Annotated in this window: 223 protein-coding genes and 5 tRNA genes (2 of these 228 only partly in view); 159 read left to right on the forward strand and 69 right to left on the reverse strand. The window is 68.0% G+C overall.

The features are described from left to right. From J2851_RS03340 to J2851_RS03360, 5 genes are all read left to right on the forward strand, one after another. Positions 1 to 235: the 3' portion of a GNAT family N-acetyltransferase gene (locus tag J2851_RS03340; RefSeq protein ID WP_209763998.1), read on the forward strand. 206 nt of this gene lie to the left of the window's left edge; only the last 235 of its 441 coding nucleotides appear in the window; its start codon lies beyond the left edge, outside the window; it ends in the stop codon at positions 233 to 235. 10 nt (positions 236 to 245) lie between these two features. After that, positions 246 to 1,052 carry a PhzF family phenazine biosynthesis protein gene (locus J2851_RS03345; RefSeq protein ID WP_209764000.1) on the forward strand — a complete coding sequence of 269 codons (807 nt, stop codon included), beginning with the start codon at positions 246 to 248 and terminating at the stop codon, positions 1,050 to 1,052. A gap of 83 nt (positions 1,053 to 1,135) precedes the next feature. After that, positions 1,136 to 1,591 (forward strand): MaoC family dehydratase, encoded by a 456-nt coding sequence (locus tag J2851_RS03350; protein WP_209764003.1) that lies wholly within the window; start codon positions 1,136 to 1,138, stop codon positions 1,589 to 1,591. A gap of 203 nt (positions 1,592 to 1,794) precedes the next feature. Then, positions 1,795 to 3,051 (forward strand): Hsp70 family protein, encoded by a 1,257-nt coding sequence (locus J2851_RS03355; RefSeq protein WP_209764005.1) that lies wholly within the window; start codon positions 1,795 to 1,797, stop codon positions 3,049 to 3,051. A 138-nt stretch (positions 3,052 to 3,189) separates the two neighbouring features. Then, entirely contained in the window at positions 3,190 to 4,278 is a 1,089-nt protein-coding gene (locus tag J2851_RS03360) for a fatty acid desaturase (RefSeq protein ID WP_209764007.1), read from the forward strand. 214 nt (positions 4,279 to 4,492) lie between these two features. Here the strand turns inward: J2851_RS03360 and J2851_RS03365 are convergent, their stop codons facing one another. From J2851_RS03365 to J2851_RS03385, 5 genes are read right to left on the reverse strand one after another with little or no spacing between them, the layout of a single operon-like run. Next, positions 4,493 to 4,990, reverse strand: a complete 498-nt coding sequence (locus J2851_RS03365) for a DUF934 domain-containing protein (RefSeq protein WP_209764009.1) — start codon at positions 4,988 to 4,990, stop codon at positions 4,493 to 4,495. Further along, on the reverse strand, positions 4,977 to 6,665 hold the full coding sequence (locus J2851_RS03370) for a nitrite/sulfite reductase (protein ID WP_209764019.1): 1,689 nt from the start codon (positions 6,663 to 6,665) through the stop codon (positions 4,977 to 4,979). Before J2851_RS03370 ends, J2851_RS03365 begins: the two co-directional genes overlap by 14 nt. A 20-nt stretch (positions 6,666 to 6,685) precedes the next feature. Further along, complete coding sequence (locus tag J2851_RS03375; protein ID WP_209764022.1) at positions 6,686 to 6,988, reverse strand: DUF2849 domain-containing protein; 303 nt, start codon at positions 6,986 to 6,988, stop codon at positions 6,686 to 6,688. 24 nt (positions 6,989 to 7,012) lie between these two features. Continuing rightward, the gene (cobA, locus tag J2851_RS03380) at positions 7,013 to 7,846 is read right to left on the reverse strand and encodes a uroporphyrinogen-III C-methyltransferase (RefSeq protein ID WP_246500388.1); all 834 of its coding nucleotides are present in this window, start codon (positions 7,844 to 7,846) and stop codon (positions 7,013 to 7,015) included. After that, complete coding sequence (locus tag J2851_RS03385; RefSeq protein WP_209764033.1) at positions 7,843 to 8,400, reverse strand: precorrin-2 dehydrogenase/sirohydrochlorin ferrochelatase family protein; 558 nt, start codon at positions 8,398 to 8,400, stop codon at positions 7,843 to 7,845. Before J2851_RS03385 ends, cobA begins: the two co-directional genes overlap by 4 nt. 208 nt (positions 8,401 to 8,608) lie before the next feature. Here J2851_RS03385 and J2851_RS03390 point away from each other — a divergent pair, with 208 nt between their 5' ends. The 3 genes from J2851_RS03390 to cysC are packed head-to-tail and all read left to right on the forward strand — an operon-like array spanning position 8,609 to position 12,025. Continuing rightward, on the forward strand, positions 8,609 to 9,355 hold the full coding sequence (locus tag J2851_RS03390) for a phosphoadenylyl-sulfate reductase (protein ID WP_209764035.1): 747 nt from the start codon (positions 8,609 to 8,611) through the stop codon (positions 9,353 to 9,355). Then, positions 9,352 to 10,149 carry a sulfate adenylyltransferase subunit CysD gene (cysD, locus tag J2851_RS03395; protein WP_209764037.1) on the forward strand — a complete coding sequence of 266 codons (798 nt, stop codon included), beginning with the start codon at positions 9,352 to 9,354 and terminating at the stop codon, positions 10,147 to 10,149. Before J2851_RS03390 ends, cysD begins: the two co-directional genes overlap by 4 nt. 1 nt (position 10,150) lies before the next feature. Beyond that, complete coding sequence (cysC, locus tag J2851_RS03400) at positions 10,151 to 12,025, forward strand: adenylyl-sulfate kinase (RefSeq protein WP_209764039.1); 1,875 nt, start codon at positions 10,151 to 10,153, stop codon at positions 12,023 to 12,025. Between the two features lie 150 nt (positions 12,026 to 12,175). Here cysC and J2851_RS03405 read toward each other — a convergent pair whose 3' ends face one another. Next, the gene (locus tag J2851_RS03405) at positions 12,176 to 12,427 is read right to left on the reverse strand and encodes a helix-turn-helix transcriptional regulator (RefSeq protein WP_209764041.1); all 252 of its coding nucleotides are present in this window, start codon (positions 12,425 to 12,427) and stop codon (positions 12,176 to 12,178) included. A gap of 106 nt (positions 12,428 to 12,533) precedes the next feature. On the opposite strand from J2851_RS03405, the gene J2851_RS03410 reads away from it, so the two are divergent. The 4 genes from J2851_RS03410 to J2851_RS03425 all read left to right on the forward strand — a co-directional run bounded on the left by J2851_RS03410 (position 12,534) and on the right by J2851_RS03425 (position 16,992). After that, entirely contained in the window at positions 12,534 to 14,300 is a 1,767-nt protein-coding gene (locus J2851_RS03410) for a cation:proton antiporter domain-containing protein (RefSeq protein ID WP_209764052.1), read from the forward strand. 126 nt (positions 14,301 to 14,426) lie between these two features. Further along, on the forward strand, positions 14,427 to 15,470 hold the full coding sequence (locus tag J2851_RS03415) for an ABC transporter substrate-binding protein (RefSeq protein WP_209764054.1): 1,044 nt from the start codon (positions 14,427 to 14,429) through the stop codon (positions 15,468 to 15,470). A 17-nt stretch (positions 15,471 to 15,487) separates the two neighbouring features. Then, positions 15,488 to 16,252: an ABC transporter permease gene (locus J2851_RS03420; protein ID WP_209764056.1), complete on the forward strand. Its 765-nt coding sequence runs from the start codon at positions 15,488 to 15,490 to the stop codon at positions 16,250 to 16,252. Further along, positions 16,240 to 16,992, forward strand: a complete 753-nt coding sequence (locus J2851_RS03425; protein WP_209764058.1) for an ABC transporter ATP-binding protein — start codon at positions 16,240 to 16,242, stop codon at positions 16,990 to 16,992. Before J2851_RS03420 ends, J2851_RS03425 begins: the two co-directional genes overlap by 13 nt. Before the next feature lie 182 nt (positions 16,993 to 17,174). Here J2851_RS03425 and J2851_RS03430 read toward each other — a convergent pair whose 3' ends face one another. Together J2851_RS03430 and J2851_RS03435 are read right to left on the reverse strand one after the other, a co-directional pair. Next, a complete protein-coding gene (locus J2851_RS03430; RefSeq protein ID WP_209764060.1) occupies positions 17,175 to 17,459 on the reverse strand; it encodes a DUF1488 family protein in 285 nt (94 codons plus the stop codon). Positions 17,460 to 17,528: 69 nt separating this feature from the next. After that, positions 17,529 to 17,852 carry an SCP2 sterol-binding domain-containing protein gene (locus J2851_RS03435; RefSeq protein ID WP_209764062.1) on the reverse strand — a complete coding sequence of 108 codons (324 nt, stop codon included), beginning with the start codon at positions 17,850 to 17,852 and terminating at the stop codon, positions 17,529 to 17,531. Between the two features lie 235 nt (positions 17,853 to 18,087). On the opposite strand from J2851_RS03435, the gene J2851_RS03440 reads away from it, so the two are divergent. The 19 genes from J2851_RS03440 (at position 18,088) to J2851_RS03530 (ending at position 39,570) form a co-directional block, all read left to right on the forward strand. Then, the gene (locus tag J2851_RS03440; protein ID WP_209764063.1) at positions 18,088 to 19,803 is read left to right on the forward strand and encodes a long-chain-fatty-acid--CoA ligase; all 1,716 of its coding nucleotides are present in this window, start codon (positions 18,088 to 18,090) and stop codon (positions 19,801 to 19,803) included. A gap of 148 nt (positions 19,804 to 19,951) precedes the next feature. Further along, the gene (locus tag J2851_RS03445; protein ID WP_209764633.1) at positions 19,952 to 20,344 is read left to right on the forward strand and encodes a MerR family transcriptional regulator; all 393 of its coding nucleotides are present in this window, start codon (positions 19,952 to 19,954) and stop codon (positions 20,342 to 20,344) included. Between the two features lie 55 nt (positions 20,345 to 20,399). Continuing rightward, positions 20,400 to 20,912, forward strand: a complete 513-nt coding sequence (locus tag J2851_RS03450) for a thioesterase family protein (RefSeq protein ID WP_209764065.1) — start codon at positions 20,400 to 20,402, stop codon at positions 20,910 to 20,912. A 197-nt stretch (positions 20,913 to 21,109) separates the two neighbouring features. Then, the gene (locus J2851_RS03455; RefSeq protein WP_209764067.1) at positions 21,110 to 21,619 is read left to right on the forward strand and encodes an L-2-amino-thiazoline-4-carboxylic acid hydrolase; all 510 of its coding nucleotides are present in this window, start codon (positions 21,110 to 21,112) and stop codon (positions 21,617 to 21,619) included. Positions 21,620 to 21,636: 17 nt separating this feature from the next. Further along, positions 21,637 to 22,770, forward strand: coding sequence for an ABC transporter substrate-binding protein (locus tag J2851_RS03460; RefSeq protein ID WP_246500389.1), 1,134 nt, complete (start codon positions 21,637 to 21,639; stop codon positions 22,768 to 22,770). Between the two features lie 147 nt (positions 22,771 to 22,917). Then, positions 22,918 to 23,832, forward strand: a complete 915-nt coding sequence (locus tag J2851_RS03465; protein ID WP_209764069.1) for a branched-chain amino acid ABC transporter permease — start codon at positions 22,918 to 22,920, stop codon at positions 23,830 to 23,832. Beyond that, a complete protein-coding gene (locus J2851_RS03470; RefSeq protein ID WP_307418932.1) occupies positions 23,825 to 24,832 on the forward strand; it encodes a branched-chain amino acid ABC transporter permease in 1,008 nt (335 codons plus the stop codon). Before J2851_RS03465 ends, J2851_RS03470 begins: the two co-directional genes overlap by 8 nt. After that, entirely contained in the window at positions 24,832 to 25,608 is a 777-nt protein-coding gene (locus J2851_RS03475; RefSeq protein ID WP_246500390.1) for an ABC transporter ATP-binding protein, read from the forward strand. The genes J2851_RS03470 and J2851_RS03475 overlap by 1 nt, the downstream gene beginning before the upstream one ends. Positions 25,609 to 25,783: 175 nt before the next feature. Beyond that, on the forward strand, positions 25,784 to 26,503 hold the full coding sequence (locus J2851_RS03480) for an ABC transporter ATP-binding protein (protein ID WP_209764070.1): 720 nt from the start codon (positions 25,784 to 25,786) through the stop codon (positions 26,501 to 26,503). After that, positions 26,500 to 27,795 carry an NAD(P)/FAD-dependent oxidoreductase gene (locus tag J2851_RS03485; RefSeq protein WP_209764073.1) on the forward strand — a complete coding sequence of 432 codons (1,296 nt, stop codon included), beginning with the start codon at positions 26,500 to 26,502 and terminating at the stop codon, positions 27,793 to 27,795. Before J2851_RS03480 ends, J2851_RS03485 begins: the two co-directional genes overlap by 4 nt. A gap of 27 nt (positions 27,796 to 27,822) precedes the next feature. Next, the gene (locus J2851_RS03490; RefSeq protein WP_209764081.1) at positions 27,823 to 28,695 is read left to right on the forward strand and encodes a VOC family protein; all 873 of its coding nucleotides are present in this window, start codon (positions 27,823 to 27,825) and stop codon (positions 28,693 to 28,695) included. A 113-nt stretch (positions 28,696 to 28,808) separates the two neighbouring features. After that, a complete protein-coding gene (locus J2851_RS03495; RefSeq protein WP_307418929.1) occupies positions 28,809 to 30,044 on the forward strand; it encodes an MFS transporter in 1,236 nt (411 codons plus the stop codon). A gap of 110 nt (positions 30,045 to 30,154) precedes the next feature. Beyond that, a complete protein-coding gene (locus tag J2851_RS03500; RefSeq protein ID WP_209764083.1) occupies positions 30,155 to 30,706 on the forward strand; it encodes a 1,2-dihydroxy-3-keto-5-methylthiopentene dioxygenase in 552 nt (183 codons plus the stop codon). 162 nt (positions 30,707 to 30,868) lie between these two features. Next, positions 30,869 to 31,687, forward strand: coding sequence for a bacteriohemerythrin (locus J2851_RS03505; RefSeq protein ID WP_209764090.1), 819 nt, complete (start codon positions 30,869 to 30,871; stop codon positions 31,685 to 31,687). A 429-nt stretch (positions 31,688 to 32,116) separates the two neighbouring features. Then, complete coding sequence (locus tag J2851_RS03510; protein WP_209764092.1) at positions 32,117 to 33,394, forward strand: type III PLP-dependent enzyme; 1,278 nt, start codon at positions 32,117 to 32,119, stop codon at positions 33,392 to 33,394. Positions 33,395 to 33,547: 153 nt separating this feature from the next. Beyond that, complete coding sequence (locus tag J2851_RS03515; RefSeq protein WP_209764094.1) at positions 33,548 to 34,966, forward strand: homospermidine synthase; 1,419 nt, start codon at positions 33,548 to 33,550, stop codon at positions 34,964 to 34,966. A gap of 91 nt (positions 34,967 to 35,057) precedes the next feature. Beyond that, a complete protein-coding gene (locus J2851_RS03520) occupies positions 35,058 to 35,591 on the forward strand; it encodes an REP-associated tyrosine transposase (protein ID WP_209764097.1) in 534 nt (177 codons plus the stop codon). A 451-nt stretch (positions 35,592 to 36,042) separates the two neighbouring features. Next, complete coding sequence (gene recG / locus J2851_RS03525) at positions 36,043 to 38,124, forward strand: ATP-dependent DNA helicase RecG (RefSeq protein WP_209764100.1); 2,082 nt, start codon at positions 36,043 to 36,045, stop codon at positions 38,122 to 38,124. 486 nt (positions 38,125 to 38,610) lie between these two features. Beyond that, positions 38,611 to 39,570 (forward strand): hypothetical protein, encoded by a 960-nt coding sequence (locus J2851_RS03530; protein WP_209764102.1) that lies wholly within the window; start codon positions 38,611 to 38,613, stop codon positions 39,568 to 39,570. Between the two features lie 25 nt (positions 39,571 to 39,595). On the opposite strand, the gene J2851_RS03535 is transcribed toward J2851_RS03530, so the two are convergent. Then, the gene (locus J2851_RS03535) at positions 39,596 to 40,342 is read right to left on the reverse strand and encodes a DUF502 domain-containing protein (RefSeq protein WP_307418921.1); all 747 of its coding nucleotides are present in this window, start codon (positions 40,340 to 40,342) and stop codon (positions 39,596 to 39,598) included. Positions 40,343 to 40,538: 196 nt separating this feature from the next. On the opposite strand from J2851_RS03535, the gene J2851_RS03540 reads away from it, so the two are divergent. Together J2851_RS03540 and J2851_RS03545 are read left to right on the forward strand one after the other, a co-directional pair. Continuing rightward, complete coding sequence (locus tag J2851_RS03540) at positions 40,539 to 41,567, forward strand: type III polyketide synthase (protein ID WP_246500391.1); 1,029 nt, start codon at positions 40,539 to 40,541, stop codon at positions 41,565 to 41,567. Between the two features lies 1 nt (position 41,568). Beyond that, positions 41,569 to 42,111 carry an isoprenylcysteine carboxyl methyltransferase family protein gene (locus J2851_RS03545; RefSeq protein ID WP_307418919.1) on the forward strand — a complete coding sequence of 181 codons (543 nt, stop codon included), beginning with the start codon at positions 41,569 to 41,571 and terminating at the stop codon, positions 42,109 to 42,111. Here J2851_RS03545 and J2851_RS03550 read toward each other — a convergent pair. Then, a complete protein-coding gene (locus J2851_RS03550; RefSeq protein ID WP_209764104.1) occupies positions 42,083 to 42,508 on the reverse strand; it encodes a hypothetical protein in 426 nt (141 codons plus the stop codon). The two genes, J2851_RS03545 and J2851_RS03550, sit on opposite strands and share 29 nt — an antisense overlap. A 161-nt stretch (positions 42,509 to 42,669) precedes the next feature. Here J2851_RS03550 and J2851_RS03555 point away from each other — a divergent pair, with 161 nt between their 5' ends. After that, positions 42,670 to 43,377: a Crp/Fnr family transcriptional regulator gene (locus J2851_RS03555; RefSeq protein WP_209764106.1), complete on the forward strand. Its 708-nt coding sequence runs from the start codon at positions 42,670 to 42,672 to the stop codon at positions 43,375 to 43,377. Positions 43,378 to 43,384: 7 nt separating this feature from the next. Here the strand turns inward: J2851_RS03555 and J2851_RS03560 are convergent, their stop codons facing one another. Together J2851_RS03560 and J2851_RS03565 are read right to left on the reverse strand one after the other, a co-directional pair. Beyond that, positions 43,385 to 43,828: a response regulator gene (locus J2851_RS03560; RefSeq protein WP_209764108.1), complete on the reverse strand. Its 444-nt coding sequence runs from the start codon at positions 43,826 to 43,828 to the stop codon at positions 43,385 to 43,387. A 217-nt stretch (positions 43,829 to 44,045) separates the two neighbouring features. Then, complete coding sequence (locus tag J2851_RS03565) at positions 44,046 to 44,840, reverse strand: Crp/Fnr family transcriptional regulator (RefSeq protein WP_209764110.1); 795 nt, start codon at positions 44,838 to 44,840, stop codon at positions 44,046 to 44,048. A gap of 284 nt (positions 44,841 to 45,124) precedes the next feature. Here J2851_RS03565 and J2851_RS03570 point away from each other — a divergent pair, with 284 nt between their 5' ends. Continuing rightward, entirely contained in the window at positions 45,125 to 45,328 is a 204-nt protein-coding gene (locus tag J2851_RS03570) for a hypothetical protein (RefSeq protein ID WP_209764112.1), read from the forward strand. Between the two features lie 193 nt (positions 45,329 to 45,521). Here J2851_RS03570 and J2851_RS36485 read toward each other — a convergent pair whose 3' ends face one another. Genes J2851_RS36485 through J2851_RS03585 form a run of 3 tightly spaced genes read right to left on the reverse strand, consistent with a single transcriptional unit; the run spans position 45,522 to position 50,428 of the window. Further along, positions 45,522 to 46,487, reverse strand: coding sequence for an ACT domain-containing protein (locus tag J2851_RS36485; protein WP_209764122.1), 966 nt, complete (start codon positions 46,485 to 46,487; stop codon positions 45,522 to 45,524). 1 nt (position 46,488) lies between these two features. Further along, positions 46,489 to 50,115, reverse strand: coding sequence for a transcription-repair coupling factor (gene mfd, locus J2851_RS03580; RefSeq protein ID WP_209764124.1), 3,627 nt, complete (start codon positions 50,113 to 50,115; stop codon positions 46,489 to 46,491). A gap of 10 nt (positions 50,116 to 50,125) precedes the next feature. Beyond that, positions 50,126 to 50,428, reverse strand: a complete 303-nt coding sequence (locus J2851_RS03585; RefSeq protein ID WP_209764125.1) for an FAD assembly factor SdhE — start codon at positions 50,426 to 50,428, stop codon at positions 50,126 to 50,128. Positions 50,429 to 50,827: 399 nt separating this feature from the next. Here J2851_RS03585 and J2851_RS03590 point away from each other — a divergent pair, with 399 nt between their 5' ends. After that, the gene (locus tag J2851_RS03590; protein WP_209764126.1) at positions 50,828 to 51,811 is read left to right on the forward strand and encodes a hypothetical protein; all 984 of its coding nucleotides are present in this window, start codon (positions 50,828 to 50,830) and stop codon (positions 51,809 to 51,811) included. Positions 51,812 to 51,917: 106 nt separating this feature from the next. Here J2851_RS03590 and J2851_RS03595 read toward each other — a convergent pair whose 3' ends face one another. Both J2851_RS03595 and J2851_RS03600 read right to left on the reverse strand, forming a co-directional pair. Continuing rightward, positions 51,918 to 52,217, reverse strand: a complete 300-nt coding sequence (locus tag J2851_RS03595) for an FAD assembly factor SdhE (RefSeq protein WP_209764127.1) — start codon at positions 52,215 to 52,217, stop codon at positions 51,918 to 51,920. Between the two features lie 128 nt (positions 52,218 to 52,345). Then, positions 52,346 to 53,110, reverse strand: coding sequence for a crotonase/enoyl-CoA hydratase family protein (locus J2851_RS03600; RefSeq protein ID WP_209764130.1), 765 nt, complete (start codon positions 53,108 to 53,110; stop codon positions 52,346 to 52,348). A 221-nt stretch (positions 53,111 to 53,331) separates the two neighbouring features. Here J2851_RS03600 and J2851_RS03605 point away from each other — a divergent pair, with 221 nt between their 5' ends. Beyond that, positions 53,332 to 54,648, forward strand: coding sequence for an Nramp family divalent metal transporter (locus J2851_RS03605; RefSeq protein ID WP_209764150.1), 1,317 nt, complete (start codon positions 53,332 to 53,334; stop codon positions 54,646 to 54,648). Here J2851_RS03605 and J2851_RS03610 read toward each other — a convergent pair. The 3 genes from J2851_RS03610 to J2851_RS03620 form a co-directional block, all read right to left on the reverse strand. Then, on the reverse strand, positions 54,645 to 56,585 hold the full coding sequence (locus tag J2851_RS03610; protein ID WP_246500393.1) for a hybrid sensor histidine kinase/response regulator: 1,941 nt from the start codon (positions 56,583 to 56,585) through the stop codon (positions 54,645 to 54,647). The genes J2851_RS03605 and J2851_RS03610 overlap by 4 nt on opposite strands. Positions 56,586 to 57,120: 535 nt before the next feature. Continuing rightward, entirely contained in the window at positions 57,121 to 60,366 is a 3,246-nt protein-coding gene (locus J2851_RS03615; RefSeq protein ID WP_209764160.1) for a tetratricopeptide repeat protein, read from the reverse strand. A 292-nt stretch (positions 60,367 to 60,658) separates the two neighbouring features. Next, positions 60,659 to 62,638, reverse strand: coding sequence for an AI-2E family transporter (locus tag J2851_RS03620; protein ID WP_209764162.1), 1,980 nt, complete (start codon positions 62,636 to 62,638; stop codon positions 60,659 to 60,661). Between the two features lie 156 nt (positions 62,639 to 62,794). Here J2851_RS03620 and J2851_RS03625 point away from each other — a divergent pair, with 156 nt between their 5' ends. Then, the gene (locus J2851_RS03625) at positions 62,795 to 63,235 is read left to right on the forward strand and encodes a PRC-barrel domain-containing protein (RefSeq protein WP_209764165.1); all 441 of its coding nucleotides are present in this window, start codon (positions 62,795 to 62,797) and stop codon (positions 63,233 to 63,235) included. A 6-nt stretch (positions 63,236 to 63,241) separates the two neighbouring features. Here J2851_RS03625 and arfB read toward each other — a convergent pair whose 3' ends face one another. Both arfB and J2851_RS03635 read right to left on the reverse strand, forming a co-directional pair. Then, positions 63,242 to 63,661, reverse strand: coding sequence for an alternative ribosome rescue aminoacyl-tRNA hydrolase ArfB (arfB, locus tag J2851_RS03630; protein WP_209764168.1), 420 nt, complete (start codon positions 63,659 to 63,661; stop codon positions 63,242 to 63,244). Positions 63,662 to 63,674: 13 nt separating this feature from the next. Further along, on the reverse strand, positions 63,675 to 64,328 hold the full coding sequence (locus J2851_RS03635; protein WP_209764171.1) for a DsbA family oxidoreductase: 654 nt from the start codon (positions 64,326 to 64,328) through the stop codon (positions 63,675 to 63,677). A 181-nt stretch (positions 64,329 to 64,509) separates the two neighbouring features. Here J2851_RS03635 and J2851_RS03640 point away from each other — a divergent pair, with 181 nt between their 5' ends. Continuing rightward, a complete protein-coding gene (locus J2851_RS03640) occupies positions 64,510 to 64,968 on the forward strand; it encodes a hypothetical protein (protein WP_209764174.1) in 459 nt (152 codons plus the stop codon). Positions 64,969 to 64,977: 9 nt separating this feature from the next. Here J2851_RS03640 and J2851_RS03645 read toward each other — a convergent pair whose 3' ends face one another. The 4 genes from J2851_RS03645 to J2851_RS03660 form a co-directional block, all read right to left on the reverse strand. Next, on the reverse strand, positions 64,978 to 65,358 hold the full coding sequence (locus J2851_RS03645; RefSeq protein ID WP_209764176.1) for a hypothetical protein: 381 nt from the start codon (positions 65,356 to 65,358) through the stop codon (positions 64,978 to 64,980). A gap of 57 nt (positions 65,359 to 65,415) precedes the next feature. Further along, positions 65,416 to 65,670, reverse strand: coding sequence for a hypothetical protein (locus tag J2851_RS03650; protein ID WP_209764178.1), 255 nt, complete (start codon positions 65,668 to 65,670; stop codon positions 65,416 to 65,418). A 193-nt stretch (positions 65,671 to 65,863) separates the two neighbouring features. Continuing rightward, positions 65,864 to 67,273 carry a type I glutamate--ammonia ligase gene (gene glnA / locus J2851_RS03655; RefSeq protein WP_209764180.1) on the reverse strand — a complete coding sequence of 470 codons (1,410 nt, stop codon included), beginning with the start codon at positions 67,271 to 67,273 and terminating at the stop codon, positions 65,864 to 65,866. Between the two features lie 250 nt (positions 67,274 to 67,523). Next, positions 67,524 to 67,862: a P-II family nitrogen regulator gene (locus J2851_RS03660; protein ID WP_119829694.1), complete on the reverse strand. Its 339-nt coding sequence runs from the start codon at positions 67,860 to 67,862 to the stop codon at positions 67,524 to 67,526. Positions 67,863 to 68,180: 318 nt separating this feature from the next. Here J2851_RS03660 and J2851_RS03665 point away from each other — a divergent pair. From J2851_RS03665 to J2851_RS03815, 31 genes are all read left to right on the forward strand, one after another. Continuing rightward, positions 68,181 to 68,256 (forward strand) — tRNA-His (locus J2851_RS03665). A gap of 112 nt (positions 68,257 to 68,368) precedes the next feature. Beyond that, positions 68,369 to 68,444 (forward strand) — tRNA-His (locus tag J2851_RS03670). 99 nt (positions 68,445 to 68,543) lie between these two features. Then, entirely contained in the window at positions 68,544 to 69,365 is an 822-nt protein-coding gene (locus J2851_RS03675; protein ID WP_209764187.1) for an HpcH/HpaI aldolase family protein, read from the forward strand. Beyond that, complete coding sequence (locus J2851_RS03680; RefSeq protein ID WP_209764188.1) at positions 69,365 to 70,831, forward strand: NAD(P)H-hydrate dehydratase; 1,467 nt, start codon at positions 69,365 to 69,367, stop codon at positions 70,829 to 70,831. The genes J2851_RS03675 and J2851_RS03680 overlap by 1 nt, the downstream gene beginning before the upstream one ends. An 88-nt stretch (positions 70,832 to 70,919) precedes the next feature. Then, positions 70,920 to 72,455, forward strand: coding sequence for a malonyl-CoA decarboxylase (locus J2851_RS03685; protein WP_209764191.1), 1,536 nt, complete (start codon positions 70,920 to 70,922; stop codon positions 72,453 to 72,455). Positions 72,456 to 72,591: 136 nt separating this feature from the next. Continuing rightward, positions 72,592 to 72,676: transfer RNA gene (locus tag J2851_RS03690), tRNA-Leu, on the forward strand. A gap of 91 nt (positions 72,677 to 72,767) precedes the next feature. After that, positions 72,768 to 74,102, forward strand: coding sequence for a trigger factor (tig, locus tag J2851_RS03695; protein WP_209764194.1), 1,335 nt, complete (start codon positions 72,768 to 72,770; stop codon positions 74,100 to 74,102). 103 nt (positions 74,103 to 74,205) lie between these two features. Then, positions 74,206 to 74,835, forward strand: a complete 630-nt coding sequence (clpP, locus tag J2851_RS03700; protein ID WP_209764196.1) for an ATP-dependent Clp endopeptidase proteolytic subunit ClpP — start codon at positions 74,206 to 74,208, stop codon at positions 74,833 to 74,835. A 320-nt stretch (positions 74,836 to 75,155) separates the two neighbouring features. Then, positions 75,156 to 76,424 (forward strand): ATP-dependent Clp protease ATP-binding subunit ClpX, encoded by a 1,269-nt coding sequence (gene clpX / locus J2851_RS03705; RefSeq protein ID WP_209764198.1) that lies wholly within the window; start codon positions 75,156 to 75,158, stop codon positions 76,422 to 76,424. A gap of 273 nt (positions 76,425 to 76,697) precedes the next feature. Next, positions 76,698 to 79,112 carry an endopeptidase La gene (lon, locus tag J2851_RS03710; protein WP_209764200.1) on the forward strand — a complete coding sequence of 805 codons (2,415 nt, stop codon included), beginning with the start codon at positions 76,698 to 76,700 and terminating at the stop codon, positions 79,110 to 79,112. 163 nt (positions 79,113 to 79,275) lie between these two features. Then, the gene (locus tag J2851_RS03715; RefSeq protein ID WP_209764202.1) at positions 79,276 to 79,548 is read left to right on the forward strand and encodes an HU family DNA-binding protein; all 273 of its coding nucleotides are present in this window, start codon (positions 79,276 to 79,278) and stop codon (positions 79,546 to 79,548) included. Positions 79,549 to 79,642: 94 nt separating this feature from the next. Next, positions 79,643 to 79,717 (forward strand) — tRNA-Val (locus J2851_RS03720). 231 nt (positions 79,718 to 79,948) lie between these two features. Further along, complete coding sequence (locus J2851_RS03725) at positions 79,949 to 80,287, forward strand: helix-turn-helix domain-containing protein (protein WP_209764204.1); 339 nt, start codon at positions 79,949 to 79,951, stop codon at positions 80,285 to 80,287. A 225-nt stretch (positions 80,288 to 80,512) separates the two neighbouring features. Then, a complete protein-coding gene (locus tag J2851_RS03730) occupies positions 80,513 to 80,773 on the forward strand; it encodes a helix-turn-helix transcriptional regulator (protein ID WP_209764206.1) in 261 nt (86 codons plus the stop codon). Between the two features lie 87 nt (positions 80,774 to 80,860). Beyond that, on the forward strand, positions 80,861 to 81,586 hold the full coding sequence (locus tag J2851_RS03735; RefSeq protein ID WP_209764210.1) for a hypothetical protein: 726 nt from the start codon (positions 80,861 to 80,863) through the stop codon (positions 81,584 to 81,586). Further along, complete coding sequence (locus J2851_RS03740; protein WP_209764212.1) at positions 81,583 to 82,458, forward strand: hypothetical protein; 876 nt, start codon at positions 81,583 to 81,585, stop codon at positions 82,456 to 82,458. Before J2851_RS03735 ends, J2851_RS03740 begins: the two co-directional genes overlap by 4 nt. Next, positions 82,455 to 83,624: a hypothetical protein gene (locus J2851_RS03745; RefSeq protein ID WP_209764214.1), complete on the forward strand. Its 1,170-nt coding sequence runs from the start codon at positions 82,455 to 82,457 to the stop codon at positions 83,622 to 83,624. Before J2851_RS03740 ends, J2851_RS03745 begins: the two co-directional genes overlap by 4 nt. Beyond that, positions 83,621 to 84,553, forward strand: coding sequence for a helicase HerA domain-containing protein (locus J2851_RS03750; protein ID WP_209764216.1), 933 nt, complete (start codon positions 83,621 to 83,623; stop codon positions 84,551 to 84,553). The genes J2851_RS03745 and J2851_RS03750 overlap by 4 nt, the downstream gene beginning before the upstream one ends. 10 nt (positions 84,554 to 84,563) lie before the next feature. Further along, a complete protein-coding gene (locus J2851_RS03755) occupies positions 84,564 to 85,475 on the forward strand; it encodes a DUF6551 family protein (protein WP_209764218.1) in 912 nt (303 codons plus the stop codon). Continuing rightward, positions 85,472 to 85,888, forward strand: a complete 417-nt coding sequence (locus J2851_RS36655; RefSeq protein WP_209764220.1) for a CHC2 zinc finger domain-containing protein — start codon at positions 85,472 to 85,474, stop codon at positions 85,886 to 85,888. Before J2851_RS03755 ends, J2851_RS36655 begins: the two co-directional genes overlap by 4 nt. Then, the gene (locus J2851_RS03765; RefSeq protein WP_209764222.1) at positions 85,885 to 86,400 is read left to right on the forward strand and encodes a hypothetical protein; all 516 of its coding nucleotides are present in this window, start codon (positions 85,885 to 85,887) and stop codon (positions 86,398 to 86,400) included. The genes J2851_RS36655 and J2851_RS03765 overlap by 4 nt, the downstream gene beginning before the upstream one ends. Then, the gene (locus tag J2851_RS03770; RefSeq protein ID WP_209764227.1) at positions 86,397 to 86,825 is read left to right on the forward strand and encodes a hypothetical protein; all 429 of its coding nucleotides are present in this window, start codon (positions 86,397 to 86,399) and stop codon (positions 86,823 to 86,825) included. The genes J2851_RS03765 and J2851_RS03770 overlap by 4 nt, the downstream gene beginning before the upstream one ends. Continuing rightward, the gene (locus J2851_RS03775; RefSeq protein WP_209764229.1) at positions 86,825 to 87,850 is read left to right on the forward strand and encodes a hypothetical protein; all 1,026 of its coding nucleotides are present in this window, start codon (positions 86,825 to 86,827) and stop codon (positions 87,848 to 87,850) included. The genes J2851_RS03770 and J2851_RS03775 overlap by 1 nt, the downstream gene beginning before the upstream one ends. Further along, complete coding sequence (locus tag J2851_RS03780) at positions 87,847 to 89,058, forward strand: hypothetical protein (RefSeq protein ID WP_209764231.1); 1,212 nt, start codon at positions 87,847 to 87,849, stop codon at positions 89,056 to 89,058. The genes J2851_RS03775 and J2851_RS03780 overlap by 4 nt, the downstream gene beginning before the upstream one ends. After that, entirely contained in the window at positions 89,055 to 89,237 is a 183-nt protein-coding gene (locus tag J2851_RS03785) for a hypothetical protein (protein ID WP_209764235.1), read from the forward strand. Before J2851_RS03780 ends, J2851_RS03785 begins: the two co-directional genes overlap by 4 nt. Further along, complete coding sequence (locus J2851_RS03790; RefSeq protein ID WP_209764237.1) at positions 89,234 to 89,404, forward strand: hypothetical protein; 171 nt, start codon at positions 89,234 to 89,236, stop codon at positions 89,402 to 89,404. The genes J2851_RS03785 and J2851_RS03790 overlap by 4 nt, the downstream gene beginning before the upstream one ends. Further along, positions 89,404 to 90,330, forward strand: coding sequence for a DUF1376 domain-containing protein (locus tag J2851_RS03795; RefSeq protein ID WP_209764240.1), 927 nt, complete (start codon positions 89,404 to 89,406; stop codon positions 90,328 to 90,330). The genes J2851_RS03790 and J2851_RS03795 overlap by 1 nt, the downstream gene beginning before the upstream one ends. Before the next feature lie 3 nt (positions 90,331 to 90,333). Then, the gene (locus J2851_RS03800) at positions 90,334 to 92,157 is read left to right on the forward strand and encodes a bifunctional DNA primase/helicase (protein WP_209764243.1); all 1,824 of its coding nucleotides are present in this window, start codon (positions 90,334 to 90,336) and stop codon (positions 92,155 to 92,157) included. A 38-nt stretch (positions 92,158 to 92,195) separates the two neighbouring features. Continuing rightward, positions 92,196 to 93,365: a hypothetical protein gene (locus J2851_RS03805; protein ID WP_209764246.1), complete on the forward strand. Its 1,170-nt coding sequence runs from the start codon at positions 92,196 to 92,198 to the stop codon at positions 93,363 to 93,365. 352 nt (positions 93,366 to 93,717) lie between these two features. Next, the gene (locus J2851_RS03810; protein WP_209764253.1) at positions 93,718 to 95,127 is read left to right on the forward strand and encodes a site-specific DNA-methyltransferase; all 1,410 of its coding nucleotides are present in this window, start codon (positions 93,718 to 93,720) and stop codon (positions 95,125 to 95,127) included. Beyond that, positions 95,099 to 95,635: a hypothetical protein gene (locus J2851_RS03815; protein WP_209764254.1), complete on the forward strand. Its 537-nt coding sequence runs from the start codon at positions 95,099 to 95,101 to the stop codon at positions 95,633 to 95,635. The genes J2851_RS03810 and J2851_RS03815 overlap by 29 nt, the downstream gene beginning before the upstream one ends. Before the next feature lie 500 nt (positions 95,636 to 96,135). Here J2851_RS03815 and J2851_RS03820 read toward each other — a convergent pair whose 3' ends face one another. The 3 genes from J2851_RS03820 to J2851_RS03830 all read right to left on the reverse strand — a co-directional run bounded on the left by J2851_RS03820 (position 96,136) and on the right by J2851_RS03830 (position 97,723). Continuing rightward, positions 96,136 to 96,381, reverse strand: a complete 246-nt coding sequence (locus J2851_RS03820) for a hypothetical protein (RefSeq protein ID WP_209764255.1) — start codon at positions 96,379 to 96,381, stop codon at positions 96,136 to 96,138. Positions 96,382 to 96,397: 16 nt separating this feature from the next. Then, entirely contained in the window at positions 96,398 to 96,868 is a 471-nt protein-coding gene (locus J2851_RS03825) for a hypothetical protein (protein WP_209764256.1), read from the reverse strand. Between the two features lie 87 nt (positions 96,869 to 96,955). After that, positions 96,956 to 97,723, reverse strand: coding sequence for a DUF3489 domain-containing protein (locus tag J2851_RS03830; protein ID WP_246500394.1), 768 nt, complete (start codon positions 97,721 to 97,723; stop codon positions 96,956 to 96,958). Positions 97,724 to 98,021: 298 nt separating this feature from the next. On the opposite strand from J2851_RS03830, the gene J2851_RS03835 reads away from it, so the two are divergent. The 14 genes from J2851_RS03835 (at position 98,022) to J2851_RS03900 (ending at position 110,532) form a co-directional block, all read left to right on the forward strand. Then, positions 98,022 to 99,275, forward strand: coding sequence for a hypothetical protein (locus tag J2851_RS03835; RefSeq protein WP_209764262.1), 1,254 nt, complete (start codon positions 98,022 to 98,024; stop codon positions 99,273 to 99,275). Next, positions 99,211 to 101,403 carry a phage terminase large subunit family protein gene (locus J2851_RS03840; protein ID WP_246500395.1) on the forward strand — a complete coding sequence of 731 codons (2,193 nt, stop codon included), beginning with the start codon at positions 99,211 to 99,213 and terminating at the stop codon, positions 101,401 to 101,403. The genes J2851_RS03835 and J2851_RS03840 overlap by 65 nt, the downstream gene beginning before the upstream one ends. Beyond that, complete coding sequence (gene gpW / locus J2851_RS03845; protein WP_209764265.1) at positions 101,400 to 101,624, forward strand: gpW family head-tail joining protein; 225 nt, start codon at positions 101,400 to 101,402, stop codon at positions 101,622 to 101,624. The genes J2851_RS03840 and gpW overlap by 4 nt, the downstream gene beginning before the upstream one ends. Before the next feature lie 2 nt (positions 101,625 to 101,626). Continuing rightward, positions 101,627 to 103,183, forward strand: coding sequence for a phage portal protein (locus J2851_RS03850; protein WP_209764267.1), 1,557 nt, complete (start codon positions 101,627 to 101,629; stop codon positions 103,181 to 103,183). Next, positions 103,180 to 104,541 (forward strand): S49 family peptidase, encoded by a 1,362-nt coding sequence (locus J2851_RS03855; protein ID WP_209764270.1) that lies wholly within the window; start codon positions 103,180 to 103,182, stop codon positions 104,539 to 104,541. The genes J2851_RS03850 and J2851_RS03855 overlap by 4 nt, the downstream gene beginning before the upstream one ends. Before the next feature lie 6 nt (positions 104,542 to 104,547). Further along, entirely contained in the window at positions 104,548 to 105,210 is a 663-nt protein-coding gene (locus tag J2851_RS03860) for a head decoration protein (RefSeq protein ID WP_209764271.1), read from the forward strand. Positions 105,211 to 105,221: 11 nt separating this feature from the next. Then, positions 105,222 to 106,316, forward strand: coding sequence for a major capsid protein (locus J2851_RS03865; RefSeq protein WP_209764272.1), 1,095 nt, complete (start codon positions 105,222 to 105,224; stop codon positions 106,314 to 106,316). A 68-nt stretch (positions 106,317 to 106,384) separates the two neighbouring features. Beyond that, a complete protein-coding gene (locus J2851_RS03870; RefSeq protein ID WP_209764273.1) occupies positions 106,385 to 107,197 on the forward strand; it encodes a hypothetical protein in 813 nt (270 codons plus the stop codon). Then, entirely contained in the window at positions 107,194 to 107,643 is a 450-nt protein-coding gene (locus J2851_RS03875) for a hypothetical protein (protein ID WP_209764274.1), read from the forward strand. The genes J2851_RS03870 and J2851_RS03875 overlap by 4 nt, the downstream gene beginning before the upstream one ends. A 70-nt stretch (positions 107,644 to 107,713) precedes the next feature. Beyond that, the gene (locus J2851_RS03880) at positions 107,714 to 108,064 is read left to right on the forward strand and encodes a hypothetical protein (RefSeq protein ID WP_209764275.1); all 351 of its coding nucleotides are present in this window, start codon (positions 107,714 to 107,716) and stop codon (positions 108,062 to 108,064) included. Between the two features lie 12 nt (positions 108,065 to 108,076). Further along, positions 108,077 to 108,523, forward strand: a complete 447-nt coding sequence (locus tag J2851_RS03885) for a phage tail tube protein (protein WP_209764276.1) — start codon at positions 108,077 to 108,079, stop codon at positions 108,521 to 108,523. Between the two features lie 135 nt (positions 108,524 to 108,658). Then, complete coding sequence (locus J2851_RS03890; RefSeq protein WP_209764277.1) at positions 108,659 to 109,489, forward strand: hypothetical protein; 831 nt, start codon at positions 108,659 to 108,661, stop codon at positions 109,487 to 109,489. 125 nt (positions 109,490 to 109,614) lie between these two features. Further along, positions 109,615 to 109,902: a hypothetical protein gene (locus J2851_RS03895; protein WP_209764280.1), complete on the forward strand. Its 288-nt coding sequence runs from the start codon at positions 109,615 to 109,617 to the stop codon at positions 109,900 to 109,902. A gap of 3 nt (positions 109,903 to 109,905) precedes the next feature. After that, positions 109,906 to 110,532, forward strand: a complete 627-nt coding sequence (locus J2851_RS03900; protein WP_209764282.1) for a hypothetical protein — start codon at positions 109,906 to 109,908, stop codon at positions 110,530 to 110,532. 426 nt (positions 110,533 to 110,958) lie between these two features. Here J2851_RS03900 and J2851_RS03905 read toward each other — a convergent pair whose 3' ends face one another. Then, the gene (locus tag J2851_RS03905; RefSeq protein ID WP_209764284.1) at positions 110,959 to 113,904 is read right to left on the reverse strand and encodes a phage tail length tape measure family protein; all 2,946 of its coding nucleotides are present in this window, start codon (positions 113,902 to 113,904) and stop codon (positions 110,959 to 110,961) included. Between J2851_RS03905 and J2851_RS03910 the strand changes: the two genes are divergently transcribed. The 11 genes from J2851_RS03910 to J2851_RS03955 all read left to right on the forward strand — a co-directional run bounded on the left by J2851_RS03910 (position 113,885) and on the right by J2851_RS03955 (position 121,412). Beyond that, positions 113,885 to 114,631: a hypothetical protein gene (locus J2851_RS03910; RefSeq protein WP_209764285.1), complete on the forward strand. Its 747-nt coding sequence runs from the start codon at positions 113,885 to 113,887 to the stop codon at positions 114,629 to 114,631. The two genes, J2851_RS03905 and J2851_RS03910, sit on opposite strands and share 20 nt — an antisense overlap. Beyond that, the gene (locus J2851_RS03915; protein ID WP_209764288.1) at positions 114,624 to 115,499 is read left to right on the forward strand and encodes a hypothetical protein; all 876 of its coding nucleotides are present in this window, start codon (positions 114,624 to 114,626) and stop codon (positions 115,497 to 115,499) included. The genes J2851_RS03910 and J2851_RS03915 overlap by 8 nt, the downstream gene beginning before the upstream one ends. After that, positions 115,496 to 117,757, forward strand: a complete 2,262-nt coding sequence (locus J2851_RS03920; RefSeq protein ID WP_209764290.1) for a hypothetical protein — start codon at positions 115,496 to 115,498, stop codon at positions 117,755 to 117,757. The genes J2851_RS03915 and J2851_RS03920 overlap by 4 nt, the downstream gene beginning before the upstream one ends. Next, on the forward strand, positions 117,747 to 118,169 hold the full coding sequence (locus J2851_RS03925; protein WP_209764292.1) for a hypothetical protein: 423 nt from the start codon (positions 117,747 to 117,749) through the stop codon (positions 118,167 to 118,169). The genes J2851_RS03920 and J2851_RS03925 overlap by 11 nt, the downstream gene beginning before the upstream one ends. Positions 118,170 to 118,243: 74 nt before the next feature. Continuing rightward, positions 118,244 to 118,636 carry a hypothetical protein gene (locus J2851_RS03930; protein WP_209764294.1) on the forward strand — a complete coding sequence of 131 codons (393 nt, stop codon included), beginning with the start codon at positions 118,244 to 118,246 and terminating at the stop codon, positions 118,634 to 118,636. Further along, positions 118,633 to 118,815 (forward strand): hypothetical protein, encoded by a 183-nt coding sequence (locus J2851_RS03935; protein ID WP_209764295.1) that lies wholly within the window; start codon positions 118,633 to 118,635, stop codon positions 118,813 to 118,815. The genes J2851_RS03930 and J2851_RS03935 overlap by 4 nt, the downstream gene beginning before the upstream one ends. Positions 118,816 to 118,870: 55 nt before the next feature. Then, positions 118,871 to 119,152: a hypothetical protein gene (locus J2851_RS03940; protein ID WP_209764297.1), complete on the forward strand. Its 282-nt coding sequence runs from the start codon at positions 118,871 to 118,873 to the stop codon at positions 119,150 to 119,152. Positions 119,153 to 119,269: 117 nt separating this feature from the next. Further along, the gene (locus tag J2851_RS35535) at positions 119,270 to 119,449 is read left to right on the forward strand and encodes a hypothetical protein (protein ID WP_246500396.1); all 180 of its coding nucleotides are present in this window, start codon (positions 119,270 to 119,272) and stop codon (positions 119,447 to 119,449) included. Beyond that, positions 119,446 to 119,952 carry a YgjV family protein gene (locus J2851_RS03945; RefSeq protein WP_246500397.1) on the forward strand — a complete coding sequence of 169 codons (507 nt, stop codon included), beginning with the start codon at positions 119,446 to 119,448 and terminating at the stop codon, positions 119,950 to 119,952. The genes J2851_RS35535 and J2851_RS03945 overlap by 4 nt, the downstream gene beginning before the upstream one ends. Positions 119,953 to 119,999: 47 nt before the next feature. Next, complete coding sequence (locus J2851_RS03950) at positions 120,000 to 120,599, forward strand: ribbon-helix-helix domain-containing protein (RefSeq protein ID WP_209764301.1); 600 nt, start codon at positions 120,000 to 120,002, stop codon at positions 120,597 to 120,599. Between the two features lie 96 nt (positions 120,600 to 120,695). Next, complete coding sequence (locus J2851_RS03955; RefSeq protein WP_209764303.1) at positions 120,696 to 121,412, forward strand: hypothetical protein; 717 nt, start codon at positions 120,696 to 120,698, stop codon at positions 121,410 to 121,412. Here the strand turns inward: J2851_RS03955 and J2851_RS03960 are convergent. After that, positions 121,409 to 121,918: a hypothetical protein gene (locus J2851_RS03960; RefSeq protein WP_209764305.1), complete on the reverse strand. Its 510-nt coding sequence runs from the start codon at positions 121,916 to 121,918 to the stop codon at positions 121,409 to 121,411. The genes J2851_RS03955 and J2851_RS03960 overlap by 4 nt on opposite strands. After that, the gene (locus J2851_RS03965; protein WP_209764307.1) at positions 121,919 to 122,509 is read right to left on the reverse strand and encodes a hypothetical protein; all 591 of its coding nucleotides are present in this window, start codon (positions 122,507 to 122,509) and stop codon (positions 121,919 to 121,921) included. 285 nt (positions 122,510 to 122,794) lie between these two features. Here J2851_RS03965 and J2851_RS03970 point away from each other — a divergent pair, with 285 nt between their 5' ends. After that, a complete protein-coding gene (locus J2851_RS03970) occupies positions 122,795 to 123,025 on the forward strand; it encodes a hypothetical protein (RefSeq protein ID WP_246500398.1) in 231 nt (76 codons plus the stop codon). A 440-nt stretch (positions 123,026 to 123,465) separates the two neighbouring features. Here the strand turns inward: J2851_RS03970 and J2851_RS03975 are convergent, their stop codons facing one another. Next, positions 123,466 to 125,442: a DUF3560 domain-containing protein gene (locus tag J2851_RS03975; RefSeq protein WP_209764311.1), complete on the reverse strand. Its 1,977-nt coding sequence runs from the start codon at positions 125,440 to 125,442 to the stop codon at positions 123,466 to 123,468. Positions 125,443 to 125,511: 69 nt separating this feature from the next. Between J2851_RS03975 and J2851_RS03980 the strand changes: the two genes are divergently transcribed. Together J2851_RS03980 and J2851_RS03985 are read left to right on the forward strand one after the other, a co-directional pair. Beyond that, on the forward strand, positions 125,512 to 125,784 hold the full coding sequence (locus J2851_RS03980) for a helix-turn-helix transcriptional regulator (RefSeq protein ID WP_246500399.1): 273 nt from the start codon (positions 125,512 to 125,514) through the stop codon (positions 125,782 to 125,784). A gap of 155 nt (positions 125,785 to 125,939) precedes the next feature. Continuing rightward, entirely contained in the window at positions 125,940 to 126,182 is a 243-nt protein-coding gene (locus J2851_RS03985; protein WP_209764316.1) for a hypothetical protein, read from the forward strand. On the opposite strand, the gene J2851_RS03990 is transcribed toward J2851_RS03985, so the two are convergent. Beyond that, positions 126,172 to 127,455 carry a tyrosine-type recombinase/integrase gene (locus J2851_RS03990; RefSeq protein ID WP_209764318.1) on the reverse strand — a complete coding sequence of 428 codons (1,284 nt, stop codon included), beginning with the start codon at positions 127,453 to 127,455 and terminating at the stop codon, positions 126,172 to 126,174. The genes J2851_RS03985 and J2851_RS03990 overlap by 11 nt on opposite strands. Positions 127,456 to 128,038: 583 nt before the next feature. Between J2851_RS03990 and J2851_RS03995 the strand changes: the two genes are divergently transcribed. The 27 genes from J2851_RS03995 to J2851_RS04125 all read left to right on the forward strand — a co-directional run bounded on the left by J2851_RS03995 (position 128,039) and on the right by J2851_RS04125 (position 153,661). Then, a tRNA-Asp gene (locus tag J2851_RS03995) sits at positions 128,039 to 128,115 on the forward strand. 300 nt (positions 128,116 to 128,415) lie between these two features. After that, positions 128,416 to 128,784 carry an NADH-quinone oxidoreductase subunit A gene (locus tag J2851_RS04000; RefSeq protein ID WP_209764319.1) on the forward strand — a complete coding sequence of 123 codons (369 nt, stop codon included), beginning with the start codon at positions 128,416 to 128,418 and terminating at the stop codon, positions 128,782 to 128,784. Beyond that, a complete protein-coding gene (locus J2851_RS04005) occupies positions 128,775 to 129,317 on the forward strand; it encodes a NuoB/complex I 20 kDa subunit family protein (RefSeq protein WP_209764320.1) in 543 nt (180 codons plus the stop codon). Before J2851_RS04000 ends, J2851_RS04005 begins: the two co-directional genes overlap by 10 nt. A gap of 25 nt (positions 129,318 to 129,342) precedes the next feature. After that, positions 129,343 to 129,972: an NADH-quinone oxidoreductase subunit C gene (locus J2851_RS04010; protein WP_209764321.1), complete on the forward strand. Its 630-nt coding sequence runs from the start codon at positions 129,343 to 129,345 to the stop codon at positions 129,970 to 129,972. A gap of 68 nt (positions 129,973 to 130,040) precedes the next feature. Further along, entirely contained in the window at positions 130,041 to 131,189 is a 1,149-nt protein-coding gene (locus J2851_RS04015) for an NADH-quinone oxidoreductase subunit D (RefSeq protein WP_211114232.1), read from the forward strand. Beyond that, entirely contained in the window at positions 131,186 to 131,806 is a 621-nt protein-coding gene (nuoE, locus tag J2851_RS04020) for an NADH-quinone oxidoreductase subunit NuoE (protein ID WP_209764329.1), read from the forward strand. Before J2851_RS04015 ends, nuoE begins: the two co-directional genes overlap by 4 nt. Positions 131,807 to 131,816: 10 nt before the next feature. Further along, positions 131,817 to 133,109, forward strand: a complete 1,293-nt coding sequence (gene nuoF, locus J2851_RS04025) for an NADH-quinone oxidoreductase subunit NuoF (protein WP_209764332.1) — start codon at positions 131,817 to 131,819, stop codon at positions 133,107 to 133,109. 15 nt (positions 133,110 to 133,124) lie between these two features. Beyond that, positions 133,125 to 135,197 carry an NADH-quinone oxidoreductase subunit NuoG gene (gene nuoG, locus J2851_RS04030; RefSeq protein WP_209764334.1) on the forward strand — a complete coding sequence of 691 codons (2,073 nt, stop codon included), beginning with the start codon at positions 133,125 to 133,127 and terminating at the stop codon, positions 135,195 to 135,197. Beyond that, positions 135,190 to 136,200 (forward strand): NADH-quinone oxidoreductase subunit NuoH, encoded by a 1,011-nt coding sequence (nuoH, locus tag J2851_RS04035; RefSeq protein ID WP_209764337.1) that lies wholly within the window; start codon positions 135,190 to 135,192, stop codon positions 136,198 to 136,200. Before nuoG ends, nuoH begins: the two co-directional genes overlap by 8 nt. 79 nt (positions 136,201 to 136,279) lie before the next feature. After that, entirely contained in the window at positions 136,280 to 136,768 is a 489-nt protein-coding gene (gene nuoI, locus J2851_RS04040; protein WP_209764338.1) for an NADH-quinone oxidoreductase subunit NuoI, read from the forward strand. A gap of 36 nt (positions 136,769 to 136,804) precedes the next feature. Further along, positions 136,805 to 137,419, forward strand: a complete 615-nt coding sequence (locus tag J2851_RS04045; RefSeq protein ID WP_209764341.1) for an NADH-quinone oxidoreductase subunit J — start codon at positions 136,805 to 136,807, stop codon at positions 137,417 to 137,419. Position 137,420: 1 nt separating this feature from the next. Further along, complete coding sequence (gene nuoK / locus J2851_RS04050; RefSeq protein WP_209764350.1) at positions 137,421 to 137,729, forward strand: NADH-quinone oxidoreductase subunit NuoK; 309 nt, start codon at positions 137,421 to 137,423, stop codon at positions 137,727 to 137,729. Between the two features lie 9 nt (positions 137,730 to 137,738). Beyond that, positions 137,739 to 139,829, forward strand: coding sequence for an NADH-quinone oxidoreductase subunit L (gene nuoL / locus J2851_RS04055; RefSeq protein ID WP_209764351.1), 2,091 nt, complete (start codon positions 137,739 to 137,741; stop codon positions 139,827 to 139,829). Between the two features lie 24 nt (positions 139,830 to 139,853). Then, the gene (locus tag J2851_RS04060; RefSeq protein ID WP_209764352.1) at positions 139,854 to 141,386 is read left to right on the forward strand and encodes an NADH-quinone oxidoreductase subunit M; all 1,533 of its coding nucleotides are present in this window, start codon (positions 139,854 to 139,856) and stop codon (positions 141,384 to 141,386) included. 10 nt (positions 141,387 to 141,396) lie between these two features. After that, complete coding sequence (nuoN, locus tag J2851_RS04065; protein WP_209764354.1) at positions 141,397 to 142,845, forward strand: NADH-quinone oxidoreductase subunit NuoN; 1,449 nt, start codon at positions 141,397 to 141,399, stop codon at positions 142,843 to 142,845. Then, complete coding sequence (locus tag J2851_RS04070; RefSeq protein ID WP_209764355.1) at positions 142,842 to 143,636, forward strand: biotin--[acetyl-CoA-carboxylase] ligase; 795 nt, start codon at positions 142,842 to 142,844, stop codon at positions 143,634 to 143,636. Before nuoN ends, J2851_RS04070 begins: the two co-directional genes overlap by 4 nt. A 1-nt stretch (position 143,637) precedes the next feature. Continuing rightward, positions 143,638 to 144,411, forward strand: coding sequence for a type III pantothenate kinase (locus J2851_RS04075; RefSeq protein WP_209764356.1), 774 nt, complete (start codon positions 143,638 to 143,640; stop codon positions 144,409 to 144,411). Then, on the forward strand, positions 144,408 to 146,126 hold the full coding sequence (locus J2851_RS04080; protein ID WP_209764357.1) for a ribonuclease J: 1,719 nt from the start codon (positions 144,408 to 144,410) through the stop codon (positions 146,124 to 146,126). Before J2851_RS04075 ends, J2851_RS04080 begins: the two co-directional genes overlap by 4 nt. A 33-nt stretch (positions 146,127 to 146,159) precedes the next feature. Continuing rightward, positions 146,160 to 146,564, forward strand: coding sequence for a methylmalonyl-CoA epimerase (gene mce, locus J2851_RS04085; RefSeq protein WP_209764359.1), 405 nt, complete (start codon positions 146,160 to 146,162; stop codon positions 146,562 to 146,564). 18 nt (positions 146,565 to 146,582) lie between these two features. After that, positions 146,583 to 146,831, forward strand: a complete 249-nt coding sequence (locus J2851_RS04090) for a DUF1467 family protein (protein ID WP_209764360.1) — start codon at positions 146,583 to 146,585, stop codon at positions 146,829 to 146,831. A gap of 18 nt (positions 146,832 to 146,849) precedes the next feature. After that, entirely contained in the window at positions 146,850 to 147,449 is a 600-nt protein-coding gene (locus J2851_RS04095) for a DNA-3-methyladenine glycosylase I (protein WP_209764361.1), read from the forward strand. Between the two features lie 426 nt (positions 147,450 to 147,875). After that, positions 147,876 to 148,769: a hypothetical protein gene (locus J2851_RS04100; RefSeq protein ID WP_209764362.1), complete on the forward strand. Its 894-nt coding sequence runs from the start codon at positions 147,876 to 147,878 to the stop codon at positions 148,767 to 148,769. 8 nt (positions 148,770 to 148,777) lie between these two features. Continuing rightward, positions 148,778 to 149,200: a hypothetical protein gene (locus J2851_RS04105; protein ID WP_209764363.1), complete on the forward strand. Its 423-nt coding sequence runs from the start codon at positions 148,778 to 148,780 to the stop codon at positions 149,198 to 149,200. Positions 149,201 to 149,323: 123 nt separating this feature from the next. Further along, a complete protein-coding gene (proS, locus tag J2851_RS04110; RefSeq protein ID WP_209764364.1) occupies positions 149,324 to 150,637 on the forward strand; it encodes a proline--tRNA ligase in 1,314 nt (437 codons plus the stop codon). A 131-nt stretch (positions 150,638 to 150,768) separates the two neighbouring features. Continuing rightward, positions 150,769 to 152,016 carry a lipoprotein-releasing ABC transporter permease subunit gene (locus J2851_RS04115; RefSeq protein ID WP_209764365.1) on the forward strand — a complete coding sequence of 416 codons (1,248 nt, stop codon included), beginning with the start codon at positions 150,769 to 150,771 and terminating at the stop codon, positions 152,014 to 152,016. Continuing rightward, positions 152,009 to 152,734, forward strand: a complete 726-nt coding sequence (locus J2851_RS04120; RefSeq protein ID WP_209764367.1) for an ABC transporter ATP-binding protein — start codon at positions 152,009 to 152,011, stop codon at positions 152,732 to 152,734. Before J2851_RS04115 ends, J2851_RS04120 begins: the two co-directional genes overlap by 8 nt. A 69-nt stretch (positions 152,735 to 152,803) precedes the next feature. Then, positions 152,804 to 153,661: a dienelactone hydrolase family protein gene (locus J2851_RS04125; protein ID WP_209764370.1), complete on the forward strand. Its 858-nt coding sequence runs from the start codon at positions 152,804 to 152,806 to the stop codon at positions 153,659 to 153,661. Positions 153,662 to 153,663: 2 nt separating this feature from the next. Here the strand turns inward: J2851_RS04125 and J2851_RS04130 are convergent, their stop codons facing one another. Both J2851_RS04130 and J2851_RS04135 read right to left on the reverse strand, forming a co-directional pair. Beyond that, positions 153,664 to 154,551, reverse strand: a complete 888-nt coding sequence (locus tag J2851_RS04130) for an EamA family transporter (RefSeq protein ID WP_209764371.1) — start codon at positions 154,549 to 154,551, stop codon at positions 153,664 to 153,666. Between the two features lie 39 nt (positions 154,552 to 154,590). After that, entirely contained in the window at positions 154,591 to 155,238 is a 648-nt protein-coding gene (locus J2851_RS04135; protein ID WP_209764372.1) for a hypothetical protein, read from the reverse strand. A gap of 192 nt (positions 155,239 to 155,430) precedes the next feature. Between J2851_RS04135 and dnaE the strand changes: the two genes are divergently transcribed. After that, positions 155,431 to 158,913 (forward strand): DNA polymerase III subunit alpha, encoded by a 3,483-nt coding sequence (gene dnaE, locus J2851_RS04140; protein ID WP_209764373.1) that lies wholly within the window; start codon positions 155,431 to 155,433, stop codon positions 158,911 to 158,913. Between the two features lie 5 nt (positions 158,914 to 158,918). Here the strand turns inward: dnaE and J2851_RS04145 are convergent, their stop codons facing one another. From J2851_RS04145 to J2851_RS04155, 3 genes are all read right to left on the reverse strand, one after another. Further along, entirely contained in the window at positions 158,919 to 159,173 is a 255-nt protein-coding gene (locus tag J2851_RS04145; RefSeq protein ID WP_209764374.1) for a DUF2442 domain-containing protein, read from the reverse strand. Then, on the reverse strand, positions 159,157 to 159,399 hold the full coding sequence (locus J2851_RS04150; RefSeq protein ID WP_209764375.1) for a DUF4160 domain-containing protein: 243 nt from the start codon (positions 159,397 to 159,399) through the stop codon (positions 159,157 to 159,159). Before J2851_RS04150 ends, J2851_RS04145 begins: the two co-directional genes overlap by 17 nt. Positions 159,400 to 159,465: 66 nt before the next feature. After that, the gene (locus tag J2851_RS04155) at positions 159,466 to 160,440 is read right to left on the reverse strand and encodes a Vgb family protein (RefSeq protein WP_209764376.1); all 975 of its coding nucleotides are present in this window, start codon (positions 160,438 to 160,440) and stop codon (positions 159,466 to 159,468) included. 232 nt (positions 160,441 to 160,672) lie between these two features. Between J2851_RS04155 and rpsB the strand changes: the two genes are divergently transcribed. The 15 genes from rpsB (at position 160,673) to gloA (ending at position 174,809) form a co-directional block, all read left to right on the forward strand. Beyond that, the gene (rpsB, locus tag J2851_RS04160) at positions 160,673 to 161,458 is read left to right on the forward strand and encodes a 30S ribosomal protein S2 (RefSeq protein WP_209764383.1); all 786 of its coding nucleotides are present in this window, start codon (positions 160,673 to 160,675) and stop codon (positions 161,456 to 161,458) included. A gap of 115 nt (positions 161,459 to 161,573) precedes the next feature. Beyond that, positions 161,574 to 162,503, forward strand: a complete 930-nt coding sequence (gene tsf, locus J2851_RS04165; protein ID WP_209764385.1) for a translation elongation factor Ts — start codon at positions 161,574 to 161,576, stop codon at positions 162,501 to 162,503. A gap of 52 nt (positions 162,504 to 162,555) precedes the next feature. Further along, complete coding sequence (gene pyrH, locus J2851_RS04170; RefSeq protein WP_209764386.1) at positions 162,556 to 163,311, forward strand: UMP kinase; 756 nt, start codon at positions 162,556 to 162,558, stop codon at positions 163,309 to 163,311. A 40-nt stretch (positions 163,312 to 163,351) separates the two neighbouring features. Further along, the gene (frr, locus tag J2851_RS04175; RefSeq protein ID WP_211114219.1) at positions 163,352 to 163,873 is read left to right on the forward strand and encodes a ribosome recycling factor; all 522 of its coding nucleotides are present in this window, start codon (positions 163,352 to 163,354) and stop codon (positions 163,871 to 163,873) included. A gap of 4 nt (positions 163,874 to 163,877) precedes the next feature. Further along, positions 163,878 to 164,615 (forward strand): isoprenyl transferase, encoded by a 738-nt coding sequence (locus J2851_RS04180; RefSeq protein WP_209764388.1) that lies wholly within the window; start codon positions 163,878 to 163,880, stop codon positions 164,613 to 164,615. A gap of 22 nt (positions 164,616 to 164,637) precedes the next feature. Further along, on the forward strand, positions 164,638 to 165,408 hold the full coding sequence (locus tag J2851_RS04185; RefSeq protein ID WP_307418889.1) for a phosphatidate cytidylyltransferase: 771 nt from the start codon (positions 164,638 to 164,640) through the stop codon (positions 165,406 to 165,408). After that, entirely contained in the window at positions 165,399 to 166,616 is a 1,218-nt protein-coding gene (locus J2851_RS04190) for a 1-deoxy-D-xylulose-5-phosphate reductoisomerase (protein WP_370881300.1), read from the forward strand. The genes J2851_RS04185 and J2851_RS04190 overlap by 10 nt, the downstream gene beginning before the upstream one ends. A 55-nt stretch (positions 166,617 to 166,671) precedes the next feature. Then, complete coding sequence (gene rseP / locus J2851_RS04195) at positions 166,672 to 167,805, forward strand: RIP metalloprotease RseP (protein WP_209764395.1); 1,134 nt, start codon at positions 166,672 to 166,674, stop codon at positions 167,803 to 167,805. 62 nt (positions 167,806 to 167,867) lie between these two features. After that, a complete protein-coding gene (bamA, locus tag J2851_RS04200) occupies positions 167,868 to 170,195 on the forward strand; it encodes an outer membrane protein assembly factor BamA (RefSeq protein ID WP_370881301.1) in 2,328 nt (775 codons plus the stop codon). A 2-nt stretch (positions 170,196 to 170,197) separates the two neighbouring features. Further along, positions 170,198 to 170,776, forward strand: a complete 579-nt coding sequence (locus J2851_RS04205; RefSeq protein ID WP_209764414.1) for an OmpH/Skp family outer membrane protein — start codon at positions 170,198 to 170,200, stop codon at positions 170,774 to 170,776. 244 nt (positions 170,777 to 171,020) lie between these two features. After that, positions 171,021 to 171,491: a 3-hydroxyacyl-ACP dehydratase FabZ gene (fabZ, locus tag J2851_RS04210; RefSeq protein ID WP_209764418.1), complete on the forward strand. Its 471-nt coding sequence runs from the start codon at positions 171,021 to 171,023 to the stop codon at positions 171,489 to 171,491. Beyond that, positions 171,488 to 172,282 (forward strand): acyl-ACP--UDP-N-acetylglucosamine O-acyltransferase, encoded by a 795-nt coding sequence (gene lpxA, locus J2851_RS04215; protein WP_209764423.1) that lies wholly within the window; start codon positions 171,488 to 171,490, stop codon positions 172,280 to 172,282. The genes fabZ and lpxA overlap by 4 nt, the downstream gene beginning before the upstream one ends. 45 nt (positions 172,283 to 172,327) lie before the next feature. Then, positions 172,328 to 173,182: an LpxI family protein gene (locus J2851_RS04220; RefSeq protein ID WP_307418886.1), complete on the forward strand. Its 855-nt coding sequence runs from the start codon at positions 172,328 to 172,330 to the stop codon at positions 173,180 to 173,182. Continuing rightward, positions 173,179 to 174,417: a lipid-A-disaccharide synthase gene (gene lpxB, locus J2851_RS04225; protein ID WP_209764425.1), complete on the forward strand. Its 1,239-nt coding sequence runs from the start codon at positions 173,179 to 173,181 to the stop codon at positions 174,415 to 174,417. Before J2851_RS04220 ends, lpxB begins: the two co-directional genes overlap by 4 nt. Beyond that, positions 174,414 to 174,809, forward strand: coding sequence for a lactoylglutathione lyase (gloA, locus tag J2851_RS04230; RefSeq protein ID WP_209764428.1), 396 nt, complete (start codon positions 174,414 to 174,416; stop codon positions 174,807 to 174,809). Before lpxB ends, gloA begins: the two co-directional genes overlap by 4 nt. Before the next feature lie 43 nt (positions 174,810 to 174,852). On the opposite strand, the gene J2851_RS04235 is transcribed toward gloA, so the two are convergent. Together J2851_RS04235 and J2851_RS04240 are read right to left on the reverse strand one after the other, a co-directional pair. Then, positions 174,853 to 175,158, reverse strand: coding sequence for a hypothetical protein (locus J2851_RS04235; RefSeq protein ID WP_209764429.1), 306 nt, complete (start codon positions 175,156 to 175,158; stop codon positions 174,853 to 174,855). 89 nt (positions 175,159 to 175,247) lie between these two features. Continuing rightward, entirely contained in the window at positions 175,248 to 175,463 is a 216-nt protein-coding gene (locus J2851_RS04240) for a hypothetical protein (RefSeq protein WP_209764430.1), read from the reverse strand. A 487-nt stretch (positions 175,464 to 175,950) separates the two neighbouring features. Here J2851_RS04240 and J2851_RS04245 point away from each other — a divergent pair, with 487 nt between their 5' ends. Then, the gene (locus tag J2851_RS04245; RefSeq protein WP_209764432.1) at positions 175,951 to 176,913 is read left to right on the forward strand and encodes a helix-turn-helix domain-containing protein; all 963 of its coding nucleotides are present in this window, start codon (positions 175,951 to 175,953) and stop codon (positions 176,911 to 176,913) included. Between the two features lie 134 nt (positions 176,914 to 177,047). On the opposite strand, the gene J2851_RS04250 is transcribed toward J2851_RS04245, so the two are convergent. From J2851_RS04250 to gltX, 3 genes are all read right to left on the reverse strand, one after another. Next, entirely contained in the window at positions 177,048 to 177,254 is a 207-nt protein-coding gene (locus J2851_RS04250; protein WP_209764434.1) for a hypothetical protein, read from the reverse strand. Then, entirely contained in the window at positions 177,247 to 178,560 is a 1,314-nt protein-coding gene (gene gltA, locus J2851_RS04255; RefSeq protein WP_209764436.1) for a citrate synthase, read from the reverse strand. The genes J2851_RS04250 and gltA overlap by 8 nt, the downstream gene beginning before the upstream one ends. Before the next feature lie 94 nt (positions 178,561 to 178,654). After that, positions 178,655 to 180,067 carry a glutamate--tRNA ligase gene (gltX, locus tag J2851_RS04260; RefSeq protein ID WP_209764438.1) on the reverse strand — a complete coding sequence of 471 codons (1,413 nt, stop codon included), beginning with the start codon at positions 180,065 to 180,067 and terminating at the stop codon, positions 178,655 to 178,657. A gap of 110 nt (positions 180,068 to 180,177) precedes the next feature. Here gltX and J2851_RS04265 point away from each other — a divergent pair, with 110 nt between their 5' ends. Next, on the forward strand, positions 180,178 to 182,322 hold the full coding sequence (locus J2851_RS04265) for a ComEC/Rec2 family competence protein (RefSeq protein ID WP_307418879.1): 2,145 nt from the start codon (positions 180,178 to 180,180) through the stop codon (positions 182,320 to 182,322). A gap of 9 nt (positions 182,323 to 182,331) precedes the next feature. Here the strand turns inward: J2851_RS04265 and lexA are convergent, their stop codons facing one another. The 8 genes from lexA to J2851_RS04305 form a co-directional block, all read right to left on the reverse strand. Beyond that, the gene (gene lexA, locus J2851_RS04270; RefSeq protein WP_209764440.1) at positions 182,332 to 183,030 is read right to left on the reverse strand and encodes a transcriptional repressor LexA; all 699 of its coding nucleotides are present in this window, start codon (positions 183,028 to 183,030) and stop codon (positions 182,332 to 182,334) included. 127 nt (positions 183,031 to 183,157) lie between these two features. Further along, entirely contained in the window at positions 183,158 to 184,408 is a 1,251-nt protein-coding gene (locus tag J2851_RS04275; RefSeq protein WP_211114220.1) for a molybdopterin molybdotransferase MoeA, read from the reverse strand. Further along, on the reverse strand, positions 184,390 to 184,869 hold the full coding sequence (gene moaC / locus J2851_RS04280; protein ID WP_209764442.1) for a cyclic pyranopterin monophosphate synthase MoaC: 480 nt from the start codon (positions 184,867 to 184,869) through the stop codon (positions 184,390 to 184,392). The genes J2851_RS04275 and moaC overlap by 19 nt, the downstream gene beginning before the upstream one ends. Beyond that, positions 184,866 to 185,345, reverse strand: coding sequence for a GNAT family N-acetyltransferase (locus J2851_RS04285; protein ID WP_307418876.1), 480 nt, complete (start codon positions 185,343 to 185,345; stop codon positions 184,866 to 184,868). The genes moaC and J2851_RS04285 overlap by 4 nt, the downstream gene beginning before the upstream one ends. A 17-nt stretch (positions 185,346 to 185,362) precedes the next feature. Beyond that, a complete protein-coding gene (gene trpC / locus J2851_RS04290; RefSeq protein ID WP_209764444.1) occupies positions 185,363 to 186,151 on the reverse strand; it encodes an indole-3-glycerol phosphate synthase TrpC in 789 nt (262 codons plus the stop codon). Continuing rightward, positions 186,148 to 187,212 (reverse strand): anthranilate phosphoribosyltransferase, encoded by a 1,065-nt coding sequence (trpD, locus tag J2851_RS04295; RefSeq protein ID WP_209764446.1) that lies wholly within the window; start codon positions 187,210 to 187,212, stop codon positions 186,148 to 186,150. Before trpD ends, trpC begins: the two co-directional genes overlap by 4 nt. Further along, complete coding sequence (locus tag J2851_RS04300) at positions 187,209 to 187,802, reverse strand: anthranilate synthase component II (protein ID WP_209764449.1); 594 nt, start codon at positions 187,800 to 187,802, stop codon at positions 187,209 to 187,211. The genes trpD and J2851_RS04300 overlap by 4 nt, the downstream gene beginning before the upstream one ends. A gap of 110 nt (positions 187,803 to 187,912) precedes the next feature. Further along, on the reverse strand, positions 187,913 to 188,359 hold the full coding sequence (locus J2851_RS04305; RefSeq protein WP_209764451.1) for an STY0301 family protein: 447 nt from the start codon (positions 188,357 to 188,359) through the stop codon (positions 187,913 to 187,915). A 118-nt stretch (positions 188,360 to 188,477) separates the two neighbouring features. Between J2851_RS04305 and J2851_RS04310 the strand changes: the two genes are divergently transcribed. Further along, positions 188,478 to 189,632, forward strand: coding sequence for a divergent polysaccharide deacetylase family protein (locus tag J2851_RS04310; RefSeq protein ID WP_209764453.1), 1,155 nt, complete (start codon positions 188,478 to 188,480; stop codon positions 189,630 to 189,632). Positions 189,633 to 189,654: 22 nt separating this feature from the next. On the opposite strand, the gene J2851_RS04315 is transcribed toward J2851_RS04310, so the two are convergent. The 3 genes from J2851_RS04315 to J2851_RS04325 all read right to left on the reverse strand — a co-directional run bounded on the left by J2851_RS04315 (position 189,655) and on the right by J2851_RS04325 (position 194,012). Beyond that, positions 189,655 to 190,470 carry a hypothetical protein gene (locus tag J2851_RS04315; RefSeq protein WP_209764455.1) on the reverse strand — a complete coding sequence of 272 codons (816 nt, stop codon included), beginning with the start codon at positions 190,468 to 190,470 and terminating at the stop codon, positions 189,655 to 189,657. Positions 190,471 to 190,585: 115 nt separating this feature from the next. Beyond that, positions 190,586 to 192,097, reverse strand: coding sequence for an anthranilate synthase component I (gene trpE / locus J2851_RS04320; RefSeq protein ID WP_209764460.1), 1,512 nt, complete (start codon positions 192,095 to 192,097; stop codon positions 190,586 to 190,588). A gap of 25 nt (positions 192,098 to 192,122) precedes the next feature. Then, on the reverse strand, positions 192,123 to 194,012 hold the full coding sequence (locus tag J2851_RS04325) for a peptidylprolyl isomerase (RefSeq protein ID WP_209764461.1): 1,890 nt from the start codon (positions 194,010 to 194,012) through the stop codon (positions 192,123 to 192,125). A gap of 239 nt (positions 194,013 to 194,251) precedes the next feature. On the opposite strand from J2851_RS04325, the gene tpiA reads away from it, so the two are divergent. The 5 genes from tpiA (at position 194,252) to kdsA (ending at position 199,172) form a co-directional block, all read left to right on the forward strand. Continuing rightward, entirely contained in the window at positions 194,252 to 195,007 is a 756-nt protein-coding gene (tpiA, locus tag J2851_RS04330; RefSeq protein ID WP_209764463.1) for a triose-phosphate isomerase, read from the forward strand. Positions 195,008 to 195,168: 161 nt separating this feature from the next. Further along, complete coding sequence (gene secG, locus J2851_RS04335; RefSeq protein WP_209764465.1) at positions 195,169 to 195,510, forward strand: preprotein translocase subunit SecG; 342 nt, start codon at positions 195,169 to 195,171, stop codon at positions 195,508 to 195,510. Between the two features lie 161 nt (positions 195,511 to 195,671). Beyond that, positions 195,672 to 197,300 carry a CTP synthase gene (pyrG, locus tag J2851_RS04340; protein ID WP_209764468.1) on the forward strand — a complete coding sequence of 543 codons (1,629 nt, stop codon included), beginning with the start codon at positions 195,672 to 195,674 and terminating at the stop codon, positions 197,298 to 197,300. Positions 197,301 to 197,445: 145 nt separating this feature from the next. Continuing rightward, complete coding sequence (locus J2851_RS04345) at positions 197,446 to 198,156, forward strand: dienelactone hydrolase family protein (RefSeq protein ID WP_209764470.1); 711 nt, start codon at positions 197,446 to 197,448, stop codon at positions 198,154 to 198,156. A 185-nt stretch (positions 198,157 to 198,341) separates the two neighbouring features. Continuing rightward, the gene (gene kdsA / locus J2851_RS04350) at positions 198,342 to 199,172 is read left to right on the forward strand and encodes a 3-deoxy-8-phosphooctulonate synthase (RefSeq protein ID WP_209764472.1); all 831 of its coding nucleotides are present in this window, start codon (positions 198,342 to 198,344) and stop codon (positions 199,170 to 199,172) included. 6 nt (positions 199,173 to 199,178) lie between these two features. On the opposite strand, the gene J2851_RS04355 is transcribed toward kdsA, so the two are convergent. Then, positions 199,179 to 199,922 carry a DUF1194 domain-containing protein gene (locus tag J2851_RS04355; RefSeq protein WP_246500402.1) on the reverse strand — a complete coding sequence of 248 codons (744 nt, stop codon included), beginning with the start codon at positions 199,920 to 199,922 and terminating at the stop codon, positions 199,179 to 199,181. A 106-nt stretch (positions 199,923 to 200,028) separates the two neighbouring features. On the opposite strand from J2851_RS04355, the gene J2851_RS04360 reads away from it, so the two are divergent. Next, positions 200,029 to 200,472: a ComEA family DNA-binding protein gene (locus J2851_RS04360; RefSeq protein WP_209764474.1), complete on the forward strand. Its 444-nt coding sequence runs from the start codon at positions 200,029 to 200,031 to the stop codon at positions 200,470 to 200,472. A gap of 88 nt (positions 200,473 to 200,560) precedes the next feature. Here J2851_RS04360 and pqqE read toward each other — a convergent pair whose 3' ends face one another. The 5 genes from pqqE to pqqA are packed head-to-tail and all read right to left on the reverse strand — an operon-like array spanning position 200,561 to position 203,798. Further along, on the reverse strand, positions 200,561 to 201,670 hold the full coding sequence (gene pqqE / locus J2851_RS04365; protein WP_209764475.1) for a pyrroloquinoline quinone biosynthesis protein PqqE: 1,110 nt from the start codon (positions 201,668 to 201,670) through the stop codon (positions 200,561 to 200,563). Beyond that, positions 201,667 to 201,963 (reverse strand): pyrroloquinoline quinone biosynthesis peptide chaperone PqqD, encoded by a 297-nt coding sequence (pqqD, locus tag J2851_RS04370; protein ID WP_209764476.1) that lies wholly within the window; start codon positions 201,961 to 201,963, stop codon positions 201,667 to 201,669. The genes pqqE and pqqD overlap by 4 nt, the downstream gene beginning before the upstream one ends. Then, positions 201,960 to 202,736, reverse strand: a complete 777-nt coding sequence (pqqC, locus tag J2851_RS04375) for a pyrroloquinoline-quinone synthase PqqC (protein WP_209764477.1) — start codon at positions 202,734 to 202,736, stop codon at positions 201,960 to 201,962. Before pqqC ends, pqqD begins: the two co-directional genes overlap by 4 nt. After that, complete coding sequence (gene pqqB / locus J2851_RS04380; RefSeq protein WP_209764480.1) at positions 202,733 to 203,662, reverse strand: pyrroloquinoline quinone biosynthesis protein PqqB; 930 nt, start codon at positions 203,660 to 203,662, stop codon at positions 202,733 to 202,735. The genes pqqC and pqqB overlap by 4 nt, the downstream gene beginning before the upstream one ends. 55 nt (positions 203,663 to 203,717) lie before the next feature. Then, entirely contained in the window at positions 203,718 to 203,798 is an 81-nt protein-coding gene (pqqA, locus tag J2851_RS36660) for a pyrroloquinoline quinone precursor peptide PqqA (RefSeq protein ID WP_014240199.1), read from the reverse strand. A 294-nt stretch (positions 203,799 to 204,092) separates the two neighbouring features. Between pqqA and eno the strand changes: the two genes are divergently transcribed. Both eno and J2851_RS04395 read left to right on the forward strand, forming a co-directional pair. Next, positions 204,093 to 205,370, forward strand: a complete 1,278-nt coding sequence (gene eno, locus J2851_RS04390) for a phosphopyruvate hydratase (protein ID WP_209764482.1) — start codon at positions 204,093 to 204,095, stop codon at positions 205,368 to 205,370. 165 nt (positions 205,371 to 205,535) lie between these two features. Continuing rightward, the gene (locus J2851_RS04395) at positions 205,536 to 206,324 is read left to right on the forward strand and encodes a rhomboid family intramembrane serine protease (RefSeq protein ID WP_211114222.1); all 789 of its coding nucleotides are present in this window, start codon (positions 205,536 to 205,538) and stop codon (positions 206,322 to 206,324) included. Positions 206,325 to 206,376: 52 nt separating this feature from the next. Here J2851_RS04395 and J2851_RS04400 read toward each other — a convergent pair whose 3' ends face one another. Beyond that, positions 206,377 to 206,907 (reverse strand): peroxiredoxin, encoded by a 531-nt coding sequence (locus J2851_RS04400; protein WP_209764484.1) that lies wholly within the window; start codon positions 206,905 to 206,907, stop codon positions 206,377 to 206,379. Positions 206,908 to 207,059: 152 nt separating this feature from the next. Next, positions 207,060 to 208,607: a histidine ammonia-lyase gene (gene hutH / locus J2851_RS04405; protein WP_209764486.1), complete on the reverse strand. Its 1,548-nt coding sequence runs from the start codon at positions 208,605 to 208,607 to the stop codon at positions 207,060 to 207,062. A gap of 295 nt (positions 208,608 to 208,902) precedes the next feature. On the opposite strand from hutH, the gene J2851_RS04410 reads away from it, so the two are divergent. Together J2851_RS04410 and J2851_RS04415 are read left to right on the forward strand one after the other, a co-directional pair. Continuing rightward, entirely contained in the window at positions 208,903 to 210,552 is a 1,650-nt protein-coding gene (locus J2851_RS04410) for a type I secretion system permease/ATPase (protein WP_343206565.1), read from the forward strand. A gap of 60 nt (positions 210,553 to 210,612) precedes the next feature. Continuing rightward, a complete protein-coding gene (locus tag J2851_RS04415) occupies positions 210,613 to 211,974 on the forward strand; it encodes an HlyD family type I secretion periplasmic adaptor subunit (protein WP_209764490.1) in 1,362 nt (453 codons plus the stop codon). Between the two features lie 91 nt (positions 211,975 to 212,065). Here the strand turns inward: J2851_RS04415 and J2851_RS04420 are convergent, their stop codons facing one another. From J2851_RS04420 to J2851_RS04430, 3 genes are all read right to left on the reverse strand, one after another. Then, the gene (locus J2851_RS04420) at positions 212,066 to 212,710 is read right to left on the reverse strand and encodes a glutathione S-transferase family protein (RefSeq protein ID WP_307418865.1); all 645 of its coding nucleotides are present in this window, start codon (positions 212,708 to 212,710) and stop codon (positions 212,066 to 212,068) included. An 82-nt stretch (positions 212,711 to 212,792) separates the two neighbouring features. Then, entirely contained in the window at positions 212,793 to 213,299 is a 507-nt protein-coding gene (locus J2851_RS04425; RefSeq protein WP_307418863.1) for a response regulator, read from the reverse strand. 240 nt (positions 213,300 to 213,539) lie between these two features. After that, positions 213,540 to 214,283: a hypothetical protein gene (locus J2851_RS04430; protein WP_209764494.1), complete on the reverse strand. Its 744-nt coding sequence runs from the start codon at positions 214,281 to 214,283 to the stop codon at positions 213,540 to 213,542. 212 nt (positions 214,284 to 214,495) lie between these two features. Between J2851_RS04430 and J2851_RS04435 the strand changes: the two genes are divergently transcribed. Further along, positions 214,496 to 215,977, forward strand: a complete 1,482-nt coding sequence (locus tag J2851_RS04435; RefSeq protein WP_209764496.1) for a hypothetical protein — start codon at positions 214,496 to 214,498, stop codon at positions 215,975 to 215,977. Positions 215,978 to 216,046: 69 nt separating this feature from the next. On the opposite strand, the gene J2851_RS04440 is transcribed toward J2851_RS04435, so the two are convergent. Further along, positions 216,047 to 216,826: an alpha/beta fold hydrolase gene (locus tag J2851_RS04440; RefSeq protein WP_209764498.1), complete on the reverse strand. Its 780-nt coding sequence runs from the start codon at positions 216,824 to 216,826 to the stop codon at positions 216,047 to 216,049. Between the two features lie 160 nt (positions 216,827 to 216,986). On the opposite strand from J2851_RS04440, the gene murJ reads away from it, so the two are divergent. Continuing rightward, positions 216,987 to 218,537, forward strand: a complete 1,551-nt coding sequence (gene murJ, locus J2851_RS04445; protein ID WP_209764500.1) for a murein biosynthesis integral membrane protein MurJ — start codon at positions 216,987 to 216,989, stop codon at positions 218,535 to 218,537. On the opposite strand, the gene J2851_RS04450 is transcribed toward murJ, so the two are convergent. Further along, complete coding sequence (locus J2851_RS04450; RefSeq protein WP_209764502.1) at positions 218,534 to 219,385, reverse strand: sulfurtransferase; 852 nt, start codon at positions 219,383 to 219,385, stop codon at positions 218,534 to 218,536. The genes murJ and J2851_RS04450 overlap by 4 nt on opposite strands. A gap of 197 nt (positions 219,386 to 219,582) precedes the next feature. Between J2851_RS04450 and fliN the strand changes: the two genes are divergently transcribed. Next, a complete protein-coding gene (gene fliN, locus J2851_RS04455) occupies positions 219,583 to 219,885 on the forward strand; it encodes a flagellar motor switch protein FliN (protein ID WP_209764504.1) in 303 nt (100 codons plus the stop codon). A 95-nt stretch (positions 219,886 to 219,980) separates the two neighbouring features. Then, entirely contained in the window at positions 219,981 to 220,319 is a 339-nt protein-coding gene (locus J2851_RS04460) for a cupin domain-containing protein (protein WP_209764506.1), read from the forward strand. A gap of 61 nt (positions 220,320 to 220,380) precedes the next feature. Here the strand turns inward: J2851_RS04460 and J2851_RS04465 are convergent, their stop codons facing one another. Continuing rightward, a complete protein-coding gene (locus tag J2851_RS04465) occupies positions 220,381 to 220,662 on the reverse strand; it encodes a DUF2312 domain-containing protein (RefSeq protein ID WP_307418860.1) in 282 nt (93 codons plus the stop codon). A 171-nt stretch (positions 220,663 to 220,833) separates the two neighbouring features. Here J2851_RS04465 and J2851_RS04470 point away from each other — a divergent pair, with 171 nt between their 5' ends. Continuing rightward, positions 220,834 to 222,004 carry the 5' portion of a diaminopropionate ammonia-lyase gene (locus J2851_RS04470; protein WP_209764510.1) on the forward strand. Its footprint extends 62 nt past the window's final position, so 1,171 of the gene's 1,233 nt are visible here — the first part of the coding sequence; its start codon is at positions 220,834 to 220,836; the stop codon falls past the right edge of the window.

Raw genomic sequence — 222,004 nt, forward strand, 5'->3', positions numbered from 1 at the left:
CGGCGTCGCCCGCTCGATCACCGACTTCGTCTATTGCTGCTACCTGTCCGACCTCGCCGTGGACCGTGCGCTCCAGGGGCGCGGCATCGGCAAGGAGCTGATGCGCCGCACCCGCGCCGCGGTGGGGGAGGGCACCACCTGCCTGCTGCTGTCCGCGCCGAAGGCCGTCACCTTCTACGAGCAAGCGGGGATGGAGCGGCACGAGCGCGCCTTCCTCTTCACCGACAAGCCGTAAGGGTCGCCCCATGCGCCTGCCCATCTATCAGGTCGATGCCTTCGCCGACGCGGTCTTCACCGGCAACCCCGCCGCGGTCGTCCCGCTGGAGTCCTGGCTGCCGGACGAGACTCTCCAGGCCATCGCCATGGAGAACAACCTCGCGGAGACGGCCTATTTTGTCCGTTCCGGTGAGGGGCGGTCCGGCGACGGGTACGATCTGCGCTGGTTCACCCCGACGGTCGAGGTGGATCTCTGCGGCCACGCGACGCTGGCCTCGGCCTTCGTGATCGCAACCATCCTGGAGCCCGGGCGCGAGCGCATCGACTTCACCACGCGCCAAGCCGGCGTTCTGACCGTCACCCGCAGCGGCGACCTCTACACGCTCGACTTCCCCTGCCGCCCGCCGGAGCCGCTGGCCGAGGCCCCCGCCGGCCTGCTGGAGGCGCTCGGCGGCCCCAAGCCCGTGGCCCTGCTGAAGTCCCGCGACGTCCTGGTCGTCTATGAGGACGCGGCGGCGGTGTCGTCCCTGGCGCCGGACATGGCCGCGCTGGCGAAGATCGAGGGGTTCGCGGTCAACGTCACCGCGCCGGGCAGCGGCGGCGTCGATTTCGTGTCGCGCTTCTTCGCCCCCGGGCAGGGCATTCCGGAGGATCCGGTGACCGGCTCCGCCCACTGCACACTGATCCCCTATTGGGCGGCGCGCCTGGGCAAGGACCGGCTGGAGGCTCGCCAGATCTCCGCCCGCGGCGGCGCGCTGTCCTGCGAGCTGGCCGGCGACCGCGTGAAGATCGGCGGACGCGGCGTGCTGTTCCTGGAAGGGGCCATTCATATCTGACCCGTACCCGGCCGGGCTTCCGGCCGGCCTCCGCTGGGGGTACAAACGGAGACGAACCGAAAACGACAGGGATGGGGACACGCATGGCTGGGCGCTATTTCGAGGATTTCCGGATCGGCGACGTGATCGAAACCGAAGGGGCGACCGTCACCGAAAGCCAGATCATGGATTTCGCCCAGCGCTTCGATCCCCAGCCCTTCCACATGGACGCGGTCGCCGCGGCGGAGGGGCCGTTCGGCGGGGTGATCGCCAGCGGCTTCCACACCCTGTCCCTCAGCTTCCGCCTGTTCCGCGACACCGGCGCCATCACCGGCACCAGCCTGGGCGGCTCCGGCGGCGACGAACTGCGCTGGCTGCGCCCCGTGCGGCCCGGCGACACGCTGCGCGTCCGGGTGGAGGTGGTGGAGACCACGCCGTCGCGCCGCGGCGACCGCGGCACCGTCCGCCTCGCCTACACCACGCTGAACCAGCACGGCGAGGCGGTGATGACCATCACCCTGAACCACATCGTCGCCACGCGCACGATCCCCGCGGAGTAGGCGATTGTCCCCTCCCTCGCCTCTCGCGCATGCTTGCATGCGCTGACGGCGTCAGGCGAACGCCCTCGGCGTTCGCTGAGAGCCGAAGGTGGGGGAGGGCTAGGGTGGGGGCCCAACGCAGCCACGTATCCCCTACGCATGTCTTGATCCGCGGCGCCGGCCCCTGTATAGCGTCGCCCCTTTTACGGCGAGGGGGAACTCCCATGACGGCCTGCGGACTCGACTTCGGCACGTCCAACACCACCCTCGGCGTGCAGGGTGATGGCGCCTTCCGTCTGCTGCCGCTGGACGGCGGGCGGACGACGCTGCCGAGCGCCGTCTTCTTCGATTTCGAGGCCGACGCGGTGACGGTCGGGCAGGGCGCCATCGACGCCTATGTGTCGGGCGTGGAGGGGCGCCTGATGCGCTCCATCAAGTCGATGCTCGGCACCGACCTGATCGACGCCGACACGGCGCTGCGCAAGGGGCGCATCAGCTTCCGCGCGGTGATCGCCACCTTCCTGGAGCAGGTCAAGCGCCGCGCCGAGGAGGCGCTGGGCAGCGAATTGACCGACGTGGTGCTGGGCCGGCCCGTTCATTTCGTGGACGGCGACCCGGCCGGCGACGCGGCGGCGGAGGAGACGCTGGGCGAGATCGCGCGTTCCGTCGGCTTCCGCAGCATCTCCTTCCAGTACGAGCCCATCGCCGCCGCCCTCGACTACGAGCAGCAGGTGACCGGGGAGGAGCTGGCCCTCATCGCCGACATCGGCGGCGGCACGTCCGACTTCTCCGTCGTCCGCATCGGGCCGGACCGGCGCGGCAAGGCCGACCGCAGCGGCGACATCCTGGCCAACGACGGCATCCGCGTCGGCGGCACGGACTTCGACCGCGACCTGTCGCTGGCGACCGCCATGCCTCTGCTCGGCCACGGCAGCGCGATGAAGCGCCAGGGCCTGCTGGCGCCGAAGCACCTGTTCCTCGATCTGGCAACCTGGTCGAAGATCAACTTCCTCTACACCGCCAAGGCCATGGCCGACCTGGAGCGGCTGCACCGCGATTCCGCCGCTCCCGACCGCATCGAGCGGTTGATCGGCGTGGTGGAGCACCGCCTGGGCCACGCGCTGGCCATGGCCGTGGAGCGCACCAAGATCGCGCTGTCCGACGGCCCGGAGGCCGGCTTGCGGCTCGACTGGGGCGACGGCGACCTGACCCGCCCGGTCAGCGTGGCGGACCTGAACGGAGCCACGGCGGTCCTCGCCGGCCGCATCGGCGGGCGCGTGCGCGCCAGCCTGGCCGAGGCGGGCACCGACGCGTCGGCGATCGACGCGGTGTTCCTGACCGGCGGCTCCACCCTCCTGCCGCAGGTGCGCGCGGCGATCCTGGCGGAGGTGCCAGACGCCCGCGCGGTGGAAGGCAACATCTTCGGCTCGGTCGGAACCGGCCTCGCCATCGAGGCGGGCCGCCGCTACGGCAGAGTCTAAGGTGCCGGCCCAAGGCAGCGGAGGGGACCGGAGAAAATTTGCGACACTTGCGGGTTGTCATAGGTTAGATTGTCTGTGCGTAGTACCACCGTTTTGCACGCAGACCGCTCGCTCGCAGATCACCGGGACCCCTTTCACATGACCTCCGCTGCCATGGGGGCGCCACAGGCCGGCGCCACGGTTTCGAACACTGAGTCGCCGCCCTCCACCGATGAAAAGGCCCGCAAGCGCGCAGCGCGCTACTGGGCCGAACGGACCGCCCCCTACAAGGATCCCAGCGTCGCCCGCAGCGTCGGGCAGCTCGCCAGCACACTGGGGCCGCTGGTCGGCCTTGTAGTCGTCATGGCGCTGACGCTGGAGGTCGGCTACTGGTTCACGCTCCTGCTGGCCGTGCCGGCCGCGCTGTTCCTGGCGCGGCTGTGGATCCTGCAGCACGACTGCGGCCACGGCGCCTTCTTCAAGTCGGGCAAGGCGAACGACTGGGTCGGCCGCTGCCTCGGCGTCATCACCGTGACCCCTTACGAAATGTGGCGGCGCGACCACGCCATCCACCACGCGACCTCCGGCAACCTTGACAAGCGCGGCACCGGCGACATCGACACCCTGACGGTGCGCGAGTATCTGGCGCTCAGCCCCTTCAAGCGCTTCACCTACCGCCTGTACCGCCACCCGCTGGTGCTGTTCGGGCTGGGGCCGACTTTCCTGTTCCTGTGGAAGTTCCGTTTCCCGCTCGGCGACCAGGTGCGCGACCGCAAGGCCTGGGTCAGCGTCCTGACCACCAACGCCATGATCATCGCCGCGCTGGCGCTGTTCGCCCTGGCCTTCGGGCTGGCGCCGGTCCTGAAGGTGTGGCTGCCGGTGGTGCTGCTCGCGGCGACCATCGGCATTTGGATGTTCTACGTCCAGCACCAGTTCGAGGCCGTCTACTGGCGGCACGAGCCGGAATGGGATTTCCACGAGGCGGCCATCCACGGCTGCTCCTTCTACGACCTGCCGGGCTGGCTGCACTGGATGACCGCCTACGTCGGCTACCACCATGTGCATCATCTGGCGTCCCGCGTGCCGAACTACCGCCTGCGCGACTGCCACCGCTCCATCCCGGAGCTTCAGGCGGTCCAGGCGATCAGCCTGAAGGACAGCCTGAAGACCGTCCGCCTCGCCCTGTTCGACGAGGACAGCCGCCGTTTGATCGGCTTTCGGGAGCTGCGCGCGATGGGCGTGGCGTAAGGTTCTCGCGCTGGGCCTAAAGTCGTCGCATCGGGCCCCCCTCCCAACCTCCCCCCATCTTCGACGGGGGGAGGAGTTGAGCGCGCAAGCGGCGGAGTTCCCTCCCCCGCGAAGTGGGGGAGGGTTAGGGTGGGGGCCCAGCGCAACCACTCCCAACCAACAAAAAAGCCCTCTTCCAGCATCGCTGGAAGAGGGCTTTTTGCTTTGACTGAGCCTATGCCCCCAACCGCCGCCGCAGCAGCGACAGCGGCTGCGGATCATCCAGCGACGGCTGGAAGGCGACGGTGATCTCCGTCAGGGCGCGCGCCCAGCTCTCCGGGTTGGTGTTGGCCGGGGCTTCCGCCGAGGTGAAGCCGGTGCGCACGGCGAACTGGTACTGGTCGGGGATGAAATGCCCGACCGCGCGGATCTCGCCCGCGAACCCGTAGCGCTCGCGCAGTTCGCGGGCGGTGGAGAAGCCGCGGCCGTCGCGGAACTTCGGGAACTCGATGGCGACCAGGGCGAAGCGCTCCAGGTCCGGGGCGATGGCCGGGGCCAGCGTCCCGCTCTTCACCCGCACGCCGAGCGCCGCGTTGCGGCCCTCGAAGCTGGCGCGCTCCGCCTGCCAGCGCTCGAAGCTGATGATCGCCGGGCGGTCAGCGGGGACATCCTCGCCGTCCGGAACGTGGGTCCAGTCGTCCTCGACGATGCGGCCGTCCTTAATCAGCGGCATAGACTCTCTCCTTGAACGGGCCGTGGCCGACGCGCTTCAGCGTGGCGAGGAAGCTTTCGCCGTCGTGGCGGTTGGCGAGGTAGACCTCGACGATGGCCTCGATGGCGTCCACCGCCTCATCCTCCGTGACCGCCGGGCCGAGGATGTCGCCGATCGCCGTGGTCAGCGTCGGGTCGCCGCCGATGGTGATCTGGTAGAACTCCACACCCTTCTTGTCCACGCCGAGGATGCCGATGGCGCCGACATGGTGATGGCCGCAAGCGTTGATGCAGCCGCTGATCTTGATCCCCAGTTCGCCGATCAGCTGCTGCCGCGCCGGGTCGGCGAAGCGCGCCGAGATGGCCTGCGCCAGCGGGATGGAGCGGGCGTTGGCCAGCGCGCAGTAGTCCAGGCCCGGGCAGGCGATGATGTCGCCGATCAGCCCGACGTTGGCGGTGCCGAGCCCGGCGCCCTCCAGCGCCGTCCACAGGGCGAACAAGTCATCCTGTTTCACATGCGCCAGCACGAGGTTCTGCGCGTGGCTGACGCGGATTTCGCCGGCGCTGTACTGGTCGGCGAGGTCGGCGACCAGCTCCATTTGCTCCGACGTGGCGTCGCCGGGGATGCCGCCGGCCGGCTTCAGGGAGATGGTGGCGACGGCGTAGCCCGGCGCCTTGTGCTCCGTCACGTTCACCGCGACCCAGCGCGCGAAGGCCTCGTTCCCAGCCTTGGCCTGCTCCAGCGCGGCGGAGACGGGCGGCAGCTCCTCGAAGGACGGGCCGCCGAAGCGCCGGCGGATTTCCGCGACGATCTCCGGGGCGAGCCGGTACTTCGGCCCGCGCAGCCGCGCGAACTCCTCCTCCACCTCGGCGGTGAACTTCTCCTGGCCCAGCTCGTGCACCAGGATCTTGATGCGCGCCTTGTAGATGTTGTCGCGCCGGCCGTACTGGTTGTAGACGCGCAGGATCGCTTCCAGGTAGGCGACGAAGTCCTCCTCCGCCACCCACTCGCGGATCAGCTTGCCGATGAAGGGCGACCGGCCGAGCCCGCCGCCGGCGTAGAAGGCGAAGCCGATCTCGCCCTGCTCGTTGCGCTTGGCGAAGACGCCGACGTCATGGATGCGGATGGCCGCGCGGTCCTTTTCCGACCCCATGATGGCGATCTTGAACTTGCGCGGCAGGTAGGTGAATTCCGGGTGCAGCGTCGTCCACTGCCGCAGGATCTCGGCGTAGACGCGGCCGTCCACAACCTCGTCCTTCGCAGCACCGACGAACTGGTCGGTGGTGACGTTGCGCACGCAGTTGCCGCTGGTCTGCAGCGCGTGCATGTCCACCTCGGCCAGCTCGTTCAGGATCTCCGGGGTTTCCTCCAGCTTGATCCAGTTGAACTGCAGGTTCTGGCGCGTGGTGAAGTGGCCGTAGCCCTTGTCGTACTTGCGGCCGATGTCGGCCAGCTTGCGCATCTGGCGCGAGGTCAGCACGCCGTAGGGCACGGCGACGCGCAGCATGTAGGCGTGCAGCTGGAGGTACAGGCCGTTCATCAGCCGCAGCGGCTTGAACTCCTCCTCCGTCAGCTCGCCGGACAGGCGACGGGCGACCTGGGCGCGGAACTGCTCCACGCGCTCCGCCACGAAACGGCGGTCGATCTCGTCGTAATTGTAAACCCCGGCGTTGCGGCCGGGAGCGATGTGGTTCATGGAACTCGCCCTTAAAGAAGTCAGGCCGCGGCCTGCTTGCCGAGATCGGTGCGGACGGTGGGGCCCAGCGCCCGGATGCGCTCCCGCGCCTTCACGGGGTCGGGCCTGCCGTCCTTGAGGGTCAGGTCGAAGGCGTAGACGTCCACGCCGTACTGGTCGCGCTCCGCCTGCGCCTTGGCGGCGGCGAGTGCGGCATCCGCGGCGGCGGCGTCCTCGAACAGGGCGGCCTCGTCCAGCCGTTCGACCCAGACGCCCTCCGCCTTCAGGAACACGACCTCGCCGTCGCGCAGCCGGTTCGCGGTGATGGCCTTCAACAACGCCATGCCTTCAACTCCTCAAACATTAGGTCACGCCGACACGGCGATGGTGGGAAGGGAACTGCCGCCCGCTTGGCCAACCGTCTGCTGCCACGCGGAAATCCAACCGCGGACCCGCACGACCTCGCCGACCACGATGATCGCCGGGCGCTTGGCCTGCAGCCGGACCACGTCCCGTGCGCAGTGCGCGAGGCAGGTTTCGATCACGGTCTGCGCCTCGGTGCTGGCGCTGGAGACGATGGCGACCGGGGTCATCGCCGGCTTGCCGGACGCCACCAGCCGCTCCGCGATCGTCTCCATGGTGCCGAGCGCCATGTAGAAGACCAGCGCGCCGGGCATCCGCGCCAAGATGTCCCAGTCGAGATCCGCCGGCAGCCCGCCGGCCTTGTCGTGGCCGGTGACGAAGGTCGCCGTGGTGCCGAAGCCGCGGTGGGTCACCGGAATGCCGGCGTAAGCCAGCCCGCCGATGCCCGCGGTCACGCCCGGCACCACGCGGAACGGCACCTCGGCCTCGGCCAGCGCGATGCATTCCTCGCCGCCGCGGCCGAACACGAAGGGGTCGCCGCCCTTCAACCGCAGCACGCGCAGCCCCTGGCGCGCCAGTTCGACCAGCCGCGCGTTGATGTCCTCCTGCTTCGGGGAGGGGCGGCCGGCGCGCTTGCCGACGTCGACCAGCGCCGCGCCCGGCTTCGCAAGCTCCAGGATCCCCTCGCCGACCAGCGCGTCATAAACGATGGCGTCGGCCTCGCCCAGCGCCTTGGCGGCCAGCAGGGTCAGCAGGCCGGGATCGCCGGGACCGGCGCCGGCCAGCCAGACGCTGCCCGGATCGAAGGCCGGCAACCGGGCGAACAGAGCTGAACTCATGGCAGCCATCCCTTGCCGGCGATGAAGTCGCGGCTGGCCCGCAGCACGTCTGGTCCCTTGGCGCCCTCCGCGCGCAGCCGGTCGCGCAGGGCCGCGATTTCCCCCAGCCGCTCCGCCCAGCTGGCCGGGAACAGGGCTTCCAGCCGCTCGCGCACCATCTGCGCCAGCGCCGGGCTCTTGCCGCCGGTGGAGACGGTCATCAGCAGGTCGCCGCGGCGAACCACAGACGGCGCGTGGAAATCACACAAGGGAATCACATCCTCCACATTCACCAGAATCCCGCGTTCCCGCGCACGGCGCGCGAGATCCTCGGCCACCATGTCCTCCAGCCCCACCACGAAGAGCACTTGCACCGACGCCAGCGCGTCGGGGGAGGGGAGGGACCGTACCAGACGATCGCCGGCCAGCGTTGCGATTTCCGCATCCGGATCCGGTGAATAGACCGCGGGCGACGCGCCGCCGTCCAGCAGCTGCGCCAGACGGCGCTTCGCCAGCGGGCCCTGTCCGGCCAGGGCGATGCGCACGCGCGCCGGATCCAACGCGACGGGGATCACCGGCGCCTCCGGAAAATTACACGAATTTCAGCGTGAATAGGACTCATGATGGTATTTAAGCGCGACGCCCTGTCCCTTTCAACAGATTTCACAAACTCACATAAACCTATAATACATATAGACAATGTATTTGCGTTGCAACACCGTGAAACCGGTGTTAATGTGCAAATCAGAATAAATACTCTATAGAAAAATTAGGCAATCGGCGATGCTCGATGGATCGGTTCAGGCCACGGCCTCCGCGCAAAGCGCGGCGCGCGCGGCGGAGTTGACGGAGCGTTATGGTCGGCTTGACGGCGCGGTGCTTCTGAACGCGCTCGTCCGCGACGAATTTCCCGGCCGCATCGCTGTGGTTTCCTCCTTCGGGACGGAATCGGCTGTTCTCCTCGCCATGGCGGCGGAGGCGGACCCGTCCTTTCCCGTCTTCTTCATCAACACGGGCAAGCTGTTCGGCGAGACGCTGCGCTACCGCGACACGCTCGCCAAGGCGCTGGGCCTGACCGACATCCGCACCATCGGCCCGACGCCGGAGGAGGTCGCCGCGGGCGACCCCGACGGCCTGCTCTTCAACCGCTCCTTTGATGCCTGTTGCCACCTGCGCAAGACGGTCCCGCTCGACCGCGCGCTGGCCGGCGTCGACGCCTGGGTGACCGGGCGCAAGCGTTTCCAGTCCTCCACCCGCGCCGCCCTGACGCTGTTCGAGGCGGAGGAGGGGACCGGACGCATCAAGGTCAACCCGCTCGCCCACTGGGACCGCGCGCGGATCGAGGACGAGTTCAACCGGCGCAACCTCCCGCGCCACCCGCTTGAGGCCGACGGCTTCCTGTCGATCGGCTGCTTTACCTGCACCGAGCGTGTCGCTCCCGGTGCGGATCCGCGGTCCGGCCGCTGGGCCGGCTCCGCCAAGACCGAATGCGGCATTCACACCTTCTCCAAGACCGGAACCGCACAATGACCGCCGATCTCGACTACCTTGAGAGCCAGAGCATCTACATCCTTCGCGAGGCCTACAACCGCATCGACAAGCTGGCTTTGCTGTGGTCGATCGGGAAGGACAGCAACGCTCTGCTCTGGCTCTGCCGAAAGGCGTTCTTCGGCCGCGTGCCGTTCCCGGTCGTGCAGCTCGACACCGGCATGGAACTGCCGGAGGTCTACCAGTTCCGCGACCGCGTCGCCAAGGAGTGGGACCTCGACCTCGTGGTCGAGCAGTGCCCGCCCGAGGAGGAGATGGACCAGACCCTGCCGCCGCTGACCCGCGCCGCCGCGCGCAAGACGGAAGGGCTGAAGAACCTGCTGCACAACGGCAAGTACCAGGGCGTCATGGTCGGCATCCGCCGCGACGAGCAGGCGACCCGCGCCAAGGAGCGCGTCTTCTCCCCCCGCTCGCTGGAAGGCGACTGGGACGTGAAGGACCAGCCGGCGGAGTTCTGGGACCACTACAAGACCCGCTTCGAGGAAGGCACCCACGTCCGCATCCACCCGCTGCTGCATTGGACGGAGCTGGACATCTGGCGCTACTCCAAGCGCGAGGAAATCCCCATCGTCCCGCTGTACTTCGCCAAGGACGGCAAGCGCTACCGCTCGCTGGGCGAGAAGAACATCACCTTCCCGGTGGACAGCACCGCCGGCACCATCGACGAGATCATCGCCGAGCTGGTCGTGACCAAGATCCCGGAGCGCGCCGGCCGCGCCATGGACAACGAGTCCGAGGACAGCTTCGAACGTCTGCGCAGCGCGGGGTACATGTAAGATGGAAAACCGGAACGAGCTGAACGGCCAGCTGCGCATCGTCATCGTCGGCCACGTCGACCACGGCAAGTCCACCCTGATCGGCCGCCTGCTGAACGACACCGGCAGCCTGCCGGACGGCAAGGTGGAGCAGGTCCACGAGATGAGCCGCAAGCGCGGCATGCCCTTCGAATGGGCCTTCGTGATGGACGCCCTCCAGGCGGAGCGCGACCAGGGCATCACCATCGACACCACGCAGATCCACTTCAAGACGGCGCAGCGCCCCTACGTCATCATCGACGCGCCGGGCCACACCGAATTCCTGAAGAACATGGTGACCGGCGCCTCCCAGGCCGACGCCGCCCTGCTGGTGATCGACGCCGCCGAGGGTGCCTTGGAGCAGTCGCGCCGCCACGCCTTCCTGCTGCACCTGCTGGGCGTGCGGCAGGTCGCGGTGGTCGTCAACAAGATGGACCGGGTGGAGTTCGACCAGTACCGGTTCGAGGCCGTCTCCCGCGAGATCCGCGAGTATCTGGCGGAGCTGGACGTCTTCCCCAAGGCGGTGATCCCGATCGCGGCGCGCCACGGCGACAACATCGTCACCCGCTCCGACAAGGCGCCCTGGTACGACGGCCCGACGGTGGTGGAGGCGCTGGACGCCTTCCGCCCGCAGCAGACGCCGACCGACCAGCCGCTGCGCTTCCCGCTGCAGGACGTCTACAAGCCGGACGACCGCCGCATCCTGGCCGGCCGCATCGAGAGCGGGCGCCTGCGCGTCGGCGACACGCTGCGCTTCTCGCCCACCGGCGCCACCGCCACGGTGGTCAGCATCGAAGGCTGGAACCACAGCCAGCCGATCGTCGCGGCCCAGGCCGGGCAGAGCATCGGCGTCACGCTCGACAAGCGCATCTTCGCCGAGCGCGGGCACATCGCGCATCTGGAGCAGGGCGCGCCACACGTCACCCACCGCCTCGGCGTCCGGCTGTTCTGGCTGACGTCGGAGCCGCTGACCGTCGGCAAGACCTACACGCTGAAGATCACCACCGCCGAGCACCGCGTGACGGTGGAAAGCATCACCGCGGTGATCGACATCGAGGATCTGTCGAGCACCCCGGCCAAGGCCGTCCACCGCAATGAGGTGGCGGAGGTGGTGCTGCGCTCCCGCTCCCCCATTGCCATCGACTTGGCGTCGGAGCTGCCGCGCACCGGCCGCGGCGTGCTGATCGACGGCCACGACGTGGTCGGCGGCTGCATCGCGGTGGAGGTGGACGAGGGTCCCGCGGCCTCGACCAACACCACCGAGGTGTCGCACGCAGTCACGACGGAGGAGCGCTTCTCCGCCAACGGCCACAAGGGCGGCGTCCTCTGGCTGACCGGCCTGTCTGGGGCCGGCAAGTCGACGCTCGCCATGGCGCTGGAACGCGCGCTGTTCGACCGCGGCTGGCAGGTCTTCGTGCTGGACGGCGACAACGTCCGCAACGGCCTGAACGCCGGGCTGGGCTTCTCGCCGGAGGATCGGGCGGAGAACATCCGTCGCGTGGCGGAGACCGCGAAGCTGTTCGCCGACGCGGGCGTGCTGGTCATCGCCTCGCTGATCTCGCCCTTGCAGGCCGACCGCGCCCGCGCCCGCGCCATCGGCGGCGACCGCTTCCACGAGGTCTACGTCTCCGCCGACCTCGCCACCTGCGAGACCCGCGACCCCAAGGGCCTCTACAAGAAGGCCCGCGCCGGCGAGATCGCCGAGTTCACCGGCATCTCCGCCCCCTACGAGGCCCCGGAGTCGCCGGAACTGACCATCGACACCGGCGCGCTCGCCCCGACCGAAGCGCTGGGCGAACTGCTGGACTACGTCGACACCGCGTTCGGCAAGACCAGCCTGAAGCAGGGGCGGTTGTAAGAAGAGAGAAGGTTGGGTGGTCGCGCTGGGCCCCCCTCCTAACCTCCCCCCACTTCGCGGGGGGAGGGACTTGACGCAGGTGCGGCGGAGTTCCCTCCCCCGTCGAAGATGGGGGAGGGTTAGGGTGGGGGCCCAACGCGACCACTTAAATCATCCCGCCCCCCTCATACACACCCCCGGCCCGTTCTCCGCGCAGGCCGGGATGAGCTTCACCCCCGCCTCCTCGAACGTCCGCACGATCTGCTGGGCCGAACCGGGCTGCAGGTCGTGCCGGCCCTTTTCGAAATCCCGCACGGTGCTGCGCGACAGGCCGGCGCGCTCGGCCAGGTCGTCCTGGGTCCAGTCGAGGAATCCGCGCGCCGCCCGGCATTGGCCCGGCGTCAGAAGCTTCAGGTGCGGCATGGGTACACGAACAAAATCTCAACCATAATGGTTGAAATGCGAGGGCCGCGGGCCAAAGTCAAGGGCTGCCGCCCGTCCCGCCGCCTTCGCACCTTGCAGGAGACCCATGCACGCTGGTCCCTTGATCGCCATTCTCGTCGCCGGATTCGTCCTCGCCTTCGCCATGGGGGCGTTGGCGCACAAGCTGCGGGTGTCCCCGCTGATCGGCTATCTGCTCGCCGGGGTGGTCATCGGCCCCTTCACGCCGGGCTTCGTCGCCGACCAGGGCCTTGCCAACGAGCTGGCGGAGATCGGCGTCATCCTGCTGATGTTCGGCGTCGGGCTGCACTTCTCGCTGAAGGACCTGCTGTCGGTGAAGACGGTCGCGGTGCCCGGCGCGGTGGTGCAGATCGGCATCGCGACGGCGCTCGGCGTCGGGCTGGGCATGGCGCTGGGTTGGACGCTGATGGCCGGCATCATCTTCGGCCTCGCCCTGTCGGTCGCCAGCACGGTCGTGCTGCTGCGCGCGTTGCAGGAGCGGCGGCTGGTGCAGACGGAGCGCGGGCGCATCGCCGTCGGCTGGCTGATCGTCGAGGATCTGGCGATGGTGCTGGCGCTGGTCATCATCCCCGGCCTCGCCGGCGCCATGAACGGGGAGAGCGCGGGGACGGGTCCCTTCGGCCTTGGCCTCGGCGGGGTGCTGCTGGTCACGCTGGGCAAGGTCGCGGCCTTCGTCGCGGTGATGCTGATCGTCGGGCGTCGGGTGATCCCCTGGATCCTGCACTGGGTCGCGCACACCGGCTCGCGCGAGCTGTTCCGCCTGTCGGTGCTGGCCATCGCGCTGGGCGTCGCCTTCGGCGCGGCCGCGCTGTTCGGCGTGTCCTTCGCGCTGGGCGCCTTCTTCGCCGGCATGATCCTGAACGAATCGCCGCTGAGCCAGCGCGCGGCGGAGGAGACGCTGCCGCTGCGCGACGCTTTCGCGGTGCTGTTCTTCGTCTCCGTCGGCATGCTGTTCAACCCGTCCATCATCGTCAGCGCCCCGTGGGAGCTGGCCGCGACGCTGGCGATCATCCTGGTCGGCAAGTCCGCCGCCGCCTTCGGTCTGGTGCGCGCCTTCGGCCGGTCGAACGCGACCGCGCTGACCATCTCCGCCAGCCTCGCGCAGATCGGCGAGTTCTCCTTCATCCTCGCCGGCCTTGGCGTCGGGATGGGCCTCCTGCCGGAGGTCGCGCGCGACCTGATCCTGGCCGGCGCCATCATCTCCATCTTCGTCAACCCGCTGCTGTTCGCCCTGATCGCCCGATTCGCCCCGCTGGAGGAGCCGAAGCCCAAGCCCGTCCCGGCCGAGGAGCCCGCGGTGGAGCCCGACAGCGCGCTGATCGCCAAGCCCGCCCCGGAACCGGCCCCCGAGCCGGCCTTGCCGGAGTACGACCTTCCGCAGGTCACGCTGTCCGGCCACACCATCCTGATCGGCTACGGCCGCGTCGGCGCCTTCGTCGGCGCCGGGCTGAAGGAGGCCGGCATGCCCTTCGTGGTCGTGGAGGACCGGCCGGAGCCCGCAGAGGCCGCCCGCGCCGACGGGGCCGAGGTGGTGTTCGGCAACGCCGCCGACCCGGCGGTGCTGACCGCGACCAACGTGGCGGAGGCCCGGCGCCTCGTCGTCGCCATTCCCGAAACCTTCGAGGCCGGGACGGTGGTGGAGCAGGCGCGCGCCGCGAACGCCGGCCTGGACATCCTGGCCCGCGCCCATTCCGACACCGAGGTCGAGCATCTGGAGAAATGCGGCGCCACCCACAGCATCATGGGGGAGCGCGAGATCGCCCGCTGCATGCTCAGCCTCGTGCTGGACAAGACCGATCCCGGGTCGGAATCGCGCGCCTCGGCGGCTGAATAACAGTACCGCATTTGTGAAATGTGCAGTTATCGCTACGCCGAATGTGCAATTCACTCTTCCTCTGGGTGAAAAGCGTGCTAAATAGGGCGGCTATTGCCTAGAGCCTATCGCCCAAAGGATGCCGCCATGACCGCCCTGACCCGTCGCTCCGCCCTGATGGCGCTGGCTGCCACGACCCTGGCCGCCACGTCCCTCGTTGCGCTGGCGCCCGGCCTTGCCCGCGCCGCCGACCCGGTGAGGCTGGAGGTCGGCTACATCCCCATCCTGGCCGCCGCCCCCCTGTTCATCCTGGACGGGGAGGGCTGGGCGCGCGAGGCGGGCATCGAGCTGAAGCTGACCAAGTTCGAATCGGGTCCGCACGCCATCCAGGCCATGGCCGCCGGCAAGATCGACGCCATGTACGCCGGCGTGGCCCCGGTGCTGGTCGCCCGCGCCAAGGGCGCGGACATCTCCGTCATCGCCAACTCGGCGGTGGAGGAGATGGTGGTGGCCGGCCGCGGCCAGTTCGCCAAGGCGCTGGGCGGCAAGGCGACTCCGGAGTCCTTCGCGAAGTTCGTGGCCGACAACGGCCGCAAGGTGAAGATCGGCACGCAGCCGCCGGGCTCGGTGCCCGACACGGTCCTGCGCCACTGGCTGTTCAAGGTCGTGAAGGTCGACCCGGCCACCGTGGACATCATCTCCATGGGCATCGACAAGACCCAGCAGGCCCTGCTGGCCGGCGCGCTCGACGCCGCGACCATCCGCGAGCCGACGGTCACCGTCACCAAGCAGATGGACCCGAACGTCTCCCTGCTGGCGACGGGGGCGGAGATGTTCCCGAACCAGCCCGGCACCATCATCGCCGTGCGCGGCGAGGTCATTAAGCAGCACGGCGACGCGCTGACCAAGCTCCTCAAGGCGCATGTCCGTGCCGTGGAGCTGATCGCCAAGGACCCGGCCCGCGCCGCCAAGGTCGCCAACGAGTATCTCGGCAAGGGCCTGATGGACGCCGCGACGCTGGAGGCCGCCTTCCGCTCGCCGGGCTCCAAGTTCGTGGCCGACCCGCACGGCGTCGTCCCGGCGGTGGAGAACATGATGGCCTACACCAAGGAGATCGGCTCGGCCGAGGGCATCATCCCGGTGGCGGAGGCCTTCGACTTCCGCTTCTACGACGCCGCCGTGGCGAAGTAAGGCCGCGACCGTCTCCGATGCGCCAGCCGCTGAAGCTCCACACCTCCGTCGCCCTGTCGGCGCTCGGCGTCGCCGTCTTCCTGCTGGCGTGGGAAGCGCTGGCGCGCAGCGGCGTCGTACCGTCCGGCCTGCTGCCGTCGCCCAGCGCCGTCCCCGCCGCCTTCGTGGCGGAGGTGCGCGCCGGCACCTGGCAGACCATGGTGCTCGCCAGCCTGTCCCACTACCTGAGCGGACTGTTCCTCGGCACCGTCCTCGGCATCGCCTTCGGCACGGCCGCGGCGATGTGGGGCGTCTGGGACGCCGCCCAGGCCTGGGTGGTGCGCATGCTGCGCCCCATCCCGTCCATCGCCTGGATCCCCTTCGCCATCATCTGGTTCGGGGTCAGCGAGGCGGCGGCGACCTTCCTGATCGCCCTGACGGTCTTCTGGATCAACTACTACGCCACCTACGCCGCCGTGCGCGGCGTGGACAAGGACCTGATCGAACTGGGCTACGCCTTCGGCCAGGGCGGGCTGGTCCCGCGCCTGTTCAAGATCGTGCTGCCCGGCGCATTGCCCGGCATCCTGTCCGGCGTCCGCGCCGGGCTGGGGCAGGGCTGGATGACCGTGGTGGCGGCGGAGCTGTTCGGCATCGCCGGCCTCGGCTCTCGCATGTCCGACGCCTCCGGCCTGCTCGCCACGCACATCGTGGTGCTCTACATGGTGACGATCGCGGCGCTCTACGGCGTCTGTGATTTCCTGTTCATGCAGGTCCAGCAGCGGGTGCTCGCATGGCAGAAGTGATGGAAAAGAGCGTGATCGACCTGAAGGGCGTCTCCATCGGCTACGGCCCGGATGCCCCGCCGGTGCTGGTGGAGGTCGACCTGTCGGTGGAGCGCGGCAGCTTCGTCGCCATCGTCGGCCCGTCGGGCGTGGGCAAGTCCACGCTCCTGCGCGTGGTCGCCGGCCTGCACAAGGCGCGCGGCGGCACCGTGACGATCCACGAGACGAACAAGCCCGGCCACCGCCCGGTCAGCCTCGTCTTCCAGGACGCCCGCCTGTTGCCCTGGCGCCGCGTCGCCAAGAATGTCCGCTTCGGGCTGGAGGGCCTGCCCATCGGCACCGCGGAGCGCGACGAGCGCGTGGCCGCCGCGCTGCGGCTGGTGCGGCTCGACGACTACGGCCGGCGCTGGCCCTACGAGCTGTCGGGCGGCCAGCGCCAGCGCGTCGGCATCGCCCGCGCGCTCGCCGTAGACCCGGACATCCTGCTGATGGACGAGCCCTTCGGCGCGCTCGACGCCATCACGCGCCACAGCCTCCAGGACGAGCTGCGGCGCATCCACCGCGAGACCGGCAAGACCATCCTCTTCGTCACCCACGACCTGGAGGAGGCCGTCCACCTCGCCGACCGCATCATCGTGCTGGGCGGCAGTCCCGCGCGCATCGTGCGGGATGTCCGCAACGATCCGGGCCGCGACGGCGGCGTCTTCCGCGAGCAGGTGGAGCAGCTGCGCAGCGGGATCGCGGACAACTACAGCATTTGAGGGGGCGGGGAGGGTGGTTGCGCTGGACCCCCACGAATCGTCGCGTCGGGCCCCCACCCTAACCCTCCCCCATCTTCGACGGGGGAGGGAACTCCGCCGCACTTGCACCAAGTCCCTCCCCCCGCGAAGTGGGGGGAGGTTAGGAGGGGGGCCCAACACAACCACTCCCCATCCAGAAACTCCTACCCCCCAACCCGCCGCACATCCCGCGGCGTCAAATGGATGTTCGCGTCGGGGTCCAGCTTGCGGTCCATGATGCGCGCCTCCACCGCCTTGTCGAAGACCGGCCGGTTCATGCAGACGAGCTGCACGGCCTCGTCCGGCTTCGGCGTGTGGCCGGCGAGGCTTTGCAGGGCGCGGCGGGGGATGAAGACGGTGCCGTGGTATTCCCCGACCTCCACGGCGAACTGGACGGCGTCCGCCTCCTCGTTCCAGATCGGGTCGTCGGGGAACACGAAGATCGGCATCACATCCTCTCGAAGCACTCACGTCAGGATGTAGGTAACATCGTAGCCGCTGCGCTTGAAGCGCTTCGCTTACTCGTCCAGCAGCTGCGCCAGCTTCATGGCGACGCCCATGGAGCCGTCCACCTTCAGCTTGCCCATGGTGAAGGCCAGCATCGGGTTCAGCCGGCCGTCCATCAGCTTCTTCAGGTTCTCGGCCGAGATGCGGATGGTGCAGTCGGCGTCCTCGGCCGCCCCGTTCTTGCTCACGTCCTCCTCGCGGCGGATGGCGACTGGCGTCTCGCGGGCGTCCACGCGGACCACCGCGTCGTCTTCCATCGCAAAGCGCACGTTGGCCTTCAGCCCGCGGAAGCTGGTGGAGCGGGCCTGAAGCTCCCGCAGAATGTCCTCAACCATCGGTCGGTCCCTCTCTCCCGTGCGTCCTGATCGTCAGGTCTCTTGACAGTAGGTCGAGCTTACGTTTACGTCAACGTCATAACCAAAAGGTTCCAGGCGCCCGAGCGATCCGAGGAACCGCGATCAAAAAGGGGAGTGAAACCATGCCGAAGGCCGCCACGCCCGAGATCCCTCCATTCCGCCTCCCGAACCGTCCCCCCGGTCACTGACCCCCACGCCGTCGGGAGGATCGGACATGACCGAGAATCTTGCGCGTAGGGACGGAACGGGTGAGGGGGCGGATCAGCCCTGGCTGGCGCAGTATCCCGCCGGCATCGCCTGGGACCAGGACATCCCCGTGTCCCCGCTGTCCGACCTGTTCGAGGAGGCGGCCGCCCGCTTCGCCCAACGCCCCTGCCTGGACTTCCTCGGCCGCCGCTACAGCTACGCGGAGGTCATGGGGCTGGTGAACCGGGCGGCGAAGGGCTTCGCCGCGCTGGGGGTGAAGCCGGGCGTGCGGGTGGGGCTCTGCCTGCCGAACACGCCGACCTACGTGATCGCCTATTTCGGCGTGCTGAAGGCCGGCGGCACGGTGGTGAACTACAACCCCCTCTACGTCGAGCGGGAGCTGGAGCACCAGATCACGGATTCCGGCACCGAGATCATGGTCACGCTCGACCTGAAGCAAATCTACCCGCGCATCGAGGCGATGCTGGGCCGGACCCGGCTGAAGACCATCGTGGTCTGCCGCATGGCCTCCATCCTGACGCCGGTGAAGGGCGTGCTGTTCCGCGTGCTGAAGCGCAGCGAACTGGCCGCGATCCCCGCCGATGGCCGCCATGTGGACTTCGACGCGCTGCTCGCCAACGACGGCGAGGTGCGGCCGGTCGCCATTGACCCGCGGCGCGACGTGGCGGTGCTGCAATACACCGGCGGCACCACGGGCGTGCCCAAGGGGGCGATGCTGACCCACGCCAACCTCGTCGCCAACGCGCGGCAGGTGGCCGCCTGGTTCCCCGGCATGGCGCCGGGGCGGGAGCGGATGCTGGCGGTGCTGCCCTTCTTCCACGTCTTCGCCATGACCGTGGTGCTGAACATGGGTCTGGCCGCGGGGGCGGAACTGATTCTGCTGCCGCGCTTCGAGGCGGCGCAGGTGCTGAAGACCATCGCGCGGCGCAAGCCGACCCTCGTGCCCGGCGTGCCGACCATGTACAAGGCGCTGCTCGGCCACCCGGACGTGGCGCGGCATCCGATGACCTCCATCCGCTACTGCATCTCCGGCGGGGCGCCGCTGCCGATGGAGCTGAAGCGCCAGTTCGAGCGGGCGACCGGCTGCGTGCTGGTGGAGGGCTACGGCCTGTCGGAGGCCTCGCCGGTCTGCGCCTGCAACCCCCTGACGGGCGTCAACAAGGAAGGCTCCATCGGCCTGCCGCTGCCGGGAATCACCTTCCAGATCCGCGCGCTCGACGATCCGCATCGCGTGCTGCCGCCGGGGGAGAAGGGGCAACTTGTGCTGTCCGGGCCCAATGTCATGGCCGGCTATTGGAACCAGGCGGAGGAGACGGCCCGCGCCATTTCCGGCGGCTGGCTGTTCACCGGCGATGTAGGGGTGATGGACCAGGACGGCTACGTCTTCCTGCTCGACCGGCTGAAGGATCTGATCATCTGCGGCGGCTACAACGTTTACCCACGGGTCATCGAGGAGGCGATCTACCAGCATCCCGACGTTGTGGCCGCCTGCGTCATCGGCATCCCCGACGACTATCGCGGGCAGAGCCCGAAGGCCTTCGTCCAGCTGAAGCCCGGTGCTGCCCTGACGGCGGAGGCGCTGAAGGACTTCCTGCGCGACAAGATCTCGCGAATCGAAATGCCGAAGCAGATCGAGTTCCGCGCGGAACTGCCGAAAACGGCGGTCGGCAAGCTCTCCAAAAAGGAACTGATCGCCGAAAGCTTGAACAAGTCGGAGGTTTGAACGGGGAGGGACGGGCGCGCCTTTGTCATGTCACCGTTCCTGTGGCGCCGTTGCTGTGGTAGGAACGTAAATGCCGGGCGGCTGGATTGTTTCGAGAATAAACAAAACCCGCGTGCGGCGCGACGTGACGGAAGGCGTGCCCCCCACCATGGAACAGCTCTACACGGTCAATCAGTTGGCGGAGGAACTGGGCATCACGCCGCGTGCCCTCCGCTTCTACGAGGTCAAGGGGCTGCTGTCGCCCAACCGCGTCGGCAACAACCGCGTCTACACCAAGCGCGACCGCGCCCGGCTGAAGCTGATCCTGCGCGGCAAGCGGCTGGGCTTTTCGCTGGCGGAGATCCGGGAGTATCTGGACCTCTACAACGTCGACGGCGGGGTGGAACAGCTGAAGGTCCTGTTGAAGCGCATTGACGCCCGCCTGCGGGACTTGGCGCAGCAGCGCGAGGATCTGGAGGCGACCGTCGAGGAGTTGAAGGACATCGAATCGCAGGTGGTCGCCGCGCTCGACGACCGTGGCGTGAAAGCCAAAAGCGCCTGACCGGGTGGTCCCGTCCGCCTCCCGGTCTTCGTGACGAAGAAACCGGAGAGGTGGCATGAACCTGCTGTTCCGCTTGATGGCCGTCGTCGTGGCCGCGCTGCTCGGCCGCCCGGTCGGATTCCTGGACGACGCGCGCCTGCGTTTCCGGGTCTGGCCGACCGATCTCGACCTCAACATGCACATGACCAACGCCCGCTATTTCAGCGTCATGGACCTGGGGCGGACCGACCTGATGCTGCGCGCCGGGCTGGGGCGGGCCATCCTGCGCAACCGCTGGCAGCCGGTGCTCGGCGCCGCCACGGTGCGCTTCCGCCGGCCGCTGGCGCCCTTCCAGCGATTCGAGTTGGTCAGCCGCGTGCTGTGCTGGGACGAGAAGTACTTCTTCATCGAGCACCGCGTGGAGACGGCGGGCGGCACCGCCGCCATGGCCGTGGTGCAGGGCGCCTTCGTCGCCCGCGGCGCGGTGGTCCCGCCCGCCGAGGTCCTGGCGGCGCTCGGTGAGGGGCGCGATTCGCCGCCGATCCCGGATTTCATCGCCGCTTGGCGCGCCCAGCCCTTGGTCGCGTGAAAAACACCCCAGGCAATTCCCCAAAAACAACATGTTCGCGGCGTGGATCGTCACCCATTCCCTATAGAAGAATGCATGCTTCGCTGTGAAAGCATTGACGCTGTAGGCATGCGCAAAATAGGGTAATTCGCACACCCTGGGTCGCTCGCCTATGATGGTATGCGATCACGGTGCATTTCTGGGGGCGAGGCACGGCCATGACCGAGGAAGAGGATCTGCGCGAGCAGCTGCGCGGCTCGCTGAAGAACCGGGCGCTGTTCTATCTGGCCATGTACCGCGAACTGGCGCGGGAGCATGGGGCGGAGTCCGCGGCCAAGACGCTGGCCAAGGCCATCCGCGACCGCGGGGAGGAGGTCGGCGCTCGATTCGCCTCCTACGCCCCGGCCGATTTCGACGGGCTGAAGACCGCCTTCCTCGACTTCGTGCCCGACCACGGCCGCATGTTCGAGCCGGTGGTGACGCGCTGCGACTCCGGCGGCCTGGACATCGCCTTCAAGCGCTGCCCGTTGAAGGAGGCCTGGGAGGAGCACGGCCTGCCGCCGGACGAGCTGGCGACCATGTGCGCCATCGCCGGCCAGGTGGACAACGGCACCTTCGAGGCCGCCGGCTTCACCTTCGAGGGCGAAACCTGGAAACCCGGCCGGGAGGGCTGCTGCATCCTGCGCGTCCGCCCCGGCCAGCCAACCACGAATTCCGGCACCGCGTGAGAGGAGACAGCAGGACCATGACGCTTTCCAAGACGATTCGCGGCGTTCTCGCCGGTGTTGCCGCCGGTGCCGCCGTGTCCATGGCGGCTCTGCCCGCGCTGGCGCAGAAGACCATCGCGCTCGGCTATCAGGCGCCGCTGACCGGCGAGATGTCGCAGTACGGCGAGGTGTTCCGCAACTCCGCCACCCTGGCGGTGGAGCAGTTCAACAAGTCCGGCAAGCTGCCCGGCGCCACCGTCGTCCTGAAGTTCGAGGACAGCAAGAACGACGCGAAGGAAGGCGTGAACATCGCCAAGAAGTTCGTCGACGATCCGGAGATCGTCGGCGTGCTCGGCGACTTCTCCTCCACCGTGTCGATGGCCGCGGCGCAGGTCTACGCCCAGGCCGGCCTGCCGCAGCTGTCGCAGACGGCGTCGCACCCGGACTACGTCAAGATCAGCGAATGGCAGTTCCGCAACATTACGACCCAGGCCTATGAAGGCCCGTTCGTGGCGAAGTGGGCGCTGGGCGAGGGCAAGAAGAAGATCGCCGTCATCGCCATTCAGAACGACTGGGGCCAGTCGGTCGTGTCCAACTTCAAGGACGCGGTGGAGAAGGGCGGCGGGCAGGTCACGTCGGTGGAGTTCTACAACCCCGGCAACCGCGACTTCCGCACCATCCTGACCAAGGTCGCGCGCGAGAAGCCGGACGCCATCTACCTCGGCATGTTCGACGAGGACGGCGCCTCCCTGCTCCAGCAGCGCCGCCAGTTGAACGTGCAGATCCCGACCTACGCGACCTCCTCGCTCTACTCGCCGAAGCTGATCGCGCTGGCCGGCCCGTCGTCGGACGGCCTGAAGCTGTCCACCACCTTCGCCGCCGACAGCCCGGAGCCGGTCGTGAAGGCCTACGTGGACGAGTACCAGTCCCGCTACAAGGCGATCCCGACCATGTTCGCCGCCCAGGCCTATGACGCGACCAACATCATGCTGGCCGCCATCGCCAAGGTCGGTCCCACCGTCGACCGCAAGACCCTGCGCGACGCGCTCGCCCAGACCGCCGGCTTCCCCGGCGTGACCGGCGAAACCACCTTCGATCCCCAGACCCGCGAGCCGACCAAGCAGCTCGCCCGCATGGAGATCAAGGGCGGCCAGTTCGCGCTGGTGAAGTAAACACGCGGCAACGTGCCCCCTCCCTCCCACGCTCGCGCGTGGGTCCCTCCCTCCCCCGCTTGCGCGGTGGAGGGCAAAAAAGCGGAGTTCCCTCTCCCGCGCAGCGGGGGAGGGTTAGGGAGGGGGCCCCGTGTTCGGGAATTGTGAATGTTCGACGCCTTCTTCGTCCAACAGCTCGTGAACGGCTTCTCCGTTGGGCTGGTCTATGCGCTGATCGCCATCGGCTTCACACTGATCTTCGGCGTGCTGAACGTGGTGAACTTCGCGCATGGCGAGGTCTACATGGTCGGGGCCTACGCCGGCGTGGTGCTGATCACAGCATTGGCGCCGCCGCTGGTCGCGGTGGTGCTGTTCGTCATGGCCGTCGGGGCCGTCGCCGGATTCGGGCTGGAGCGGCTGGCCTTCAAGCCCTTTCGCCGCTTCCAGGACGAGGCATCGCTGAAGTCCAAGGCGATGCGCGAGGCGACGCTGCTCTCCTCGCTCGCCGTGTCGATCATCGTGCGCGAGGTGGTGGAGAAGGTGTTCGGCGGCGCCATGCGCCCCGTGCCCTTCGAATCGCAGCTGACCGACCCCGTGCAGATCGGGGAGCTGTCCTTCTCCACCGGCCAGTTCGTGATCTTCGGGGCGGCGGTCGCCATGTTCGCCGGGTTGCAGTTCCTGCTTTACCGGACGCGCATCGGCCTGTCGATCCGGGCGGTCGCCAACAACCCGCTGGGCGCCAAATACGTGGGCATCGACACTGACCGGACCATCATCGCCACCTTCGTGGTCGGCTCGGTGATGGGGGCGGTGGCCGGCATCCTGGTGGCGCTCTATTACGGCTCCGTCTTCCCGACCATGGGCTTCGCGCCGGGCGTCAAGGCCTTCGTCGCCATGGTCATGGGCGGCCTCAGCAGCATTCCCGGCGCGGTGATCTGCGCGATCTTCCTCGGCCTCGCCGAGGCGGTGGCGACCGAATTCCTGGCCCAGGGCTGGAGCGAGATGATCGCCTACGGCTTCCTGCTGCTGACGCTGATCTTCTTCCCCACCGGCCTCTTCGGCGGAGCGCGCGACCGTGTCTAAACGCATCCTTCCGCTGGCCCTTCCGCTCGTGGTCGCCCTGGCGGTTCTGGTGCTGGTGCCGGCGCTGTTGCAGGCGTCGGGCTCCGGCTACCTGTTCCGGGTGTCGATCACCGCGATGATCTTCGCGATCCTGGCGGCCAGCCTGAACTTCATCACCGGAGTCGCCGGCCTCCTGTCGCTCGGCCACGCCGCCTTCTACGGCATCGGCGCCTACGCCGCGGCGCTGCTGGCGACGCAGCATGGCGTGCCCTTCCTGCTGACCATCCCGCTGGCCGGAGTCGCCGCGGCAATCGGCGGCGTGCTGGTGGCGCTGCCGACCATGCGGCTGGTCAGCATCTACTTCGCCGTGGCGACGCTGGGCATGGGGGAGATCATCCACGGCACGCTGCTGAACTGGGTGGACTTCACCCGCGGCCCCATGGGCATCCCGGCGATCCCGTCCTTCAAGGTCTTCGGGCTGGACCTGTCCGGCAACCTCGGCAGCTATCTGGTGGTCGCGGTCGTGATGCTGGCGTCGCTGTGGGTGCTGCACCGGCTGACCCATTCCTACTACGGCAACGCGTTGCGGGCGCTACGCGAAGACGACCAGTGCGCCGACAGCATGGGCATCGACGTGGTGCGGCTGAAGGGCGAGGTCTTCGCCATCGCCTGCTTCTTCGCCGGTGTCGCTGGCGCGCTCTGGGCGCACACCACCGGCTACATCAGCCCGAACGACTTCCGCTTCGGCGAGTCCATCCTGGTGCTGGCGATGATCGTGGTCGGCGGCCTCGGCAGCCTGCCCGGCGCGGTGATCGGCGCCGTGCTGCTGATCGTGTTGCCGGAGGCGCTGCGCCCGGTCGGCGACGTGCGCATGATCGTGGTTGGCTGCGTGATGTTCTTCTCCATCCTGCTGCTGCCCAAGGGCCTGTTCGGCGAGGTGTCGGCCCTGAATCTCGTGCGCTCCTCCTTCGGCGGCGGCTGGAAGGCGGGCACGGCCCGCCAAAGCATTGGATGGCGATGATGGCGGCGCTTCTTGAGATCGAGAACCTGACCCGCCGCTTCGGCGGCCTCCTCGCCGTGGACCGCGTGTCCGGCCGGGTGGAGCAGGGGGAACTGGTCGGGCTGATCGGCCCGAACGGTGCGGGCAAGACGACCCTGTTCAACCTCATCAGCGGCTTCACCCCGCCCAGCGAGGGCACGGTGCGCTTCGGTGGGGAGACCATCTCCGGCCTGAAGCCCTGGCGCGTCGCCCGGCGCGGGCTGGGCCGCACCTTCCAGAACCTGCGCATCTTCCCGAACATGACCGTGTTCGACAACGTGTCGGTCGGCGCCATCGGCGCCGTCGGGCATTCCCCCTGGCGCTCCCTGTTCCGCGGTGGGCGCGGCGAGTCCGACGCCAAGGCGGTCAGCGAACGCACCTGGGCGGCACTGGAGCGCGTCGGGCTGGCCGGGCAGGGGCATGAGCTGGCGGCCAACCTCAGCTACGGCAAGCGCAAGTATCTGGAGATCGCCCGCGCCCTGGCCCTGGGTCCGCGCCTGCTGATCCTCGACGAACCCGCCGCCGGCCTGAACGACAGCGAGACGGCGGACCTCGCATCCTTCATCCGCGGCCTGCACGCGGAGGGCATGACGGTGCTGCTGGTCGAACACGACATGACTCTGGTCATGGGCATCTGCCAGCGCGTGATGGTCCTGGCATCCGGCCGCAAGATCGCCGACGGCACCCCGGAGCACATCCGCCGCGACCCCGCTGTCCTGGAAGCCTACCTCGGCGGCGACGAGGAGGACGCGGCATGACCCATCTCCGTGTTTTCCCCCCGCCCCAAGAAGCATTCCCTCTCCCCTCTGGGGAGAGGGTTAGGGTGAGGGGGTTGCGCTTTTGCCGGACGCTCCAAAAAGGCGCAACCCCCTCACCGGCCCTCCGGGCCACCCTCTCCCCAGAGGGGAGAGGGTTGAATCTGCGAGCCCATCCATGACCCACCTCCTGGAAATCCGCGACCTGCGCGTCACCATGGGGCCGCAGCCGATCCTGCAGGGCGTGTCGCTCGACGTGCCGGCCGGTGGGATCGTTACGGTGCTGGGCTCCAACGGAGTCGGCAAGACGACGCTGATGCGGGCCATCTCCGGCGTCTACAAGGTCGGCGGCGGCGAGATCCGGCTCGACGGCACGCCGATCACGAACCTCGCCACCCACGACATCGTCCGCCTCGGCGTCTGCCAGGCGCCGGAGGGGCGGCAGATCTTTTCCAGCATGACCGTGCTGGAAAACCTGCGCCTCGGCGCCGGCCCGCGCGGCGGGCGGGAGTACGAGCAGGATCTGGAGCGCATGCTCGCCCTCTTCCCGCGCCTGAGGGAGCGCCTGTCGCAGAAGGCCGGCTCCCTGTCCGGTGGCGAGCAGCAGATGCTCTGCGTCGGCCGCGCCCTGATGGGCCGCCCGCGGCTGCTGCTGATGGACGAGCCGTCGCTGGGCCTCGCGCCCAAGCTGGTGCGGCAGATCTTCGACCTCGTCGCCATGATCCGCGAGACGGGGACGGCGATCCTGCTGGTCGAGCAGAACGCCAAGGCGGCGCTGCGCGTCGCCGACCAGGCCTACGTCATGGAATCCGGGCGCATCGTGCTGCAGGGGCCGGCCGCGGAGCTGGCCGAGGACCCGCGCATCCGCGCCGCCTATCTCGGGGGACACGTGCATTGACCGCCGCCACCATCGACACCGCTTTACCACCATCCCTGTGGGCGAAGACCGCTCCGCCGGCGCTCGACCTGCCGACCCTGTCCGGCGAGGTTGAGGCGGACGTCGTCATCGTCGGCGGCGGCTTCACCGGCCTGTCGACCGCCTTGCACCTCGCGGAGGCCGGCGCCTCGGCCGTCGTGCTGGAGGCGGCGGAGCCCGGCTGGGGCGCGTCCGGCCGCAACAACGGGCAGGTCATCCCGACCCTGACCCGCGCCGACCCCGACGACCTCGTCGCCCTGTGGGGTCCGCAGAAGGGCGAGCAGTTCGTGCGCGTGCTGCGCGATTCCGCCGACCTGCTGTTCGGCATCGTCGCCAAGCACGGCATCGACTGCGAGGCGGTGCAGAACGGCTGGGTGCAGCCCGCCCACCGCAAGAGCCGCCTCGCCATCTCCGCCAAGCGCGCGGAACAGTGGGGCCGCCGCGGCGCGCCCGTCGAATTGCTCGACCGCGACCGCTGCGAGGCGATCACCGGCTCCCCCTACTGGTACGGCGGCTGGCAGAACCGCTCCGGCGGGCGGATCAACCCGCTGGCGCTCGCCCGCGGCATGGCGCGCGCGGCGGTGTCGGCCGGCGCCAAGGTCTACAAGGGAACCCCGGCCACCGGCCTGACCCAAGCCGGCGACCGCTGGCGCGTCACGACTCCGCGCGGCAGCGTGGTGGCGAAGCGCGTCGTGCTGGCGACCAACGCCTACAGCGACGGGCTGTGGCCCAAGCTGGCGCAGACCATCGTGCCGATCCGCTCCTACCAGATGGCGACGCAGCCGCTGTCGGAGAACCTGCGCCGATCGATCCTGCCGGACGGGCACGCGCTGTCCGACACCCAGGGCGACCTGTATTTCTTCCGCCAGGACGCGCAGGGGCGTCTGGTGACCGGCGGCGCGCTGGTCTTCGACGTGGATTCGGAACGGCGTCTGAGGGCCCGTATATCTGAGCGCCTGCAACGGGTCTTCCCGCAGATCGGGCCGGTGACCTTCGATCACGTCTGGTGGGGATACATCGGCATGACGCCCGAACGCCTGCCGCGCCTGCACGAGCTGGCGCCGGGCGTCGTCACCTGGATCGGCTGCCAGGGGCGGGCGGTGGCGCTCGGCACCGCCATGGGCAAGGAGCTGGCGCAGTATGGCCTGGGCCGCCCGGCCGATGAGCTTCCCATCCCGCTGTCGCCGCTGCGCCCGCTGCCGTTCCACGTCGCCGTCCGGACGCTTGCCCGCGGCATGCTGCTGCTCTATCGCTGGCGGGACATCAACGACTGAGTGCCGGAACGGGAAGGGACACGAACCATGGGCGCACACGGCATCAACGGCATCGACCATCTCGTCGTCGCGGTCCGCGACCTGGACAAGGCGCGCGACGCCTACCAGCGCATGGGCTTCACCATCACCCCGCGCGGCCGGCACACGGAGCTGAAGTCAATTAACCACACCATCATGTTCGGCGCCGACGACTATGTCGAACTGCTGGCCGTGGAGGAGCCGCACCCCGTCACCGCCTACTACAGCGACCTTCTGAAGACGCGGGAGGGCATCGCCGCCCTGGCGCTGAAGACTGACGACGCGCGCGCCGCCCAGCGCCTGCTGGCCGAGGCGGGCTACCCGGCGTCGGAAGCGGTGGACTTCGGCCGTCCGGTCGCGTTGCCGGAAGGGACGCGCGACGCGCGCTTCACCATCACGCAGATCGACATCGCCAGCCAAGTCGGCGGCCGCGTCTTCCTGTGCCAGCACCACACCCGCGACGTCGTGTGGCGGCCGGAATACGTGCAGCACGACAACACGGCCACCGGCCTCGCAGCACTGGTCGTGGCCGCCGACGATCCGGACGCCGTGGCCGCCGGCTACGCTCGCCTGTTCGGCACGGCGGTGGAGGAGCAGGGGCCGGCCCGCCTCGTCCCGACCGGCGACACGCCCATCATCGTGGCGACGCCCGCGGCGCTGCATTGGGGCTGGACCAGCGACCCCGCGCTGGCCGCGCCGACGCCGTTCCTGGCCGGCTTCGTGGTGCGCGTCGCCGACCTCGACCGCGCGCAGCAGTCCTTGCAGAAAAGCAAGTTCCCGACCGTCGTCGGCAACGGCGTGCTGCGCGTGTCCTCCGCCAGCGCCGGCGGCGCTCTGCTGGCCTTCGCGAAGGACTTCGACCTCCGCGCCCTAATTCCCTGATTTCCGCGACTTATACGGAAATCCTATCACTGACCCGCGTCTGATCTATTGGACAGGTGGGCACCGACGCGCGCACTCTTGCGCTGCATTGCAGCGCGGGCGAGAGAACGATCGTGGCGGACGGCGGATTCGGCGGGCAGGGCATCACGGCGGAACCGGTGGCCGCAATCCCGGACGGTCTGGTGGCGGGCAGCCCGGCCTACCGGCGGGTCAGCGCCATCCTGTTCGTGGCCGGCCTGTCCACCTTCGCGTCGCTCTACTGCGTGCAGCCGCTGATGCCGGACTTCACGCGCGTCTTCGGCATCACGCCGGCGGAATCGAGCCTCGCCCTGTCGCTGTCCACCGGCGTGCTGGCGGTCGCGATGCTGGTCGCCGGCATGATCTCCGACCGGTTCGGGCGCAAGCCGATCATGGCGGTGTCGCTGCTCGCCTCCGGCACGCTGGGCATTCTCGGCGCGCTGGCGCCGGACTGGGGCTGGCTGCTGGGCTTGCGCGCGCTGGAAGGGCTGGCGCTGAGCGGCCTTCCCGCCGTCGCCATGGCCTACGTGTCGGAGGAGGTGGAGCCCCGCTCCGCCGGGCTCGCCATGGGCCTCTACATCGGCGGCACGGCGGTCGGCGGCATGTCGGGCCGCGCGGTCACCGCGCTGGTCGCCGACCTCGTGAACTGGCGCGCGGCGCTGGCCGTGGTCGGGGCGATCGGCATCCTGGGCGCGGTGGCGGTCTGGCTGTGGCTGCCGGCCTCCAAGCGCTTCGTGCGCAGTTCCATGAGCGTGCGCGACATGGCCGCGGCGTGGCGCCGTCATCTCGGCGACGGCGGCCTGCGTGCGCTGTTCGCCATGGGCTTCGTCGCCATGGGCTCCTTCGTCACGGTGTTCAACTACGTCGGCTTCCGGTTGGTCGCGCCGCCCTTCGACCTGCGGCCGGCGCTGGTCGGCGCGGTGTTCCTGGTCTACCTGCTGGGTGCCGTCAGCTCGCCGGTCTTCGGCGGCCTCGCCGGGCGGCTGGGCCATGGCAAGGTGCTGGCCGCGGCGACGGCGCTGATGGCGGCCGGCCTCGCCCTGATGAGCCCGGACAGCCTGTGGGCGGTGACGCCGGGCATCGCGCTGTTCACCGTCGCCTTCTTCGGCATGCACTCCACCACCTCCGCCTGGATCGGGCAGCGCGCGACGACCAACCGGGGCCAAGCCTCGGCCATCTACCTGTTCTGCTACTACATGGGCTCCACCATCGCCGGCACGCTGGGCGGGGTCTTCTGGCACGGCTACGGCTGGCCGGGGGTGGCCGGCTTCGTCGGGGTGATCGTGACGGCCGGGCTGGCGCTGTCCCTCGCCCTGGCGCGCCGGGGGTGATCCGTCCGGGAGGCTGCGTCGCTTGACCGCAGCGACCGCGCGGCCGGTTGTGCCCCGGTTGCGAAGGTTCCATCCTGACCTCCCAAGGGCTTGGAGCAACGGAGGCGACCATGGCCTGGCTGACCGTCTACCCCGACAACGACCCGACCGTGGTGGAACTGTCGAGCAGCGACCGGATGGTCGTGTCCGGGCACCTCGCGATGGCCGGCCTGCTGTTCGAGCGGTGGAACGCGGAGAAGGCGATCGACGACACCGCGGACACCGCGGCGGTGCTGGCCGCCTACGCCGGCCCGATTGCCGCCCTGAAGCGTGCGCGCGGCTTCCAATCGGCGGACGTCGTCCGCGTGCCGCGGGGCATGCCGGAGGCCGGCGCGCTGCGCGCCAAATTCCTGGCCGAGCACACCCACGAGGAGGACGAGGCGCGCTTCTTCGTGGAGGGCAGCGGCGCCTTCTACCTGCACGTCGGCGACCGCGTGCTGCGCGTCGTCTGCGAGCGGGGTGACCTGCTGAGCGTGCCCGCCGGGACCAAGCACTGGTTCGACATGGGGCCGGATCCGCACTTCACCGCCATCCGCTTCTTCACGCGCCCGGACGGCTGGGTCGCCGCCTTCACCGGGGACGTCATCGCCGACCACTTTCCCCGCTACGACGGGCCGCGGTAGGAGAGACCCGGAAGTCTATGACCTTCGGCTGGGTCCGATCGTCGCAGCCCGTTGCGGCCTCTGCCGTTCGGCTGATACAAATCACTCCGACAGCAACTTGCGGTGGGCGACTCGCCGACGGGGACGCCACCAAGAGGAACGCCACAGGCACGCGGGGGCTCCATGACCACGGACGGCCACACCGTTCCGCGCACGGGCAACGGCTTCATCGACGTGACCCACGCCGCCCTGATGGACCGCGTCGGGACGATCCGCCGCGCCTGCGCTAGGGGGGCTCCGCGGGACGCCGTCGTTCCCCATTTCGACGCCTTCGTGGACGAGATGCACGCCCATTTCGACCATGAGGAGGTCATCATCCGCGCCGCCGGCTTCCAGCGGTGGGAGGAGCACGCGAACCAGCACGCCATGCTGCAACAGCAGCTGGTCCGGCTGGTCGACTATGTGCGGGAATGCGAGGTCACCGGCGACTTCCTGTGCACGGTCGCCGGCACGCTGGACGCCGCCCTCTGCCGGCACGAGATCCGCCACGACGGCGAATACGCCGCCCTGGTGCGCACCGCCTCCGCGACGCCGGAGGGGCGGGAGCTGATTCCGTGGGAGACCGGCTTCGAGCTTGGCATCGCGCCGCTCGACGCCCAGCACCGCCAGCTGGCCGACTGCCTGAACGAGCTTCACCGCGCCAGCCTGGACCAGGGAGAGGCCGACGTCGCCGCGCTGCTGGAGCAGATGCACGACCACGCCCAGGCCCATTTCGCGATGGAGGAGGGGGTGCTGCGCTCCGTCGCCCCCAGCCGCTTCGTGGCGCACCGGGCGCACCACCAGGCGCTGAACGCCCAGTTCGCCCGCGTCCGGCAAGCGGTCGAATCGGGCCGCCTGGACGCCGGCGTGGCCGCCCGCGATTTCCTGCGCTTCTGGCTGATGGACCACCTGCTCGGCTCCGACCGCGTGGCCTTCGCCGGCGGGAGCGACACGCGGCAATAGGATGCGCGCGAACGCTCGCTTCCGGGCTGCCTCCTGGTTGTGGTGGCCGCCATAAAAAAATCACTTGAATCGCGGGTCGAAAAGCGTAATTCATCGCTCACGACGCACTCGCACGTGCCAATGGCCCACTGTGGTTATGCAACGACGTACCGCGTCCTTTTTGGCAGAACCGGTCATCAGTGGGCCGGTCCCGAGAGGGAGGTAGGCATGTTGGCTCTCCACGGCAGGGCTTTGAGACGGTAGCCCTCAGCCGGACATCGACGCTTTAACACGCGGAGCGATTCGCCCGCGTGAGCGCTCATTCCGGCTATTCCCGTCACCTTTCCCCGAAAACCCGAAATCAGGACGACGGCGCCGACAGCGCCGCGCCGGTTTCCCGTCTGTTCGCTGGGCCGCTTTGCAAAGCCGGCCCAGGGTAAGGAGTGCGCCATGGGCTTCATCCGTTCCCGCTCCGCCGTCGCCCCGCTCCGCCGCGGCGTTCCGGTCTCCTTCGCGTCGTCCGCCGCCTCCACCGCCATGGCGCCGCGCCGCACGTCGGTCGTGCAGGCCGTCGCCCTGAACCGGCCGGAAGACCCGATGCACTGCATCCGTCCGGGCGTCCTGAAGGACACCGCGGCCAGCTTCGTGGCGGCCTTCGGGCAGACGGTTGGTGGGGACGTGCTCTACGCCGTGAAGTGCAACCCGGAGCCGACGGTGCTGCGCGCCCTGTGGGAGGGCGGCGTGCGCCACTTCGACGTCGCCTCGCCCGGCGAAATCCGCCTGATCCGCCAGATGTTCCCGGACGCCGAGCTGCACTACATGCACCCGGTGAAGGGCCGCGAAGCGATCCGCACCGCCTACCAGCAGTACGGCGTGCGCGACTTCGTGCTCGACAGCATGGAGGAGCTGCAGAAGATCCTGGAGGAGACAGGCGACGCGCAGGATCTGGGCCTCGTCGTGCGCCTCGCCCTGCCGAAGGGCAACGCCGTCTACGACCTGTCCGGCAAGTTCGGCGCCCCGGCGGCCGACGCGGTGGAACTGCTGCGCGCCGTGCGCATGGTCGCGAACAAGATCGGCGTGTCTTTCCACGTCGGCTCGCAGATGCTGGATCCGGCCGCTTACGAGCGGGCGCTGGAGCTGGCCGGCCGCATCATCGCGGACAGCGGCGTGGTGATCGACGTGCTGGACGTGGGCGGCGGCTTCCCGGTGTCCTACCCGGGCGTCACCCCGCCGCCGCTCGGCGACTTCATGGAGGCCATCGCCCGTGGCGTGACGAAGCTCAATCTGCCGGCGCACTGCCGCGTCTGGTGCGAGCCGGGCCGCGCGCTGGTGGCGCCGGGTGTGTCGCTGGTGGTGCAGGTCATCAAGCGCCGCGGCAACGAGCTGTTCATCAACGACGGCGTCTATGGCGCCCTGTCGGACGCCGGCGTCCCCGGCTTCCGCTTCCCGGCCCGGATGATCCGCCCGTTCGCGACCATGACCGACGCGCCGCTGGAGGCGTTCAGCTTCTACGGCCCGACCTGCGACAGCGCCGACAAGATGAACGGCCCGTTCCATCTTCCGGCCGACATCCAGGCCGGCGACTGGATCGAGCTGGGGCAGCTGGGCGCCTACGGTTCCTGCCTACGCACCGCGTTCAACGGCTTCGACCAGGCGCGCGTGGTGGAGGTTTCGGACCTGCCGCTCCTGGCGACTCCGGGTTACGACCTGAAATCCTGCGTCGCTTAAGACCAGCACCCGCGTTTGCGGCGCGGGAAAGCTGTGGCTATCCCAAAAAAATAACCGTAAACAATCGTTGGCTTGGCGACCCACGCTGCCCTTCAAGAGGAGCGGGGTCGTCACGCCGTGGTTTTGACTCGCCAGCCTCGGGGGATCGTCGTCATGACCCTGGACACCAAGCACCTCACTTTCACCGGCCGCATGGTCATTGTCGGCTTCGGATCGATTGGCCAGGGAGTGTTGCCCCTGATCCTGCGCCACATCGGAATCGCGAAGGACCAGATCACCATCGTCACGGCGGAAGAGCGCGGCCATGCCGAGGCCGACGCGCTTGGTGTGAAGTTCATCAACCTTCCGTTGACGAAGGAGAACTTCGTCCAGGTGCTGGAGCCCATGCTGGGCAAGGGCGATTTCCTGGTGAACCTGTCGGTCGACGTGTCGTCCATCGCGCTGGTGGAGTTCTGCCACAAGGTCGGCGCCAACTATCTCGACACCTGCATCGAGCCCTGGGCCGGCGGCTACACCGACACCTCGCTGACGCCGTCCTTGCGCTCCAACTACGCGCTGCGCGAATCGGTGCTGTCGCACCGCGCCACCTACGCCGGCGGCCCGACCGCCGTGCTGACCCACGGCGCCAACCCCGGCCTCGTCTCGCACTTCGTGAAGCAGGCGCTGCTGAACGTCGCCCGCGACACCGGCGTCGCGGTGGACACGCCGACGGACCGCGCCGGCTGGGGTGCCCTGGCCGCCACGCTGGGCGTCAAGGTGATCCACATCGCGGAGCGCGACACCCAGGTGTCTGCTGTGCCGAAGAAGGTGGGCGAGTTCGTCAACACCTGGTCGATCGACGGCTTCGTGGGCGAGGGCTGCCAGCCGGCCGAACTCGGCTGGGGCAGCCATGAGAAGCAGCTGCCGCCCGACGGCTACCGCCACGAGTTCGGCTGCGACGCGGCCATCTATCTGATGCGCCCCGGCGCCTCCACCCGCGTGCGCACCTGGACGCCGCTGGAAGGGCCGTTCCACGGCTTCCTGATCACCCACAGCGAGGCGATCTCCATCGCCGACTACTACACGGTGCGCGACGGCAACCACGTCACCTACCGCCCGACCGTGCACTACGCCTATCACCCCTGCGACGACGCGGTGAAGTCGGTGCACGAGCTGGCCGGCAAGAACTGGTTCATGCAGCCGGAGCAGCGCCTGCTGATGGACGAGATCGTCAGCGGCACCGACGAGCTGGGGGTCCTGCTGATGGGCCACAAGAAGGGCGCCTATTGGTACGGTTCCCGCCTGACGGTGGAGGAGGCGCGCAAGCTCGTCCCCTACAACAACGCCACCTCGCTCCAGGTCTGCGTGTCGGTGCTCGCCGGCATCGTCTGGGCGCTGGAAAACCCGAACCGCGGCATCGTGGAGCCGGACGAGATGGACTTCGCCCGCGTGCTGGAGATCTGCGCCCCCTACCTCGGCCAGGTCGTCGGCGCCTACGGCGACTGGACCCCGCTCCAGGACCGCAGCCGCCTCTTCCCGGAGGACGTGGACCAGGACGACCCCTGGCAGTTCAAGAACTTCCGCGTGGTGTGACGAAAGGGGTCCTTCGGGACCCCTTTTCATACCATCGCTACCGTCGTAGGTTGGGTGGAGCGAAGCGCAACCCAACACACGCCTCCGTTGCATGCACTACCGACGGGACCGGACGCCGGGCGGAACCTACTTCTTCACCGTGGTCACCGCCAATCGGCGCCCGGTCTTCCGCCGTCCCGCCATGGTGGCCTTGCTGCGCGAATCCTTGCGGGCGGAGATGGCGCAGCACCCCTTCACCATCGACGCCATGGTCGTGCTTCCCGACCACCTCCACGCCGTCTGGACTCTGCCGGAAGGCGACGCCGACTACTCGAACCGGTGGCGGCGGATCAAGGGCTGGGTCACGCGCCATTGCCACGCGGACGTTCTGCCGCGTCCCTCAGGCGCCAAGGCCGCGCGCGGAGACCAGGAACTCTGGCAACGGCGATTCTGGGAACACCGCATCCGGGACGAGCGGGACCTCGCGGTGCACATCGACTACATCCACATCAACCCGGTGAAGCACGGGCTTGTCGCCAGCCCCGGGGACTGGCCCCATTCCAGCTTCCGGCGCTTCGTGCGGAACGGCACGTATGGGCCGGATTGGCTTGGTTCGGACTCCGCCGATAAGCTCGTCCTGGAATGACGTGCGGATGTTGGGTTGCGCTGCGCTCCACCCAACCTACGAAGTTTGCTTTGATATTCGGCGGACCATGAACGGGATTTCATGATCGTGCAACGGTGGGGTCAGCGGGCGGTCGCTATAACTCCTTCCATTGCATGACCTCTGACTTTGGTGAGTTATCCACCGGCGGTTCCCGCCGCCGGCCTACCGATCCGGTCTCTCCCGCATACCCGCCGGATCGGACCCTGAGGCGGGGCGTGAGGAATAAGGCTTTGGGTTATTGCGTCCCCCGCACCCCTGGCTTCCCCGCTCCCTCACGCCCCGCCACCTTTCCAGCACAATCTTTTCCACGCCACTTTTTCCACGCCACCTTTTCCACGGTGGCCAAGCTGCCGCCGGACTTGACGCGGACCCCTGCCGGCGGGATTGAATGGGCTCCGGCCCCGTATCCCGCCTGCGAGACCAACCCCCCGTGCGTCCCGTCGTCCTCTTCCCCCTGTTCAAGCCGGTGACGGCGCTCCCCGGCCTCGGCCCGCGGCTCGGCAAGCTGGTCGAGAAGCTGGCCGGCGAGCATGTCGTCGACCTGCTCTGGCACCTGCCGTCGGGCGTCATCGACCGCCGCTTCGCGCCGAAGATCGCCCAGGCGCCGAACGGGCGCATCGCCACCCTGACCGTGCGTGTGGATTCGCACGCCGCCCCGCTCAACCCGCGCCATCCCTACAAGGTCCGCTGCACCGACGAGACTGGGGTGCTGGAACTGATCTATTTCCACGTGAAGGGCGACTGGCTGGAACGGCAGATGCCGGTCGGCAAGACGGTGGTGGTGTCCGGCAAGGTCGAATGGTTCCACGACACGCCGCAGATCACCCATCCCGACGCCGTCGTCCCCGTCGAATCGAAGGACGAGATCGAGGCGATCGAGCCCGTCTACCCGATGACCGCCGGCCTGCCGGCCAAGACCCTGCGCAAGGCCGTGCGCGCCATGCTGGCCGACGTGCCGGAGCTGCCGGAATGGCAGGACGCGGCGTGGCGCGCCAAGAACGGCTGGCCCGCCTGGCACGAGGCCATCCTCCGCGCCCACACGCCGGAGGACGAGGGCGACCTCGCCCCCACGTCCCCAATTCGGACCCGGCTCGCCTACGACGAGCTTCTGTCCAACCAACTGGCCTTGACCCTGGTCCGCATGCAGCAGCGCCGCCTGTCCGGCCGCGTCATCCAGGGCGACGGCCGTCTGCGCGCCATGGTCGCCAAGGCGCTGCCCTTCGCCCTGACCAACTCCCAGGCCGGCGCGCTGGAGGAGATTTACGCCGACATGGCGGCGGAGCGGCGCATGCTGCGCCTGCTCCAGGGCGACGTCGGCAGCGGCAAGACGGTGGTGGCCCTCATGGCCATGCTGAACGCCGTGGAGGCCGGTCACCAGGCCGCGCTGATGGCCCCGACCGAAATCCTGGCGCGCCAGCACGCGGAAAGCCTCGCCCCGCTGTGCAAGGCGGCCGGGGTGGACATCGCGCTGCTGACCGGGCGCGACAAGGGCAAGGCGCGGCAGGCGGTGCTCGACCGACTGGCCTCCGGCGAGCTGCCGCTGCTCGTCGGCACCCACGCCATCTTCCAGGAGGACGTGGCCTTCAAGGATCTGGCGCTCGCCGTGATCGACGAGCAGCACCGCTTCGGCGTCCACCAGCGGCTCCAGCTCTCGACCAAGGGGCGGGCGGTGGATGTGCTGGTGATGACCGCCACGCCGATCCCGCGCACCCTGACGCTGACCGCCTACGGCGACATGGACGTGTCCCGCCTGACCGAGAAGCCGGCCGGGCGCAAGCCGATCCAGACCGTGACCATCGCGCTCGACCGGCTGGAGGACGTCGTCAACGGCATCCACCGCAAGGTGCAGGAGGGGGCGCGCGCCTACTGGGTCTGCCCGCTGGTCGAGGAGTCGGAGCAGACCGACCTCGCCGCGGTGACGGAGCGGCACGCCTTCCTGCGCGCCACCTTCGGCGACCGGGTCGGGCTGGTGCACGGCAAGATGCGCGGGCCCGACAAGGACGCGGTGATGGCCGCCTTCGCCGCCGGCGAGCTGGACGTGCTGGTCGCCACCACGGTCATCGAGGTCGGCGTGAACGTGCCCGAGGCGACCGTCATGGTGATCGAGCACGCGGAGCGCTTCGGCCTCGCCCAGCTGCACCAGCTGCGCGGCCGGGTGGGGCGCGGCGACAAGCCCTCCACCTGCCTGCTGATGTTCGACCCGCAGCTGACCGAGACGGCGCGCGCCCGCCTGAAGACCATGCGCGACACCGAGGACGGCTTCGTCATCGCCGAGGAGGACCTGCGCCTGCGTGGCGCCGGCGAGGTTCTGGGCACCCGCCAGTCCGGCCTGCCGGAGTTCCGCATGGCCGACCTGACCGTCCACGGTGAGCTTCTGGCCGCCGCCCGCGACGACGCCAAGCTGATCGTCGACCGCGACCCCGACCTCGCCAGCCCCCGCGGCCAAGCCCTGCGCACGTTGCTGTATTTGTTCGCGCGGGATGCCGCGGCGAAGACGCTGCGGTCGGGGTGAGGGGGAAGTTCTCGCGTTGGACCCCCCTCCCAACCTCCCCCCACTTCGCGGGGGGAGGGGCTTGTCGACGGAGCGGCGGCAGTCCCCTCCCTCGCCGAAGGTGGGGGCGCAGAGCCGACGGCCGAAGGCCGGACGAGCGCCGAAGGCGATCGTAGGCGGCGCGCGGTCGCGAGACTTGCGAGCGACCGTGGTTAGGGAGGGGGCCCGGCGCGACCACGATGCCGCGGGTGGGCGGAGCCGGTGATGAATCCCAGCGACCAGACGCCCAGGCGTGGGAGAAACCCCGCTCGGTACGTCGTGGTCCGAGGAGGTCGGCGCTGAACAGGCGCTTTCCAATCTCAATACAAAAGCACCACAATACTTCGGTATCTAATTAATGCGCTAAGGACTGCGACAATATTTCCAATGAACGATTTGAAAGAGTCCGCCGTAGAGTGCGTCGAAGCAGGACCTTGAATACAACGGCTGGAGGCAGAGATCGTCGTCATGAACATATCCGATGCATCTCCCCTGGCCAGCGGCTCGGCGCAGCGACTGGTGCCGTCTTCGTCCTCATCGCAATCCCTGTCGGCCACCGGAACAGCGGTTCAGGCCAGCAAGGAAGCCGGGGTCAAGGACAGCGTGTCGTTGAGCCCTCTGGCTTCGTCCCTGCACGACGAGTCGCTGACTGCGTTCAATGCATTGTCTTCAGAAACGCGCACCCAACTCTCCTCGCTGGTGGACAGCGGGGCGCTGTCCGGGGAAGACGTGCACAACGCCTTGAAACAGCGGGTCAAGGAAGCGCGCCGGAGCGCTTACTCAGCCACCTTCCGCATGGCGCACAACGATAACGCGGATCTGTTCTTCAACGAAAATACCAACCGTGGCGACTTTCAGAATGCGTTGCGTGCCACCACCGAGAAGCGGGCGGAACTCATGAAGAAGCTGTCCGCGCTGGACGGTGCGGGGCAAGGCAGTTCCGCGGACTATGCCAACCTTTCCCAGCAGCTCGTGGCGTCGGATGCAAACCCCAAATTGCTGCGCGATCGCTCTGGCATGAAGCGGTACATCATGGACCCGTTCGGCGGCGTCGATTTTGAAGACTCGCGGTTGAACACGACCCGCAAGGAAGTCGACGCGGTTTACAAATTGAAAGCGGCCGGAGTTGACCTGTCCGCCATCGACCGGGGCGTGCGCGCCCTTGGGGAGCGCGATGCTGCATCCATCATCGCGGAACGTGCCGATCTGCCCCACGCCACCACCGTCGCCAAGGACCGGGAATTCTCGTTAAACGATGCCCTGGTCCAACCGATTCGGGTCCCGCCGATGAAGGAGGGTGCCGACATGGTCGGCGACCGGGCCAGCATATTGGCCGCAAATCCGGAGCTTCGGCGGGATCTTGAGAAATCCGCAGGCATATCCGAAGAGATGAGCCGCTACATGAAGGAGGTCCGGGTTCGGTACTGAATGGACATGGCAGGGGCACATCGACTCACGCCCTGATCTTCTCCTGAACCACCGCCCCCTTCACCTCGCGCAGCTTCCGTTCCGGCGGGCTGACGATGCCGCCGCTCATCACCATCTTCAGCCCGTCCTCGACCGTCATGTCCAGCACGGTGACCTCGCGCCGCGGCACCATCAGCAGGTAGCCGGCGGTCGGCGGGGCGCAGGGGATGAAGACGTGGACCATCGCCTCCGCGCTGACCTTCTGCACCTCCGGGTGGGCGGCGCCGGTGATGAAGCCCAGCGACCAGACGCCGAGCCGCGGGTACTCCACCAGCACCACCTCGCGGAAGGCGTTGGACTTCTTGGCGACGACCGTCTCGACGATCTGCTTCACGGCGCCGTAGACGGAACGCACGACCGGCATCCGCCCCACGGCCCCTTCGCCCATGCGCACGACGAGGCGCCCGACATAGCCGGCGGTGAAGGCACCGATCAGCGTCAGCGCGACGATCAGAGTCACCACGCCGATGCCGGGGATGGAGAAGGGCAGGTAATTTTCCGGGTTGTAGGCCGCGGGGATCAGCGGGCGGATGTGCCCGTCGATGAAGGACAGGAACCACCAGCCGATGTAAATCGTCACCGCGATCGGGGCGGTGACCAGCACGCCGGCCAGGAAATAGGCGCGCAGCCGTCCCATCAGCCCGATGCCCTCGCGCCGCGGCGGGCGGGGAGCCACGCTGCTGGGCGCCGCGCTGTTGTCGGCCGCACCGCTGTCCTGCTCGGTCCCGTCCACGCTCCGCTCCCGAAAAACGCTGCCCGTTCATGGCGCTGCACACCATTGTGGCCCAGGACCGGCGTCCCGCTCAATCCGTTTCAATCGGTGGACGTCCGGCGGAAGCGTGGCGCATCGGATGGAACTCCGTCCGGGGGAGTGGGCCGGGGCCGGCCGCGGCCATACATCCATGGCGATGACCCAAAGCCCTCGCATATTGTCGGTTGCCACGGCGCTGCCGCCGCACCGTCTCGACCAGAACGACACGCTGGCCGCCGCGCGGGCCGTGTTCGGTCCCCGCATGCGCGATTTCGACCGGCTGGCGCCGGTCTTCGCCAACACCGGCATCGAGACGCGCCACGCCGTGATGCCCATGGAGTGGTATACCCAGCCGCGCGGCTGGCCGGAGCGCACCGCCGCCTTCCGGGAGGGCGCGCTCGCCCTGCTGGAGGAGGCCGCCGGCACGGCCCTGAACCGCGCCGGGCTGAAGCCCGAGGACGTGGACGCCATCGTCTGCGCCTCCACCACCGGCATCGCCACGCCGAGCCTGGAGGCCCTGCTGCTGGAGCGCATGGGCTTCCGTCCCGACACGGTCCGCCTGCCGCTGTTCGGCCTCGGCTGCGCCGGGGGCGTGCTGGGCCTCGCGCGCGCCGGGCAGATCGCCCAGGCGATGGCCGGCCGCACCGTCCTGTTCCTGGTGGTGGAGCTGTGCACGCTCGCCTGTCGCACGGGGGAGGCGACGCCGACCAACGTGGTCGCCAGCGCGCTGTTCGCCGACGGCGCCGCCGCCGCCGTCCTGCGGGCGGACGATGAAACCGGCGGCCCCCGCTTGCGGGCGAGCGCGGAGCACACCTGGCCGGGCACCCGCGACGTCATGGGCTGGCGGGTGGAGGACGACGGCTTCGGCGTGATCTTCAGCCAGGACATCCCCACCGTGATCAGCGCCCGCCTCGGTCCGGTGGTGGAGCGCTTCCTGGACGGGCAGGGCATGGCGCGCACCGACCTCGCCGGGCTGGTCTGCCACCCCGGCGGCGCCAAGGTGCTGCACGCGCTGGAGGCGGTCTTCGACCCGGTGACGGACGGGCTGGCCGACGCCTGGGCGGTGCTGCGCTCCTGCGGCAACATGTCGGCGGCGAGCGTGATGTTCGTGCTGGAGCGGCGCCTGGCCGCGGGCGCGACCGGCCCGCACCTGATGAGCGCGCTCGGGCCGGGCTTCACCGCCGCCCTGGCCCTGGTGGAGTTGTAACGTGTCCGTCTGGGAGATGACCGGCTGGCCGCAGGTGATTCTTCTGCTGGTCGCCGCGCAGCGGCTGGCCGAATTGGCCCTGGCCCGGCGGAACACCGCACGCCTGCTGGCCGAGGGCGCGCGCGAGGTCGGGGCGGCCCATTACCCGCTGTTCGTCGCCCTGCACGCCGGCTGGCTGGTCCTGCTGTTCGTGGCGACTCCGGCCGACGCGCCGGTGAACGGGTGGCTGCTGGCCCTGTTCGTGGCGTTGCAGGCCGGGCGGGTCTGGGTGATCGCCACGCTCGGCCGCTTCTGGACCACGCGGATCATCACCCTGCCGGGGGCGCCGCTGGTGCGGCGGGGTCCGTTCCGCTGGGTGCACCACCCCAACTATCTGGTGGTGGCGGGGGAACTGGCCGTGCTGCCGCTCGTCTTCGGGGAGTGGTGGATCGCGGTGCTGGCGACGGTCCTGAACGTCCCGCTGACCCTGCACCGCATCCGTGTGGAGGAGGCCGCGCTGACCGGGCGCCGGGCGATCACGCCAGCAGGAAGCAGAGCAGCGTGACGCAGCCGGCGATGGCGGCGCCGTCCAGGTGGTTGGGGAAGGCGTGCCAGAAGGTTTCCTTGGTCAGCGGCTCCGGCTGGTCGATCTCGTCCAGCCACAGGCCGGCGGGCAGGCCGCCGGTGGTGCGCTCCGCGATGGCGCCCGACAGATGGGCCATGGAGACGGCGAGGTAGCAGAACTTCACGAACCCCAGGACGAAGGCCATGGCGCCGCCGGCCTCGGCGATCGGGTCGGTCACGCCGCCGATTCCGGCGACGGCCGTGGCCATGGCGATGGCGGCCGCGAAGGGGATGGCGACGACCGACAGCAGGCGCTGGCCGTCGACCCGGCGGGCGTTGGGGATCAGGCCGCCAGCAGTGCCATTGGTGGTCGGGCCGTTGGGGTTCAGGAAGGTCATGGTCGGTCTCGGTTCCGGTGGCGCGTGGTTCCGTTCTCCGCTTTCAGGGTTAACGGGACGTTAGCGATACCCGTTCGGATCGGGCCATTACCCCTTTGCGCAGCCACGGTAATGTGCGCTATCCGTTTGGACCGGTGACCGGAAGGGGAGGATCGAAGGCCGTGGCATCCGACGCTGGCGCCGCCTCGCTGGACGGGATCGACCTCCTGCGCCCCCTGCCGCCGGAGGAGCGCGCCGCCCTGGCGCGCCAGTGCCGCTGGCGCCGCTTCCAGGCGAACGAGCAGATCATCGACCATCTGGGCGAGACGCGGGACGTGATCTTCATCGCCGCCGGCCGCGTGCGGGTGCTCAGCCATTCCGCCGCGGGGCGGGAGATCAGCTTCGACGACGTGGACGCCGGCGGTTTCCTGGGAGAGATGGCGGCCATCGACGGGCTGCCGCGCTCGGCCTCCGTCGCGGCGGTGGAGGACGGGACGCTGATCGCCTTCCTGGCGCCGAAGCCCTTCCGCGACCTCGTCACCGGCCATCCGGATCTGGCGATCGCGGTGATGAAGCGGCTGTGCCGGGTCGTCCGGCTGACCACCGACCGGGTGATGGAGCTGTCCACGCTCGGCGCCAACAACCGGGTGCACGCGGAGCTTCTGCGGCTGGCCAAGCGCGGCCGGGCGGAGGGCGGGGCGGCGGTCATCGCGCCCATCCCCGTCCACGCCGACATCGCCAGCCGGGTCAGCACCACGCGGGAAACGGTGGCGCGCGTCTTGAGCGACCTGTCCCGCGAAGGGCTGGTGGAGCGCCGCCCCGACGCCCTGGTGGTGCGCGACGTCGCGCGGCTGGAACAGCTGGTGGAGGATGTGCGCGGCGGGGCCTGAGGCGCCTTCAGCCTTCGCCCAGCAACGCCGAGTGGATCAACGCCTGAAGCGTTTCCGGATCGTAGGGCTTGCTGAGGAAATGCCAGCCGCCCCGCCGGATCTCGGCCTTGGTCGCCAGGGATTCGTCGCCGGTCGTCACGATCACCGGGATCGGGCGTCCGATGGCCGCCAGCACCTTTGGGACGGACACCGGGACGACGCCGTGCCCCCCGACATGGTGGTCGGTGACCAGGATGTCCGGCGCCAGATTCCGCGCGCGCAGGGCGTCCAGCAAGGCCGTCGGCGTGCTCGCCCCCACGATCCGGATGCCGCTGTCCTCGAACACCGTCTCGACGCACAGCCGCAGGACCATGTCGTCTTCCAGGAAGGCGACCGTCACGCCCCCAGGGGCGTTCCCCGGGCCGCTGTGGCCGACGCCCGGCTCTTGGTCGTTGGAACGGTCATTCGACATGGTGGCGGCGCATCCGATCGATGGCGGGTGCCGCACGCCGCGGCACCCGGAGCCCGAACGACCGAAGCAGGGCGTGGAACCGAAGTGTCCGGGCGGTCCACGCCCCTGCCGGCCATGAAAGCCGGACAACCATAGCTTGGCCGAACCCTTATCCGCATTGTCCTATGTTAATGGGTTGGGTTTCGAGGTAAATGCGCCTTCTTTGCCCCCTCCACCGTCACGGCATCGCGCGGCTCCGGTCGGGCGCCTGGTCCAGCGCATGCTCCAGCCGCTTCGGCGCGCGGATCAGGTGCAGGTACAGCTCGTCGAACTGGCCGACCGACGACAGCTGCTTGTCGTCGTTGACGGTGATCTGCTGCCCGGCGACCTCGATCAGCCCTATGTCGCGCAGCCGGCGCAAGGTGCGGTTGATGTGGACGATGCTGAGCCCCAGCGCGTCGGCCAGGATTTCCTGGGTGACCGGCAGGATGAAGCGCCCGCCATCGGCCAGCCCGACCAGGCTCAGCCGCTTCAGCAACTCCACGATCAGGTGCGCCGTCCGCTCCAGCGCGGTCCGGCGCCCGACGCTCAGCAGGCGTTCGGCGATGATCGCCTCCTCCTTGGCGCCCGACCAGGCGAGCGCCGCGGCGAGCCGCGGAAAGCGCTTGAACAGCTCGAAGATGCGGTCCGGGGCGAAGCTGGCGACCTCCACCGACGTCAGCGTCGTGACCCCGTGGTCGGCCGTCTCGAATAGGTTGCAATAGAATCCGATGATATCGCCGGGAAGGACGAAGTTCACAACTTGACGCCGGCCGTCGGGCAGCGCCTTATGACGAATGGCCCAACCGTCGCGCATGACGCGGACGGTGCCATAGCGTTCGCCCTGTTGTAATAGATCCGCCCGAGCCGGCAATTTCGTAACATTCCGCTCGAGCTCCGACAAAAAATTGCGCTCTTCGTCCGTTAGGACCATGTAGCTGCAAAGTTTGCGCCCCAAGGGAGTTGAAGGCGTGTAGGCCAAGGGGCGGTTCATTTCTTATCCAGCCTTTGATCGTCCGACATTTTCGCGTCGAAGCGCGGGAATGGGCCAGTCCCATTCCGTAGAGCCACGAACGATCGAGCCAATTGGCGAAACCATCTATAACATAGGTTAAGGGGAGAGAGATTTTTCCTCGGCCATCGGGATGGTTCTTACTCGATCCTGTTGGTAGGGCGCCGGTGGCCGATGGGACGGCCGCCGACAGCGGGCGGGGGTTGAAGATGGCGGTTCAACAGCAAGCCGCGGGTACGGCTGCGCTTTCGATTTGCGAAGCGTTGTTGCTCGCGCTTGTAGAAAAAGGCGTCCTGACGCTGGAAGAGGCGCAGGCCGCGCTGGAGGATGCGGCGGCCGCCCACCAGGGGGCGGAGATGAGGGCCGACGACCCCCATTTCCACCACCTCGTGGTGCAGATCGTGGAACGGCTGATCGTGCAGCTGAACGCCGCGGACGCTGCGGAGCCGCGGACGCTGCGGGGGTCGTAGGGGGAGTGGTTGTGTTGGGTTGGTGAGTGGTCGCGTTGGGCTGGTGAGTGGTTGCGCTGGGCCCCCCTCCCAACCTCCCCCCACTTCGCGGGGGGAGGAGCCAATCCCCTCCCTCGCCGAAGGTGGGGGAGGGTTAGGGTGGGGGCCCGGCGCGACCACTCACCACCCCAACGCACCCCCCCACCAACTCCCCCTATCCCTCCACCACCGTGCACACGCGCTTCAGCGCGTCCACCGCGCGCGCCAGATCGTCGTCGCGCACCAGCACAAAGTCGGTGTCGTAGGTGGAGATCGCGAAGATCGACACCCGTTCCTGCGCCAGCGGAACGGCGATGCGCGCCAGGACGCCGAACAGGGAGAAGTCCAGCGGCCCTTCCACCTTGAAGGCCCGCCAGCCGCGTTCCGCCGTCACCGCCTCCGGCACGCGATCCTCGCGGCAGAGGATCGACAGCTCCTCGCCCGTCCGGGTGGCGCTGACCAGCGGGTCGGTCCAGTCGAGCCAGCCCGGCATCCCGGCACCCGGCGACAGGCGCGCCACCGCCAGCCGGTCCGGCAGCACCGACAAGGTCAGCGGCTTCGTTTCCGGCAGCAGCGCCGCGTCCAGCGTCGCGCGATCGACCTCGAACGGCTTCAGGATGCGCTTGGCCCGCCCCATCAGCGACGGCACGCCGGAGCGCATGGCCCGGCCCAGCATGTCGGCCGCGACCGGGCGCAGCGCCGGGTCGTCCGCCGCAAGGTCGACCATCGCCTGCAAGGCGGAGGTCTGCACGATGCGGGCGGAGCCATGCTCGAACCAGCCGCCCAGCAGTTCCACGGCCCGCTCGCGCTGCTCCTCCGTCAGGGACAGGCGCGGCAGGATCTGGGCGACGTGCCAGCGCACCTCCGCCTGCTCGATGGCCGCGGCGTCGGTCAACAGGCGCTCCGCGAAGGGATCGAGCAGGCGCGGGTCGCCGCGCGACACGCGTTCCAGCGCGTCCGCCGCGCGCATGCGCACGCCGGCGTCCGCGTCGAACAGGCAGCCGACCAGTTCCGGCATCCGTGCCGGATCGGCGGCCACGGCCTCCGCCACCGTCGGCGCGTCGCCGAAGCTGCGCCGGTCGCCAAGGGCAAGCGCCTTGGCGAGCCGACCCCTGGACGCCTCTTCCGGCTTCTCCGCCACCTCAGCGCCGCCCGAAGGGACGCGCGGGGATGTTCCGCCCGAACTTCGACCCGGCCTTCAAGGCGCTGGGCCGCGGCGGGGGAGGGGGCGGTGGCGGGGGCGGCGCTTCGCCCTTCGGCACGGCCCCGCCGGTCGCCATCTGCGCCAGATCGGACACCAGCCGGTTGACGCCGCGCACCCGCTGCGCCTCGTCAGCCCATTCGCGGGTGTAGACCAGCTTGTGGTCGGGCCGCAGCTTCATCAGGCTCATCTGCTGGCTGATGTAGGTCAGCAGCTTGGCCGGCTCCGCGTACGTGTTGTTGCGGAAGGTCAGCACCGCGCCCTTCGGCCCGGCGTCCACCCGCTCCACGCCGGCCTGCCGGCACAACTGCTTGATGGTCACCACGTCCAGCAGGTTCTCCACCTCGCCCGGCAGCTTGCCGAAACGGTCGATCAGCTCGGCCGCGAAGCCGTCGATCTCCGCCCGGTCCACCAGCTCCGCGATGCGGCGGTAGAGCGACAGGCGCACGGTCAGGTCGGGGACATACTCCTCCGGGATCAGCACCGGCGTGCCCAGGTTGATCTGCGGGGTCCAGGCCTGCTCCTCGGCACCGGCGGGCACCTGCCCGTCCATACCGGCGCGGGCGTTGGCGACCGCCTCCTCCAGCATGTGCTGGTACAGCTCCACGCCGACCTCCTTGACGTGGCCCGACTGCTCCTCGCCCAGCAGGTTGCCGGCGCCGCGGATGTCCATGTCGTGGCTGGCCAGCTGGAAGCCGGCTCCCAAGGAATCCAGCGTCTCGATGACGTGCAGCCGCTGTTGCGCCGTGCCGGTCAGCGGCTTGTTCGGCGCGTAGGTCAGGTAGGCGTAGCCGCGCACCTTCGACCGGCCGACGCGCCCACGGATCTGGTACAGCTGCGCCAGACCGAACATGTCCGCCCGGTGCACGATCAGCGTGTTGGCGTTGGGGATGTCGATGCCGCTCTCGATGATGTTGGTCGCCAGCAGCACCTCGAACTTGCCCTCGTCGAAGGCGGTCATCACGTCTTCCAGTTCGCTGGCCGGCATCTGGCCGTGGGCGGTGACGATCTTCACCTCCGGCACCAGCTCCCGCACCCGCTCGGCGACCTTGGGCAGGTCCTCCACGCGCGGGCAGACGTAGAAGGTCTGGCCGCCGCGGTAGTGCTCGCGCAGGATCGCCTCGCGCACCACCACGGGGTCGTAGGGCAGAACGAAGGTCCGCACGGCCAGACGGTCCACCGGCGGCGTGGCGATCAGCGACAGCTCCCGCACGCCCGACAGCGCCATCTGCAGCGTGCGCGGGATCGGCGTGGCGGTCAGCGTCAGGACGTGCACGTCGGCGCGCAGTTCCTTCAGCCGCTCCTTCTGCTTCACGCCGAAATGCTGCTCCTCGTCCACGATGACCATGCCCAGCTGCTTGAACTGCACGCCCTTGCCCAGCAGCGCGTGGGTGCCGATCACGATGTCGGCCGTGCCCTCCGTCAGCTCCTGCTTGACCTTGGTCTGCTCCTTGGCCGTGACCATGCGCGACAGCTGCACGACGCGCAGCGGCAAACCCGCAAACCGCGTCGTGAAGGTCTTGAAGTGCTGGCGGGCCAGCAGCGTGGTCGGCACCACCACGGCGACCTGCTGGCCGCTCATGGCGACGAGGAAGGCGGCGCGCAGCGCCACCTCCGTCTTGCCGAAGCCGACGTCGCCGCAGACGAGACGGTCCATGGGGCGGCCGGAGCCGAGGTCGGTGAAGACCTCCTCGATGGCCTTCAGCTGGTCGTCGGTCTCCGGGTAGGGGAAGCGGGCGGAGAATTCCTGGTAGACGCCTTCCGGCGTGTAGACCGGGTCGGCCTTCTTCAGCATGCGTTCCGCGGCGATCTTCAGCAGCGCCTCGGCCATGTCCTTCAGGCGCTTCTTGACGCGCGCCTTGCGGCCCTGCCAGCCGGCCCCGCCCAGCTTGTCCAGCTGTGCCGCCGCGTCCTCCGACCCGTAGCGGGTCAGCACCTCGATGTTCTCCACGGGGACGTAGAGCTTGTCGCCGCCCTCGTAGATCAGCCGCAGGCAGTCGTGCGGCGCGCCGGAGACCTCCAGCGTCTCCAGCCCGTCGTAGCGCCCGATGCCGTGGTCCATGTGCACCACGAGGTCGCCCGAGGTCAGCGCCGTGTACTCCGCGATGAAGTTCGCGGCCTTGCGCTTCTTCTTCGCCACCGGGCGGACGAGGCGGTCGCCCAGGATGTCCTGCTCGGTGATCACCGCCATGTCGGCGGCGGTGAAGCCGTGCTCCATCCCCAGCACGATCATGCCGATGATGTTGCGGTCGAAGCGGCGCACCTCCTCGATGCTCTCCGCCGGCTCCAGCCCCGGAATGCCGTGGTCGCCCAGCACCGTCATCAGCCGGTCGCGGGACCCCGCGGAATAGCCCGCCACCAGCACGCGCCGCCCGTCGGCGCGCAGCGCCCGGATGTGGTCCTTCACCGCGTCGAAGACGTTGACGTCCGGCCGCGCCCGCTCCTCCGCGAAGTCGTGGCCGCGGCGCCCGCCCGCATCGACGGTTCCCTTGATGCCCGGCGGCGTGCCGAAGGGCTGCAACTGCGCCACGGCCTGCGCGGCGAAAATGTCGTCCCAGGCCTGCGCGTCGAGGAACATCGCGGCCACCGGCACCGGCTTGTAGACCGGCGACCCCGTCCGCTTCTCGATGGTCATCATGCCTTCGCGGCTGGCGTGGAAGTCCACGACCTGCGCGATGCGCGAATCCCGCGACTCCGTCGCCTGATGGTCCAGCGACAGGATGGCCTTCGGCATGTAGGCGGGCAGGGCGTCCATGCTCTCGTGGAACAGGGGCAGCCAATGCTCCATGCCGCCGTACTTGCGGCCGGCGCTGATCGCCTCGTAGAGCGGGTCGTCGTCGGTGATGGCGCCGAACAGCTCGCGATAGCCGGAGCGGAAGCGGGCGATGCTCGCCTCGTCCAGGAAGACCTCCGACATCGGCTTCAGGTCGATGCCGTCGCGCTTGTCGGTCGTGCGCTGCGACATGGGGTCGAAACTGCGCACCGCCTCCAGCTCGTCGCCGAACAGGTCGAGGCGCAGCGGCTCCTCCGTGCCCGGCGGGAACAGGTCGACGATGCCGCCCCGGACCGCGAACTCGCCCGGCTCCCGCACCGTCTGGGCGCGGGTGTAGCCGTTGTCGGCCAGATACCGTTGCAGCTTCTCCAGGTCGATGCGGTCGCGCAGTTTCGCGGAGAAGACCGCGTTGCGGAAGGCGGCGCGCGGCGGCACCTTCTGCACCATGGCGTTGACGGTGGTCAGCACGACCAGCGGCGGGCTGGAGGCCGTGCGCGCCATCAGCCGGGTCAGCGTGTCGATGCGCTTGGCGACGATGCCGCCGTTGGGCGACACGCGGTCGTAGGGCAGGCAGTCCCAGGCCGGGAAGACCAGCACCTCCAGCGACGGCGCGAAGAAGGCCAGCGCCTCCGCCAGCAAGGCGGCGCGCGAGTCGTCGAGCGCCACATGCAGCACGCCCGCCGATCCCGCCCGCTTGGCGAGGTCGGCGAGCACGCGGGCGTCATGGCCTTCGGGCGCGCCGCCGACGAGCAGGCGGCCGGCGCGACCGGGTTGCAGCTGTTCGAAACTGACCAAGGATGGTGCCTCAGGATCCCATGCGCGGCGTGTATCGGAACTGGATCAACAGCCGCATCACGTCGTTGTCGTGCTCGGCCGGCAGCGGTTCGCGTCCGGCGTACCAGTTATAGAGATCGGGGTCGCTGAGTTCCAGGAGCGCCTCGTACCGGTCGAGCTGCTCGTGGTCGAACTCCGGCACATGGGCGTCGGCGAAACTGCCGATCAGCAGGTCCATTTCCCGCATGCCGCGGTGCCAGGAACGGAAGATCAGGCGCTTGCGCCGGTTCTCCAGGGATTCGCTGCTCCCGGACGGGGTGTTCTCGTCGCTCATGCCATCCACGCCCAAAGGCCCCGGCCCCGGAAGATAGAGGGCGGAGCGGTTCACATCCACTCCCGCATCCTGCACGGCGGACTGCGCGGAGGCAAACCGAAACACCCTGGGACATCTCAAGGAATCGCGCCTCCGCCTCGGATGATCCATGATCGATGGATCTTGTTCAAAGCATTGTCTTCGGCGCAATAATTCATACAAAAACAATTAACAATACTACGCGTTAGGCATTTATATCGCAGGGCTGATATTTGGCGGCAAATCACTGATAAAGCCATCGTAGTTAATTCATTGTAAACGTTCCAGGAATAAAATGTCCAAAAGTCTCTTAGATAATTACTATTTGTACGAATGATATCGAGTTCAAGCTGAGCCCCAACCTTTGGAGAGGCAACGATCATGTCCATCGGCACGAACGGGATTTTTTCCTCGACGATTTCGGTATCGTCCGGCCATTGGAAACCGGTCAATGCTCCGGCATCCGGGGCGGCGGGTTCGGCGATGGTTGTGACCGGGGGAACGGACGATGTATCCGTGAGCAAGCTCGGCAAGGCTTTGACCGGGGTCGCTGCAAAGCTGTTCGAGCAGCTCGATCCAAAGGCTCGTACCATGCTTGAGGACTTCGTCAATTCCGGCAAAGCAAGCGCGGACGATGTCGTCCGGGGCTTGCGAGGCTTGGCCCAGCAGGCTGTGTTCGACCGCTACGCCGCGGAAACGCCTCTGACGGCCGAGGAGACGCAGCAAAGCGCTGACCGGGCCGCTGCGTCCAAGCGGCACGCGGAATACATGTCCGGGCTTGAAAACGTGATGAAGGAGCGCCAGTCCATCAACGATGCGGAGAGCCGGGGAGACATCAGCAGCGTGGATGCGTTTGCCCGTTCAGAGGCTGTGTTCAAGAAGGCGGACGCCTACACGAAGGATTTCGAAGCCCGAAACGGTTCGGTGAGCGGTTCCGCACAGACCGATCTCGACGCTCTCCCCATCAACCGGATGCTTCGCAACTTCAAGAACTCCGATCTGTTCGGCGATGATGGAGGCGGCGACGTTCTGTCGGCGAAGGATGGCTCTGCTGCCAACAAGTTGCGGGCTCTTGGCTTCTCCGGGCACATGGTCACCGACGCGGCGAAGCGCTACGCGGATGGCGTCGATCTGACGGCCCTGGGCGGTCGGGGACCTGCGGCGTCTGCGGACCAAGTCACGCTTTCTTCGACCAATCCTCAAAAAGCCGGAACCTCTCCCGCCGAGCGGTTCCTGGACACGGAACTGGCAGCCGCCGCTGCCGCTCCGTCGGCATCGGGCGCCCCGTCAAACGGCCAAACGGCGATTTCGCTGCTTCGGTCCGCACAGGATCGCATCACGTCCCCGTTGAAGGATCGTGACTGAACCGTGCCTGGCTTCCCGGAGGCCGCAAAGAAGGCCAGCGCCGCCGACGAGCAGGCGGCCGGCGCGTCCGGGTTGCAGCTGTTCGAAACTGACCAAGGATGGTGCCTCAGGATCCCATGCGCGGCGTGTATCGGAACTGGATCAACAGCCGCATCACGTCGTTGTCGTGCTCGGCCGGCAGCGGTTCGCGTCCGGCATACCAGTTATAGAGATCGGGGTCGCTGAGTTCCAGGAGCGCCTCGTACCGGTCGAGCTGCTCGTGGTCGAAGTCCGGCACATGGGCGTCGGCGAAGCTGCCGATCAGCAGGTCCATTTCCCGCATGCCGCGGTGCCAGGAACGGAAGATCAGGCGCTTGCGCCGGTTCTCCAGGGATTCGGTACGGGTGCCGGGGGTGCCGTTCGTCATGCCATCCACGCCAAAAGCCCCAACTCCCCGCAAAAGGGGAGGGGGTGAGCCACATCCACGGCGCATCCTGCACGCCCGACCCCCTCCGCGCAAATCGAATTCAGCCGGCCGAATTCAGCGGGCCGAATTCAGCGCGCCAGCCACGCCTCCAGCCCGTCGCGCAGGGCGGCACCCGGCGCAAGCTTGGCGAACTGCTCCGTCTCCACGGCCAGCCCTTCGCCGATGGTCAGGTTCAGCCCGCGCGTCGCGGCGGTCAGGATCCCGGCCACGGCCTCGGGCGAGTGCCGCGTGATCCGCTCCGCCAACTCCAGCGCCGCAGGCATCAGCGCGTCGGGTGCCACCACCCGGTTGACCAGACCCATCGCCAGCGCGGTTGCGGGCGGGAAACTGTCGCCCGTCAGCAGCCATTCCAGCGCCCGCTTCCGCCCGGCGGTGCGCGGCAGCCGCTGCGTGCCCCCGAAGGTCGGCATCATGCCGAGCTTGATCTCCGCCTTGGAGAACAGCGCCCGCTCGCTGGCGACCGCGAGGTGGGAAGCCTCCAGGATCTCGCAGCCGCCGCCGAAGCAGATGCCGTTCACCGCCGCGATCACCGGCTTTGGGAACGCCTCGATCCGCGCGCACAGGGTCTGGCCGGGCCGGAAGGCGCGCACGGCCGCACCCGGCCCCTGGCGGACGGTCTGAGTGAACTCCGTGATGTCCGCCCCGGCGGAAAAGGCGCGCTCACCGGCCCCGGTGACGATGACGGCGCGCACCGCCTCGTCGGCCTCCAGCGCGTCGAGCGCGGCGTGCATGGCGTTCGCCAGCGCGGTGCTGATGGCGTTCAGCTTCTCCGGCCGGTTCAGGGTCAGGATGGCAATGGCCCCGGCGGTGGTGCGCAGGACGAGGTCGGGCATGGGACACTCCGTTGCAGAACCAAGGAACGCCCCCACTGTCGAGCCCACGGCCGTCCCGCGGCAAACGACTACGCCGCGTGTTCGGGTGAGCGGAATTCACCTGGATTCCGGGGCCGAATACCGGACGCGCGTCAAAGACGCGTGCATTCGCCCAGTGTACGGTCTATCGCTGCACCATCCCCCCGTGAGCCGTGACCCGCCTCCAGAGATTCAGCCTGCCGATGTTCAGCCTTCCGAAAACCGCGACCGCGCCCTTTTGCCCGTCGGAGGTGCGCGGCTCCGTCGCCATGCCGACCGACGCCCCGCTGTGGCGCAAGCTGCTGCGCTTTTCCGGGCCGGGGCTGCTGGTGTCGGTGGGCTACATGGACCCCGGCAACTGGGCGACCGACATCGAGGCCGGGTCGCGCTACGGCTACAACCTGCTGTTCGTCGTTCTGCTGTCGAGCCTCGCCGCCATCGTGCTGCAAACGCTCAGCGCCCGGCTCGGCATCGTCACGGGGCGCGACCTCGCCCAGCTGTCGAAGGACCGCTACGGCAAGCGCACCCGCCTGACCCTGTGGGCCTTCGCGGAGCTGTCGATCATCGCCTGCGACTTGGCGGAGGTGCTGGGCAGCGCGCTGGCCTTCCACCTTCTGCTGGGCGTGCCGATCCTGGCCGGCGTGGCGCTGACGGCGCTCGATACGGTGATCGTGCTGGCGCTGCAAGGGCGGAAGTTCCGCAGCCTGGAGGCCATCGTGCTCGGCCTGATCGCGACCATAGGCGTCTGCTTCCTGGTCGAGCTGATCCTGGTCCAGCCGAGCGTTTCGGCCATCGTCCAGGGCCTCATCCCTTCCTTCGCGGCGGTGGGCAACGCCGACGCGCTGGGGCTGGCGGTCGGCATCGTCGGCGCCACGGTGATGCCGCACAACCTCTACCTCCACTCCAACATCGTGCAGACCCGCGTGGTGGCGGAGGACGCGGACAGCAAGCGCGAGGCCATCACCCTGTCCACGCTGGACACGATCATCTCCCTGGCGCTGGCCCTGCTGATCAACGCCGCGATCCTGATCCTGGCGGCGGCGGCCTTCCACAGCCGCGGGCAGGACGTGGCGGAGATCCAGGACGCCTACCACCTGCTGGACCCCATCGTCGGCACGGGCGTTGCCAGCGTGTTGTTCGGCTTCGCCCTGCTGGCGTCCGGCCAAAGCTCCACCTTCACCGGCACGGTGGCGGGGCAGGTGATCATGGAAGGCTTCCTGAACCTGAAGATCCCCTGCTGGCAGCGCCGGCTGATCACCCGCAGCCTCGCCATCATCCCGGCCTTCATCGGCCTGTGGTGGCTGGGGGAGCGCGGGGTCGGCACGCTGCTGGTCCTCAGCCAGATCGTGCTGAGCCTTCAGCTGCCCTTCGCCGTCTACCCGCTGATCCGCTTCAACGGCGACCGCAGCCTGATGGGCGCCGCCGTCCCGGCGCGGGCGACGCGGCTGGCCGCCTGGGGCATCTTCGCGGTGATCACCGCGGCGAATGTGTGGCTGGTCGCGCAGGTGGTCGCGGGCTAGCAGCCGGGCGCCAGCATCGCCTGCACCTTGGCGAGGAACGCGTCGATGCGGATCGGCTTGCCGAGCAGCTCCGTGTTCGGCCCGAGCATCGCCTTGTCGACCGACGCCCCATCGATGGACGCGTTGTAGGCGTAGCCGGTCAGGAACAGCACCTTCAGCTCCGGCCGCTGCGCGCGGGCCATCTCCGCCAGTTGACGGCCGTTGAGGCCCGGCAGCCCGACATCGGTCGCCAGCAGGTCGATGTCCTTTGCCGACGCGAGGATCGCCGCGGCGGCGTTCCCGTCCTCCGCCTCCAGCACGGTAAAGCCCTGCTCCGCCAGAGCCTCCACCAGCAGCATGCGGACAATCGCCTCGTCCTCCACCACCAGCACGGTCCCGCGCGCCGCGGTGGGGAGCGGCGCCACAGCGCAGGGCTCCGGCCTTTCCGCGGCCGTCCCGCTTCCGCGCGGCAGCCAGATGGTGACCGTGGTGCCGCGCCCTTCCTCGCTGTCGATGCGGATGTGCCCGTCGGACTGGTGGACGAAACCGTAGAGTTGGCTCAAGCCCAGGCCGGTGCCCTGGCCGATCGGCTTGGTGGTGAAGAAGGGCTCGAACGCGCGGGACAGCACGTCCGGCGGCATCCCCACGCCGGTGTCGCTGACCGCCAGCATCACATGGTCGCCGGCCTTCAGCTCCGCGTTCCCATCACCGGGGGCCACATGCACATTTGCCGTCGCGATGGTCAGCCGCCCGCCGTCGGGCATGGCGTCGCGCGCGTTGATCGCCAGGTTGAGCAGCGCGTTTTCCAGCTGGTTCGCATCGGCCCGGGCGGTCCACAGCCCGCCGCCCAGCTCCAGCGCCACCTCGACCGCCTCCCCGACGGAGCGGTCGATCAGGTCGCGCATCCCGGTGACCAGCGCGTTCAGGTCGACCGCCTCGGGCTTCAGCGGTTGCCGGCGGGAGAAGGCGAGCAGGCGCTGCGTCAGCGCGGCGGCCCGCTCCACGGAGGACCGCGTGGCCGCCACATACTTCCCGACGTCCGTCCGCCCGGCGGCGAGCCGCCGTTCCAGCAGCTCCAGACTTCCGCCGATGGCCTGGAGCAGGTTGTTGAAGTCGTGCGCGATGCCGCCGGTCAGCTGGCCCACCGCCTCCATCTTCTGCGCCTGGAACAGCGCCTGGCGCGCTTCGTCCAGGGCGATCTGCGCCTCCCGCCGCTCCGTGATGTCGCGCGTGACCTTGCCGAAGCCGATCAGCGTGCCGCGGTCGTCGCGGATGGCGTCGATGACCACGCTCGCCCAGAAGCGGCTGCCGTCCTTGCGCAGCCGCCACCCCTCCATCTCGATGCGCCCCTCGCGCTCCGCGGTTTGCAGAGCCCGCGCCGGCACCCCGGCGGCCCGGTCCTCCTCGGTGTAGAAGCGGGAGAAGTGCTGTCCGACGATGTCCTCGGCGCTGTAGCCCTTCATCCGCTGCGCGCCGGAGTTCCAGTTCGTGACGTGCCCGCCGGGGTCGAGCATGAAGATGGCGTAGTCCGTGACCCCCTGCACCAGCAGCCGGAACCGCTCCTCGCTCAGCCGCAGCGCCTCCTGCGCGGCCTTGCGGTCGGTGATGTCGCGCGTGACCTTGCCGAACCCCAGCAGCCGGCCGCGCTCGTCGCGGATCGCGTCGATGACCACGCTGGCCCAGAACCGCCCGCCATCCTTGCGAACCCGCCACCCCTCCGTCTCGAACCGCCCCTCGGTGGCGGCGATGGCGAGGTTCTGCTGCGGCAACCCGGCCTGCCGGTCCTCGTCGGTGTAGAAGCGGGAGTAATGCTGCCCGATGATCTCCGCCGCGGCGTACCCCTTGAACCGCTGCGCTCCCGCGTTCCAGCTGCTCACGATCCCCTTGGGATCGAGCATGTAGATGGCGTAATCGCGCACGCTGTCGACCAGCAGCCGGAACCGCAGCTCTTCCGGCAAGGGCTCCGAGTCAGAATCGGTCGGGACGGCACTCAATGTCTCGGACTTCCTTTGGTTCCCTGAAAGGTTGCAATACCCCCTTTGGGAATTGCCGGTCAATTGACCGATTGGTTTAGTCGGATTTTAGACTCCGATCGTCACAACAGCAAACAGCAACGTCGTCATGGCCGTCCCGCACCACGCCAACCAACGTTCGCGCTATTTCCAATGGGAAGGGGGAAGGCGGGGCATTTCCCGGAGTTCCCTCAGCGCGGCGACGTCCTTCAATCCCCTCTCCCCTCCGGGGAGAGGGTTAGGGTGAGGGGGATGCACACCCGCCGAACGCCCCAAGGAACCGCGACGTCCCTCCATCCCCTCTCCCGCCCCGGGAGCGGCGCGGAACCGACGGCCGAAGGCCGGACGGGCGCCAAAGGCGACCGTAGGTGGAGCGCGGTTGCGAGACTCGCGAGCAACCGATGGCGCGCAGCACCGGGTGAGGGTGATGCCAAGAATGCTTAACGCCGACCTGTGTCAACCCATCACCACCGGCGCACCGTCAACCGTCGCCAGCATCCCGCTTGAACGCTTCGAGATCGGCCAGCATGCGGCGATGCCGGCGTGCCGGAAGCTCATCCGGGTACGCTTTGGCGAACGGTTCATTCAGATCAATCGCCTCGTTCATAATCGCGATGGCATCCTCCAACGTACCGAACTTCGCCATCCATCGTGCCCACATCGCCAAACTGTTCGCGAGTTCATGAGCGAAATATAGCGGGTTGGCCTTTGCCTGCCTCCAATAGAGGCCTACGGCCTCCTTGATAGCGTCCAGGGCGCCCGGTCCGTCGCCCGCGTCCGACAAGCTGAAAGAGAGGTTGTTCAGGCTACTCGCCAAGTCCGGTTCGAAGCGCGCCGGGTTGGCCTTCGCCAACCTCCGCCTGATGCCTACGGCCTCCTTGATGGCGGCCAGGGCGCCCGGTCTGTCGCCCGCCTCCGACAAGCGTAAAGAGTGGTTGTACAGGCTCGACGCCAAATCCGGTTCAAGGCACGCCGGGTTGGCCTTCGCCAGCCTCCGATACAGTTCCACGGCCTGTTGGATAGCGGCCAGGGCACCCGGTTCGTCGCCCGCCTCCGACAAGCGGTTGGAGAGGTTGTTCAGGCTTCCCGCCAAGTCCGGTTCGAATCGCGCCGGGTTGGCTTTCGCCAGCCTCCGACACAGGTCCACGGCCTGTTGGATGGCGGCCAGGGCACCCGGTCCGTCGCCCGCCTCCGACAAGCGGTTGGAGAGGCTGTTCAGGCTTCCCGCCAAGTCCGGTTCGAATCGCGCCGGGTTGGCTTTCGCCAGCCTCCGATACAGGTCCACGGCCTTTTGGATGGCGGCCAGGGCACCCGATCCGTCGCTCGCCTCCGACAAGCGGTGGGAGAGCTTGTGCAGGCTTCCCGCTAAATCCAGTTCGAAGAGCGCCGGGTTGGTTTTCACCAGCCTCCGATGCAGGTCCACGGCCTCTTGGATTGCGTTCAGGGCGCCCGGTCTGTCGCCCGCGTCCAATAACTCGCTGGAGAGATTATTCAGGACCAACGCCAAATCCGCTTCGAATCGCGCCGGGTTGGCTTTCGCCAGCCTCCGATGCAGGTCCACGGCCTTTTGGATGGCGGCCAGGGCGCCCGGTCCGTCGCCCGCCTCCGACAAGCGGTTGGAGAGATTATTCAGGGCCCACGCCAAATTCGGTTCGAATCGCACCGGGTTGGCTTTCGTCAGCCTCCGACACAGCTCCACGGCCTCTTGGATTGCGTTCAGGGCGCCCGGTCTGTCGCCCGCCTCCGACAACTCGCTGGAGAGATTATTCAGGACCAACGCCAAATCCGCTTCGAATCGCGCCGGGTTGGCCTTCGCCAGCCTCCGATACAGGTCCACGGCCTCTTGGATGGCGGCTAGGGCTCCCGTTCCGTCACCTGCGCCAGACAGGTGATTGGACCCGCTGTTAAGATGCGCCGCCTTCTCCTCATCACTTTGTGCCTTCGTCGCCAGCGTCATGGAGACCACAGCAGCCACGGCTGGCATCATGCCTCCTTGCATCCTGTCGGATGCCCAGGCGTCCAGCGGAGCGCATCGCTCCGATCGGCCTTTAAGCATGGTCGCCAGCCATCGCGATAACCGGTGCTCAAGCCGTCCGAGCGTCACCTCCGCGTCGTAGGCAAGGCGCGCGGCCCGCTGAATGCTCGCCTCTTCTTGCCCACTGACGATGGCCCACAGCCACTCCGGCGCCTGCTTCGGGCGCTGGCCGAGAACCTTCACGATCAACACCGACGCGACGATATCCGGTACCGGCGCCTGCCATTCGCATGACTCATCCAAAACGCCGGTTTCGCGAATCCGGTCCACCACCGTTTCCGGATCGCCCAGCCCCAAATCCAGCCCCTGGACGGCCAAGCCCCGGATCAGCGTTTCGTCGAGCGCACCACGCACCGCCGCCAGCGCCGCCAACCGTGCCAGCGCCTCCTTCTGGAACCGGTGCTTGTCGGCCAAGCGGCGCAGACGCGACAACTCCCGATCCGCGAGGCTGTCGATCAACTCCGCCGCGGTCAGCGTCAGCACCGACCGGCCGCCGTCCATCACCGACTGAACCGCCGCCGCCGCGACCAACAACGGCCGCTGGTTGGTCGGCATCCCCGTGAACCAGTGCAGGAATGCGTCCTTGTCAACCGGCTGCGGCACCGGCGTGCCGGGCGGCGACGGCACCCGCGGCACGGCCAGTCGGAACACGTCCCAGGCGTCGTCCGGGGCGATGGCGTCCGGCAGATGGATGGCCCGGTCCTGGTGGGCGGAGGCCCTGGCGTCCTGGACCAGGGACTCCCAATACTCCTCGCCACGCCGGCTGAGCAGCAGGACGCGGACGGTGCGGTGCGCGTCTTCCGCCTCTTCGGCCAGTTCCGCCAGCCGCTTCGCGATCTCGTCCCTCCGTTCTTCCGGGTAATCGACGATGAGGAAGCAGCCCTTGATCCCGGCATCGACCGGAAGCGGCTGGTCGGCGGGAACCCGGCCCGCGGCCCAGGACGGATCCTCGGCCAGCTGGGCCGCCACCTCGTGCGCGAGGCGGGTCTTGCCGCTGCCGCCCTCGCCGACCAGGAAGCGGAACCGGACCCCGCCGTCACCCCGCGCCCAGGACAGCAATTCCTGGAACTCGGCGTCGCGTCCCCTCAGTTCGGTCAGGCGGGCGTCCCAGGACAGCCACGCCAGGGGGCCGGCGTCGTAGCGCAGGGCGGCGGCCGGTTTCCAGACGATCCGCGGCTCGTTCCAATCGGCCCGCGCCTGCGGCAGCCTCAGGATTTCGGCGGCGAACCAGCGGGACACGCGCGGCGCCAGGACCGACCAGTTCTCCAGGTCGTCGGCGTCGTACACCTTCACGTCACGCCAAACGCCCTCGGCCTTGCGCTTAGCCATCCATTTGAGCTTGTCGTCCCACTTGCGTGGCGTGACGAACACGAAGGTCGTCTGCGCCTTGTCGAGCCCGAGGGAATCGTCGGTGCGCTTCCGGTAATCTCTGTCCGCCTTGTCCTCGATCCACTCGACCTTGTTGGTGCCGATCTCCCAGGCGGACCAGCCCTCCGGCACCCAGGCGTTGCCGGTGGTGGCGTGGACCCGGCCGTCCCAGCCCGGCCGCTGGACTCCATCGCCGGCGGGCATGCGCAGTTCGGTCAGGGTCGCGGTCGCGAGGATCAGGCGGCGGACCAGTTCGGGGAGGCCGAACCAGCTCTCGTGGCGGTCCGCCCATTGGATCAACGCGGTCCTGTCGACGGTGAACATGCCTCGCCCACGGGTGTATGCTGCGGCCAATTCGCGCTCCGCTAGCATAAACGAGGCCCCGTGCGGCCCCAATCCGTCCCGTCACGCTCCCGCCGAAATGCCGCAGTCTGGGGCCGCAAGAGACAGGAAGGCAACTCCTCCCACACCCCTTTCGTTCTGGAAAAGTTCTCGATTCCGTGCGAAACTCCCGCCCTGTGTGCAACCAACACGGGGCGACGGGGCCGGTGTCCGCCAATGCAACATCACGACAGTTCATGTTGCACAGCGTTTCACGGTGTTTCATCCGCGCCGGTCAGGCGGTCTTGCGCTCCGCTTCCACGTCCGTCTCCGCCTCCGTTTCGCCCGGCTCCAGCACGCCCAGTTCTTCCAGGTGGGTGAGGGCGCCGGTCAGGTTGGTGGCGACGCGGTCGGCGGCGGTTTCGGCGATGGCGCGCTCCGGGGCGTCGGCTTCGGGGTGGGCGCTCCACAGGCAGAGCAGGATCGGCACGCGCGGGCCGAAATGCAGCCGCAGCCGGCGCACCAGCCGGCGGGCGTGGGGCAGGGCGGAGGGGTTCAGGTACGACAGGGCTATCGCCGCCACCCCGGACGTACCGAGGCTGGCGATGGCGCGCGCGGCCACCGTCTCGCAAGGGATCACGTCGGCGCGGACGCCGTGGGTTTGCAGCAGGTGGGCGAGCAGGTCGGCGGCGGCCTCGTCCAGGTCGTTGCGGGCGCCGATGCACAGCACCAGCGGCGGCTGCGCGGCGGGGTCGGCCGGGACGGCGCTTCCCGGAGCCTGGGCCGGCGCCTGGGCGGGGGTGTTGGCCGCGGCCTTGTCCGCCGTTGCCATGGTCTCGGTCAGTTCGTCCAGCAGGGCGGCCATGCCCTCGGCCACCGCCGTACGGCCGTCGGCGGTGAGGGACCCGCGCTGGCGGTCCTGCTCGGCCAGCGACAGGGCGGGCAGCAGCAGCCGCTCGCCGACCTCCGGCAGGCTGGACTCGGCCATCCGCTCCTCGGCGATCTCCGCGGCCTCGATGGGATCGCGGGCGAGCAGGCGCTGGTACAGCTTGGCCTCGTCGGGCAGCACCTGGCGGTCGCCCAGCATCACCTCCAGGAAATGGAGCTGCGGTACATGGCGGCCCAGCACCACCAGGCAGACGGTCAGCGGGGTCGCCAGCAGCAGCCCGACCGGCCCCCACAGGGTGGTCCAGAACACCGCCGCGACGATGATCGCCAGCGACGACAGGCCGGTGGCCGAGCCGTACAGCCAGGGCTCGACCACGTTGTTGGAGAACAGCTCCACCGCCACGAACAGGCCGATGCACAGCAGCGGCAGGGTCCATCCCGTGTCCACGGCGAAGGACAGCATGATCGGGAAGGCGGCGGAGATCACCGGCCCCAGGAAGGGGATGAAGCGCAGCACCGTCGCCAGCAGGCCCCACAGCAGCGGGTTCGGCACGCCGATCAGCCACAGCCCGACGCCGATGGGAAAGCCGTACGTGACGTTCACCACGCACTGCATCAGCAGGTACCGGCTGACGCGCTCGCCGGCGTCGTTCATCGCCTCGGTCGTGCGGCTGAGGTCGCCGGAGCCGGCCAGCCGGATCAGCCGGTCGCGCAGATCCTCCCGCTGCAGCAGCATGAAGATGGTGAAGACCAGCACCATGCCCGCGGTGGCGAAGGGGGCCAGCGCCGGCCCCAGCACGTTGCGGGCGATCTCGAAGGGGCTGGAGCTTGGCTGCTCCACGCGCACCGGGATCGGCTCCCGCTCGGCCGTCCGCGTCGCCGGGGCGGTGGGGGAGGCGGCGGCGGCCGGGTCCTGCGGGGGTGTTTGCTGGCCGGTGACCTTCTCGAACTCCTGCCGCAGGTCGTGGAAGGCGTCCGTCGCCTGCTTCATGGCGCCGCCGCCGCCGGCGGTGGTGGCGGTGGAGCGCAGCGACTCCAGCTTCGTGTGGATGTTGCGCTGGTACGAGGGCAGGTTGCTGGCGAGGTCGCCGATCTGGCTGCCCACCACCGTGCCGAAGCCGGCGAGCGCCGCGAAGACCAGGATCACCACCAGCAGCACCGAGGGCACGCGACCGATCCGCAGCCGCTCCAGCCGGCTGACCGCGGGGCTCAGGACGAAGCTCAGCAGCACCGCCAGCGCGATGGGCACCAGGATGTCGGCGCCCAGGTACAGCGTCGCCACCACCAGGGCGATGATCAGCAGGGTGGTCTGGGCCGAGGCGGGCGGAACGGCCTTGGGTACGGGAATCGGGCGGGCCTGGAGTTGGCGGGCGGTGTCCTCGGCCATGGTCGGGTGTGGCGCTCCGGTGCGGTGAACCCCTCAAGAACACCGCCATCAAGGGCACGTTCCGGGTGCGGCGCGCGCTTTTTCCAGCCTTCCGTGACGAAACGCCGACCCGGGCTGTTTACCTCTGCGTGGTTATCGCTTTTTACGGAGGGCGCTATGCGTAGGGTCGCACTTCCCGTGCTGTCGGCGGTCATCCTGCTGTCCCTGGGTGGCTGTGCGGAGACCAGCAGCTGGTTCGGCGGGTCCAACGAGCAGGCGGCCCGGCCGATTCCGCAGCAGTCCCTGCAGACCGCGTCGCGGATTGAGCCCGAGGCGATGCTCGGCAAGACCGTGGTGTCCTACGACGGGCAGAAGGTCGGCACCGTCGACGACGTCCTGATGAACCGCAACAACCGGCCGAGCGAGCTGCTGGTGTCCAGCGGCGGCGTCATGGGGCTCGGCGCGCACAACGTGGCGCTGGACATCGACAACGTGCGCTATTCCCGCGAGCGCGACGAGCTGGTGGCGACCCAGCTGACCAAGGAGCAGTTCGCCAACCTGCCGGCCTACAAGGACGACGGCCGCATGGTGTCGCTGAACCGGCAGATGGGGAAGTAGTGGGGCTCAGTCGTCCGGCTTGCCGGACCGCAGCCGCTTGATGGCGGACCGCTGGCCCTTGGCCTCCAGGCGGCGGCGCTTGGAGCCGAGGGTCGGCTTGGTCGGCCGGCGCGGGGTGGGCGGGACCGCCGCCTCGCGGATCAAGTCGATCAGCCGCTCCAGCGCGTCCTGCCGGTTGCGGACCTGCGTCCGGTGCCGGTCGGCCACCAGCACCAGCACGCCGTCCTGGGTCAGCCGGCTGCCCGCCAGCCGCTCCAGCCGATGCCGGACGTCGTCCGGCAAGTTCGGCGAGCGCCGCACGTCGAATCGGAGCTGGACCGCGCTCTCGGTCTTGTTGACGTGCTGACCGCCCGGGCCGGAGGCGCGGATGAAGCTTTCCTCGATCTCGTTGTCGTCGAGGCTGATGCGGTGGGTGACTCGGATCATGGGGTGATAACGCTCAATCCGCCGCGACGGTCACGCCTTCCTGCTCATCGACCGCAAGGTCCAGGAGCGGAAGGAAGCTGGCCGGTTCCTGCGCACCCGACAGGGCGTAGCGGCGGTTGAAGATGTAGCAGGGCACCGCCTGCAGCCCGAGCTGCCGCGCCATCGAATCGGCGCTCGCCACGGCGGCCGCTTCCGCGTCGGTGGCCAGCAGCCCCTTGATCGCTTGGAAATCGAAGCCCAGAGACGCGGCCGTGCCGGCCAGCGTGTCCCGGTCGCCGATGTCCAGCCCGTCCACGAAATAAGCGTGGAACAAGGCGTCGGCCATGGCGTCGCCGAGTCCACGCCGCGCCGCCATGCGGACCAGGCGGTGGGCATCGAAGCTGTTGGGCGTCCGCCGCACGCGATCCAGGCGCAGGGGCAGCCCGTCGCGCTCGGCCGTTTCCTCGACGACGAGGTGGATTTGCCGCGCCCGCTCCGTCCCGCCGAACTTGGCCGCGAGGTAGGCGCTCCGCTCCATGCCGCCCGGCGCCATGTCCGGGTTCAGTTGAAACGGCTGCCAGCGCAGTTCGACATGCAGCCGCGGCCGATCCGCCAAGGCGCGCGCGAGGCGGCGCTTGCCGATGTAACACCAAGGGCAAATCAGGTCGGCGAAGGTTTCGATGAGCATGGTGGAGGTACTATCCTCCATCATCGCCCGGTCGCGCAACCGCGCAGCCTCTCCGAAGTGCCGCGTTCGGAGCGTTGTCATTCCTCCGCTGCCCGGTTGTGCAACCCTTTGTTAACCCATCCGGTTCGACAGTCGCCTTGTGCCGCGGAGCGGGTCCGGGGCGAGTTGGGGTGCGCGGACGATGGGCAATTCCTATGTGGACGGCAAGGTGCGCGACGCGCTGATGGCGGCCAAGGGGAGCCGCGCGACCGCGCAGAAGCTGCTGATGGCCTGGGCGGTCGAGGACCCGCAGCTGATGCTGGGCATCGCGCAGCCCTTCCTGAAGGCGATTTCGGCGGCGGCCATCGAGCGGGGAGCGCGAAACCCCGGCGGCGCTCGTCCGGCGGCGACTGGGCCTCGCGGGCGTTCGGCCCCCGACTCGGCGCTCAGCAAGGAAGCGCTTGCCAATGTCCTGAGCCGTCTCGGCCGCGACCCGGACGAGAACGAGGCGCAGCCGCCGCGCAAGGGCACGGCCGGACCGGCGCCCATGCGGTCGGCGACCATGGTCGTGCCGGCGTCGGGCGGCGGCAACCCGGGCGTCACCCACGAGAAGGCGATGATGACCATCGCCAAGGCCTTCGTCGCGAAGAAGATCCGCTGAGGATCGGCCTCACTCGTCGAACCAGCCCTTGTTCTTGGGCACGACCTTGATCTCGGGCGGCGGGCTGGCCAGGGCGGTGTAGCCGTTCTTGTAAGGGTCCGGTATGTGGTGGCAATCCACGTCCGCGAGCGTCCGGTAGCAGTAGACCTTGGTCCGGTCGACCATGACCTTGTCCGGGCAATATTCGCCGATTTCCGTGAACTTGAGCGAGGAGCAATCGCGTCCCGTCGCGGCCGACGCGACGTGATCGAACACCGTCTTCTTGGTGCTGGTCAGGGACACCATATCGGCGCCCATGCTCGCGACCGTAAAGGGCGTGGACGTGAAGAAGCATCCACCGAGCGGCAGAGCCGAAACCAGCAGGGTCGCCAACGCGCTGATGTGCCTCATGACCGCCCTTTCCTCAAGCCCGCCGATTCCAGACGAATGCCCTTAAAAAGATGTGAATCAGCGCAGCAGAGTGCAAATGCGCGACCGGCACTGCACGAGCACGAAGGCGTCCTTGTCCTCCGTGCAGTTCACCTTGAAGACGGTCTGCCCCTCGCGGCCGACGGCGTAGCGCATCACCTCCAGCTTGGCGGGCGTGCAGTTTCCCGATGAGCGGGCAGCTTCCTTGGCCTCCGCCTGCCCGGCGGAGACGTTCGCGGCCTGTGCCGCGGGCGCCAGCAGCAATCCTGCGGCGATAAGGAGTGGGAGGCGCATGGGATCACGGACGGGTGCGGGGCATCGGCCGCACTATGGCATGGAGAGCCGCAAAACGCCTGTGAGAATGCGCAAAAGTTCTCCATGAAAAAAGCCCGCCGACGCTGTGTGTCGGCGGGCTTCTCCGCGAAGACGAACCTTCGGGGTTCCGACCCGACGCGTGGGCGGGCCGGAACTCCGAAGCGGTCCGAAATCAGACCGAGTAGTACATCTTGTACTCGATCGGGTGCGGCATGGTTTCGAAGGCCAGCAGCTCCTCGGTGCGCAGCTCGATGTAGGACTCGATCATGTCCTTCGTGAACACGTCGCCCTTCTGCAGGAAGGCGCTGTCGGCCTTCAGGCTGTCCAGGGCCTCGCGCAGCGAGCCGCAAACCGTCGGGACCTTGGCCAGCTCTTCGGCCGGCAGGTCGTACAGGTTCTTGTCCATGGCGTCGCCCGGATGGATCTTGTTCTGGATGCCATCGAGGCCGGCCATCAGCATGGCGGCAAAGGCCAGGTACGGGTTGGCCGACGGGTCCGGGAAGCGGACCTCGACGCGCTTGCCCTTCGGCGAGGCGACGTACGGGATACGGCAGGACGCCGAGCGGTTGCGGGCCGAGTAGGCCAGCAGCACCGGAGCCTCATAGCCCGGGACCAGACGCTTGTAGGAGTTGGTCGACGGGTTGGTGAAGGCGTTCAGGGCCTTGGCGTGCTTGATGATGCCGCCGATGTAGTACAGCGCGATCTCCGACAGGTCGGCGTACTGGTTGCCGGCGAACAGCGGCTGGCCTTCCTTCCAGATCGACTGGTGGCAGTGCATGCCCGAGCCGTTGTCGCCGAAGACCGGCTTCGGCATGAAGGTCGCGGTCTTGCCGTAGGCGTGGGCGACGTTGTGCACGACGTACTTGTAGTACTGCATGTTGTCGCCGGTGCGGACCAGCGTGTCGAACTTGATGCCCAGCTCGTGCTGCGAGGCGGCCACCTCGTGGTGGTGCTTCTCGACCGGCACGCCCATCTCGGCCAGCACGCTCAGCATCTCGGCGCGCAGGTCCGAGCCGCTGTCGACCGGGGCGACCGGGAAGTAGCCGCCCTTGACGCCCGGACGGTGCGCCAGGTTGCCGTCCTCATAGTCCTTGTCCGAGGTGTACGGGCCTTCCTCCGAGTCGAACTCGTAGGACACCTTGTTCATCTCGACCTTGAACTTGACGTCGTCGAAGACGAAGAACTCGGCTTCCGGGCCGAAGTAGGCGGTGTCGCCGATGCCGGCCGACGCCATGTACTTCTCGGCGGCCTTGGCGATCGAGCGCGGGCAGCGGGCGTAGGGCTGGCCGGTCGACGGCTCGTACACGTCGCAGAGGATGTTCAGCGTCGGCTGGGCCGAGAACGGGTCCATGACGGCGGTGGTCGGGTCGAGCTGGAGGATCATGTCCGACTCGTTGATCGCCTTCCAGCCGGCGATCGAGGAGCCGTCGAACATGATGCCGTCCTCGAACACGTCCTCGTCGATCGTGGAGACGTGCTGGGCGGTGTGGTGCAGCTTGCCGCGCGGGTCGGTGAAGCGGAGGTCCACGTACTTGACGTCGTGTTCCTTGATCAGGTCGAAGACCTTGCTGATGTCGGACATTTCTCTTTTTCCACGCTTAAGAGGTTTGGGTCCCGCAGCGTCAAACCGACCGGAGGGGGCGGGTGACGGCGCTCGCGGCGGACGTTATGTCATGCCTTTTCCGCGCACACAACGTAGCAGCACAAAAAGTCGCGCCCCGAGGGGATTCCGCGCACGAATCTCTCCGTGCGTGGGGCGCGGGGCCGTTCGGCCGGGGGCAGGGGAAAGGCGCATGTTGGCGGGTGAGCTTGGGAATGCGTGTCCGGCGCGATCAGATCGCGTCGGCACCCTTCTCGCCGGTCCGGATGCGGACCACTTCTTCCACGGGGGTGACGAAGATCTTGCCGTCGCCGATGCGTCCGGTGTGGGCGGCCTGCTGGATCGCCTCGATCGCGCGCTCCACCAGGGTATCTTCCATCACCACCTCGATCTTCACCTTCGGCAGGAAGTCGACCACGTACTCCGCGCCACGGTACAGCTCGGTGTGCCCCTTCTGGCGGCCGAAGCCCTTGGCCTCGGTGACGGTGATGCCCTTGATGCCGACCTCGTGAAGGGCTTCCTTCACCTCGTCGAGTTTGAACGGCTTAATGATGGCTTCGATCTTCTTCATGGGTCTCTCGTGTACGAGGTGCCAACGCCGGCAGGCACCGTCCACGGCACTGCCGACGCCCCTTCGTAAGCACGGGGCGTGCCAAGCGCGGGGGGAGCCGATCGCCAGCGCGGGATGCTGGCCGTCTTGGAGCCGGTGCCACCGGCAGCAGCATGAGGCTGCCACTGGATAGGGCGAAGTGAACAATATTTGTGCAGATCGCGCAAGGGATCCGCGCGGCTACCGCCATCGGACGGAGTAGCCGCTAATTTTTCGCGAGCATGGAAAACAAGGCTTGACCGGCCGGGTTCCATGGGGCAAATAGGCGGCCCCGCTGCGGCGATGGTAGCTCAGTTGGTAGAGCCCTCGGTTGTGGTCCGAGTGGTCGTGGGTTCGAGTCCCATCCATCGCCCCAGTCCCCCCACTATCACCCGCTCGCCCGGTTTGTGCAATGCAATAAGGGCGGCTTCGGCCAGTGTGCCGAGGCAGGGAATGTCGGGGCTGGCCGGAACGGCGGGCCCACGGTGGCGATGGTAGCTCAGTTGGTAGAGCCCTCGGTTGTGGTCCGAGTGGTCGTGGGTTCGAGTCCCATCCATCGCCCCAATCCTTTCCGTCTTCAAAATTCATCGTTCCCCATGAGGCTGGCTTCTCGCCGGGCGTGACCGCCCCTATGCTGCGCAGACACGCCTGTGGGGAGGACCGATGTTCCGTGAAAACACGCTGAAGCGAACGCTCGCCGCCGGACGGCCGGCGCTTGGCTGCTGGCTCGACATGCGGAGCCCCGTGGCGGCGGAGATCGTCGGCCTCGCCGGGTACGACTGCGCGGTCATCGATCATGAGCATGGTCCCGGCTCGCTCGGCGACGGGCTGGCGCTTTTGCAGGCACTGTCCGGCACCGGCTGCACGGGATTGATGCGCGTTCCGGCCAACGACCCCGTCTACCTCAAGCGTGCGCTCGACATCGGCGTCGAGGGCGTGATGATCCCGTCCGTGAACTCGGCGGAGGAGGCGAGGGCGGCGGTGGCCGCCTGCCGTTATCCGCCCACGGGGCTGCGGGGAGCCGCCTATGGGATGGCGCGGGGCGCCGATTACGGCATCTGCGGCGAGCGCTACCGCGACCGCTGCGCCGACGAGCTTTTCATCATCTGCCAGATCGAGACGATGCAGGCGGTGGACGCGATCCCGGAGATCGCCGCCGTTGACGGCGTCGACATGCTGTTCGTCGGTCCCTACGACCTGTCCGGCAGCTTCGGCCGCCTGGGCCAGTTCGACGACCCGGAGGTTCTCGCGCTTCTGGAGCGGGCGGAGCGGGCGATCCTGGCGTCCGGCACGCTCTACGGCACCATACCGGTGAAGAACCGGCCGATGGAGCAGCTGATCGAGCGGGGATGCCATCTGGTGGTGGCGGGCGGCGACATCGGCTTCATGCGGGCGGGTGCTGTGGCCCAGGTCGACGCCTTCCGCAAGGCGTCGGGCACGGGGGCGGGCAAGGGGGCTGGAGGCCGGTCCGAGGGAGGTGCCTGATGGAGGAGCTGCTGTCCGTTGCGGAGATGTACCGGGCGGATGCGCTGACCATGGCCGGCGGCGTGCCCGGACCGGTGCTGATGGAAGCTGCCGGGGCGGCCGTCGTCCGCGCGGTCTGCGAGCGCTGGGCGCCGCACCCGACGGTCGTCCTCTGCGGTCCCGGCAACAACGGCGGCGACGGCTTCGTCATCGCGCGCCTGCTGCTTGAGGCGGGATGGCCGGTGCGCCTCGCCCTTCTGGGCTCCCGCTCCGCCCTGCGCGGGGACGCCGCGGTGGCGGCGGAACGCTGGGGCGGTCCGGTCGAGGCGGCGGACCCGTTCCTGCTCCAGGGCAACCCGCTGGTCATTGACGCGCTGTTCGGCGCCGGGCTCGCCCGTCCGCTCGACGGGATGGCGAAGGCGGTGGTCGAGGCCATGTCCGGCCGGACGGTCGTGGCGGTCGATGTGCCAAGCGGCGTGCACGGCGACTCCGGGGAGGTGCTCGGCGCCGCTCCGCAGGCCGCTCTGACCGTCACCTTCTTCCGGCGCAAGCCCGGACACCTTCTGATGCCGGGCCGGGCCCTGTGCGGCGAGGTGGTCGTCGCCGACATCGGCATTCCCGATTCGGTGCTGGACAGCATCGAGCCGGCGGCCTTCGAGAACGGTCCGTCCCTGTGGCGCCGACGCTACCCGTGGCCGCGGCTCGACTCGCACAAATACGCGCGCGGGCACGCCGTGGTTCTGGGCGGCGCGCGGATGACCGGGGCGGCCCGCCTCTCGGCGCGTGCGGCGCTGCGGGCCGGGGCGGGGCTGGTGACCATCGCCAGCCCGCCGGAGTCCTTTCCCATCTACGCCGCGGCTTCGCCGAGCCTGATCGTCGCGGAGACGGCCGACGGCGAGGCCTTCGAGTCCCTGCTCGCCGACCCGCGCAAGAACGCGGTCCTTCTCGGGCCCGGTGCCGGCGTCGGGCCGGACACCCGCGCGCGGGTGCTGTCCGCCCTGTCGGTGGGCAAGGACTGCGTGCTGGACGCGGACGCCCTGACCAGCGTCGCCGAATCGCCGACCGAGCTTTTCGACCGCTTGACCGGCCGGTGCGTCCTGACCCCGCACGACGGGGAATTCGCCCGTGTGTTCCCGGACCTCGCCAAGGCCGGGGGCGGCAAGATGACGCGGGCTCGCGCCGCGGCGCAGCGGTGCGGCGCGGTCGTGCTGATCAAGGGGGCGGATACGGTCGTCGCCGCGCCCGACGGGCGGGCGGTCGTCAACGCCAACGCCCCGGCGGATCTCGCCACGGCCGGCTCCGGCGACGTGCTGGCGGGCATGGTCCTGGGCCTGCTCGCCCAGGGGATGGACGCCTTCGACGCGACCTGCGCCGCGGTGTGGCTGCACGGCGCGGCGGCCAACGCGGTGGGCCCCGGCCTGATCGCGGAGGATTTGCCGGAGGCCTTGCCGGGCGTGCTGCGGCGCCTGAAGGCGGGCGATCTTTAGCGCCTCATCGATCGGGTGGAGCTTATCCATCCGGTCGGGCTCACGCGAACCGCTTGCCGAGGGCGGCTTGGCGGGCCAGACTCCCGGCATGAGCGATACGCCGGAGATGATCAGCAACGAGCCCGCGCCGGCCGCGCCACCGCAGCCGGGCCTGCTCGACCGAACCCTGGACTCCCTGCGCGCCCGCTGGCGCGAGATCGCCGCGTCGGCCCGCGGCGTGGTGGGCGCAGCGCCACGCGCCTCCCTCCCCAAGGAGGACGCGGAGCGCCTGAAGGAGCAGATCGAGGCCTGTCTGGTAGGCCGCGGCGGCGAGGTGTCGGCGCGCGCCCGCGCCGCGCAGCTCGGCCGCACCTACCTGGCGCTCGACCCCCGCGGGCGGCGCAACTTCCTGATGATGCTCGCGCGCGACTTCGACGTGGACCGCGCCGCGGTGGACGAGGCCATGGCGACCTTCCTGGCGGCCACCGACCCGGTCGGCCGCGGCCACGCCGAGCGAGCGCTGCGCCGGGCGCTGGAGCCGCCGCGCCTGCGCCTGCTGACCCAGTTCAACGCGCTGCCCGAAGGGGTGAAGTTCCTCGTCGACCTGCGCGCCGAGCTGATGGAGATGGCGCGCGGCGAGCCGCTGCTCCAGGCGCTGGAGGACGACCTGAAGAACCTGCTGCGGCATTGGTTCGACGTCGGCTTCCTGGAAATGCACCGCATCACCTGGGACAGCCCGGCCTCCCTCCTGGAAAAGCTGATCAAGTACGAGGCGGTGCACGAGATCAGCGGCTGGCAGGACCTGAAGGACCGGCTCGACTCCGACCGGCGCTGCTTCGCCTTCTTCCACCCGCGCATGCCCAACGAGCCGCTGATCTTCGTCGAGGTCGCGCTGGTCCAGGGCATGTCCGACAACGTCCAGGCGCTGCTCGACCCGTCCGCCCCCGTCTGCGACCCGAAGAGCGCCGACAGCGCCATCTTCTACTCCATCTCCAACGCGCAGGTTGGGCTGGCCGGCATCAGCTTCGGCAACTTCCTGATCAAGCGCGTGGTCGACGGGCTGACCAACGAGTTCCCCAACATCAAGTGCTTCGCCACCCTGTCGCCGATTCCCGGCTTCCGCCGCTGGCTCGACCAGGAGCTGAGGGAGCGCGGACACGCGCTGCTGACCCCGCCGGAGGCCGAACGACTCGCCGAGGCGCTCGCCGAGCGGGGATCGGATGGTGCCGATTCCGGGGGCGATGACGGCGCCGAGGGGCCGCCGGTGCTGGCCGCCGCGCTGGCCCTTCCCGGCTGGCACCAGGACGAGGATCTGCAGAAGCGGATGCGCGGCCCGCTGACCCGGCTGTGCACCCAGTATTTGACCACCGCGCGCGCGTCCGATCGCCGCAGCGAGCGTCCCGGCGCCGCCCCGGCGCGGGCGCTCGACCCGGTCGCGCACTTCCACCTGAGCAACGGCGCGCGGATGGAGCGGCTGAACTGGCTGGGCGACACCTCGCCCAAAGGGCTGCGGCAGTCCTGCGGGATGATGATCAACTACCGGTACAAGTTGGCCGAAATCGACGCCAACCACGAGGCCTACCGGGGGGAGGGGAAGATCAATGCCTCCTCGTCGATCCGCTCGTCGGCCAAGGCCAGCGCGTGAGGTGGCGGCGCCACGCCAAAACGCACCCGTCAGGCCCCCAAAGAGGCTGTTTGCGGCGCGAACCCTGTGCTATAGAGCGGGCTTCGCCGGCAGTCCGGCGGGTGTTCCGCACCCGTCGCGGGCTGTCTTTGCCATTGCGGGCGTGGCGGAATTGGTAGACGCGCTGGATTTAGGTTCCAGTGACTTCGGTCGTATGGGTTCAAGTCCCTTCGCCCGCACCATGGCAAACCCTTGGACCGCATGGGAACACACGGTTTCGGGCCGCCCGGACGGGCGCCGCCGGGCCGGACAACGAGATAGGCTTTCGTTCCGATGAACATCACCGAGACCAGCGCCGACGGCCTGAAGCGCGAGTACAAGGTCGTCATTTCCGCCCAGGATATCGAACAGAAGGTGCAGGGCCGGCTCGACGAGCTGCGCCAGACGGTGCAGCTGCCCGGCTTCCGCCCGGGCAAGGTGCCGGTCGCCGTGATCAAGCAGCGCTACGGCGGCAGCGTCCTGGCCGAGGCCCTGGAAGACGCCATCGCCGACAGCTCGCGCCAGGCGCTGAGCGAGCGCGGCCTGCGCATCGCCATGCAGCCGAAGATCGAGGTCGAGAAGTACGAGCAGGGCGGCGACCTGTCCTACACCATGGGCGTCGAGCTGCTGCCGGACATCGAGCCGGGCGACTTCGCCGCCCTGGAGCTGGAGAAGCCGGTCGCCGAGGTGGACGAGACGGCCGTCGACGAGGCGGTTGCCCGTCTGGCGTCCGCCCACTCCGTCCAGGCCCCGGTCACCGAGGACCGTCCGGCCGAGAAGGGCGACATCGCCGTGATCGACTTCGCCGGCACCGTCGGCGGCGAGGCCCTGCCGGGCATGGACGGCAAGGACTATCCGCTGGAGCTGGGCGCCAACCAGTTCGTTCCGGGCTTCGAGGACCAGCTGGTCGGCGCCAAGGCCGGCGAGCACCGCACGGTCACCGTGACCTTCCCGGCCGACTACCCGCACGACCGCCTGAAGGGCGCGGAGACGGTGTTCGAGGTCGACGTGAAGGAGCTCCGCAAGAACGTCCCGGCCGAGGTCAACGACGACCTCGCCAAGGAGTTCGGCATGGAGAGCCTGGAGAAGCTGCGCGAGGCCGTCCGCGACCGCATCAAGAGCGAGTATGCCAACGTGTCGCGCCTGCGCGTGAAGCGCCAGCTGCTCGACAAGCTGGCCGAGGGGCACTCCTTCGAGGTCCCGCCGGGCATGGTGGACATCGAGTTCAACGGCATCTGGGAGCGCCTCCAGGAGGAGCTGAAGAACGGCACCGCCGGTGAGGACGCCGGCAAGCCGGAGGAGGAGCTGAAGACCGAGTACCGCGGCATCGCCGAGCGCCGCGTGCGCCTGGGCCTGCTGCTGTCCGAGGTCGGCCGCCGCAACAACATCCAGGTGAGCCAGGACGAGCTGAACCGCGCCCTGATCGCCGAGGCGCGCCGCTTCCCCGGCCAGGAGCGCCAGGTGTTCGACTTCTTCAAGCAGAACCAGCAGGCGCTTGAGAACCTCCGCGCCCCGATCTTCGAGGACAAGGTCGTCGACTTCATCCTGGACCAGGCCAAGGTGAACGAGAAGCCCGTGTCGGTCGATGAGCTGATGAAGGACCCCGACGAAGAGGCCGCCGCGGCCTGATCGGCGAGAAAGGATGAGGGGCGGCCTACCGGCCGCCTCGATCCATACCTATATGAATGTCTGCTCAGACCTCAAACGAGCTGCGGGAGCAGGGAAGAACAACATGTACGACTTCGAACCGAAGATGAATGCTCTGGTCCCGATGGTCATCGAGCAGACCAACCGGGGCGAACGGGCGTACGACATTTATTCGCGACTGCTGAAGGAGCGGATCATCTTCCTGATCGGCGGCGTCAACGATGCCGTGGCCAGCCTGATCTGCTCGCAGCTGCTGTTCCTTGAGTCGGAGAACCCGAGCAAGGACATCGCGCTCTACATCAATTCTCCGGGCGGCTACGTCTCGGCCGGCCTCGCCATCTACGACACCATGCAGTACATCCGTCCGCAGGTGTCCACGGTGTGCATGGGGCAGGCGGCCTCCATGGGCTCGCTCCTGCTGGCCGCGGGCGCGCCGGGCAAGCGCTTCTCGCTGCCGAACAGCCGGATCATGATCCACCAGCCGTCGGGCGGCGCCCAGGGCCAGGCCTCGGACATCGAGATCCAGGCCCAGGAGATCCTGAAGCTGCGGTCGCGCCTCAACGACATCTACGTCAAGCACACCGGCCAGACGCTCGACACGATCGAGGCCGCGATGGAGCGCGACAAGTTCATGTCGCCGGAGGAGGCCAAGGCTTTCGGCCTGATCGACGAGGTGGTGGAGAAGCGTCCGGGCGGCGACAACAGCGCGTCGTAACCGGCGTCACCGCGTCCCCCGGTCCATGCCGGGGGAGGGGCGGTGGCGGTCGTCCGATGCGGCGGTGCACAATCGCCCGCCGCCCGGTGGGGCGACGAACAAATGATTGATTGCGCCGTTTCCCTGTTGTTGAATGGCAGCGAGACGGCCCGACGGGTCGGGTTCGGGCGCCGTAAGGATGCTTTGGACCATGTGTGAGCGGATGCGTTAACCTTGTCGAAGGCATTGCCAGAGACAACCTTTGAAAGGACCGGCGTCGGGGGACGCCGCAGGCGGTTGACTGGTAACGGATGAGTCCCCCGCGAGATGACGGAGTACCGATGAGCAAGTCCAGCAGCGGCGATTCGAAGAACACGCTCTACTGCTCCTTTTGCGGCAAGAGCCAGCACGAGGTCCGCAAGCTGATTGCCGGTCCGACGGTGTTCATCTGTGATGAATGCGTCGAGCTGTGCATGGACATCATTCGCGAGGAGAACAAGACGACCCTCGTGAAGTCCCGCGACGGCGTGCCGACCCCGCGCGACATCCATGCGGTGCTGGACGATTACGTGATCGGCCAGGACCACGCGAAACGCGTCCTTTCGGTCGCGGTGCACAACCACTACAAGCGGTTGGCGCACGGCACCAAGCACAACGACGTCGAACTGGCGAAGTCCAACATCCTGCTGATCGGCCCGACGGGCTGCGGCAAGACGCTGCTCGCCCAGACGCTCGCCCGAATCATCGACGTGCCCTTCACGATGGCCGACGCGACGACGCTGACCGAAGCCGGTTACGTCGGCGAGGACGTCGAGAACATCATCCTGAAGCTCCTGCAGGCCGCCGACTACAACGTCGAGCGCGCGCAGCGCGGCATCGTCTACATCGACGAGGTCGACAAGATCAGCCGCAAGTCCGACAACCCGTCGATCACGCGGGACGTGTCGGGCGAGGGCGTGCAGCAGGCCCTGCTGAAGATCATGGAAGGCACCGTCGCCTCCGTGCCGCCGCAGGGCGGCCGCAAGCACCCGCAGCAGGAGTTCCTCCAGGTCGACACGACCAACATCCTGTTCATCTGCGGCGGCGCCTTCGCCGGCCTCGACAAGATCATCGCCCAGCGCGGCAAGGGCACGTCGATCGGCTTCGGCGCCGACGTCCGCGGCCCGGACGAGCGGTCGACCGGCGATATCCTGCGCGAGGTCGAGCCCGAGGATCTGCTGAAGTTCGGCCTGATCCCGGAATTCGTCGGCCGCCTGCCGGTCGTCGCCACGCTGGCGGACCTGGACGAGAGCGCGCTGGTCGAAATCCTCACCCGTCCGAAGAACGCGCTGGTCAAGCAGTACCAGCGCCTGTTCGAGATGGAGGACGTCCGTTTGGAGTTCTCCGAGGACGCGCTGAAGAACATCGCCCACAAGGCGATCCAGCGGAAGACCGGCGCGCGCGGCCTGCGTTCGATCATGGAATCGATCCTGCTCGATCCCATGTTCGACCTTCCCGGCCTGGCTGGTGTCGAAAGCATCCTCGTAAACAAGGAAGTGGTCGAAGGGCGTGCCAAGCCGCTCTATGTCCACGCCGAGCGCCGCGGGGAACAACAGGCGCCGGGTGCGTAAAGAATAGCGAAGGCGTGTGCCCAGGGAATGGGCACGCGTCATTCGATTTCCATAGGACGGCAACGATCGAACGGGCGCGTGAACACGCGCCCGTTTTTGCTGTGATTTTGTCCGATTAAGGGGCGGAATACCGCCTTACAGCCCCTTGAAGGGGCACGGGGGCTGTGCCACGTTAGAAAGCGTGCCGGTTTTCGTGCCCCGCGCTCATCCCGAGGCAGGGCCCTTCTCAGGCCCATCCCGGGCTGACGGCGTCCCAATCAAGAGGCCCAATCAATGTTCGAAATCCCCCGTGGTGCCCTCTATCCGGTCCTGCCGCTGCGCGACATCGTGGTCTTCCCCCACATGATCGTGCCGCTCTTCGTCGGCCGCGAGAAATCCGTGCGCGCCCTGGAAGACGTCATGAAGGATGATAAGCAGATCCTTCTCGTCACCCAGAAGAACGCCGCGCAGGACGATCCGACGCCGGCGGACATCTACAGCGTCGGTACCGTCGGCACCGTGCTGCAGCTGCTGAAGCTGCCCGACGGGACGGTGAAGGTGCTCGTGGAGGGCGGCCAGCGGGCGTCCATCACGAAGTTCGCCGAGAACGAGGATTTCTTCCAGGCCTACGCCGACCTCGTCGAGGAGAAGGTCGGCGAGAGCCAGGAGCTGGAAGCGCTGGGACGCGCCGTCGTGTCGCAGTTCGAGCAGTACATCAAGCTCAACAAGAAGATCCCGCCGGAGGTGCTGGTCTCGATCAACCAGATCGAGGAGCCGGGCAAGCTCGCGGACACCGTGGCCTCGCACCTCGCCCTGAAGATTCCGGAAAAGCAGCAGCTCCTGGAATGCGCCACCGTTTCGGAGCGCCTGGAGCGGGTCTACGCCTTCATGGAAGGCGAGATCGGCGTGCTGCAGGTGGAAAAGCGCATCCGCAACCGCGTCAAGCGGCAGATGGAGAAGACCCAGCGCGAGTACTACCTGAACGAACAGCTGAAGGCGATCCAGAAGGAACTCGGCGAGACCGAGGACGGCCGCGACGAGTCGGCGGAGCTGGAAGAGAAGATCAACAAGACCCGCTTCTCCAAGGAGGCCCGCGACAAGGCGCTCGCCGAGCTGAAGAAGCTGCGGTCGATGAGCCCGATGTCGGCCGAGGCCACCGTCGTGCGCAACTATCTGGACTGGATGCTGTCCATTCCGTGGAAGAAGCGCACCAAGGTGAAGAAGGACCTGAAGCTCGCCCAGAAGATCCTGGACGCCGACCATTACGGCCTGGAGAAGGTCAAGGAACGCATCCTTGAGTATCTCGCGGTCCAGAACCGCATGAACAAGGTCAAGGGCCCGATCCTGTGCCTGGTCGGCCCGCCCGGCGTTGGCAAGACCTCGCTCGGCAAGTCGATCGCCAAGTCGACGGGGCGCAACTTCGTCCGCATGTCGCTCGGCGGCGTCCGCGACGAGGCGGAGGTCCGCGGCCACCGGCGCACCTACATCGGCTCCATGCCCGGCAAGGTGATCCAGGGCATGAAGAAGGCGAAGTCGTCGAACCCGCTGTTCCTGCTGGACGAGATCGACAAGCTTGGCGCCGACTGGCGCGGCGACCCGTCCTCGGCCCTGCTGGAGGTCCTGGACCCTGAGCAGAACGGCACCTTCAACGACCATTACCTGGAGGTCGACTACGACCTGTCCGACGTGATGTTCGTCTGCACGGCCAACACGATGCGCATGCCGCAGCCGCTGCTGGACCGTATGGAGATCATCCGGGTCGCCGGCTACACCGAGGACGAAAAGGTCGAGATTTCCAAGCGCCACCTGATCGAGAAGCAGATCGAGGCGAATGGTCTGAAGAAGGGTGAGTTCACCATTTCGGACGACGCCCTGCGCGACCTGATCCGCTACTACACCCGTGAGGCCGGCGTCCGCAGCCTGGAGCGCGAGATCGCCAACCTGTGCCGCAAGGCCGTGAAGGAGATCCTGATGAAGGGCTCCGGCGGCGGCAAGGTGACGGTCACCCGCCGGAATCTGGACAAGTACGCCGGCGTCCGCCGCTTCCACTTCGGCGAGGCCGAGCTGGAGGATCTGGTGGGCGTGACCACGGGCCTGGCCTGGACCGAGGTTGGTGGCGAGTTGCTGTCGATCGAGGCGGTGTCGCTGCCGGGCAAGGGCCGCGTCACCACCACCGGCAAGCTGGGCGATGTGATGAAGGAATCGGTCCAGGCGGCCGAGAGCTACGTCAAGTCGCGCGCTACGGCCTTCGGCATCAAGCCGACCTTGTTCGAGAAGCGGGACATCCACGTCCACGTTCCGGAAGGCGCCACCCCGAAGGACGGCCCGTCGGCCGGCGTGGCGATGATCACCTCCATCGTGTCCGTCCTCACCGCCATTCCGGTGCGCAAGGACGTGGCGATGACCGGCGAGATCACGCTGCGCGGCCGCGTGCTCCCGATCGGCGGTCTGAAGGAAAAGCTGCTGGCGGCCCTGCGCGGTGGCCTCAAGCACGTGCTGATCCCGAAAGACAACGAAAAGGATTTGGCCGACATTCCGGACAACGTGAAGCGCGGATTGGAAATCATTCCGGTCAGCACGGTGGACGAAGTCTTGAAGAACGCGCTGGTTCGTCCGTTGGAGCCGATCGAGTGGACGGAGCCGGAGGCTGTCGAGCCCGCCGTTGCGAAGCAGCAGACCGACGCGACCGGTGAAGTCATTCGTCACTGACCCGGTTTTCAGGGTTATGGCCGCGTAAAAATGCGGCTCCTGTCCAGAACGCCCGCCCGTCGCCAATTGACGGGCGGGCGTTGCTGTGTTTATCCTTTTACGTGCAAAGTCGTGGGGCGGCTTTGTTCAAACGATTGTTTGCAGAGTTGGGAAGGGGGAATAAGTGAACAAGAACGATCTCGTGGCGCACGTCGCCGATGCTGCGGGTTTGTCTAAAACTGACGCGACCAAAGCGGTTGACGCGGTGTTTGAAGGGATCGCCGACTCGCTCAAGAAGGGTGACGAGGTGCGTCTGGTTGGATTCGGCACTTTCGCCGTTGCCGAGCGCGCGGCCAGCGAGGGGCGCAATCCCCGCACCGGTGAGAAGATCGCCATCCCGGCCTCTAAGCAGCCGAAATTCAAGCCCGGCAAGACGTTGAAGGACGGCTTGAACTGATCCCCGCTTTCGGGGCATAGTGCCGACCGGCCGGGCAACCCCGGCCGGTTTTCGTTTGCGGCACCGGCATGGACGATTGCGCGGCGCCTGCGACGGGCGATTAGCTCAGCGGTAGAGCATCTCGTTTACACCGAGAGGGTCGGGGGTTCGAAACCCTCATCGCCCACCAACCTTTTCAAGCACTTAGCGACCGACCGCGGCCCCTCTTGGGGCCGTTTCGCGTTTCTAGGTAACAATTAGGTAACACCGCCCGCCGGATAGGGCAGGGGGCGGGCCGCTCCGCATGGAGCGTTGCCCCATGTTGCTTGATGTATCGTCATGTTATGGATTTTTGCTTGACAGAAAAGGCGTGCATATCCTTCTATTCAGTTAACACGACACCCCGCCTCGGAGAGTTCCCATGGAAACCGCAGACGCAACCGCCGAACAGGATCGGTTCGCCTACGAGTTCGGCATCCGCCTGGAGGCGGCGCGGATGACGCTGCAGCTCACCCCGGCCGACATGTGCAAGCTGCTCGGGTGCGCCCGCAGTACCTACACACAATACATCCGCGGCGGCTCAATGATTGCGGCGCAACGGTTGGCGCCCCTGGTGAAGCGCGGCATTTCCAGCGACTATTTGCTGTTCAACGTCAAGACGGCAATCCCGGCTGGCCTCATTAAGGACTTGGAAGAGAACGAGCAGACGGCCAAGATCGAGCGGGATAAGCCGCAGAACAAGGGACGTCGCGACCTCTAAGTCTTCAGGCCTTCTCGCAAAGACACTACTGAAAACTTGCGCACCGTGCCGCCCTGGCGGCGCGGTGCTTTGTCGTGCCCGCCTGCCGACCCGGCCCGTTGCACCCTTTTTCTGTGACACAGAAAAAGGCGCTTGACGCTTTTCTGTGTCACAGAAATACTGCGCCGTGCAACATGGCTGAAAGTGGTGCCACTTTCGCCGCGAACTCCCAGACGGGCAGGACACATGAACACTCGATTTCTGCGCTTTCCCGAGGTTCAGGCCAGGGTCGGCGGGTACACGCGGGTCCATATCGACCGGCTCGAAAAGCAGGGGAAGTTCCCCAAGCGCGTGAAGATCGGCGCGAACGCTGTCGGCTGGGCCGAGAACGAAATCGACGCCTGGATGAAGGAGAAGATGGTTGAGCGCGAGGCGGCCGGGCAGTCCGGCGGCGTCGCTCACCATGCCATGAACGGAGCCGACGGGCGGGAACACGTTGGCGCGTAATTCCCGCCGTCATCGCCGATAGCCGAACAGGTGTTGCGAGCACCGCGCTCGGCTCAAACCACAACACGGACCACAGGAGAACGGGCCATGAGTGGACCCGACTATAGCACGGGTGCGCCCGGTGTGCGCAACCCTTCCGATGGAGCTTCGTCCGGTTTGGCTGCGCCGGACCTTCAGGCCGATGCGCCGCTTGTGGCGCTTTGGCGCCAGCTCGGCGAGGTGACCGCCCACCTCACGACCCTGGAGACCAGGCGCGATGTCGTTGCCCAGAGCCTCCCGGCCTGGGTGAGAGCCGAAGGCCAAAGCTATCCCGAGTGGACCGACGAGATGCTGCTGGAGCACGCCATCCCGCCGGAACTCGGCCGGCGCTTCGGCCCGGTCGAAATTCACGCGCTCAACGAGACGCTGGAGCGCTCCTGCCCGATGCGGGTGGAGCTGGAGAAGGAAGCCGGCGAGCGGCGCGTGGCGGCTTTCAAGGCGCGGATAGCTGAAGCCGATCAGGAGCGGGAGCGGATCGGCCTCACCGGCATTGACAGCGAGATTGAGGCCGTCGTCGAGGATCAGGTTTCGCTCATCCGGGAGATCGTGAGGGCGAAACACGCCACCGCGGCCGGCCTGCTCGTTCGGGCGTGGACGTGGCTTCTCAGCCACTCGGATTTCGGCCGCATGAGCCGCGAAGAAGTGATCGCCAGCGACGATGGCGCCGCCGTGCTCCTCGACGTGATCGGCGACCTGCACCGCCAGTACCCCGCGACCGTCGCCGCGCTCCAGCCGCTGCCCGTGATCGTGAAGATCATCGGAGGTGCGGCATGACCCGCAAGCACGGAACTTCTCCGTCGCGCCGCTCGCTCCTGGCTTGCGCGTCGGCTGCGGCGCTGGCCGCGACCAGCCCGGCGCGGGCCGCCTCGACGCCCGGCGGCATCGACCTCTCGGGGGATGAAGCGCTCGTCACCCTGTGGGTGCGCTTCGTGGAGCTTTCGGCGCAGTACGTCGAAGCCAAGGCCAAGGTGAAGGAGGCCGTCAACCGTCTGCCGCAGTGGGCGCGCTGGCAGAGCGCCAGTTGGGGCGGCTTCACGGGCGAACCGGAATGGACCGACGAGATGCTGCGCGATCTGGCGATACCGGAGAGTGTCGGCCGGCGGCCGAACTTCAAGGGGCTCGAAGACCTCGCCGCCGAGACGATGAAGGAGGCGTATCGCCCCTATACCAAGAACGGGAGCGCCGCTGGTGCCTCGTTACTGTGCCTCCTCGATAAGGCGCAGCTCGCCCGTGGCGAACTGCCGGTCGACGCGATCTACCACGAACCTGAACCTTCCGCCGCCCGTGATCTGAACGAGCGCCGGTGGGCGGCCTACCGCCGCCGGCACGACGAGCAGAGGGCCGAGGAAGACAAGGCCGGCGTCACTGCGGCGAACGAGGTTGCCGATCAGCTGTCGAACGCTCTCCACGACGTGAAGTGGGAAATCATCGATAGCAACGCCAACACGGCCGCCGGGACGATCATCAAGCTCCGGGTGCTGGCCTTCCAGAAGACCGAAGAGGGCGCCCTTCAACCGGACGAGATGGACTCCGAAGACCGGGCCATTGTGGGGCTCGCGCGCCAGATCGAGCGCATCTTCCCCGACATCGCCGCCGTCCTTCCGCTCGATCCGATCACCAGCAAGATCCTTGGGGGTGCGGCATGACCGACATTCCGATCACCGTCATTCCGCCCGGCGCCTTCGGTGACGAGGCTCTGCTTTCCGCCTTCGGCCGCTGGCTGCCGCTCACCATCAATGCCGTGGAGCACGGCTACGACCCATCACCGGAGGAGAACGAGGTCTCGAAAGAAAGCGTCTCGTTCTACATCGACACCCCGGCGCTCTCGCCCGTCGGCGTGATCATGAAGATGGCCGCCTTCATGTATTGGGCTGATGATGTCGGTGGGTTCACCGAAGACCACGAACACCCGCTCTACAAGTTCAAGCTCTCCCTTCCCAAAGAAGCAGAGCGTGTAGGCGGGCCTCTTGCTCGCGACGCTGTTGGGTTCGGGTTGCGCATGATCGAACAATACATGCTCCGCGCAGAAAAACGTGACAGCGACCAGAGTGGCGAAATCACGAAGCTCCGTGCGCAGGTCAATGGGACGGAAATCAAACCTTCGCTCGATACCCTGTGGCTGGTGCGGTGCATCGGCGAGAACTGGAACGCTTACAACGAGTTGGACCCGTGCGTTCGTCGCCGTGAGCCGGGCGAGCCGGAAAGGAACTCCGTTCGCGACCGCGAGTACGACGCTCGTGTAGACCGGAACTTCGTGTTGGCCGACATGCTTCTGCACAGCGGGAGCCGGACGGTTGGCGACGTGGCCTTGCAGGCTGTGGTCGCCGCTTTGTTTATGGACGGCATCGTCACGGACCTGGAGGCGATCGACAATGAGCACGGCGGCTATGCCGTGGCCGCCCGGAACGCTCGGGCTATATGGCGAATGCTGGAGGCGGCGGCGCCCGTTCTGGCCGCGACCGCTGGCATCAACCCGCGCGAAATGGGTCTCGGGTCGTACCTGCGGATTGACGAGTTCCCCGTTCCGACGAAGCCCGAACAGCCCACGGACATCCACATTCCCACCGGCCTCACCGACGCCGACATGGAAACCCTGTCCCTTGTCCGCAGCATGTCGCCTGAAGGCCGGGCGTCCTTCCTCGCGGTCGGCAAGGCCCTGCTCGCCCTATCGGAGGCCGAGAAGACCGGCGTCGGCATCGACGAGGCGATAGACGCGCTGGAGGCCGCCAACCCCCTGTCCGAGCCCATGCGCGCCTACGTCGCCGAACTGCGCGCCAAGCGCGCCAACGTCAAGACCGGAGGTGCCGCATGACCGGCCAATTCAAGGTGGTGCTCGGCAAGGAAGTCGAGCGGCGGCTGATCGACCTGCAGCTTGATCTGGTCGAACTCATGAGCACCCGGCTCCTGATCCAGGGCGCCTCGGGCGCAGGCAAGACGTGGACGCTGCGCCGGACGCTGGAGCAGTCGGCCCGCATGGTCCAGCAGATCGTCGTGGACATCGAAGGCGACTTCGCCTCGCTGTCCAAGCACTTCGGGCATGCCGTGGTCGGCGTGGACGAGGCGCGGCGGATCGGCGGGGCGGAGCTGGCCCACCACATCCGCGAGCACCGCTACTCGGCGGTTCTCGACCTGTCGGGGGCCGACCGGGACGAGCAGGCCTACATCGCCGCCGACTTCATGGAGGGGCTGGTCAGCGCGCCGCAGGCGACCTGGGAGACCGCGGCGCTGGTCGCGGTGGACGAGGCCCACACCATCGCCCCGGAGCGTTCGTCCGGTGCCGGCGACGACCGCAAGGCTTCAACCGGCGCCCTGGTCGATCTGGCCGCCCGCGGCCGCAAGCGGGGCCTGTGCCTCGTGGCTGGGACGCAGCGGGTCGCCAAGCTGCACAAGAACGTCGTCGCCGAGATGGGGAACGTCCTGATCGGCCGGACGGTGATCGACGTGGACGTGTCGCGGGCCGCCGGCCTGCTCGGCGTGAGCGCGGCGCAGGCGGCCAAGCTGCGGCAACTCAAGGCGGGCGACTTCTTCGCCGTCGGAACGGCGCTGGCGTCTCGCCCGACTCTGTTCCGGGTCGGCGAGGTCACCTCCGAACACCGCAGCACGCCGCCGCTCTCCGGCCCGTCCTCGCTCGACGCCGCGGAGGTGACGGCAATGCTCCGGGCCATGCCCCCGAAGAACAAGCCCGCGACCATGGACGAACCGGCGAACGATGCCGGCGCCGTCGCCATAGCGGCCGAGTGAGGGTGCCATCATGAACCTGAACATCCCCTATGAGGACGGCGAGCCGACCCGGATCGGCACCCTCGACCTCACCGGCCTGGAGCACTCCACCGAACTCGGCCCGATGCCCGAGTTCGTCATGATCCCGAAGGACTGGCTCTGCGTCGACCACACCTACCAGCGGAAGATGGAGGGGCGGCGCTCGGCCGAACTGGTCCGCAAGATCGTGGAAGAGTTCACCTGGGCGAAGTTCCAGCCGCTGACCGTCGTCCAGATGGAAGACGGCCGGTTCCTCGTGGTGGACGGGCAGCACCGCGCCACCGCCGCCACGCTCCACCCGTTGGTGGAGGAGGTGCCCTGTTGGGTCGTCCCGGCCCCGGAGCGCAAGGCACAGGCCAAGGTGTTCGTCGGCATCAACGCCGACCGGAACGCCATGAGCGCCCTGCAAATCTTCAAGGCCATGCTGGCGGCCGGCGACCCCGACGCCCTCCAGGTGAAATCGGTGTGCGAGCGGGCCGGGGTTACCATCGTCTACAGCATCTCCGGCGCCTCCAAGGCGCTCGCGCCGGCGCAGACGCAGGCGGTCAGCACCATCCGCAAGCTGATCGTCCAGCACGGGGAGGGGCCGGTGCTTGCCGCCCTCCAGACGCTGGTCGGAGCCTACCCGGACGTTCCGGGGCAGCTGCGGTCGCAGATCATTTCCGCGCTGACGGCGATGTTCGTCCGCTACGGCGACCGCATCGACCGTGACCGCCTGGTCAAGCTCCTGTGGGACCGGGACTGCGAGGATCTGCTGGAGGCCGCCCGCAAGGTGAAGAAGCTCATGGGCGGCAGCACGGAAAGCTGTCTCGTGGAGGCGCTGGTGCGGATCTACGACACCAAGCTCGCCGACGCCAAGAAGCTCAACCCGGCGGCTCCCGGCAACGTGGGAGCCGCAGCATGACCAGACACCCACCATCGGCGCTGGCGGCCATCGCCAGGGCCTACGGCGTGACCCTCGAAGAGGTCACGGTCGCCAACGAGCCCGCGTGGAAGGGGTGTTGCCCGTTTCACGCCGAGAAGACGCCGAGCTTCTACGTCTACGTGACCGACACGTTCCTGTGCCTCGGGTGCGGGGCGTCCGGTGACGGCGTCGAGTTCGTTCGGCGGATCGAGGAAGCCAAGACCGCATGGCTGGCGGCGTGCGCTGCGCACTTCGCCGAGCACTACAGCATGAACCGGGCTCGGGCCGCGCAAGCCGCCGCGTCGGCGTGGGGCGCCTGCCTCCAGCACCACGGCGATCAAGCCTCGGCTCTCACCTCCTGCCTGCCGGCCGATGCGGCGGACGAGTGCATGAAGTTCGGAGGCGCGGCATGAAGCGCAAGACCTCCAACCGGCGCCGGCTGGCCGACGCCCTCACCAACCTTTCGTGGTCCGAACGGCTGCGGGAGATTGATGGACGCCTCTCCGACCTCTTCGAGGAGGCCCTGAGCGAGGCCGCCATCAGGGACATTCAGGCCGGCAGCAACATCCGCTGGCTCGCGCCCGATGACGCCACTCTGGCTGACGTCGCCCACAAGCTGTCCGACGCGGCGCGCACCACCCTGACCGATGCGCTGGTGCTGCTGGGCGAGCCGGCCGGGCCGGTTTCAAGCGCGGCCGAGGCGGCGATCTGCCTGATGACCAGCCGCCCGGCGATCCGCAACATCGCCGTCCGCTGGATCAACGGCAACGGCCTGGAGGCGCTTCGGCGCGAGCTGATCGGCCTGCCGGGCATCGCCTTGTTGATGCTGGCTGCCTCCTACGAGAAGCCGACGGACGACACCGACTCGTTGGTTCGCATGGCTCACCGGATGGTTCCGGGCCGGGCGAAGGGGAGGGCGGCATGATGCGGCGCGCCTCCGAAACCAGCGTCGTGTCGGCTCTGCACCCGAACGACGTGCCGCCGGTTCCACCTGATCATGCGCAAGCGCTCGCCGTCATCGACGACCTGTGGGCGCGTGGCATCAAGGTCCCGGTGGAAAAGCTGGGCGACCTGAACCGCCTGGACGCCGACGAGATCCGCGACGGCTACATGGAGGGGATTTCCCCGGACAGTCCCGAGCCCGGCAACAACCGGTCCCGCGCGTTCTGGCACGGCTGGCGGAACGCCCGGATCGACCGCGGCCACCACGAGAAGGACGAGGCCGCAAAGGAGCTGGCGCGCCGCGCCTACTGGTGGGCGTGCCGAGCGCCGGCAACCGGCCGCGTCGCCGACGAACCCGACCGCTACGCCGACCTGGAAAGCGCCCTTGAGCGCGGGGAACTGGTGTGATGAAGAAACTCGACACCGACAAGCTGCTGAAGGTGCTGGCGATGGCCGGCTCCGATCAGGACGGCGAAGCGCTGGCTGCTCTGCGGAAGGCGCAGGGCATGCTCAAGGACGCCGGGAAGACGTTCGGCGACCTCACCGTGAAGGGGCAGGACAGGGCGACCAAAGCCAAGCCCTCCCCGGCGGCCGGGCCGACCATCGTGGACATCTTCGCCGGCTTCGACGACCACATGGAGGCGAAGCAGCCCGGCTGGAAAGCCAAGCAGGCCGAGGCCCGCGCCGAGCGCACCCGCCGGGAGGCGGACGAGCGCGCGGCGGCGATTGCTAGGTACGGATCGCTGGAGCAGGCCAAGCAGCCGTGTCCGCGCGAACAGCGCCTGAATGAGGCCACGGCGCATCTGAAGCGCACGATCAGCAAGGAGTATGCCAACGGGACTTTCGACGTGGACAGCCTGGACGGCTGGACCGGCGGCTTTGACGATAAGATGCCGGACTCCGTCATGGCCGCCGTGGCGGGTGCCTACCCGATGCCTTCCACTCTTCGCGATGCCCGTGACGAGGCCCTGTACTGGACCGGCCGCAACCGTGAACTGGAGCGCGTTTGGACCGAGCCCGGGTCCATCTTCGGGGCGGACAGCTATCTTGGGCTGGCGGCAGATGCCCGGCGGATGCTGGTTGACGATCTGTGGCGCAAGGGGCCGATCGCCACGCTGGACGACCTCCAGGTGCGGATCGAATGCGCCGCTTCGGAGGAATGGCGCGACCTCGCTTCCGACGCCATGCCGGGCATCCTCGAAGCCTTCAATCGGCTGGTGCCAAATGCCCCCGTGGAGGGCATTTCGCCCGTGATCTGGAAGGCGCCGCTCCGGCTGGTGCTGAAGGACGTGCCCGGCCAGTGCCTCGCGCTGGCGCTGCACGACCAGGACGGCGAGAAGGTGGCCGTCAACATCAAGCCCACGGACGCCCTGGCGCTGGCGGTTGACCTGACCAGCTCCACCCGGCAGCGGATGAAAGGGGGTGCTGCATGAGCACCTCCCATTCTGACCTGCTGGATCTCTACCGTCGGTGGCGCCACGCCACCCGGCAGGGGGAGCGCTTCGCTCGGATCTGTGAAGACCTCGAAGAGGCCATGGACACGCCTTGGCCGCTGGTCTGCATGCCGTCCTATGCCGGTGGCGGGATCGTGGAGGGGCTGTACCGGATCGAGCAGGACGAGCGCCTTCTCGACATCGACCGGGAGCGGCTGACGGCGGAATACCGCGAGAAGTGGGCCGTCTACCAAGCCGCCAAGGAGGCGTGCGGGGCCGAGGCTGCCCACGATGAATCGGTGCGCTGGGAACGGGAAGCCTCAACGCTGGCCGCGCAGATCATGACGACCCCAGCCCGCACGCTGGAGGAGATGCACGCCAAGACGGCCGTGGGGCTGCGCTTCGCCGATGCCAAGGCGTCGTGCGAAGATCCCGATGGTGCGCTTCAGTCCCTCCGCTGCGACATCGGCCGCGCGCTCCGGGGCCAGCGCCGCGGGCGGAATGGCGCCGACGGCTCCCCGGTTGAGCAGCGCGTCGCCGACCTTGTGCGCCTTCGGGACGAGTTCGAACGCCTCTGGGAGGCGGACGAGGACAGCGCCGAAACCAGTGCATGCGGGTTCCGCGTCGACGCCGCGGTGCAGGCGATCTACGGCGCGCCCATCGACACCATGGCCGACGCCGCCGCGGTGCTCCGGGGCGTGCTGGTCCATGGCGCCGAAGAGATGAACCGCAGCGACATCCCGACGCTGGAAAGGCTGTCCGCCTTCCTCGACGCCCAGGCCGCCCGCGACAGCGCGGCGGCGCACCCGGCGGTTCCCGAGCTGATGCGCCTGTCCGCGCTGATGGGCTTCGGCCCCGGCGCTGAAGCCGGGCCGGCCGGGCAGGAGGTGGCCGGCCTGCTCGAACTGGAGCGGCTGCACCATGAAGTCGACCAGCGGTACCAGGCCCTGCCCGACGATCCGCCGGACGAGGTGTGGCAGCCGGTCTACCAGGAACTCCTGGACCTGGAGAACCGCATCACCGAGACCCCCATCACGACGATGGCGGGCGCTCTGGTGAAGCTGCGGCTCGCCCTCGGGCCGGTCGGCACCGGCGCTGGCGAGAACCCCGACCGCTGCTTGCACGGCGCCTGTGCGACGCTGGAGGCCGTGGCGGTCCAGGCCGGTTACAGCCCGCCCTGGACCAAGCAACAAGGGAGCGGCCAATGAAGCGCGGGGCGGCTCAAGGCCGCACCCTGCATCGTCCAACCTTCGCCGCGCGGGCTCGGGGCATCGCCTCCGACCTGCGCGAGTGCGTTGGAGAGGCAGAGGTCAATCGCGACGATCTGCGCGAGATCGCGCGGCGGGCTGATGCGCTGGCCGACGAGCTTGAGGGAGCGCAGAAATGAACCCCTCCAAGCACATCAAGCCGGCGCGGCGCTGGATCGGGTGGGTATGCGACTTCCTGCCGGAAGACCGGCAGAAGCGCCTCATCATGTGGGCGCGCCTCGTCGGGATCCTGTGCGCCTCCGACGCCGAAGCGATGGTCGCCGAGCGCGGCCTGAAGGAGGCGTGATGGGCAAGCTCCGGCACGTCGATTACTACCCCGACGAGTTCATTGTCGGCACGTCAGACATGCCGTGCGAGGTCAAGGGGGCGTATTGGACAATCTGCTCGCTGATCTACTCCAAGGGTGGCCCGGTGCAGGACGACGCGCACTGGCTCGCCAAGGTGTGCGGCTTGTCAACCCGGCGGTGGCCGTCCGTCCGTAAGGCGCTTCTCGACTCCGGGAAGATCACCGTCACGGACGGCAAGCTGTCGAACAACCGCTGCATGGTGGAGATCGAGCGGGCCGAGAAGCGGTCCAAGCAGGCCACCGTCAACGGCGAGCAGGGCGGGCGGCCGCGCGGTTCTGCCCCGGCCGAACCGCGTCAAACCCACGCTGAACCCCAGCTTGAACGGCAGTTCAGCGGCGCGAACACCTCCAGTTCAGATGGAGTTGATGGGCGGTTTGCTAGTGGTGATCTGTTCGAAAGCAATGGGTTAGGGAAACCGGGCGGTTTTTCTGGCGAAAAACTAACTAACCAACTAACCAACTTACCAACTAATCATCCCCCCTATGCCCCCCCTGCGGGGGGCAGCTCGCCTGCCGGCGAGCCGACCGACCAGGGCCTTCCGGAGGGCGACGCGCCTCGCCGTTCCCGCAGGGCGCGGGGCGACCGGGGAACGCGGGTGCCGGACGGGCCCTTGCCCGAGGCCTGGGCTACCGCAGCGAACCACACCCGCGAAAAGCACCATTACCCGCTGCTCAGCCGGCGGCTGCTGGCCGTGCGCTGGGAGGCCTTCCAAAACTACTGGCGTGGAGTCAGCGGCTCCAAGGGCTTCAAGCTCGATTGGAAGGCCACTTGGCTGAACGACTGCATCGACAACCGAACGGAGAAGCGGTTCCCGCCCGAGGCGGCGGCGAAGCCTCGCGCTCCCATGATCGACACGACGGGGTGACCCATGACGGATCTGATCGCAAAGCTCGCCGAGCACGGCATTCGCCCCATGCGGGGTCAGTCCTTCCGCGAGGGAACGGACAGCTACACCCTGTGCCCGAACTGCTCACCGCACCGCAAGCCGGGGAACCGCAACAAGCCGGTGCTTTCGGTCAAGCTGGACCTGGACGGTGGTGCCGTGTGGCATTGCAACCACTGCGACTGGTCGGGGAACGTTCCAGCTATGCGCAGCGGCCGGGATGGGGCCCCCGTCTACGAGCACCGGCCCAAGCCCGCGCCGCGCCCGGCCCGTCAAGCTCCGCCGCCCGAACAGCGGCAGCGGCCGGCCAGCATGATGGAGTTCTTCGAAAAGCGCGGCATCGCGGCAGATGTCGTAGAGGAAATGGGCGTGTACCTCACCCGCATGAAGTTCCCGCAGGACTTCCACTTGGGAGGCGATCCCATCGACTGGTCGAAGGTCCCTGACACTCCCTGCATCGCCTTCCCGTACACATTCGAGGGAACCATCACGAACCACAAGTACCGCGATGCGGGAAAGCGGTTCTGCCAGGACCCAAAGACCCTACGCACCCTCTACAACATCGACCAGGCGGCGCAGGACGTCCTGATATGGGTCGAGGGCGAGATGGACGTGCTCGCCTGCCTCACGGCCGGCTACCGCTCGGTGGTCAGCCTTCCGGACGGCGCGCCGGGTAAGGTCCGCGACGAGGACGACCCGCGCCGTGAGACGGACAAGCGCTACGAGGCCATCGCCAACTGCGCGGATCACATCTCCAGCGTGGCAAAGCACATCATCGCCACGGACGGTGACGGGCCCGGCGACGCCCTGGCGGAGGAACTGGCACGGCGGCTCGGTAAGGAGAAGTGCTGGCGGGTGCGCTGGCCGGCCGGGTCGAAGGACTCCAACGAGGTGCTCATGTCGGCCGGCGCCGACGAGCTGCGCCGGGTGATCGAGGCGGCGGTGCCGTACCCGCTTGAGGATCTGTACGACCTCGAACCGGGCGCGTTGCTGCGGCTGCGGCGCAGCCCGAAGGCGGCGGTCTACAGCACCGGATGGGTGAACGTGGACGAGTTCCTGAAGGTGCCGAGCGACGGCCGGCTGTTCGTCGTCACCGGTATCCCGAACATGGGTAAGTCGGAATGGGTGGACGCGCTGATCGTAAACACCTGCCTCGAACTCGGCTGGCACGCGGCCATCTGCTCGCCGGAGAACAACCCGGTCGAACTGCACGCAGCGAAGATCGCCGAGAAGTGGGCCGGCCTGCCGTTCGCGGATCACGGCCAGATGATCCCGCCAATGAGCGACACCCTTCTCCAGCGGGCGGAAGACTGGATCGCCCAGCACGTCACGTTCATTCGCTCGGATGTGCCCGGCCGACCGATGACCGTCGACTGGATCCTTGACCGTGCGAGCAAGTCGGTCCTTCGCCGTGGCAGCCGGTGGCTCGTCGTGGATCCGTGGAACCGTCTGGAGCGCAATCGGGGCGACGGCCAGACGGAAACGGAGTTCGTGGCAGAGAGCTTGAGCAAGATGGCGGCTTGGGGCTCCGCGCACTCCTGCAACGTCATTCTCGTGGCGCACCCGAAACAACTTCAACGCGACCCAAGAGAGAACAAAATTCGCGTTCCCGGTGGATATGACATCTCTGGCTCTGCAAACTTCTACAACATTCCAGATTTCGGAATAACGATCCATCGTCCAGACATGGAAAGCACAAATGTTGAGGTCCATGTATGGAAGGTAAGGTTCAAAAGTCACGGGAAAAAAGGGATGTCTGTGCTATCATGGGACAAGAATAGCGGGCGCTACGCCCCCGAAGCCGCGTGAGGAGTGCTTGCAATGACCATGATTGGGGGTTCGCTCTGATGGGCGCAAACGACCTTCATACTTCGGCTTCTGGCGGCGCTCAGAACGTGCGCGCCGCCGTTCCGATGACTCGCCAGCAGCATGGAGGAACGCGCGGCCTGCCGGATCGGCTCGTGCTGCGCACCGACATCCCCGGTGTCTACTCGGGTCACACGACCATCGAAGGTCGGGAGCACCCGCGGCACTATCGCGTGACGGTCGCCAGCGACGGACTGCACCTGGAGGACGCAACCGAGCACATCGCGTTGGAGTTGCTGGAGCGGTCTAAGGTGGCCGTCCAGCGCGAGAGGGGCGCGCAACGAGCTCAGGTCGCGCAGTCCGCGGGAAAGGCTCCGGAGCGGCATCGCGCCGACCGCGGCGAAGTGGTGCGGGAGTTCACCGAGCGGGCCGGCCTCTTCCGCACGCGCGCCATGACGCCGGTCGGCACGCTCGCCAACCGTGGCGTCATATCGCCGCTGCAATTCGAGGTGGGGCGCAAGCTGCGCCTCGACGTCGAAGCCATGGCCGGCGCCCGTGAGCCGGTGGAAGCGCCGGGGCTGCTGGTCGACAGCCCCGACGGCCGGTGCTGGGAGGACTTCGCCATCGAGGCGGGGCACCGGTTCCACTTGGTGCGGGAGGCGTGCTGCGCGCTGGAACCGTTCGATGGGCTTAAGCCCTGGCCGGTTCTCGAAGCCATCGCGATCAACGAGCAGACGCTTCTCGACGTGGCCGGCGGAGCGACGCACAAGGCCGCGCAGACCCGCGTCAAGGTGGCCCTCCGCCGCGCTATGGATGCCGCCGCCCCGTTCTACGGGATCCCGGTCGAAAGCGTGACGTCGCAGGTATTCGTCCACGGGGCACAGGCCCCGATAGAACTGGTCCAGGAGGTGGACGAGACCTGGCGCGCGATGACGCTGAACGCCCGACCGTGGGTCGCCATCGGAAAGGAGCCGGGCGACATCTCCAAGCAGGCCAAGGACGCGCTGCTCGATCTGGTCAAGCGCAAACTCGGCCCCCAACGCCACCCGCTCGCCGAGGTTTACCGGGTGCTGGCGGAGGACCGCAAGGAGGCGATCGACTCCGCGCTGGCGGCCAAGGCGCGGGGTGCCGAGCAGGCGTCCAAGGCCGCACAGGACCTGGAGGACGAAAAACGTCGGGTCCTGCGCTCCCGCGGTAAACAAATGAGTTGATTGTGGAATATGAGTTCGCTTAGATGAGGGTGATCGCACTTCGTGCGTCCGGAGAGCCCCGCCAGCGTTATTCCCGCTGGCGGGGTTTTTCGTTGGTGGCGCGCCGCCTACCTGGACCGGTAGAGACGGGGGCTACCGGGGCGTGAGGGCGCCTTTTCGCCGCAGTGGTGGACCACGCATCTCCGGACCAACCGGTTGCTCCGTTGATCCCGTCATCGCCTCGAAGCGACCGGATCACAACAGCGCATGAAACCGGCTCAGGTCAAGATTAACGTCGATTAACGTGGTGATACATCGCCGTGCATGGTTGCACGATGATCCGCCGCGCGACGTTGGACTGCGAAGGCCAACCGTGACCCAGGAGATCGAGATTGTTTACCGCCCGCTTGCCGGCCTGAAGCCCCGCGAGCGGAACCCGAAGGCGCACGGCCAGGACCAGCTTGAACGGCTGGTCTCCAGCCTTACTGAGTTCGGGTGGACGCGCCCGCTGCTGATCGACGCCGCAGGCGTCCTCGTGGCGGGCCACGGAACGTGGGAAGCCGCAAAGCTCGCGCACGAGCGGGGCCTGCGGATCCCCAACCATGCCGACCCGGGCGTCGCCCCGTGCCGCGTTCTGGCCCACCTGACGCCCGAGCAGGTCCGCGCCTACGTCATCGCGGACAACCGGCTGTCCGAACTCGGACGATGGGACGACGACCTGCTGGCCGCCGAGCTTGTGGACCTACAGGGCCTCGGTTTGGACATCGGCACGATCGGGTTCAATGCCGCCGATCTGGAGGCGCTCTGCGGCGATGATGCCGCCGACGACCGCAAGGGCGGCGCGACCGGCAAGACGCTCGCAGAGCGGTTCGGCGTTCCGCCGTTCACCGTGCTCGATGCACGGCAGGGCTACTGGCGCGCCCGCAAGGCCGCCTGGGTCGCCATGGGCGTGCACGCCGAGGAGGGCCGGGAGCACCTGCCGGACACCAACGTCGCAACCGACTGGATGCGGCGCGGGTCGGCTACCGGAGGCAGCGCGTTTGACCCGGTGTTGGCTGAGCTGGTGTTCCGGTGGTTCACGCCGACGCCGACCGCCACGGTGCTGGACCCGTTCGCGGGCGAGGCAACGAAGGGGGTCGTCTGCGCGGCGCTGGGCTACGACTACACGGGCGTGGAACTGCGGGCCGAGCAGGTGCTGGCGAACGAGACGCAGTGGGGCCGGGTGCGCGACAAGCTCCCGCCGGAACGGCTCGCGCAGGTTCAACGTGACCCGCTGTGGCTTCATGGCGACAGCGCGCGGATTGGGGAAGTCCTGCCGGGCGGCAGGCTCTACGACCTCGTGTTCACCAGCCCGCCCTACTACGACCTGGAAATCTACTCGAAGCAGGACAAGGACGGCTCGGCATTCGAGACCTACGATCTGTTCATCGAGTGGTACCGGGACATCTTCCGGCAGGCCTGCGAGCGGCTGAAACCCAACCGCTTCGCCGTCGTCAAGATCGGCGACGTCCGGGACGAGCGGGGCGCCTACCGGAACTTCTTGGGCGACAACATCGCCTGTTTCCGGGACCTGGGGCTGCATTTCTACAACGAGGCAGCGCTGGTGACCCCGGTTGGTTCCCTGGCCCTGCGCGCTGGCAAGCAATTCCTGGCGAGCCGAAAGCTCGGGCGGGGGCACCAGAACGTGCTGGTCTTCTTCAAGGGCGACCCGCGGAAGATCAAGACGGAGTTCCCGCAGGAAATCGAGGTCGGCGATGCCGACGTTGACGATCCCGCAGCGTAAGCGCCTCCGGGCGCTGGTCATCGCCCAGCACGTCCGCGAGACGGGCCTGCCGGGCGTCGTGTGCTTCTCCTGCGGCAACGCGAGCCGGGCCCTGAAGGAGGTGGGGCTCTACACCGTGGAGATCGCCCCCGGCGGTGACCTGTCGGCAGGGAAGTGGTGGACGGCGTCGGAGATCGCCAAGGCTTGGCCGCACCTGCTGGACGCCACGAGCGGCCACCTGCCGGTGCCGGTGATGGCCGCGGTGGCAACGGCGCTACGGGACGACATGGGCGAGCTGCCGGCCGACACCTACGACGTTCCGACCGGGAGTGGCGAGACGCTCGTGTGCCTCGCCATGGCCTACCCGGACAGCCGGTTCCGGCCCGTCTACGGCGTCGGCAAGGGGACGGCGTTCGAACCCTTCGCCCCGCTCAACGGGCTGGTGCTGGCGCTGGCCGGCGGGCGTGTAGACCTACACGGTGGTGTGGACCTACAGGGGAGCGGGCAGACCTACACCGTGGAGGCGTAGACCTACAGGGTGCCCGCCTCCGTGGACCTACACCGTGTCCATGGACCTACAGAGGGATGGTGTAGACCTACACCGCCCCTCCGTGGACCTACACCGGGTCGGCGGCGGGGCGGCTCCTCCTTCGAGGCGCCGGCGGCCGGGGAGCGCCTGGTCGTCGCGGCGCACGCGCTCCGCCGGGGCCGACGCTCCGCCGGGCGCGGCGCTCCGGCGAAGCCGGGCAGGGGTGCGGCGTAGCGGTCGCGCCGATCGTGCGGCGGAGCAGGGCCGGGCAACCGGGACGCCGCACGCCCTCCGGTTCCATGCACTGGACCGGACGGGTTTCGCCATGGCGCGGCGCTGGTGCTGGCGTTGGCGCTGTTGTGGTGCTGAACCGCCGTAACCCTACCGCCCCACGGCGAGGCGCACCTGCGGCGCGACGCCATGGGGTAGGGCAGGGACGAAGAAAGCCGCGGACCCGGAGGCCCGCGGCTTGCGGTAGGGGGACGGCAGGAGGGAGTCGATCAGGGAGCGGCGTGCTGGCCCATGGCGAGCCCCCAACGGGCGCGGAACCGGACGGCGCAGTACTCGGCGCGGCGGAGCTGGAACAGCTTCACGCCCAGCGTGCGGCCGACGGCGGTGTGCTTGGCATAGGCAAGGCTCTCGCGGGTGCACGCCACGGCGTACCAGCGCGGCAAGCCCAGCGCCTCCAGCTTGCGAAGGAACAGGCGGCACGCCGCGACGCGGGTGCTGCGGTCGGACAGGTTCATGGCTTGGCTCCCCGGATCAGTTGAAGCGGACCCGGAGGCCCGCGTCGGAGGCGCTGGAGGCAATGGAAACCACCTCCGCCGACTCTGCCGTGTAGGTGTCGCCGCTGAACCCGTGCTTGCTCTTGGCGAGGCCTTCGACGTGCGCGCGGCCCTCCGTGGTGTGGAGCCGGACCATGGTGTAGCCCTGCCCGAGCGCGTAGACGTGGAGGTCGCAGGAGGGCGGGACGGGCTTGGCGGAGAACGGAGCCGGGAACTCCCGTGGGCATGCCTTGCGGTGTGTCTTGCGGGACAGTGTGCCGTTGGGCTTGCGGGTGTAGACCACCAGCGAGTCATCGGCGTTCCAGATCCCCGCGACGCCGTGCTGGAGCGCGTGCCGCTTCGCCGCGCCTTCGGCCGTGGTGACGCGGGAAAGTCTCTGCGCCGCTGAAGACCAGCGACGCCGCTCGCGGTAGGCTTCGCCGTCCAAGGGGAAATAGAACGTGCTCATGGTATCGTCCTCGTGCTGGAGGAAGGGGAAAAGCAAAGGGGGCGGGAGTTACCCCGCCCCCCTTCGGTGCTGGTGTGGTGGTGTGCCTTACTCGGCCGCAACCGGCATCGGCGCCGCGCCGCTGTTCGCCTCGTTGGCGTTCGCGGGAGCGATGCCCTCGGGCAGCTTGCCGTAATACCGGCCCTCGCCGCCCTTCTTCCGGTACTCCAGGTCCAGGCCGAAGGTCTCGTCCAGTTCGTTCAAGGTGCCGCTGCACTTCTTCCAGCCGACCGCCGTCTCCAGTTCCTTCATGGTGGCACCCTCGGCGCGGCACACGAGGTCGATCAGGATCCGCTTCTTCGTTCCGGGGGCAGGGAAGGCGGGAGCGTTGCCCGTGCGCGGCGTGGCGCCAATGGCCTCGTACTTCTCGCCCTCCGCGAGGGGGCGGAAGGTCCAGCCGCCGTCCACCTGCTCGACCTTGATCCGGTTCTTCGCGAACCCGTCGCAACGAGCCCACGCCACGGCGTGATCCACGGTGGGGAACTTCAGGTCGGCGGGTGCGGTGCTCACGGCGTTCGCCTTCGGCTGCTCGCCCTGCGGCGGGTTGGTGGTGTCGCCGTCCTGCGGCTTGCTCTCCTGCCCGTCGCCCTGCGGCGCGGCACCCTGCGGCGTGGTGGAGGTGCCTTCGGTGCGCGTCACGCCATCGCCCTCGCCGTTGCCCTGCTCGGGCTCGATGCGGGCGTAGGTCCAACCGCCCTCGCCCTTGCTCACGGTGAACTCGCCGTCCTGAAAGCCCGCCGCCTTAGCGGCGGAGGTGGCGGCACCCTTGGAGGTGAAGGAGCGGGCGGCGGTATCGGTCATGTTGAACAGGCTCATAGAGAAGCTCCTACGGAGTGTGGTTGCTTTTGCGTGTGTTGGCGGCTCATTCGCTCGCCGTGGTTGAACCGTAGCGGAGGCTTTGGCGGGTAGCGAGAGAGAAAATTCCAACAAATGAACTTTCTTCCATTTGTTGGTAGTTCCGTCGCCAAAGAGCGACACTCGCCCCGCCCGAGCTGGTAGCGGCAACCGCGGCCAGCACGGCACCCGCACCCACACCCACGGGAACCGCCGACAGGCCGCGACAGAAGCCCGGACAGCGGCTTGCAGCCGCGCGCCGCGGGGGAAGGCTAGGCCCATGGCAAAACGCACGACAGGCCGCGACAACGGCCGACTGAAACCGCCCGCCGCGACGCCGAACGGCACGCCCACGGAAGCGGGGGAAGGCGCGGCGCTGGCGTGCCCTGCCGTGGTGGCGAGCAACCCGCGAGCTGCGGCGATCTGGAGGGACACGGTTGCAGGCCTACCGCCTGGTCGGGGCGGGGCGGTCTTCAGCCGCATGCTCGGGGAGTACTGCCTCGCGGTTGCCCGTTCTGATGAAGCGGCGGAGCTGCTGCGCTCGGACAACCCCGAGAAGACCAAGCTGATCGTCGCATCAGGCGCGAAGGGGGGAGGAGCCAAGCGCTCGCCCTTGCTGGACATCGTGCGCGAACAATCGGAGCTGGCGCGCAAGATCGCGGCGGACCTTGGGCTGATGGGAGGCCCCACCAACAGCGACGCGAATGGGGCTCAGCGGCCGATTGGGCAGCCCTACAATGGCTCAGCGCTTGGACGGAGGGGGGTAGCGCCTCGCAACGACCGTGGCGATAGCGGCGCGGCTGGCGGGCTCGCTGGGACCAGTCCGGGGGCCCCTGAGGGGGCAGAGCCCCGCAGTCGCGGCGGACGGCCGTTGCTTCTGCCCAGCCAGGGGGGGCAAAACCCGGTTTACACTTCCCCCGCGGGGGAAACGTTCGAAACGCAGGCCGATTTCGCCCGCCGACACGGCGTTTCCCGCCCCGCGGTTGGGAAGTGGAAGGAGCGCGGCTTCCTTGTCCTGCAAGGGGATAAGGTCGATGTCCGCGCGTCCGACGCGAACCTGAAGGCAAACGGCCTTGGCCGGTTCAAGGACGCCGACGAGGCGTTAACCGGGGCGGAAACCGGTGACGCCGGTTTACAGCCGGCCGGCGGGGGCGAGGTTTACACCGACGGCGCCGACCCCATCGACTTCGACACCGCCGCCGCCTTCCTCCAGAACCTGATGGAAGGCAAGTTCGCCACCGCCATGGTGGCCGGGCAGGTCAAGGAGAACGCGCTGGCCGGCGTCCGGGTCCTGGAGTTCCTGAAGGCCGCCGGCTCCCTGATCGAGTTGGAAGCCGTCGAGAAGGTCTTCTTCGAGCAGGCCCGCGCGATCAGGAACGAATGGATGCAGTGGCCGGCAGATATCGGCCCCAGGCTGGCCGCCGAGCTGGGCCTTTCCGCCGAAACGGTGACCGAGGCCCTGACACGCCATGTCCATCAAAAGCTCGCAGACATGGGCGAACCGGACCCCGAGTTCGCCGCAGAACCAGAATAAGGAAGCCCGGCTCGGGCTGTCCTGGCGGCGCGGCCTCATGCCGCCGCCGCGCATTTCGGTTCCGGAGTGGAGTGATCGCTTCCGTCGCCACCCGGCCCACGATGGTGGCGGGAAATGGAAAACGGGAAAGCAGGAGGTTGCCCGCGGCCCGATGCTTGCGGTCACTGAACCCGGAGTGAAAATCATCGACTGCATGGTCGCGACGCAGCTCCTGAAATCGTCGCTCCTGCTGTCGGTGTTCGGTTACTTCGCGCATCTGGACCCTGGACCGATGATGTTGGTCCAGCCGAAGGACGAGGCAGCCGACGCCTTCTCGAAAGAGCGCATCACGCCGATGATTTCGGCCACGCCGGTGCTCCGGAAGCTGGTCGGAACCCGCAAGACACGGGCATCGGAAGAGACGATCGGGTTCAAGGCGTTCCCCGGTGGGTTTCTCGCCATCGTCGGCGCCGGCAGCCCGACCAACCTCGCGTCGCGGCCGATCCGGGTGGTGCTGTACGACGAGGTCGACAAGTACGAGCCGACCAAGGAAGGCCCGGCAATCCAACTTGGCGATGAGCGCTTGGCGAAATACGAGACGAACAGTCTGTCGATTCGCGTGTGCTCGCCCAGCATTGAAGACAGCAGCACCATTGCGGCGGAGTATGCCAAGGGGGATCAGCGGCGGGCCTCGGTCGCCTGTCCCCACTGCGGACACCGGCAATTTCTCGATTTTTTTCAGCACGTTCACTGGGAGAAGATCGAGAACGAGCGCGGCGAGGTGGTCGAACACAAGCATGGCACGGCCCGCATCTACTGCGAGGACTGCGGCGTCGGGTGGAGCGAAGGCGACCGCCTGACGGCGCTGGACAGCATTCGCTGGCACCAGTCTCGCCCGTTCAACTGCTGCGGCCACGGGCATTCGCCGCTGGACGACTACGACCGCGCGTGGCGCCGCCGTAAGTCGGACGACGAGGCGCCCGATCCGGTCGCGCTGGTGTGGGACTGGTGGGAGGGGCCTCGGCACGCGGTCTACCGGGCGCGTTGCCCGCTCTGCGGCGGCTGGCCGGTGCCGAACGTCCAGGTCGGGTTTCAGGCCTCGAAGCTCTACAGCTCGTGGGGCCGGGACAAGCCGCCGGCCATCGCCAAGAAATGGCTCGATGCTCAGGGCAGCGACGAGATGCTCCAGGTCTTCTGGAACACGCAGCTCGCCATGCCCTACCGCCCCCGGATCGGGCGGGACATCAAGCCGGACGCGCTGCTGGAGCGCCGCGAGGTGTGGCCGGCGGACGTGCCGGATGGTGTGGTCGTCATCACGGCGGGCGTGGACACGCAGGATGACCGGCTTGAGGTCGAAATCGTCGGGTGGGGCCGCGGTGAGGAGTCGTGGTCCCTGGGCTATTTCGTGCTGGAGGGAGACCCAGCTTTCCAGGAGGTGTGGGACCGCCTGGACGAGTTGCTGTTAACGCCGCTTTACCGGGCGGACGGGCGCCCGTTCACCGTGGCGGCGGCCTGCGTCGACTCCGGCGGCCACCGGACCCAGCATGTTTACAACTTCTGCCGGCCGCGCCGCACTCGCCGGGTGTGGGCGATCAAGGGCGACAGCAACGAGGGCGTGATCCGGTCGCCGGTGTGGCCGACCAGCAAGCCGACCCGCAAGCGCTCCGCCGACTACAAGCCGGTGATCGTCGGCACGAACGCGGCCAAGGACTCCATATCGGCCCGGCTGTCGCTGATGGCGCCGGGGCCGGGCTACATGCATTTCCCGGCCGAGCGGGACAAGGGCTACTTCGTCCAGCTCACCGGCGAGCGTCTCGTCCCTCGGCGCCGCAATGGCCGGACCTTCCGGGTGTGGGAACCCAAGCGCGGCGTTGCCCACGAAGCGCTCGATTGCCGCGTCTACGCCTACGCCGCCTTGTGGGGCCTGATGATGGAGCACGGTTTGGATCTGCAGCGTGAGGCCCGGAAGGTCGGCGCCGCTGAGGAAACCCGCGTGGTGCGGGCGGACACGCCCGAGGGCCAGCGGATCGCCGCGCAGAAGCAGGCGGAGGAAACCAAGCCGCCTCCACCGCCTCCACCGCCCAAGGAAAAGCCGAAGGGGCGGAAGGTGGCTCGCTCGCAATGGCTGAATTCGAGGATGGGCCGATGACCTGGACAGCAGCAGACCTTGCCGCCGTTGAGGACGCGATCCGCGAGCTTGCCGCCGGCGAGCGCGTGGTGACCGTGCGCTACGCGGATGGAACCGAGAACACCTATGGGCAGGCCAACCTGTCCGACCTGCGCAAGCTCCGCCAGGAGATGCAGGGCGAAGTCGCTACCGCCGGGCGCACCTACCGCGCCATCCGGATCACGCCGCGCTCGGGGTACTGACCATGAAAACCGCAAACGTCCGCGTCCGGCTCAAGGGGACGGAAACCTACCTGCCGACCGTGCCGGCCCGCCCCGGTTCCGCGGGCAAGATGCAGGCCTCCGGCGACGGCGCCACTCCCCAAGATGCGCCTCAACCGCACCAAGGGGCCTCGGTGACCAGGCGCATGGCGGGCTGGCGGCCGACCGGCGCCGGCCCGATCAGCGTCGTCCAGGGGGACCAGCCGGAACTCGTGCGTCGTTCGCGCGACTTGGCAAGGAACAACCCTCAGGCTCGCCGCGCCCTGTCGCTGTATGGGACGCACATTGTCGGCACCGGCATGAAGCCGCGTTGGTTGACCGGCAACGCCTACCTGCGTGACGCGCTCCACGAGAAATGGGAGGAATGGGCGCCGTATGCCGATGCGGACGGCGTGCTGTGCGCCTACGGCATGCAGGCCCTGGCGGTCAACGAGATGGCCGAGGGTGGTGAAAGCTGGGGGCGCTTCCGCATGCGCCGCCGGTCTGACGGCCTGCCCGTGCCGCTCCAGGTGCAGCTCATTCCGGTTGAGCAGGTTCCGTTGAACTACAGCCTGCCGAATGGGAACAACACGGTTGTCCAGGCCATCGAGCGGAACGCCATCGGGCAACGGGTGGCGGTGTGGATGTACCGGGCGCACCCCGGCGATCCTGTGCCGATGCGGGTCATGGACGGTTCCACCCTGGTCCGCGTGCCGTTCGGCGATGCGCTCCAGCTCTACAACGTCGCCCGCATCGGCCAGCTGCGCGGCCTGCCCTGGCTGGCGCCGTGCATGACGGTCCTACAGCAGGTGGGGATCTGGCAGGACGCGAGCGTCATGCGGAAGCAGATCCTTACGATGATGGTTGGGTTCGTCCGCAAGGTCGCCAATGGTGGCGTCAGCGCCGAGGAGTTGGCGCAGAAGTGGGGCGAAATCCAGGAGGAGATCGGCGACATGCCCGGCGTGTCGCTGGAACCCGGCACGCTCCAGTACCTCGACCTGGGCGAAGAGGTGCAGTTCACCAACTGGCAGGAGACCGCCGGAGCGGATGAAATCTTCCTGCGCAGCTCGTTCCAGGCGGTCGCCGCCGCCGCCGATCAGGTCTACGAGGAGCTGACCGGCGACTGGAAGAACACCAACGACCGGACCTACCGGGCCAACTTCGCCACCTTCAAGCGGCGGGCCCGCCAGTGGCAGTTCCATCTGCTCGCGCACCAGTTCGTCCGCCCGATCGTGCGGCGCTGGGTGGACGTCGCCGTGGGCAGCGGCGCCGTGAAGGTGCCCAAGTCGGTGCCCGACGCCGACCTTTACCGCGTCACCTACGTGCCCGAGCGCTGGGAGTACCTGAACCCGAAGCAGGACGTGGAGGCCGTCACGATGGAGATCGACAACGGCCTCACGGCGCGCTCGGTGGAAGTCGCGGCGCGCGGCGACGACGCGGAGGTGGTCGACGCGCTGCGCGCGGCCGATCAGCAGCGGGAACAGCGACTGAAGATCGCGCGGCAGCCCGCCACCAAGAAGCCCACCGAACCCGACCCAGCCGAGCAGGATCACCAGCCATGAGCCTTCGCCTTCCCGTCCGCTATCTGTCGTCGCTGCTCAACGCGCCGCAGATGATCGAGCCGGCCGCCGGTGCGGCGGTGTTGTCGGTTCTCGCTCCGAACGCCCGCCTGGACGGCTGGGACGGCGACGCCGACAACGACGCCCGCGAGTTCCGCGAGTATCAGGTGGTCAACGGGGTGGCGGTGATCCCGGTGATCGGCGAACTGGTGCATCGGGGCGCCAGTCTCCGCCCGCTGTCCGGGATGTGCTCCTATCAGGCCATCGACGATGCCGTGGTGTCGGCGCTGAACGACGGCGGAATTCGGGAACTGGTCTTCGAGTACGACACGCCCGGCGGGCAGGCGGACGGCTGCCTCGACCTGTCGGAGCGGCTGCGCGGCTACCGCGGCGTCAAGCCGATGACGGCGGTCATCAACGTGCGGGCCACCTCCGCCGGCATCGCCCTGGCGTCCTCCTGTGACAAGGTGTTCATCACCAAGAGCGGGTTCGCCGGCTCCATCGGAGTCGTGGCCTACCACACCGACATATCGAGGCTGCTGGACGAGAAGGGGGTGAAGATCACCTACCTCTATGCCGGCGCGCGCAAGATCGACGGAGCGCCCGAACTGCCGCTGTCCGACGAGGCGTTCGCCGAGTTCCAGAAGCGCATCGACCTGCAATACGACCGCTTTTGCGAGGTCGTGGCGGCCAACCGGGCGCACGCCGGGCTGACCGTGGACGCCGTTCGGGCGACCGAGGCGCGCATCTACCTGGGCGGGGAGGCGATCGACGCCGGCCTCGCTGACGGCTTTTCAACACTGGAGGATGTGATTTCCATGGCGGAAACGAGGACTTCCGTCCCCGGCGCGCGCCTGAGCGGCGCCAGCGGGGGCACCGAAACGAGCATGCAGGCCGGCGACGACAAGCCGTTCACGCCGTGCAAGGACTGCACGGACGATGCCGGCTGCAAGGGCAAGGGCGAATGCGCCAAGGCCAAGGCCGACGCTGAAGGCTCCAAGGCGGCCGACCCGGTCGCCATCGCCACGATGTGCCATCAGGCCGGCTACCCCGAACTGATCGCCGGCCTGATCGGCAAGGGATCGGTGACGGTGGGCATGGTCACCGCCGACATCGACCGCGCCAAGGCCATCGCCGACGCGGCGCAGAAGCTGGGCGCCTCCAACGATCTGGCCCGCAAGCTGATCGGCGAGGGCGTGTCGGAGACCACGGCGCGGGCGCTGCTGACCGACGCCATGGCGTCGCGGGACGTCCACATCGACACCACCCGTCCCACCGGCGGCGCCACCGCGGCCGCCACCGCCGGCCCGGACTACCGGACCATCTACGGCCGCATGAACGGCATCAATCAGAAGGGGTAATCGGCCATGCCGGATATCATCATCGAGGGCGCCCGTCCCGGCGAGTTCCTCGTCTCGGAGGCGAACGGCTACCGCAGCCGTGAGCAGGTCATGCTCGCCAGTGGCGGTGTCTACGGGCCCGGCACCGTGCTCGGCCAGATCACGCACGGCACCGCGACCGCGGCGCCCAAGGCGGGCAACGCCGGCAACGGCACGGTGGGCAGCATCACCGTCGGTTCCGGCGTTCAGCCGGGCGTCTACGTCGTCACGTTCCTGGAGCCGGCCACCAACGCGGGCGCCTTCCAGGTTGAGGATCCGGACGGCGAGAACATCGGCACCGGCGCGGTCGGCGCCGCCTTCTCCGGTGGCGGCCTGGGCTTCACGATCGCGGACGGCTCGAACGACTTCGGGGCTGGTGACCAGTTCAAGATCACCGTGGCGGCCGGCTCGCTCCACTACAAGCCCTGGAACCCGGCCAACACGGACGGTTCGGAAACCGCCATCGCCGTGCTGTACCGGGAGGTGGACGCCACCGCCGGCGCCAAGCGCGGCCTGATCATCGCCCGCGACGCCGAGGTGAACGCCAACTACCTCGCCTGGTTCACGGGCGCCACCGCCAACCAGATCGCCATGGGTGTCGCGCAGCTCGCCGAGCGCCGCGGGGCCAACGGCGGCATCATCGTTCGATAAGGAGCAGCCCCATGGGCATCAGCATTCCGCAGATCAGCATGCAGAACCTGTTCATCGGCCGGGCGTTCGACGTCATGACGCTGACGACCGCGGTGAACAACGTTCCCTATACGCCGCAGTTCCTGGGCTCGCTGGGCGACGACCTGTTCCTGTCGGAAGGGGTCCGGACGACGGACATCGCCATCCAGGAAACCAACGGCAACCTGGAGGTCATCAAGACCAGCGAGCGCGGCGCGCCGGCCGAGCAGTCCACCAACCCCAAGCGCAACCTGCGCAAGGCGTCCACCGTCCGCATCGCCAAGCAGGCCCACGTCAACGCCGACGAGGTGCAGAACGCCTTGGGCGACGCCGCCCTGACTGGCACGCCGCAGCTCCAGACGTTGGAAGCCCTCATCAACGAGCGTGCGGAAGGCGCGTTCGGCCTGCGGGCGCAGGTCGAGCTGACGCACGAGTATCACCGCCTCGGCGGCATCAAGGGCGTGGTGCTCGATAAGGACGGTGCGGAGTTGTACGACTGGTACAACTTCTTCGGCATTTCGCCGCTGGCCGATCACACCACCAACTTCGGCGCGCTGACGACCGACGGCGGTACGTTCGAGCAGGAATGCATGCAGCTTGTCCGCGAGATGACCACGGAACTCGAAGGGCTGCCCATCGTCAGCATGCAGCCGGTCGTGCTGTGCGGCGACAACTACTACGACCGCGTCTACACCAACAAGGAGGTCAAGGCGGCCCGCAAGAACCGCGACGCCGGGCGCGGCGGTGACGTGTTCGAGAAGAGCAAGGCGTTTTCCTCCTTCTCGTTCGGCGGCATCACCTTCGCGAACTACCGCGGCACCAAGGACGGCAAGGTCGGCATCGGCAAGGATGAGGGCCGCATGTTCCCGTTGGGGGTCAAGGGCCTGTTCCAGATGCTGTTCGGTCCGCCCGACCTGCTCGGCATGGCGAACTTCAAGGGCCTGCCGATCTACATGTACATGCCTCCGGAGGAGCAGACCATCCGCCGGGCGACGGTGGAGGCGCAGTCCGATCCGCTGACCCTGTGCGTGCGCCCGCGCGCCCTGCGGCGCCTGAAGCACGAGGCCACGCCGGCCGATCCCGAGTAAGGCCAGCAACACCTGACGACGCGACGCGGGCGGCCATAGGGCCGCCCGTCGCGTTTCTGGAGGCGCCCATGCTGTTCGACCGCCACATGGCCGCGACCTTCCGCAAGCTCGGTCGCTCCGCCATCTACACGCCGCCAGCCGGAGCGGTGGTCCCTTGCCAAGTCATGCCGGCAACCAAGCCGCTCCAGTTCGGCGAGTTGGAACTGCCGGTCGGCGTCGGTGGATTCGACCTGCTTCGGAAGGAGGTGACGCCCGCCGTTGGCGGCGTGCTCAACGTGGGAGGCGTCACCTACCCGGTGGACGTGCCGGTGGTGCCGTTTCCGCCCGACCAGGACCCGGACGGCCTGCGCTGGCGGCTGCTGTGCGGCTGGGGGCTCCCGGCCGTCTACCAGATCACCGCGGGCGGCAGCCGCCCCCGCGGTTCGGAGTGGGTCGTGGCCGCGGACGCCCCGGCGGGGGCGGATGCGGTGACGATTTCCGGCACGCTGGCCTCGGGGCAGCTTCGCCCCGGCGACGCCTTCACCGTGCCGGGCCACCCCGCCGCTTACGTGGCCGCTGGCGCCGTTGCGGCGGTTGGCGGGCGTTTCCCTTCGGTGCCGGTTTCCCCGGCCCTGTCGGCGCCCGTCGCGGCCGGGACGCCCGTGCTGTTCGCCTTCGCTGCCGACTGCCCGGTGCGGGCCTACCCGCTGGCCGCCGCCGGCACGCTGGCGGGCTCCATCGTCACCAGCGCGACGACCTTCCTCATCATCGCCGGCTCACTCCCAGCGGAGCCCACGCCCGGCAACAGCCTTGCCGTGGGCGGTCGGGTGCGTGAGGTGGTGGGGGTGTTCGCACACAACCTGGGGACCACGCCGCTCGCCTGGGAGGTGCAGGTGAAATGATCGACGTTCCCGCTGTTCACGCCGCCCTGCTCGGCCCGCTGGAGGGAGGGCCGATCCCGCCGGAGCGCATCGCGCGCAAGGGCAAACAGTTCACCCCGCCGGACGGCGACGTCCCGCACGCCCGCATCGCGATTGCCTGGGAGTTCAACGGCAAAACCGGGGCGGCGCTGTGGGAAGGCGTCGGGATGCTGCAGGTCCTCGTCTGTGCCCCGCTGGGCATTGACGAGGACGCGCTGCATGTGGAGGCCGCAAAGGTCGCCGCCCTGTACCGGCCGCACCTCGACGCCACGCCGCTCGCGTACGGCGTGCGCGTCGTCCAGCTGGCGACCGACGCCGCGACCGAGTTGGACGACCGCGGCGCCACCGCCACCGGCGATCCGGCGCGGTGGTTGGCGGTGCCGGTCCACGTCGATTTCCGCGTGGAGCGCATCGACACCGCCGCCTGATCCATCAGTTCCGCAACCGCCGCCCGGCACCCGCCCGGCGGCATTTTTTGTGCCTAAGGAGGGCACGTTCATGGCGCAGATTTCCGCGCAGAAACTGGTCGAAACCGGGGCAGCCCCGGTCATGACGAACGCCTCGACGGGCGGCGACAGCTTCACGAACACGGGCTCCGAGGCCCTGCTGCTCAAGAACAGCAGCGGCTCGGCGGTGACCGTGACGCTGAAGTCCCGCAACACCGCCCCCGTGATCGACGGCTACGGCACGGTGTCGAAGCCGGATACCGCGATCACGGTCCCGGCCAACGGCATCGCCATCGCCGGCCCCTTCCCGCAGCGGGCCTACAACGACCCGGCCACGAGCCGCCTGTCCCTCACCTACACCTCGTCCGGCGCCACGTCGGTCGCGGTCATCGCCCTGAAGTAAGGAGCGCCTTCCATGACGATCAACACGAGCATCGACGCGGCCGCCGGCCGCATGTTCACCATGAAGGTCTCGGACGGCAACGCGCCCCCGACCTTCCTCACCATCGGCGGCGGCAAGTCGCTGCGCCTGTCGATCAACGGCGCGCCGGTCGAAATCTCCAACAGCGCGTCGGGCGGCTGGAAGGAGTACCTGCCCGGCGCCGGCCTGAAGGAGATGACCGCCTCCCTCCAGGGCATCTTCGACAGCAAGACGGTCGGTGCCCGCAAGGTGTGGGACGCGGCCTTCGCCGTGGGCGTCGGCGGCTACATCGAGGCGCAGATCATCTCCGGGCACGGCGACTACTTCGTCGGCGTGTTCGTCGTCGAGTCCTACGAGCGCTCCGGCGACGACGGCCAGGCCGAGCAGTTCAGCTGCACCCTGAAGTCCCACGGCCAGCCGTCCTACGTCGCGGCGCCGTAACCGCCACCTCCTGACCCGGACCAGGACCAGCGTCGGCCCAGCCGACCACCCGCGCGAGGTGCGGGCGGCGGAGCGTCCGGGATGCGCTCCGCCGCCCTTCGCGATCATCCCCATTCCTGATCCCGAGGAATCATCATGACCATGCCCATTTCGGCCGCGGGCCTGTACAGCTTCGACCCGATCGCCGACGCGCTAAAGAGCAACGGCGAGTTGCTGGTCGCCGCCGAGCAGTCGCTGAACGAGGCCGAGGCCAAGGCCACCGCCGCCAAGGATGCCGCCACCGAAGCGGCCAAGGCGTGCGACGCCAACCCCGACGACGACGCTGCCCACGACGCGTCCCGGAAGGCCGCCGCCAAGGCCGGCGACCTCTCGGCCGATGCCGAGACCAAGCGCACGATGGTGGAGACCCTGCGCACCATCCTGGGCAACATGGAGAAGGACGCCGAGAAGCGCACCCTGCGGCCCAACTACCTGCTGCGTCCGCCGACCCTCCGCCTGACCGGCAAGTTCGACCAGCTCGCCTGCGAACTGCCGATCAACCCCAGCGACCGCGCCATGTTCCGCGTCATGAAGGAGGCGGTGGAGACGTCGGGGGGCGATTACGGCATCACCGACCAGGATCCGGATTTCCAGGCGCTGGTGAAGGCGTTCCGCGAGAGCGGCGGCCCCAGCGTGCCGAAGGAGGTCGCTGGCCTGTTCGAGGACCTGTACACCCGGGTCTGCGACCATCCGGCGGTGCGGCGGATGCAGGCCCAGCGCAAGCGCTACTACCAGGAAAGCCGCGAGCTGAAGCTGAAGCTCCACGTCGCCGGCGTCCAGGGTCTGCCCGGCGGTGAGGCCTTCGCCGTCGTTGACAGCATGGCGACGCCCGACAGCATCGACCTGATCCCGCTGGACCAGATCGACAGCATCCTCGCCAAGATCGAGGAGCTGGGCACGCTGCGGGGCCGCGAGGGAAACTCCTGAGGCTCGTCGTAGCTGTCGCGACGGAGCCGGACCTCTACCAGGAGGACAGCATCGGGCCATGGCGGGTTGGGGACGAGGAGTACGTCTGCAACCCGCGCTGGTACCTCCCGTCCTGGTGCTGGACCATGCTGACGCTGTGGCGGCTCTACCGCGGCAGCGGCGGCATGGGGTCCGGGCACCTGCCCGAGTCCGGCGGCACCTTCGACCAGCCGTCGAAGATGATGCAGGCCTTCTTCGTGATGGACGCCATGGCGGCGGAACTCATGGAGGAGCGCAAGCCGGGCAAGATCACCAAGCGCGACGTCGCCGACATCAAGGCCCACATCGACCGCACGCTGGAAGTGCACCCGGACGGCGAAGCCACCGGGCAGTTGCTGGAGGCGGTCATGAAGGCGCGGCGGCGGGGGGATTGACCCATGGCACCACGCAGCGTTTCCTTCGACCGGGTCGTGCGGACGATCATCCAGGGCGCGGAGCAGACCGTGCAGCGCGCTCTGGTCGACCGGGTCAAGCGGGAGTTGGGCCGCGTCGAAGCCGAGGCGCGGCCTGATTCCCACGAGCGGTGGATTGACCGGCACCGCGGCGCGCCGATCGAGGCGATATCGCCCTATGGCGTGGCCTACTTCGAGTTCTCGTACATCCCGACCATCATCGGCTTCGCCGCCTCGCTGCTGCGGGAGTCGTCGCCTGTGGATTTCGTCAACCCCGATGACAAGGTGTACCGGGACAGCCACGCCGTTTTCGTGCACGGGGATCAGGCCGGCATCCTGCGGGAGGGCGCCGACCTGTCGTTCCTCACGAAGTTCGACCAGTCGGAAGAGTTCATCGTCACCGACCTGCAACCCTATGCGCGGCGCATCGAAATCCCGCGCCGGAACGGGCAACCCTTCTCGAAACAGGCGCCGAAGGGCGTCTACCAGATTTGCACCTCCGCCGTGGCGCGCCGGTTCGCCCGCACGGTGTCCGCCCGCTTCGTGTGGGTGAAGTTCTCCGGGCAGGAAGGCACCGAGGCCTATCCCGCCATGTCCATCCAGGCGCGCTGAGCGTCGCTGTTCCGCCACCGCAACAGGGTCGCCCGCTGGGCGGCCCTGTCCTTTTTTGGGGCCGCCCATGACCGAACAAATCGCCAGCCTGACCATCGACAACTCCGGCGCGGTGGACAAGATCGCCGAGGTCGAGGCCGGGCTTCGTTCCATCGAGCCGGCGGCCGACGTGGCGAACAAGGCCCTCGCCAAGCATGGTCAGCAGGGCGCCGCCGCGGTGGAGAACGTCGGCGGGGCGGTGGAGAACAACACCAAGCGGCTCGCCGCCTACGGCCGGGACTTCCAGAGCATCGCCCGCGCGCTGGGGATCTACACCGACGCCGCGGAACGCGTGCAACGCGTCACCGAACAGGCCAAGCGCGCCGTCGACGCCGGCCGGATCAGCCAGGAACAGGCGAACAAGGTCATCGAGGAGGCGCGCCTCCGCTACGACGAGACGGCCCGCACCGCCGCTGCGGCGGCCAAGGAGGTGGAGCGCGCGGCGCAGGACCAGGCGCGCGCCACCGAGGCCAGCCAAGCCTTGGTGCCGGAGCCCGTCAGGTCGGCGGTCACTCCTTCCACATCGGTCGTGAACCGCCCGGCCGGCTTCACCGCCAGCCGGACCAGCCCTGCTCCCTTGGCCGTGGCGAAGTCGATGCCCGCCATGTTCTGCGCGGCCAAGGCCGCGTAGCTGGCGAGGTCGGGGCCGGGGGCGTTGAAGGCGTCCGCCCGGTCCCGGCCAACCAGCATGGCGCGATAGCCCAGCGGGTCGATCATGTAGATGTTCAGCGCCGAGTTGATCAGCACCGGCTCGATCTGCCGGGCCCGGCCGTAGCAGCCGGGCTTATACCGGCCGGTCAGCTCGGCGGTGCCCTTCGCCAGGGCGTCGTTCCGCGCCTCCTTGGCCTTGTCCGGGTCCTTCGTCTCGCGCAGGACCCGGTTGTATTCGATCGTCGCCTGGGCCGCGACCTGGGCCGCCGGGCTGAGCGAGGCGGTCGCCCGCGCCAGCACCTGCGCATCCTGCGCCGCCTCCACCATTTGGGTGTGGCGGTCACGCAGGGTGGCGTCGGACTTGGCGACGGCACCCTCATAGAGCTTGTCTTCGGTGCGCTGCGGCAGGCTCTCGCCGGGCTTCTGGCCGCGCCGCCTCAACTCCGCCTGACGCGCCTGCTCATAGTCGCGGGCAACGCCGGCATGGGCGTCCATGACGCGCGTCTGGCGCTCCACCTCCATCGTGAACGCCTGGACCGGGTCCATGGCGTCCAGCAGCTGCATCTTGTACAGCCCGATCAGGCGCGTCGCCTCGCGCTGCGGCATGGCGCCGGCCGCCACGGTGTCGGCGAGCAGCTTCTGCTTGTTGCCGAACGCCTCGGTCGCGGTGATCGCCGGGTCAAGGGAGCGGGCGAAGTCGCCGGCCAGATTGGACAGCCGCACGTATTCCGCGCGCACGCTCTCCGCCCACGCCTTGATGGCGTCGGCGCTCTCCTCCGCCTTCAGGGCGGCCAGCTCATGCGCGTCCGCCTGCCGGCCGGAGTCGGTCAGGTAGTTGCCCCACCCGGCCTGCGACCACTCCAGGCGCTGTATCCGGGTCGCCCGCGACGGTTCGGCGGCGTTCTCCGCCACCTTGTCCACGACGTTCGAGGCGAAATTCTTGATGTTGTTCCAGCCGCGCTCAATGGCGGACAGCTTGTCGGCCGCGCCCTTCGCGCGGTCCTCGATGGCCTTCAGGAGCAGCGCCTGCGCGCGCTCCATGTTGCCCTGGTCGACATAGTTCCGGATCACCCGCCGCTGGGCGTCATCGAACATGCCGTAGCGCTGCGTCAGCTCGTCCACGCCCTTCGACGGGTCGATGAACAGCTTCGTCAGGTCGGCGGCGGCCTTGTCGGTGTCCTGCGCCGTGGCGAGCGCCCAATCGTGCGTCGCGGCGGTGAGGCCGGCGAGCACGCCGGCGCCGATCTTGCCGGTGCCCGCGTAGGAGGTGGCGATGTCGCGCGCCGACGCGCGGGACAGGTCGGAGGTGGCGGCGATCTGCTTCGCCATGGTGGCGAAGCCTTCGGTCGTCAGGCCGGCGGCGTTGCCGGACAGCGCCGAGACGCGCTCGAACTCCCGCATGTCGGCGTTCAGCCGCTGCACGCCATAGGCGACGATGCTGAGCCCAGCCGCCAGCGCCAGCACCGGTGCCGCCATGGCGACGAAGCGGCCGGCGGCCAGCAACGCCTCCTTGCCAGCGAAGGCCAGCCCTTCCGCGATCTGCGGCCCCTGCTGAACCAGGATCGTCAGCGCGCCCGTTCCAGCCTGCGCCTGGACGGCGATGTCCGAGAGCTGAGGCACCAGCACCTGGAGGGCGCGGGAATGCGCGCGGGCGCCGTTGGCAGCACCGAAATAGGCGGTCTCCTGATCCCGCAGGGCCTGCGACAGCTTGGTGTGCTGCGCTTCGTCGATGCCGCCGTTCTCAGCACCGCGCTTCAGGGCCTCGTCCAGGGTTGCTTGGGCCTCTGCGAAGCGGCGCTTCGCCGCCGCTCCCCGGTCCAGAGAGTCGATGACCCGCTGGAGGGCGTCGGCGTCCTTCTGTGCGTCCTCGAAGACCGACGCTGACGCAGCGGCCGAGCCGCGGGCCACGTTCGCCGGCTGGACGCCGAGCAGCCTGTTGAACTCCTCCTGCGCCGTGGCGGCCCGCTGCGTGGCCCGCTCGCGCTCGATCAGCGCGCGGGTGGCCTCCTCCTCCTGCTTCTGGACGCGCCGAAGGGCCTCCGCGCGCTCGTTCTCAGCCCGGACCAGCGGGTCGTGAGCCGCCGTCACCTCCTTCAGGATGGCCGCGCGCTCCTCCTCCGCGACGTTGGCCTGTTCGAGGATGCGGGTGACGCGGTTGGTCTCTTCGACCAGCCGGACCTGCTCGGCATAGACCGGGTTGTACCGACGCCGCACCTGCTCCAGGGATTCCGCCAGGGCGGCCTGGGCCTGGGCCTGCTCCTCCGCGGCGCGGGCGGCCTCCTGGAACACCGCGGCCGATGCGGCGGCGCTGGTGCCCGGCCGGTCGGACGCCCCGGCCCATTCGCTCCACTTCCGCTGGGCGTCGGCGGCGAGTTGGGTTGCCCGCGCGCCCTCGATCATCTCATGCCGGCGGCGCTCCGCCTCTTCGGTCGCCCGCCGGTCGGCGGCGGCGGCCTGCTGGGCGGCTTGCTCGCGCTCCCGTTCGGCGCGCACGACCGGGTCCAGCGCGGCGGCGACGGCGGCGAGGATGCGGGTGCGCTCCTCGTCGGTAGCGTTGGCCGCATCCAGGGCCGCGGTGACCCGCTTCACCTCGTCGCCGAACTTCGCCGTGGCCGCATAGGTCGGGTCGTACTGGCGGCGGACCTGCTCCAGGCTGGCGGCGATGTCCGGGTACGCCGACATCGCACAGCACGCCGTCACCAGCATGACGACGGTCACCGCGGCCGATCTGGCGGCTGCCTCCTTCTCCGCGATGCGGGCGGCGCAACCCGCGGTGCTGGCCTACTGGTACGACGGCGCTTCCACCGTCACGGTGCGGCAGTTCCTGGACGAGATCAGCGACACGGTCGGCGCCTATTGGGGGTGGAACGAGGCGCGGCAGCTGGAGGTGGCGCGCTACGTCGGCGCCGCCGCGACGCCGGATATCACCTTCACCGACCGTGACCTCGTCCGCATCCGGCCCCTGCCGGTCGCCCGCCGGCTGAAGACCTTCCGTGTCGGCTACCGCCGGTTCTGGACGGTGTTCGGCGAGCAGGACATGGCGGACGACGTGCTCGGCGCCGACCGCGAGGCATTCAAGGCGCAGTACCGGTGGACCGACCCGCAGACGGACGCCACCGCGGCCGCGGCCGCCCTCCTGGCGTCCGAGGAGGAACTGCAATCCCTGTTCGACGACGTCACCGACGCGACCGCCGAGCGGGCGCGCCGTCTGGCCCTCTTCGCCCCGAAGTCCCGCGCCTTCGAGATTTCCGTGGAGCTGCGGCCCGGGCTCGTGGCGGGCCAGACGGCGCGGGTCATCAGCAGCCGGTTCGGCCTTACCGCCGGCATGAACTTCGTCGTCATGGAATGCGAGGCAGACGCCCGCACCGACACCCACACCCTTGTCTTGCTGGGGACCGTGAATGGCTAACCTGATCATCCTTTGGAACATCGCCAGTGACAGCGGCACGCTTTCCAGCGGCTCCTGGCTCAGCGGCAACGGCCTCAAACTCGACAACCTGAAGACCCAGGACATCACGGAGGTTGCGCGCACGACCGACACCGCGCCGGCCAGCACGCGCCTGCGCATCGACATGGGCCACCTCCAGCCGCTGTCGGCTTTCGCCTGGATCAATCACAACGCCCCCGACCTCGCGACCTACGATCTGATCTACAGCAACGCCGCCGACGGATCGGCGCCGGTCTATTCGGCCACCGGCCTGCGGTTCTGGGAGCCGACGGTGGTCTGGGGGTCACGCCCATTCGGCGCCTTCCCACTCACGTTGGTCGATAAGGCGTCCTACCCTGGGACACCGATCGCGTTCCATCTGGCGCCGGGCCAATATTACGGCCGCTACGTCTTCGCCAACGCCAAAATCCCAGACGGCCCATCCTCCTATTTCCAGGCCGGGCGGGTGATGGCGGGGCTCGCCTTCCAGCCGCAGCGCGGCATGGCCTTGGGGGCGGCGATCCGGCCGGTGGACCCGAGCGATAAGCGCCGGACTCAGGGTGGCGCGCGGCTCGTCCGCAAGCTGCCGAAGTACACAACGTGGAAGATCACACTGCCCTTCCAGACGGAGGCCGAAGCGCTCGGCGTGTATTTCGACCTGATGCACAAGCTCGGCATCAGCGGCGAAATGCTGATCGTCTGGGACCATGAGAAACCAGCGCCCATTCGAGCGCGGCTCACGCTTTACTGCGCGCTATCGGATACTTCCGAAATCACTGTCCAGCCTGCATTCGATCACGCGGGCGCGACCTATTGGACCGTCACCTTGGACGTCGAGGAGCTGATATGACCAACCTCGTGACATTCGGCCCTCCGGGGGGCGAAAAGGTCTTCGACCTGGACCTCTGGACCGCTGAGAACGCCGGGTATATCGACCCGGACAACGGCATGATCGCTTGCCTGAAGGCGGTCGCCCTCCAGTCCAACAACAGCGCCATGATGACGGCCGTCAACACCGCGCTGGAGGCTATGCGGCGCGCGGAGACCGCCGCCTCGTCGGCGACGGCCGGCACCAGCGCCGCGCTTTCACTTTCGGGCATCTCCAAGCAGGTGGTCGCCTCGACCACGCTGGTGGACTGCTTCATTTGGGACGTGTGGCGCGAGGTGGATGAGCGCGGCGTGTGCTGGGCCGACAAGGTCGATTGGGCCAGCTACTGCAACGAATCCCTCGACACAGCCACGCGGGGGCCGAAGCGCCGCCCGCCGCGGCAGTTTCTGGTCGTCGCGCACACGACCAAGCTGGAGCTGTACGACGCGTGGGATTACGACGCCGCCGGCGCTCCACGTCCCTTCATGGTCTTTCCGAACACGGCTCACTTCAACGTCGATCCGACCGCCGGGCCGATCCGGGCCGTGCGCTGCCTCAACGGCACGATCTACGTCTGCTCCTCAGGCAGCGGTGGCATCGGCCTGTACGAGATCCGCTTGTCGGCGGACGAGACGATCCGTTGCACCGCCTCCGGCACCTATCGCCGCCCTGGGCTGATCGGTCAGCGTGTGAGTGCCTCCGGTACGGAGACGCTGCTGTCTTCGTCGCGCGCATTATCCAGCGGCTTTGCGACCAGCGTTGATGTCGCCGTGCTCCCTGGCGCCCCCCTCGACCGCGTCGGGCTTCCGGTGCCGACCATTGTGGTCGGGACCACCTGGAGTTCCGGGGCCACGATCATCCACCCGAACGGCGTCGCGGCGACCGTCTACGGCTGTCCCCTCGCTGCCGTCGCATTCGCTGGCGAACACCTTGCGTTGCTTGATCCGGGGGCAGGGTGGCGCGTTGGGCCGATCCCTTACGCGACGGTGTCTTACGCGGCGTGGCAGTCCACCGCGTATGTGTCGACGACGGCGCCCGCAACCATCCCCAGCGGCGGGATCATTGCCGGCTGCGCGGCCCGCGACCTGATCGTTGAGGGCCGAACCTCGGGTGCGGCGATCATCGCGCCAGAGTGGGGAAATCCATCCGCCGGCATGTCGGCGCACATCCGCGCCGACTACGCCACGCCGTGGATGGTCGGCGACGTCCGCCTGTGCTTGGTTGGAGACAGCCTGGCCGACCGCAGTTACGTCGGGGCGGCGGTGTCCGGCACCGCGACCTACGCGGCGGTCAACGCAGGCGACCTCCGGGCGACGACCGCGACCAGCACCATCACCGCACCCGTCACATCGGGCGGCGTGGCCTATGGGTGGCTCTACACGGCGGGCGGCTGGAGGTTCTGCAAGACCATGGCGGATTGGGGCGGCGTGGTCATGGAGAGCGGCGGGACGCTCACCATCGCCGCCGGCACGGTGTTTACCCGGCTGGTCTACACCACCACGACGCCGACCTCTGCCCAACTCGCCAGGATTGAGGCCGACGACCGTCCCCTGTTCGCCTACGCGGCCGGGATGCTGCTCTCCGGCGCATCGAGCAACGTGCAGGGCGCCTCCCGGTGCTCCTCGACCGGGCGCCTGCGGGTCAGCACCGACGCCGGCACGACCATCTTCGGTGGGCTCGTCCGCACCGCATTCCATTCGACCGCCACCACCGCCACGACCAGCAACCTTCACAAAGCCGCCGCTCTGTCTGGCGGGACATTCCTGGTCTGCACGACAGCCCAAGCGGCCATCGTGCAGGACGCGGTGAGCGGTAAGGAGCTGCTCCTGTCCGGCCGACCCGCCAAGCTGCCCGGCGGCGGCTTCTGTGCGCGCGGCGTCACCGCCGACGCAACGCCCGTCGATCTGGCCCCGCGGGTGCTCGTAGGCGAGCGCGAAACCGCGCTGGTTGAGGCGCGCATCGTCGGCAGGGTCTACGGCGCGGCCGACAGTGAGCGGATCAGCTACATCCGCCGAGCCACCGTGTACCGGGACGCGGGCGGCAGCGTCGCGCTGCAAGGTTCGGTTCAAACCATCGGCACCGATGTCGAAGCCACCAGTTCGGCCGACGCGACATTCCAGCTCGACACGGCGGCGCAGACCGTCTCGGTTCGCGTGACTGGCGTGTCCGGCAAGCGGATCGTGTGGACCGCCGCCATCACCGTCACCCGCATCTCTGAGGAAAACGCCCATGCTGCGTAGCACCGATGTCGAGGACACCTACAAGAACGGCGGCTATCTCAGGCGCTGGGTCATCGTGGACGGCCAGCCGCGCTGTGCGAATGACGCTGTGGCGCTGAACAGTCTGGAGCCGTCGCAGATCGACGCCATTGTGACGGTGAACGCCGCGGTGCGTGAGCGCATGGCCGCCGTCGAGGCGTATGAGGAGGCGCAGCGTCTCGTAACGCTGGCCGATGGCCTCAACCATGTTCCCGCGGAGATGGTGGCGACCTATGAGCAGGCGCGAGCCAGCATCGCGGGGGCGTCTCCGCTGACCAAGGCCTATGCCGTGGTGCGGCAGGGTCGGCCGGCGGAACCTGCGGTCGAAGGCGATCATTCCCCCGCGTGGGTAGCCTACCAGCAGGCGCTCGCCGTCATCGAGGCGGCGGACTGACCCGCTGCGACAACACTCCAACCGATCCCATCCACGGCGCCCGCGAGGCGCCTTTTTCATGTCCGGAGACACGCATGCGCTTACCTCGCTTCGCTATTCCGCTCGCCCTGGGCGGCTCCCTCATTTCCGCCCCTCCGCTGATCGCCTGGGCGGATGATTCCTGGCTCACGGTCGCCGACAAGAGCGTCGACGTGCTGGGGGCCTCGTCCGACCCGGTGAAGATGGTCGCCATTGTCGCCGTCGTCTTCGGTCTTCTGATCGGCTGGACGATCTGGCTGCGGCAGGGGCGGGCGGAGAAACCGGCGGACGATGAAGCCGGCGCGCACACCGTCGATGAGCTGTTCGCCCTGGTAAACAGCCTGAGCGAGCGCATCGAAGGGCTGACCGAGCGGATGGACCGTCACTTGGAGCAGCACGCCGTCGGGCCAGCGTCGGCTTGTCCGCCTCGGTCGGGGTGTGCGCCATGAGCGCAGGGCAGCCGCCACCTGATCGGCCCGACGCCCAACAGATCGCGGACAAGGCCCTGGCTGACTCCGGCGGCGACGAGGCCGCCGCCCGCCTCCTGCTGGCACACCAGTTGGCCGAGGCCGCCCGCGCCATGAGCAGCGGCTTCTCGCGGCTGGGCCAGCCGGAGCGACGCGGCTGATTCGGCGGGCTTGTGACGCGAAATGCAACGCATAAATCCGACACGGGAGCACCCCATGACGACCACGCCCACCGGCGCGGCGCTGCCGCTCGCCATGACGAGAGAGCAGATCACCGCCAGTCTACGAACGGTTGTCGGAAGCGCTGGCGACTTCCGGCCGGGCGATATCGTCAAGGTCGATAGGCCTGGGCACCTCCTCCACGGTGATATCCGCGAGGTGGCGGGCTGGCATCACTCCGGGCTCTTGGTGTTCGTCAGGCCGAAGGGGATGAAGGAACATCCCGTAAGCCTGTACTTCACGCCACGGTCGCTTCGGCGTGTCGTCGCGAGGTTGTAGGCGCGCACCCGCGACCAAGTGATCGTGCCGGCCGCGGACGGCCTGGGCAAATCTGCTGAAGTCAACAAGCCACCCGGCCCCGCCGCGAGTGGCATTTTTCATGCATAGGGATGATACATGAGCGACCTTACCATCACCTGCGCCGTCCTCGGCATCGCATTCCTGATCGCCATCGCCGTGATCGTCGTCATGATCCGGCAATCCGGCGAGTCGGAGCGCATCTACCAGGAGGAGTTGGAGGAGCACCGGGCCGAACTCGCCGCCGAACACGCGGCCGGACGGGAGGATACCCGTTGACCGCTGCGGACCTATTCGGGGGCGTCGGCCTCGCGCTCGTCGCCGCGTGGCCCTGGCTGACCGGCCGCCGCGCGCTGCTGGCCGGGCAGGGGGCGAGCGCGCTGGCGTTCGCCCTGCACTACGCCAGCTTGGGTGCCGCCACTGGCGCGGCCATGTCGGGGCTTTCTGTGGCGCAGGTGGCCGTCGCGTGGGCTGACACCCGCCCGCGCTGGCGGGGCGCACTGTACGCCGCGACAGCGCCCGCCCTGGCCGTTCTGGTTGGCTGGACTTGGGCCGGGCCTGAGTCGGCCTGCGCTGCCGCTGGCCTTGCCTTCGCGATGGCCGCGCGCTGGGCACGCACAGCCCATGGGCTCCGCCTCCTTTCCATGGGCTCCGCCTGGGCCTGGCTCGCGCACGACATCATCGCTGGAAGCGTGTTCGGGTTCGTGGCCGACGTCGCGTGCATGGTCGGCTTGGCTGTCGGCGTTCTCCGCGCGAGGGAGCGATTACCTCGGGCGGAGTAGCCGTAAAAGAATTATGGTCGTATGCAATTCTGTTCGCGGGAGCCTGGATGATCAGCCGAAACATCACGGTCAATGGACGCCGAACAAGCGTGCGCCTGGAGCCTGAAGTCTGGAAGGCTTTCGAGGACGTCGCTCGGATCGAACGGACCACCGTAAACGCGCTCGCCTCCAAGATAGACCTTGTGCGCGGCGACGAGAGCCTGACGGCCGCAATCCGGGCATATCTGTTCTCAAGGCTGCACGACGCATTCCGGGCGTTGCAAGCCTTGAGCGGCGCGTTCCGGGCCGTGGATGAGGCTTTCCAGCTGACGCCAGCCCAGGTCCCCGCACCGCCTACGGTGGCCGATGAGTCAGAGATGCCGTATGCGTCGCCGGCTGTCCGGCGCCAGATGACGCGGGCCAGCGATAAGAAGGAAACCTCCGCGGCAATTATCCATGCGCTGAACGCTCCAATGACGCTGCTGAACCTTTACGGGGCGTTGCCAGATATCCCGCGGAGCCGGGTGAGGGGTGTCCTCACTCAGATGGTCCGTGCTGGAACCGTCATCGAGATCCGTAACGGCCGCAAGCGATACCGGTACGTCCGATCTGAGGTGGCGTTGGCGGGGAACGACGAGTGCCTCCTGGAACCAGTGATGGTTGGGTAATGGCGTGACTTTAGCCCGCTGAAGGACGCGCGACAGGGACACGGAATACCTTTTCGGGCATGACTACAGCCGTAACCAACTTACGGAGCAGTAGTCATGCTGACGAACACCTTTGCAGTTGAAAGCATCTTCAACCAAGCCGACGACGTTCGGCAGATCAACGCGGCGCGAGACGCGCTCATGCGCAAGTTGGCGGCGCGCGGGGTCTCGCTCGCTGTTTGCGACGACTGGTCGGAGCTTCAGCGGCTCAACGAGACCAACCGGAACTCGTGGTTCGAGCTGCTTCCGCGGCCTTCGTCGTCACCGGCCTTCTGGATCGCGGCGACGGACGCGACCGGCGAGGTGGTGGCGACGCAGGGGGTTGTGCTCCTGGACTGCTCGAAGGTCAGTTTCGGCGAGCGGTTGGGCGACCTCACCGCGTTTCACGACGCTGGCCGTGCGCCCGTCGGCGAATGGTGCTTCTGCGCCAGCGAGGCGGCCTTCGACACCACGGGGCGAGTGGCCTTCGTGGTGGCCGGGTGGGTTCGGCCGGATTGGCGGGGGAAGGGGCTGTTTCACCCCATGGCGGCCCTGATGCGCCTTGCCGCCTGGGCGCGGTGGGACGTGCACTGGTGGGCCGGGCTCGTGGATCCCGAGACGGTTCCGGTCTGGAACGCAAAGGGCGCTGGCCGCCGCCGGCTGGAGCCCCGGCCGACGATCATGTACCAGCAGAACGGCGTCGGGCGCCTGCCGCTGCACCTTCTGCGCTTCTCCCGCCCGGCTATGGTGTCGGAAGCGGCGCAGATGACCGGCGGCTTCACGCGAGCGGCTTAGAACTCGTGCAAGCAGGAAAGGAGGGCGCGCCGGCCGTCCTGCGGTGCCCAGCCGTAGAGCATGTGGGTGTAGACCTTCGGAGATGCTGAAAGGCCGGTGATGGTGACCCGGTTGAACACCGGGTCACCGCCCTCGATGGCCTCGCGGTACTGCTGGCCGACGCCTTCGGCCAGGACTTGGTGAGGGTCGTCCAGATCGGGCTTGCCGATCTGCTGACGCGCCCAGGCGCGGCCGAGGAACCGCACGGTCGGGCCGCCGATGTAGCGGAAGACCAGCGGCTGCTCCATGCCTTCAGAGGCCAGGAACGTGCACCTGTCGAGAAGCCCCTGTTCTTTCAGGAAGTTGAAGACCGACGGCGTGAGGGTCCGTTGCCGGCGGCACTCCTCAACGATGGCCAGCTGCCAGTCCGCCGCTTCGTCGACGCGCAGGCGGGTGATGAGCAGTTCTTCCTTGGGCTCCGGGCGTTGGATTGCCGGGCCGCGTGACTGGAACAGGAGCACGGACATTTACGCGGCCTCCTTGCGGAAGGCTTTGGTCATGGCGACGTAGGCCGCGCGAGCCTCATCCGGAGCTATGCCGGCCGCCGCAGCGCCGGCCTCGATCATGGAGACGGTCGGGGCGCTGGGGGCGCATAAGTCCGCCTCGGCCTCGCCGGCGAACGCGGCGATCGTGTCGCCGAAGGCCGCCGCCTCGATGGCGGAAGACTCGGCATTACGGGCGCGTTGGATGACCGCCCGCACCCGTTCGATGGCCTGGGCATGCAGCGGCGAGCTTCCGGCGGGCATGCCGCTGCGCTCGCACAGCAGGCGGTCGATGACCGCAACGGCATCGTCCAGCGTCTGCGGCTCGGCCGCCAGGATGACACGCTGCAGATCCTGCCAACTGGCGTAGAGAGCGGCGCGCACCTCGTCCGCCTCTTCGTCCTCGCGGTCGTCCAGGCCGTCGTGCTCCTTGATCAACTCGGCGACCCGGGTGGCCGCCTGGACGAACGTCAAGCCGATGGTGTCGATGACGGTGGAGGGGCGGCGGGCGCTGTCGGTGCCGCAGTCATTTCCCCCTGGGTGCGGATGTGTGCTATTCAGAGGTCCGGTCTTCATAGCGATTCCTTGCTCATGTTGGCCGTGTGGAGCCGGTCGCTCGGCTCTGCTGATGGGCGCCCGGCTGCTGTCACAGCCGGGCGTTCGTCGTTTCAACCGTCACAGCGCCGGCAACCACCGGAGCGGTGTTGCAAAGTGCATATACATGGCCCTTGCTACCTATATGGGTACCACGTTCGTTATTGACCGACAATCCCCTAAAGTGCACTCTCCTACCCATATCGTTATTGGATGGGGGGTGGGGTGATTAGGCTTTGTGGCGAACACGTTCGGGCTGGACGGGCGTTGCTGCGGTGGCCGCAGAAGAAGCTCGCCGACGAGGCGAGCAAGATCGCGCCGGTGTCCGTCGAGACCATCAAGTCGTGGGAGGCGACGAACGGGCCTATCAACGGCTCCGCCGATCGCATCTACGCCGTGACGCGCGTGTTCGAAGAGAATGGGGTGGAGCTGATCAACCACGGGAAGCCTGGGGCCTGCATAGCCAGTTCGAGCCAGACGTCGGACGATGCGAAGTAAAACTTCGCGCCCTATGTGGTTAATGTAAGTTTACGATCATGTTGGCACCCCGCTTGCTATGTTGTTGGCGTCCCGGCCGGGATAACGGACAGGACTCACGAGCCACGAGCGCTAGTTGCTCGTGAAGATTGGCGAGGGTGGCGCCTCGTGCCGTCCGGGGGGAGGTGAGATGCCCCCCGGATGCCCGTCCTAGTTTCGGGCTGATCGGCTGAACGTCATATCTACCCTTGAGCAATCGTTCTGGGGTAGCGTTTTTTTGTTTCGCGTTCGTAATCCGCGTGCAACGTGGCGCAACATTGCTATACCTCGGTATGCAAAAAGCGACGCGACCCTAGGATTTTTCGCGTTTTGCGAAGGCTTCAAGCTCGCGCACTAGCGGTGGTGCGACGCGGTGTCGCGCCCGAGCGTTGTCTCAGTTTGCATCCGCCCGGACGCGACTTTCATCGCAGATCGCCATCGCTCCACACCCTGACGGCGACCGTGCGGACGCCGGTTCCCGCGCTGGCGAAGGTGCCTTCCGGCAGGTCGCTCCATTCCGCCCCCAACGCCTCCAGGCGCTCGCGGAAGGTTCTCGCCTTCGCGGTGGTGTGGAACTTGACCCCAGCCGCCATGATCGCGACCAGGCAGCCGCCCGGCCGAAGGAAGCCCAGCGCGTGCCGGACGTGATCAATGTCTATCCCGTGGTAGAACGGCGGGTTCATGACGATGCGGTCGTAATCCGGGGTCACCTCCAGCGACAGGAAGTCGGCGGCGGTCACCCGCCGGTACAGTCCGGCCCCGGAGAGCTGGGCCGCAAGGGCGCTGTTCACCTCCACGCAGTCCACCACGGCGCCGCGCTCGGCGGCCCGGCGGGCGAGCGCGCCTGTGCCGGCCTGCGGCTCCAGCACCAGATGGCCGGGCTGAATCATGGCGTCGCCGATCAACTCGTCCGCCAGCCAATCCGGCGTCACGTACAGGTTCGGGACCGACACCACCCGGACGCCGGCCTTCAGCGCGTCGCGCAGCTCGTCGGCCTCGGTACGAGCGCGCGGCGTGTGGACCGTGCGGGGGAGTTCCACCGGACGGGCGGCGAACGCCTCCGCCGCAGCGCTGGGCTTCGTCGTCGGCGCTGGCGGGTCCTTGCGCGCCATGTCGGTGATGTAGACCTGCACCGCCTTCCACCCGCCGGCCGGCATCTGCCGGACCCTATGAGCGCCCGCCATGTCGGTCGCGGCAACCTTCTTCACGTACGAGAAGTCGGACCACTGGCGGCGCCCATTCCACTCCGCCTGGGTCATATCCTGGAAGCCCTCTCCGGGATAGTTGCAGAGCGGCGGGAGCTTAGTCGCCGCCTTCACCTTGTCCGAGTCGGCCTTGGTTGGCGGTTCGTAATCCTTGATCTGCTCGATGCCGTGCTTCCACTTACTGGTCCAGGTGACGCCCCGCGGCGGCGAGGTGGTGACACTGGAGGCGATGCCATCGGCCTTGTTCACCCGCAGGATCACCAGCCATTCCCCGGCGATCAGCACCCGGCCGCCGGGTTCCAGGTCCCAGCGGGACGCCATGGCGTTCTCGGTGGTCGCGTCCAGGCCCAGCGCTTCGGCGAGCATGGCGCGCTCGTAGGCCAGCCGGTTCTCGCAGTGAGTGATCCAGCGGCTGCTGTCGGCAATCCGCCGGGTGTGCGCGGCGATCTGCCGGGCTGCCGCTTCCTCTACCGTGATCGCGCCGTCGCGCAGCTTCGACCAGGCACCCCACACGACGTCGGCGTTGGCGATGGCGAGCGCCTGTTCCTGCGTCAACCCGTCCTGGCTCCAGAGCTGGAGGTGCTGTTCCGCTTCCATCTTCCGGCGCTGCTCACGCCGCATGTCCGCCTCGATGGTCTTGATCCGCCGGTGCCGGACGGCCGGCAGCTCCTTGTATTTGGCGGCCCGGATCGCCCCGGCGGCGCGCTGCGTCCAGTAATCGGCGGTGTCCCACAGCTTCACCGCTCGGCGCATGCCGCCCTCGATCCGCTCGGCGTCCTTCCGGGCCCGGCGCTCGCTGTGGTGCCCGACGAGGATCGGCTGGCCGAGCGGGATGTGTTCCATGATGGAGTCGACCGCGGCCTTGGCCTGTCGCGCCTCGCTGGCCCGGCGGTCGCTGTAGCCCTCGAACCGGTCGGCCCGCTGCTCCGCTCGTTCGGCAAGGGTGGTGTCTTCGTCGCCGATGTCGCCGCACAGCTCCAGCAACAGATCCTCGCGCGCTGGGGTCCAGGCCGGCGCGACGAACAGCTCCTGTCGTGGCGCCCAGGCGAACCCTGCGTCCCGCAGGCGCTGGTACGTCTCCTTGTCCAGCCGGAAGGCCGGGTGCATGCGGAGCTTGTTGTCCTCAGGGGAATAGGTGGCGCGGTGCGGGAAGGCCTGCTCGCCGTCCTCCGGCGGTAATTCGGTGTCGCTCATTTCAGTTGCCTATCTGGAAGAACTACCAATAAAGTGTAGCTTCCGCGCGAACCAAAGGCGACATCAAATATGCAGAACTTCCAAATTTCGGAACTCACGCCGTGGCTGTGCCTGTTGGGCCGCACGGCCGCCCGCATGACGCAGGACGAGTTGGCCGAGGCGGCGCGGGTGTCGACCAAAACCATCGCGCAGTACGAGGCCGGCAAGACCAACCCGCAGCGCCGCACGAAGGAGGACATCGTGGCGGCGCTGGAGGCGCGCGGCGTCTTGTTCATTCCTTCCGGTGACGGCTTGGGGCCGGGCGTGCGCCTGCGGGCTGCGGAGTCCGCGGAGGCGCCGTAGCGCCCGGAACCGAGCACCCCGATTTGATCGGGTTAGTTGGCGACGCGCGCTTGACAGGAACTACATCACGCCGCTCGGCCTGGACGCCGCATACGTGCTGCGCCCGCTGCTTGAGGGGTTCGGCCTTTAGGATGGAGGGGTGTAAGGTGGCTGAGATGCAGGAGTTCGACAGAACGACGCTTGAGGCGGTTCCCGCCAGCGACGCAAAATGGGGCAGAGACGCCGATGGTGTTTCCGCACGGACAGGACGCATCGCCAACGTCTGGGCGCATCGCCGCAATTCGGAGAGTCTCGCCCGGCTGGAGGCTGACGGGTTGGTGGTGGCGGAACTGGTCGGTGGTGTCCAGCACTGGCGCCGCACGCCTCGTGGCGATGCCGCATCACCAGTTAACCGGTAACTCGCTCAGGGTGGAGCTGCACCACGTTCGCCGGTGGCGGGTTGACGATGCTGTCGACCCGGGCCGCCCAGCGCTCCAGGGCGTCGCGCTTTTCCGCGAGGTATTCGTACTGGTCATAGTGGCGCTGCGTCACGCCGCGGGCGGCATGGTTGAGGATCCGCTGCTTGATAACCTCGGCGACGCCCAGCGCGGACAGGCCGGTGGTGACCGTGCGGCGGATGTCGTGAAGGCGCCAGCCGGGCAGGGGCTCGGCCTCGTCTTCGGCGCGGTCCTCCGCGATCTTCTCATCGAGTCGACGCTTCGCCTTGCTGAAGCCGTTCACCGGCCTGTCCCCGAGCGTGGTGAACACGAACGGGGATGGTTGCTCCGTGCCGTCGGGGCTCTTGACCACCTGGCGCTTGATGGAGTTCAGGACATCAACCACGGCCGGGCTGAGCGGAACGATGTGGGCACGGCCGGCCTTCGTCTGCTCCGGCGTGAGGCGCCACACCTTATCTATATGTGTGTCAACGGAGTCCCAGCGCATCGAGGCGACCTCGCCCCGGCGCTGGCCGGTCAGCAGCATGATCCGGACCATCGGCCCCCACGGGTAGCCGGCCTCGCCTGACGCCTTCCACAGGGCCTTGATGTGCTCGCCCTCCAGATGGACGGAGCGGGCGACGTGCGGGGCCGGCGCCTTCACCCGATCGCACGGGTTCCGCGCCCCCTCGTCGTCGGACCGCTCCAGCCGCCAGTTGAACAGCTTGCGCAGCACGTCCAGCACCCGGTTGGCCGCCTGCCCCTTGCCCTGTTCGACCAGCTCGTCCAGCAGATCGAGGACGTCGCGCTTCTTGATCGTGGCGACGGGCTGGTCGCGCCACTTCGGCAGGACGTACTTGTCGAGAAACCAGCGCGTCTGGTCCGGCCGCTTGTGGTGGCGGGCGGCGTGCTTGGACAGGAAATCCTCCGCCGCGGTGCCGAACGTCTCCACCGGCGCCGCAGCGACGGCCTGGGCGCTGGCCTTCTCATCCGCCGGGTCCTTCCCGGCCTCGACCAGCTCCAGCGCCTTGCCCGCCGCCTCGCGCGCAGGCCCCAACAGCAGCTCGGGGAAGTGACCGAGCGTGAGGCGCTTCTGCTTCCCGCCGAACCTATAGATGATGAACCACGTCTTCCGGCGCTCCCCGACCCGCAGGCCGAAGGCCGGCAGCGTCGCGTCGAACAGGTCGATCTGGACGCCCGGCGCCGGCGTCTTCGCGTTCTCGACCACCTTGGTTGTCAGCTTCACCTTGGGCATGGGCTGGCCTCCGGAGGCAGGGGCAGGGGCAGGGGGATTAGGTAACAGATTAGGTAACAGCGGCTTTGTCAGCCCATGTAATGCCATGTTACCTAATGTCATGCAAGCCCGCCGAAAATCCAGACTGATCAACGGCTTCGTGTCATGCCGGGTATCCCCATGTCATGCCGTGACCTTTCGTTTACACCGAGAGGGTCGGGGGTTCGAAACCCTCATCGCCCACCACCGCGCCGCGGCACAGCCGGCGCGCTTCTTTTCCCATCATAAGACTCGGGCAGAGGCAACATCCCGCCGCCGCTACTGGAGCGTCGCGCGTCGGCGATCGACGCGGGCCATGCGCAGGGCGTGAAAGGCCGCAGAGTGCCCGCAGGACGCGGTTCCCCGGCTTTCAATCGTCAAGGGCGGTGCGTCGGACATCGACCGGATTCGCCCCGTCCGCAGATTTTTCAAATTGGTGATTGACAGCGTACCGCCTGCGCCGCTAGAAACCCGCCACCGACGGAGGGAGCGAGCGCTCCTCACAGAGGTCCGAAAACGCCAGCGACGGCGTGATGTGCTTCGGGCCAAGTTGCCGTCGATTTGCGCGGGTGTAGCTCAGTTGGTTAGAGCGCCGGCCTGTCACGCCGGAGGCCGCGGGTTCAAGTCCCGTCACTCGCGCCATTCTCCTTACAAAACATCCTCCCTTCAGCTTTTACGACGCGTGGTCGCTGCCTATATACGACGTGTCGGGGCTGCTTGCGGCACCTTTAAAAAGCGTGGTATTACCAAGGACATCCGCTCGTTTCCGCAGAGTGGATTCATTGGCGGAAAGCGATTCAAAGCGCTTTCCTTGCCCACGGTCTCGTCATATATTCCGGCCCGTCTGATGGGCTAATCCAAGGCATTCCAGCCACGGCACCGCGCGTCGGCCGATTTCGGGCCGTACCGGCGTTCGTGGCGTGGGCTTATGGGAGGACCGCGGTGACCAATCCGCTGATCATTGAGTACCTTCCGATCCTGGTGTTCCTGCTGATCGGTGTCGTGCTGGCCGTCGTCATGGTCGGTGCGTCCTACGTCATCAGCCCGAAAAACCCGGACGCCGAAAAGGTCTCCCCCTACGAATGCGGCTTCGAGCCGTTCGAGGATGCCCGCGCGAAATTCGACGTGCGGTTTTACCTGGTCTCCATCCTGTTCATCATTTTCGACCTGGAAGTCGCCTTCCTGTTCCCGTGGGCCGTGGCCCTCGGCGATATCGGCATGTTCGGCTTCTGGTCGATGATCGTGTTCCTCGGGATCCTGACCATCGGCTTCATTTATGAGTGGAAGAAAGGAGCTCTGGAATGGGAGTAGAGGCTGCCAAGCTGGCGCCGATTCCGCCCGGACCGGAACAGGACGCCTACCTCCGCGCGGTGACCGAGGAGATCCAGGAGAAAGGCTTCATCACGGCCAAGTATGAAGACCTGCTCGCCTGGGCCCGCACCGGGTCGCTCTGGCCGATGACCTTCGGCCTGGCCTGCTGCGCGGTGGAGATGATCCACGCCTACATGAGCCGGTACGACCTCGACCGTTTCGGCGTCATCCCGCGCCCGAGCCCGCGTCAGTCCGACTGCATGATCGTCGCCGGCACGCTGACCAACAAGATGGCCCCGGCGCTCCGCAAGGTCTACGACCAGATGCCGGAGCCGCGGTGGGTCATCTCCATGGGCTCCTGCGCCAACGGCGGCGGCTACTATCACTATTCGTACTCGGTGGTGCGCGGCTGCGACCGGATCGTTCCGGTCGATATCTACGTGCCCGGCTGCCCGCCGACGGCGGAAGCGCTCGTGTACGGCATTCTGCAGCTCCAGAAGAAGATCCGGCGCGGCAACCGCATCGCCCGCTGAGATAAGAAAAAGGCAGGTCCTGCCCATGTCCGAACAGGCGTTGAAGGAAGTTGGTGACCACATCGCCGCAACTCTCGGCGACGATGTCCTGAAGGTCGAGCTGAAGCTCGGCGAGCTGATGGTCACCGTGCGTCGCCCCGCGATCCTCAAGGCGCTCACCTTCCTGCGCGACGATCCGGCCTGCTCCTTTGAGCAGCTGCTGGACGTCACCGCGGTGGATTGGCCGGAGCGCGCGGAACGCTTCGAGGTGGTCTACAACCTCATCAGCTACAAGCACAACCGGCGCATCCGCGTGAAGCTGACCACCGACGAGGACACGCCGGTGGCCTCGGCCGTGCCGGTCTTCAGCGCGGCGAATTGGTTCGAGCGGGAAACCTGGGATCTCTACGGGGTCTTCTTCGCCGACCATCCGGACCTGCGCCGCATCCTGACGGACTATGGGTTCGAAGGGCACCCGCTGCGCAAGGACTTCCCGATGACCGGCTACGTCGAGTGCCGCTACGACGAAGACCAGAAGCGAGTCGTCTACGAGCCGGTCCGCCTGACCCAGGACTTCCGCACCTTCGACTTCCTGTCGCCGTGGGAAGGCATGACCAACGTCATGCTTCCGGGTGACGAGAAGGCCCAGGCCCCCAATGACGGGAGCAAGCCGTGACCATCGCCACGTCCGCACATCCCACCGCTGAGCAATCCGGCGGCAAGACCCAGATCAAGCCCTACACCATGAACTTCGGGCCGCAGCACCCTGCGGCCCACGGCGTGCTGCGCCTGGTGATGGAGCTCAACGGCGAGGTGGTCGAGCGCTGCGACCCGCACATCGGCCTGCTGCACCGCGGCACCGAGAAGCTGATCGAGTACAAGACCTATCTGCAGGCCGTGCCGTACTTCGACCGCCTGGACTACGTCAGCCCGATGTGCATGGAGCACGCCTACGTGCTCGGCATCGAGAAGCTGCTGCGCATCCAGGCGCCGCTGCGCGCCCAGTACATCCGCGTCCTGTTCTCCGAAATCACGCGCATCCTAAACCACATCCTGTCGATCACGACCGGCGCACTGGACGTCGGCGCGATCACGCCGGCTCTGTGGGGCTTCGAGGAGCGCGAGATCCTCATGGAGTTCTACGAGCGGGTCTCCGGCGCCCGGCTGCACGCCAACTACTTCCGTCCGGGCGGCGTCGCCTGGGATCTGCCGGCGGGTCTGACCGACGATATCTGGGAATTCACGGAGCGTTTCCCGAAATTCGTCGAAGACATCGATAACCTGCTGACGGACAACCGCATCTTCAAGCAGCGCACGGTCGACATCGGCGTGGTCAGCAAGGAGCAGGCGTTCGACTGGGGCTTCACCGGTCCGATGCTCCGCGGGTCGGGCGTGGCCTGGGATCTGCGCAAGTCGCAGCCCTACGAGGTCTATGACCGCATGGACTTCGACGTTCCGGTCGGCCTGACGGGCGACTGCTGGGCGCGCTATCTGGTCCGCATGGAAGAGATGCGCCAGTCGAACCGCATCATCCGCCAGTGCCTGAAGGAACTGCCCGACGGCCCGGTGCGCGTCGAGGACCGCAAGGTCGCTCCGCCGCCGCGCGGCGAGATGAAGCGCTCGATGGAAGCGCTGATCCACCACTTCAAGCTCTTCACTGAGGGTTTCCACGTTCCCGAGGGCGAAACCTACACCGCCATCGAGGCGCCCAAGGGCGAGTTTGCCGTGTATCTGGTGTCCGACGGGACCAACAAGCCGTACCGGTGCAAGATCCGGGCTCCCGGCTTCGCCCACCTGCAAGGTCTCGACTTCATGTCGAAGGGCCACATGCTGGCCGACGCGGTCGCCAACATCGCGTCCATGGACATCGTGTTCGGAGAAATTGACCGATGAGCGCCCCGGCTCACGATCCGGCCAACGAGCCGGCAACCTTCACCTTCACTCCGGAGAACCTGGAGCGGGCGAAGCAGATCATCGCCAAGTACCCGGAAGGCCGGCAGGCCAGCGCCTGCATGCCGCTGCTCGATCTGGCCCAGCGCCAGAACGCCGGCTGGGTGTCGCGCGCCACCATGGACGCGGTCGCCGACCTGCTGGGGATGCCGCGCATCCGCGTGTACGAGGTCGCGACCTTCTACACGATGTACAACAAGACTCCGGTCGGCAAGCACGTCATCCAGGTCTGCACCACCACGCCCTGCTGGCTGCGCGGATCGGACGACGTCGTGCACGCGTGCGAGCGGAAGCTCGGCATCGGGGTCGGCGAGACCACCGACGACGGCGAGTTCACGCTGCGCGAGGTCGAGTGCTCGGGCGCCTGCGTCAACGCGCCGGTCGTGCAGATCGGCGACGACTATTATGAAGACGTCAGCCCTGAGCTGATGGAGAAGATCATCGACGCGCTGAAGCGCGGCGAGATTCCGAAGCCCGGCTCTCAGATCGGCCGGCAGTCCTCCGAACCGGTGGGCGGCCCGACGACTCTGAAGGCTTTCACCACGACCCAGGCCGATTGAGGGGGATGCGATGCTTCGCGACGAGGACCGCATTTTCACCAACCTCTACGGCTTCCAGAGCTTCGGCCTGGACGCCGCCAAGAAGCGCGGTGACTGGGACAACACGAAGGCCCTGATCGAGAAGGGCAAAGAGTGGATCATCGAGCAGGTCAAGGAATCCGGCCTGCGCGGGCGTGGCGGCGCCGGCTTCTCCACCGGCATGAAGTGGTCCTTCATGCCGAAGAACGTGACGGACAAGCCGGTCTACCTGGTCATCAACGCTGACGAGGGCGAGCCGGGCACCTGCAAGGACCGCGACATCCTGCGCCACGATCCGCACAAGCTGATCGAGGGCTGCCTGATCGCGGGCTTCGCCATCGGGGCCAGCGCCTGCTACATCTACATCCGCGGTGAGTTCTACAACGAGGGCTCCAACGTCCAGCGCGCCATCGACGAGGCGTACGCGGCGGGGCTGATCGGCAAGAACGCCTGCGGCACCGGCTACGACTACGACATCTACATCCACCGGGGTGCGGGTGCGTACATCTGCGGCGAGGAAACCGCGCTCATCGAGTCCATCGAGGGCAAGAAGGGCCAGCCGCGGAACAAGCCGCCGTTCCCCGCCCAGGCCGGCCTCTATTCCTGCCCGACCACGGTGAACAACGTCGAGTCGATCGCGGTGGTTCCCACCATCCTGCGTCGCGGCGCCGCTTGGTTCGCCGGCCTGGGCCGTCCGAAGAACACCGGGACCAAGCTCTTCTGCATCTCCGGCCACGTGAACAAGCCGTGCAACGTGGAAGAGGAGATGGGCATCCCGCTGAAGGAGCTGATCGAGAAGCACGCCGGCGGCGTGCGCGGCGGCTGGGACAACCTGCTGGCCATCATTCCCGGTGGCTCGTCGGTTCCGCTGCTGCCCAAGTCGATCTGCGACACGGTGCTGATGGACTTCGACAGCCTGCGCGAGGTCCGCTCGGGTCTGGGCACCGCCGCGGTGATCGTGATGGACAAGTCCACCGACGTCGTGAAGGCCATCGCCCGCCTGTCGCAGTTCTACGCCCACGAGAGCTGCGGCCAGTGCACGCCGTGCCGCGAGGGCACCGGCTGGATGAACCGCATCATGCAGCGCATGGTGACCGGCAACGCGCGCGTCGAGGAAATCGACATGCTGCTGGACGTCACCAAGCAGATCGAGGGTCACACCATCTGCGCGCTCGGCGATGCCGCCGCTTGGCCCATCCAGGGCCTGTTCCGGCATTTCCGGCCGGAGGTGGAGCGCCGCATCCACGAGTACCGCAACGCCGCCAAGTCCTTGGCGGCCGAGTAAGGAGCCCGGTTTCCCATGCCGAAACTCACCATCGACGGGATCGAGATCGAAGTCGAGCCGGGCACCTCGATCCTGCAAGCCTGCGAACAGCTGGGCATCGAGATTCCGCGCTTCTGCTACCATGAGCGGCTGAGCGTGCCGGCAAACTGCCGCATGTGCCTCGTGGAGATGGAGCGGGCCCCGAAGCCGGTTGCCGCCTGCGCCATGCCCTGCGGCGACGGGATGGTCGTGAAGACCAACACCGACCTCGTGCACAAGGCCCGCAAGGGCGTCATGGAATTCCTGCTGATCAACCACCCGCTGGATTGCCCGATCTGCGACCAGGGCGGCGAGTGCGACCTGCAGGACCAGGCCATGGCCTATGGCTTTGACCGCGGCCGCTTCGGCGAGAACAAGCGCGCGGTCAAAGACAAGTACATGGGGCCGCTGATCCGCACGGAGATGACGCGCTGCATCCACTGCACGCGCTGCATCCGCTTCATCAACGAGATCGCCGGCGTTCCGGACCTCGGCGCGGTGAACCGCGGCGAGCACATGGAGATCACCACCTTCGTCGAGAAGGCGATCGGGTCGGAGATGTCCGGCAACCTCGCCGACGTCTGCCCGGTCGGCGCGCTGCTGTCGAAGCCCTACGCCTTCACGGCCCGCCCGTGGGAGCTGCGCAAGACCGAGACGATCGACGTCCTGGACGCGGTCGGGTCGAGCATCCGCGTCGACACCCGCGGTCCCGAGGTGATGCGCGTTCTGCCGCGCGTCAACGAGGACATCAACGAGGAGTGGATCTCCGACAAGACCCGCTTCGCCTACGACGGCCTGAAGCGCCAGCGGCTCGACCGGCCCTACGTCCGCAAGGACGGCAAGCTGCAGCCGGCGACCTGGGCGGAGGCCTTCCAGGCCATCGCCGCCAAGGTCAAGGGCGTCGCCGGCAACCGCGTCGCCGCCATCGCCGGTGACCTGGTCGACGTCGAGTCGATGCTGGCGCTGAAGGACCTGATGGCCGGCCTGGGCTCGGCCAACATCGACTGCCGCCAGGACGGCGCGGTGTTCGACACGTCGTCGCGCGCCGGCTACCTGTTCAACAGCGGCATCGCCGGCATCGAGCGCGCCGACGTGATCCTGCTGGTCGGCACCAACCCGCGCTGGGAAGGCACGCTGGTCAACGCCCGCATCCGCAAGCGCTACCTGATGGGCGGTCTGAAGGTTGCGGTGATCGGCGACGCCCGGGACCTGACCTACCCGTACACCCATCTGGGCACGGGGCCAGACGCCCTCCAGCAGCTGGCCGACGGGTCGCACGCCTTCGCCGAGGCGCTGAAGGGCGCCAAGAACCCGATGATCATCCTCGGCGCCGGTGCCTTCCGGCGCAAGGATGGCGTCGCGGTCCAGGCGGCGGTGCGCGCGCTCGCCGAGACCTTCAACGTCGTCCGCGAGGATTGGAACGGCTTCAACGTGCTGCACAGCGCGGCGAGCCGCGTCGGCGGCCTCGACATCGGCTTCCTGCCGGGGCAGGGCGGTCTCGACACCGCCGGCATCCTGGCCGGCGCGGCCGACGGCTCGGTCGACGTGGTCTACCTGTTGGGCGCCGACGAAATCGACGCCGCCAAGCTCGGCAAGACCTTCGTGATCTATCAGGGTCACCACGGCGACAAGGGCGCGCACCGCGCCGACGTCATCCTGCCGGGTGCAGCCTACACCGAGAAGAACGCGACCTACGTCAACACCGAGGGTCGCCCGCAGCTGGCCCGTCTGGCCGCCTTCCCGCCGGGCGAAGCCCGCGAAGACTGGAAGATCCTGCGCGCCCTGTCGGAGCTGCTCGGCACCAAGCTGCCCTACGACAGCCTGCCGCAGCTGCGCCAGCGCATGGTCGAAGTCAATCCGGTGTTCGGCAAGGTCGGATCGGTGGTGCCGGCCCCTTGGGGATCGTTCGGTTCCGCCGGCGCCCTGGATGCCGCGCCGTTCGTGTCGCCGGTCGCCAACTACTACATGACCGACCCGATCAGCCGCGCCTCGGTGACCATGGCTCGTTGCACCGAGACGTTCGTGAAGTCCGCCGAGAGCGCTCAGGAGAGGACCGGTACCCATGGCTGAGTTCTGGAGCGGCTTCCTGCTGCCGCTGATCATCATCGTCCTCAAGATCCTGGCGATCGTCGTGCCGCTTCTGGTCGGCGTGGCCTACATGACCTACGCCGAGCGCAAGATCATGGGCGCCATGCAGCTCCGCCAGGGGCCGAGCATCGTCGGCCCGTTCGGTCTGCTGCAGCCCTTCGCGGACGGCCTCAAGCTGTTCTCGAAGGAGCACATCCTCCCGGCCGGGTCGAACCGCGTCCTGTTCTACATGGCGCCGATGCTGACCTTCTTCCTGGCGCTGGTCGCGTGGGCGGTCATTCCGTTCGACACGGGCATGGTGCTGGCGGACATCAACGTCGGCATCCTCTACCTCTTCGCGATCTCGTCGCTCGGCGTCTACGGCATCGTCGTGGCGGGCTGGGCGTCGAACTCGCGCTACGCCTTCCTGGGCGCGCTCCGCTCGGCGGCGCAGATGGTGTCCTACGAGGTCTCCATGGGCCTCGTCATCATCTCGGTGCTGCTGTGCGTCGGCTCGCTGAACCTGACGAAGATCGTCGAGGCGCAGCAGACCATCTGGTTCGCCATCCCGCTGCTGCCGATGTTCGTGATCTTCTTCATCTCGGCTCTGGCGGAAACCAACCGCTCGCCCTTCGATCTTCCGGAAGGTGAGTCGGAGCTGGTCGCGGGCTTCATGGTGGAATACAGCTCGATGCCCTTCGCGCTGTTCTTCCTCGGCGAATACGCGAACATGATCCTGATGAGCGGGATGACGAGCATCCTGTTCCTCGGTGGTTGGCTGCCTCCGCTGCCGTTCGCGCCCTTCACCTGGATCCCGGGGCCCATCTGGTTCGCCCTGAAGATCGCGCTCTGCCTGTTCGTGTATGTCTGGGTCCGCGCGACCATGCCGCGCTACCGCTACGACCAGCTGATGCGCCTGGGTTGGAAGGTGTTCCTGCCATTCTCGCTCGTGTGGGTCGTCCTGACCGCCGGCGTCCTCGTGACGTTCGGCTGGCTGCCGAAGTAACCCCGTCCATCCGGCGAGATCGTAAAGAATGCGCGGGCGTCGCCACTGGGGCGCCCGCAAGGAAGGAGACGAAGAGGCCATGGCGTTCCTCGATCGTGCGGCGCGCAGCCTGTTCCTGACCGAACTGTTGGGCGGCCTCGGGCTCACCCTGCGCTACATGTTCAAGCCCAAGGTGACCCTGAACTACCCGTTCGAGAAGGGCCCCATCAGCCCGCGCTTCCGCGGAGAGCACGTCCTGCGCCGGTATCCCGGCGGCGAGGAGCGCTGTATCGCGTGCAAGCTGTGCGAGGCGGTGTGCCCGGCCCTGGCGATCACCATCGAGGCCGAACCGCGTGACGACGGCAGCCGCCGCACCACGCGCTACGACATCGACATGACGAAGTGCATCTACTGCGGCTATTGCCAGGAGGCATGCCCGGTGGACGCCATCGTCATGGGCCCGAACTTCGAGTTCTCGACCGAGAACCGCGAAGAGCTTTTCTACAACAAGCAGAAGCTGCTGGCGAACGGCGACCGCTGGGAAGCGGAAATTGCCCAGAACCTCGCGGCCGAGGCTCCTTACCGGTAAGTGCAAACAGGGCGGTAAGCGGAAACGGGGATTTCGATGATTATCCAAGGCATCGCCTTCTACGTGTTTGCCGCGCTTCTGGTGGCCTCCGGTGTGATGGTCATCTCGGCGCGGAATCCCGTTCATTCGGTCCTTTATCTGGTCCTGGCCTTCTTCCAGGCCGCTGGCTTGTGCGTTCTGCTCGGCGCCGAGTTCATCGCGATGATCCTCGTGATCGTCTATGTGGGCGCGGTCGCGGTTCTGTTCCTGTTCGTGGTGATGATGCTGGACATCAATTTCCGCGAGCTGCGGGCGGGTGCCATGCAGTATCTGCCGCTGGGCGGTCTGATCGGCGTCATCCTGCTGGCCGAGCTGGCCGCCGTGCTCGGCGGCTGGATCATCACGCCGGCGGCGCAGAAGATCGCGTCGGCTCCGGCCGCGGCGATGGGGCAGGCGACCAACACCGAACAGCTCGGGCAGCTGATCTACACCCACTATGTCTACCTGTTCCAGGCGTCGGGCATCGTGCTGCTGATCGCCATGATCGGCGCCATCGTGCTGACCCTACGGTCGCGCGAGGGTGTCCGGAAGCAGAACATCGGGGCCCAGCTCGCCCGTCGGCGCGAGGACGTGGTTGCCATCCGCAAGGTGCCGACCGGGGAGGGCGTGTGACATGGACATTGGTCTCGGACATTACCTGACGGTCTCGGCCATCATCTTCACGCTGGGCGTCCTCGGCATTTTCCTGAACCGGAAGAACGTCATCATCATCCTGATGTCGATCGAGATGATGCTGCTGGCGGTGAACCTGAACCTCGTCTCCTTCTCGGTCTTCCTGAACGATCTGGTTGGGCAGGTTTTCTCCATGATCATCCTGACCGTCGCCGCCGCCGAGGCCGCGATCGGGCTGGCGATCCTGGTGGTCTACTTCCGCAACCGCGGCTCGATCCGAGTCGAAGACATCAATCTGATGAGGGGCTAAGGCCGCGCCATGGAAGTCCTTGTCGTATTCCTCCCGCTCCTGGCGTTCCTCGTCGCCGGATCGATCGCTCTGTTCGGCGGTCCGAAAGCCGAGCCGGTTCCGGCCGGTCATGGGCACGGCCATGATCATGGGCACGGGCATGGTCACGACGACCACGCCCACATCTCCCATGACGAACTCCACGACGCGCACGACGATGCCCACGACGACCACCATGTGGTCGCGGGTCCGCCGACGCCGGCCGACCGCACCGCCCAGTTCGTCACCGCCGGTGCCGTCCTGGTCTCCGCGGTCCTGTCCTGGATCCTGTTCTTCGACGTCGCCGTCGGCGGTCACCCCCGCACGATCGAGCTGATGAGCTGGATCCGCAGCGGCAGCCTGGACGTGTCCTGGGCGCTGCGCATCGACCAGCTGACCGCGGTCATGCTCGTCGTCGTCAACACCGTCTCGGCGATGGTGCATGTGTATTCCGTCGGCTACATGGCCGAGGATCCGCAGAAGCCGCGCTTCATGGGCTACCTGTCGCTGTTCACCTTCGCCATGCTCATGCTGGTGACGGCGGACAACCTGGTGCAGCTGTTCTTCGGCTGGGAGGGCGTCGGTCTCGCCTCCTACCTGCTGATCAACTTCTGGTACGAGAAGCCCTCCGCGAACAACGCGGCCATCAAGGCCTTCCTGGTCAACCGCGTCGGCGACTTCGGTTTCGCGCTCGGCATCTTCGCGATCTTCGTGCTGACCAACTCGGTGCAGTTCGACGCCATCTTCGCCAAGGCCCCGGACCTGGTCGGCCAGAAGATGCATTTCCTGAGCTGGAACGTCGACGCGCTGACCGTCACCTGCCTGCTGCTCTTCATGGGCGCCATGGGCAAGTCGGCGCAGCTTGGCCTGCACACCTGGCTGCCGGACGCCATGGAAGGCCCGACCCCGGTGTCGGCGCTCATCCACGCGGCCACCATGGTGACCGCGGGCGTCTTCATGGTCTGCCGCCTGTCGCCGGTGTTCGAGTATGCCCCGACCGCCCTGGAGGTGGTCACGGTGGTCGGCGCCCTGACGGCTTTCGTCGCCGCGACGATCGGCTTCACCCAGTTCGACATCAAGCGTGTCATCGCCTATTCGACCATGAGCCAGCTCGGCTACATGTTCTTCGCCGCGGGCGTGTCCGCCTACGGCGCCGCGATGTTCCACCTGTTCACGCACGCCTTCTTCAAGGCCCTGCTGTTCCTCGGCGCCGGTTCGGTGATCCACGCCCTGCATCATGAGCAGGACATGCGGAAGATGGGCGGTGTCTGGCGCAAGATCCCCTTCACCTACGCGGTGATGTGGATCGGCAACCTGGCCCTCGCCGGCCTGCCGATCTTCGCCGGCTACTACTCCAAGGACATGATCCTGGAGGCCGCCTTCGCGTCGGCCAGCCCGGTCGGCAAGTTCGCCTTCGCGCTGGGCATCGCGGCCGCTCTCCTGACCGCCTTCTACTCCTGGCGCCTGCTGTTCATGACCTTCCACGGCAAGCCGCGGATGGACAAGGAGGTCTACGACCACGCCCATGAGTCGCCGATCGTCATGCTGATTCCGCTGGCGGTGCTGGCGCTGGGCGCGCTGTTCGCCGGCATCGGCTTCCACAACCTGTTCATCGGTCATGACATGGACCACTTCTGGGGCAAGGCCCTGCTGGTCCTGCACGACAACAACAGCATCGAAGCCGCTCACCACCACACCCCGACCTGGGTCGCCCTGGCGCCGCTGGTAGTCGGACTGATCGGCATCGCGCTCGCCTACATCATGTACATGGCGATCCCGAGCCTTCCGGCGAAGGTCGCCGGCACGCTCCCTGGCCTCCACCAGTTCCTGTACAAGAAGTGGTACTTCGACGAGCTGTACGACATCCTGTTCGTGCGCACGGCGAAGGCGCTGGGCTACGGCCTGTGGAAGTCCGGTGACGGTGCGGTCATCGACGGCGTCGGCCCGGACGGCGTTGCCGCCGCCACCCGCGATGTCGCCGCCCGCGCCAGCCGCCTGCAGTCCGGCTATGTCTACCACTACGCGTTTGCCATGGTGATCGGCGTCGTTCTGCTGGTCGCTTGGCTGTCGATGTTCGGTTGAGCGGTTTGAAGGGGAACAAGAACAATGGCTAGCTGGCCGCTCCTGTCGTTCACGACCTTCCTGCCGCTTGCCGGTGTGGCGCTTATCCTGCTGTTCTGCAGGGGCAACACGCCGGACGTCGTGCGGAACGTCCGTTACGTCGCGCTCTGGACGACGGTCATCACTTTCGTCCTGTCGCTGTTCATCTGGTTCAACTTCGACCCGCGCAACCCCGGCTACCAGCTGGTGGAAAAGGCGTCCTGGATTCCCGAATTCGGGATTTCCTACCACATGGGCGTGGACGGCATTTCGATGCTGTTCGTCATCCTCTCGACCTTCCTGGTGCCGCTGTGCATCCTGTCGAGCTGGGAGGCGGTCCAGAACCGTGTGAAGGAGTACATGATCGCCTTCCTCGTGCTGGAAACCCTCATGGTGGGGATGTTCTGCGCGCTGGATTTCGTCCTCTTCTACATGTTCTTCGAGGGCGTCCTGATCCCGATGTTCCTGATCATCGGTGTCTGGGGCGGTCAGCGCCGGGTCTACGCGGCGTTCAAGTTCTTCCTCTACACGCTGCTCGGCTCGGTGCTGATGCTGCTGGCCATCCTGGCCATGTACTTCGTCGCCGGCACGACCGACATCCCGACCATCACCGCCACTCACTTCCCGCGTCAGATGCAGCTGTGGCTGTGGCTGGCCTTCTTCGCCTCCTTCGCGGTGAAGGTCCCGATGTGGCCGGTGCACACCTGGCTGCCGGACGCGCACGTCGAGGCACCGACCGCCGGGTCGGTGATCCTGGCCGGCGTCCTGCTGAAGATGGGCGGCTACGGCTTCCTGCGCTTCAACATTCCGATCCTGCCCGAGGCGACCGAATATTTCGCCCCGCTGATCTACACGCTGTCCATCGTCGCGGTGATCTACACCTCGCTGGTCGCCCTGGCGCAGGAGGACATGAAGAAGCTGATCGCCTATTCGTCCGTCGCGCACATGGGCTTCGTCACCATCGGCATGTTCGCGCTGAACCAGCAGGGCATCGAGGGCTCCATCTTCACGATGCTGTCGCACGGCATCGTGTCGGGCGCGCTTTTCCTCTGCGTCGGCGTGGTCTATGACCGCCTGCACACCCGCGAGATCGCCCGCTACGGCGGACTCGTGAAGAACATGCCGAAATACGCGGTCGTGTTCCTGTTCATGACCATGGCCTCCGTCGGCCTGCCGGGCACCTCCGGCTTCGTGGGCGAGTTCCTGGTCCTGCTGGGCGCCTTCCGCGACAACACCTGGGTGGCTTTCCTCGCCGCCACCGGCATGGTCCTGGGTGCCGCCTACGCGCTGTGGCTCTACCGCCGCATCGTCTACGGCAAGCTGACCAAGCCGGATGTCCGCGCGATGTTCGACCTGAGCCCGCGCGAGGTTGCGATCTTCCTGCCGCTGATCGCGGTGGTGCTGTGGATGGGTGTGTACCCGACCAGCTTCCTTTCGATCACCTCGGCTTCCGTGGGGCAGGTGATCCAGACGTACCAGACGAAGCTGGCCGCCGCGCATGGTGGCGAGACCGGCGGCGTCTCCGTGGCCGCGCGTTGAGGGTTCCGACATGACCGCTGTGTTTCCTGACATCTGGCCGGCCCTGCCGGAGATCTTCCTCGCCTGCGCCGGCATGGCCCTGCTCATGATCGGCGTGTTCCGCGGCGACGGCTTCACCCGGCCGATCGGCTACATGACGATGGTGGCGCTGCTTCTCGGCGCCATCCTCACCATGGGCTACGGCACCGGCCGCGTCGTCACCTTCAATGGCCTCTTCGTGATGGACGCCTTCGGCGTCTTCATGAAGGTGCTGATCCTCGTCGCTGCGGCCCTGTCCGTCATGCTTTCGCTCAGCTTCAACGAGCGGGAGAAGATGGCGCGGTTCGAGTTCCCGGTGCTGATGCTCTTCGCCACGCTCGGCATGCTCATGATGGTGTCGGCCAACGACCTCATCTCGCTGTATGTCGGCCTGGAGACGCAGAGCCTGGCGCTCTACGTCATCGCGGCCTTCCGCCGCGACAGCGCGAAGTCCTCGGAAGCGGGCCTGAAGTACTTCGTGCTCGGCGCGCTGTCGTCCGGCATGCTGCTGTACGGCGCGTCGCTGGTGTACGGCTTCGCCGGCACGACCGCCTTCGACAAGATCGCGGCGCTGTTCGCCGGTGGGGCCCACCCGTCGGCCGGCGTGATCATCGGCCTCGTCTTCGTGGCCGCCGGCCTGGCCTTCAAGATTTCGGCCGTGCCGTTCCACATGTGGACGCCGGACGTCTACGAGGGCGCGCCGACCCCGGTGACGGCTTTCTTCGCCGCCGCGCCGAAGGTGGCGGCGATCGCCCTGTTCACCCGCCTGCTGATCGAGCCGTTCGGCCATCTGGTGCACTCGTGGCAGCAGATCATCATCGTCAGCTCGATCCTGTCGATGGCGCTCGGCTCCTTCGCGGCGATCACGCAGACCAACATCAAGCGCCTGATGGCCTACAGCTCCATCGGCCACGTGGGCTACGCGCTCGTCGGTCTCGCGTCGGGAACCCAGGAAGGCGTGCGCGGCGTGCTGATCTACATGGCGGTCTACATCGTCATGAACATCGGCACCTTCGCGGTCATCCTCTGCATGAAGCAGAAGGGCCGCATGCTGGAGGAGATCAAGGACCTCGCCGGCCTGTCGCGCACCAACCCGCTGCTGGCGGGCGCGATGGCGGTGTTCATGTTCTCCATGGCCGGCATCCCGCCGATGGCCGGCTTCTTCAGCAAGCTGTACGTGTTCCTCGCCGCGATCCAGGCCCAGCTCTACACGCTGGCGGTGATTGGCGTTCTGACCAGCGTCGTCGGCGCCTACTACTACCTGCGCATCGTCAAGATCATGTACTTCGACGAGCCGGTGGAAGCCTTCGACAAGATCGGCGACGACGGCATGACCGGCATCCTGGTCGCCACCGGTCTGTTCACGCTGCTGTTCTTCGTGGTTCCGGCACCGATCCTGAACTACGCGGCGGCGGCGGCGGCCTCCCTGTTCGCGGGATGACGCTCCATCATGAGACGGAGGCGGCGCAATTGCGCCTGCCTCCGGGTTTTCGGCTCAAGGCCTTCGACTCCGTCGGCAGCACGAACGACGAGGCGAAGGCCTTTGCCCGTTCTGGGGCGCCCGAAGGCACCATCGTCTGGGCGAAGCGGCAGGAAGCGGGCCGGGGGCGTCGCGGGCGTGCCTGGACGTCGCCGGAGGGCAATCTCTACACCTCCACCATCCTGCGCCCAGGCCGGCCGGCCGCCGAGGCTGCGCAGATTTCGTTCGTCGCCGCCCTTGCGATCGCGGACACCGCGGATTCCGTGTTGCCGGAGTCGGCGGAGGTGCGGTGCAAGTGGCCGAACGACGTCCTGGTCAATGGGCGAAAGGTGTCCGGCATCCTTCTGGAATCCGAAGGGCAGCCGGCCGGCGGCCTCGCCTGGCTCGTCCTCGGAGTCGGCATTAACCTGCGCCATTTCCCCGAATCGACGGAGTTCGCGGCAACCTCACTGAGCGCGGAGGGGGCGCCGACCATGGCGCCTTGGGCGTTGCTCGAACTCTACGGCGCCGCCTTGGCGCGCTGGTACGGGGCCTGGAGCGATCACGGATTCAGCCCGATCCGCGACGCTTGGCTGCGCCGGGCCAAGGGTTTGGGGGAACCGATCGTGGTGCGGCTTTCCGACCGGACGTTGACAGGAACCTTCGCCGATCTGGACAGGGACGGGGTTCTGTTGCTTGATCGTGATGACGGCGCGGGGCGGCAACGCATCGCGGCCGGGGACGTGTTCTTCCCTCCCGCGGTGGAGACCTGACATGCTGCTCGCCATTGATGCCGGCAACACCAACGTGGTGTTTGCGATCTACGACGGCGACGAACAGCGCGGCATCTGGCGGACGGCCACCGACCAGAAGCGCACGGCCGACGAATACATGGTCTGGCTGACGCACCTCATGGCCCTGAAGGGGCTGCGCCCGGCGGACATTCAGCACGCCATCATCGCGAGCGTGGTTCCCGGCGCTACCTTCAACCTGAAGCGGCTGACCAAGGACCATTTCGGCTGCGAGCCGCTGGTCGTCGGCCAGCCCGGCGTCGACCTCGGGACCAAGGCGCTGGTCGACAAGCCGGAGGAGGTCGGGGCCGACCGCCTAGTTAACACCGTGGCCGCCGCTGCGACCTACAAGACGCCGCTGATCGTCATCGATTTCGGCACGGCGACGACCTTCGACGTGGTCGACCGGGACGGGAACTATCGCGGCGGCGTGATCGCGCCCGGGCTGAACCTGTCGCTGGAGGCGCTCCAGATGGCCGCGAGCAAGCTGCCGAGGGTCGAAATCCAGCAACCCGGCCACATCATCGGCAAGAACACCATCGAGTGCATGCAGTCGGGCATCTTCTGGGGCTATGTCGGCCTGATCGAAGGCTTGGTCTCGCGCATCCGCGCGGAGTACGGCGAGCCGATGACCGTCGTTGCCACCGGCGGGCTGGGTGTGCTTTTCGCGAAGGCCACCCATGTAATCGAACACACCGACGGCGAACTGACGCTGCGCGGCCTCCTCCTGATCCACAAGCGCAACACGGCCCAATGACCCACACCGACCCCGCTCTGCCCGCCCTCACGGATGCGGGGGAGGGCGATCCGTTCGCTCCCGAGAACGACGCCCTGTATTTCCTGCCGCTGGGCGGATCGGGCGAAATCGGCATGAACCTCAACCTCTACGGCCATCGCGGCAAGTGGTTGATGGTCGATCTCGGGATCAGCTTCGCCGACGACACCATGCCGGGTCTGGACGTGATCATGCCGGACCCGGCCTTCATCGCGGAGCGCAAGGACGACCTGGTCGGCCTCGTGCTGACGCACGCGCACGAGGATCACCTCGGCGCCGTCCAGTACCTGTGGCCGGACCTCCGCTGCCCAGTCTATTGCACGCCCTTCACCGCCGCCGTGTTGCGGGCCAAGCTGCACGAGCGCGGGCTGGCGACGACGGTTCCGATCCACGAGGTTCCGCTCGGCGGAACCATCGAGGTCGGTCCCTTCGCCGTCGAATATGTCGCGATGACCCACTCGATCCCCGAGCCGAACGCGCTCGCCATCCGCACGGCGGCGGGCACGGTCCTGCACACCGGCGACTGGAAGCTCGATCCGGAGCCGCTCGTCGGGCGAACCGCCGACGAGGCGCGGCTGCGCCAGATCGGCGACGACGGGGTTCTGGCCCTCATCGGCGACAGCACGAACGCGCTCGTTCCCGGCAGCTCCGGGTCGGAGGCCGGCGTTCGCACGGCGCTGACCGAGCTGATCGGCCAGCACCCGAACGTGCGCATCGCGGTGAGCTGCTTCGCCACCAACGTCGCGCGGCTGGAGAGCATCGCCCGCGCAGCCGCCGCTCACGGCCGCCACGTGGCGCTGGTCGGGCGGTCGCTCTGGCGCATCAACGAGGCGGCGCGGTCGAACGGCTATCTGGCCGACCTTCCGCCGTTCCTGACCGAGCACGACGCCGGCTATCTCCCGCGCGAGAAACTGGTGCTGATCTGCACCGGCAGCCAGGGGGAGCCTCGGTCGGCCCTGGCGCGCATCGCGTCGGACGATCATCCGCAGGTGTCGCTGCAGCAGGGCGACGTTGTGGTGTTCTCCTCGCGCGAGATCCCGGGAAACGAGCGCGCCATCGGGCGGATGCAGAACCAGCTGGTTTCGCAGGGCATCCAGCTGATCACCGCCGACGACGCGCCGGTCCATGTGTCGGGCCACCCCGCGCAGGACGAGCTTGTGCGCATGTACCAGTGGGTCCGCCCGCGCGTCGCGGTGCCGGTCCACGGCGAACAGCGGCACCAGCAGGAGCACGCCCGGCTCGCGCTCGGCTGCCAGGTGCCCGAGTCGCTGATTCCCTCGAACGGCGATCTGATCCGGCTGGGCCCGGGCGGCCCCGCGCGGGTCGTCGCCCAGGTGCGGACCGGCCGTCGCGCGCTGGACGGAAAGCGCCTGGTGCCGCTCGACACCGGGCTGATGCGGGCCCGCCATCGGATGGTCCACAACGGCGCTGCCGTGGTCACGCTGGTGATGAACGGCAAGGGCGAGCTGATCACCGCGCCCCAGGTCGCGGTCATGGGGCTGATCGACGACGCGACCGACCGGGACCTGCTGCTGGACGTCGTTGACGCCGTGCGCGAGGCCGTGGCGGAGCTGCCGAAGGCGGCGCGGATGGACGATGAGCAGGTGCGCAACGCCGCGCGCATTTCGGTGCGACGCTCGTTCAACGCGACGCATGGCAAGAAGCCGGTAACGGACGTGCACCTGGTCCGTGTATAAGCGGTTCCGATTGTTCGTGCATTGGGGGGAACCATGATCGGGAAGCTGAACCACGTCGCCATCGTCGTGCCGGACCTGCCGGCGGCCACGGCGCTGTACCGGGACACGCTGGGCGCGGCCGTGTCGGAACCGGTGGACCTGCCGCCGCACGGCGTGACGGTCGTCTTCGTCACCCTGCCCAACACCAAGATCGAACTGCTGCACCCCTTCGGCGAGAAGTCGCCGATCGCCGGCTTCCTGGAAAAGAACCCATCGGGCGGCATCCACCACATCTGCTACGAGGTGGAGGACATCCTCGCGGCGCGCGACCGGCTGAAGGCGCAGGGCGCCCGCGTGCTGGGCGACGGCGAACCGAAGATCGGCGCGCACGACAAGCCGGTGCTGTTCCTCCACCCGAAGGACTTCGTCGGGACGCTGGTCGAGCTGGAACAGGCGTAAACACCGGGGGAGGGTGCGATGGGCTGGGTGACCGGGGTTTCGGTCTATGTGGTCGTCTGGTGGGTGGTGCTGTTCGCGGTCCTGCCCTGGGGTGTCCGCACGCCGGAGGCCCCGGAACCCGGCATGGCCGACAGCGCGCCGGTGCGCCCGCGCATCCTCCTGAAATTCGCGGTGACGTCGCTGGTCGCCGGGATCGTCTGGCTCGGCATCTACGGGCTCGTCGTGTCCGACCTGATTTCCTTCCGCGAAATGGCGAAGTCGCTGTAAGCCCTGGGAGCGAGGCTCGTGAGCTTGACCTATTGCGAGGCCGCGCCCGGCCACCCGACGCACGCGCCCTACCACGACGACGAGTATGGGTTTCCCAGCGGCGACGACCGCATCCTGTTCGAAAGGCTCGTGCTGGAGATCAACCAGGCCGGACTGTCCTGGCTGACCATCCTGAAGAAGCGCGACGCCTTCCGCATGGCCTTCGACGGCTTCGATGTCGATCGGGTGGCCGCCTACACCGACGACGACCGCGCGCGCTTGATGGCCGACGCCGGCATCATCCGCAACCGCCTGAAGATCGACGCCGTCATCGAGAACGCGCGCCGCATCGTCGCGTTGCGCGCGGACCATGGATCCTTCGATGGCTGGCTGCGCGCCCACCACCCGCTGTGCAAGGCGGAGTGGATCAAGCTGTTCAAGCGCACCTTCCGTTTCACCGGTGGGGAGATCGTCGGCGAATTCCTGATGAGCCTCGGCTACCTGCCCGGGGCGCACCACCCCGGCTGTCCGGTCTGGACCCGAGTCGCGGCCCTGGATCCTCCCTGGATGGCTGCGGTGCGCCAGGGCTTCGCAGGTTACGATGCCCATTCTTTGAGCAATTCGCTGCCTTCGCCGTAATCAAGTGCCAAAGACTTGTGCGAAATGACGGAATTATTGCACGGAGACTTTGATTACCTCGCAATCCGTCTTGTCAGGCCGGAAAGACAGGTTCACTCTACTTAGCGTGATGAGAGGGTTGCTTCCCTCTTTTCCGACGCCTGGTGGCGATTCCTCCCTAACCTCGGGCCGCGCCGCGTTCGCCGCGCGGTCCTTTTTTATGCGCGATCGGCGGGACCGGTGCGATCGGCCGTTTCGGTCGTGCCCCCGGCCATCTTTCGTCCCCGGTAGAGAATGAGTTAACGCTTCGCGGGGTAATGTTGTACCAAATTCCGGTGGCCGCCCCAGGCGTTTGCCCGTGGCGCGCCGGTCCTATCGGAGATCCAGGCTTGGCGGCGTCCGAAGGATTCGGGCTTCCGAAGCGAGTGAAGTGGTGTCGAGGCATCGATGGCCGCCAATGACAGCGATAAGGTCGAACAGTTCGCGGCCGTCTTGTTGACCGAGATGCTGGAGCGCACTCGGAAGAACATGGAGCTTCTGTCGCCCGAGGAGCAGCCGAGTTCCAGGCTTCCCTTCGCGCTGACTCCCAGCTTCCGCGAACTCTATGCGGAACTGGTGCGGGTCGGCATCTTTCCCGTGGTGATCAGCCGCCGTCCGGTGCGTGCCATCGTCGGCGACGTGGACTGGCGGAGGGAAGGGCGCGAGTATCTGCTGACCGTGCTCGACGACCGGTCCAACGCCGTCTTCACCGCGTGGGACTACGCGTGGGACGCGCTGTGGGACGAGCGCAAGGTCAGCGCGGAGGCCGCGCATGCGGCGCAGGCGGGGAAGGAGAAGAAGGGCTTCTTCGCAAACCTGTTCGGCCGCCGCAATGCGGCTAAGCCCGAAGCCAGGACGGTGGACGAGGACCATCACGGCGACGTCATGGCCGGTCTTCACACCATGCTGACCGAACTGGCGGACCGCCGCGGTTATCTGCCGCTGTTCCACGACGACGTGAAGGTGCTGAAGGGCCTGATCCGCGTCAAGCCGGCGCGGTTGCTCAAGGCCTGGAAGGAGATCACCCAGTACCACCAGCAGGAATTCTACATGACCGGCCAGGACCAGGCGAAGCCGGGGGTGACCTCCGACTGCCTGCAGAAATGGCACTACAACCTGCCGGACCGGATCGGGGAGTTCCTGGTGCTGAAGGCGGCGGTGGACCTGGAATTCGTGAACAAGCCCTTCATCGCGAAGTACATCCGCCAGTCCGCGCGCACCCAGGAAGAGGCGGAGAAGGGCATGCCCTACCTCACCATCTACAACAGGACCATGCCCCACGCCTCGGCCACGCAGTCCTGAGGCTGTCCATGCGCGTCGCCACCGCCGTTGCCGCCGCCGCTTGCCCGCTGGTCTTGCTCACCGGCCTGTCCGGGGCCGCGGTGGCCCAGCCCGTCGACCTTTCCGTCTGCCAATACCTGACGGCGCATCGGCCGGCGCCGGACGTGGAGTACACCCCCGGCGTGGACGTCAAGGGGCGGCCCGTCGCGCCCGCCGATCTGCCGGGCTCCGCCGGGACCGCGCCGGCGGCGGAGCGGTTCGACTTTCCGGTGACCATCGACTTCCTGCGACGCTCCGGCGTCCGGATGCCGCCCGGGGCGGCGGCGAGGGTGCCGGGAACGGGGGAGATCGGCGTGCTGACGCTCTACGGCAATCGCCTGTACTTCAACGGCCAGCCGCTCGGCGGTCCGACGGAGGCCGAACTCTACGCCTATTGCCGCACGGTGAAGTGACGCGCTGCCGCCCGTCCGGCGCCGTGACGATGGACTTTCCCGCCCGTCCTTCCTAAAGTCCCTGTCCCTAATGGCGGCCCCGCGACCGGCGGGTCCGGACACACCGAGACCGAGAGCAAAGCCATGCGGCTGTCCACCTTCTTCATGCCGACCCTTAAGGAGACCCCGACCGAGGCGCAGATCGTCTCGCACCGCCTGATGCTGCGCGCGGGGATGATCCGGCAGACCAGCGCCGGCATCTACGCCTGGCTGCCACTGGGCCACCGGGTGCTGAAGAAGATCGAGCAGATCGTGCGGGAGGAGCAGGACGCCGCCGGCGCGCAGGAACTGCTGATGCCGACGATCCAGTCGGCGGAGCTGTGGAAGGAAAGCGGCCGCTACGACGACTACGGCAAGGAGATGCTGCGCATCACCGACCGTCACGAGCGCGAGATGCTGTTCGGCCCCACGAACGAGGAGATGATCACCGACATCTTCCGCGCCTTCGTGCGGAGCTACCGCCAGCTGCCGCTGAACCTCTACCACATCCAGTGGAAGTTCCGGGACGAGATCCGGCCCCGCTTCGGCGTGATGCGCGGGCGCGAGTTCCTGATGAAGGACGCCTATTCCTTCGACATCGATCCGGCCAGCGCCAAGCGCGCCTACCAGAAGATGTTCCTGGCCTACCTGCGCACCTTCGCCCGCATGGGCCTGAAGGCCATCCCGATGCGCGCCGACACCGGCCCCATCGGCGGCGACCTCAGCCACGAGTTCATCATCCTGGCCGAGACGGGCGAGAGCGGCGTCTTCTGCCACAAGGACTGGCTGAACCTGGACGTGCTGCAGAACGCCCCGGGCTTCGACGAGGACCTGCAGCCCTTCTTCGACCAGTACACCTCGATCTACGCGGCGACCGACGAGAAGCACGAGCCCGGCAGCTGCCCAGTGCCGGAGAGCGACCTCGTGTCGGCCCGCGGCATCGAGGTCGGGCACATCTTCTACTTCGGCACCAAATACTCCAAGCCGATGAACGCCGTCGTCGCCGGCCCGAACGGCGAGCCGGTGCCGGTCGAGATGGGCTCCTACGGCATCGGCGTGTCGCGCCTGATGGGCGCCATCATCGAGGCCAGCCACGACGATAACGGCATCATCTGGCCCGACTCGGTGGCCCCCTTCAACGTCGGTCTCGTCAACCTGAAGGTCGGCGACGCCGAGACCGACCGCGTCTGCCAGGAACTGTACTTCAAGCTGCGCGCCAACGGCCTCGACGTGCTCTACGACGACCGCGACGAGCGGCCGGGCGTCAAGTTCGCCGACATGGACCTGATCGGCGTGCCGTGGCAGCTCGTCGTCGGCCCGCGCGGCCTGAAGAGCGGCGTGGTCGAGCTGAAGCGCCGCGCCACCGGCGAGAAGCAGGAGCTGTCGGTCGAGAGCGCGCTGGAAAAGCTGACGAAGTAAGCCGGCCGCGCAGGGCAGGGCGCCTTCGCAGCGTGCCCTTTTCCTGCCACGGTTAAGTCCTTATGTTGCGGGGCGGCGGGCGACGGCTCGCCGCCTTTCCTTTTGCTGGGCGTCACGGCCCGAGGACACGCATGATCTTCTCCGCCTTCGAACGCATGGTCGCGATGCGCTATCTGCGGGCGCGCCGCCAGGAAGGGTTCATCTCGGTCATCGCCGGATTCTCGCTGCTGGGCATCGCGCTCGGCGTGGCGACGCTGATCATCGTCATGTCGGTGATGAACGGATTCCGGGCGGAGCTGCTGGGCCGCGTGCTGGGCCTGAACGGGCACCTCAACGTCTACAACGTGCGCGGCGGGCCGCTGCCGGACTACGACCCGCTGACGCAACGGCTGCGCAGCCTGCCGGGCGTGACCAACGTGACGCCGACGGTGGAGGGCCAGGCGCTCGTCTCCGTGCGCGGGGTGGCGTCGGGGGCGGTGGTGCGCGGCGTGCCGCCGGAGGATTTCCGCGTGCGCCCGACGCTGGCCCGCAACATCGTGCGCGGCACCGTGGACGCCTTCGGGGAGGACAACATCGCCATCGGCGCGCGCATGGCGCAGCGGCTCGGCCTGTCGGTCGGCGACCAGATGACGCTGATCGCGCCGCAGGGCAACGTCACCGCCTTCGGCACCGTGCCGCGCATGCGCGCCTTCACCATCGGCGCCATCTTCGACGTGGGCATGTTCGAATACGACAACAGCTTCATTTTCCTGCCCCTGCCGGAAGCGCAGACCTTCTTCCGAACCGGGGAGGCGGTCACGTCGCTGGAGGTGTTCGTCAGCGACCCGACCCAGATCCGCGCGGCCCGCGACGCCATCCAGGCGGCGGTCGCCGGCGTCGGGCGCGTGGTGGACTGGCAGCAGTCGAACGCCAGCTTCTTCACGGCGCTCCAGGTCGAACGGAACGTGATGTTCCTGATCCTGTCGCTGATCATCATGGTCGCGGCCTTCAACATCATCTCCAGCCTGATCATGCTGGTGAAGGACAAGGGGCGGGACATCGCGATCCTGCGCACCATGGGCGCCACGCGCGGCATGATCATGCGCATCTTCTTCCTGTCCGGCGCCTCGGTCGGCGTCACGGGCACGGTGCTGGGGCTGATCCTCGGCGTCTCCTTCGCGCTGAACATCGAAACCATCCGGCAGGCCATCCAGGGCCTGACCGGCACCAACCTGTTCAACGCCGAGATCTACTTCCTCTCGCAGCTGCCGGCGAAAATCGACTGGAGCGAGGTCATTCAGGTGGCGGTTATGGCGCTGGGCCTGTCCTTCGCGGCGACGGTCTACCCGTCCTGGCGCGCCGCGCGCCTCGATCCGGTGGAGGCCCTGCGCTATGAGTGAGCCCATGCTGGAACTGTCGGGAATCGTCCGCACCTTCGAGCAGGCGGGCACGGAGCTTCAGGTGCTGCGCGGCGCGGAACTGACCGTGCGGGCCGGGGAACTGGTCGCCCTGGTCGGCCCGTCGGGCGCCGGCAAGTCCACGCTGCTGCACATCGCCGGCCTGCTGGAACGCCCCACCGCCGGGACGGTGCGCATCGCCGGGACGGACGTGTCGAAGCTGGACGACGGCAAGCGGACGGAGGTCCGCCGACGCTCCATCGGCTTCGTCTACCAGTTCCACCACCTGCTGCCGGAGTTCTCCGCGCTGGAGAACATCGTGCTGCCGCAGATGATCAACCGCGTGCCGAAGCGCACCGCCAAAGCGCGCGCCATGGAGCTGTTGCGCATGGTGGGGCTGGAGCCGCGCGCCAGCCACCGGCCGGCCCGGCTGTCGGGCGGCGAGCAGCAGCGCGTCGCCATCGCCCGCGCCCTGGCGAACGCCCCCAGCCTGCTGATCGCCGACGAGCCGACGGGAAACCTCGACCCGCACACGGCGGATGGGGTGTTCGCCATGCTGACGGCCATCGTCCGGCAGGCCCGTGTCGGCGCGCTGATCGCCACCCACAACCTGGACCTCGCCCAGCGCATGGACCGGGTGCTGGAGATGCGCGACGGCCTGCTGGTTGAGCACACGCCGGTCCCGACCTTGCCCGAAGGAGCCGATCCCGCGCACTTGTGAAGGGTGGGGAGGTTGCCATCCCCCGGTTCAGCCGCCACACTCCTGCCAATCCAAAAAAGGAGGGTGACGGTGGACCAGAGGATCATCGACCTTTACGACGAATACACCCACAGGCCGCTGCCGCGCCGGGTGTTTCTGGAGCGGCTGGCGGTGCTGGTGGGCAGCGCCACGGCCATCCCCGCCATCCTGGCGCAGATCGAGCCGAACTACGCGCTCGCCGCCCAGGTTCCCGGCGACGACAGCCGGATCGCCACGGACCGCATCAGCTACCAGGGCGCCACGGGCGACGTGGCCGGCTATCTCGCCCGGCCGAAGCTGGTGGAGAAGGCGCCGGCCGTCATCGTCATCCACGAGAACCGCGGCCTGAACCCCTATGTCGAGGACGTCACCCGGCGCCTCGCCGTCGCCGGTTTCATCGCCATGGCCCCGGATCTGCTGTCGCCGCTCGGCGGCACGCCGCAGGACGCCGATCAGGCCCGCGACATGATCGGCAAGCTCGACCCCGACAAGACGGTCAACAACCTGATCGGCGGCATGAGCTTCCTGATGGCCCACCGCTATTCCAACGCCAAGGTCGGCGCCATCGGCTTCTGCTGGGGCGGCGGCTTCGTCAACCGGCTGGCCATCAAGGCCCCGGACCTGAAGGCCGGCGTCGCCTTCTACGGCCCGACGCCGGACCCGGCGCTGGTCGGCACCATCAAGGCGCCGCTGCTGCTGCATTACGCTGGCCTGGACCAGAACATCAATTCGAAGGTTCCGGCCTACGACGAGGCGCTGAAGAAGGCCGGGGTCGAGCACACGATCTACACCTACGAGGGCGTGAACCACGCCTTCCACAACGACACCTCGGCGGAGCGTTACAACAAGGACGCCGCCGAACTGGCCTGGAGCCGGTCGGTCGAGTTCCTGAAGTCGAAGCTGTCGTAACTCTACGCCTTGTTGGCTGCCGGCCTCAGCGCCGGCAGCTTCAGCACGGCAACGGCGAGGCCGCCGAAGACCAGCAGCGCGCCGATCATCTTCACCGGCGTGAAGCCTTCGCCGAGCAGCAGCGCGCTGGAACTCATGCCGAAGATCGGCACCAGCAGCGAGAAGGGCGCCACCAGACTGGCGGGGTAGTGCCGCAGCAGGAAGCCCCAGGCCGCGAAGCCGAACAGGGTCGCCCCGCCCGCGATGTAGGCGAGCGCCGCGAGGCCCGGCATTGTCAGGCTGGTCAGGGCGTGGACCATCCGCTCCGGCCCCTCCACCGCATAGGACAGCAGCAGCAGCGGAAGCGGCGGGATGAGGCTGACCCACAGCATCAGGCGCAGCAAGTCCGGCGCCTTGGCCTGCTTCATCATGATGTTCCCGACCCCCCAGGCCGCCGCCGCGCCGATCAGCAGCGCGAGGCCGAGCAGCGAATCGCCGGTCGGCATCTCCGTCGCGATCACGCCGATTCCGGAAAAGGCGACGACCATGCCCAGCATCTGCCGGGCGCTGGGCCGGTCGCCCAGCACCACCGCGGCGAACAGGGCGGTGAAGAAGGCCTGGGATTGCAGCACCAGGGACGACAGGCCGGCCGGCATCCCGATGTTGATGCCGGCGAACAGCAGCGAGAACTGGATCGCCCCCAGGAACAGCCCGATGCCCAGCACGTAGCGCCACGCCACCGGCGGTCCCTGGCGGAACCCCAGGAACAGCAGCGGCGTCGCGGCCAGCACGAAGCGCAGCACGCAGAACAGGATGGGCGGGAAATCCTTCAGCCCGACCTTGATGGCGACGAAGTTGAAGCCCCAGACCGCGGCGACCGCGACGGCAAGGCCGATGTGGGATGTGCGCATGGCCGGAGGCTAGAGGCGCTGACCGAGAGGGTCAACGCGTCACGGCTGCGCCGGGCGCGGGGCAGCCTCGGCGAATTGTCCGTCGGTGTGCAGGATGCGGCACTCGTCCAGCGCGTTGAGCGCCCAGGAGGAGCCGCCCAGGCTGACGTCGCCAATTTTTTCGGCTTCCGCGCTTTTCAGCGTCACGGCCTTGGACCGCATGAACGGCTCGAACAGGTCCTCGTACTTGGGCAGCTCGACCGGAACGATCACGCCGCCGTTGGGCAGGGGCTTCGCCTCCAGCGCCATGCTTGCGCCGTCGGGGAAGATGGCCATCAGGCGGCTTTCCCCTCCCGACGGCTGCGCCTTCTGGTCGCCGTTGACCAGCATCGCAGCGCCCTTCGCCGTGGCGCGGAAGGACAGGGGCGACGCCGAGTCCGCCCGCGTCGCCATGCAGTAGGCGGAGCCCGACTGGGTGGCGGGGTGGGCGCGCACGACCCAGCCCTTGTTCTGCGCTACGACCCGGCCCGGCGCGTCGGACAGGCCGGAGTCGCTGGGCCGGACGAAGGCGGCCGGAACCGCGGCGCGCGGCAGGGGCGGGGAGTTGGTGGCTTGGCAGCCAGACAATAGGACTGGGGCCAGCAAGGCTAAGGGCAGCAGCAGTGCTGCCACGCGGACGGCGGTGCGGCCGGAATAGGATCGGCGCATCGGATGGGTCACCCCCAAAGTGGTGGCGCTAAGCATTTCGATAGCATGAACACGCACAATCGGCGAATCTTCCCGCCGTCGCCTCCTTCATACCGCGAGGGCCTCGCTTGATCGCTTGATTCAAACGGGGTGGATGGGCGACCACTAGGGGACACGCTACCCATTCCGCCCGACACGGTGCCGAACCCGACCATGCCCCACGCCGACTTCATCCACCTGCGCGTCCACTCCGCCTATTCCCTGTCCGAGGGCGCCATCAAGGTGAAGGAGCTGGTGAAGCTCTGCCAGAAGAAGGAGATGCCGGCGGTCGCGGTGACCGACACCGGCAACCTGTTCGGCGCGCTGGAGTTCGCGCTGGCGGCCGCCGATTCCGGCGTGCAGCCGATCATCGGCACGGTCCTGGGCATCACCCGGGTCGGCCCGGCCAACAGCAAGCCCGGCCTGCCGGGCAAGGGCGCCGCCGTCCCCGACCAGCTGGTCCTGCTCTGCCAGACGGACGAAGGCTACCGGAACCTGATGAAGCTGGTCTCCAAGGCCTTCCTCGAGTCGGACCCCATGGCCGGCCCGCAGGTGCCGCTGGATGCGCTGGAGGGGCATTCGGCCGGGCTGATCGCGCTGACCGGCGGCCCCGGCGGCTCCGTCGGCCGCCTGCTCGGCGAGGGGCAGAAGGACCTCGCGCTGGAGGTGCTGGAGACGCTGAAGCGTCTGTTCCCCGGGCGGCTCTATGTGGAGCTTCAGCGGCATGGCGGCCACTTCGCCGCGGTCGAGGACGCCATCGAGCCGGCGCTGATCGACCTCGCCTACGCGCACGACCTGCCGCTGGTCGCCACCAACGACTGCTATTTCGCGGCCGAGGACATGCACGAGGCGCACGACGCGCTGCTCTGCATCGCCGAGGGCGCCTACATCAGCCAGACCGAGCGCCGCCGCCTGACCGCCGACCACCGCTTCAAGTCGGCCGAGGAGATGCGGGAGCTGTTCAAGGACCTGCCGGAGGCCGTGGACAACACGGTCGCCATCGCCCGGCGCTGCTCCTTCCTGCTGAAGCCGATCAAGCCCATCCTGCCGCCCTTCCCCTGCGAGGGCGACCGCGACGAGTCGGAGGAACTGCGCGCCCAGTCCCGCGAGGGTTTGGAGATGCGCCTCAACACCGTGGTCTTCCGCCCGGACATGACGCCGGAGCAGCGGGAGGAGACGCGCAAGACCTACTTCGAGAGGCTGGAGTTCGAGCTGGACGTCATCGTGAAGATGAAGTTCCCCGGCTACTTCCTGATCGTGTCGGACTTCATCAAGTGGGCGAAGTCGCACGACATCCCCGTGGGGCCGGGCCGCGGTTCGGGGGCGGGCTCCGTCGTCGCCTGGGCGCTGACCATCACCGACCTCGACCCGCTGCGCTTCGGCCTGCTGTTCGAGCGGTTCCTGAACCCCGAACGCGTGTCGATGCCCGACTTCGACGTGGACTTCTGCCAGGACCGCCGCGAAGAGGTGATCCGCTACGTCCAGGACAAGTACGGCTACGACCGCGTCGCGCAGATCATCACCTTCGGTAAGCTCCAGGCCCGCGCCGTGCTGCGCGACGTCGGGCGCGTGCTGCAGATGCCCTACGGGCAGGTCGACAAGATCTGCAAGCTGGTGCCGAACAACCCGGCCAACCCGGTGACGCTCCAGCAGGCGCTGGACAGCGAGGAGATGCTGCGCCAGGCCCGTGACGGCGATGAGACGGTGGCGCGCCTGATCAACATCGCGCTGAAGCTGGAAGGCCTGTACCGCCACGCCTCGACCCACGCGGCCGGCGTGGTGATCGGCGACCGCCCGCTGCACGAGCTGGTGCCGCTGTACCGAGACCCGCGCTCGGACATGCCGGTCACCCAGTTCAACATGAAGTTCGTGGAGCAGGCCGGTCTGGTGAAGTTCGACTTCCTGGGCCTGAAGACGCTGACCGTGCTGAAGACGGCGGTGGATCTGATCGAGGAAAAGCCCGACCTGACCACCGTCACGCTGGACGACCCGAAAAGCTACGAGATCCTGGGGCGCGCGGAATCGACCGGTGTGTTCCAGCTGGAAAGTTCGGGCATGCGCGACGTGCTGCGCCGCCTGAAGCCGAACCGGCTGGAGGACATCATCGCGCTGGTGTCGTTGTACCGGCCGGGCCCGATGGACAACATCCCCAAATACATCAAGGTCAAGAACGGGGAGGAGCTGCCCGACTACATGAACGACGCCCTGGAGCCGATCCTGAAGGAGACCTTCGGGATCATGATCTACCAGGAGCAGGTCATGCAGATCGCCCAGGTGCTGTCCGGCTATTCGCTGGGCGGCGCCGATCTTCTGCGCCGCGCCATGGGCAAGAAGATCAAGGAGGAGATGGACAAGGAGCGCGACAAGTTCGTCGCCGGCGCCAAGGACAAGGGCGTCGACCCCGACCAGGCCAGCATGATCTTCGATCAGGTGGCCAAGTTCGCGGGCTACGGCTTCAACAAGAGCCACGCGGCGGCCTACGCGCTCGTCGCCTACCACACGGCCTATCTGAAGGCGAATCACCCGGTGGAGTTCATGGCGGCGTCGATGACGCTCGACCTCGGCAACACCGACAAGCTGAACGTCTTCCGGCAGGAGCTGTCGCGCCTGAAGATCAAGCTGCTGACCCCGGACATCAACAAGTCGGACAGCATCTTCGGGGTGGAGACGCTGCCGGACGGCAGCAAGGCCGTGCGCTACGCGCTGGCCGCGGTGAAGGGCGTCGGCCTGCCGGCCATGAAGGCCGTGGTGGAGGAGCGCCGCAAGAACGGCCCGTACAAGAGCCTGTTCGACTTCGCCCGGCGCCTGGACCTGAAGACCATCAACAAGCGCCAGCTGGAAAACCTGACCTGCGCCGGGGCGTTCGACGAGATCAATCCCAACCGCGCCCAGGTGCACGCCGCGCTGGAAACCCTGATCCGCTACGCCCAGGCCGAGACGGCGGAGCGCGAGAGCGGCATCGGCAACCTGTTCGGCGGCAGCGGCGGCGGGCTGAAGGAACCGGACCTGCCGAAGGTCGCGGAGTGGGAGCCGCTGGAAAAGCTGAAGCACGAGTTCGGCGCCATCGGCTTCTACCTGTCCGCCCACCCCCTAGATGCCTTCGCCGGCCCGCTGGCGCGCATGCGGGTGGTGAAGTCGGCGGACCTCGCCCAAGCCGTTTCGGGCGGCGGGATGACGCGGCGCAGCGTCGCCGGCATCGTGGTCAGCCGCAAGGAAAAAACCGCGAAGTCGGGCAACCGCTTCGCCTTCGTGGAGCTGTCCGACAGCAGCGGCGGCTACGAGGTGACCGTCTTCTCCGAGGTGCTGGCCGGCAACCGCGAGCTTCTGGAGGCCGGGCGCCCGGTGCTGATGACCGTGGACGTCCAGATGAACGGCGAGGACATGCGCCTGACCTGCCAGGAGGTGAAGCCCCTGGAGGACGCCGTCGCCCAGGTCTCCGATGGGCTGAAGGTGGTGCTGCGCGACGGCGCGCCGGTGGACAGCATCCGCGGCATGCTCGATCGCCTGGGCCGCGGCAAGGGCAAGATCCACGTGCTGGTGGAGATCGACCCGCTGAAGGAGGTCGAAATCCAGCTCCCCGGCGCCTACACCATCACCAAGCAGAGCCGAGCGGCGCTGAAGGCCGTGCCCGGGGTGGTTGAGGTGGTGGAACTGTAATCAGTTCAGGCGGCGTTCGGTGGCCGGTAGGTCTGGTCGCCGCGGCCTTCCAGCAGGGCGGGGACGGAAATGTCCTCGTCCAACTCGTCCCAATGCAGCCCACGCCCGGTGACGCTGATGCGATAGCCCAACCGCTGTTCGGGGGTGGCGTTCAGCAGTCGCGGGAACCAGGCAAGGGGAACGCCAAGGGTGCGGCCGTCGCGGAGATCCACCCACATGGTGTGGTCGTCGAAACGCAACGATTCAGCCGAAATGCTCATGCCATGCCCTTTCGATTTCAGCGCGACGCTGTTCAACGACCCGAACCAACTCCGTAAGAGCCCGCCGGTCGAATCCGGTGCTTTCAGCTACGAGAACGTCCGGGAAAATCCAGAATTTCGCTTCGGCTCCCTGCCGGTCTGCGTGGATGTGGATCGGCTCCCGCGGGTTTCCCTCGTTCGAGTAGAAGAAGAAACGAACCCCTTGCCAGCGAAAGACGACGGGCACCGTCTGATCCTCTCGGTCACCTCATCCCAATAAAATATCATAACCGCAAATTATCGCACCAGCGCGCTACCCAGCCGTCCCCGTCCGGATCACCCGGATCCGGTCCAGCCCCGACTCCGGCACCCACACCTCGCCCGGCCGCCCCAGCAACTGCCGCACGTCCGCGTTGTCGGCGCTGTTGGGGAAGGGCGTGAATTGCTCCGTGCGCGGGTCGAAGCGCAGGACGGCGTTGGAGCCCCAGTCGCTCACCCACACCATGTCGCGATCGTCCACATAGACGGCGTAGGCCGACGGGTTGCGGCCGGGCAGGGGCCAGACCTTCCAGTCCCGGGTCGCCGGGCTGTAGCGGCTGAGCTGGCCGACGTTCCACTCGCTGACCCACAAGTTGCCCTTGGAGTCGGACCAGATGCGCCGTGCCCCCTGTCCCTTGGTCGGCGGCTCGATGACCGTCGCCTCGGCGGTGGTGGGGTCGATGCGGGCGATGTGGTTGCCGGCCAGCGAGGCGTAATAGACGGCACCGTCCGGAGTCGCCGTGATCCCGTAGGGGCCGGTCCCCCGAGGCGCCTTGCGCACCAGCATGGCCCCGCTCTTCGGGTCGAATCGTCCATACACCCCGTTCTGCCCGGTGAACCACAGGGTGCCTGCCCGGTCGAACGCCGCCGTGTTCAGGTTCGCCCGCCCGGACTCGGCCGGCAGCGGCCAGACGTCCACCTTGTCCGTCCGGGGATCGACGCGGACGATGGCGTTCTGCCCGCCGTCCGTGATCCAGGCCGCACCGTCCGGCCCGGCGATTACCCCGTGCGGAGCCGACCCCTTGCCCAGCGGGACCTGCCGCACCGTGCCCGTCGCCGGGTCCAGGATGCCCAGGGCGCCCTGGCCCTGCGCGGTGTACCAGACCTTGCCGTCCGGGGCCGGCGCGACGTCGTGCGGGCGGGCGCCGCGCGGCACCTCGAAGGTCTGCGTCTCCGGCGCGGCGGAGGCGCCGCCGGCGATTCCGAGGATCAAAAGAAAGGCGGCAAGCGCTGGGCGAAAGAACGGCATGGACATCTCCATGGCTCGGTTGTTGGAGTCAGATGGTGCAGTCCTGCGGCGGGGCCAACGTACGTATCCCGCCAACGCTGTTGCCAAAGCGGTTTCGCCGGGCTATGTAAGCGCCGTCGTCAAAACCTCACGCGGGCTGGCGGACCCTCGGCTTTACCCCGAAGGCCCGATCCGGTGTCTTGTCACAGGGACAATGCCCGCGGCGGAGCAACCGGAAAAGGACGTTTTCCATATGGCTATCCCGACCTTCACCATGCGCCAGCTGCTCGAAGCCGGCGTGCACTTCGGCCACCACACCCGCCGTTGGAACCCGAAGATGGCCCCGTACATCTTCGGCGTGCGCAACGGCGTGCACATCATCGACTTGGAGCAGACCGTCCCGTCGCTGCACCGCGCGCTGCAGGCCGTCCGTGACGTCGTCGCCGGCGGCGGCCGCGTCCTGTTCGTCGGCACCAAGCGCCAGGCCCAGGAGAAGGTGGCCGAGGCCGCGTCGAAGTGCGGTCAGTACTACGTCAACCACCGCTGGCTCGGCGGCATGCTGACCAACTGGAAGACCATCTCCCAGTCGATCAAGCGTCTGCGCGAGATGGAAGAGCGTCTGGCCGGCGACACCTCGGGCCTGACCAAGCGCGAAATCCTGGAGCTGACCCGCGAGCGCGACAAGCTGGAGCGCGCGCTGGGCGGCATCAAGGAGATGGGCGGCCTGCCGGACGTCCTCTTCATCATCGACACCAACAAGGAGTCGATCGCGGTCAAGGAAGCCAACAAGCTCGGCATCCCGGTCATCGCGGTGATCGACAGCAACTCCGATCCGGACGGCGTGGCCTTCCCGATCCCGGGCAACGACGACGCCCTGCGCGCCATCGACCTGTACTGCGAGCTGGTGAACGGCGCCGTGCTCTCCGGCCTGCAGGCTGAGATGAGCGCCGCCGGCATCGACGTCGGTGCCAGCGAGGACGCCCCGGCCGAGCAGCTGCCGGAAGAGGAAGGGGCCGAGGCCGAGCAAGCCCAGGCCTGATCCCGGTGATACGGGGCAGCCGGGCCTTATGACCTATGGCCCGGCTGCCTTTTTTATGAGTTGTTTGCGTCAACCCGATCCGCTTGGATCCGTTCGGAAGGAAGAGGGCGAAACCATGGCCGAGATTACCGCCGCGCTCGTCAAGGAACTGCGCGAGAAGACCGGCGCGGGCATGATGGACTGCAAGAAGGCGCTGGCCGAGACTTCAGGCGACCTCGAGGGCGCCGTCGACTGGCTGCGCAAGAAGGGCCTTGCCGCCGCCGCCAAGAAGTCGGGCCGCGTGGCCGCCGAGGGCCTGGTCGCCGTCGCCACCGCCGGCACCGCCGGTGCCGTGGTCGAGGTGAACGCCGAGACCGACTTCGTCGCCCGCAACGACAAGTTCCAGGGCTTCGCCCTCAAGTCCGCCGAGCTGGCGCTGGCAGGTGCCGGCGACGCCGAGGCCCTGAAGGCGACCGCCTATCCGGGTGCCGGCCGTTCGGTCCAGGAAGAGCTGACCAACCTGATCGCCACCATCGGCGAGAACATGAACATCCGCCGCTCGACCAAGCTGTCGGTCCCGGCGGGCGTCGTCGTGTCCTACGTCCACTCGGCCATCGCGCCGGGCCTCGGCAAGATCGGCGTTCTGGTTGCCCTGGAGTCGACCGGCGACGCCGGCAAGCTGAACGAGCTGGGCAAGCAGATCGCGATGCACATCGCCGCCGCCCGCCCGGACGCCCTGGACATCGCCGACGTCGACACCTCCGCGCTGGAGCGTGAGCGCAACGTGCTCGCCGAGCAGGCCCGCGCCTCCGGCAAGCCGGAGAACATCGTCGAGAAGATGCTGGAGGGCCGCATCCGCAAGTACTACGAGGAAGTGGTGCTGCTGGAGCAGACCTACGTCATCGACGGTGAGACCAAGGTCCGCAAGGTCGTCGAGAACGCCGCCAAGGACATCGGCGCCCCGGTCAAGGTGACGGGCTTCGTCCGTTACGCGCTGGGCGAGGGCATCGAGAAGGCGGAGAGCGACTTCGCCGCCGAGGTCGCCGCCGCCGCCGGCCAGAAGTAAGGACCAGGCCGAAACCGCCAATCCTTTCATGCCAAACGGGAGAATGCCCCCCATGCCCCAGACCACCGGGACCACCGTGCCGGCTGACGGCGTCCGCTTCCGCCGAGTCCTTCTGAAGGTGTCCGGCGAAGCGCTGATGGGTCAGCGCGATTACGGTCTCGACCCGGAGGTGGTCAACCGCGTCGCCAACGAGGTGAAGGCGGTGATCCAGCTCGGCGTCCAGGTCAGCCTGGTCATCGGCGGGGGCAACATCTTCCGCGGCGTGAAGGGGGCGGCGGGCGGCATGGAACGCGCGTCGGCCGACTACATCGGGATGCTCGCCACCGTCATGAACGCGCTCTCCATGCAGAGCGCCCTGGAACGGATGGGCGTGGTGACCCGCGTGCAGTCGGCCATCCCGATGTCGTCGGTGTGCGAGCCGTACATCCGACGCCGGGCGATCCGCCACATGGAGAAGGGCCGGGTGGTGATCTTCGCCGCCGGCACCGGCAACCCGTTCTTCACCACCGACACGGCCGCGGCCCTCCGCGCGTCGGAGATGGGCTGCGACGCCCTGCTGAAGGGCACGCAGGTCGACGGCGTCTACACCGCCGACCCGAAGAAGGTGACGGACGCGTCGCGCTACGAACGTCTTACCTACCTCGACGTGCTGGCGAACGACCTTCAGGTGATGGACGCGTCCGCAATCTCCTTGGCGCGCGAGAACCGCATCCCCATACTCGTTTTCTCGATCCACACGCCCGGCGCTTTTGCCGAGGTCATGCAGGGTCGGGGCAAGTTCACCATCATAACAGAAGAAACGGAGTGAGCCCGTGGCTGCGCCCGACGCATCGGATCTCAAGCGCCGTATGGATGGAGCGCTTGAGGCGTTTCGCAAGGAGTTGAGCGGCCTCCGCACCGGCCGCGCCTCCGCCAGCCTGCTTGAGCCCGTGACCGTCGAGGCCTACGGCAGCAAGATGCACCTGAAGGAGGTCGGCACCGTCAGCGTGCCGGAGCCGCGCCTGATCGTCGTCCAGGTCTGGGACCGGGGCATGGTCAAGGCGGTGGAGAAGGGCATCCGCGATTCGGGCCTGGGCCTGAACCCGCAGACCGAAGGCCAGAGCATCCGCGTGCCGCTGCCCGACCTGACGCAGGAGCGCCGCAAGGAGCTGGCGAAGGTCGCGCACAAGTACGCCGAGCAGGCCCGCGTCGCCGTGCGCAACGTGCGCCGCGACGGCATGGACGGGCTGAAGAAGGCCGAGAAGGCCGGCGACATCTCCCAGGACGAGCACAAGGGCCTGGGCGAGAAGGTGCAGCAGCTGACCGATCAGTTCATCAAGCTGATCGACGACGCTCTTGCGCAAAAAGAAAAGGAAATCATGCAGGTTTGACGGCATGCGCGACGCGGAAGACAGCCGTCCCTTGCGCCCGCCCGCGCACGTGGCCGTGATCATGGACGGCAACGGGCGTTGGGCGAAGGCAAGGGGCCTGCCGCGCACCGCCGGCCACAAAAAGGGCGTGGATGCGGTCCGACGCACGGTCGAGGCCGCCGGCGACCTGGGGATCGGCTACCTGACGATCTTCAGCTTCTCCTCCGAGAACTGGCGCCGGCCGGAGGAGGAGGTCACCGACCTCATGCAGCTCCTGCGCTTCTACCTGCGCAGCGAGATCGCCGACCTGCACCGGAACGGCGTGCGTCTGCGCGTGATCGGCGATCGCGCGCGGCTGTCGGCGGACATCATCCGCCTGATCGACAACGCCGAGGCCCTGACCAAGGACAACCGCAAGCTGACGCTCGTCGTGGCGCTCAGCTACGGGTCCCGCCAGGAGATGGCGCTCGCCGCCCGCCGTCTGGCCGAGGAGGTCAAGGCGGGCAGCCTCGATCCGCAGGACATCGACGAGGATCTGTTCGCCAGCCGCCTGTTCACGGCCGACATTCCCGACCCCGACCTGATCGTCCGCACCAGCGGCGAGAAGCGCATCAGCAACTTCCTGCTCTGGCAGGCGGCGTACGCCGAGCTGGTCTTCGTGGACACGCTCTGGCCCGACTTTACCAAGCGTGACCTGGAGGCGGCGATTGAAGAGTTCCACCGACGGGAACGTCGCTTCGGCGCCACGGCCGGCTCCCGCTAAATCCGGGGATCTCAAGGCGCGCGTGCTGTCGGCGTTGGTCATGGCGCCGGTGGTGCTCGCGGCCGTCTGGGCCGGCGGCTGGTACTTCCGCGCGCTGATCGCCGCCGGCGCCGTCGCGGCCGCCGTGGAGTGGGTCAACCTCGTTCCCTGCGCGCGCAAGACGCCGGCCCTGGCCCTGTCGGTCGCCGGTGTCCTCCTGGCCTTCGTCGTGCAGATCGCCGTGGGCCCGCTGGCGGCGGTGATCGTCGCGGCGGCCTTCGCCGTTGCGGTCGCGCTGGTCGGGGGCGGTGCCGACCGCGGTCTGCTCGGGATCGGGGTCCTCTATGTGGCGGCCGGCATCCTTGGATTGGTGTGGCTGCGCGACCTTCCATCCGGCGGGCTTCCCCTGTTCCTGTTCACCATGCTGGCCGTCTGGGCGACCGACATCGGCGCCTACGCCGCCGGCCGGACGATCGGCGGGCCGAAGCTGGCGCCGCGCATCAGCCCGAAGAAGACCTGGGCGGGCCTGATCGGCGGCATGATCAGCTCCGCGCTCGTCGGCTGGGGCGTCGCCGTGGTCTTCGGCGCGCAGCGCCCGGTCCTGGCCTTCGGCGTCGGCGGGCTCCTTGCCGTGGTGGCGCAAGCGGGTGACCTCTTCGAATCCGCGGTAAAACGTCGTTTCAACGTCAAGGACAGTGGCCATCTCATACCCGGGCATGGTGGAATCCTTGACCGCATCGATGGGCTTCTGGTCGCCGCCCCGGTGTTGGCTCTTTTCCACGCGACTTTGGGGACGGCGTTGTCATGGTGGTGACCCCTGATGCGGCCACGGTGGATCTGGTGGCTCCTCAATCGGCCGATGCGATGCGCCGGGTGACGATTCTGGGTTCCACCGGATCGGTCGGAACGCAAACGGTCGACATCGTCGCGCGCAATCCGGACCGCTACGCGGTCGAGGCCTTGACCGCGAACCGGAACGTCGCGCTGCTGGCCGAGCAGGCCCGGCGGCTGAAGCCCAGGCTTGCCGTCGTCGCCGATCCGTCCAAATACGCGGACCTGAAGGAAGCCCTGGCCGGGACCGGAGTCGAGGCCGCGGCGGGGGCGGAGGCGGTCGCCGCGGCCGCGGCGCTGCCGTCGGACTGGGTGATGGCCGCCATCGTCGGCGCGGCGGGGCTGGAGCCGACGCTCGCCGCCGTGCGCCGCGGCGCTTGCGTGGCCTTCGCCAACAAGGAGGTGCTGGTCTGCGCCGGCGCCCTGATGATGGAGGAGGTCGGCCGCCACGGCGCGACGCTCCTGCCCGTGGACAGCGAGCATTCGGCCATCTACCAGGTCTTCGACTTCGACCGGGTGGACAGCGTCCTGCGCCTGATCCTGACCGCGTCCGGCGGCCCGTTCCGCACCAGGGACCGCGCCTTCATGGCGGCGGCCACGCGGGAACAGGCGGTCGCGCATCCGACCTGGGACATGGGCGCCAAGATTTCCGTCGACAGCGCCACCATGATGAACAAGGGCCTGGAGATCATCGAGGCCCATTTCCTGTTCGGCATTCCGGAGTCGAAGATCGACGTGCTGGTCCACCCGCAGTCGGTCGTTCACTCGCTGGTCGAGTATGTGGACGGCTCCGTGCTGGCCCAACTCGGCACGCCGGACATGCGCACGCCGATCGCCTACGCGCTCGGCTGGCCCGCGCGCATCCCGACGCCGGCGGAGCGACTCGACCTCGTCAAGGCCGGCACGCTGACCTTCGAGGCGCCGGACCCGGAGCGTTTCCCCGCCCTGCGGCTGTCCCGGGCCGCCTTGCAAAGCGGCGGTGGCGCTCCTACTATTCTCAGTGCTGCCAATGAAGTGGCCGTGCAGGCTTTCCTCGACCGCCGCATCGGCTTCCTCGACATCGAACGCATCGTCGAGGGAACCATGGAGGCGCTGCCGCACCGGCCGATCCGCGACCTTGGCGAGGTCCGGGACGCCGATGCCGAGGCACGCCGCGTGGCGGCCGACCGGGTGACGGCTCTCAGTCGATGACCGGGGGCCGGTGAGTAGGGGCCACGGCGCTTAGGGGCGATTTGCAAAGGATGTGATGGGCGTCATGGGCGGATTCGGGACCACGCTGCTGTCTTTCCTGCTGGTCCTAACCGTGCTCGTGTTTGTGCACGAACTCGGCCACTACCTCGTCGCGCGCCGCAACGGCGTGCGCATCGAGGTCTTCTCCATCGGATTCGGGCCGGAACTGTTCGGGTGGACCGACCGCGCCGGCACGCGCTGGAAATTCAGCGCCATCCCGCTGGGCGGCTACGTGAAGATGTTCGGCGACGCGGACCCGGCCAGCACGCCGGGCGCCCACACGCAGGACATGACGCCGGCCGAAAAGGCCGTGTCGTTCCACCACAAGCGTCTGGGTCAGCGCGCGGCCATCGTTGCGGCGGGCCCGATCGCGAACTTCGTCTTCGCCATCGTTACGCTGACGGTGCTGTTCGCCACGGCAGGCCAGTCCTTCACCCCGCCGGACGTCGGCGGCGTGCAGCCGGGCAGCGCCGCGGAGCGCGCCGGCCTGCAGCCGGGCGACGTCATCCAGTCGATCAACGGCAGCGGCATCCAGCGATTCGAGGAAATCCGCCAGATCGTCTCCATCCAGCCGGGCGAGCCGTTGCAGATGGTCGTGCTGCGCGACGGCCGCACGGTGAACCTGACGGCCACGCCCGACGTGAAGGAGGTCAGCGACCGATTCGGCAACACGCACCGCATCGGCCAGCTGGGCATCATGCGCGGCGGGGCGGAGAACAAGCGCCACGATCCCCTGACGGCCTTCTGGCAGGCCGGGCGGGAGGTGACCGGAATGGTCACTGGGACCTTCACCGCGCTCGGCCAGATGGTCCAGGGATCGCGCGGGACCGAGGAACTGGGCGGCCCGCTGCGCATCGCGCAGATGTCCGGGGAGGTCGCGCAGAGCGGCTGGTACCCGCTGGTCTGGTTCATGACCTTTCTGTCGGTCAACCTCGGCCTGATCAACCTGTTCCCCGTTCCGCTCCTGGACGGCGGCCATCTGATGTTTTATGCCTTCGAAGGTCTGCGTGGCCGCCCGCTTGGACCTAGAGCGCAAGAATACGGTTTCCGCATCGGTCTTGCTTTGGTATTAACGCTCATGGTTTTCGCCACGTGGAATGATCTTGTTCAGCTTCGCGTGGTGGAATTCTTTCGGGGGCTGATTTCCTAGTCGCCTCCAAAGCCAGGGAGCGTGCTTTGCGGGTGTCGAGCAAGGTTCTGGCGTTCAGCCTGATGGCTGGGTGCGCCATGACGACGGTTACTCTTGCCCTTTCTCAAACCGGCTGGGCCCAGACGGGTGGGGCCACCGGTGGGGCTGCACCCGGGGCCGCCGGGAATCCGGGGGCGATCGGCCAGATGTTCTCGGGTGGGACCATCCGCGACATCCGCGTGGAGGGGGTGCAGCGCATCGAGCCCACCACCGTGCGCTCCTACATGGCCGTGTCGCCCGGCGATGCCTTCGATCCGGACCGCATCGACCAGTCGCTGAAGAACCTGTTCAACACGGGCCTCTTCGCCGATGTGGTGCTGAAGCGCGAGGGTGACGTGCTGGTGGTGGCGGTGGTCGAGAACCCGATCATCAACCGCATCGCCTTCGAGGGCAACCGGCGCATCGAGAAGGACAACCTGGAAAAGGAAATCCAGCTGCGCCCCCGCGTCGTCTACACGCGCACCCGCGTGCAGAGCGACGTGCAGCGCATCCTGGACATCTACCGCCGCCAGGGCCGCTTCGCCGCGACGGTGGAGCCGAAGATCATCCAGCTCGACCAGAACCGCGTCGACCTGGTGTTCGAGATCGACGAAGGCACGCGCACCGGCGTTCGCCAGATCAGCTTCGTCGGCAACGAGAAGTTCTCCGACGGGTCGCTGCGCGAGGCGATCCAGACGAAGGAGAGCGCCTGGTGGCGCTTCCTGACGTCGGACGACAACTACGATCCGGACCGGCTGAACTTCGACCGTGACCTGCTGCGCCGCTTCTACCTGAAGGAAGGCTACGCCGACTTCCGAGTCGTCTCCGCTGTCGCCGAGCTGACCCCGGACCGCGAGGACTTCGTCATCACCTTCACGGTGGATGAGGGCGAGCGGTACAAGTTCGGCAAGATCGACGTCAACACCACGCTGAAGGCGCTCGATCCGGAGCAGGTCCGCGGCGTGATGACGACCAATGAGGGCGACTGGTACAACGCGCAGGAGGTGGAGAACACCATCAACAAGCTGGCCACCGCGGTCGGCGACCTGCAGTACGCCTTCGTCGACGTCCGTCCGCGCATCACGCGCAACCGCGAAAACCAGACGATCGACATCACCTACGAGATCGTCGAGGGACCGCGCGTCTTCGTCGAGCGCATCGACGTCACGGGCAACGTCCGCACGCTGGACAAGGTCGTCCGGCGCGAGATGCTGGTGTCCGAAGGCGATCCGTTCAGCGCGACGAAGCTGCGCCGCTCGGAGCAGCGCATCAAGGACCTCGGCTTCTTCGAAAAGGTGAACGTCACCACCGCCGAAGGGTCCGCCCCCGACCGCAGCATCGTTAACGTCGAGGTGACGGAGCAGTCCACCGGCGAAATCGCCATCGGCGCCGGTTACTCGACCTCCGACGGTCCCTTGGCCGACTTCTCGATTCGCGAGCGCAACCTGCTCGGCCGCGGCCAGGACCTGCGGTTCGGCGCGACCATCTCCGGCCGGCGCAAGGAGTACGACGTCTCCTTCACCGAGCCGTATTTCATGGACCGCGACATCTCGGCCGGTGTCGACCTGTTCCGCATCACGCGCGACTACCAGGACGAAAGCTCCTTCGACGAGAAGAACACGGGCTTCGCCCTGCGCATGGGCTATCCGCTGACCGAGAACCTGCGGCAGCGGCTCTACTACCAGATGCAGAACACGGACATCACCAGCGTTCCGTCGACGGCGTCGCGCTACATCCAGGACCAGAAGGGCGCGCGTCTCACGTCGCTGATCGGCCAGGAACTGACCTACGACCGCCGCAACAGCCGCCTGGATCCGACCGACGGCTACTACGTCCGCCTGACGACCGACTTCGCGGGCTTGGGCGGCAACGCCCGCTACGTCCGCGGCCGCCTGTCCGGCGGCTATTATCTGCCGCTGTTCAACGAGAGCTGGGTGCTCGCGACGTCCGGTGAAATCGGCTACATCGCCGGCGTGGGCAAGGACGTGTCGCTGTCCGACCGCTTCTTCATCGGCGGCGACACGCTGCGCGGCTTCAACACCGCCGGCATCGGCCCGCGCGACCTGCGCACCGGCGACGCGCTGGGCGGCGAACGCTACTACCGCGCCTCGGTGGAGTTGAACTTCCCGTTGGGCCTTCCGGAAGAGTTCGGCCTGAAGGGCCACGCCTTCTCCGACGTTGGCACGCTCGGCAAGACGAACATCAACGATCCGCTGGTCGCGGACAGCGAGTCGATCCGTCTGTCGGCGGGCGCGGGCGTGTCGTGGAAATCGCCCTTCGGGCCGATCCGCCTTGATATCGCCGTACCGATCGTCAAGGAAAGCTACGACAAGAAAGAGCTTTTCCGTTTCAGCTTTGGAACCAGGTTCTAACGATGCAGTTCAGCAAGCTCAGGGCGTTGGTCGCCGTCGGCGCGGTCATGGCGGGTATGGCCTTCGCCGCCCCGCTGGCCTCGGCGCAGGAAACGAAAACCGATCTGAAGGCCCCCGTCATCGCCGTGATGGACGTCCAGAAGATCATGCAGGAGTCGAACGCGTCCAAGGGCGTGTCGAAGTCCTTCGAGTCGCTGCGCGACGCCTACCAGAAGGAGGTCGCCTCGCTTGAGGACAAGCTGCGCAAGTCCGACGAGGAACTGCGCAAGCAGCAGACGGTGCTGTCCCAGGACGCGCTGGCCGCCAAGCGCCGCGACTTCGAAAAGCAGCTGGCCGACGTGCAGAAGACCGTCCAGAACCGCAAGCGCGCCCTGGAAGGCGCGCTGAACGAGGCGATGGGCGTCATCCACCAGAACATGGTGCAGATCGTCCAGGATGTGGCCAAGGAGCGGGGCGCCAACCTGGTTCTGACGCGCCAGCAGTTCGTGCTGGTCGACACCCAGCTCGACATCACCGACACGGTGATGGAGCGGGTGAACAAGAAGCTGCCCCAGGTCGCGCTGAACGTTCCGAAGCAGTGATGCCCTTCCGTGGGCCTGCGGGCCCATGGACATCCGGGCTGCACGGGAAGGGCCGCGGTCGCCGGTCATGGCGACCGCGGCCTTTGTCTTTGGCGCCCGCTCTTCACCGGGGGCCGGCCGTCGGCGTGGCCGGCGCGGGATTGCCAATTCCCGGAAAATCGGGCACAAGGGGCGTCTCCCCGCAGGACCGTGTGTGGCGCGGAAGGGGAAACACCCGGAGATTTGAAAGGCGAGCGTCCGGACCATGGATGTGACGGCGGAAAACAAGAAGATGGCCGACCTCGATATCACGCGGATCATGCAGATGATCCCGCATCGATATCCGATTCTGATGATCGACCGCGTGGTGGACATCACGCTTGGCGAGAGCGCGACGGGCGTCAAGAACGTCACGATCAACGAGCCGTATTTCCAGGGGCATTTCCCGTCGCGTCCGGTCATGCCCGGCGTCCTGATCATCGAGGCGATGGCGCAGACCTCCGCCGTTCTGGTCGTCGCCACGCTGGGCGCCGAGGCGGAAGGCAAGCTCGTCTATTTCATGACCGTCGATGAAGCCCGGTTCCGCCGGCCGGTCACGCCCGGCGACACCATCCACATCCACGTGTCGAAGCAGCGCCAGCGCGCCAACGTGTGGAAGTTCAAGGGCGAGGCCAAGGTCAACGGCGTCCTCGTCGCCGAAGCCACCTATTCCGCCATGATTCTGGACGAGAAATGAACGTTTCCATCCACCCGTCCGCTGCCGTCGATCCGGCGGCCAAGCTGGGCGAGGGTGTCGTCATCGGTCCCTTCTGCGTGGTCGGCCCGGACGTCCAACTGGGCGACCGCGTGCGGCTGACCTCCCACGTCGTGGTGGAGGGGCGCACGAAGGTCGGTGAGGACACGGTCATCTACCCCTTCGCGTCGATCGGCCACCGGCCGCAGGACCTGAAGTTCAAGGGGGAGCCGTCGGAACTGATCATCGGCCGCCGCAACCAGATCCGCGAGCACGTGACGATGAGCCCGGGGACCGAGGGCGGCGGCATGGTCACCCGCGTCGGCGACAACGGCCTGTTCATGGTCGGCGTCCACGTCGCCCACGACTGCGTCGTCGGCAACAACGCGGTTCTGGCGAACAACGCCACGCTCGCCGGGCATGTGGAGCTGGGGGACTTCGTCACCATCGGCGGCCTGTCGGCTGTGCACCAGTTCGTCCGCATCGGCTCGCACGCCATGATCGGCGGCATGTCCGGGGTGGAGAAGGACGTCATCCCCTACGGCCTCGTCATGGGGGAGCGCGCGCGTCTGGCCGGCCTGAATCTGGTCGGGCTTGAGCGCCGTGGCTTCCAGAAGGACGACATCCACGCGCTCCGCGCCGCCTACCGCCTGCTGTTCGGTGCCGAAGGCACCTTTGCGGAGCGGATGGAGGAGGTCGGGCGCGATTTCGGGGAGAAGTCGCTCGTCTCCGACGTGTTGGATTTCATCCGGTCGCGGGCCTCGCGCTCGCTGTGCCAGCCCCGCGAAGGCTGACCGGGCAGCCTGACCCCCGTCCGGATGGCAGTGGGAGTGGAAGCCGTGTCGCAGCCGCGTCCGAAGCTCGGCATCCTGGCCGGCGGCGGCACCTTGCCCGCCCGGATCGCGGAGGCGGTGCGCGGCCAGGGGCGTGAGGTGTTCATCGTCGCCTTCGAAGGCCACACCGACCCGGCGACTGTCGCCGGGCGGGCCCATCTGTGGAGCCGCTTCGGCGCTGCGGGCAGCATCATCGCGCGCCTGAAGCAGGAAGGCGTCGGCGATCTCGTGTTCGCCGGGCCGGTGCGCCGGCCGTCCTTCACCGAACTCGTTCCCGACTGGTACACGACGAAATTCCTCGCCAAGGTCGGCACGCGCGCGCTCGGCGACGACGGGCTGCTGCGCTCCGTGGCGAAACAGCTGGAAGGCGAGGGGTTCCGGGTGGTCGGGCTCCATGAGCTGCTGACGGGGCTTCTGACGGCACCCGGACCCGTGGGGCGCCTGGTCCCGGACGAGGAGGCGGAGCGCGACATCGCCCGCGCCGTCGAGGTCGCCCGCGCCCTCGGCGCGCTCGACGTCGGGCAGGGGGCGGTGGTCCAGCAGGGCATCGTGCTGGCGGTGGAGGCCATCGAAGGAACGGATGCCATGCTCGACCGCTGCGCCAGCCTGCGCCGGCCGGGGCCGGGTGGAGTCCTCGTGAAGGTGAGGAAGCCGCAGCAGGACCGCCGCATCGACCTGCCGACCATGGGCGTCACCACGGTGGAGAACGCCGCCCGTGCGGGCTTGCGCGGCATCGCGGTGGAGGCGGGCGGCAGCCTGCTCGTGGACCGCGCGGCCGTGGGGGAGGCCGCGGACCGGCTTGGCCTGTTCGTCGTGGGAATCGCCGTTCCGGACCCGCGTCCGGGGGAGGCGGCGGCGTGACGGAGACCTCCGGCCCACTGCTGTTCCTGATCGCGGGCGAGCCGTCGGGCGACGCGCTGGGCGCGCGCTTCATGGCGGCGTGCAAGCGCCTGACCGGCGGGCGCGTCCGCTTCGCCGGAATCGGCGGGGAGCGGATGATCGCCGAGGGGCTGGAGAGCCTCTTCCCCATGAGCGAATTGACTCTGTTTGGCGTGTTCGAGCTTTTGCCGCACCTGCCCAACCTGCTCCGCCGCATGGACCAGACGGTCGAGGAGGTGCTGCGCCTGCGGCCGGACGCGGTGATCGGCATCGATTCGCCGGGCTTCACGGTCCGCATCGCCAAGCGCGTGCGGCAGCAGGCGCCGGACATCGCGCTGGTCCATTACGTCGCCCCGACGGTCTGGGCCTGGAAGCCGAAGCGCGCCGCCAAATACGCCGCGATCTACGACCACCTTCTGGCCATCCTGCCCTTCGAGCCGCCTTACTTCGAGCGAGAGGGGCTGGCGTGCAGCTTCGTCGGCCATTCGGTGGTGGAGAGCGGGGCGGGGCGGGGCGATGCCGCCCGGTTCCGCGCCGCGCACGGGCTCGCCGACGACGCGCGGGTGGTGGCGGTGCTTCCCGGCAGCCGCAAGGGGGAGGTGAGCCGCCTGCTGCCGGATTTCCGCGCGACGCTCGAACGCCTTCTCCCCACGCACCCGAACTTGGTCGCCGTGGTGCCGACGGTCGCCACCGTCCGAGATCGCGTCGCGGCGGCCTTGGCCGACTGGCCCTTGCGGACCATCCTCGTCGAAGGCGATTCGGCCAAGTACGACGCTTTCGCCGCGTCGGAGGCCGCGCTGGCGGCGTCGGGCACCGTGGCGCTGGAGCTTGCCCTGGCGCGGCTGCCGGCGGTGATCGCCTATCGGCTGAATCCAGTGACCGTCGCCTTGTATCGGCGCTTCATCCGGGTCAAATACGTCAATCTGGTCAACCTGATGCTCGACCGTATGCTGGTGCCGGAACTGCTGCAGGAGGAATGCCGGCCCGACCGGCTGGCCGCCGAACTGGGCCGCCTGCTCGACGACCCCGCGACGCGCGCCGCGCAGGTGGAAGGGGTCGGCGAGGTCGCGCGCTGGCTCGGCCAGGGCGGCATCCCGCCCAGCGAGCGCGCCGCCCGCGTGGTTCTGGACCTTATCGCCGAGCGTCAGGGCGGCCAGACCGTCGACCAAGCGCAACGCCTATCCGAAAGCCCGTTCAAGGGAGAAGAGACATCATGAGCGAGTTCCGCCTGCTCCACACCATGCTCCGGGTGTTCGACCTGGAGAAGTCGCTGGACTTCTACACCCGGCTGCTCGGCATGAAGCTGCTGCGCCGCAACGACTACGAAGGCGGGCGCTTCACGCTGGCCTTCGTCGGCTATGGCGACGAAAAGGACACCGCCGTCCTGGAGCTGACCCACAATTGGGACCAGGCCGAGCCCTACCAGATCGGCACCGCCTATGGGCACATCGCGCTGGGCGTTCCGGACATCTACGCCACCTGCGAGCAGTTGGCGAAGGAAGGCGTCAAGATCCCGCGCCCACCCGGCCCGATGAAGCACGGCACCACCGTGATCGCTTTTATCGAGGATCCGGACGGCTACAAGGTCGAGCTGATCGAGCGGAAGTGACGGAAGGGCAGGGTGGGGTGGGTGACTTTCCCACCCCCCTTGCTCAGCACCCAGAGTCTTCGGCGGTCATCTGAATTTCTTTAATCAGCGCCATTGCCGCATTGGCGGATGTCAACGGATCGGGAAAATTTCGGCAAGGTTTTATGTCTGAATGCACCACCTGAGCAGCGGTGTTGAAGGCGGTAAAAATACTACATTTGTCGATGCGGGAGCGCAGAAGTCTCTCCGCTTTGTCAATCGCCGGCTTGGAAGTCATCTTCAAACGCGGGCATTTACTGCGAGCCTCTTCGACGAGCACTTCAAGCTGAATAAGTGTTTCTCGGAAAAAGGCAATTAAGTCGTCGTCCATCAGCATCATTGTTCCGATAATCTGCATAATGCCAAAATGCATAAAAATGCACGTATGCATGCTCCATGCAAACGCAACGCAAAGTTCATTTATGCATTCGCCATACTCGCCAGCATGCGAATACGCTTCGCCAGTCGTTGATATGAGGGATTCTGCCCAAGCTCACGGGAGCGCTCGATGGCTTCAGCGAGCGCGAACCGCTCCGACGTCAGATAGTTCAAAGACTGTCGGTACAAGTAGGCGTAAGCAACATCCTCATTGTTTGACATCCCGACGGCCTCGGCGATGACCGCATCGATGGTCATGCTTCCGGAGTTGCCGGAGCGTTCCGCAGGAGCGCAAGGACTTACCTGAACACCCATCACCTCTCTCCTTATCCGATGACGGTCCGCCAACAGCGGCGGGAGTCGCTGAATTCAAAACTTAGAATTAAATTTATGCTCGCCGCATGCATAATGCAAATTGAGGAATATGCACCGCAAGGGCATTGCGCGCATGAGGCAGAGAAGGGGTGAGCCAGGAATATGCATCGCCGAGTCGCGATGCATGTCGGTGCCGCCCAGCATATTCGTAAATATGCGTAGAAAGTGCGCGGACTGCCGCATGATGAATTCGGCAATCCCGCAACTGCATTGCGATTGATTGGCAATTCATTCCGGCTTTATGCGCATATGTCTCTGCATATCGCCATTTTGTCGATATCACCGCGCAAATCTTCGCATTTTTTTGTTGATGGTAGAGTTCCGTATGTTAAGACTTGCATGACTGGATGGTGCTTGGAGTCGTTGTGCGGTGACGCTCAATCTCAATGCAAATCATAATATAGCTGCTTTGAGGCGCCGATCTCGCCTGAAGCAGGAAGCATTCGCCTCGCTTGTCGGTACTCGGCAATTCGATATCAGCCGGATTGAGAAGTGCATATCGGAAGTATCTCCCGACAAGCTTGAGCGATTCTATCGTTCTGTAATTCAGAATAAGGATAATCTGCCGAGCGGTCTTCTGTCGGAATGGTTTCGCCCTGAGATTCTGCGGCTGTCGCCGAGTCAGTTTGCGCTACTAATGGAAGGTAATTCGGATCAAAGCGAATATCCCGGGCCTGAGTTTGTCGCGGACGCTGATGCCATACCGGGGGACGACCAGTCGAACGCTGCGTCGGCGGCAGCCAAGCCCTCTGCGGATGGTCCCCGGGGCAAGTCCGATGGGGAGAGTGCCGATCCACCCTCCAACAGGCCACGCAGTTCATCCGGTATACATACGCCGGAGCGCTTTGTTGGTTACTACATCGGTCTGAGGATGAGCGGCGCTCGGCAGGTGGCTTACCACTTCGAAGCCTTGCATGTCGAAGCGGCGGAAGAGGGAGGCCTGATGTGCCGCCTATTTCGGCCGGGTAGGAAGCGTGGCGTATCTCAGTTTTATGAGGGGGAATTGCACGGAGCACCCCTGAATATGCTGTTTAATTATGCCTCTGTTGGCGATCACCATGATCGTGGGGTGATTACCTTTGCCGCTACCATGGAAAATCCTTGTGAGACCTTGTTTGGGCTTTCCGTGCATGTTTCCAACTCCAACCCACCCCGCTTGATCTCGACACCAGCGCTTTTTATTCGGGAGGTCGGTGATCGGTTGGCTTGGGAGGATGTGAAGTTGCGCGTCGCAAGCCTGTCCGACACAGAAATGCGCGATTATGTGGAGCGCCTTCGAAAGGAAGTGTCCAGCCGACAGGACGTCACCCATCTCAGCCCGGTATCGCCCTGACTGCAAGCTCGACGTGAAGTTTGCGCTTCGGAAAATTATGGGCTTGATTGGGCTGGGTTATTCGGTCCTGTGGGATAATAGGAATGTGTGGCGGCACTGGAACCGCATGCATGATCTTCCAGATCAGAGGCGTATCAGACCAGCACCACCGCGGCGATCATCGCGAAGAGCACGGCATAGACCAACAAACGACGCAGCCGCCGCGAGAAGGGCGGCTTGTTGTCGTTGGCGACCGGCAGGCCCAGGCGGGCCCGCCGTGCCGGAACGATGTACGCAGCCGGGCTGCGGGCGGCCCCGTCGGAGCCGCCCGTTCCGATGTGTGCTGTTGGCCGGTTAGCCACGCTCGGCCAGCGGCACGAACGACCGCTTGGTCTCGCCGGTGTAGAGCTGACGCGGACGGCCGATCTTCTGGACCGGGTCCTCGATCATTTCCTTCCACTGGGAGATCCAGCCGACCGTGCGGGCCACGGCGAACAGCACGGTGAACATGCTGGTCGGGAAGCCCATCGCCTTCAGGATGATGCCCGAGTAGAAGTCGACGTTCGGGTACAGCTTCTTCTCGATGAAGTACTCGTCCGACAGGGCGATCTTCTCCAGCTCCATCGCGATGTCAAGGAGCGGCTCGTCCTTGATGCCCAGCTCGGAGAGCACTTCGTGGCAGGTCTTGCGCATGACCTGGGCGCGCGGGTCGTAGTTCTTGTAGACCCGGTGGCCGAAGCCCATCAGGCGGAAGTTGTCGTTCTTGTCCTTGGCGCGGCGGACGATCTCCGGAATGCGATCGACCGAGCCGATCTCCTCCAGCATCTTCAGCACGGCCTCGTTGGCGCCGCCGTGGGCCGGACCCCACAGCGAGGCGATGCCGGCGGCGATGCAGGCAAACGGGTTGGCGCCCGACGAACCGGCCAGACGGACGGTCGAGGTCGAGGCGTTCTGCTCGTGGTCGGCGTGCAGGATGAAGATCTTGTCCATGGCCTTGGACAGGACCGGGTTGACCTTGAACGGCTCGCAGGGCGTGCCGAAGGTCATGTACAGGAAGTTCTCCGCATACGACAGGTCGTTGCGCGGGTACATGAAGGGCTGGCCGACCGAGTACTTGTAGGCCATCGCGGCGATCGTCGGGATCTTCGCGATCAGGCGGTGCGCGGCGATCTTGCGCTGCACCGGATCCTCGATGTCCGTCGAGTCGTGGTAGAAGGCCGACAGGGCGCCGACGACGCCGCACAGGACGGCCATCGGGTGGGCGTCACGGCGGAAGCCGCTGTAGAAGCGGGTCAGCTGCTCGTGCACCATCGAGTGGCGGCGCAGGATGCTCTCGAACTCCTCCTTCTCGGCGGCGTTCGGGAGGTGGTTGTTCAGGAGGAGGTAGCACACCTCCGGGAAGGTCGCGTGCTCGGCCAGATCGTCGATGGCGTACCCGCGGTGCAGCAGGACACCCTCGTCACCGTCGATGTAGGTGATCTGCGATTCGCAGCTGCCCGTCGAAGTGAAACCCGGATCGTAGGTAAAACAACCCGTCTCGGCGTACAGCTTGCGGATGTCGATCACGTCCGGACCGGTGCTTCCCTTGAGCACGGGCAGGGTGACCTGCTTGCCAGTCCGGTTGTCGGTAAGGGTGAAGGTTTCGGCCTTGTCCGCGGTTTGGGTCATCTCGGCACGTCCTTAATTTTAGGGTTGGGGCTTAACGCCCTTTTCGAATCGGCGCAGCATAGTTCCATGCCGTAAGGATATCAACGCACGGAAGTTATCCTCGTGCTGCACCTGCGGCATCGCTCATCCGCGCCAGCGTCTCGTCCCGGCCGAGAATTTCCGCGACCTCGAAGATCGGCGGCGAGACGGTCGTGCCGGTCAGCGCGGCGCGCAGCGGCTGGGCGATTTTGCCCAGCTTCTCGCCGCGTTCCTCGGCGAATCGCCGGACTTGCGCCTCCAGCGCGGCCGCCGTGAAGTCCGCTTCCGCCCCGAACAGGGCGGCCAGATCGGCCAGGACGGCCCGGCCCTTGTCGTCCAGCAGGGCCGCGGCCTTGTCGTCCATGGGCAGGGGCCGCGTGGCCAGATAGAAGCGGGCGCTCTGCGCCAGATCCACGATGGTGCGGGCGCGCTGCTTCAGGCCGTTCATCGCCCGCTTCAAAATGTCGCGGTCGGAGTCGGTCAGCGAGCGGCCGAGGTCGGCCTCCAGCCGCGGGGCGATCAGGCCGACGAGCCGGTCGTCGTCCGCCTGGCGCATGTAGTGCGCGTTCAGGTTCTCCAGCTTTGCGAAGTCGAAGCGGGAGGGGGAACGGCCGATGCCCTCCAGGTTGAACCACTCCACCGCCTGCTCGGTCGAGATGATCTCGTCGTCGCCGTGCGCCCAGCCGAGCCGCAGCAGGTAGTTGCGCACCGCTTCCGGCAGGTAGCCCATATCGCGATAGGCGTCCACGCCCAGCGCGCCGTGGCGCTTCGACAGCTTGGCGCCGTCCGGCCCGTGGATCAGCGGGATGTGGCCGAACTCCGGCAGATCCCAGCCCATGGCGTTGTAGATCTGGATCTGGCGGAAGGTGTTGGTCAGGTGGTCGTCGCCGCGGATGACGTGGGTCACGCCCATGTCATGGTCGTCCACCACCACCGCCAGCAGGTAGGTCGGCGTGCCGTCGGCGCGCAGCAGGATCAGGTCGTCCAGCTGCGCGTTCTGCACGCGCACCTCGCCCTGGACATGGTCCTTCAGCACCGTTTCGCCGGTCTGCGGCGCCTTCAGCCGGATCACCGGCTTCACGCCGGCGGGGGCCTCCGACGGGTCGCGGTCGCGCCAGCGGCCGTCGTAGCGGACCGGCAGGCCGGCGGCCTTCTGCGCGGCGCGCATTTCCTCCAGCTCTTCCGGGCTGGCGTAGCAGTGGTAGGCGTTGCCCGACTCCAGCATCTGGCGGGCGACCTCGGCGTGGCGGTCCTTGCGGGCGAACTGGCTGACGGCCTCGCCGTCCCAATCCAGGCCGAGCCAGGTCAGCCCGTCCAGAATCGCGTCCACCGCGGCGTCCGTCGAGCGTTGCCGGTCGGTGTCCTCGATGCGCAGCAGGTACTTCCCGCCGGTGTGTCGGGCGTACAGCCAGTTGAACAGCGCGGTGCGGGCGCCGCCGATATGGAGAAAACCGGTGGGCGACGGGGCGAAGCGGGTGACGACGGTCATCGGTGGCTCAATTCCGGGTTCAGCGCTGCTACAGTGGTGCGGTGGTGTAACACATTAAGCGCGTCGCGGGCATTTGCCATGCGCGCATAGGCGACAGTATGGGCGGCGGGGTGGCGACGGACAGCCTGTTGGAGGAGGATGGGACGGCCCCCGACGCGATCGGGGAGCGCCCCGGGCTGTTTGTGCGCTCCTTCGCGTGGCTGGTCGGCCGGCTGGCGGCGGAGCGGGAGCGCTGGGCGCTCTGGAGCCCCGTCGGAGTCGGCGGTGGCGTGGCCCTCTATTTTGCGCTGCCGTTGGAGCCTCCCCTGTGGCTGGGGCCGGGCGTGGCCGGTGGCGCGATCCTGCTTTTGTGGGCGCTGCGGCGGCGCCTCGGTGCGGTGGTGACGGTGGTCGCGCTGTTGGCCGTCGCGCTGGGATTCGCGGTGGCTCAGACCCGGACCGCCCTGGTGGCCGCGCCCATCCTGACGCGGGACCTCGGGCCTACCACGGTCACCGGGCGGGTGCTGTCGGTCGAACGGCAGCCGGCCGGCGCACGGATGATCCTGGGCGGGTTGACCATCGACAGGTTGAAGCCAGAGGCGACTCCGGGCCGCGTGCGGCTGCGGCTTCCGGCGAAGTTCAAGCCGCCGGAGGCGGGCACGGTGATTCGCGTGCGGGCGATGCTGCACCCGCCGGCCCCGCCCGCCGAGCCCGGCGCCTTCGATTTCCAGCGCCGGGCCTTCTTCCAGGGCTTCGGCGCCGTCGGGTTCGTCCTCGGCACGCCGGAGGTGGTGGACGCGCCGCCGGTGTCCGGCTGGGACGCGGTGTCGGTGGCCTTCGACCGAGCGCGGGCGGTGATCGCCGAGCGGGTGCAGCGTGCCATCCCCGACCCTGTGGAGGCCAGCGTCACCGCCGCCCTGCTGAACGGGGAGGAGGTGGCGATTCCCGAGCCGATGATGGACGCCTTCCGCAACAGCGGCCTTGCGCATCTTCTGTCGATCTCCGGCCTGCATGTGGGCATCGCCGCGGGGATAGTGTTCTGGGTGGTCCGCGCGCTGCTGGCGCTGGTGCCCTGGATCGCGCTGCGCTGGCCGATCAAGAAGATCGCCGCGGCCTTCGGCATCGTCTCCGCGCTGGCCTACACGATGCTGGTCGGGGCGCCGGTTCCGACGGTGCGGTCGGTCCTGTCCACCGGCTTGATCATGGCGGCCGTGATCCTGGACCGGTCGCCGATCAGCATGCGGCTGGTCGCCTTCGCCGCGATCGTCACCATCGTGATGGAGCCGGAGGGAATGCTCGGGCCCAGCTTCCAGATGTCCTTCGCGGCGGTGGCGGCGCTGATCGCGGCTTTCGAGGCCATCAACCCGACCCTGGCACGCTGGCGGCAGGCGCTGGGCTGGGTGGGAGGGCGCCTGCTCGACCTCGGGACCATCGCCTTCACCAGCGTCGTCGCCACGCTGGCGACCACGCCCTATTCGCTGTTCCACTTCCAGCAGGTCGCCTTCTACGGCGTCCTGTCGAACATGGTGGCCATTCCGGTCACCTCGGTCTGGGTGATGCCGTGCAGCCTGCTCGTCTATCTGTTGATGCCCTTCGGCCTGGAGGAACCGGCGCTGATCGCCATGAATTGGGGGGATCGGCTGGTCATCTGGACCGCGGAGTTCACCGCCGGCCTGCCGGGAGCCACGGCGTTCATTCCGGCCATGCCGACGGCGGGGATCGTGGCGGTCTCCCTGGGCGGGCTGTGGCTGCTGATCTGGACCGGGCGGTGGCGGCTGCTGGGTCTTCTGCCGATCCTGTGGGGCATGGCGACGCCCTTGTTCGCACACCGGCCCGACGTGCTGGTGTCAGGGGATGGTGCGGTCATGGCCGTCCGGGGGACTGACGGCCACCTCATCCTCTCCGGAAAGACCGAGGGGCATGTCGCGGAAACGTGGCAGCGGCGGGACGGGCACATTGAGGCCCCGGGCGTGTGGCCGGACGCCGGTGTGACCCTCGACGGCCGCATGCGCTGCGACGTCTTGGGCTGTGTCTACGCGGTCGATGGCCGGACAATCGCCTTGCTGCGCGCCCCGGACGCCCTGGTCGAGGACTGCGTCCTCGCCGACGTGGTCATCACCGCGACGCCCGCGCGGGGTTGCCGGGCGCCCCTGGTGATCGACCGGTGGCGCCTGCGCCGGGAAGGGGCGCAGGCGCTGTACGTCTCGCGGTCGGGAGTGCGCGTGGAAAGCGTGCGGGACGTACGCGGCGACCGGCCGTGGACGAGAACGCGCTGAAGCGCGTCCTCAGTACTTGCGGACGAGCCCGACGAGCTTACCCTGCACCCGCACGCGGTCGGCGCCGAAGATGCGGGTCTCGTAGGCGGCGTTGGCGGGCTCCAGCGCGACGGTGTTGCCCTTGCGGCGCAGCCGCTTCAGCGTCACCTCGGCGTCGTCCACCAGGGCGACGACGATGGACCCGTTGTCCGCACCGTCGCAACGCTGGATGATCACCGTGTCGTGGTCGAGGATGCCCGCCTCGACCATGGAGTCGCCGGCGACCTCCAGCGCGTAGTGGTCGCCCATGCCCAGCATGGCGGCCGGGATGTCCACGAAGGCCGAATTGTCGCGCAGCGCCTCGATCGGCGTGCCGGCGGCGATCCGTCCGTACAGGGGAAGCTGCACCGTCTCCGACGCCGGGTTGGCTTCCCGGCCGGCGAAGGCGAAGTCGCCCTTGATGACGTTGGGCTGGAACTTGGCCCGCGGCGGACGGGCGCGGGCGGCCTCCAGCCCTTCGGGCAGGCGCAGGACCTCCAGCGCACGGGCGCGGTGGGGAAGGCGGCGGATGAAGCCGCGCTCCTCAAGCCCCGTGATCAGGCGGTGGATGCCCGACTTGGACTTCAGGCCGAGCGCGTCCTTCATCTCGTCGAAGGAGGGGGACACACCGCCCTGTCCGAGCCGCTCGTGAATGAAAAGCAGCAATTCGTGCTGCTTGCGCGTGAGCATTTGTGCCTCCCGGCCGGTGCCGCACTAGATATGGAACAAAAGCAAAACGTTCCATTATGTTCTAGTTTGGTTCTTGGGCACCGTCAAGCCCCGCGGGACGAGGTCCGGCACAATTCTTTGGCTGCTCTTACAAAGTGAGTACGCCGCCCGAGAGCGTGATGATCGTCACCGGGTCGCCGGCCTGCGCGGGCGGAGCGTTGGGCGGGCGGACGATCAGGCAGTCGGCCTTGGCCAGCCGCGACATCATCGCGTTGTCCTGCCGGGCGAAGGGGGTGGCGACCAGGGTGCCGTCGGCATCCGCCGTCACAGTCCCGCGCAAGTAATCCTCGCGCGAATCGTTCGCTCGCAGCGCAGCCCCCAGCTTGGCCGTCTGGGAAAACCCAGGACCATCGGGTGCGAGTCCTTGAAGCACCCGCAGGATCGGCCGCAGGAACAGGATCGCGGCCACACCCGTGGACACCGCATTGCCGGGCAGGCCCAGCAGCGGCACGGCCCCGGCCCCGGACTTGGCCCTGCCGAACATCATCGCCTTACCGGGCTTCATGGCGATGGTGTAGAAGTCCAACTCCAGCCCGCCCAGCACGTCCCGGACATGGTCATGCTCGCCCTGCGACGCGCCGCCGGTCGTCACCAGCAGGTCGCAGCCGGCGGCCCCCGCGGCCATGGCTGCGAGGCTTTCGGGATCGTCCTTGGCGACGCCCAGATTGTGCGCGACGCCGCCTTGGGTCGCGACGAGCGCGCAGAGCCCCAGCGCGTTGGAGCTGACGATCTGGCTCGGCCCCAGCGGCTCGCCGGGCAACGCGATCTCGTCCCCGGTGGCGAGCACCGCGACGCGCGGGCGCCGGTGCACGCGCAGCCAGGGCACGTTGGCGCAGGCGGCCAGCGCCACGTCGCGGGCCGTGACCAGGCGACCCTTGGGCAGCAGCTCGTCCCCGGCGGAGAAGTCGAGCCCCGCCGGGCGCACGAAGCGGCCGGGCTGAACGGCGCGGCCGATGCGGACGCGGTCGCCGTCCGGCTCGCAATCCTCCTGCATCACCACGGCGTCGGCCCCGTCGGGCAGGGGCGCCCCGGTGAAGATGCGCACGGCCTCGCCCGGCCCGACCGTCCCGCCGAAGGCGTGACCGGCGGCGGCCTCGCCGACCCGCCGCAAAGCGACGGGGTGCTCCGCGTCAGCCTGGGCGATGTCGGCGGCGCGGACGGCCCAGCCGTCCATGGAGGACGCCGCGAAGGGCGGCTGCGTCAGGCGGGCGACGACCGGCTCGGCGAGCACGCGGCCGAGCGCGTCCGGCAGCGCCACCGTCTCCGCCGGCAGGGGCGAGAAGGCGGCGAGGATCCGGGCGCGGGCCTCCGCGACCGAGATCACGCCGACGCCCCCCATTCCCCGCTCTTGCCGCCGGCCTTGTGGACCAGCCGCACGTCGGTGATGGTCATGCCGCGGTCCACCGCCTTGCACATGTCGTAGACGGTCAGGGCCGCGACCGACACGGCGGTCAGCGCCTCCATCTCCACGCCCGTCTGGCCCTTCAGCTTGCAGGTGGCGGTGATGTCCACCGCGTTGCGGTCGGGGTCGCAGGACAGGTCGACCTTGACGGAGGTCAGGGCCAGCGGATGGCACAGCGGGATCAGGTCCGGCGTGCGCTTGGCCCCCATGATGCCGGCCAGCCGAGCGACCGACAGCACGTCGCCCTTCTTCACGCCGCCCTGCATGATCAGCGCCAGTGTCTCCGGCTGCATGAGGACGGAGCCGCGGGCGGTCGCCGTGCGCTCCGTCTCCGCCTTGTCGGAGACGTCGACCATCACGGCGCGCCCCTCGGAATCGAAATGGGTGAAGCCGGTCATGCCCGTTTCTCCATGAAGACGCTGAGCGGATCCGGGCCGTAGCCGCCGAAAGGGCCACGGTCCGCGAAGCCGAGTTTCCGGTAGAGCGCCAGCGCTTCCGCCTGGTGGATGCCGGTTTCCAGCCGGAGGAGAGCCAGCCCCTCGGCACGGGCCTGCTCCGCGATCCGGTCCATCAGCCTGCGCCCGATCCGGCCGCCGCGCGCGGCCGGGTCGACGTACATGCGCTTCACCTCGCCATAGCCCTCCGCGTCGATGCGCAGGGCGCCGCAGCCGACCACGGCGCCACCGCGGCTGGCCACGAAGAAGCGCATGTCGGGCTGGTCGAGCGAGTCGATGTCCAGCAGGTCATTGCTCTCCGCCGGGTACAGGGCGCCGAGATAGGCGTCGAGATCCCCGATCAGGCGGACCACCTCGTCCTGGCGCGGGCTTTCCCGCGTGATGATGACGTCGGGGCTGGTCACGGTGGCGCTGGTCACGGTCGAGGATTCCCGTCTCAGGCGAGCAGGGCGCGGGTGGCAGCCGTCACGTCGTCCTGGCGCATCAGCGATTCGCCGACCAGGAAGCAGCGCGCGCCCACCGCGGCCATGCGTGACAAGTCCGCTGGGCTGTAGAGCCCGCTCTCCGCCACCAGCATGCGGTCGGCCGGGACGTGGCGCGCCAACTCCACCGTCGTCGCGATGTCCACCGCCAGCGTCTTGAGGTTCCGGTTGTTCACGCCCAGCAGCGGGGTCTTCAGCGCCAGCGCGCGGTCCAGCTCCTCCCGGTTGTGCACCTCGACCAGCACGTCCAGGCCCCAGGATATGGCCGCGTCCTCGATCTCCGCCGCCTGGGCATCGCTCAGCGCCGCCATGATGATCAGGATGCAGTCGGCGCCCAGCGCGCGGGACTCCGCGATCTGGTACGGGTCGACCATGAAGTCCTTGCGCAGTGCCGGCAGGTCCACCGCGGCGCGGGCCGCCACCAGATACTCGTCGCGGCCCTGGAAATAGGGCTCGTCGGTCAGCACCGACAGGCAGGTGGCGCCGCCCTCGCGGTAGGCGCGCGCCAGGGTCGGCGGGTCGAAGTCGGCGCGGATCAGCCCCTTGGACGGGCTGGCCTTCTTGATCTCGGCGATCAGGCCGTAGCGACCGGCCTCAACGGCATTGCGCAGCGCTCGGATGAAGCCGCGGGTCGGGCCGGCGTCGCGGGCGGCTACCTCCACGTCCGACAGGGGGCGGGCGGCCTTGCGGGAGGCGACCAGCGCGCGCTTGTCGTCGCAGATCTTGGTCAGGACGTCGCTCATGACGCGGGCACCGGCTCGTTGGAGATGGACACGAGATGCTGAAGGACCGTGCGCGCCCCGCCGCCGTCGATGGCGTGGCGGGCCTGCTCCACGCCCTCCTTCAGGTCGCCCGCCTTGCCGGCGACATACAGCGCCGCGGCGGCGTTCAGCAGGACGATGTCGCGGTAGGCCCCTTGCGCGCCGTCGAACAGGGCGCGGATCGCTTCCGCGTTCTCGTACGCGTCGCCGCCCTTCAGCAGCTCCGGGCTGGAGCGGAAGATGCCGGCCTGCTCCGGCTCGATCTCGAACACCGTGATCGCGCCGTCCTTCAGCTGCGCGACGGTGGTCGGGCCGGTGGTGGTGATCTCGTCCAGCCCGTCGGAGCCGTGGACGACCCAGGCCGCTTCCGACCCCAACCGCTTCAGCACGTGGGCCAGCGGCTCCACCCATTGCTTGGCGTAGACGCCCAGCAGCTGCCGCTTGGCGCTGGCCGGGTTGGACAGCGGGCCCAGCAGGTTGAAGATGGTGCGGGTGCCAAGCTCGACGCGGGTCGGGCCGACGTTGCGCATGGCCAAGTGGTGGCGCGGCGCCATCAGGAAGCCGATGCGCGCGTCCCACAGGGCCTTGCGCACCAGCCCCAGGTCGCAGTCCAGGTTGACGCCCAGCGCGCCCAGCACGTCCGCTGCGCCGGACTTCGACGACATGGCGCGGTTGCCGTGCTTGGCGACCGGCACGCCGCAGGCGGCGATCACGATGGCCGCGGCGGTGGAGATGTTGTAGGTGCCGGCCCCGTCGCCGCCGGTGCCGCAGGTGTCGATGGTCCCCTCCGGCGCCTCCACCGGGATGGCCTTGGACCGCATGACACGGGCGGCGCCGGTGATCTCGTCCACCGTCTCTCCGCGCACGCGCAGCGCCATCAGGAAGGCGCCCATCTGCGACGGGGTGGCGTTGCCGGACATGATGATGTCGAAGGCGAGCGACGCCTCCGCCTCGGTCAGCGCGTTGCCGCCTGCGACTTTGGCGATGATCGCCTTCATGTCGTTCAGGTCGCCCGACGGGTGGTTGGCGGCGGGCGTGCTCATGCGGCGGTCTCCAGCGGGCGGCGGGTGGTGTCGAGGAAGTTCTTGAGGATGGTGTGGCCGTGCTCGCTCTCGATGCTTTCCGGGTGGAACTGCACGCCGTGGATCGGCAGTTCCTTGTGGGACAGCGCCATGATCAGCCCGTCCTCGGTCTCGCCGGTCACCTCCAGGCAGGAGGGCAGCGAGGAACGCTCGACGATCAGGGAATGGTAGCGGGTGGCCCGGAACGGGGAGGGCAGGCCCCGCAGCACGCCGCGCCCGCCGTGGATCATGCGGTCCACCTTGCCGTGCATCGGCACCGGCGCGCGCACGACCTTGCCGCCGAAGGCTTGGCCGATGGCTTGGTGGCCCAGGCACACGCCCATCAGCGGCACGCCGGCCTTGGCCGCCGCGTCGATCAGGGGAAGGCAGATGCCGGCCTTGTCCGGGTCGCAGGGGCCGGGCGACAGGACGATGCCGTCGGGGCGGAGCGACAAGGCTTCCCCAACCGTCAGGCTGTCGTTGCGGCGGACGTCGATGTCGGCGCCCAGCTCGCCCAGGTAATGGACGAGGTTGTAGGTAAAGCTGTCGTAATTGTCGATGAGCAGCAGCATCGGGCGCCCCAGATCCTTCCGGCCTCGCGGTCCGGATCAACGTTCCGGCCTTGTTCCAAGCGTCGTACCCTAGCCGCTGAAGCCGTGGATTTCCAGCCCCGACGGACCCATCAGCGGCAGAGAAACTGCGGCGCGGTGCGCGGGCTGTCGACCATGGCGCCGCGCGCGTCGATCTCGAAGGTGAACTGGCAGCGGCGCACCTCGCGCGGCAGGTCCAGCGCGATGGTCGCCTGGGTCCCGGTGTAGCGGCAGAGGAGGAAGACGTTGTCCCGCCGCGGGCCGATGAAGTCCCATTGCTGAGTCTCCGACCGGCCGCGGCGGAGGTTGCGGTCCGGGGCCAGCGTCGCGGGAGCGGGCGAGGCCATCTCCTTCGCGCGGTCGCCTTCCACGAGGGAGACTCCGGCGAAGGCGTGGCTGTCCTTGGCCGGGTAGGGCGACCAGCCACCGGGGGCGTCGGGCTGGGCCTGCACGGTGAGGTTTGCCGGGCAGCGGACCTCCGCCGCAACGGCGTGGGACGCGCACAGGGCCAGGAGAGTGGAGAGCAGGATCGGTCGCATGGCGGGTCACAGCATAGTCCCAGGCGGCGGGCGTCTCCAGCCCGCTCGGCTGTTGCAGGTGTCTGCCGGCGGTGCCACCCTGCGCACCAACGAATAAGGGTTCGAGAGACAGCTTCCCATGGCCAGCAAAACGCCGCGCAAGCCCCGCAAAGCCGCGGCCCGGACGCCATCGGCAAACACGACATCCGCGAACCCCATAGTCCTGGCGCTGGCGGCCGTCGCGGTCGTCTTCGTCGTCGGATTGGGCGCGAAGTTCCTGATCGGGCGCGATGCGCCGGAAGCGCCGCGCACCGTCGCCGAGGCGCCGAAGCCCGCGCCGACTCCGGCCGTGGCCCCGCCGCCCGTGCCCAAGCCGGTTCCGCCCACCCCGGCGATCGTGCCGCCACCCCCCACGGTGGCCGAACCCCCGCAGGTGGTCACCGAGACTGAGCCGAACGAATCCTCCGAAGAGCCAGCGGTGCAGACGGCCAAGCCGGCGCCGCTCCCACCGCAGAAGCCCGAGGTGGCGATGCTGCCCCCGCCGATCGCGCCGGTGCAGCCGCCGCCCGGCACGCCGGCCTGGAAGCGGAACGCCGTGCCGTCGCACCCGTCGTCGGACAAGCCGGCCATCGCCATCGTCATCGACGACATGGGCGTTGACCGGAAGCGCTCCAACCGGGCCGCAGCACTTCCGGCGCCGCTGACGCTGGCGTGGCTGCCCTACGCCCACGACCTGTCGGCGCAGGCGCGGGCCGCGCGCGCCGCCGGCCACGAGCTGCTGCTCCACCTTCCCATGGAGCCCAGCGGCCATGCCGATCCGGGGCCGGACGCGCTGCTCGTCTCGCTGGGCAAGGCGGAAATCCTGCGGCGGGCCAAGGCCGCGATGGACAGCTACGACGGGTTCGTCGGCGTCAACAACCACATGGGCAGCCGCTTCACCGCCGACCACGCGTCCATGGCGCTGGTGCTGCCGGAGATCGCCAAGCGTGGCCTGCTCTGGCTGGACAGCCGGACCACGGCGAAGAGCGCCGGCCTGTCCATCGCGCAGGAGCTGCGCATGCCCTACGCCGGCCGCGACGTGTTCCTGGACAACGAGATGACCGTGCCCGCGGTCCGCGCCCAGTTGGCGAAGACGGAGCAGGTCGCCCGGCACCAGGGCTACGCCATCGCCATCGGCCATCCGCACGATGCGACAATCGAGGCCCTGGCGTCCTGGCTGCCGGAGGTGCAGAAGCGTGGCTTCGTCCTGGTCCCGGTCAGCGCCGTCGTGCGCGCCCATCACGCCGGCGGGTGACCGCCGGCTTTGATGTCGGCGGTCAGCCCGCCTGAACCGCCCGGCGCATCCGCCGCGCCCGCCAGACCAGCAGGCCGCCCGCCCAGGCCAGCGACACCAGCAGCGCGGCGGTTAGCGCCACCGCCCGGCCGAACGGCCCAGCCATCAGGTGCGCGGTCAGCAGGGCGAGCGCGAGGCCCGGGTTGGTCAGCAGGGCGCTGCGCATCGCCGCGGCCACGGTGCCGCCGCCCATCCGCTGGTGCAGGATCACGGTCAGGCTGGTCAGCGCGATGGGATAAATCGCGGCGATGCCCGTCGCGGTCGGCCCGATCACGTGGCTGAGCGATGTCACCGTCGCGACCAGAACGCCGACCAAGGCCGCGCGCGCGGGAATGTCGTACCAGCGCGGCCCGGCCTTGCTCGGCGGAGCGGCCCCTTCGCGGTGCGCCCGCGCGAGTCCGTAGGCCAGCGCGTAGCAGGCAAGGTTCAGGAGGATCGCCCCAGGCAGCGCCCAGTCGGCCGCCGACCGAAGTGCTATGGCAACCGCGATCCACAGCGCCGAACTGATCAGCACCGTCGCCGCCATGCCGCAGCGCGGGGCGATGCGCACCAGCGACACGAGGTACAGGATCATCGCCCCGTTGGTGACGAGGCTGGACAGGGCGCTGCCGGCGATGAACCCGTCGTCGTGCTCCATCGCGAGAAGCACGTAGGCCGGCCCGGTCGAGACGGGCAGGCTGGAGATCACCCCGCCGAAGAACGGTCCGGCCTTCTCGGACGCGATGGAGGCGATGACGACCACGAGGGCCGCCGCCGCGACCTTGATGAGCAGCGGCAGCAGAACCGAATCGAGAGGCATCGCTTATCGGCTGGTGAGTGTCGAGGGGGAGGAGGATTCACCACAGAGACACGGAGACACAGAGGGACAATTCTCTGTGTCTCCGTGTCTCTGTGGTGAAAGAATAAAGCCGAGCTTACCGCGCCGAGGTCTCGCGCACGGTTTCCTCCGCGGCGCGGATCAGGGCCATCGACTTGTTGACGGTCTCCTGGTACTCGGCCTCCGGGTCGCTGTCGGCGACCACGCCGCCGCCGGCCTGGACATACATCATGCCGTCCTTCAGCACGGCCGTGCGCAGCGCGATGCAGGTGTCCATGGCGCCGGACGCGCCGAAATAGCCCACGCAGCCGGCGTAGACGCCGCGGCGGGCCTTCTCCAGCTCGTCGATGATCTCCATGGCGCGGACCTTCGGCGCGCCGGACACCGTGCCGGCCGGGAAGCCGGCGACCAGCGCGTCGAGCGCGTCGTGCTTCGGGTCCAACTCGCCCTCGACGTTGGAGACGATGTGCATGACGTGGCTGTACAGCTCCACGATCATCTTCTGCGTCACCTTGACGGTGCCCACCTTGGCGACGCGGCCCACGTCGTTGCGCCCCAAGTCGAGCAGCATCAGGTGCTCGGCAAGCTCCTTCGGATCGCTCAGCAGATCCTCGGCAAGGGCCTGGTCCTCCGCCGTGGTGGCGCCGCGCTTGCGGGTGCCGGCGATCGGGCGGATGGTCACCTTGCCGTCGCGCACGCGCACCAGGATCTCCGGGCTGGAGCCGACGATGGACAGCTCCCCGAAGTCGCAGTGGAACAGGAAGGGCGACGGGTTCAGGCGGCGCAGCGTGCGGTACAGCGCCAGCGGCGACGGCTTGAAGGGGAAGCGGATGCGCTGTGACGGCACGACCTGGAAGATGTCGCCGGCGCGGATGTACTCCTTCGCCCGCTCCACGATCGCGTGATACTCCTCGCGCGTCGTGTTGGAGGTCCAGGCGAGCGGCAGCCCGTCCTTGGTGCGCGGTTCCCGCCGGTAGGGAAGGGGGCGCTCCAGGTCGGCGACCGCGTCCATCAGCCGCTCCCGCGCGTCGCCATAGGCGGCGCGGGCGTCCAGGCCCGGCTTCGGCCAGACCGAGGTGACCAGCGTGACCGAATCGGTGTGGCTGTCGAAGATGGCGACGATGCTCGGCCGGGTCAGGATGGCGTCGGGAATGCCCAGCTCGTCCGGGTTGTCGTCCGGCAGCCGTTCCATCAGCCGGACCATGTCGTAGGTCAGGTAGCCGAACAGGCCGGCCGCCATCGGCGGCAGCTCGTCCGGCAGGTCGATCCGGCTTTCCCCGATCAGCGCGCGCAGCGACTCCAGCGGGGCGGCGTCCACCGGCTCGTAGGCGTCGCGGTCGTGCAGGGCGTGGCGGTTGACCTCCGCCTGGTTGCGCCGGCAGCGCCAGACGAGGTCCGGCTTGAAGCCGATGACCGAGTAGCGGTCGCGGCGGGATCCCGCCCCGCGCTCCGCCGATTCCAGAAGGAAGCCGAAGGGACGCCCGTCGGCCAGCTTCATGTAGGCGGAGACGGGCGTTTCCAGGTCGCTCACCAGTGTGGTCCAGACGACCTGCGGCTTGCCGGCCGAATAGACGCTGTCGAACGCGGTGAATTCCGGCTGAACCTTCACGGCACGGACCCTCGATAAGACGGTTTTACTGGTTACCGGTGGCAAAGAACTGGTCGATCCGCGCGTGGTGGATGTCGACCGGGTATTCCTTGCGCAGGGCGTTGCCGAACTGGGCCATGATGTCGCTTTCCATGCCCTGGGCGACGGTTCCCTCGACGCTCGCCACATTGGCGTCGGGCGCCTTCGGGTCGGCCGGGATGACCTCCTTCAGGCGGGCGACGACCTGGGCGTCGCCGGACGCGCCGGTGACGACCTCGCCCGGCTTGGCCGCGAACAGCTTGCCGACCATCTCCGCCGGCAGGCCTTCGACCGACTTGGCGTCGCGGGTGAAGGGGGCGGTCATGGCGAAGCTGCCGCCGGACTGGGTCGCCACGTCCTGCGCCGCGGCCTCGGAGCCCTGCTTCAGCTTGCCGGCGATCTCCTCCGCCTTGGCGGCGGCGGCCTTGGCGCGCTTGTCCTCCTGCCAGCCGGCGACGACCTGGTCGCGCACGTCCGCCAGCGGCTTCACCTTGGCCGGGGTCACGCCGTCGACGCGCACCGCGAAGAAGCTGTTGTTGGCGCCTTCGGTCAGGGTGGAGGTGGCACCGGAGGCGAGCTGGAAGGCGGCCTTCAGCATGTTGGGCAGATCCGGCTGGTCCGGGGCGGCGTTCTTCCCGTCCGGCGCCTTGCCGCTGCTGTCCACGGCGGCGATCTTGGAGACCTTCAGCCCCTGGGCCTGGGCGACCTCGTCCAGCGGCGCGCCGCTGGCCAGCTGGTCCTCGACCCGGTTGGCGATGGAGTAGACGGAGTCGAGCGCCTTCTCCTTCTGCATCTCGGCGAGCAGCTGGGCGCGCACGTCCTCGAAGCTCTTGGTCGCGCCCGGCTGGATCGCGGTGACGGCCAGCACGTGCCAGCCGAGGCCCGACTTGACCGGGCCGCTGACGGCGCCCTGGGCCAGCCCGAAGGCGGCGTCGCCGATCTCCGGCAGCTCGTTGCGGGCGATGTTGTCCAGCGTGATGGGATCGACGCCGGCGTCCTTGGCGGCCGTGGGCAGGCCCTTGGACTTGGCGGCCTCGGCGATTTCCTTGGCCTTCGCCTCGTCGTCCACGACCACCATCTCGATGGAGCGGCGCTCCGGCGTGCCGAACTCCGCCGCGCGCTCGTCATAGGCGGCGCGGAGCTGGTCGTCGGGAATCTGGATGTCCTTCGCCAGCGAGTCGGGGGACAGCTGGGCGATGGTCAGCGCGCGGTACTCCGGCGCGGTGAAGCGGACCTGATGGTCCTCGTAATAGCGGGTCAGCTCCGCGTCGTCGGGCACGCCGACGTCGCCGACGCTGGCGTTCGGCAGGGTGATCAGCTCGGCCACGCGCTTCTCGCCGCGGTAGCGGTAGAGATCCTCCACCAGCACCTTCGGGGGCGCCACGCCCGCGCTGACCGCGCCGGCCACGAACTCGCGCGCCAGCTCGCGGCGCAGGATCGCGACGTAGCCATCCTCGGTCAGCTGGTTGTTGCGCAGCACGCTGCGGAACAGCGCCGGGTCGAACTGGCCCTGCGGGTTGCGGAAGGCCGGCTCGTCGCCGATGCGCAGCCGGACCACGTCCGTACCGACGGAGATGCCCACGTCGCGGGCCGCCTGGTCGTACAGCGCGCGCTGCACGAGCGCCGACAGCGACTGGTCGAGCAGGCCGAACTGGCGCGCCTGTTCGGGCGTCAGGTTGCCGCCGAACATCGGGCGCAGCCGCTCCATCTGGCGGCGGAACTCCTGGTCCAGCTCGACGCGGTCGATGTCCACCTTGCCGACCGACGCGACGGTGCTGGAAATGCCGCCTTGGCGGATCATGTCGCCGATGCCCCAGACTCCGAAGCTGAGGATCAGGAGCACGAACAGGATCTTGACGATCCACGAACCGGCGTAATTGCGGATGAACTGAAGCATGGGACCCGAATGAGAGCGCGAAATTCGGCCGGTCGGCCGGGCGGGGCATCATAGGCACCCCGCGAAAGCCCGGCAACACCCCATTTCCCCCGTCATTTCGCCCCGGAAGTGGCGTTCGGAAAGGCGGATTCGGCAGCGACGTTGGATGAGTGGAAAATGCCCGCGCGGCTTGCTAGACAGGGTCCGCACTTCGCCAAAACAACCGAACACCAACCAATAATCCCGGAGGACCGAACCCCATGACCGCGCGCCGCAAGCTGATCGCCGGAAACTGGAAGATGAACGGCCTGAAGGCCGACGGGCTGGCCCTCGCCTCCGACCTCGCGGGGCGGCTGAAGGGGGCGGGCGTCGTCGCCTTCGACATGCTGGTCTGCCCGCCGTTCCCGCTGCTGTTCCCGGTCCACGAGGCCATCGCCGACAGCCCCCTGGCGCTGGGCGCGCAGGACTGCCACGCCAAGACCTCCGGCGCCCACACCGGCGACGTCAGCCCGGTGATGCTGAAGGACGCCGGCTGCCGCTTCGTCATCGTCGGCCATTCCGAACGCCGCGCCGACCACGGCGAGTCCGATGCGGAGATCGCCGCCAAGGCGGCGGCGGCCCACAAGGAAGGCCTGGTCGCCATCATCTGCGTCGGCGAGACGGAGGCGCAGCGCGACGCCGGCCAGGCGAACGCCGTGGTGTCCACCCAGCTGAAGGGTTCGATCCCGGAGGGCGCCACCGCCGCCAACACGGTCATCGCCTACGAGCCGGTGTGGGCCATCGGCACGGGCAAGACCGCGACGCCGGACGACGTGAAGGCCATGCACGCCCACATCCGGGCGGAGCTGGACGGCAAGATCGTGGAGCCGGACGCCGTGCGCATCCTCTACGGCGGCTCGGTGAAGCCCGGCAACGCGGCGGAGCTGATGGCGGTCGACAACGTGGACGGCGCGCTGGTCGGCGGCGCCTCGCTGAAGGCGGACGATTTCTGGGCCATCGGCGTCAGTTGCCGCTAGCATATCGGAACGGTCCGCGCTAAAAAAGATGGGCGCGCGCCACGGGCCCCTACCAAGGTCCGTGGCGCGCTGTTGGTTTGGGCAGTCCTTTGGGGCTGCCCCGCGTTGAGTTGGGCGATCCCCTGGGATCGCCTTGGGATGAGCTCAAGGGAACGGGTTGCATGGAATCGGTGATTCTGGTCATTCACCTGCTGATCGCTCTGGCGCTCGTCGGGGTCATCCTGATCCAGCGGTCGGAAGGCGGCGGTCTCGGCATCGGCGGCGGCAACATGGGTGGCATGATGACCACCCGCGGCACCGCCAACCTGCTGACGCGGACCACGGGCATCCTGGCCGGCTGCTTCATGGCGACCAGCATGATCCTGGCGATCCTGGCGGGGGCGCACACCCAGCCGGCCTCGATCATCGACACCATGCCGGCCCAGCCGGCGGCGCCCGCCGCTCCGGCCGCTCCCGCCCAGCCGGCCGCGCCGGCGCAGCCCGCCCCGCCGGTCGCCCAGTAAGGACGCGCCCAGCTACGACGGCGCGGCACCGACCGGGTCTGACGCGAGAGGCGGCCTCCCCCGAAGCCGCCTCTTTCTTTTGAGGAACGCGCATCTTGGACTAGTCCGGGGCGCATCCTCGCTCGGGGAACGGATCTGGCTCTCAAGGTCTTCGGACGGACATGACTCGCTACATCTTCATCACCGGTGGCGTCGTTTCCTCGCTGGGCAAAGGTCTGGCGTCGGCGGCGCTGGGGGCGCTCCTCCAGGCGCGCGGCTACAAGGTGCGGCTCCGCAAGCTGGACCCGTACCTGAACGTTGACCCCGGAACGATGAGCCCGTACCAGCACGGCGAGGTCTACGTGACCGACGACGGCGCTGAGACCGACCTCGACCTCGGCCATTACGAACGCTTCACCGGCGTTCCGGCCCGCCGCGGCGACAACATCACCACCGGCCGCATCTATTCGACCGTGATCGCCAAGGAGCGGCGCGGCGACTATCTGGGCGCCACCGTGCAGGTCATTCCGCACGTCACCGACCAGATCAAGGACTTCATCCGCGCCGACACGACCGACGAGGACTTCATCCTCTGCGAGATCGGCGGCACGGTGGGCGACATCGAGTCGACCCCCTTCCTGGAGGCCATCCGCCAGTTCGGCAACGAGGTCGGGCCGGAGAACGCGCTGTTCATCCACCTGACCCTGCTGCCCTACATTCCGACCGCCGGCGAGCTGAAGACCAAGCCGACGCAGCATTCCGTGAAGGAGCTGCTGGGCATGGGCATCCAGGCCAACATCCTGCTGTGCCGCGCCGACCGCCCGATTCCGGAGAACGAGCGCAAGAAGATCGCGCTGTTCTGCAACATCCGGCCGGAGCGGGTCATCGCCGCGCTGGACGTCGATTCGATCTACCAGGTGCCGATCAGCTACCACGAGGAAGGCTTCGACACCCAGGTGCTGGAGTATTTCGGCCTGCCGACCGCCGGCAAGCCGGACCTCTCGCGCTGGACCAACATCATGGAGCGCGTGCGCAAGCCGCAGGGCGAGGTGACCATCGCCGTCGTCGGCAAGTACACGAGCCTGCTCGACAGCTACAAGTCGCTGGCCGAGGCGCTGACCCACGGCGGCATCGCCAACAACGTGAAGGTCAAGCTCGACTGGATCGACTCGGAGATCTTCGAGGACGACAGCGCCGTCCAGAAGCTGGAGAACGTGCACGGCATCCTGGTGCCGGGCGGCTTCGGCTCCCGCGGGACGGAGGGCAAGATCCGCGCGGCCCAGTTCGCGCGCGAGCGCAAGGTGCCGTACTTCGGCATCTGCTTCGGCATGCAGATGGCGGTGATCGAGTCGGCGCGGAACATGGCCGGCATCGTCGACGCCGGCTCCACCGAGCTGGGCAAGCCGGGCAACCCGGTCGTCGGCCTGATGACCGAGTGGATGCGCGGCAACATGCTGGAGAAGCGCACGGAGGGCACCGACCTCGGCGGCACCATGCGGCTCGGCACCTACCCGGCAAAGCTGGTCCCCGGCAGCAAGGTCGCCGAGGTGTACGGTATGACCGACATCACGGAGCGGCACCGCCACCGCTACGAGGTGAACGTCTACTACAAGGAGCGGCTGGAGAAGTGCGGCATGCTCTTCTCGGGCCTGTCGCCCGACGGCGAACTGCCGGAGATCGTCGAAATCCCGGACCACCCCTGGTTCATCGGCGTGCAGTTCCATCCGGAGCTGAAGTCGAAGCCCTTCGACCCGCACCCGCTCTTCACCTCCTTCATCAAGGCGGCGATCGAGCAGAGCCGGCTGGTCTGACCTGAACGGACGGGGGAGTTGATGACTCCCCCGCGTGCTCCAGATTCCGGGTCTTGAGGCTATAGTGAGAACGGCGGCCGAGCCAACGGCCGCCGTTTTTGCGCGTTGAGGGCTGGAAACCAAAAGAACGGAAAGGGGTACGGGCATGACCGACATCAGCATCCAGGCCGCGGACGGCGGCAGCTTTTCGGCCTATGTGGCGAAGCCGGCGCAAGGGAGCCAGGCGCGCGGCCCGGCGCCCGCCATCGTGGTCATCCAGGAAATCTTCGGCGTGAACCAGGTCATGCGCGACCTGTGCGACGGCTTCGCCGCCCAGGGCTACCTGGCCGTCTGTCCGGACCTGTTCTGGAGGCAACAGCCGGGCATCCAGCTGACCGACAAGACGCAGGAGGAATGGAACCGCGCCTTCGAGCTGTTGAACGGCATGGACCAGGACAAGGCCGTGGACGACCTCAAGGCCACGCTCGCCTGGGCGCGCCAGAGCCCGGACAGCAACGGTAAGGCCGGCTCCGTCGGCTACTGCCTCGGCGGGCGGCTCGCCTTCATGATGGCCACGCGCTCCGATTCTGACGCCAACGTCAGCTACTACGGCGTCATGCTGGACACGCTGACCGGCGAAGTGCCGAACATCAAGAAGCCGCTCCTGATGCACATCGCGGAGCAGGACAAGTTCGTTCCGCCGGAGGCGCGGGACAAGGTGCTGGCCGCGGTGAAGGGCAATCCGAACGTCACCGCGCACGTCTATCCCGGCGTGAACCACGCCTTCGCCCGCGTCGGCGGCGAGCACTACGACCAGCAGACCGCCGACCTCGCCAACGGGCGCACGGCTGCCTTCTTCAAGCAGCATCTGGGTTGACCCGGATCCCCCTGATCTGGGATGGAAGGGTGAGAGAGTAGCTCTCTCCCCTCTGGGGGGAGGGTGGCCCGAAGGGCCGGTGAGGGGGGGCGCCATCTTGGTACGTCCGGAAGATGCGCAACCCCCTCACCCTAACCCTCTCCCCAGAGGGGAGAGGGGATTTTTGTTGCTTTTGGGAGCATGAGATGACCACCGCCAAGACCGTCCAGATCGGCGACCTGACCATCGCCAACGACCGGCCCTTCACGCTGATCGCCGGTCCGTGCCAGATGGAAAGCCGCGAGCACGCGCTGGAGACGGCGGCGGCGATCGTCGAGATGACGGGCAAGCTGGGCATCGGCCTGATCTACAAGTCTTCCTTCGACAAGGCCAACCGCACCTCCATCAGCACGGCCCGCGGCCTGGGCATGGACAAGGCGCTGCCGATCTTCGCCGAGATCCGCGAACGTTTCGGCTGCCCGGTGATCACCGACGTGCACGAGCCCGACCAGTGCGCCCCGGTGGCCGAAGCGGTGGACGTGCTGCAGATCCCGGCTTTCCTCTGTCGCCAGACCGACCTGCTCGTCGCGGCGGCCAAGACCGGCCGCGCGGTGAACGTGAAGAAGGGCCAGTTCCTGGCGCCGTGGGACATGAAGAACGTTGCCGCCAAGCTCGTTGCCTCGGGCAACGAGCGCGTGCTGCTGTGCGAGCGCGGCGCCAGCTTCGGCTACAACACGCTGGTGTCGGACATGCGCGCCCTGCCGATCATGGCGGAAACCGGCTTCCCGGTGGTGTTCGACGCCACCCACTCCGTCCAGCAGCCGGGCGGGCAGGGGACGACCTCGGGCGGCCAGCGCGAGTTCGTGCCGGTGCTGGCCCGCGCCGCCATCGCGGTCGGCGTCGCCGCGGTCTTCATGGAGACGCACGAGAACCCCGACTTTGCCCCCAGCGACGGCCCGAACATGGTCCCGCTGAAGGACATGCCGGCCCTGCTGGCGCGGCTCCAGGACTTCGACAAGCTGGCGAAGGGCCTGTAAGGCGTCTCATTCCGGGCGTTCCGCGGTCTGAATGGCCGCGGGGCTTTGCTCGGTGATCTCCCAGATCAGCTTGTCGAGGAGGGCGCGGCCGAAGCTCGCCATGTTGTCGGCCACCGCCACGAAGGCGGACGTCCCGCCGATGACGTGCGCCGCGAAATAGTCGGCGAGCCACGGCACCTCGTCCAGGATGACCAGCCCGTTGACGGTGATCCCCTGGGCCAGGATGCGCTCGCGCGCCGCGTCGGGGGTGATGCCGATGTTGTTGTAGCCGTTGCTGACGATGTCGATGACCCGCCGCGGCCCGCCTTCACCGGCGCTGCGGAACAGCCCGGCCGCGTTCAGCATGGCGGCACCGATTCCCGTGCTGCCGCGCAGGGGGCGGCGCGGCAGGGAGTCGATGGCGGCGGCGAACCGCGCGGCCCCGGCGGAATCGGCGATGTCCGTCCAGGGGATCAGGACGCGGAAGGCCGACGGATCGGACCATTGCACCAGCGTGACGGAAATCCCGCCGCCGTGGCCGCTGATCGCCTCGACCAGCTTGCGGTCGCGGAAGGCGGCGGCGTGGCCGCGCAGCTGGAAATCGAACAGGTCGCCGTCGACGCTGGTCGATGCGTCGACCGCCAGCACCAGTTCAAGCGCCGCCGCACCCTGCGCCCGGCTGCCGCCGGCCCACAGGATGGCGGCGAACGCGAGAACGGCGGCAATCCAGGCCCTGCCCATGCGCGAATCCATGCCGTAGGGAACGTCCATCGGCCTCGGACGTTGCCTTGGCATCGCGAACGCCGTGCTTACGGTGGAGCGTTCGCGGGCACCCCCGTGGGGCGAACCCCGGGGTGCACCAGACATGGAGGATGCCATGAAGCTGACCCGCCTGTGCGCCATCGCCGCCGTTGGAGCCCTGCTCGCCGTTCCGGCGCTGGCCCAATCGACGACGACCAGCCCCTCCACCACCAATCGGACCGCACCGCCGACGGCGCCGACGCCGCAGGCCAAGCCGGTTCCGCCGGCCACCAGCGGATCCACGGCCCCGTCCTCCACGACGGGCACGGGGGCCTCGACCTCGAAGTCGTCGAAAGTCATCGACATCAACACCGCCAGCAAGGACGAGCTGATGACCCTGCCGGGCATCGGCGAGGCGCGCTCCGACGCCATCGTCAAGAACCGGCCCTACCGCTCCAAGGACGAACTGGTCAGCAAGAAGATCGTGCCGTCCAACGTCTATGGCGAAATCAAGGACCAGATCGCGGCGGTTGGCGGTTCCAAGAACACCGCGGCCGCCGGCACGACAAAGAAGCAGTAAACGACGGAATCGTAGGTTGGGTGGAGCGAAGCGCAACCCAACACACGCCGCCATGGCAGGATGTGTTGGGTTTCATCCAACCTACGAATCACAGGCTGAAGCTGCGGTAGGTGAGGGGGACTTCCGCCGTGCCGCCGTCCGCGGCGGTGATGCCGGCCAGCAGGCCGTGATGCTCCGACAGCTCACAGACGGGGTCGGCGTTGTCGGCATTGCCGGTCAATGCCAGCGCTTGGCAGCGGCAGCCGCCCCAGTCGACCTCCTTCTGGTCGCAGGACCGGCAGCGCGCCGGCATCCAGTCGGTGCCGCGGTAGCGCTGGAAAGCCGCGGAGTTCGCCCAGATGTCGGCCAGCGGGCGCTCCGTCACCCGGTCGAAGGTCAGGCCGGGGATGGTCTCCGCCGCGTGGCAGGGCAGCACGGCGCCGCTGGGGTTGATGTTCAGGAACTTGCTGCCCCAGCCGCCCATGCACGCCTTCGGGCGCTTGCCGTAATAATCCGGCACCACGTAATCGACGACGAGCCGACCCTTCAGCTCCGGCAGGCGGGCGCGCACGCGCTCGTCCATGCGGATCAGCTGCTCGTGCGTCGGCATTAGCGCGCCGCGGTTCTTCAGCGCCCAGCCGTAATATTGGACGTTCGCGATCTCGATGCGCCCGGCCCCGAGGTCCAGCGCCATGTCGATGAAGTCGTCGACGCGGTCGATGTTGTGGCGCTGGACAATGGCGTTGACGGTCAGCGCCAGCCCCAGATCCGTGACGTCCCGCGCCACCTCCAGCTTCTTCGGATGCCCGCCGGGAAAGCCGCTGATCCGCTCCGCCTTGTCCGCGACCGTGTCCTGGAAGCCGACCTGCACATGCTGGAGCCCGGCGTCGCGCAGCCGCTTCAGCCGCGTCCGGTCGAGCAGGACCGCCGACGTGATCAGGTTGACGTACAGCCCGGCCTGCGTGGCGTGGGCGACCAGCGTCTCCAGATCCTTGCGGGCGGTCGGTTCCCCGCCGGAGAAATGGACCTGGATCACGCCCATCTCCGCGGCCTCGTCCAGCACGCGGCACCAGGTGGCGGTGTCCAGCTCCCGGCTGGCCGGGTCGAGCTGCAACGGGTTGGAGCAGTAGGCGCAGCGCAGCGGGCAGCGGTGCGTCAACTCCGCCAGGATCGCCAGCGGCGGCTCAAGCGTGGTGCCGGTGCTGCAATGGGCCGTCATCGGGTCAGGAACCCCTTCGCGATCATGTCGGCCAGCACCTCCCGCACGTCGGCGGCGATCTCCGCGCGCGGGGCGTCGAACTGGGCGGCCAGCGCGTCGATGGCCTCACGCACCGTCACCGGCTGCCCCGTTGTCGCCCGCACCACCTCCAGCGCGATGTCGTCCAGGACCAGCACGCGCTCCGGCCCCAGCAGCTGCCAGTGGTTGCGCACCCGGTCCTGGCGGAGCATAACGCCGGGCGCCAGCCGCACCCGGTCGTCCTCGCCGACCGATACCTCCTGCGGCGCCGTCATCGCGTGTAGACCGGCGGCTCCATGTCGTCCGGCACGAAGGCGCCGGGCGGGATGAGGCCGGGGAACACATAGGCGTGGTGCAGCGCGTCCAGCTGGGCCCACAGCAGCTCCGCCTTGTGGCGCAGGGCGGCGATGACCTGCTGCTGCTGCTCCGCCGTGCGGGCGTTCTCCAGGACGTATTCCAGCCCGAACTCCACGTCGCGCGGCGCCTCGTCCAACCGCTTGCGGAAGTAGGAGAGGGTGGCGTCGTTGGCAAAGGCGTAATAGGCCTCGAAGCCGGCGATGCGCTCCCGGTGGATGGCCGGCGCGAACAGCTCCGTCAGGGAGGAGGCGATGCCCTCCAGCGTGCTCTTGGTCGAAACGAAGTTGACGTAAGAGTCCACGGCGTAGCGCGTGGCCGGCAGGATGCCCTTCAGCGACATGACATAGTCGCGGTCGAGCCCCAGCCCGTCGGTCAGGCGCAGCCAGCGCTCGATGCCGCCGACCTTGCCTTCCTCGCGCTGCGTCTCCTCGCCGAAGCCGTCGTGGTCCAGCACGCGGCGGATCCAGGCGCGGCGCAGCGCCGGGTCGTCCATGCGCGCCATCAGGGACAGGTCCTTCTTCGGGATCGAGACCTGATAGTAGAAGCGGTTCAGCGCCCAGGCCTGGACCTGCCCGCGCTTCAGCTTACCACCGTGCAGGAGTTTGTGGAACGGATGCAGGTCGTGGTACTGGCGCTCGCCGATGGCGCGCAGCTCGCGTTCCAATTCCTCACGCGACAGCAGTCTGGTCATAGGGTGAACTCCATCCCGTCTTGGGCGATCTCCCAGCCGGCACCTTCGGCCGCGGCTCGTTCGGGCGAGTCGTCAAGCAGTGCCGGGTTGGTGTTGTTGATGTGAATGAAGACCTTGCGGCGCACACCCAGCCCTTCGAAGGCGGCGATGGAGCCCTCCGGCCCGGACATCGCCATGTGGCCCATGCGCTGGCCGGTCTTGGTGCCGGTGCCGGCGCGGATCATCTCGTCGTCGGTCCAGGTGGTGCCGTCGAACAGCACCAGCGGCGCGCCGCGCAGCCGGTCGGCCAGCCAGCCGGGCATGGCGGAACAGCCGGGAATGTAGAAGAACACCGCCTCGCTGTTCAGATCGCGGATGCGCAGGGCCACCGTGTCCTCGGCGACCGAGCCGAATCCGGCCGCGGCCGGGTCCTCCAGATAGAGCGCAACCTTGCCGGGCACGGCGAAGGCCTCGATCTCGAAGGGCAGGGGAACGCCGTCGGCGTCGGCGGGGACGTAGGGCCGGTCGAGCGCGACGGCGCGGCGCGGGACCAGTTCCGGGTTCACCACGCGGAAGACGGAGTTCGCGGCCAGCACGGAGTGCACGCGCTCCGTCGCGTAGATGGCGAAGGGCTGCGACTCGCGCAGGGTCAGCAGGCCCGCGACGTGGTCGATGTCGGCGTTGGTCAGCACCGCGGCGGCGATGGGGCTGTGCCGGATGCCGTCCTTGGGGTGCAACGCGGCGTTCGCGCGAATCTGGTGCCCGAGGTCGGGCGAGGCGTTCAGCAGCACCCAGCGCCCGTCGCCGCCGCTGATCGCCAGCGAGGACTGGGTGCGGGGCTTTGCCGCGGGGTCGCCGGAGCGGGCGCGGCGGCAGCCGTCGCAGTTGCAGTTCCATTGCGGAAACCCGCCGCCCGCCGCGGAGCCGAGGACCAGGATCGTCAGCATCGGGGATTCCCCCTAAGGCAATGGGGCGGCGGGTTCCACAACGGGCGCGCCAGGATCAAAGGCGGGCGCAAGCGTAGGCGTTGATCTCGGTGCCGACGGCGATTTCGACGATCTGGGGCTTCCGCCAGGTCTTCATGGTGCGTTCCTCCGCGTGGGGTGCCGGGTTGGGCGTTGCGTTCGCCGGACCAGCGAACCTTGGCCAGCGAACCTTGAAACGCTACGAGCCCCGGTCCGGCTGGTCTATGCGACTTTGGAAGGAGGCAGACGGCTCAACCGGGTAGGGCAGTCTTGGAATGGCCTTCGGTCAGCCTGCCTATCCGATCGATTTTCCGCCCCTGCGGCCTTGCATCCCCCCTCCGGCGGGGCTATCAAGCCCCCGCGCTTCTTTTTTCGCCCGGAATACGCGCGCAACGCGGAGGAAAAACCAATCATGAGCGCCATTACCGAAATTCACGCCCGCGAGATCCTCGACAGCCGCGGCAACCCGACCGTGGAGGTCGATGTCCTGCTGGAATCCGGCGCCTTCGGCCGCGCCGCGGTTCCCTCGGGCGCCTCGACCGGCGCGCATGAGGCCGTGGAGCTGCGCGACGGCGACAAGTCCCGCTACGGCGGCAAGGGCGTGCTGAAGGCCGTGGAGTCGGTGAACGGCGAGATCTTCGACACCCTGGCGGGTCTCGACGCCTCCAACCAGCGCGCGATCGACCTGGCGATGATCGAACTGGACGGCACGCCGAACAAGGGCCGTCTCGGCGCCAACGCCATCCTCGGCGTGTCGCTGGCCGTCGCCAAGGCCGCGGCGGAAGAGGCCGCGCTGCCGCTGTTCCGCTATGTCGGCGGCGCCTTCGCCACGCTGCTGCCGGTGCCGATGATGAACATCATCAACGGCGGCGCCCACGCCGACAACCCGATCGACATCCAGGAATTCATGATCATGCCGGTCGGCGCCACCTCCGGCGCCGAGGCCGTCCGCATGGGCTCGGAGATATTCCAGGCGCTCAAGAAGAAGCTCAAGGACGCCGGCCACAACACCAACGTCGGCGACGAGGGCGGCTTCGCCCCCAACCTCGCCTCCACCGACGAGGCGCTCGGCTTCGTCATGAAGGCCATCGAGGCCGCCGGCTACAAGCCCGGCGACGACGTCATGCTGGCGCTCGACGCCGCCTCCACCGAGTTCTTCAAGAACGGCAAGTATGAGCTGGCCGGCGAGGGCAAGTCGCTCAGCAGCGAGCAGATGGTCGCCTACTGGGCGGACCTGATCGGCCGCTACCCGATCATCTCGATCGAGGACGGCATGGCCGAGGACGACTGGGAGGGCTGGAAGGCCCTGACCGACGCCATCGGCAACAAGGTGCAGCTGGTCGGCGACGACCTGTTCGTGACCAACCCGGCCCGTCTGGCCGAGGGCATCAAGAAGGGTGTCGGCAACTCGATCCTGGTCAAGGTCAACCAGATCGGCACGCTGTCGGAGACGCTGGAGGCCGTGGACATGGCGCACAAGGCCGGCTACACGGCCGTGCTGTCGCACCGCTCCGGCGAGACCGAGGACAGCACCATCGCCGACCTCGCCGTCGCCACCAACTGCGGCCAGATCAAGACCGGCTCGCTGTCGCGCTCCGATCGCCTCGCCAAGTACAACCAGCTGATCCGCATCGAGGAGATGCTGGGCACCGCATCCCGCTTCGCCGGCCGCGGCATCCTGAAGGCCTGATGTCTAACAGGCGAGGGCGTAAGCCCCCGCTGGAACGCGCGAGGGGTCCCATTGGGGCCCCTCGTCGTGTTTTCAGGGTCCGGGTGCGACGCTGGGGGAGCTTGGCGGAACAGGACGCCGTCGCCATCGTATGGAGGGGGTACCCCGCAACCATAGGCCCGGCCGATGCTGTTCCTTCCGCTGTACGACGACAACCCGACGCGGCGGACGCCGGTCGTCACCATTGCGGTGATCGCGCTGTGCGTGCTGGTCTTCCTCTGGCAGCTCTCGCTCGGGCAGCGGGGGGAGCAGTTGGCCGTCTATTCCTTCGGCGTCGTGCCGGCGGTCCTGTTCGGCCATGCCGAACTGCCGCAGCCGCTGCGGGTGATCCCGCCCTGGCTGTCCATCGTCACGTCGATGTTCATGCACGGCGGCTTCCTGCACATCGCCGGGAACATGCTGTATTTCTGGATCTTCGGGAACAACGTCGAAGACAGCATGGGGCGGGGCCGCTTCGTGGTCTTCTACCTGCTGTGCGGAACGGCCGCGGCGCTGGCGCAGGCCTTCGCCAACCCGACGTCGGAGATTCCCATGCTGGGCGCCAGCGGGGCCATCGGCGGCGTGCTGGGCGCCTACCTGGTGCTGCACCCCCGGGCGAATGTCGGTGTGCTGTTCTGGTTCATCATCATCGTCCGGATCATCACCGTGCCGGCGATCCTGGTGCTGGGCGTCTGGTTCCTCGGCCAGATCCTCAGCGGCCTGTCCACGCCGACGACCAGCGACGGCGGGGTGGCCTTTTGGGCGCATGTCGGCGGATTCGTGGCCGGGGTCGTGTTGATCCCCTTCTTCAAGCGGCCGAACGTGCCGCTGCTGGAACCGGCGCACAGCCGGGCCTTCGCCGTGCTGCCCCCGGGGGCAGCGATGCGGCGGGGCAGCGTTCCGGAAGCCGGCGACCGCCGCCGGCCGTTCCGGTGAGCGTCGGACAAGCCCCTCTCCCGCGCGCGGCGCGGGAGAGGGGCCCGGCGCCTCAGCGCGAGCGCAGGTAGGCCAGCACCGTCTCCGGCGACGACTCGCCGTACGGATCGCCGCCCTGGCCGGCGTCGTTGATGCCCGGCTCCTCGAACAGCTTCTCGATGACGCCGTCGTTGACGACCATGGCGTAGCGCCAGCTGCGCTGGCCGAAGCCGACATGGTCCTTGTTGATCAGCATGCCCATGCGGCGGGTGAACTGGCCCGAGCCGTCCGGGATCAGCTTCACGTTCTTCACGTCCAGGTGCTTGCCCCATTGGAACATGACGAAGGCGTCGTTGACGCTGAAGCAGTAGACCTCGTCGATGCCAAGCTCCTTGAACTCCGGATAGAGCTTGTCGTAGGTCGGCACCTGCTGGTTGGAGCAGGTCGGCGTGAAGGCGCCGGGCAGCGAGAACACGACGACGCGCTTGCCGGCGAACAGCTCGTCGGTGCTGACGTCCTGCCAGCGGAACGGGTTCGGCCCGCCGACGCTTTCGTCGCGCACGCGGGTCTTGAACACAACCTGGGGGACCTTGCGCCCTTCCATGACCATCTCCGGAATGATTGGTGCGGTGGCGGCCGCGACGGGGCGGCCGGCGGAATAAGACCCAAACCAATGGGATTTGGACCTTAGCCGTTCGCCGCCGCCGGTCCAATCCGGGATGGTCCGCCTGCGCGCTCATGTCTCATGCCCGGATCTCACGCTTGGGCGGCAGCGACGTCGAGCCCGGCGTCCCGCAGGATATGGACGAAGTCCCCCGCCACGACCAGCGCCTTCGCGGCGGCGATGTCCGGGGCCATGGCGCGGTCGACGGTCCAGGGCGTCACGCGGGCGCGCAGCAGGGCCTTGGCCCGTTCCAGCGTGGGGGAGGAGGCGAGCGGCGCCCGCAGGTCGATGCCCTGGCAGGCGGCCAGCAGCTCGATCCCCAGGATGCCGGCGAGGTTGTCGGCCATGTCCCCCAGCCGCCGGGCGGCGTGGGTCGCCATGCTGACATGGTCCTCCTGGTTGGCGGAGGTCGGCAGGCTGTCCACGCTGGCCGGGTGGGCCATCTGCTTGTTCTCGCTGGCCAGCGCCGCCGCGGTGACCTGCGCGATCATGAAGCCGCTGTTCAGCCCCCCGTCGGCCACCAGGAAGGGCGGCAGCCCGGACAGGTTGGTGTCCATCAGCAATGCGATGCGCCGCTCCGACAGCGCGCCGATTTCGGCGATGGCCAGCGCCAGCACGTCCGCGGCCATGGCCACCGGCTCCGCGTGGAAGTTGCCGCCGGACAGGATGTCGCCGCTGTCCGGGAAGACCAGCGGGTTGTCGGACACCGCGTTCGCCTCCCGCTCCAGCACGCCGGCGGCGAATCGCATGTGGTCGAGCACCGCGCCCATCACCTGCGGCTGGCAGCGCAGGCTGTAGGGGTCCTGCACCGTCCCATGGTCACCGCGGTGGGAGTCGCGGATGGCGCTGCCCTGGAGAAGGCCGCGGTAGACGGCGGCCACCTCCCGCTGCCCGGGCTGGCCCCGCAGCTCGTGGATGCGCGCGTCGAACGGCCCGTCGCTGCCCAGCGCGGCGTCGACGCTGAGCGCGCCCGCCACCAGCGCGGCGCCGAAGGCGTCCTCCGCCGCGAACAGCCCGACGAGGCCGAGCGCGGTGGACACCTGCGTGCCGTTGAGCAGAGCCAGCCCCTCCTTCGCCTCCAGCACCAGCGGGGACAGGCCGGCGCGGGCCAGCGCCTCGGCGGCCGGCAGTCGTTCCCCGTCGATGTCCGCTTCACCCTCGCCGATCAGCACGGCGGTGAGGTGGGCGAGGGGGGCGAGGTCGCCGGACGCGCCGACGGAGCCCTTGGCCGGCACCACCGGCAGGACCCCGCGGTTGAACAGCGCCAGCAGCGCCTCAATCACCGCCACCCGCACGCCGGAATGGCCGCGGGCCAGCGCGTTGGCCTTCAGCGCCAGGATCAGCCGCACCACGGCCGGGGGCAGGTCCGGCCCCGTGCCCGCGCAGTGCGACAGGACGAGCCGCCGCTGCAGCTCCCGCACCTGGTCGGGCGGGATGCGCTTGCGGGCGAGCAGCCCGAAGCCCGTGTTCACGCCATAGACGGCCCGGTCGCCGCCCGCCGCCTCCGCCACGGTGCGGGCCGACGCCTCGATGCGCGGGATGCCGCCGGCCGCAAGCATCAGCGCGACCGGACCGCGCGCGATCCGCCGCAGGTCCGCCAGCGTCAAATGGCCGGGTTCCAGCGTCAGCGTGTCGTTCATGCCTTCTTCCCCTCGGGTACTTGCGGAAACGTCCTCCCCTTCACATGAGGTTCCGACCTGTTCTGCGCAAAGGGGGTGGTTTTCGGTGGCAAACCTGTGATGTGGGTCAATCTTTAGATTTCATTTACCAAGGTCGCGTCAATTAGGCCTCGCCTGCATCCAGTGGGCACTGCCTCAAACGGTGACAATTGGAGGGCTATAAATGCCTCGTCTATTTAATCGCGGTTCTGAAAAGGCCGATAAAGAAATGACGTTCGGGGGGCGCTATTTCTCCAGGATACTTGTTGGTGCCTTTGTGTTCAGCGCCGCCATCAACGCTTTGATGCTGGCGATGCCGCTGTATTCCCTTCAGGTGTTCAGCCGGGCCATCCCGTCCGGAAATATCGAGACGCTGGTCATGCTGACGGTGATCGTGGTGATCGCCCTGTCGCTGATCGCCGCCATGGAAACCGTCCGCTCCCGCATCCTGTGCCGCGCCGGCAACGCGCTGGACGTGGCCTGGCGCCGCCGCCTGACCGCGGACGTGCTGGAGGCCGCCGGCCGGGGTCGTCCGGACAGTGCGCCGCTGAACGACCTCATGGAGGTCAAGGGCGCGCTGACCCGTCCGTCGATCCCCGCCCTGATGGATCTGCCCTGGGCGCCGCTCTACGTGATCGGCATCTACCTGATCCACCCGCTGCTGGCCGCCCTGCTGGTCGTCTCCATGGCGATCATGGCCTTCATGGGCTTCCTGAGCCACTGGGCCGTCAAGGGCTTCGCCGAAGAGGGCAAGCTGCCGGCCAGCCGGTCGCAGAAGCTGTTCGACGCGCTGCTGACCAAGTCCGACACCGTGCGCGGCCTGCGCATGGGGCCGAGCGCGTTGGACGCCTGCACCCGGGACTCCCTGACCTCGTCCGCCCTGCAGGGCCGCTCCACCGAGCGTTCGGCCGCCATCGGCGCCGTGACCAAGTGGGTGCGCATGATCCTGCAGATCTGCGTGACCGGCGTCGGCGCCTGGCTGGTGATCGAGCAGCACCTGTCCTTCGGCGGCATGATCGCCACCTCCATGCTGGTCGGCCGCGGCCTCGCCCCCGTCGAGCAGACGGCCGGCGCCTGGGGCCAGCTGCTGAAGTCCTACCAGGCCTTCCGCCGCCTGTACCCGCTGCTGAAGCGCCTGTCGCGTGAGCCGGCCCGCCCGGCGGTCCCGGTGGAGCGCGAGCGCCTGACGGTGGAGAACCTGCTGTTCGTCTCGCCGCGCGACCAGAAGCCGATCCTGCGCAGCGTCACCCTGTCGATCGAGCCGGGCCAGACCATCTGCATCGCCGGTCCCAACCGGTCGGGCAAGTCGGTCCTGGCGCGCCTGCTGGCCGGTGTCGCCGTGCCGTCGGCCGGCACCGTCCGCCTGGGCGGCCTGGCGCTCGCCTCGCTGAACCCGGACGAGCCGGCGCACGGCATCGGCTACATGTCGCAGAACGCCGACCTGCTGCCCGGCACCATCGCCGAGAACATCGCCCGCTTCACCGAAGCGACCCGCGAGCAGGTCGAGGACGCCGCCAAGCGCGCCGGCATCCACGAGTGGATCGAGACGCTGCCGAACGGCTACGAGACGGACGTCGCCGATCCCTTCTTCCCGATCACCGGCGCCTCGGCCCGTCTGATCGCGCTGGCCCGCGCCGGCTTCGCCAACCCGCCGCTGATGGTGCTCGACGAGCCGTCGGCCGGCATGGACGAGATTGGCCACAAGGCGGTGCGCGAGTTCATCACCGAGGCCAAGACCCGCGGCGCCACCACCATCGTGCTGACCCATTCCCCGGCCTTCGTCGACCTGTCCGACAAGACCTTTGTGCTGAAGAACGGCATGGCGGTCGAACTTCCGCAACGCCAGGAGCAGCAGCAGCAGGGCGCCAACTGGGCCCGCCTGCGCAACATCGGCCCCGCGCCGGTGCAGCAGAGCGCGGCCGGCTGACGCCGACCTGAAGCAGCTTCTCCAGCCGATTAAGGCCCAGGCGATTAAGGACCGAATTCCATGACCGACATCACCCTGCATTCCTACAAGACGAAGACGATGACGTCGCTCAGCGCGCTCCGCGCGCTGGTCCCCGACACCCGGGTCAGCGGGCTTCTGACCGGCGGCTTCCTGGTGCTCGCGGTTGGCTTCGGCGGCATGACCGCCTGGGCCGCCCTGGCGCCGCTCCACAGCGCGGTGATGGCGTCCGGCGCCCTGGCTCCGGAAACCGGCCGCAAGACCGTGAAGCACACCGAGACCGCCCCGATCGACGAAGTCCTGGTCAAGGAAGGCGACAAGGTGAAGGCCGGTCAGGTCCTCATTCGCCTCGACAGCACCGAGGCGGCGACCAAGCTCCAGGTCCTCACCACCTCCTGGATCGAGACGCTGGCCCTGGAAGCCCGCCTGACCGCCGAGTTGTTCGAGCAGCCGCAGATCCAGTGGCCGGACGACCTGTCCCGCCGCCGCGGCGCCGACCGCACGGTCGACAAGCTGATGGCCAACCAGGACACGCTGTTCCAGGTCCGCCGCAACCAGCTGGACACCGAGGCCCGCCTGACCAAGGAGCGCGTCGCGACTCTGCGCGAGGAGGGCGTCAGCCTTCAGAGCCAGCGCGAGTTCCTGGCCCGCGAGATCGCGCTGAGCGAGGAAGACCAGCGCATCACCCAGGGCCTGCTGTCCCGCGGCAACTCGACCCGCACCAAGCTGGTCGAGCAGCAGAAGGAACTGGCTCAACTGATGGGCCGCGACCGGGAGCTGGAGGCGCGCATCGCCCAGTCCAAGCAAGCCGCGGTCGATGCCGAAGGCGACCTGTTGCGCCGCCGGAACGACTTCCGCGAGAAGGTGCTGGTCGATCTGGAAAAGGCCCGCGGCGACATCGTAAAGCTGGCGGAGCAGATCCGCGACGCCGCGAACCGGCTGGAGACGCGCGCGATCAAGGCGCCGGACGAAGGCACGGTGGTGATGCACAACCATTGGACCGCGGGCGGAACGATCACCGCCAACGAGCCGATCATGGACATCATCCCGGACGAGCGCGCCCTGCTGGCCGAGGTGAAGGTGCAGCCGAAGGACATCAAGTCGCTGACGGTCGACCTGCCCGTGAAGGTGCAGCTGACCGCCTACGACAGCCGCGTCGTCGGCTCCCTGGACGGCACGGTGACCTACGTGTCCGCCGACCGGATGATGGACCCGATCACCCGGCAGGAAAACTACATCGCGCGCATCCGCCTGCAGGACAGCGATTCCCACCAGGTGCACAACCTGAAGATCAAGCCCGGCATGCCGGTCGAGGCCCGCATCGTCCTGTCGGCCCGCACGCCGCTGGACTACCTGATCCAGCCGATCAAGAGCACCTACGTGAAGGCCTTCATCCAGGAGTAATTCCGGAAGGACCCGACCGGTTCTCGACACTGGTTCTCGACAAGGAAAGGGCGGCTTCCCCGGGGGGAGCCGCCCTTTCCTTTTCAACACATCAGGCGCCGGCCGCGGCCGCGTGCGCCGCGGCGCGTTCGGCGTCCTGCGCCTTGACCTTGGCGAAGGAGGGCCGGGCGGTGACGCGCGCGATGTAGTCCATGAACTCCGGCCGTTCCGGCACCAGCTGGAAGCCGACCGTCCAGGCCAGCGCCATTCCCCACAGCACGTCTGCGGCGGTGAAGCGGTCGCCCAGCATGTAGGGGCCGCGGCGCAACTGGCCGGACAGCGCGTCGAACACGGCCTCGGCGCTGCCGTAGGGCGACATCGCTTGCGGCGCGGGCTCGCGCTTCAGGGCGACGTCGACGACCGCCGGCTCGAAGCAGGAGCTGTAGAAGACCATCCAGCGCAGGTATGGGCCGCGCAGCGGGTCGTCGAGCGCCGGGGCAAGGCCGGCCTCCGGGAACAGGTCGGCGAGGTGAAGGAAGATCGCGACCTGCTCCGTGATCAGCGCGTCGCCGTGCAGGATGGCCGGCACCTTGCCCATGGGATTGATGGCGAGGTACGCGGGCTGGCGCTGCTCCCCCGCCTTCATGTTCAGGACTTTGAGCGTGTGGGGCGCTCCCAGCTCATCCAACAGGATGAGCGCGCCCGTCGAGCGGGTGTTCGGGCTGTGGAACAGCGTGATGTCGCGGTTTGATGCCACCGGTGTATCCCTCCCTTTTTCGTTGAAGGCGATCATCGTCCGCAACGAAAGGGCGGTCAAGGCTCCAGGGAAGGGGCGGGGGTCAGTCCCGGACCACGCGCACCCGGCGCGCCGCTAGGTCGAGCGCGAGCTTCAGCTGGGCCAGTGAAAAGGGCTTGTTCACGATGCCCAGCGGGTAGGTTTCCGTGATGCGGGCCATGATGGTGTGGGTCGCGTAGCCCGACAGGAAGATCGACCGGATGCCGTAGTTGGCGTGCAGCCGCCGCGCGGCCTCGATCCCGTCGCCGCCGGCGAGGCGGACGTCCATCAGCGCCACGTCGGGGCGCTCGCGCCCGGCCAGCTCGACCGCTTCCGCCTCCGTGCGGGCGGTGCCGCACACGGTGTGGCCGAGGTCGGTGACGGCCATGCACACGGCCTCTGCCGCGATGGCCTCATCCTCGACGATCAGGAGGCGCAGCGGCCGGACGGCCGCCGGGGCGTGCCCACGGACGGAGTCATGCCGTTGCAGGATGTTCGCGGGGCCGCAGCGATGGCGCCGTTCCGCGCTGGAGCCCGGCATTGTCAACGTATCGATGTCGTCCCGTGCCACGACCGCCTCGCGCGCTTGTTGCGCCCGACAGGACCAGCGCGGCCAGCCTAGGCGCCGACGGCGTAGCCCCATCCAGTTTTTTGGTAAAAATTCATTTACCAAATAAAGTGGTAGCCCCCGCCAAAAGGAATATCAAGCGAAAATGCAACGAACACGCACATTCGCGGCGCACGGGTCACAACCTGTTGCCGAAATGATGCAGAGTGTTCCGTTTGGCGCCGGACGACCGAAGGCTGCGGGTCAGCGATCGGAGCGGCTGAGCCAGTCGACGCTGTTGGGCGGGTTCGCGGCCGTCCCGTTTCGCTGGTCGGACTTCCGCCCGTTCCCCGTCAGGGGCGACAGCCATGACCCGGACGGCGCCGGCTTGGCAGGTTCCGGCTCCGGCTTTGGCGGGGGTGGGGGAGCGGCATAGACCGTGGGCGTGAACCGGGAGGGCGACGGCGACGGCGGGGGCGCCGCCGGCTCCCGACGCGCCTCCTGGAATTCCGGCGCGGCTGGCGCGGCCGGGGGAACCGGAGGCGCCGGCGATGCCGGTTCAGGGGCTCTTGCGGTCGGGGGAGGCGACGCAGGCGGGGGAGGGGAAGGAGAAGGGGCGGGCTGGCTTGGGCGAAGGCGCGGCGCTTCGTTCGCCGCCATCCAGGAGGGGCGGTCCTCGTCCGCAACCGGGCCGGTCCGGGTGTCGATGCGCCGCGCCTCGTCGCGGATTTCCAGAAGCGTGGACACCGCGAACTGCAGGAGCGGCGCCATGCGTTCCGAATCCGCCAAGTCCTCCGCCGTCATCGACGCGAAGCGCTTGCGGACCAGTTCCACCGCATCCTCGATCCGGTCGCGAAGCCCTTCCGTACCCTGGACGAGCCGTTCCAGATCCTCGCGGAGGGTCGAGATCTCCCAGGCCTGCCGCAGCTCCTGGAAACCGATCGGCTGCGACGGACCGCGGGCCCCGTCGGGACCCGGCGGCACCTGCGGCCGAAAGTCATTGGGCATCTTTGCCAAACCCCGGGTCCTATCCTGCCATCAACCCTGGGACGAAGGAAGGATGCAGTGTCACATGTTTAATGCGGTTGAACATGTTTGGAAACCGTTTGCGCACCCCAATGGCTTGTACTATTTTTTGCGCGCCGGAGGGAACGGAATCCTGCGGTATCACAAATCCTACCCACCCCTCCCTCGAACGACCCATTTGCCGGACAATCACGGTGTCGATTGATCGCGCGGAACTTGAACGGCTCCTGGCCGATCGCCCGACCGGCAACCGCTCGGCCATGCAGGCGGTTCGCGAAAGCTATGCAGACATCGGCCTGATGCGCGAACGCGGGCTGTCCTGGGCGGAAATCTCGGACATTCTTGCCAAGCTGGGCATCACCGCCCGCGACAACCAGCCGATCTCGCCCGTGACGCTGCGCTCCGCCTTCTTCCTGGTGGGCAACGAGGCGCGCTCCGGGGATGCGGGGGGCGAGGGCGACAGCCCGCCGATCGCTGCGGAGACGCTGGAGGCGGTCCACCGCGCCGCCCTTGGCGCCGGCCGGGTGCCGGATGCCGTGGCGGACACGTCCGATGAGGGCGAGCCGATGGCCGCCCCGCAGGACGCCATTCCGGAGGAGGGCGCCGCGCCGGAGTCCGAACCGGTCATGCCAGAGCCGGCCACGGCCGAGCAGCCCGAACCGGCGCCGCCCCTGCCGGAGTTGCCCCTGCCGGAGTTGCCCGAACTGGAGCTGTCCACCCCGGACCCCGTCGTTGCCGTCGCGGTCCCCCTTCCGCCGCCTACGCCGCCGGCACCGATAGCGCCCGCGCCGATTCCATCCGCTCCTATTCTTCAAGGCCCGATCCACGGGAATTCGACCACGAACACTCTTTCGAAAGGCGATCGCATGCTGGGCACGATCTTCGTCCTCAATGACCGTGGCGGCGTCGGCAAGACGTTGCTGTCCCATCACCTGATGGCGACCGCCATGCTCGAAGGCCTCCAGCTCAAGGTCGTCGAGTACGAAGTGAACGAGCGTCTCGCCCGTCTCTTCGGTCCGGAGGTGGTGGAGCATCGCCGCATCACCCAGGACTTCATGAACATGATGGGGTCGGGCGACGGCTTCTACGAGTTCTGGGACCTGATCGGGCCGGAGCTGCAGCGCGGCGGCCGCCTGTTCGACTTCGGCGGCAACATCTCCCAGTGGTTCTTCAACTGGGCCGAGGTGTCCGGCTTCGACTACTACGTCGGCGAGGGCGAGCGGCTGACCTTCATGGTGCCGGTGACCGTCGACCTGGCGTCGCTGTCCACCGGCATGAACACGCTGGAGCGCATCGCGACCATCGCCCCGAAGGCCAAGCGCGTGCTGGTGGAGAACGGTTTCTCCGGCCCCTTCTCGCAGCTGGAGGACAGCCAGTACGCCCGCCGCAAGGCGGAGATGGTGGAGCGCGAGGGCGTGGAGGTCATCTCCATGGCGCCCTGCACGGCCCCGGCCTGGGCGCGGCTGACCGGCCATCGCATCGACCAGGTCGCCCAGATGACCCGCGAGGATCTGGTGAAGCTGGGCATGACCCCGCCCGTCGCCTCCCGCTCGCTGATCATCATCCACGAATGGCTGCGCACCATGCGCCAGTCGCTGTCGCCCTACCTGCGCGACGCCTTCAACCAGACGCCGGGAACCGCGGCCAAGAGCGGCGTCCGCCAGGGCGCGGTCTGATCCGTCCACGCTTGGGCTTTCCACCCGCACGCGCATCACGGGGGCCTTCGGGCCCCCGTTTTGTTTTGTTCAGACGAAGGCTTCCACGATTCTGGCGAAATCCTCCGGCCGCTCGGCGTGCAGCCAGTGGCCGGTGCCCTCGATCATCTCGATGCGCGCGTTCGGGAAGAGATGGCGGATCGGGGCGGTGTATTCCGGCAGGATGTAGTCGGACCGTCCGCCGCCGACGAACAGCGTCGGGCCGCTGTAGCGGGCGTCGCCCAGATCGGGAAAGCCGATCAGGCTGTCCATGCAGGAGCCGATGGCGTCCAGGTTGATGCGCCAGTGGAACGCGCCCTGCTCCAGCACGAGGTTCTGCAACAGGAAGGAGCGCAGGGGCGCCTCCGGCACCCCCTCGGCGAGCTGGGAATCGATCTCCGACCGCCGGGTGCGGCCTTCCAGGTCGGCGCGCTTCATCGCAGCGACGAAGGGGGCGTGGGTGTGGGTGTAGGTCACCGGCGCGATGTCGGCGACCAGTAGCCGCTCGACCCGGTCCGGGTGCTTCAGCGCCAGCGTCATGGCGGTCTTTCCGCCCATGGAATGGCCGACCACCGCCGCCCGCGCGAAGCCCCGGTCGTCGAGGAAGCGCAGCACGTCGTCGGCCATCTCCGGATAGGTCATGCTGTCGGACCAGGGCGAACCGCCGTGGTTGCGCAGGTCGAGCGCGTAGACGCGGTGCGTCTCGGCGAAGCGCTTGGCCAGCGTCTGCCAGTTGCGGGCCGAGCCGAACAGGCCGTGCAGGACCAGGAGGGGCGTGCCGCCGTTCGCTTCGCCGGCTTCCAGATAGGTGAGGGGAAGACCCTGGGCCATGGAGATCCCGATGCATGGTCGTTGGATGGTGGGGGCGATCCTAGCAGAGCGCATCCAATGAAAGGCCCGCAAATTCCACGAACGGTGCCATGCCGAAAGGCGTGACGCGGGCGCGGAAAACGTTAGGATGGCCCGGCCTTTGAGGGAATTGGACCGCACCGTGCTTCGCAACATCCTGTCCGTCGGCGGGCTGACGCTGGTCAGCCGCGTGCTTGGCTTCCTGCGCGACGTGCTGACCGCGGCGCTGCTCGGGGCCGGGCCGGTCGCCGACGCCTTCTTCGTCGCCTTCCGCCTGCCAAACCATTTCCGCGCCCTGTTCGCCGAGGGCGCCTTCAACTCCGCCTTCGTGCCGCTGTTCTCGGCCAAGCTGGTCCAGGACGGGCGCGACGCCGCCCGGCGCTTCGCCGAGGAGGTGATGGCGCTTCTGGTCGTGGTTCAGGTGCTGTTCCTGATCGTCATCCTGGCGATCATGCCGCAGTTCATGACGGTCTTCGCCCCGGGCTTCTCCGACGAGCCGGAGAAGTTCCGGCTGGCCGTGCTGTTCACCAGCATCACCTTCCCCTACCTGCTGTTCATCTCCCTGGTCTCGTTGCAGGGCGGCGTGCTGAACAGCCTGGGCCGGTTCGGCGGGGCGGCGGCGGCGCCGATCCTGATGAATCTGTGCCTGATCGCGGCGATGGTGGTGCTGAGCCCGCTGATGCCCACCGTCGGGCACGCCCTGTCCTGGGGCGTGTTCCTGGCGGGCGTGGCGCAGTTCCTTTACCTGTATTGGGACATGAACCGCGCCGGCATGAGGCTGCGGCTGCGTCTTCCGAGGCTGACGCCCGACGTGAAGCGGTTCCTGGCGGTGCTTGGGCCGGCAGCACTCGGTTCCGGCCTCACGCAGATCAACCTGTTCGTGGACACGCTCGTCGCCTCCATGCTGCCGACGGGATCGGTGTCGTACCTCTACTACGCCGACCGGCTGAATCAGCTTCCGCTGGGCGTGATCGGCATCGCCGTGGGGACCGTTCTGCTTCCGGAAATGTCCCGCCGCATCAAGGGCGGGGACGAGCCCGGCGCGGTGGAGAGCCAGAACCGCGCCGTGGAGCTGTCGCTGGTGCTGACGCTTCCGGCCGCCGCCGCCTTCATGGTCGCCGGGCTGCCCATCGTGTCCGTCCTGTTCCAGCACGGCGCCTTCGGCCCCAGCGACGCGGCGCAGTCGGCGGCGACGCTCCAGGCCTACGCCTTCGGCCTGCCGGCCTTCGTGGTGATCCGCAGCCTCGTCAACGGCTTCTACGCCCGGCACGACACGGCGACGCCGGTGCGGATCGCGCTGGCCGCGACGGTGGTCAACGTGGCGCTGAAGCTCGCGCTGATGGGACCGCTGGCGCAGGTGGGGCTGGCGGTGGCGACCTCCGTCTCCGCCTGGGTCAACGCTGGCCTGCTGGCGTGGCTGCTGACCCGGCGCGGCCTGTTCCGCGCCGACGCGCGCCTGACGCGGAACCTGCCGCGCATGGCGCTGGCGGCGGTGGCCATGGGGGTGGCGCTGTGGGCGGCGCAGGAGCGGCTGTCGCCCTGGCTCACCGTCCACGGCCTCTTCGAGCGTCTCGCCGGCCTCGTCCTGCTCGGCGCCGCCGGGATGCTGGTCTACGCGGTGATGGCGCTGCTGCTCGGCCTGGTGCGGCGGTCCGACCTCGGCCGGATCCGCCGACGCCGCAAGCCGGCTTAGCCGTTTCCGTCCGGCCCGTTCTTCAGCGGGCGCGCCGGATCGGCGGCCCATTCGGACATCGAACCGTCGTACAGCCGTACACCGGGCAGGCCGGCCAGCTCGCTGAGCGCGAACCAGGACACGGAAGCGAGGTGCCCGGTGTTGCAGAAGGTGATCGGCGCATCCGCCGCGCCGGCCTGCTCCGCCAGGGCCTTCACTGCACCGCCCGACTGGAAGCGCTTGTCGGCGCCGAGGTAGAAGGCGCCGTTCTCGATGTTCACCGCGCCGGGCAACGTTCCGGGGGCCCGCGCCTGGGGGCTCTTGGCTTGACCGGCAAACTGGTCGGGTGCGCGCGCGTCGATCAGCGGGACGGTGCCGGCGGCGATGGCCGCCTGGACCTCGGGCAGGGTGGCGCGCAGGTCCGTGCGCGGGGCCGCTTTGAAGGCCTTCGGCGGGCGGCTTTGGGCGGAATCGGCAACGGGGTTGCCGGGATCGGCCGTCCAGCCGGCGAATCCGCCGTCAAGAACCGACACGCGGTCATGGCCCAGCGACTTGAAGGTCCAGTAGACGCGGGTGGCGTTGCCCATGTCCGACGCGTTCTGGCCGGCCGCGACCAGCACGACGTAATCGTCGTTGCCGATTCCCAGCCCGCCGATCAGGCGCTTCAGATCCGTGGCCTCGGGCAACAGGCCGGGCACTCCGTCGACGGTGGCGCGCCAGCCGGCCGTTGCGTAATCGGAATGAACCGAACCCGGAATGAAGCCGCCGGCGGGCGGCGTGCGGACATCCAGCACCACGAGGTCCGGACGCCCGAACTGGCCCTTCAGCCAAGCGGCGTCCACCAGCGGACGAAGGGAATCGGTCGTCATGAGGTCTGCCTTCGCTGTGAATATGCGCGGGTGGACAGCCTAACAACACAAGCACGGCACGGAAAACCAAATCTTGCCTGTTGATACCGCCCATTGTCGCACCCCCGCTGCACGCGCGGCGTTGCCCCGGTGGCGCCGAAGGGTGTAACTCTACGGGATCCCGTGAATTCGCACCGGACGCGGCGAAGGAGTTCTGCATGGCCAACATCGACGACCTGCTCGGCGCCAGCTCGTCCGACGATATGGGCACGGACGCCTTCGCCATCGGCGACGCTCCGGTCGAGATCAAGGTCGTCATCGGCACGGCCATGCTGCGCGTCCGGGACCTGCTGAAGCTCGGCCGCGGCGCGGTGGTCGAGCTGGACCGCCACCTCAAGGACCCGACCGACGTCTATGTGGAGGGGGTGCTGGTCGCGCGCGGGGAGGTGGTGATCGTCGACGACAAGATTGGCGTGACCCTGACCGACTTCGTCAAATCCAGCCGCGAATGGAAGCGCTGAACCCAGAATCGTTGCGTGGTCGCAATGATGTGCACCTCCGCGTGACCATTCCGCCTGCAACGCTGTTGCCGTAGCGGTAACCTCTGGAGGGTGCGATGGCTGACAGCAGCGTGAAGAAGGTCGACGCCGACTATTCGCCCAAGGGGGCGATGGGGCAGAGGTATCTGGCGTCCGGAAAGCTGGTGTCGATGCGCCTGTGGGACGAGGAGCCGTTGGCGACCGACAAGGCCCCGACGCGGCGCGACTACGAGACGGTGGGCTTCGTCATCGCCGGGCGCGCCGAACTGCACATCGAAGGGCAGATCATCCAGCTTCGGCCAGGCGACTCTTGGGTCGTGCCGAAGGGTGCGGAGCACGCCTACCGTATCCTGGAGCGCTTCCAGGCGGTGGAGGCGACGTCGCCGCCGGCGCAGGTGCACGGGCGCGACGAGTAGAGCGACGCCAACATGAGACGATGGCCGCCCCCTCCCGATGTCGGGAAGGGGCGGCCTGCGGTCACTCGGCCGGCTCGGGCATCACGATGTCGAGCGGCGTGCCGGTGGCGTGGGCATAGAGCATCAGGTCGTTGAGCATCTCCGCCTCCTGCTCGCTGGCGTCCTTGCGGCGGATGGCGACCAGCTTGTCGAGCGCCTTGATGTTGAAGCCGGCGGCCTTGACCTCGCCGCGCAGGTCCTTCAGGTCGGCCTTCAGGCCGTCGATCTCGTCCATCAGCCGCTCCATGCGGTCCGCGAACTGCTTCAGCTGGTCGGCGGCGGTGTTGTTGAACCCGATCGTCACGTCGGAAAAACTCCCCTGATCCTATGATCCGCTGTGGACTCCGCCGCCCAAGGGGCGACGGGGGAGGGGCTGTTAGCACAGCTTGTGACCGTTTGTCCGGGGACAACGCGCGCGGCTTGACGGCGTGCGGTTGGCAGTGCTTTCGTTGCATCGGCCTGGAGAGCGAAACCGATGCACGATCTGCCCCCGCTTGGCACCCCGCGGCTCTATTCCAACCCGCGCGCCGATCATGACCGGGTCTATGGACCATCGGAACGCGCGATCCTGAGCCGCGCCGCCTTCCAGGAGGCCATGGCTGAAATCGGCGCCTGGCCCGGCTATGCGCCGACGCCGCTGCGGTCCCTGACCGGCTTCGCCCGCGCCGCCGGCATCGACCGGATCTGGTACAAGGACGAAGGCACCCGCTTCAACCTGAACAGCTTCAAGGCCCTGGGGGGCGCCTACGCCGTACTGCGTCTGCTGGCCCGCGAGGTTCAGGCGCGCGTGCCCGGCGTGCCGGTCACGGCGCTGGACCTCGTCGTCGGCCGCTACGCCAAGGTGACGCGCACCGTCACGGTGACCACCGCGACCGACGGCAACCATGGCCGTTCCGTCGCCTGGGGCGCCCAGGTGTTCGGCTGCAACGCCGTCGTCTACATCCCCGCGAATTGCTCCCAGGGCCGGCAAGAGGCCATCGAGGCGTTCGGCGCGCGTGTCGTGCGCGTGAACGGCCTCTACGACGACGCGGTGCGGCAAGCGGCGGCCGACGCGCGGGACAACGGCTGGCACGTGGTGTCGGACACCTCCTACACCGGCTACATGGACATTCCCCGCGACGTGATGCAGGGCTACACCGTGATGGTGGAGGAGGCGATCTCGCAGCTTCCGGCCAGCGAGCGCCCGACGCACGTCTTCATCCAGGGTGGGGTGGGCGCCCTGCCGGCCGCGGTCTGCGGTCACCTGTGGGAAAGCTGGGGGCGCCAGCGCCCGCGCCTCGTGGTCGTGGAACCGCACACGGCCGATTGCCTGTACCAGAGCGCCGTCGCCGGCCGGCCGATGAAGGCGGACGGCGACCTGGACACCGTCATGGCCGGGCTGGCCTGTGGCGAGGTCTCTCTGCTCGCCTGGGCGATCCTGGAGCGCGGGGCCGACGATTTCCTGACCATTCCCGACGAGGCCGCGGTCGCGACCATGCGGCTTCTCGCCGATGGCGCCTATGGAGCCCGCCCGGTGGTGGCCGGCGAGTCCGGCGTCGCCGGCCTGGCGGGATTGCTGTGCGCCGCCGCCGACCCGCAGGCGCGGATCGGCCTGGGCCTCGCGCCGGACGCCCGCGTGCTGGTCTTCGGCACGGAGGGGGCCACCG

This window comes from Azospirillum rugosum (genome assembly GCF_017876155.1).
GTDB classification, from domain to species: domain Bacteria; phylum Pseudomonadota; class Alphaproteobacteria; order Azospirillales; family Azospirillaceae; genus Azospirillum; species Azospirillum rugosum.

Excerpts from the sequence above, each read along its gene's own strand:
- cysC (WP_209764039.1), top strand. The coding sequence starts at position 10,151 with ATGGAAAACCGGAACGAGCTGAACGGCCAGCTGCGCATCGTCATCGTC.
- J2851_RS03915 (WP_209764288.1), top strand. The coding sequence starts at position 114,624 with ATGGCTAACCTGATCATCCTTTGGAACATCGCCAGTGACAGCGGCACG.
- J2851_RS03820 (WP_209764255.1), bottom strand. The coding sequence starts at position 96,381 with ATGAACCTGTCCGACCGCAGCACCCGCGTCGCGGCGTGCCGCCTGTTC.
- gltX (WP_209764438.1), bottom strand. The coding sequence starts at position 180,067 with ATGACCGTCGTCACCCGCTTCGCCCCGTCGCCCACCGGTTTTCTCCAT.
- J2851_RS04240 (WP_209764430.1), bottom strand. The coding sequence starts at position 175,463 with ATGACCATCGATGCGGTCATCGCCGAGGCCGTCGGGATGTCAAACAAT.
- J2851_RS03925 (WP_209764292.1), top strand. The coding sequence starts at position 117,747 with ATGCTGCGTAGCACCGATGTCGAGGACACCTACAAGAACGGCGGCTAT.
- J2851_RS03980 (WP_246500399.1), top strand. The coding sequence starts at position 125,512 with ATGCAGAACTTCCAAATTTCGGAACTCACGCCGTGGCTGTGCCTGTTG.
- J2851_RS03550 (WP_209764104.1), bottom strand. The coding sequence starts at position 42,508 with ATGACCTTCCTGAACCCCAACGGCCCGACCACCAATGGCACTGCTGGC.
- J2851_RS03840 (WP_246500395.1), top strand. The coding sequence starts at position 99,211 with ATGTCCATCAAAAGCTCGCAGACATGGGCGAACCGGACCCCGAGTTCG.
- J2851_RS04100 (WP_209764362.1), top strand. The coding sequence starts at position 147,876 with ATGGCCGCCAATGACAGCGATAAGGTCGAACAGTTCGCGGCCGTCTTG.
- tpiA (WP_209764463.1), top strand. The coding sequence starts at position 194,252 with ATGACCGCGCGCCGCAAGCTGATCGCCGGAAACTGGAAGATGAACGGC.
- J2851_RS36655 (WP_209764220.1), top strand. The coding sequence starts at position 85,472 with ATGACCAGACACCCACCATCGGCGCTGGCGGCCATCGCCAGGGCCTAC.
- J2851_RS03860 (WP_209764271.1), top strand. The coding sequence starts at position 104,548 with ATGCCGGATATCATCATCGAGGGCGCCCGTCCCGGCGAGTTCCTCGTC.
- J2851_RS03875 (WP_209764274.1), top strand. The coding sequence starts at position 107,194 with ATGATCGACGTTCCCGCTGTTCACGCCGCCCTGCTCGGCCCGCTGGAG.
- J2851_RS04015 (WP_211114232.1), top strand. The coding sequence starts at position 130,041 with ATGAACTTCGGGCCGCAGCACCCTGCGGCCCACGGCGTGCTGCGCCTG.
- J2851_RS04090 (WP_209764360.1), top strand. The coding sequence starts at position 146,583 with ATGGGCTGGGTGACCGGGGTTTCGGTCTATGTGGTCGTCTGGTGGGTG.
- J2851_RS03645 (WP_209764176.1), bottom strand. The coding sequence starts at position 65,358 with ATGAGGCACATCAGCGCGTTGGCGACCCTGCTGGTTTCGGCTCTGCCG.
- J2851_RS03830 (WP_246500394.1), bottom strand. The coding sequence starts at position 97,723 with ATGAGCCTGTTCAACATGACCGATACCGCCGCCCGCTCCTTCACCTCC.
- J2851_RS03920 (WP_209764290.1), top strand. The coding sequence starts at position 115,496 with ATGACCAACCTCGTGACATTCGGCCCTCCGGGGGGCGAAAAGGTCTTC.
- pqqD (WP_209764476.1), bottom strand. The coding sequence starts at position 201,963 with ATGACGGCGCCGCAGGAGGTATCGGTCGGCGAGGACGACCGGGTGCGG.
- J2851_RS04450 (WP_209764502.1), bottom strand. The coding sequence starts at position 219,385 with ATGACGACCGATTCCCTTCGTCCGCTGGTGGACGCCGCTTGGCTGAAG.
- J2851_RS03905 (WP_209764284.1), bottom strand. The coding sequence starts at position 113,904 with ATGTCGGCGTACCCGGACATCGCCGCCAGCCTGGAGCAGGTCCGCCGC.
- pqqB (WP_209764480.1), bottom strand. The coding sequence starts at position 203,662 with ATGCTGACGATCCTGGTCCTCGGCTCCGCGGCGGGCGGCGGGTTTCCG.
- J2851_RS04315 (WP_209764455.1), bottom strand. The coding sequence starts at position 190,470 with ATGCCTCTCGATTCGGTTCTGCTGCCGCTGCTCATCAAGGTCGCGGCG.
- J2851_RS03770 (WP_209764227.1), top strand. The coding sequence starts at position 86,397 with ATGATGCGGCGCGCCTCCGAAACCAGCGTCGTGTCGGCTCTGCACCCG.
- J2851_RS03850 (WP_209764267.1), top strand. The coding sequence starts at position 101,627 with ATGAAAACCGCAAACGTCCGCGTCCGGCTCAAGGGGACGGAAACCTAC.
- J2851_RS04130 (WP_209764371.1), bottom strand. The coding sequence starts at position 154,551 with ATGCGCACATCCCACATCGGCCTTGCCGTCGCGGTCGCCGCGGTCTGG.
- J2851_RS03410 (WP_209764052.1), top strand. The coding sequence starts at position 12,534 with ATGCACGCTGGTCCCTTGATCGCCATTCTCGTCGCCGGATTCGTCCTC.
- nuoK (WP_209764350.1), top strand. The coding sequence starts at position 137,421 with ATGGACATTGGTCTCGGACATTACCTGACGGTCTCGGCCATCATCTTC.
- J2851_RS03890 (WP_209764277.1), top strand. The coding sequence starts at position 108,659 with ATGACCATGCCCATTTCGGCCGCGGGCCTGTACAGCTTCGACCCGATC.
- J2851_RS03680 (WP_209764188.1), top strand. The coding sequence starts at position 69,365 with ATGGAGGAGCTGCTGTCCGTTGCGGAGATGTACCGGGCGGATGCGCTG.
- J2851_RS04360 (WP_209764474.1), top strand. The coding sequence starts at position 200,029 with ATGAAGCTGACCCGCCTGTGCGCCATCGCCGCCGTTGGAGCCCTGCTC.
- J2851_RS03455 (WP_209764067.1), top strand. The coding sequence starts at position 21,110 with ATGACCGAGGAAGAGGATCTGCGCGAGCAGCTGCGCGGCTCGCTGAAG.
- J2851_RS03620 (WP_209764162.1), bottom strand. The coding sequence starts at position 62,638 with ATGGCCGAGGACACCGCCCGCCAACTCCAGGCCCGCCCGATTCCCGTA.
- clpP (WP_209764196.1), top strand. The coding sequence starts at position 74,206 with ATGTACGACTTCGAACCGAAGATGAATGCTCTGGTCCCGATGGTCATC.
- J2851_RS03405 (WP_209764041.1), bottom strand. The coding sequence starts at position 12,427 with ATGCCGCACCTGAAGCTTCTGACGCCGGGCCAATGCCGGGCGGCGCGC.
- J2851_RS03465 (WP_209764069.1), top strand. The coding sequence starts at position 22,918 with ATGTTCGACGCCTTCTTCGTCCAACAGCTCGTGAACGGCTTCTCCGTT.
- J2851_RS04305 (WP_209764451.1), bottom strand. The coding sequence starts at position 188,359 with ATGCGACCGATCCTGCTCTCCACTCTCCTGGCCCTGTGCGCGTCCCAC.
- fliN (WP_209764504.1), top strand. The coding sequence starts at position 219,583 with ATGGCCAACATCGACGACCTGCTCGGCGCCAGCTCGTCCGACGATATG.
- eno (WP_209764482.1), top strand. The coding sequence starts at position 204,093 with ATGAGCGCCATTACCGAAATTCACGCCCGCGAGATCCTCGACAGCCGC.
- moaC (WP_209764442.1), bottom strand. The coding sequence starts at position 184,869 with ATGACCGGCTTCACCCATTTCGATTCCGAGGGGCGCGCCGTGATGGTC.
- J2851_RS03460 (WP_246500389.1), top strand. The coding sequence starts at position 21,637 with ATGACGCTTTCCAAGACGATTCGCGGCGTTCTCGCCGGTGTTGCCGCC.
- cobA (WP_246500388.1), bottom strand. The coding sequence starts at position 7,846 with ATGAGTTCAGCTCTGTTCGCCCGGTTGCCGGCCTTCGATCCGGGCAGC.
- J2851_RS04045 (WP_209764341.1), top strand. The coding sequence starts at position 136,805 with ATGATTATCCAAGGCATCGCCTTCTACGTGTTTGCCGCGCTTCTGGTG.
- J2851_RS03675 (WP_209764187.1), top strand. The coding sequence starts at position 68,544 with ATGTTCCGTGAAAACACGCTGAAGCGAACGCTCGCCGCCGGACGGCCG.
- J2851_RS03595 (WP_209764127.1), bottom strand. The coding sequence starts at position 52,217 with ATGACGAACGGCACCCCCGGCACCCGTACCGAATCCCTGGAGAACCGG.
- tsf (WP_209764385.1), top strand. The coding sequence starts at position 161,574 with ATGGCCGAGATTACCGCCGCGCTCGTCAAGGAACTGCGCGAGAAGACC.
- J2851_RS03560 (WP_209764108.1), bottom strand. The coding sequence starts at position 43,828 with ATGTCGAATGACCGTTCCAACGACCAAGAGCCGGGCGTCGGCCACAGC.
- nuoE (WP_209764329.1), top strand. The coding sequence starts at position 131,186 with ATGAGCGCCCCGGCTCACGATCCGGCCAACGAGCCGGCAACCTTCACC.
- J2851_RS03835 (WP_209764262.1), top strand. The coding sequence starts at position 98,022 with ATGGCAAAACGCACGACAGGCCGCGACAACGGCCGACTGAAACCGCCC.
- J2851_RS03790 (WP_209764237.1), top strand. The coding sequence starts at position 89,234 with ATGAACCCCTCCAAGCACATCAAGCCGGCGCGGCGCTGGATCGGGTGG.
- J2851_RS03775 (WP_209764229.1), top strand. The coding sequence starts at position 86,825 with ATGAAGAAACTCGACACCGACAAGCTGCTGAAGGTGCTGGCGATGGCC.
- gpW (WP_209764265.1), top strand. The coding sequence starts at position 101,400 with ATGACCTGGACAGCAGCAGACCTTGCCGCCGTTGAGGACGCGATCCGC.
- J2851_RS03730 (WP_209764206.1), top strand. The coding sequence starts at position 80,513 with ATGAACACTCGATTTCTGCGCTTTCCCGAGGTTCAGGCCAGGGTCGGC.
- J2851_RS03650 (WP_209764178.1), bottom strand. The coding sequence starts at position 65,670 with ATGCGCCTCCCACTCCTTATCGCCGCAGGATTGCTGCTGGCGCCCGCG.
- nuoH (WP_209764337.1), top strand. The coding sequence starts at position 135,190 with ATGGCTGAGTTCTGGAGCGGCTTCCTGCTGCCGCTGATCATCATCGTC.
- J2851_RS03685 (WP_209764191.1), top strand. The coding sequence starts at position 70,920 with ATGAGCGATACGCCGGAGATGATCAGCAACGAGCCCGCGCCGGCCGCG.
- J2851_RS03415 (WP_209764054.1), top strand. The coding sequence starts at position 14,427 with ATGACCGCCCTGACCCGTCGCTCCGCCCTGATGGCGCTGGCTGCCACG.
- nuoI (WP_209764338.1), top strand. The coding sequence starts at position 136,280 with ATGGCGTTCCTCGATCGTGCGGCGCGCAGCCTGTTCCTGACCGAACTG.
- J2851_RS03785 (WP_209764235.1), top strand. The coding sequence starts at position 89,055 with ATGAAGCGCGGGGCGGCTCAAGGCCGCACCCTGCATCGTCCAACCTTC.
- J2851_RS03510 (WP_209764092.1), top strand. The coding sequence starts at position 32,117 with ATGGGCTTCATCCGTTCCCGCTCCGCCGTCGCCCCGCTCCGCCGCGGC.
- J2851_RS03985 (WP_209764316.1), top strand. The coding sequence starts at position 125,940 with ATGCAGGAGTTCGACAGAACGACGCTTGAGGCGGTTCCCGCCAGCGAC.
- J2851_RS03880 (WP_209764275.1), top strand. The coding sequence starts at position 107,714 with ATGGCGCAGATTTCCGCGCAGAAACTGGTCGAAACCGGGGCAGCCCCG.
- J2851_RS03370 (WP_209764019.1), bottom strand. The coding sequence starts at position 6,665 with ATGAACCACATCGCTCCCGGCCGCAACGCCGGGGTTTACAATTACGAC.
- J2851_RS04310 (WP_209764453.1), top strand. The coding sequence starts at position 188,478 with ATGGCCAGCAAAACGCCGCGCAAGCCCCGCAAAGCCGCGGCCCGGACG.
- J2851_RS03585 (WP_209764125.1), bottom strand. The coding sequence starts at position 50,428 with ATGAGCGACGAGAACACCCCGTCCGGGAGCAGCGAATCCCTGGAGAAC.
- J2851_RS04275 (WP_211114220.1), bottom strand. The coding sequence starts at position 184,408 with ATGGGGGGCGTCGGCGTGATCTCGGTCGCGGAGGCCCGCGCCCGGATC.
- gloA (WP_209764428.1), top strand. The coding sequence starts at position 174,414 with ATGAGCGAGTTCCGCCTGCTCCACACCATGCTCCGGGTGTTCGACCTG.
- J2851_RS03735 (WP_209764210.1), top strand. The coding sequence starts at position 80,861 with ATGAGTGGACCCGACTATAGCACGGGTGCGCCCGGTGTGCGCAACCCT.
- J2851_RS04060 (WP_209764352.1), top strand. The coding sequence starts at position 139,854 with ATGGCTAGCTGGCCGCTCCTGTCGTTCACGACCTTCCTGCCGCTTGCC.
- pqqC (WP_209764477.1), bottom strand. The coding sequence starts at position 202,736 with ATGACCAGACTGCTGTCGCGTGAGGAATTGGAACGCGAGCTGCGCGCC.
- J2851_RS04460 (WP_209764506.1), top strand. The coding sequence starts at position 219,981 with ATGGCTGACAGCAGCGTGAAGAAGGTCGACGCCGACTATTCGCCCAAG.
- J2851_RS03640 (WP_209764174.1), top strand. The coding sequence starts at position 64,510 with ATGGGCAATTCCTATGTGGACGGCAAGGTGCGCGACGCGCTGATGGCG.
- clpX (WP_209764198.1), top strand. The coding sequence starts at position 75,156 with ATGAGCAAGTCCAGCAGCGGCGATTCGAAGAACACGCTCTACTGCTCC.
- J2851_RS03765 (WP_209764222.1), top strand. The coding sequence starts at position 85,885 with ATGAAGCGCAAGACCTCCAACCGGCGCCGGCTGGCCGACGCCCTCACC.
- tig (WP_209764194.1), top strand. The coding sequence starts at position 72,768 with ATGAACATCACCGAGACCAGCGCCGACGGCCTGAAGCGCGAGTACAAG.
- J2851_RS03500 (WP_209764083.1), top strand. The coding sequence starts at position 30,155 with ATGGCCTGGCTGACCGTCTACCCCGACAACGACCCGACCGTGGTGGAA.
- dnaE (WP_209764373.1), top strand. The coding sequence starts at position 155,431 with ATGCCCCACGCCGACTTCATCCACCTGCGCGTCCACTCCGCCTATTCC.
- nuoG (WP_209764334.1), top strand. The coding sequence starts at position 133,125 with ATGCCGAAACTCACCATCGACGGGATCGAGATCGAAGTCGAGCCGGGC.
- J2851_RS04355 (WP_246500402.1), bottom strand. The coding sequence starts at position 199,922 with ATGGACGTTCCCTACGGCATGGATTCGCGCATGGGCAGGGCCTGGATT.
- J2851_RS03420 (WP_209764056.1), top strand. The coding sequence starts at position 15,488 with ATGCGCCAGCCGCTGAAGCTCCACACCTCCGTCGCCCTGTCGGCGCTC.
- J2851_RS03430 (WP_209764060.1), bottom strand. The coding sequence starts at position 17,459 with ATGCCGATCTTCGTGTTCCCCGACGACCCGATCTGGAACGAGGAGGCG.
- J2851_RS03660 (WP_119829694.1), bottom strand. The coding sequence starts at position 67,862 with ATGAAGAAGATCGAAGCCATCATTAAGCCGTTCAAACTCGACGAGGTG.
- J2851_RS03940 (WP_209764297.1), top strand. The coding sequence starts at position 118,871 with ATGACGACCACGCCCACCGGCGCGGCGCTGCCGCTCGCCATGACGAGA.
- secG (WP_209764465.1), top strand. The coding sequence starts at position 195,169 with ATGGAATCGGTGATTCTGGTCATTCACCTGCTGATCGCTCTGGCGCTC.
- J2851_RS03805 (WP_209764246.1), top strand. The coding sequence starts at position 92,196 with ATGGGCGCAAACGACCTTCATACTTCGGCTTCTGGCGGCGCTCAGAAC.
- fabZ (WP_209764418.1), top strand. The coding sequence starts at position 171,021 with ATGGATGTGACGGCGGAAAACAAGAAGATGGCCGACCTCGATATCACG.
- J2851_RS03530 (WP_209764102.1), top strand. The coding sequence starts at position 38,611 with ATGAACATATCCGATGCATCTCCCCTGGCCAGCGGCTCGGCGCAGCGA.
- nuoL (WP_209764351.1), top strand. The coding sequence starts at position 137,739 with ATGGAAGTCCTTGTCGTATTCCTCCCGCTCCTGGCGTTCCTCGTCGCC.
- J2851_RS03855 (WP_209764270.1), top strand. The coding sequence starts at position 103,180 with ATGAGCCTTCGCCTTCCCGTCCGCTATCTGTCGTCGCTGCTCAACGCG.
- J2851_RS03755 (WP_209764218.1), top strand. The coding sequence starts at position 84,564 with ATGAACCTGAACATCCCCTATGAGGACGGCGAGCCGACCCGGATCGGC.
- mce (WP_209764359.1), top strand. The coding sequence starts at position 146,160 with ATGATCGGGAAGCTGAACCACGTCGCCATCGTCGTGCCGGACCTGCCG.
- J2851_RS03590 (WP_209764126.1), top strand. The coding sequence starts at position 50,828 with ATGTCCATCGGCACGAACGGGATTTTTTCCTCGACGATTTCGGTATCG.
- J2851_RS03355 (WP_209764005.1), top strand. The coding sequence starts at position 1,795 with ATGACGGCCTGCGGACTCGACTTCGGCACGTCCAACACCACCCTCGGC.
- J2851_RS03390 (WP_209764035.1), top strand. The coding sequence starts at position 8,609 with ATGCTCGATGGATCGGTTCAGGCCACGGCCTCCGCGCAAAGCGCGGCG.
- J2851_RS04115 (WP_209764365.1), top strand. The coding sequence starts at position 150,769 with ATGATCTTCTCCGCCTTCGAACGCATGGTCGCGATGCGCTATCTGCGG.
- bamA (WP_370881301.1), top strand. The coding sequence starts at position 167,868 with ATGGCTGGGTGCGCCATGACGACGGTTACTCTTGCCCTTTCTCAAACC.
- J2851_RS04005 (WP_209764320.1), top strand. The coding sequence starts at position 128,775 with ATGGGAGTAGAGGCTGCCAAGCTGGCGCCGATTCCGCCCGGACCGGAA.
- J2851_RS04235 (WP_209764429.1), bottom strand. The coding sequence starts at position 175,158 with ATGGACGACGACTTAATTGCCTTTTTCCGAGAAACACTTATTCAGCTT.
- J2851_RS03635 (WP_209764171.1), bottom strand. The coding sequence starts at position 64,328 with ATGCTCATCGAAACCTTCGCCGACCTGATTTGCCCTTGGTGTTACATC.
- J2851_RS03445 (WP_209764633.1), top strand. The coding sequence starts at position 19,952 with ATGGAACAGCTCTACACGGTCAATCAGTTGGCGGAGGAACTGGGCATC.
- J2851_RS03930 (WP_209764294.1), top strand. The coding sequence starts at position 118,244 with ATGCGCTTACCTCGCTTCGCTATTCCGCTCGCCCTGGGCGGCTCCCTC.
- J2851_RS03600 (WP_209764130.1), bottom strand. The coding sequence starts at position 53,110 with ATGCCCGACCTCGTCCTGCGCACCACCGCCGGGGCCATTGCCATCCTG.
- J2851_RS04415 (WP_209764490.1), top strand. The coding sequence starts at position 210,613 with ATGACCGACATCACCCTGCATTCCTACAAGACGAAGACGATGACGTCG.
- pyrG (WP_209764468.1), top strand. The coding sequence starts at position 195,672 with ATGACTCGCTACATCTTCATCACCGGTGGCGTCGTTTCCTCGCTGGGC.
- J2851_RS03565 (WP_209764110.1), bottom strand. The coding sequence starts at position 44,840 with ATGAACCGCCCCTTGGCCTACACGCCTTCAACTCCCTTGGGGCGCAAA.
- arfB (WP_209764168.1), bottom strand. The coding sequence starts at position 63,661 with ATGATCCGAGTCACCCACCGCATCAGCCTCGACGACAACGAGATCGAG.
- J2851_RS03475 (WP_246500390.1), top strand. The coding sequence starts at position 24,832 with ATGGCGGCGCTTCTTGAGATCGAGAACCTGACCCGCCGCTTCGGCGGC.
- J2851_RS03505 (WP_209764090.1), top strand. The coding sequence starts at position 30,869 with ATGACCACGGACGGCCACACCGTTCCGCGCACGGGCAACGGCTTCATC.
- nuoN (WP_209764354.1), top strand. The coding sequence starts at position 141,397 with ATGACCGCTGTGTTTCCTGACATCTGGCCGGCCCTGCCGGAGATCTTC.
- J2851_RS04325 (WP_209764461.1), bottom strand. The coding sequence starts at position 194,012 with ATGCTTCAGTTCATCCGCAATTACGCCGGTTCGTGGATCGTCAAGATC.
- J2851_RS04400 (WP_209764484.1), bottom strand. The coding sequence starts at position 206,907 with ATGGAAGGGCGCAAGGTCCCCCAGGTTGTGTTCAAGACCCGCGTGCGC.
- J2851_RS04345 (WP_209764470.1), top strand. The coding sequence starts at position 197,446 with ATGACCGACATCAGCATCCAGGCCGCGGACGGCGGCAGCTTTTCGGCC.
- J2851_RS04190 (WP_370881300.1), top strand. The coding sequence starts at position 165,399 with ATGGTGGTGACCCCTGATGCGGCCACGGTGGATCTGGTGGCTCCTCAA.
- J2851_RS03745 (WP_209764214.1), top strand. The coding sequence starts at position 82,455 with ATGACCGACATTCCGATCACCGTCATTCCGCCCGGCGCCTTCGGTGAC.
- J2851_RS03955 (WP_209764303.1), top strand. The coding sequence starts at position 120,696 with ATGCTGACGAACACCTTTGCAGTTGAAAGCATCTTCAACCAAGCCGAC.
- J2851_RS03870 (WP_209764273.1), top strand. The coding sequence starts at position 106,385 with ATGCTGTTCGACCGCCACATGGCCGCGACCTTCCGCAAGCTCGGTCGC.
- pqqE (WP_209764475.1), bottom strand. The coding sequence starts at position 201,670 with ATGACGGCCCATTGCAGCACCGGCACCACGCTTGAGCCGCCGCTGGCG.
- gltA (WP_209764436.1), bottom strand. The coding sequence starts at position 178,560 with ATGACCCAAACCGCGGACAAGGCCGAAACCTTCACCCTTACCGACAAC.
- lexA (WP_209764440.1), bottom strand. The coding sequence starts at position 183,030 with ATGCTCACGCGCAAGCAGCACGAATTGCTGCTTTTCATTCACGAGCGG.
- J2851_RS03625 (WP_209764165.1), top strand. The coding sequence starts at position 62,795 with ATGCGTAGGGTCGCACTTCCCGTGCTGTCGGCGGTCATCCTGCTGTCC.
- pqqA (WP_014240199.1), bottom strand. The coding sequence starts at position 203,798 with ATGAAGACCTGGCGGAAGCCCCAGATCGTCGAAATCGCCGTCGGCACC.
- proS (WP_209764364.1), top strand. The coding sequence starts at position 149,324 with ATGCGGCTGTCCACCTTCTTCATGCCGACCCTTAAGGAGACCCCGACC.
- hutH (WP_209764486.1), bottom strand. The coding sequence starts at position 208,607 with ATGAACGACACGCTGACGCTGGAACCCGGCCATTTGACGCTGGCGGAC.
- J2851_RS03825 (WP_209764256.1), bottom strand. The coding sequence starts at position 96,868 with ATGAGCACGTTCTATTTCCCCTTGGACGGCGAAGCCTACCGCGAGCGG.
- J2851_RS03800 (WP_209764243.1), top strand. The coding sequence starts at position 90,334 with ATGACGGATCTGATCGCAAAGCTCGCCGAGCACGGCATTCGCCCCATG.
- cysD (WP_209764037.1), top strand. The coding sequence starts at position 9,352 with ATGACCGCCGATCTCGACTACCTTGAGAGCCAGAGCATCTACATCCTT.
- J2851_RS03360 (WP_209764007.1), top strand. The coding sequence starts at position 3,190 with ATGACCTCCGCTGCCATGGGGGCGCCACAGGCCGGCGCCACGGTTTCG.
- J2851_RS03345 (WP_209764000.1), top strand. The coding sequence starts at position 246 with ATGCGCCTGCCCATCTATCAGGTCGATGCCTTCGCCGACGCGGTCTTC.
- J2851_RS03365 (WP_209764009.1), bottom strand. The coding sequence starts at position 4,990 with ATGCCGCTGATTAAGGACGGCCGCATCGTCGAGGACGACTGGACCCAC.
- J2851_RS04155 (WP_209764376.1), bottom strand. The coding sequence starts at position 160,440 with ATGCCGTTCTTTCGCCCAGCGCTTGCCGCCTTTCTTTTGATCCTCGGA.
- J2851_RS03990 (WP_209764318.1), bottom strand. The coding sequence starts at position 127,455 with ATGCCCAAGGTGAAGCTGACAACCAAGGTGGTCGAGAACGCGAAGACG.
- J2851_RS04070 (WP_209764355.1), top strand. The coding sequence starts at position 142,842 with ATGACGCTCCATCATGAGACGGAGGCGGCGCAATTGCGCCTGCCTCCG.
- J2851_RS03615 (WP_209764160.1), bottom strand. The coding sequence starts at position 60,366 with ATGTTCACCGTCGACAGGACCGCGTTGATCCAATGGGCGGACCGCCAC.
- J2851_RS03725 (WP_209764204.1), top strand. The coding sequence starts at position 79,949 with ATGGAAACCGCAGACGCAACCGCCGAACAGGATCGGTTCGCCTACGAG.
- trpC (WP_209764444.1), bottom strand. The coding sequence starts at position 186,151 with ATGAGCGACGTCCTGACCAAGATCTGCGACGACAAGCGCGCGCTGGTC.
- J2851_RS35535 (WP_246500396.1), top strand. The coding sequence starts at position 119,270 with ATGAGCGACCTTACCATCACCTGCGCCGTCCTCGGCATCGCATTCCTG.
- J2851_RS04205 (WP_209764414.1), top strand. The coding sequence starts at position 170,198 with ATGCAGTTCAGCAAGCTCAGGGCGTTGGTCGCCGTCGGCGCGGTCATG.
- J2851_RS03965 (WP_209764307.1), bottom strand. The coding sequence starts at position 122,509 with ATGAAGACCGGACCTCTGAATAGCACACATCCGCACCCAGGGGGAAAT.
- rseP (WP_209764395.1), top strand. The coding sequence starts at position 166,672 with ATGGGCGTCATGGGCGGATTCGGGACCACGCTGCTGTCTTTCCTGCTG.
- J2851_RS04395 (WP_211114222.1), top strand. The coding sequence starts at position 205,536 with ATGCTGTTCCTTCCGCTGTACGACGACAACCCGACGCGGCGGACGCCG.
- J2851_RS04105 (WP_209764363.1), top strand. The coding sequence starts at position 148,778 with ATGCGCGTCGCCACCGCCGTTGCCGCCGCCGCTTGCCCGCTGGTCTTG.
- J2851_RS03895 (WP_209764280.1), top strand. The coding sequence starts at position 109,615 with ATGCTGACGCTGTGGCGGCTCTACCGCGGCAGCGGCGGCATGGGGTCC.
- J2851_RS03375 (WP_209764022.1), bottom strand. The coding sequence starts at position 6,988 with ATGGCGTTGTTGAAGGCCATCACCGCGAACCGGCTGCGCGACGGCGAG.
- J2851_RS03910 (WP_209764285.1), top strand. The coding sequence starts at position 113,885 with ATGTCCGGGTACGCCGACATCGCACAGCACGCCGTCACCAGCATGACG.
- kdsA (WP_209764472.1), top strand. The coding sequence starts at position 198,342 with ATGACCACCGCCAAGACCGTCCAGATCGGCGACCTGACCATCGCCAAC.
- J2851_RS04430 (WP_209764494.1), bottom strand. The coding sequence starts at position 214,283 with ATGCCCAATGACTTTCGGCCGCAGGTGCCGCCGGGTCCCGACGGGGCC.
- J2851_RS04300 (WP_209764449.1), bottom strand. The coding sequence starts at position 187,802 with ATGCTGCTGCTCATCGACAATTACGACAGCTTTACCTACAACCTCGTC.
- J2851_RS04145 (WP_209764374.1), bottom strand. The coding sequence starts at position 159,173 with ATGAGCATTTCGGCTGAATCGTTGCGTTTCGACGACCACACCATGTGG.
- J2851_RS03490 (WP_209764081.1), top strand. The coding sequence starts at position 27,823 with ATGGGCGCACACGGCATCAACGGCATCGACCATCTCGTCGTCGCGGTC.
- lpxA (WP_209764423.1), top strand. The coding sequence starts at position 171,488 with ATGAACGTTTCCATCCACCCGTCCGCTGCCGTCGATCCGGCGGCCAAG.
- J2851_RS03440 (WP_209764063.1), top strand. The coding sequence starts at position 18,088 with ATGACCGAGAATCTTGCGCGTAGGGACGGAACGGGTGAGGGGGCGGAT.
- J2851_RS03885 (WP_209764276.1), top strand. The coding sequence starts at position 108,077 with ATGACGATCAACACGAGCATCGACGCGGCCGCCGGCCGCATGTTCACC.
- J2851_RS04180 (WP_209764388.1), top strand. The coding sequence starts at position 163,878 with ATGCGCGACGCGGAAGACAGCCGTCCCTTGCGCCCGCCCGCGCACGTG.
- J2851_RS03795 (WP_209764240.1), top strand. The coding sequence starts at position 89,404 with ATGGGCAAGCTCCGGCACGTCGATTACTACCCCGACGAGTTCATTGTC.
- J2851_RS03605 (WP_209764150.1), top strand. The coding sequence starts at position 53,332 with ATGTTCAGCCTTCCGAAAACCGCGACCGCGCCCTTTTGCCCGTCGGAG.
- J2851_RS03935 (WP_209764295.1), top strand. The coding sequence starts at position 118,633 with ATGAGCGCAGGGCAGCCGCCACCTGATCGGCCCGACGCCCAACAGATC.
- J2851_RS04010 (WP_209764321.1), top strand. The coding sequence starts at position 129,343 with ATGTCCGAACAGGCGTTGAAGGAAGTTGGTGACCACATCGCCGCAACT.
- J2851_RS03865 (WP_209764272.1), top strand. The coding sequence starts at position 105,222 with ATGGGCATCAGCATTCCGCAGATCAGCATGCAGAACCTGTTCATCGGC.
- nuoF (WP_209764332.1), top strand. The coding sequence starts at position 131,817 with ATGCTTCGCGACGAGGACCGCATTTTCACCAACCTCTACGGCTTCCAG.
- J2851_RS04080 (WP_209764357.1), top strand. The coding sequence starts at position 144,408 with ATGACCCACACCGACCCCGCTCTGCCCGCCCTCACGGATGCGGGGGAG.
- J2851_RS03350 (WP_209764003.1), top strand. The coding sequence starts at position 1,136 with ATGGCTGGGCGCTATTTCGAGGATTTCCGGATCGGCGACGTGATCGAA.
- J2851_RS03425 (WP_209764058.1), top strand. The coding sequence starts at position 16,240 with ATGGCAGAAGTGATGGAAAAGAGCGTGATCGACCTGAAGGGCGTCTCC.
- J2851_RS03740 (WP_209764212.1), top strand. The coding sequence starts at position 81,583 with ATGACCCGCAAGCACGGAACTTCTCCGTCGCGCCGCTCGCTCCTGGCT.
- J2851_RS03450 (WP_209764065.1), top strand. The coding sequence starts at position 20,400 with ATGAACCTGCTGTTCCGCTTGATGGCCGTCGTCGTGGCCGCGCTGCTC.
- J2851_RS04075 (WP_209764356.1), top strand. The coding sequence starts at position 143,638 with ATGCTGCTCGCCATTGATGCCGGCAACACCAACGTGGTGTTTGCGATC.
- pyrH (WP_209764386.1), top strand. The coding sequence starts at position 162,556 with ATGCCCCAGACCACCGGGACCACCGTGCCGGCTGACGGCGTCCGCTTC.
- frr (WP_211114219.1), top strand. The coding sequence starts at position 163,352 with ATGGATGGAGCGCTTGAGGCGTTTCGCAAGGAGTTGAGCGGCCTCCGC.
- rpsB (WP_209764383.1), top strand. The coding sequence starts at position 160,673 with ATGGCTATCCCGACCTTCACCATGCGCCAGCTGCTCGAAGCCGGCGTG.
- J2851_RS03435 (WP_209764062.1), bottom strand. The coding sequence starts at position 17,852 with ATGGTTGAGGACATTCTGCGGGAGCTTCAGGCCCGCTCCACCAGCTTC.
- glnA (WP_209764180.1), bottom strand. The coding sequence starts at position 67,273 with ATGTCCGACATCAGCAAGGTCTTCGACCTGATCAAGGAACACGACGTC.
- J2851_RS03780 (WP_209764231.1), top strand. The coding sequence starts at position 87,847 with ATGAGCACCTCCCATTCTGACCTGCTGGATCTCTACCGTCGGTGGCGC.
- J2851_RS03975 (WP_209764311.1), bottom strand. The coding sequence starts at position 125,442 with ATGAGCGACACCGAATTACCGCCGGAGGACGGCGAGCAGGCCTTCCCG.
- J2851_RS03750 (WP_209764216.1), top strand. The coding sequence starts at position 83,621 with ATGACCGGCCAATTCAAGGTGGTGCTCGGCAAGGAAGTCGAGCGGCGG.
- J2851_RS03815 (WP_209764254.1), top strand. The coding sequence starts at position 95,099 with ATGCCGACGTTGACGATCCCGCAGCGTAAGCGCCTCCGGGCGCTGGTC.
- J2851_RS04135 (WP_209764372.1), bottom strand. The coding sequence starts at position 155,238 with ATGCGCCGATCCTATTCCGGCCGCACCGCCGTCCGCGTGGCAGCACTG.
- J2851_RS03520 (WP_209764097.1), top strand. The coding sequence starts at position 35,058 with ATGCACTACCGACGGGACCGGACGCCGGGCGGAACCTACTTCTTCACC.
- J2851_RS03480 (WP_209764070.1), top strand. The coding sequence starts at position 25,784 with ATGACCCACCTCCTGGAAATCCGCGACCTGCGCGTCACCATGGGGCCG.
- J2851_RS04440 (WP_209764498.1), bottom strand. The coding sequence starts at position 216,826 with ATGGCCCAGGGTCTTCCCCTCACCTATCTGGAAGCCGGCGAAGCGAAC.
- J2851_RS03900 (WP_209764282.1), top strand. The coding sequence starts at position 109,906 with ATGGCACCACGCAGCGTTTCCTTCGACCGGGTCGTGCGGACGATCATC.
- J2851_RS03960 (WP_209764305.1), bottom strand. The coding sequence starts at position 121,918 with ATGTCCGTGCTCCTGTTCCAGTCACGCGGCCCGGCAATCCAACGCCCG.
- J2851_RS03515 (WP_209764094.1), top strand. The coding sequence starts at position 33,548 with ATGACCCTGGACACCAAGCACCTCACTTTCACCGGCCGCATGGTCATT.
- lon (WP_209764200.1), top strand. The coding sequence starts at position 76,698 with ATGTTCGAAATCCCCCGTGGTGCCCTCTATCCGGTCCTGCCGCTGCGC.
- J2851_RS04120 (WP_209764367.1), top strand. The coding sequence starts at position 152,009 with ATGAGTGAGCCCATGCTGGAACTGTCGGGAATCGTCCGCACCTTCGAG.
- trpD (WP_209764446.1), bottom strand. The coding sequence starts at position 187,212 with ATGAGCACGCCCGCCGCCAACCACCCGTCGGGCGACCTGAACGACATG.
- J2851_RS03950 (WP_209764301.1), top strand. The coding sequence starts at position 120,000 with ATGATCAGCCGAAACATCACGGTCAATGGACGCCGAACAAGCGTGCGC.